Annotated in this window: 187 protein-coding genes and 18 pseudogenes (2 of these 205 cut by a window edge); 76 read left to right on the forward strand and 129 right to left on the reverse strand. The window is 61.3% G+C overall.

Annotated features, from left to right (window positions below; genetic code table 11):
* Nucleotides 1–739: the 3' portion of an IS4 family transposase gene (locus K307_RS05285; protein ID WP_042876780.1), read on the forward strand. Its footprint begins 590 nt before the window's first position; only the last 739 of its 1,329 coding nucleotides appear in the window; the start codon falls outside the window, past its left edge; its stop codon occupies nucleotides 737–739.
* Between the two features lie 80 nt (nucleotides 740–819).
* Here K307_RS05285 and K307_RS05290 read toward each other — a convergent pair whose 3' ends face one another.
* Together K307_RS05290 and K307_RS05295 are read right to left on the reverse strand one after the other, a co-directional pair.
* Nucleotides 820–1,590, reverse strand: a complete 771-nt coding sequence (locus K307_RS05290; RefSeq protein ID WP_230625503.1) for an ISL3 family transposase — start codon at nucleotides 1,588–1,590, stop codon at nucleotides 820–822.
* Between the two features lie 484 nt (nucleotides 1,591–2,074).
* Nucleotides 2,075–3,040, reverse strand: coding sequence for a LysR family transcriptional regulator (locus K307_RS05295; protein ID WP_042876782.1), 966 nt, complete (start codon nucleotides 3,038–3,040; stop codon nucleotides 2,075–2,077).
* Nucleotides 3,041–3,064: 24 nt separating this feature from the next.
* Here K307_RS05295 and K307_RS05300 point away from each other — a divergent pair, with 24 nt between their 5' ends.
* The 5 genes from K307_RS05300 (at nucleotide 3,065) to K307_RS05320 (ending at nucleotide 7,644) form a co-directional block, all read left to right on the forward strand.
* Nucleotides 3,065–4,198 carry an amidohydrolase family protein gene (locus K307_RS05300; RefSeq protein ID WP_196251525.1) on the forward strand — a complete coding sequence of 378 codons (1,134 nt, stop codon included), beginning with the start codon at nucleotides 3,065–3,067 and terminating at the stop codon, nucleotides 4,196–4,198.
* A gap of 19 nt (nucleotides 4,199–4,217) precedes the next feature.
* Nucleotides 4,218–4,442: a hypothetical protein gene (locus tag K307_RS05305; protein WP_042876785.1), complete on the forward strand. Its 225-nt coding sequence runs from the start codon at nucleotides 4,218–4,220 to the stop codon at nucleotides 4,440–4,442.
* On the forward strand, nucleotides 4,442–5,431 hold the full coding sequence (locus K307_RS05310) for an NADPH:quinone oxidoreductase family protein (protein WP_042876787.1): 990 nt from the start codon (nucleotides 4,442–4,444) through the stop codon (nucleotides 5,429–5,431). Before K307_RS05305 ends, K307_RS05310 begins: the two co-directional genes overlap by 1 nt.
* 23 nt (nucleotides 5,432–5,454) lie before the next feature.
* Complete coding sequence (locus tag K307_RS05315; protein ID WP_063771662.1) at nucleotides 5,455–7,104, forward strand: AMP-binding protein; 1,650 nt, start codon at nucleotides 5,455–5,457, stop codon at nucleotides 7,102–7,104.
* Between the two features lie 114 nt (nucleotides 7,105–7,218).
* Nucleotides 7,219–7,644 carry a nuclear transport factor 2 family protein gene (locus tag K307_RS05320; protein ID WP_268989181.1) on the forward strand — a complete coding sequence of 142 codons (426 nt, stop codon included), beginning with the start codon at nucleotides 7,219–7,221 and terminating at the stop codon, nucleotides 7,642–7,644.
* A gap of 442 nt (nucleotides 7,645–8,086) precedes the next feature.
* Here the strand turns inward: K307_RS05320 and K307_RS05325 are convergent, their stop codons facing one another.
* Nucleotides 8,087–8,521 (reverse strand): Zn-ribbon domain-containing OB-fold protein, encoded by a 435-nt coding sequence (locus K307_RS05325; protein ID WP_051974675.1) that lies wholly within the window; start codon nucleotides 8,519–8,521, stop codon nucleotides 8,087–8,089.
* Entirely contained in the window at nucleotides 8,521–9,693 is a 1,173-nt protein-coding gene (locus K307_RS05330; RefSeq protein WP_042876789.1) for a thiolase C-terminal domain-containing protein, read from the reverse strand. The genes K307_RS05325 and K307_RS05330 overlap by 1 nt, the downstream gene beginning before the upstream one ends.
* 93 nt (nucleotides 9,694–9,786) lie before the next feature.
* On the opposite strand from K307_RS05330, the gene K307_RS05335 reads away from it, so the two are divergent.
* Both K307_RS05335 and K307_RS49185 read left to right on the forward strand, forming a co-directional pair.
* Complete coding sequence (locus K307_RS05335) at nucleotides 9,787–10,761, forward strand: Bug family tripartite tricarboxylate transporter substrate binding protein (protein ID WP_063771663.1); 975 nt, start codon at nucleotides 9,787–9,789, stop codon at nucleotides 10,759–10,761.
* A gap of 1 nt (nucleotide 10,762) precedes the next feature.
* Complete coding sequence (locus tag K307_RS49185; protein WP_042876792.1) at nucleotides 10,763–11,134, forward strand: FAD-binding protein; 372 nt, start codon at nucleotides 10,763–10,765, stop codon at nucleotides 11,132–11,134.
* 392 nt (nucleotides 11,135–11,526) lie between these two features.
* Here K307_RS49185 and K307_RS05345 read toward each other — a convergent pair whose 3' ends face one another.
* Both K307_RS05345 and K307_RS47565 read right to left on the reverse strand, forming a co-directional pair.
* Nucleotides 11,527–12,495 (reverse strand): Bug family tripartite tricarboxylate transporter substrate binding protein, encoded by a 969-nt coding sequence (locus K307_RS05345; protein ID WP_230625507.1) that lies wholly within the window; start codon nucleotides 12,493–12,495, stop codon nucleotides 11,527–11,529.
* 97 nt (nucleotides 12,496–12,592) lie between these two features.
* Entirely contained in the window at nucleotides 12,593–13,558 is a 966-nt protein-coding gene (locus K307_RS47565) for a LysR family transcriptional regulator (protein WP_042876795.1), read from the reverse strand.
* Nucleotides 13,559–13,679: 121 nt separating this feature from the next.
* Here K307_RS47565 and K307_RS05355 point away from each other — a divergent pair, with 121 nt between their 5' ends.
* From K307_RS05355 to K307_RS44235, 3 genes are all read left to right on the forward strand, one after another.
* Entirely contained in the window at nucleotides 13,680–14,873 is a 1,194-nt protein-coding gene (locus tag K307_RS05355; RefSeq protein WP_051974676.1) for an amidohydrolase family protein, read from the forward strand.
* Nucleotides 14,874–14,890: 17 nt separating this feature from the next.
* Nucleotides 14,891–15,946 (forward strand): flavin reductase, encoded by a 1,056-nt coding sequence (locus K307_RS47570; protein ID WP_042876798.1) that lies wholly within the window; start codon nucleotides 14,891–14,893, stop codon nucleotides 15,944–15,946.
* Between the two features lie 326 nt (nucleotides 15,947–16,272).
* On the forward strand, nucleotides 16,273–16,785 hold the full coding sequence (locus K307_RS44235; RefSeq protein ID WP_051974677.1) for a cupin domain-containing protein: 513 nt from the start codon (nucleotides 16,273–16,275) through the stop codon (nucleotides 16,783–16,785).
* Between the two features lie 682 nt (nucleotides 16,786–17,467).
* Here the strand turns inward: K307_RS44235 and K307_RS05370 are convergent.
* The 7 genes from K307_RS05370 to K307_RS05400 all read right to left on the reverse strand — a co-directional run bounded on the left by K307_RS05370 (nucleotide 17,468) and on the right by K307_RS05400 (nucleotide 26,397).
* Nucleotides 17,468–18,427 (reverse strand): porin, encoded by a 960-nt coding sequence (locus tag K307_RS05370; protein ID WP_419187107.1) that lies wholly within the window; start codon nucleotides 18,425–18,427, stop codon nucleotides 17,468–17,470.
* A 166-nt stretch (nucleotides 18,428–18,593) separates the two neighbouring features.
* Nucleotides 18,594–18,788, reverse strand: coding sequence for a hypothetical protein (locus K307_RS47575; protein WP_155301091.1), 195 nt, complete (start codon nucleotides 18,786–18,788; stop codon nucleotides 18,594–18,596).
* A gap of 164 nt (nucleotides 18,789–18,952) precedes the next feature.
* On the reverse strand, nucleotides 18,953–20,260 hold the full coding sequence (locus K307_RS05380; protein WP_042876802.1) for an MFS transporter: 1,308 nt from the start codon (nucleotides 20,258–20,260) through the stop codon (nucleotides 18,953–18,955).
* A gap of 171 nt (nucleotides 20,261–20,431) precedes the next feature.
* Nucleotides 20,432–21,604, reverse strand: a complete 1,173-nt coding sequence (locus K307_RS05385; protein ID WP_042881407.1) for a porin — start codon at nucleotides 21,602–21,604, stop codon at nucleotides 20,432–20,434.
* A 447-nt stretch (nucleotides 21,605–22,051) separates the two neighbouring features.
* The gene (locus K307_RS05390; RefSeq protein WP_042876803.1) at nucleotides 22,052–23,452 is read right to left on the reverse strand and encodes an acyl-CoA reductase; all 1,401 of its coding nucleotides are present in this window, start codon (nucleotides 23,450–23,452) and stop codon (nucleotides 22,052–22,054) included.
* Nucleotides 23,449–24,861, reverse strand: a complete 1,413-nt coding sequence (locus K307_RS05395; RefSeq protein WP_230625509.1) for a hypothetical protein — start codon at nucleotides 24,859–24,861, stop codon at nucleotides 23,449–23,451. Before K307_RS05395 ends, K307_RS05390 begins: the two co-directional genes overlap by 4 nt.
* 330 nt (nucleotides 24,862–25,191) lie before the next feature.
* Nucleotides 25,192–26,397 (reverse strand): CaiB/BaiF CoA transferase family protein, encoded by a 1,206-nt coding sequence (locus tag K307_RS05400; protein ID WP_042876806.1) that lies wholly within the window; start codon nucleotides 26,395–26,397, stop codon nucleotides 25,192–25,194.
* A gap of 369 nt (nucleotides 26,398–26,766) precedes the next feature.
* On the opposite strand from K307_RS05400, the gene K307_RS05405 reads away from it, so the two are divergent.
* The 12 genes from K307_RS05405 (at nucleotide 26,767) to K307_RS05460 (ending at nucleotide 39,254) form a co-directional block, all read left to right on the forward strand.
* Entirely contained in the window at nucleotides 26,767–27,354 is a 588-nt protein-coding gene (locus tag K307_RS05405) for a DUF2889 domain-containing protein (RefSeq protein ID WP_051974678.1), read from the forward strand.
* A gap of 130 nt (nucleotides 27,355–27,484) precedes the next feature.
* On the forward strand, nucleotides 27,485–28,714 hold the full coding sequence (locus tag K307_RS05410) for a CaiB/BaiF CoA transferase family protein (RefSeq protein WP_042876808.1): 1,230 nt from the start codon (nucleotides 27,485–27,487) through the stop codon (nucleotides 28,712–28,714).
* 14 nt (nucleotides 28,715–28,728) lie between these two features.
* On the forward strand, nucleotides 28,729–29,508 hold the full coding sequence (locus K307_RS05415) for an enoyl-CoA hydratase-related protein (RefSeq protein ID WP_042876810.1): 780 nt from the start codon (nucleotides 28,729–28,731) through the stop codon (nucleotides 29,506–29,508).
* Between the two features lie 16 nt (nucleotides 29,509–29,524).
* On the forward strand, nucleotides 29,525–31,207 hold the full coding sequence (locus K307_RS05420; RefSeq protein WP_042881414.1) for a class I adenylate-forming enzyme family protein: 1,683 nt from the start codon (nucleotides 29,525–29,527) through the stop codon (nucleotides 31,205–31,207).
* Between the two features lie 2 nt (nucleotides 31,208–31,209).
* A complete protein-coding gene (locus K307_RS05425) occupies nucleotides 31,210–31,980 on the forward strand; it encodes an enoyl-CoA hydratase/isomerase family protein (protein WP_042876812.1) in 771 nt (256 codons plus the stop codon).
* On the forward strand, nucleotides 31,973–32,728 hold the full coding sequence (locus K307_RS05430; RefSeq protein WP_042876814.1) for an SDR family NAD(P)-dependent oxidoreductase: 756 nt from the start codon (nucleotides 31,973–31,975) through the stop codon (nucleotides 32,726–32,728). The genes K307_RS05425 and K307_RS05430 overlap by 8 nt, the downstream gene beginning before the upstream one ends.
* Nucleotides 32,729–32,770: 42 nt before the next feature.
* On the forward strand, nucleotides 32,771–33,937 hold the full coding sequence (locus tag K307_RS05435) for an acyl-CoA dehydrogenase family protein (protein ID WP_042876816.1): 1,167 nt from the start codon (nucleotides 32,771–32,773) through the stop codon (nucleotides 33,935–33,937).
* Nucleotides 33,938–33,946: 9 nt separating this feature from the next.
* Nucleotides 33,947–34,822: a 3-hydroxyacyl-CoA dehydrogenase family protein gene (locus K307_RS05440; RefSeq protein WP_042876818.1), complete on the forward strand. Its 876-nt coding sequence runs from the start codon at nucleotides 33,947–33,949 to the stop codon at nucleotides 34,820–34,822.
* A gap of 1 nt (nucleotide 34,823) precedes the next feature.
* Nucleotides 34,824–35,501 (forward strand): 3-hydroxyacyl-CoA dehydrogenase family protein, encoded by a 678-nt coding sequence (locus tag K307_RS05445; protein ID WP_042876820.1) that lies wholly within the window; start codon nucleotides 34,824–34,826, stop codon nucleotides 35,499–35,501.
* A complete protein-coding gene (locus K307_RS05450; RefSeq protein WP_042876822.1) occupies nucleotides 35,486–36,598 on the forward strand; it encodes a CaiB/BaiF CoA transferase family protein in 1,113 nt (370 codons plus the stop codon). Before K307_RS05445 ends, K307_RS05450 begins: the two co-directional genes overlap by 16 nt.
* Nucleotides 36,599–36,610: 12 nt before the next feature.
* The gene (locus K307_RS05455) at nucleotides 36,611–37,600 is read left to right on the forward strand and encodes an NADPH:quinone oxidoreductase family protein (RefSeq protein WP_042876824.1); all 990 of its coding nucleotides are present in this window, start codon (nucleotides 36,611–36,613) and stop codon (nucleotides 37,598–37,600) included.
* A gap of 112 nt (nucleotides 37,601–37,712) precedes the next feature.
* On the forward strand, nucleotides 37,713–39,254 hold the full coding sequence (locus K307_RS05460; RefSeq protein ID WP_042876826.1) for a 3-hydroxyacyl-CoA dehydrogenase: 1,542 nt from the start codon (nucleotides 37,713–37,715) through the stop codon (nucleotides 39,252–39,254).
* Nucleotides 39,255–39,725: 471 nt separating this feature from the next.
* Here the strand turns inward: K307_RS05460 and K307_RS05465 are convergent, their stop codons facing one another.
* Both K307_RS05465 and K307_RS05470 read right to left on the reverse strand, forming a co-directional pair.
* Entirely contained in the window at nucleotides 39,726–41,369 is a 1,644-nt protein-coding gene (locus K307_RS05465; RefSeq protein ID WP_080744900.1) for an ISL3 family transposase, read from the reverse strand.
* Nucleotides 41,370–41,648: 279 nt separating this feature from the next.
* On the reverse strand, nucleotides 41,649–42,182 hold the full coding sequence (locus K307_RS05470; RefSeq protein WP_419187143.1) for a LysR substrate-binding domain-containing protein: 534 nt from the start codon (nucleotides 42,180–42,182) through the stop codon (nucleotides 41,649–41,651).
* 315 nt (nucleotides 42,183–42,497) lie between these two features.
* Between K307_RS05470 and K307_RS05475 the strand changes: the two genes are divergently transcribed.
* Nucleotides 42,498–43,457, forward strand: coding sequence for an MBL fold metallo-hydrolase (locus K307_RS05475; RefSeq protein ID WP_042876830.1), 960 nt, complete (start codon nucleotides 42,498–42,500; stop codon nucleotides 43,455–43,457).
* Nucleotides 43,458–43,573: 116 nt separating this feature from the next.
* Here K307_RS05475 and K307_RS05480 read toward each other — a convergent pair whose 3' ends face one another.
* From K307_RS05480 to K307_RS05520, 9 genes and pseudogenes are all read right to left on the reverse strand, one after another.
* A complete protein-coding gene (locus K307_RS05480; RefSeq protein ID WP_042876832.1) occupies nucleotides 43,574–44,272 on the reverse strand; it encodes an EthD family reductase in 699 nt (232 codons plus the stop codon).
* 161 nt (nucleotides 44,273–44,433) lie between these two features.
* Entirely contained in the window at nucleotides 44,434–45,492 is a 1,059-nt protein-coding gene (locus K307_RS05485; RefSeq protein ID WP_042876834.1) for a porin, read from the reverse strand.
* A 171-nt stretch (nucleotides 45,493–45,663) separates the two neighbouring features.
* The gene (locus tag K307_RS05490) at nucleotides 45,664–46,845 is read right to left on the reverse strand and encodes an MFS transporter (protein ID WP_230625511.1); all 1,182 of its coding nucleotides are present in this window, start codon (nucleotides 46,843–46,845) and stop codon (nucleotides 45,664–45,666) included.
* A gap of 16 nt (nucleotides 46,846–46,861) precedes the next feature.
* The gene (locus tag K307_RS05495; protein ID WP_042876836.1) at nucleotides 46,862–47,584 is read right to left on the reverse strand and encodes an ABC transporter ATP-binding protein; all 723 of its coding nucleotides are present in this window, start codon (nucleotides 47,582–47,584) and stop codon (nucleotides 46,862–46,864) included.
* Entirely contained in the window at nucleotides 47,577–49,355 is a 1,779-nt protein-coding gene (locus K307_RS05500; protein WP_042876838.1) for an ABC transporter permease subunit, read from the reverse strand. Before K307_RS05500 ends, K307_RS05495 begins: the two co-directional genes overlap by 8 nt.
* Nucleotides 49,352–50,206, reverse strand: a complete 855-nt coding sequence (locus K307_RS50935) for a branched-chain amino acid ABC transporter permease (protein WP_230625844.1) — start codon at nucleotides 50,204–50,206, stop codon at nucleotides 49,352–49,354. The genes K307_RS05500 and K307_RS50935 overlap by 4 nt, the downstream gene beginning before the upstream one ends.
* Before the next feature lie 276 nt (nucleotides 50,207–50,482).
* Nucleotides 50,483–51,523, reverse strand: a pseudogene (locus K307_RS50940) (ABC transporter substrate-binding protein); the annotation flags it as partial.
* A gap of 94 nt (nucleotides 51,524–51,617) precedes the next feature.
* Entirely contained in the window at nucleotides 51,618–52,397 is a 780-nt protein-coding gene (locus tag K307_RS05515; RefSeq protein ID WP_042876840.1) for an SDR family NAD(P)-dependent oxidoreductase, read from the reverse strand.
* A gap of 17 nt (nucleotides 52,398–52,414) precedes the next feature.
* On the reverse strand, nucleotides 52,415–54,184 hold the full coding sequence (locus K307_RS05520; RefSeq protein ID WP_042876841.1) for an FAD-dependent oxidoreductase: 1,770 nt from the start codon (nucleotides 54,182–54,184) through the stop codon (nucleotides 52,415–52,417).
* A 239-nt stretch (nucleotides 54,185–54,423) separates the two neighbouring features.
* On the opposite strand from K307_RS05520, the gene K307_RS05525 reads away from it, so the two are divergent.
* Entirely contained in the window at nucleotides 54,424–55,161 is a 738-nt protein-coding gene (locus K307_RS05525) for an IclR family transcriptional regulator (protein ID WP_051974681.1), read from the forward strand.
* A 266-nt stretch (nucleotides 55,162–55,427) separates the two neighbouring features.
* Nucleotides 55,428–55,727, forward strand: coding sequence for a DUF4148 domain-containing protein (locus tag K307_RS45670; protein ID WP_080744902.1), 300 nt, complete (start codon nucleotides 55,428–55,430; stop codon nucleotides 55,725–55,727).
* Between the two features lie 70 nt (nucleotides 55,728–55,797).
* Here K307_RS45670 and K307_RS05530 read toward each other — a convergent pair whose 3' ends face one another.
* The gene (locus tag K307_RS05530) at nucleotides 55,798–56,727 is read right to left on the reverse strand and encodes a LysR family transcriptional regulator (protein WP_230625513.1); all 930 of its coding nucleotides are present in this window, start codon (nucleotides 56,725–56,727) and stop codon (nucleotides 55,798–55,800) included.
* Between the two features lie 90 nt (nucleotides 56,728–56,817).
* Here K307_RS05530 and K307_RS05535 point away from each other — a divergent pair, with 90 nt between their 5' ends.
* Nucleotides 56,818–57,816, forward strand: coding sequence for an LLM class flavin-dependent oxidoreductase (locus K307_RS05535; protein WP_042876846.1), 999 nt, complete (start codon nucleotides 56,818–56,820; stop codon nucleotides 57,814–57,816).
* 117 nt (nucleotides 57,817–57,933) lie between these two features.
* On the opposite strand, the gene K307_RS05540 is transcribed toward K307_RS05535, so the two are convergent.
* From K307_RS05540 to K307_RS05560, 5 genes are all read right to left on the reverse strand, one after another.
* Complete coding sequence (locus K307_RS05540) at nucleotides 57,934–59,013, reverse strand: porin (RefSeq protein WP_051975019.1); 1,080 nt, start codon at nucleotides 59,011–59,013, stop codon at nucleotides 57,934–57,936.
* Nucleotides 59,014–59,253: 240 nt separating this feature from the next.
* The gene (locus K307_RS05545) at nucleotides 59,254–60,255 is read right to left on the reverse strand and encodes an ABC transporter permease (protein ID WP_230625515.1); all 1,002 of its coding nucleotides are present in this window, start codon (nucleotides 60,253–60,255) and stop codon (nucleotides 59,254–59,256) included.
* A 14-nt stretch (nucleotides 60,256–60,269) separates the two neighbouring features.
* Nucleotides 60,270–62,753 carry an ATP-binding cassette domain-containing protein gene (locus K307_RS05550; protein WP_042876850.1) on the reverse strand — a complete coding sequence of 828 codons (2,484 nt, stop codon included), beginning with the start codon at nucleotides 62,751–62,753 and terminating at the stop codon, nucleotides 60,270–60,272.
* Between the two features lie 158 nt (nucleotides 62,754–62,911).
* On the reverse strand, nucleotides 62,912–64,036 hold the full coding sequence (locus K307_RS05555) for an alkene reductase (protein ID WP_042876852.1): 1,125 nt from the start codon (nucleotides 64,034–64,036) through the stop codon (nucleotides 62,912–62,914).
* 123 nt (nucleotides 64,037–64,159) lie between these two features.
* A complete protein-coding gene (locus tag K307_RS05560) occupies nucleotides 64,160–64,666 on the reverse strand; it encodes a nuclear transport factor 2 family protein (protein WP_051974682.1) in 507 nt (168 codons plus the stop codon).
* Nucleotides 64,667–65,227: 561 nt separating this feature from the next.
* On the opposite strand from K307_RS05560, the gene K307_RS05565 reads away from it, so the two are divergent.
* Both K307_RS05565 and K307_RS05570 read left to right on the forward strand, forming a co-directional pair.
* A complete protein-coding gene (locus K307_RS05565) occupies nucleotides 65,228–66,220 on the forward strand; it encodes a helix-turn-helix domain-containing protein (protein WP_080744904.1) in 993 nt (330 codons plus the stop codon).
* A 127-nt stretch (nucleotides 66,221–66,347) separates the two neighbouring features.
* Complete coding sequence (locus tag K307_RS05570) at nucleotides 66,348–67,382, forward strand: IS630 family transposase (RefSeq protein WP_042876855.1); 1,035 nt, start codon at nucleotides 66,348–66,350, stop codon at nucleotides 67,380–67,382.
* Nucleotides 67,383–67,455: 73 nt separating this feature from the next.
* Here the strand turns inward: K307_RS05570 and K307_RS05575 are convergent, their stop codons facing one another.
* The 3 genes from K307_RS05575 to K307_RS05585 form a co-directional block, all read right to left on the reverse strand.
* Entirely contained in the window at nucleotides 67,456–68,967 is a 1,512-nt protein-coding gene (locus K307_RS05575; RefSeq protein ID WP_042881432.1) for an aldehyde dehydrogenase family protein, read from the reverse strand.
* Between the two features lie 106 nt (nucleotides 68,968–69,073).
* Nucleotides 69,074–70,714 carry a GMC family oxidoreductase gene (locus K307_RS05580; protein WP_051975021.1) on the reverse strand — a complete coding sequence of 547 codons (1,641 nt, stop codon included), beginning with the start codon at nucleotides 70,712–70,714 and terminating at the stop codon, nucleotides 69,074–69,076.
* A 205-nt stretch (nucleotides 70,715–70,919) separates the two neighbouring features.
* Nucleotides 70,920–72,005 (reverse strand): substrate-binding domain-containing protein, encoded by a 1,086-nt coding sequence (locus tag K307_RS05585; RefSeq protein ID WP_042876857.1) that lies wholly within the window; start codon nucleotides 72,003–72,005, stop codon nucleotides 70,920–70,922.
* Nucleotides 72,006–72,512: 507 nt separating this feature from the next.
* Between K307_RS05585 and K307_RS50580 the strand changes: the two are divergent.
* Together K307_RS50580 and K307_RS50945 are read left to right on the forward strand one after the other, a co-directional pair.
* A pseudogene (locus tag K307_RS50580) lies at nucleotides 72,513–72,818 on the forward strand (homogentisate 1,2-dioxygenase); the annotation flags it as partial.
* Complete coding sequence (locus tag K307_RS50945) at nucleotides 72,812–72,916, forward strand: hypothetical protein (RefSeq protein WP_419187144.1); 105 nt, start codon at nucleotides 72,812–72,814, stop codon at nucleotides 72,914–72,916. The pseudogene K307_RS50580 and the gene K307_RS50945, both read left to right, overlap by 7 nt.
* A gap of 77 nt (nucleotides 72,917–72,993) precedes the next feature.
* On the opposite strand, the gene K307_RS05590 is transcribed toward K307_RS50945, so the two are convergent.
* A complete protein-coding gene (locus K307_RS05590; RefSeq protein WP_042876859.1) occupies nucleotides 72,994–73,920 on the reverse strand; it encodes a LysR family transcriptional regulator in 927 nt (308 codons plus the stop codon).
* A 123-nt stretch (nucleotides 73,921–74,043) separates the two neighbouring features.
* Between K307_RS05590 and K307_RS05595 the strand changes: the two genes are divergently transcribed.
* Together K307_RS05595 and K307_RS05600 are read left to right on the forward strand one after the other, a co-directional pair.
* Nucleotides 74,044–74,526, forward strand: a complete 483-nt coding sequence (locus K307_RS05595; RefSeq protein WP_042876861.1) for a nuclear transport factor 2 family protein — start codon at nucleotides 74,044–74,046, stop codon at nucleotides 74,524–74,526.
* Between the two features lie 42 nt (nucleotides 74,527–74,568).
* Nucleotides 74,569–75,684, forward strand: a complete 1,116-nt coding sequence (locus tag K307_RS05600; RefSeq protein ID WP_042876863.1) for an alkene reductase — start codon at nucleotides 74,569–74,571, stop codon at nucleotides 75,682–75,684.
* 114 nt (nucleotides 75,685–75,798) lie between these two features.
* Here K307_RS05600 and K307_RS48475 read toward each other — a convergent pair whose 3' ends face one another.
* From K307_RS48475 to K307_RS05645, 9 genes are all read right to left on the reverse strand, one after another.
* Nucleotides 75,799–76,044 carry an SDR family NAD(P)-dependent oxidoreductase gene (locus K307_RS48475; RefSeq protein WP_268989182.1) on the reverse strand — a complete coding sequence of 82 codons (246 nt, stop codon included), beginning with the start codon at nucleotides 76,042–76,044 and terminating at the stop codon, nucleotides 75,799–75,801.
* 17 nt (nucleotides 76,045–76,061) lie between these two features.
* Nucleotides 76,062–77,399, reverse strand: a complete 1,338-nt coding sequence (locus K307_RS05610) for an IS110 family transposase (protein ID WP_042876326.1) — start codon at nucleotides 77,397–77,399, stop codon at nucleotides 76,062–76,064.
* 212 nt (nucleotides 77,400–77,611) lie between these two features.
* Nucleotides 77,612–78,181, reverse strand: a complete 570-nt coding sequence (locus K307_RS05615; protein ID WP_051974684.1) for an SDR family NAD(P)-dependent oxidoreductase — start codon at nucleotides 78,179–78,181, stop codon at nucleotides 77,612–77,614.
* Nucleotides 78,182–78,253: 72 nt separating this feature from the next.
* Nucleotides 78,254–79,582: an MFS transporter gene (locus tag K307_RS05620; RefSeq protein ID WP_042876865.1), complete on the reverse strand. Its 1,329-nt coding sequence runs from the start codon at nucleotides 79,580–79,582 to the stop codon at nucleotides 78,254–78,256.
* 97 nt (nucleotides 79,583–79,679) lie between these two features.
* Complete coding sequence (locus K307_RS05625) at nucleotides 79,680–79,895, reverse strand: DUF2783 domain-containing protein (protein ID WP_042876867.1); 216 nt, start codon at nucleotides 79,893–79,895, stop codon at nucleotides 79,680–79,682.
* Nucleotides 79,896–79,928: 33 nt separating this feature from the next.
* A complete protein-coding gene (locus K307_RS05630; RefSeq protein WP_042876869.1) occupies nucleotides 79,929–81,677 on the reverse strand; it encodes an FAD-dependent oxidoreductase in 1,749 nt (582 codons plus the stop codon).
* Nucleotides 81,678–81,750: 73 nt separating this feature from the next.
* Nucleotides 81,751–82,710: an MBL fold metallo-hydrolase gene (locus K307_RS05635; protein ID WP_042876871.1), complete on the reverse strand. Its 960-nt coding sequence runs from the start codon at nucleotides 82,708–82,710 to the stop codon at nucleotides 81,751–81,753.
* A 132-nt stretch (nucleotides 82,711–82,842) separates the two neighbouring features.
* Nucleotides 82,843–83,604 (reverse strand): SDR family NAD(P)-dependent oxidoreductase, encoded by a 762-nt coding sequence (locus tag K307_RS05640; protein ID WP_042876873.1) that lies wholly within the window; start codon nucleotides 83,602–83,604, stop codon nucleotides 82,843–82,845.
* An 84-nt stretch (nucleotides 83,605–83,688) separates the two neighbouring features.
* Nucleotides 83,689–85,461, reverse strand: a complete 1,773-nt coding sequence (locus K307_RS05645) for an FAD-dependent oxidoreductase (protein ID WP_419187108.1) — start codon at nucleotides 85,459–85,461, stop codon at nucleotides 83,689–83,691.
* Between the two features lie 160 nt (nucleotides 85,462–85,621).
* On the opposite strand from K307_RS05645, the gene K307_RS05650 reads away from it, so the two are divergent.
* Entirely contained in the window at nucleotides 85,622–86,422 is an 801-nt protein-coding gene (locus K307_RS05650; protein ID WP_042876875.1) for an IclR family transcriptional regulator, read from the forward strand.
* A 709-nt stretch (nucleotides 86,423–87,131) separates the two neighbouring features.
* Here the strand turns inward: K307_RS05650 and K307_RS05660 are convergent.
* The 8 genes and pseudogenes from K307_RS05660 to K307_RS05700 all read right to left on the reverse strand — a co-directional run.
* Nucleotides 87,132–87,518 (reverse strand): annotated as a pseudogene (locus K307_RS05660) (IS4 family transposase); the annotation flags it as partial.
* 148 nt (nucleotides 87,519–87,666) lie between these two features.
* Nucleotides 87,667–88,974 (reverse strand): group II intron reverse transcriptase/maturase, encoded by a 1,308-nt coding sequence (ltrA, locus tag K307_RS05665; RefSeq protein WP_042876603.1) that lies wholly within the window; start codon nucleotides 88,972–88,974, stop codon nucleotides 87,667–87,669.
* A gap of 519 nt (nucleotides 88,975–89,493) precedes the next feature.
* Nucleotides 89,494–90,435 (reverse strand): annotated as a pseudogene (locus K307_RS05670) (IS4 family transposase); the annotation flags it as partial.
* Nucleotides 90,436–90,564: 129 nt separating this feature from the next.
* A pseudogene (locus K307_RS05675) lies at nucleotides 90,565–92,520 on the reverse strand (helix-turn-helix domain-containing protein).
* A complete protein-coding gene (locus K307_RS05680) occupies nucleotides 92,477–92,935 on the reverse strand; it encodes a hypothetical protein (protein WP_051974685.1) in 459 nt (152 codons plus the stop codon). Before K307_RS05680 ends, K307_RS05675 begins: the two are co-directional and overlap by 44 nt.
* An 89-nt stretch (nucleotides 92,936–93,024) precedes the next feature.
* Nucleotides 93,025–94,577, reverse strand: a protein-coding gene (locus tag K307_RS05685) for an IS3 family transposase (RefSeq protein ID WP_230625430.1) whose coding sequence is annotated in 2 segments (ribosomal slippage) — nucleotides 93,025–94,115 and nucleotides 94,115–94,577 — 1,554 coding nt in all. Because the reading frame shifts where the segments join, the coding sequence is not laid out codon by codon here.
* A 1,359-nt stretch (nucleotides 94,578–95,936) separates the two neighbouring features.
* On the reverse strand, nucleotides 95,937–96,380 hold the full coding sequence (locus tag K307_RS05695; RefSeq protein ID WP_042876880.1) for a GNAT family N-acetyltransferase: 444 nt from the start codon (nucleotides 96,378–96,380) through the stop codon (nucleotides 95,937–95,939).
* Nucleotides 96,381–96,907: 527 nt separating this feature from the next.
* On the reverse strand, nucleotides 96,908–97,231 hold the full coding sequence (locus tag K307_RS05700) for a hypothetical protein (protein ID WP_042876882.1): 324 nt from the start codon (nucleotides 97,229–97,231) through the stop codon (nucleotides 96,908–96,910).
* A 1,362-nt stretch (nucleotides 97,232–98,593) separates the two neighbouring features.
* Between K307_RS05700 and K307_RS44240 the strand changes: the two genes are divergently transcribed.
* Nucleotides 98,594–100,489, forward strand: a complete 1,896-nt coding sequence (locus K307_RS44240; RefSeq protein ID WP_051974686.1) for a putative bifunctional diguanylate cyclase/phosphodiesterase — start codon at nucleotides 98,594–98,596, stop codon at nucleotides 100,487–100,489.
* A 668-nt stretch (nucleotides 100,490–101,157) separates the two neighbouring features.
* Here K307_RS44240 and K307_RS05715 read toward each other — a convergent pair.
* Nucleotides 101,158–101,617: pseudogene (locus K307_RS05715) on the reverse strand (SDR family oxidoreductase); the annotation flags it as partial.
* Between K307_RS05715 and K307_RS05720 the strand changes: the two are divergent.
* Nucleotides 101,618–101,953: pseudogene (locus K307_RS05720) on the forward strand (transposase); the annotation flags it as partial.
* 5 nt (nucleotides 101,954–101,958) lie between these two features.
* Here the strand turns inward: K307_RS05720 and K307_RS05725 are convergent.
* A protein-coding gene (locus K307_RS05725) for an IS3 family transposase (protein WP_230625517.1) occupies nucleotides 101,959–103,133 on the reverse strand; the annotation gives its coding sequence in 2 pieces (ribosomal slippage) (nucleotides 101,959–102,866 and nucleotides 102,866–103,133; 1,176 coding nt in all).
* Between the two features lie 69 nt (nucleotides 103,134–103,202).
* On the opposite strand from K307_RS05725, the pseudogene K307_RS45690 reads away from it, so the two are divergent.
* Nucleotides 103,203–103,460, forward strand: a pseudogene (locus K307_RS45690) (IS4 family transposase); the annotation flags it as partial.
* Here K307_RS45690 and K307_RS05735 read toward each other — a convergent pair.
* The 4 genes from K307_RS05735 to K307_RS05750 all read right to left on the reverse strand — a co-directional run bounded on the left by K307_RS05735 (nucleotide 103,443) and on the right by K307_RS05750 (nucleotide 108,819).
* A protein-coding gene (locus K307_RS05735; protein ID WP_230625430.1) for an IS3 family transposase occupies nucleotides 103,443–104,995 on the reverse strand; the annotation gives its coding sequence in 2 pieces (ribosomal slippage) (nucleotides 103,443–104,533 and nucleotides 104,533–104,995; 1,554 coding nt in all). The pseudogene K307_RS45690 and the gene K307_RS05735 overlap by 18 nt on opposite strands.
* Before the next feature lie 513 nt (nucleotides 104,996–105,508).
* Complete coding sequence (locus K307_RS45695; protein WP_080744908.1) at nucleotides 105,509–106,003, reverse strand: SgcJ/EcaC family oxidoreductase; 495 nt, start codon at nucleotides 106,001–106,003, stop codon at nucleotides 105,509–105,511.
* Nucleotides 106,004–106,323: 320 nt separating this feature from the next.
* Entirely contained in the window at nucleotides 106,324–106,710 is a 387-nt protein-coding gene (locus tag K307_RS05745) for a hypothetical protein (RefSeq protein WP_042876891.1), read from the reverse strand.
* A 465-nt stretch (nucleotides 106,711–107,175) separates the two neighbouring features.
* Complete coding sequence (locus K307_RS05750; protein WP_080744909.1) at nucleotides 107,176–108,819, reverse strand: ISL3 family transposase; 1,644 nt, start codon at nucleotides 108,817–108,819, stop codon at nucleotides 107,176–107,178.
* 78 nt (nucleotides 108,820–108,897) lie between these two features.
* Here K307_RS05750 and K307_RS50950 point away from each other — a divergent pair.
* Nucleotides 108,898–108,999, forward strand: a pseudogene (locus tag K307_RS50950) (recombinase XerD); the annotation flags it as partial.
* A gap of 362 nt (nucleotides 109,000–109,361) precedes the next feature.
* On the opposite strand, the gene K307_RS05760 reads toward K307_RS50950, so the two are convergent.
* From K307_RS05760 to K307_RS05785, 6 genes and pseudogenes are all read right to left on the reverse strand, one after another.
* Nucleotides 109,362–110,354 (reverse strand): Bug family tripartite tricarboxylate transporter substrate binding protein, encoded by a 993-nt coding sequence (locus tag K307_RS05760; protein WP_042876896.1) that lies wholly within the window; start codon nucleotides 110,352–110,354, stop codon nucleotides 109,362–109,364.
* 110 nt (nucleotides 110,355–110,464) lie between these two features.
* Nucleotides 110,465–111,709 (reverse strand): Gfo/Idh/MocA family protein, encoded by a 1,245-nt coding sequence (locus K307_RS05765; RefSeq protein ID WP_042876898.1) that lies wholly within the window; start codon nucleotides 111,707–111,709, stop codon nucleotides 110,465–110,467.
* A complete protein-coding gene (locus tag K307_RS05770) occupies nucleotides 111,706–112,677 on the reverse strand; it encodes a PDR/VanB family oxidoreductase (RefSeq protein WP_042876900.1) in 972 nt (323 codons plus the stop codon). The genes K307_RS05765 and K307_RS05770 overlap by 4 nt, the downstream gene beginning before the upstream one ends.
* Nucleotides 112,678–112,692: 15 nt before the next feature.
* A pseudogene (nadC, locus tag K307_RS05775) lies at nucleotides 112,693–113,555 on the reverse strand (carboxylating nicotinate-nucleotide diphosphorylase).
* Nucleotides 113,556–113,606: 51 nt separating this feature from the next.
* Nucleotides 113,607–114,596 carry a 4,5-dihydroxyphthalate decarboxylase gene (locus tag K307_RS05780; RefSeq protein WP_042876902.1) on the reverse strand — a complete coding sequence of 330 codons (990 nt, stop codon included), beginning with the start codon at nucleotides 114,594–114,596 and terminating at the stop codon, nucleotides 113,607–113,609.
* A gap of 54 nt (nucleotides 114,597–114,650) precedes the next feature.
* On the reverse strand, nucleotides 114,651–115,970 hold the full coding sequence (locus K307_RS05785; protein ID WP_042876904.1) for a Rieske 2Fe-2S domain-containing protein: 1,320 nt from the start codon (nucleotides 115,968–115,970) through the stop codon (nucleotides 114,651–114,653).
* Between the two features lie 313 nt (nucleotides 115,971–116,283).
* Here K307_RS05785 and K307_RS05790 point away from each other — a divergent pair, with 313 nt between their 5' ends.
* A complete protein-coding gene (locus K307_RS05790; RefSeq protein WP_042876906.1) occupies nucleotides 116,284–116,742 on the forward strand; it encodes a bacteriohemerythrin in 459 nt (152 codons plus the stop codon).
* Nucleotides 116,743–116,784: 42 nt separating this feature from the next.
* Nucleotides 116,785–117,297, forward strand: a complete 513-nt coding sequence (locus K307_RS05795) for a MarR family winged helix-turn-helix transcriptional regulator (RefSeq protein WP_042876909.1) — start codon at nucleotides 116,785–116,787, stop codon at nucleotides 117,295–117,297.
* Nucleotides 117,298–117,372: 75 nt separating this feature from the next.
* Here the strand turns inward: K307_RS05795 and K307_RS47585 are convergent, their stop codons facing one another.
* Nucleotides 117,373–117,600 (reverse strand): hypothetical protein, encoded by a 228-nt coding sequence (locus K307_RS47585; RefSeq protein WP_155301092.1) that lies wholly within the window; start codon nucleotides 117,598–117,600, stop codon nucleotides 117,373–117,375.
* Here K307_RS47585 and K307_RS05800 point away from each other — a divergent pair.
* A pseudogene (locus K307_RS05800) lies at nucleotides 117,560–118,029 on the forward strand (tyrosine-type recombinase/integrase); the annotation flags it as partial. The gene K307_RS47585 and the pseudogene K307_RS05800 overlap by 41 nt on opposite strands.
* A 285-nt stretch (nucleotides 118,030–118,314) precedes the next feature.
* Nucleotides 118,315–118,575 carry a ProQ/FinO family protein gene (locus K307_RS50585; RefSeq protein ID WP_329955796.1) on the forward strand — a complete coding sequence of 87 codons (261 nt, stop codon included), beginning with the start codon at nucleotides 118,315–118,317 and terminating at the stop codon, nucleotides 118,573–118,575.
* Between the two features lie 453 nt (nucleotides 118,576–119,028).
* Here K307_RS50585 and K307_RS47590 read toward each other — a convergent pair whose 3' ends face one another.
* Nucleotides 119,029–119,235: a hypothetical protein gene (locus K307_RS47590; protein ID WP_042876913.1), complete on the reverse strand. Its 207-nt coding sequence runs from the start codon at nucleotides 119,233–119,235 to the stop codon at nucleotides 119,029–119,031.
* A gap of 117 nt (nucleotides 119,236–119,352) precedes the next feature.
* On the opposite strand from K307_RS47590, the gene K307_RS05820 reads away from it, so the two are divergent.
* On the forward strand, nucleotides 119,353–119,676 hold the full coding sequence (locus K307_RS05820; RefSeq protein ID WP_329955797.1) for a calcium-binding protein: 324 nt from the start codon (nucleotides 119,353–119,355) through the stop codon (nucleotides 119,674–119,676).
* Between the two features lie 373 nt (nucleotides 119,677–120,049).
* Here the strand turns inward: K307_RS05820 and K307_RS05825 are convergent, their stop codons facing one another.
* Nucleotides 120,050–120,982: a LysR family transcriptional regulator gene (locus K307_RS05825; RefSeq protein ID WP_042876917.1), complete on the reverse strand. Its 933-nt coding sequence runs from the start codon at nucleotides 120,980–120,982 to the stop codon at nucleotides 120,050–120,052.
* A 128-nt stretch (nucleotides 120,983–121,110) separates the two neighbouring features.
* On the opposite strand from K307_RS05825, the gene K307_RS05830 reads away from it, so the two are divergent.
* Together K307_RS05830 and K307_RS05835 are read left to right on the forward strand one after the other, a co-directional pair.
* On the forward strand, nucleotides 121,111–121,860 hold the full coding sequence (locus tag K307_RS05830; protein WP_042876918.1) for an SDR family NAD(P)-dependent oxidoreductase: 750 nt from the start codon (nucleotides 121,111–121,113) through the stop codon (nucleotides 121,858–121,860).
* A 37-nt stretch (nucleotides 121,861–121,897) separates the two neighbouring features.
* Entirely contained in the window at nucleotides 121,898–122,437 is a 540-nt protein-coding gene (locus K307_RS05835) for a carboxymuconolactone decarboxylase family protein (protein WP_042876920.1), read from the forward strand.
* A gap of 657 nt (nucleotides 122,438–123,094) precedes the next feature.
* Here the strand turns inward: K307_RS05835 and K307_RS05840 are convergent.
* Together K307_RS05840 and K307_RS05845 are read right to left on the reverse strand one after the other, a co-directional pair.
* Nucleotides 123,095–124,777: an FAD-dependent oxidoreductase gene (locus K307_RS05840; RefSeq protein ID WP_051974687.1), complete on the reverse strand. Its 1,683-nt coding sequence runs from the start codon at nucleotides 124,775–124,777 to the stop codon at nucleotides 123,095–123,097.
* Nucleotides 124,778–124,956: 179 nt separating this feature from the next.
* Nucleotides 124,957–125,838: a LysR family transcriptional regulator gene (locus tag K307_RS05845; protein WP_042881444.1), complete on the reverse strand. Its 882-nt coding sequence runs from the start codon at nucleotides 125,836–125,838 to the stop codon at nucleotides 124,957–124,959.
* Nucleotides 125,839–125,947: 109 nt separating this feature from the next.
* On the opposite strand from K307_RS05845, the gene K307_RS05850 reads away from it, so the two are divergent.
* From K307_RS05850 to K307_RS49195, 4 genes are all read left to right on the forward strand, one after another.
* The gene (locus K307_RS05850) at nucleotides 125,948–127,072 is read left to right on the forward strand and encodes a mandelate racemase/muconate lactonizing enzyme family protein (RefSeq protein ID WP_042876921.1); all 1,125 of its coding nucleotides are present in this window, start codon (nucleotides 125,948–125,950) and stop codon (nucleotides 127,070–127,072) included.
* Nucleotides 127,073–127,172: 100 nt separating this feature from the next.
* Complete coding sequence (locus tag K307_RS05855; RefSeq protein ID WP_042876923.1) at nucleotides 127,173–127,811, forward strand: glutathione S-transferase family protein; 639 nt, start codon at nucleotides 127,173–127,175, stop codon at nucleotides 127,809–127,811.
* Between the two features lie 529 nt (nucleotides 127,812–128,340).
* Nucleotides 128,341–128,574 carry a tripartite tricarboxylate transporter substrate-binding protein gene (locus K307_RS49190; protein ID WP_051974688.1) on the forward strand — a complete coding sequence of 78 codons (234 nt, stop codon included), beginning with the start codon at nucleotides 128,341–128,343 and terminating at the stop codon, nucleotides 128,572–128,574.
* Between the two features lie 89 nt (nucleotides 128,575–128,663).
* Nucleotides 128,664–129,242 carry a tripartite tricarboxylate transporter substrate-binding protein gene (locus K307_RS49195; RefSeq protein WP_419187145.1) on the forward strand — a complete coding sequence of 193 codons (579 nt, stop codon included), beginning with the start codon at nucleotides 128,664–128,666 and terminating at the stop codon, nucleotides 129,240–129,242.
* 31 nt (nucleotides 129,243–129,273) lie between these two features.
* On the opposite strand, the gene K307_RS05865 is transcribed toward K307_RS49195, so the two are convergent.
* The gene (locus K307_RS05865) at nucleotides 129,274–129,927 is read right to left on the reverse strand and encodes an oxygen-insensitive NAD(P)H-dependent nitroreductase NfsB (protein ID WP_042876926.1); all 654 of its coding nucleotides are present in this window, start codon (nucleotides 129,925–129,927) and stop codon (nucleotides 129,274–129,276) included.
* A gap of 95 nt (nucleotides 129,928–130,022) precedes the next feature.
* Here K307_RS05865 and K307_RS05870 point away from each other — a divergent pair, with 95 nt between their 5' ends.
* Nucleotides 130,023–130,988, forward strand: coding sequence for a LysR family transcriptional regulator (locus K307_RS05870; RefSeq protein ID WP_051975023.1), 966 nt, complete (start codon nucleotides 130,023–130,025; stop codon nucleotides 130,986–130,988).
* A gap of 8 nt (nucleotides 130,989–130,996) precedes the next feature.
* Here the strand turns inward: K307_RS05870 and K307_RS05875 are convergent.
* Both K307_RS05875 and K307_RS05880 read right to left on the reverse strand, forming a co-directional pair.
* A pseudogene (locus tag K307_RS05875) lies at nucleotides 130,997–131,260 on the reverse strand (DsbA family protein); the annotation flags it as partial.
* Nucleotides 131,261–131,484: 224 nt separating this feature from the next.
* Nucleotides 131,485–132,471 (reverse strand): Gfo/Idh/MocA family protein, encoded by a 987-nt coding sequence (locus tag K307_RS05880; protein ID WP_042876927.1) that lies wholly within the window; start codon nucleotides 132,469–132,471, stop codon nucleotides 131,485–131,487.
* A gap of 529 nt (nucleotides 132,472–133,000) precedes the next feature.
* On the opposite strand from K307_RS05880, the gene K307_RS05885 reads away from it, so the two are divergent.
* On the forward strand, nucleotides 133,001–133,906 hold the full coding sequence (locus K307_RS05885; RefSeq protein ID WP_329955798.1) for a LysR substrate-binding domain-containing protein: 906 nt from the start codon (nucleotides 133,001–133,003) through the stop codon (nucleotides 133,904–133,906).
* An 85-nt stretch (nucleotides 133,907–133,991) separates the two neighbouring features.
* Here K307_RS05885 and K307_RS05890 read toward each other — a convergent pair whose 3' ends face one another.
* The 11 genes from K307_RS05890 to K307_RS05940 all read right to left on the reverse strand — a co-directional run bounded on the left by K307_RS05890 (nucleotide 133,992) and on the right by K307_RS05940 (nucleotide 148,984).
* Complete coding sequence (locus K307_RS05890) at nucleotides 133,992–134,318, reverse strand: hypothetical protein (protein WP_042876929.1); 327 nt, start codon at nucleotides 134,316–134,318, stop codon at nucleotides 133,992–133,994.
* A 1,013-nt stretch (nucleotides 134,319–135,331) separates the two neighbouring features.
* Entirely contained in the window at nucleotides 135,332–136,642 is a 1,311-nt protein-coding gene (locus K307_RS05895) for a chloride channel protein (protein ID WP_051974690.1), read from the reverse strand.
* A gap of 2 nt (nucleotides 136,643–136,644) precedes the next feature.
* Nucleotides 136,645–137,721, reverse strand: a complete 1,077-nt coding sequence (locus K307_RS05900) for a porin (protein WP_051974691.1) — start codon at nucleotides 137,719–137,721, stop codon at nucleotides 136,645–136,647.
* A gap of 196 nt (nucleotides 137,722–137,917) precedes the next feature.
* Nucleotides 137,918–139,177, reverse strand: a complete 1,260-nt coding sequence (locus K307_RS05905; RefSeq protein ID WP_042876931.1) for an LVIVD repeat-containing protein — start codon at nucleotides 139,175–139,177, stop codon at nucleotides 137,918–137,920.
* Entirely contained in the window at nucleotides 139,174–140,436 is a 1,263-nt protein-coding gene (locus K307_RS05910) for an FAD binding domain-containing protein (protein WP_051974692.1), read from the reverse strand. Before K307_RS05910 ends, K307_RS05905 begins: the two co-directional genes overlap by 4 nt.
* Nucleotides 140,437–140,449: 13 nt before the next feature.
* Nucleotides 140,450–141,691: an MFS transporter gene (locus K307_RS05915; protein WP_042876933.1), complete on the reverse strand. Its 1,242-nt coding sequence runs from the start codon at nucleotides 141,689–141,691 to the stop codon at nucleotides 140,450–140,452.
* A 68-nt stretch (nucleotides 141,692–141,759) separates the two neighbouring features.
* Complete coding sequence (locus tag K307_RS05920) at nucleotides 141,760–142,707, reverse strand: dihydrodipicolinate synthase family protein (protein WP_230625523.1); 948 nt, start codon at nucleotides 142,705–142,707, stop codon at nucleotides 141,760–141,762.
* 35 nt (nucleotides 142,708–142,742) lie between these two features.
* The gene (locus K307_RS05925; RefSeq protein WP_051974693.1) at nucleotides 142,743–145,709 is read right to left on the reverse strand and encodes an FAD-binding and (Fe-S)-binding domain-containing protein; all 2,967 of its coding nucleotides are present in this window, start codon (nucleotides 145,707–145,709) and stop codon (nucleotides 142,743–142,745) included.
* Complete coding sequence (locus tag K307_RS05930) at nucleotides 145,706–146,626, reverse strand: haloalkane dehalogenase (protein ID WP_080744913.1); 921 nt, start codon at nucleotides 146,624–146,626, stop codon at nucleotides 145,706–145,708. Before K307_RS05930 ends, K307_RS05925 begins: the two co-directional genes overlap by 4 nt.
* Before the next feature lie 283 nt (nucleotides 146,627–146,909).
* A complete protein-coding gene (locus K307_RS05935; protein ID WP_230625525.1) occupies nucleotides 146,910–148,025 on the reverse strand; it encodes an SDR family oxidoreductase in 1,116 nt (371 codons plus the stop codon).
* Between the two features lie 284 nt (nucleotides 148,026–148,309).
* Nucleotides 148,310–148,984 carry a peroxiredoxin-like family protein gene (locus tag K307_RS05940; RefSeq protein WP_051974694.1) on the reverse strand — a complete coding sequence of 225 codons (675 nt, stop codon included), beginning with the start codon at nucleotides 148,982–148,984 and terminating at the stop codon, nucleotides 148,310–148,312.
* Nucleotides 148,985–149,082: 98 nt separating this feature from the next.
* On the opposite strand from K307_RS05940, the gene K307_RS05945 reads away from it, so the two are divergent.
* The 3 genes from K307_RS05945 to K307_RS05955 all read left to right on the forward strand — a co-directional run bounded on the left by K307_RS05945 (nucleotide 149,083) and on the right by K307_RS05955 (nucleotide 151,906).
* A complete protein-coding gene (locus tag K307_RS05945; RefSeq protein WP_042876935.1) occupies nucleotides 149,083–150,000 on the forward strand; it encodes a LysR family transcriptional regulator in 918 nt (305 codons plus the stop codon).
* Nucleotides 150,001–150,312: 312 nt separating this feature from the next.
* Entirely contained in the window at nucleotides 150,313–151,062 is a 750-nt protein-coding gene (locus K307_RS05950; protein ID WP_042876937.1) for an SDR family NAD(P)-dependent oxidoreductase, read from the forward strand.
* A gap of 94 nt (nucleotides 151,063–151,156) precedes the next feature.
* A complete protein-coding gene (locus tag K307_RS05955; RefSeq protein WP_042876939.1) occupies nucleotides 151,157–151,906 on the forward strand; it encodes an SDR family NAD(P)-dependent oxidoreductase in 750 nt (249 codons plus the stop codon).
* A gap of 900 nt (nucleotides 151,907–152,806) precedes the next feature.
* On the opposite strand, the gene K307_RS05960 is transcribed toward K307_RS05955, so the two are convergent.
* The gene (locus tag K307_RS05960) at nucleotides 152,807–153,556 is read right to left on the reverse strand and encodes an SDR family NAD(P)-dependent oxidoreductase (protein WP_042876941.1); all 750 of its coding nucleotides are present in this window, start codon (nucleotides 153,554–153,556) and stop codon (nucleotides 152,807–152,809) included.
* 1,038 nt (nucleotides 153,557–154,594) lie between these two features.
* On the opposite strand from K307_RS05960, the gene K307_RS05965 reads away from it, so the two are divergent.
* A complete protein-coding gene (locus K307_RS05965; protein WP_042876943.1) occupies nucleotides 154,595–155,710 on the forward strand; it encodes an alkene reductase in 1,116 nt (371 codons plus the stop codon).
* A 234-nt stretch (nucleotides 155,711–155,944) separates the two neighbouring features.
* Nucleotides 155,945–156,655, forward strand: coding sequence for a hypothetical protein (locus K307_RS05970; protein ID WP_042876945.1), 711 nt, complete (start codon nucleotides 155,945–155,947; stop codon nucleotides 156,653–156,655).
* A gap of 1,176 nt (nucleotides 156,656–157,831) precedes the next feature.
* Here K307_RS05970 and K307_RS05975 read toward each other — a convergent pair.
* The gene (locus K307_RS05975; RefSeq protein ID WP_042876947.1) at nucleotides 157,832–158,551 is read right to left on the reverse strand and encodes an SDR family oxidoreductase; all 720 of its coding nucleotides are present in this window, start codon (nucleotides 158,549–158,551) and stop codon (nucleotides 157,832–157,834) included.
* 772 nt (nucleotides 158,552–159,323) lie between these two features.
* On the opposite strand from K307_RS05975, the gene K307_RS50955 reads away from it, so the two are divergent.
* Complete coding sequence (locus K307_RS50955) at nucleotides 159,324–159,707, forward strand: DUF3331 domain-containing protein (protein WP_419187146.1); 384 nt, start codon at nucleotides 159,324–159,326, stop codon at nucleotides 159,705–159,707.
* A gap of 118 nt (nucleotides 159,708–159,825) precedes the next feature.
* Here the strand turns inward: K307_RS50955 and K307_RS05980 are convergent, their stop codons facing one another.
* Complete coding sequence (locus K307_RS05980; RefSeq protein ID WP_051974695.1) at nucleotides 159,826–160,461, reverse strand: LuxR C-terminal-related transcriptional regulator; 636 nt, start codon at nucleotides 160,459–160,461, stop codon at nucleotides 159,826–159,828.
* An 881-nt stretch (nucleotides 160,462–161,342) separates the two neighbouring features.
* Between K307_RS05980 and K307_RS05985 the strand changes: the two genes are divergently transcribed.
* On the forward strand, nucleotides 161,343–162,266 hold the full coding sequence (locus K307_RS05985) for a LysR family transcriptional regulator (RefSeq protein WP_051974696.1): 924 nt from the start codon (nucleotides 161,343–161,345) through the stop codon (nucleotides 162,264–162,266).
* Nucleotides 162,267–162,383: 117 nt separating this feature from the next.
* Here the strand turns inward: K307_RS05985 and K307_RS05990 are convergent, their stop codons facing one another.
* From K307_RS05990 to K307_RS06000, 3 genes are all read right to left on the reverse strand, one after another.
* Nucleotides 162,384–163,013, reverse strand: coding sequence for a glutathione S-transferase family protein (locus tag K307_RS05990; protein ID WP_042876951.1), 630 nt, complete (start codon nucleotides 163,011–163,013; stop codon nucleotides 162,384–162,386).
* Between the two features lie 401 nt (nucleotides 163,014–163,414).
* Nucleotides 163,415–164,623: an MFS transporter gene (locus tag K307_RS05995; RefSeq protein ID WP_051974697.1), complete on the reverse strand. Its 1,209-nt coding sequence runs from the start codon at nucleotides 164,621–164,623 to the stop codon at nucleotides 163,415–163,417.
* 276 nt (nucleotides 164,624–164,899) lie between these two features.
* Nucleotides 164,900–165,841 (reverse strand): LysR family transcriptional regulator, encoded by a 942-nt coding sequence (locus K307_RS06000; RefSeq protein ID WP_042876955.1) that lies wholly within the window; start codon nucleotides 165,839–165,841, stop codon nucleotides 164,900–164,902.
* 295 nt (nucleotides 165,842–166,136) lie between these two features.
* Here K307_RS06000 and K307_RS06005 point away from each other — a divergent pair, with 295 nt between their 5' ends.
* The gene (locus K307_RS06005; RefSeq protein ID WP_042876956.1) at nucleotides 166,137–166,808 is read left to right on the forward strand and encodes a peroxiredoxin-like family protein; all 672 of its coding nucleotides are present in this window, start codon (nucleotides 166,137–166,139) and stop codon (nucleotides 166,806–166,808) included.
* Between the two features lie 71 nt (nucleotides 166,809–166,879).
* On the opposite strand, the gene K307_RS06010 is transcribed toward K307_RS06005, so the two are convergent.
* The 16 genes and pseudogenes from K307_RS06010 to K307_RS06090 all read right to left on the reverse strand — a co-directional run bounded on the left by K307_RS06010 (nucleotide 166,880) and on the right by K307_RS06090 (nucleotide 185,655).
* The gene (locus tag K307_RS06010) at nucleotides 166,880–167,758 is read right to left on the reverse strand and encodes a LysR family transcriptional regulator (RefSeq protein ID WP_042881468.1); all 879 of its coding nucleotides are present in this window, start codon (nucleotides 167,756–167,758) and stop codon (nucleotides 166,880–166,882) included.
* A gap of 53 nt (nucleotides 167,759–167,811) precedes the next feature.
* Complete coding sequence (locus tag K307_RS44250; RefSeq protein WP_051974698.1) at nucleotides 167,812–168,216, reverse strand: PaaI family thioesterase; 405 nt, start codon at nucleotides 168,214–168,216, stop codon at nucleotides 167,812–167,814.
* Between the two features lie 456 nt (nucleotides 168,217–168,672).
* Nucleotides 168,673–169,965 (reverse strand): annotated as a pseudogene (locus tag K307_RS06020) (ISL3 family transposase); the annotation flags it as partial.
* A 344-nt stretch (nucleotides 169,966–170,309) separates the two neighbouring features.
* Nucleotides 170,310–170,858 carry a phosphotransferase family protein gene (locus K307_RS45725; RefSeq protein WP_230625529.1) on the reverse strand — a complete coding sequence of 183 codons (549 nt, stop codon included), beginning with the start codon at nucleotides 170,856–170,858 and terminating at the stop codon, nucleotides 170,310–170,312.
* Nucleotides 170,859–171,034: 176 nt separating this feature from the next.
* Entirely contained in the window at nucleotides 171,035–172,144 is a 1,110-nt protein-coding gene (locus tag K307_RS06035) for an IS5 family transposase (protein WP_042876962.1), read from the reverse strand.
* Between the two features lie 426 nt (nucleotides 172,145–172,570).
* Nucleotides 172,571–173,767, reverse strand: coding sequence for an IS110 family transposase (locus K307_RS06040; protein WP_051974576.1), 1,197 nt, complete (start codon nucleotides 173,765–173,767; stop codon nucleotides 172,571–172,573).
* 35 nt (nucleotides 173,768–173,802) lie between these two features.
* The gene (locus tag K307_RS06045) at nucleotides 173,803–174,333 is read right to left on the reverse strand and encodes a phosphotransferase family protein (protein ID WP_230625531.1); all 531 of its coding nucleotides are present in this window, start codon (nucleotides 174,331–174,333) and stop codon (nucleotides 173,803–173,805) included.
* Between the two features lie 163 nt (nucleotides 174,334–174,496).
* Nucleotides 174,497–175,570, reverse strand: a complete 1,074-nt coding sequence (locus K307_RS06050; protein ID WP_051974700.1) for a porin — start codon at nucleotides 175,568–175,570, stop codon at nucleotides 174,497–174,499.
* Between the two features lie 118 nt (nucleotides 175,571–175,688).
* On the reverse strand, nucleotides 175,689–176,666 hold the full coding sequence (locus K307_RS06055) for a Bug family tripartite tricarboxylate transporter substrate binding protein (RefSeq protein ID WP_042876966.1): 978 nt from the start codon (nucleotides 176,664–176,666) through the stop codon (nucleotides 175,689–175,691).
* Nucleotides 176,667–176,778: 112 nt separating this feature from the next.
* Nucleotides 176,779–177,813 carry a Bug family tripartite tricarboxylate transporter substrate binding protein gene (locus K307_RS06060; protein WP_230625532.1) on the reverse strand — a complete coding sequence of 345 codons (1,035 nt, stop codon included), beginning with the start codon at nucleotides 177,811–177,813 and terminating at the stop codon, nucleotides 176,779–176,781.
* 203 nt (nucleotides 177,814–178,016) lie between these two features.
* A complete protein-coding gene (locus K307_RS06065; protein ID WP_051974702.1) occupies nucleotides 178,017–178,820 on the reverse strand; it encodes an SDR family NAD(P)-dependent oxidoreductase in 804 nt (267 codons plus the stop codon).
* A 56-nt stretch (nucleotides 178,821–178,876) separates the two neighbouring features.
* Entirely contained in the window at nucleotides 178,877–179,638 is a 762-nt protein-coding gene (locus tag K307_RS06070) for an enoyl-CoA hydratase/isomerase family protein (protein WP_042881477.1), read from the reverse strand.
* Between the two features lie 38 nt (nucleotides 179,639–179,676).
* Nucleotides 179,677–180,918, reverse strand: a complete 1,242-nt coding sequence (locus K307_RS06075; RefSeq protein WP_042876970.1) for an acetyl-CoA acetyltransferase — start codon at nucleotides 180,916–180,918, stop codon at nucleotides 179,677–179,679.
* Nucleotides 180,919–180,939: 21 nt separating this feature from the next.
* Nucleotides 180,940–182,415, reverse strand: coding sequence for a carotenoid oxygenase family protein (locus K307_RS06080; protein ID WP_042876971.1), 1,476 nt, complete (start codon nucleotides 182,413–182,415; stop codon nucleotides 180,940–180,942).
* A 45-nt stretch (nucleotides 182,416–182,460) separates the two neighbouring features.
* On the reverse strand, nucleotides 182,461–184,209 hold the full coding sequence (locus tag K307_RS06085) for a class I adenylate-forming enzyme family protein (RefSeq protein WP_042876973.1): 1,749 nt from the start codon (nucleotides 184,207–184,209) through the stop codon (nucleotides 182,461–182,463).
* A gap of 3 nt (nucleotides 184,210–184,212) precedes the next feature.
* The gene (locus K307_RS06090) at nucleotides 184,213–185,655 is read right to left on the reverse strand and encodes a carotenoid oxygenase family protein (protein ID WP_042876976.1); all 1,443 of its coding nucleotides are present in this window, start codon (nucleotides 185,653–185,655) and stop codon (nucleotides 184,213–184,215) included.
* A 116-nt stretch (nucleotides 185,656–185,771) separates the two neighbouring features.
* On the opposite strand from K307_RS06090, the gene K307_RS06095 reads away from it, so the two are divergent.
* The gene (locus K307_RS06095; RefSeq protein ID WP_148271739.1) at nucleotides 185,772–186,560 is read left to right on the forward strand and encodes an IclR family transcriptional regulator; all 789 of its coding nucleotides are present in this window, start codon (nucleotides 185,772–185,774) and stop codon (nucleotides 186,558–186,560) included.
* A gap of 37 nt (nucleotides 186,561–186,597) precedes the next feature.
* On the opposite strand, the gene K307_RS06100 is transcribed toward K307_RS06095, so the two are convergent.
* Nucleotides 186,598–187,377 carry an IclR family transcriptional regulator gene (locus K307_RS06100; RefSeq protein ID WP_041229001.1) on the reverse strand — a complete coding sequence of 260 codons (780 nt, stop codon included), beginning with the start codon at nucleotides 187,375–187,377 and terminating at the stop codon, nucleotides 186,598–186,600.
* Between the two features lie 176 nt (nucleotides 187,378–187,553).
* Between K307_RS06100 and K307_RS06105 the strand changes: the two genes are divergently transcribed.
* From K307_RS06105 to K307_RS06115, 3 genes are all read left to right on the forward strand, one after another.
* On the forward strand, nucleotides 187,554–188,261 hold the full coding sequence (locus tag K307_RS06105) for an alpha/beta fold hydrolase (RefSeq protein WP_051974703.1): 708 nt from the start codon (nucleotides 187,554–187,556) through the stop codon (nucleotides 188,259–188,261).
* Between the two features lie 210 nt (nucleotides 188,262–188,471).
* A complete protein-coding gene (locus tag K307_RS06110; RefSeq protein ID WP_042876979.1) occupies nucleotides 188,472–188,882 on the forward strand; it encodes an SgcJ/EcaC family oxidoreductase in 411 nt (136 codons plus the stop codon).
* Nucleotides 188,883–188,937: 55 nt separating this feature from the next.
* Entirely contained in the window at nucleotides 188,938–189,933 is a 996-nt protein-coding gene (locus K307_RS06115) for an SDR family NAD(P)-dependent oxidoreductase (protein ID WP_051974704.1), read from the forward strand.
* Between the two features lie 502 nt (nucleotides 189,934–190,435).
* Here K307_RS06115 and K307_RS47595 read toward each other — a convergent pair.
* Nucleotides 190,436–190,558: pseudogene (locus K307_RS47595) on the reverse strand (potassium transporter Trk); the annotation flags it as partial.
* A gap of 847 nt (nucleotides 190,559–191,405) precedes the next feature.
* Here K307_RS47595 and K307_RS06125 point away from each other — a divergent pair.
* The gene (locus tag K307_RS06125; protein ID WP_042881482.1) at nucleotides 191,406–192,269 is read left to right on the forward strand and encodes a hypothetical protein; all 864 of its coding nucleotides are present in this window, start codon (nucleotides 191,406–191,408) and stop codon (nucleotides 192,267–192,269) included.
* Nucleotides 192,270–192,735: 466 nt separating this feature from the next.
* On the opposite strand, the gene K307_RS06130 is transcribed toward K307_RS06125, so the two are convergent.
* On the reverse strand, nucleotides 192,736–193,128 hold the full coding sequence (locus tag K307_RS06130) for a GreA/GreB family elongation factor (protein WP_042876983.1): 393 nt from the start codon (nucleotides 193,126–193,128) through the stop codon (nucleotides 192,736–192,738).
* A gap of 856 nt (nucleotides 193,129–193,984) precedes the next feature.
* On the opposite strand from K307_RS06130, the gene K307_RS06135 reads away from it, so the two are divergent.
* A complete protein-coding gene (locus K307_RS06135; RefSeq protein WP_230625534.1) occupies nucleotides 193,985–194,278 on the forward strand; it encodes a phasin family protein in 294 nt (97 codons plus the stop codon).
* 4 nt (nucleotides 194,279–194,282) lie between these two features.
* Here the strand turns inward: K307_RS06135 and K307_RS06140 are convergent, their stop codons facing one another.
* From K307_RS06140 to K307_RS06150, 3 genes are read right to left on the reverse strand one after another with little or no spacing between them, the layout of a single operon-like run.
* A complete protein-coding gene (locus tag K307_RS06140; RefSeq protein WP_042881483.1) occupies nucleotides 194,283–195,008 on the reverse strand; it encodes a ferredoxin--NADP reductase in 726 nt (241 codons plus the stop codon).
* A 49-nt stretch (nucleotides 195,009–195,057) separates the two neighbouring features.
* Nucleotides 195,058–195,876 carry a GTP cyclohydrolase FolE2 gene (gene folE2 / locus K307_RS06145; protein WP_013958839.1) on the reverse strand — a complete coding sequence of 273 codons (819 nt, stop codon included), beginning with the start codon at nucleotides 195,874–195,876 and terminating at the stop codon, nucleotides 195,058–195,060.
* A 54-nt stretch (nucleotides 195,877–195,930) separates the two neighbouring features.
* Nucleotides 195,931–196,653, reverse strand: coding sequence for an RNA polymerase sigma factor (locus K307_RS06150; RefSeq protein WP_042876988.1), 723 nt, complete (start codon nucleotides 196,651–196,653; stop codon nucleotides 195,931–195,933).
* 564 nt (nucleotides 196,654–197,217) lie between these two features.
* Here K307_RS06150 and K307_RS06155 point away from each other — a divergent pair.
* A complete protein-coding gene (locus K307_RS06155) occupies nucleotides 197,218–198,531 on the forward strand; it encodes a c-type cytochrome (protein ID WP_042876991.1) in 1,314 nt (437 codons plus the stop codon).
* A 699-nt stretch (nucleotides 198,532–199,230) separates the two neighbouring features.
* Here K307_RS06155 and K307_RS06160 read toward each other — a convergent pair.
* The 9 genes from K307_RS06160 to K307_RS06200 all read right to left on the reverse strand — a co-directional run bounded on the left by K307_RS06160 (nucleotide 199,231) and on the right by K307_RS06200 (nucleotide 209,593).
* On the reverse strand, nucleotides 199,231–199,893 hold the full coding sequence (locus tag K307_RS06160) for a reverse transcriptase domain-containing protein (RefSeq protein WP_230625536.1): 663 nt from the start codon (nucleotides 199,891–199,893) through the stop codon (nucleotides 199,231–199,233).
* A gap of 407 nt (nucleotides 199,894–200,300) precedes the next feature.
* Nucleotides 200,301–201,770: an ISKra4 family transposase gene (locus K307_RS47600; RefSeq protein WP_155301093.1), complete on the reverse strand. Its 1,470-nt coding sequence runs from the start codon at nucleotides 201,768–201,770 to the stop codon at nucleotides 200,301–200,303.
* A 188-nt stretch (nucleotides 201,771–201,958) separates the two neighbouring features.
* Nucleotides 201,959–202,330, reverse strand: coding sequence for a hypothetical protein (locus tag K307_RS06170; RefSeq protein ID WP_155301094.1), 372 nt, complete (start codon nucleotides 202,328–202,330; stop codon nucleotides 201,959–201,961).
* A 74-nt stretch (nucleotides 202,331–202,404) separates the two neighbouring features.
* Nucleotides 202,405–204,060: an acyl-CoA synthetase gene (locus tag K307_RS06175; RefSeq protein ID WP_042876996.1), complete on the reverse strand. Its 1,656-nt coding sequence runs from the start codon at nucleotides 204,058–204,060 to the stop codon at nucleotides 202,405–202,407.
* Between the two features lie 28 nt (nucleotides 204,061–204,088).
* On the reverse strand, nucleotides 204,089–205,231 hold the full coding sequence (locus K307_RS06180; RefSeq protein ID WP_042876997.1) for an acyl-CoA dehydrogenase family protein: 1,143 nt from the start codon (nucleotides 205,229–205,231) through the stop codon (nucleotides 204,089–204,091).
* An 11-nt stretch (nucleotides 205,232–205,242) separates the two neighbouring features.
* Nucleotides 205,243–206,373, reverse strand: a complete 1,131-nt coding sequence (locus tag K307_RS06185) for an iron-containing alcohol dehydrogenase (RefSeq protein ID WP_042876999.1) — start codon at nucleotides 206,371–206,373, stop codon at nucleotides 205,243–205,245.
* 26 nt (nucleotides 206,374–206,399) lie between these two features.
* A complete protein-coding gene (locus K307_RS06190; protein WP_042877001.1) occupies nucleotides 206,400–207,968 on the reverse strand; it encodes an acyl CoA:acetate/3-ketoacid CoA transferase in 1,569 nt (522 codons plus the stop codon).
* Nucleotides 207,969–208,005: 37 nt separating this feature from the next.
* Entirely contained in the window at nucleotides 208,006–208,446 is a 441-nt protein-coding gene (locus K307_RS06195; protein ID WP_022538176.1) for a MaoC family dehydratase, read from the reverse strand.
* A 25-nt stretch (nucleotides 208,447–208,471) separates the two neighbouring features.
* On the reverse strand, nucleotides 208,472–209,593 hold the full coding sequence (locus tag K307_RS06200; protein WP_042877003.1) for a glycoside hydrolase family 88 protein: 1,122 nt from the start codon (nucleotides 209,591–209,593) through the stop codon (nucleotides 208,472–208,474).
* A gap of 161 nt (nucleotides 209,594–209,754) precedes the next feature.
* On the opposite strand from K307_RS06200, the gene K307_RS06205 reads away from it, so the two are divergent.
* The gene (locus K307_RS06205; protein ID WP_042877005.1) at nucleotides 209,755–210,633 is read left to right on the forward strand and encodes a LysR substrate-binding domain-containing protein; all 879 of its coding nucleotides are present in this window, start codon (nucleotides 209,755–209,757) and stop codon (nucleotides 210,631–210,633) included.
* Between the two features lie 327 nt (nucleotides 210,634–210,960).
* The gene (locus tag K307_RS06210) at nucleotides 210,961–212,703 is read left to right on the forward strand and encodes an IS1634 family transposase (RefSeq protein ID WP_042877007.1); all 1,743 of its coding nucleotides are present in this window, start codon (nucleotides 210,961–210,963) and stop codon (nucleotides 212,701–212,703) included.
* Nucleotides 212,704–212,902: 199 nt separating this feature from the next.
* Here K307_RS06210 and K307_RS06215 read toward each other — a convergent pair whose 3' ends face one another.
* From K307_RS06215 to K307_RS06235, 5 genes are all read right to left on the reverse strand, one after another.
* Entirely contained in the window at nucleotides 212,903–214,123 is a 1,221-nt protein-coding gene (locus K307_RS06215) for an ABC transporter substrate-binding protein (RefSeq protein WP_042877010.1), read from the reverse strand.
* Between the two features lie 62 nt (nucleotides 214,124–214,185).
* Nucleotides 214,186–215,214 carry a branched-chain amino acid ABC transporter permease gene (locus K307_RS06220; protein WP_230625540.1) on the reverse strand — a complete coding sequence of 343 codons (1,029 nt, stop codon included), beginning with the start codon at nucleotides 215,212–215,214 and terminating at the stop codon, nucleotides 214,186–214,188.
* A gap of 7 nt (nucleotides 215,215–215,221) precedes the next feature.
* Complete coding sequence (locus K307_RS06225; RefSeq protein ID WP_042877013.1) at nucleotides 215,222–216,109, reverse strand: branched-chain amino acid ABC transporter permease; 888 nt, start codon at nucleotides 216,107–216,109, stop codon at nucleotides 215,222–215,224.
* A gap of 21 nt (nucleotides 216,110–216,130) precedes the next feature.
* Entirely contained in the window at nucleotides 216,131–216,835 is a 705-nt protein-coding gene (locus K307_RS06230; RefSeq protein WP_042877015.1) for an ABC transporter ATP-binding protein, read from the reverse strand.
* Between the two features lie 2 nt (nucleotides 216,836–216,837).
* Nucleotides 216,838–217,617, reverse strand: coding sequence for an ABC transporter ATP-binding protein (locus K307_RS06235; RefSeq protein ID WP_042881489.1), 780 nt, complete (start codon nucleotides 217,615–217,617; stop codon nucleotides 216,838–216,840).
* Nucleotides 217,618–218,423: 806 nt separating this feature from the next.
* Between K307_RS06235 and K307_RS06240 the strand changes: the two genes are divergently transcribed.
* Together K307_RS06240 and K307_RS06245 are read left to right on the forward strand one after the other, a co-directional pair.
* Nucleotides 218,424–219,224, forward strand: coding sequence for an SDR family oxidoreductase (locus K307_RS06240; protein ID WP_042877017.1), 801 nt, complete (start codon nucleotides 218,424–218,426; stop codon nucleotides 219,222–219,224).
* 52 nt (nucleotides 219,225–219,276) lie between these two features.
* Nucleotides 219,277–219,510 (forward strand): annotated as a pseudogene (locus K307_RS06245) (tyrosine-type recombinase/integrase); the annotation flags it as partial.
* Here the strand turns inward: K307_RS06245 and K307_RS06250 are convergent.
* Complete coding sequence (locus tag K307_RS06250; protein WP_042877021.1) at nucleotides 219,507–220,439, reverse strand: LysR family transcriptional regulator; 933 nt, start codon at nucleotides 220,437–220,439, stop codon at nucleotides 219,507–219,509. The pseudogene K307_RS06245 and the gene K307_RS06250 sit on opposite strands and share 4 nt — an antisense overlap.
* Before the next feature lie 267 nt (nucleotides 220,440–220,706).
* Here K307_RS06250 and K307_RS06255 point away from each other — a divergent pair, with 267 nt between their 5' ends.
* The 6 genes from K307_RS06255 to K307_RS06280 all read left to right on the forward strand — a co-directional run bounded on the left by K307_RS06255 (nucleotide 220,707) and on the right by K307_RS06280 (nucleotide 228,965).
* Nucleotides 220,707–223,742, forward strand: a complete 3,036-nt coding sequence (locus tag K307_RS06255) for a xanthine dehydrogenase family protein molybdopterin-binding subunit (protein ID WP_042877023.1) — start codon at nucleotides 220,707–220,709, stop codon at nucleotides 223,740–223,742.
* On the forward strand, nucleotides 223,739–224,554 hold the full coding sequence (locus K307_RS06260) for an FAD binding domain-containing protein (protein ID WP_042877025.1): 816 nt from the start codon (nucleotides 223,739–223,741) through the stop codon (nucleotides 224,552–224,554). The genes K307_RS06255 and K307_RS06260 overlap by 4 nt, the downstream gene beginning before the upstream one ends.
* The gene (locus K307_RS06265; RefSeq protein ID WP_042877028.1) at nucleotides 224,551–225,123 is read left to right on the forward strand and encodes a (2Fe-2S)-binding protein; all 573 of its coding nucleotides are present in this window, start codon (nucleotides 224,551–224,553) and stop codon (nucleotides 225,121–225,123) included. Before K307_RS06260 ends, K307_RS06265 begins: the two co-directional genes overlap by 4 nt.
* The gene (locus K307_RS06270; RefSeq protein ID WP_042877030.1) at nucleotides 225,116–226,669 is read left to right on the forward strand and encodes an AMP-binding protein; all 1,554 of its coding nucleotides are present in this window, start codon (nucleotides 225,116–225,118) and stop codon (nucleotides 226,667–226,669) included. The genes K307_RS06265 and K307_RS06270 overlap by 8 nt, the downstream gene beginning before the upstream one ends.
* A 4-nt stretch (nucleotides 226,670–226,673) precedes the next feature.
* Nucleotides 226,674–227,489 carry an enoyl-CoA hydratase/isomerase family protein gene (locus tag K307_RS06275; RefSeq protein WP_042877033.1) on the forward strand — a complete coding sequence of 272 codons (816 nt, stop codon included), beginning with the start codon at nucleotides 226,674–226,676 and terminating at the stop codon, nucleotides 227,487–227,489.
* 114 nt (nucleotides 227,490–227,603) lie between these two features.
* Nucleotides 227,604–228,965, forward strand: coding sequence for an MFS transporter (locus K307_RS06280; RefSeq protein WP_042877035.1), 1,362 nt, complete (start codon nucleotides 227,604–227,606; stop codon nucleotides 228,963–228,965).
* Between the two features lie 361 nt (nucleotides 228,966–229,326).
* Here K307_RS06280 and K307_RS49200 read toward each other — a convergent pair.
* The 4 genes and pseudogenes from K307_RS49200 to K307_RS06300 form a co-directional block, all read right to left on the reverse strand.
* Nucleotides 229,327–229,500, reverse strand: a pseudogene (locus tag K307_RS49200) (ISKra4 family transposase); the annotation flags it as partial.
* Nucleotides 229,501–229,641: 141 nt separating this feature from the next.
* Nucleotides 229,642–229,848: a hypothetical protein gene (locus K307_RS47605; RefSeq protein ID WP_155301095.1), complete on the reverse strand. Its 207-nt coding sequence runs from the start codon at nucleotides 229,846–229,848 to the stop codon at nucleotides 229,642–229,644.
* A 155-nt stretch (nucleotides 229,849–230,003) separates the two neighbouring features.
* A pseudogene (locus K307_RS06295) lies at nucleotides 230,004–230,456 on the reverse strand (cupin domain-containing protein); the annotation flags it as partial.
* Nucleotides 230,453–230,686, reverse strand: a pseudogene (locus tag K307_RS06300) (transposase); its annotated part runs 69 nt beyond the window's last position; the annotation flags it as partial. The pseudogenes K307_RS06300 and K307_RS06295, both read right to left, overlap by 4 nt.

Below are 230,686 nucleotides of genomic sequence, written 5' to 3' on the forward strand. Positions count from 1 at the left end.
GGAACTGGGCCAACCGGCCGACTGGTTGATCCGCAGCCAACACAACCGCAACCTTGCTGAGGGCGGCAAGTTGTGGGATAGCGTCGACGCCAGCCCGGTACTCGGGGAAATCACGTTTATCTTGCCAGGGCGTGCAGGCCAGAAGGCGCGCGAGGTTCAACAGGAGCTACGCGCACAACGTGTGAAGCTACCCGGCCTGGATGGCCCGACTCTCACCTGTGTAGAGGCCAGGGAGATCGGAGCGCCCGCAGGCGTCAAGCCAGTGGTGTGGCGGCTGTTGACGAACCGAGAAGCACAGGATGCCGATGCGGTCATCGAGCTGGTTGAATGGTATCGGGCCAGGTGGGAGATCGAGATGTACTTCCATGTCCTGAAGACCGGCTGCAAAGTCGAAGCGCTACAGCTATCGCACATGGATCGTGTGGAGCGGGCCTTGGCGTTGTATATGGTGGTGGCGTGGCGCATTGCCCGCCTGATGCGGTTGGGCAGAACTTGCCCGGATCTGGATGCATCCCTGTTCTTCGATACCGACGAGATTCGGGGGGCATACGTGCTCGCCAAGAAAGCTCGCCCGAAGACACCGATCACACTCAATCAGATGATTCGGTTGGTTGCTTCCCTGGGTGGGTTCCTTGGGCGCAAGAGCGATGGCGAGCCTGGCGCCAAGACGATCTGGATCGGCATGCAGCGAACCATGGACGCCGCGCTCACCATTCAGGCACTGCGGGAAGAGTCATGACTTCTGTATAAGGAAATGCCTCAACGCTTCGCCGCATGCCTCACGACATACTGCGCATGACTCGGGGACAACGTGATTTGCTAGACCTTCGTTGTTGGAGACTTCCACTCCTTACTCCTTGCCGGTCTCCCGGCGCACTGACAGAATTGCTTTGTTCTACGCGTCGCTGCCGGCAGCGCGATGTCGACCGCCTCGGAGTAGGCCCCGGCCCGGTCCCTGGCGACGATCTCGATCGAGGGGTGCGCACGCATCCACGCGGCCACCGCAGTTCCTTCCCTGCCGGCGAACACTTCGATCGGCTCACGTCGCTCCAGGTCGACGATGATCGTTCCGTACTGGTGACCGCGCGCGATCGCCCAGTCATCGATGCCGACGACTCGCGGTCGTGGTGTGCGCTTGCGCTCAGGAGCTCTGCGCAACTCCCGCAGCACGGTGTCGGCACTGGTGCGCAAGCCCAGGACGTTAGCAAGCCTGGCTGCCGCCTCACCACCGAGGGCATGGCCCAGCGCGTGCAACGCCCGAGCCTGCGATTGCGTACGACGTTGATGCCGACCGGCCAGGGCGTGGATGCTCTCGGCAAACGTATGACGCGGGCAGCCGGCGTTTGCACACTTGAAGCGACGCACCTCAACGGCGAGAACGACCCGCTGGTCGAGCATCGGACGTTCTTCCAGCCTGCGCACATAGCTGCCGTGGCGTCGGTTACTCCAACGATGGCAGGCAGGACAAGGTGCCGCGCGAACCGTACTGCAGGCTTCGAGAGTGATGGTCTCCCCTCGCGCGTCGCTGGAGACGAAGCTCTTACCCACACGGGCGAAAATACGATCGATCCCACCGAGAACTTGGCTCATGGTAACGATCAACGTAAAGCCAGATCGGCCCGAAATCAAGCCCTCGCCACGGCCGTCACACAAAGTGCGGGAGACCCAGAATTGCTTTGTTCTACCCTTGCAGATCGTCAGCAGAATTGACGAACCTGAGGATCTGATAGATGCCGCCATGGACCTGGCGGGGCGAATTGCGCTGAATGCCCCGGTGCCGATCCGGCTAGCCAAGCGCGCCGTTCAGCAGTATCACCCAGGGCGGAATCCGGGAGGCACTGGCCCGCGAAACGGCGGCACAGAACGTCTGCTACGACACCGACGATGGCCAGGAAGGTCTGCGCGCGTTTCTGGAGAAGCGCGAGCCCAATTTCATCGGGCGCTAGTCTCTCCTCCTTCAGATGTCGGTAAGAGAGGCCCAGGGCCGGCAGACAAGCAGCGTCATCGAAGACATCGAGCGCGCGCAGATACCTGAAATGCACGCATGACACGTGCTGCCCGATCTTTACGCGATTCAGGCCACTTGTCTCCCGTACTGCTGGAAAGCTGCCTGCACTTCCTTGATCAGGGAAGCCACGAGCGGCATCTCGGCCCGTTCCGCGAGCGCCGCCACCACGAGCGTGCGGGTGAACTTCGGCTTGAGCGGGATCAGCGAGAAGTCGTCCGGCTGCGGTTCCTCGGCGGGCGCGAACGACAGTTGCGGCAGTAGCGTGGCATAGCGCCCGGTGCGCACCAGGGCCTTCATCAGCGAGGTGCTGTCGGCGCGGATGGGCGCAACCAGCTCTGCGCCAGGGCCGACATACTGTTCGATCAGCTGGCGCAGGCCCCGCTGCGATGCCGGTAACACGAACTCCAGGGACGCCAGGTCCTCGCGTTCCAGGTGGGGCTTGCCCGCCATCGGGTGGCTCTTCGCCACCACCACCGACAACGGTTCGACCAGCAGCTTGTGCTGCACCACGCGCTTGTTGGCCATGGGCTGCGACAGAATGGCGACATCGACCTCGCCCCGCGCGAGCTGGTCGTACACCTCGCCGGTGGCACCCTGCCGGGCGGTGATCTCCACGTCGGGATAGCTGCGCTGGAATCGGCGGATCACCTCCGGCATGACCACCGACATCACGCTGGCGAACGAAGCGATGCTCACCTGTCCGCCAGGACTGCGGCGCGACACGCGCAGGCGATCCATCGTTTCGGACATCTCATCGAGGATCGCCTTGGCCTGCCCGAACAGGATTTCCCCGGCAGGGGTCAGCGACACCCCTCGTCCGTTACGAGACAGCAGTTGGACGTCCAGCTCGCTTTCCAGCAGCTGGATCTGCCGGCTGATGGCGGACTGGGCCACGTTCAGGATCGTCTCCGCGACCGTGAAGCTGCCGGTGCGCGCGACGTGAAAGAAGTAGAGAAGCCGGCGGGAGTCGAGGACGCCCTGGTTGGCCAGGCTCGCTCCCTCCGCTTTTGCCGCTGCTGGGGGTCTTCCCATGATCGTTATCCCTCGTTGATGCCTATGAATGGTACACCAGCCAACGAGCCGCATGACCTGTGGAGCACCCGTGTGCCCGACGCCTTCAAGGCGCGCATGCCCCGCATCGAGGTGGACGCCCAGGGGCAGAAATGGTTCGTGATGGAGGGCCGGCGCCCCTCGAAGATCCGCGAGGCGCCGCGCGACGCGGGCGTGGACGTGGAAGCGTTCAAGGAACAGGACACCGACGAGCGTCCGCGCCTGGACCGCACCGCCGGCGCCATGTTCCAGAAGGTCGGCAATATCGACGAGCGCCGTTACCGTGACATGGACTACGACGGCATCGACGTCGAAATCGTGTTTCCGAACAAAGGCCTGGCCAACTGGTCCTCGCCCGACCCCGAGCACAACAAGGTGATGTGCCGCGTCTATAACGACTGGGTGAGCGAGGCCTTCAAGGGGCGCAACCGCAGTTTGCCCGTCGCGTGCATCGCGCCGGCCGACATCGAGGCGGCCGTGCTGGAGATCCAGCGCGTCGCCAGGCTCGGCTTTCACTCGGTGATGATGCCACCACTGGTGGGCAAGCGCGGCTACAACTCGCCGGACTTCGACCCGGTCTGGGCGGCTCTCAGCGACGCCAACCTGCCGGTGCTCTTCCACGCAGGCACCGGCAAGGACCCGCGCACCGCGGGCGGCAACGGCGGCGCCGTGATCAACTACGTCGTCCATGCGATGAACACCGTGCTGGAGCCGGTGGTGCAGATCTGCAGCAGCGGCGTGTTCGACCGCTTCCCCAGGCTCAAGTTCGCCACCATCGAAGCCGGCGCGGGCTGGGTCCCGTATGCGCTCTGGGCCATGGACCATGGCTATGAAAAGCATGCGTTCTGGGTCACCCCCAAGCTCAAGTACAAGCCCAGCGAATACTTCCGCATGCACGGCCACGCCAGCTTCCAGGACGACCCCATCGGCATCGAGACCCGCCACTGGATGGGCGTCGACGCCGTGATGTGGGGCAACGACTATCCGCACCTCGAAGGCACCTGGCCGCATTCGAAGGAAGTCATCGACGCGTTCGGCGACATCACGCGCGAGGAGAAGGCCAAGATCATCGGCCTGAACGCCGCCCGCCTGTTCCACATCGACGTGCCCGAAGCCTTGCGCGTGCCGGCTGCGGCCTGAGTACAGCGCGGACCTGCGGATGATCGCTGCCCTCACGCTCGCGGACCGCGCCGATGTGCTGCGCGGCGAAGACGACTGCCCGCGCACACTGGCGCTGCGCGAGGAAGCCGCCGCGCTCCCCCGCCCGCAGGCTCACCGCTCCAGCGGCATGACGACGCTTCAGGCGCTGCCGGTGCCGATCGCCACCTGCTGCCGAGACGTCGGGAGCGACGACGAGGCACCGGCGCTCAGGGAGGCCCACTGATGCGCGCCGTCTGGATCCGTGAACCTGGTCCTGCGGACCGCCACGCCGTCGAAGAGGTGCCAGGCCCTGTGGCAGGCCCTGGCGAAGTGGTCGTCGACATCAAGGCCGCCGCCGTCAACTACCCCGACCTGCTGGTCATCACCGGGCGTTACCAGGTTGTTCCGCCGATGCCGTTCGCGCCTAACAAGGATGCCGCCGGCATTGTCCACAGCGTGGGCACCGACGTGACCCGCGTGAAGCCCGGCGATCGCGTGCTGCTGCAGCTCGAATACGGCGCCTATGCTACGCAAGCGCTAGCGCGGGAAGCCCAGTGCCTGCCCGTGCCGCCGGAGATGGGATACGCCGATGCCGTGTCGCTCGGCCTGGCGGCGCAGACCGCATGGTTCGCATTGATGGAGCGCGGGCGCTTCGAGGCCGGCGAATCGGTCCTGGTGAACGGCGCGACCGGTGCCGTGGGACTGGCCGCGGTCCAGATCGCACGCGCGCTCGGTGCGACCGTGCTGGCCGGCATCAGTTCCCCCGCCCGCACCGACGACATGCTGAAGGCGGGCGCCCACCATGCAATCGACTTCTCGGCGCCGGATCTTCGCAACAGCTTGCGCGACCAGGTGCTGAAGGCGACCGGCGGCAAGGGTGCCGACGTCGTCATCGACGCGCTGGGCGGCGACATCTTCGATGCGTCCCTGCGGGCCTTGGCCTGGTGCGGCCGGATCGTGGTCGTCGGCTTTGCGGCCGGGCGCATTCCAGAGATCAAGGCCAACTACCTCCTGGTCAAGAACATCGCCGCCAGCGGCCTGCAGTGGAGCGACTACCGGGACCGTGAACCCTGGAAGATCGCGCACGCGCATGAGGCACTGATGGGACTGTGGCAGCGAGGGGAATTGCGCCCGAGCATCATGCGCAGCGTTCCGCTAGACGATTTCGCCCAGGCCCTTCGCCTCATTGAAGCCCGCAGCGCCACGGGCCGCCTCGTGCTGGCGATGGACTGAAGGCCGGAGCGCTCCCCACCCTGATGAATTGCCAATCCAAGAAATTCCATCCTGAGACCAGTATCGATCCGAGGACCCTGACCTTTGGCAAGGTTCTGGCGGACAAACGCGTGCGTATCGCCGACAAGCTCTTCCTGCACAGCCTGCCGGATGGGCGCAAATGGACCTACGGCGAGTTCGACCATGACTCGAGCCGGATGGCCTCCGGCTTCGACCGCGCGGGCGTGGCGCCGCGCGAGCACGTCGCCGTGATGATGGAAAACTGTCCCGAGCAGCTGCTGTCCTACTTCGCGCTCGGCAAGCTCGGCGCCTGCACCGTGCCGGTGAATACGGCGGCGCGCGGTGACCTGCTGGTGTACTTCCTCACGCACGCAGATTGCAGCACCATTGTGGTCGGACAAGACCTGCTGCCCCGCGTGCTCGAGGTGACGGGTTCACTGCCGCTGTTGAAGCGGATCTTCGTACTGGCGGACGACAGTGCGCCGTCAAGGCAGCCCCATTGCGCCGACGTCCCGGTGCTGCAGCTTGCATCGCTGCTGTCCTGCGAGGCAGCGCCACTGCCCTATGAGCCGGTCTTCTCCGACCTGGCGTTCCTGATGTTCACCTCCGGCACCACCGGCCCGTCCAAGGCGATCATGTACACGCAGGCCCACACGCTGTACTGGGGCTGGGACTACGCGCAGCATCATCACTACACAGTGGACGACACGCTGTATGTGTACCTGCCCCTGTTCCACGGCAACGGGTGGTTGTGCAGCACGCTCGGCGCCCTGATGGCGGACGCATCGGTGGCGCTGGCCAAGCGCTTCTCCGCGAGCAGGTTCTGGCACGATGTCGCCGTGTCGGAAGCGACGGTGACGAATTGCCTGGGGGCAGTCGCGACCTTTCTTTGGGCGCAGCCCCCACGGCCGCAGGACCTGGACCATCGCACGCGTCGCATGGGCGTGTCGCCAGTGCCTGCCTTCGGCGTCGAATTCCAGGAGCGCTTCGGCGTCACGATCATGAGTTCATATGGGCTGACCGACTACTGCATGGCCACGGCCCACAGTGCGCTCCATCCTCGGGAGAAACTGGGCAGCTACGGAACCGCGCGCAAAGGCGTCCAGGTGCGCATTGCGGACGAGAACGACATGCCGCTGCCCCCGGGCGTGCCCGGCGAGATCCTGATCCGCAGCGACAATCCCTGGGGCGCCGCGCTGGGCTACTACAAGATGCCCGACGCTTCGCTGGCGGCGCGCAGCAACATGTGGTTCCACACCGGAGACCGTGGGCACCTCGACGCCGACGGATACCTGTATTTCAAGGATCGGATCAAGGACGCGATTCGTCGGCGCGGCGAGAACATCTCGGCCTTCGAGGTGGAGAGCGTGGTCCATTCGCATCCAGCGGTGGAGACGGCGGCGGTCTATGCCGTGAAGGCGGAATCGACAGAAGATGAAGTTGCGGTTTCCGTTATCCTGCGGCCCGGCGCGACGCTCACCGAAGCCGACCTCGTCGACCACTGCAGGAAGAACCTCGCGTACTTCATGGTGCCGCGTTATGTCGAGTTCGTGGATTCGCTGCCCATGACGCTCAGTCAGAAGGTGGAGAAATACCAGCTGAGGACGCGCGCGCAGGCTCGGCTCGGGGAAATGTGGGACCGGGTCGCCGCGGGAATCGTGGTGGAGCGCTAAGCGGCCCGATACGGCGGAGATGTTCATGTCCATCGAATCCACAGCCAGCCTCGCGACCCAGAACGAGATCCACCGGCTGAAAGCGCGCTACTGCCGCTACATCGACACCACGCAGTGGCAGGCCCTATCCACCTGTTCACGCCAGACTGTCGCTTCGATGGCCTTGGTTCGGCGCCCAGCGGGGCAAACGTGGACATGTTCATCACCGGCATTTCGACCCGCTTCGCGGCCGTCATCTCCGTGCATCACTGCCACATGCCTGAGATCGAGTTGCTGGATGACACGCGGGCGCGCGGCATCTGGGCGATGGAGGATTATGTGGAATGGACCGACGGCGCAGCGCCGGCGGAGGCGCCGGGCAGCAAGGGCTTTCGCGGCTATGGCCACTATGAGGAGGAGTACCGCGTCGAGGCCGGCGTCTGGAAGATCTGCTTCCTGCGCCTCACGCGCTTGCGCATCGACGAAGTGCCGGTCGCCCAGCCTGCGGCACGCATGGGGCGATGCAGCGCGTCACTGGTTTGGTTGCCGCCGGTCCCCTGAGCGCTCTCTTTTCCCCGTTCACGCGGAGCAGCCGCACGGCTGCGAACGGCATCGTCGTTTCCCAGAATGTTTCGGCGGGCGCTGACAGCCAGCCTGCCGGATCGCATTGACGCTCGCCGTCAACGGTCGCCAACACTGGACAACGTGAGACTCAGAACAGTTGCTCCAGCTTCTGCAGGCTGGCGAAGTCCACGGTGCCCGTGCCGACAATGTCGTGACCTACACCCGGATGGTTGATGGCGAAGCGTCGTGCCTTCGCCGGCCATCCAGTCGCGCAGATGCGCCCGCTCGGGCTTTGACAGCTCGCCCGGCCAGAAGTGGCCGGGCATGGCCATCATCTCGAATCGTCGAAGCCCAGCGCGAGCAGCTTGCTCATACATTGCCGCGCGGGCAACGACCACCTCCATGAATAGCTGTTCGCGCCGATGCCGTGCGCCATGGTTCAGGCCGTCGCTTGCGCTAGCGGGCGGAATCGGGGCACGAACATCCCGTCACCGATGGCGTCCCACCACAGCGAGCACCGCATCCCGATCTTCACTTCCCCGGGCTCGATATCGGTGAGATTGGTAATGAGGCGCACGCCCGGCAATTTCGGAAACTCGACGATCGCGACCACGTAGGGCAGCTTCGTGGCGACCGCCGGATGGCTCTCGTGGCGCACGACGGTATAGCTGTACACCTCGGCCTCCATCGGCGCTTCAACATAGTTGGTCTCGCAGGAATGGCAGCGGTAGCACATCGGGATCGGCGGGTGCCGCATCGTTCCGCATTGCGCGCAGGACTGAAAGCGCAGCGACCGCTTGCTGCAATAGTCCCAGAATGCGGCCTCGTCTATGGTGGGTTCGGGCCGCGGCATGTCGGCAGGAAAATAACTCATCATACTCTCCCAATGATCGTGCTGCTGGTGGGCGACACGCCCAGGCCGCCGGTGACCAGGCACAGGCGCGCATCAGGCACCTGCGAGGTCGATTCGCCGCGCAACTGGCGGATCCCTTCGGCCAGAAGGTTCATGCCGTGCACGTAGGCCTCGGACAGCTGCCCGCCCGAGGTGTTGAGCGGTAACTTTCCGCTGTCCCAGCGGAGCGCGCCGCTTTCCACGAAAGCGCCGCTCTCGCCGCGGCCGCAAAAGCCATACTCCTCCAGCGCCATCAGCACCAGGCCGGAGAAGTGGTCGTAGATCTGCGCGGTATCGATGTCCGAGGGGCCGACCCCCGCCTTGGCGTACAGGCTCTTCGCCAGTTCGCGGTTGTTGCTCGACGCGTAGTCGGCGTCGGGCATGTTGTGGCTGCCGAGCGGCCCGTGGCCCCATTGCGGGCCGCTGCCGTGGACGGCGGCCAGCACCTCGATCATCGGCTGCTTCAGGTCGCGGGCGCGTTCCCGGGTAGTCACCACTACCGCGCAGGCGCCGTCGGTTTCCAGGCAGCAGTCATAAAGGCGCAGCGGTTCGGAAATCCAGCGGCCGTTCAGGTACTCGTCCAGGGTCAGCGTCTTGTCGTGCATCACCGCTTTCGGGTTGCGGTTGGCATTGGCACGACCGTTGAGCGCGATTTCCGCCAGGTGCATCTCCGTGATCGGGTACAGGTGCATGAACCGCTGCACCAGCAGCGCCAGCATGTACGGAGGCGCGAACAGTCCGAAGGGATTGACGAAACTGGCCGCTGGCCGTGCCGCGTAGGCCTTGCCGAAGCGGCGGCTCTGCCCCTGACAGAGGCCGCGGTAAACCACCACGGTATCGGCCTGGCCCGACTCCACGGCGGCCGTTGCCTGCGAAAGCGCGGCAATCGACCCGCCGCCGCCCCCGCCCCAGACCATCGAGGACCAGCGCATCTTCGGCACACCCAGCGCGACAGCCATCTGCGGGGCAGCGTTGGCATCGTCCGAGAATGAGGCAAAGCCGTCGATGTCGGCCGCTGTCAGCCCGGCGTCCTTGATTGCCGCCGCGACGGCCTGGGCAGTCACCTGGAACTGGCTCCGGTCCTTGATGCCGCCCCAGCGTGTATATTCGCTCTGGCCTATGCCGACGAGGCAGGCCTTCCGTTCGCTCCGCATATTGGGAAATCTCCTTGGCTATCCGTGTTAAATCTTATTTTAACATAGCAGTTATCTAATATAAGATCTAGTTGTTCATAGAGGAGAACTGTGATGGCACGTAAAAGTCTTTTGTTTGGGACCGGGCTGGCCCTGGGCCTGGTTCTGGCCACCGGCTCTGCGTTCGCGCAGGCCTGGCCGTCCGCTCGGCCGATCAAGTGGATCGTGCCGTTCCCGGCGGGCGGCGCAACCGACGTCATCTCGCGCGTCGCTGCCCATCAGTTGAGCCAGGCGCTCGGCCAGGCGATCGCCGTCGAAAACGTGACTGGCGCGGCGGGCGCCGTCGGCATGGACCGTATCGCCAAGAGTGCACCCGATGGCTACACGCTCGGGACCAGCGCCAACAGTGTGATGACCGTCATGCCGCACCAGTCGGAAGCGGCACTGCCTTTCGACACGATGAGCAGCTTCACCCCGATCGCCGGGATCGCCAGTTTCCAGTACGTGTTGGATGTCTCGCCTGCGTCGGGCATCAAGACGGTGAAAGATCTGCTCGCCAAGGCGCAGACCGGCACGGGCAAGGTGACCTTCGGGTCCTCGGGCCTCGGCACGGGCAGCCACCTGGCCGGCATCCTGCTAGCGGAGAAGACCGGCACCGCGTTCACTGATGTTCCTTACAAGGGCGGGGCTCCGGCACTGAACGACCTGATGGGCGGCCAGATCGACTTCGTCGCCGATCCGGTGGGCGGCTCGATCGCGCTGATCCGGGGAGGCAAGCTCGTGCCCATCGCCGTGACGGGCTCCAGGCGCCACCCCGCGCTGCCGAACGTGCCCCTGGTTAGCGAGACCGTCCCCGGCTACGACCATGTCGGCTGGTTTGCGCTGTATGGCCCTGCCCGGCTGTCGCCGGCCATCGTCCGACGCATCAGCACCGAGATGGCGAAGATCCAGAAATCGCCACAGTACCTTGCTGCGCTGGAGAAGCTGGGCTACGAGGCCTGGTCGATCGACGCGGCCGAGCTAGCCCAGCGCCAGCAGCGGGAACTTGTGCAGTGGGGCGAGCTGCTGAAGAAGCGGCCCAGGAAATAGGATGGCCGCCCACCTTCAGACGACGCCTGCCGCGCGCGGCGTTTTCCTGCAGCTCGGCGTGGATCCGCGCACCGGTCACAGCGTCGAAAAGCTGCTGGGCGGCAAAGGCCGCGTGTGCGGCGTGCAGGTCGCAGCCGACGGTGGCAGGCCGATCCAGTTTCATGCTCGGCGCGGCGTCATCCTGGCTACCGGCGGATTGTCGCACGGCGGCGCACGGCGCAGCCGTGGATCCCGGCCGCGCACTCGCGGCACGCAACTGGCCATGGAAGCGGGCGCGCGGCTCTCGCCTCCCTTGCAACAGGGGCGTTCTGGGTGCCCCTATCAAAGTTCACCCGCGTCGACGGCAGCAAGGCAGTCTTTCCGCGCACGGTGATTGACCGCGGCAAGCCGGTCTTGATCGCAGTGGACCGTGATGGAAAGCGCTTCGTTAACGACGCGCTTTCATACCGCGAGTTCGTCAAGGCACAACTGGCCGCCGGCGAACGGGCCATGCCCGCCTACCTGATCTGCGATTGCCACTTCCTGTGGAAGTACGACCTTGGCCGGTCAGCATATCCGCCGGCATCCAGATGCCACCGGCCATGTCCTGCGCGAGGACGAGACGGTCATCGACGGGCTCTACGAGTGTGGCAACGACATGGCTTCGGTCATGGGGGATCCTACCCGGGCCCGGGCATCACCCTCGGGCCTGCGCTCACCGACGGCGCAGCGCGGAGCGCAGCAAGCGCTGCGCTCCGACCACCCTCTGCGCTCAATCCTGCCGCGTCATTTGCCAATGGCTGCAGCCGGGAGCTTCTTGACGACCTCGCCCCACTTCACGAACTCCGCCTGCTGCCGGGCGGCCAGATCCGCAGCGCTGCCCGGCAGGGTCTGGTAACCACGCGTTTCGAGGTACTGCCTGAACTCGGCAGAGTCATGGATCTTGTTCAGTTCAGTGTTGAGTCTGCGCGTGATCTCTGGCGCCAGGCCGGGGGGGCCATACAGCGCGAACCAGCCGACGAAATCAAAGCCAGGGATGGTTTCGGCAACGGTCGGGACATTGGGCAGCAAGGGATGGCGTTTCGTGCCGGTCGTACCGATGGTCTTGGCCTTGCCAGAGGAGATGAGGGGCATCGCCGAGCCGATGACTTCGAACGTGAAGTCCACGTGTCCGCCCAGGATGTCGTTGATGATTGGCGCAGCGCCCTTGTATTGGACGGTGTTGAACTGAACATCGGAACGCTGTGCCAGGAGCACTGCTGCGAGGTGCGTCCCGGTGCCGGCGCCGGGTGTTGCTGCGGACACTTCGCCCGGTTTCGCCTTGGCCCGGGCGACAAGGTCTGCAACGGATTTGAGCGGGGAGTTCGCGTTCACCATCACTGCATAGGGAAACGCCGCGAGAGCCCCGATCGGCGTGAAGCTCTTCACCGTGTCGTACGGTATCAGACCGAGGTGCGTTGCGATCGCCTGCAACGTGCTTGCGCTGGTGGCGAGCGTGTAACCGTCCGGGGTGGATTTAGCCATCCGCTCCAGACCGATGACTCCGCCGGCCCCCACGACATTCTCCACCACCACAGGCTGCCCCATTGCAACGGAGAGCTTTTGCCCGACATAGCGCGACAGCTGATCCGTTGGGCCCCCTGCGGAGAACGGGACGATGAGCTTGATGGGCTTGCTGGGCCAGCCCTGGGCCAATGCACCAGGCGCCACAACCAAAGCCGCGACGACGAGCGGGAGAAGCAGTCTGTTGCGCACGTCATGTCTCCTGGAAGATATCTTAATTAGCATTTTAGATATCTTATATTTGAAATCCATGACGTGCATTACTGTTTTACATACCCTGCCTCTGCCCTCAGGGAGCCTGTCTCCCGTACTGCTGGAAAGCTGCCTGCACTTCCTTGATCAGGGAAGCCACGAGCGGCATCTCGGCCCGTTCCGCGAGCGCCGCCACCACGAGCGTGCGGGTGAACTTCGGCTTGAGCGGGATCAGCGAGAAGTCGTCCGGCTGCGGTTCCTCGGCGGGCGCGAACGACAGTTGCGGCAGTAGCGTGGCATAGCGCCCGGTGCGCACCAGGGCCTTCATCAGCGAGGTGCTGTCGGCGCGGATGGGCGCAACCAGCTCTGCGCCAGGCCCGACATACTGTTCGATCAGCTGGCGCAGGCCCCGCTGCGATGCCGGTAACACGAACTCCAGGGACGCCAGGTCCTCGCGTTCCAGGTGGGGCTTGCCCGCCATCGGGTGGCTCTTCGCCACCACCACCGACAACGGTTCGACCAGCAGCTTGTGCTGCACCACGCGCTTGTTGGCCATGGGCTGCGACAGAATGGCGACATCGACCTCGCCCCGCGCGAGCTGGTCGTACACCTCGCCGGTGGCACCCTGCCGGGCGGTGATCTCCACGTCGGGATAGCTGCGCTGGAATCGGCGGATCACCTCCGGCATGACCACCGACATCACGCTGGCGAACGAAGCGATGCTCACTTGTCCGCCAGGACTGCGGCGCGACACGCGCAGGCGATCCATCGTTTCGGACATCTCATCGAGGATCGCCTTGGCCTGCCCGAACAGGATTTCCCCGGCAGGGGTCGGCGACACCCCTCGTCCGTTACGAGACAGCAGTTGGACGTCCAGCTCGCTTTCCAGCAGCTGGATCTGCCGGCTGATGGCGGACTGGGCCACGTTCAGGATCGTCTCCGCGACCGTGAAGCTGCCGGTGCGCGCGACGTGAAAGAAGTAGAGAAGCCGGCGGGAGTCGAGGACGCCCTGGTTGGCCAGGCTCGCTCCCTCCGCTTTTGCCGCTGCTGGGGGTCTTCCCATGATCGTTATCCCTCGTTGATGCCTATGAATGGTACACCAGCCACGGTAGGGGCTTGCATTCTTCGTATGCTCGTTTAATATAGCTGATATCTCATATTTAAACAGAAACCCTGGAGACCCCATGAAGCCCAACAAGGAAGTGCTGAAGGATTTCTTTGTCGTATCCGCCGACAGCCATGTCAACGAGCCGCATGACCTGTGGAGCACCCGTGTGCCCGACGCCTTCAAGGCGCGCATGCCCCGCATCGAGGTGGACGCCCAGGGGCAGAAATGGTTCGTGATGGAGGGCCGGCGCCCCTCGAAGATCCGCGAGGCGCCGCGCGACGCGGGCGTGGACGTGGAAGCGTTCAAGGAACAGGACACCGACGAGCGTCCGCGCCTGGACCGCACCGCCGGCGCCATGTTCCAGAAGGTCGGCAATATCGACGAGCGCCGTTACCGTGACATGGACTACGACGGCATCGACGTCGAAATCGTGTTTCCGAACAAAGGCCTGGCCAACTGGTCCTCGCCCGACCCCGAGCACAACAAGGTGATGTGCCGCGTCTATAACGACTGGGTGAGCGAGGCCTTCAAGGGGCGCAACCGCAGTTTGCCCGTCGCGTGCATCGCGCCGGCCGACATCGAGGCGGCCGTGCTGGAGATCCAGCGCGTCGCCAGGCTCGGCTTTCACTCGGTGATGATGCCACCACTGGTGGGCAAGCGCGGCTACAACTCGCCGGACTTCGACCCGGTCTGGGCGGCTCTCAGCGACGCCAACCTGCCGGTGCTCTTCCACGCAGGCACCGGCAAGGACCCGCGCACCGCGGGCGGCAACGGCGGCGCCGTGATCAACTACGTCGTCCATGCGATGAACACCGTGCTGGAGCCGGTGGTGCAGATCTGCAGCAGCGGCGTGTTCGACCGCTTCCCCAGGCTCAAGTTCGCCACCATCGAAGCCGGCGCGGGCTGGGTCCCGTATGCGCTCTGGGCCATGGACCATGGCTATGAAAAGCATGCGTTCTGGGTCACCCCCAAGCTCAAGTACAAGCCCAGCGAATACTTCCGCATGCACGGCCACGCCAGCTTCCAGGACGACCCCATCGGCATCGAGACCCGCCACTGGATGGGCGTCGACGCCGTGATGTGGGGCAACGACTATCCGCACCTCGAAGGCACCTGGCCGCATTCGAAGGAAGTCATCGACGCGTTCGGCGACATCACGCGCGAGGAGAAGGCCAAGATCATCGGCCTGAACGCCGCCCGCCTGTTCCACATCGACGTGCCCGAAGCCTTGCGCGTGCCGGCGCCCAAGCGCGAGCCGGCTTCGGCCTGACCTACAGAGGACCTGCCATGGACGCCAGCATGCAACGAGAACTGCGCGATGTCTTCGGTACCTTCGTTACCGGGGTGACGGTGGTCACCACGCGCGATGCGCAAGGCACGCCGCACGGCGTGACCGCGAACTCCTTCAGCTCGGTCTCGCTCGACCCGCCGCTGGTGCTGTGGAGCCAGTCGCTGAAGGCGAACAGCTTCCCCGCATTCCGGGACAGCGAGCACTTCGTCGTGAACATCCTGGCCGAACAGCAGGTCGACGTCTCGCAGCGCTTCGCGCGCGCCGGCACCGACAAGTTCGACGGCGTCGCCGTGTCCAGCAACGAACATGGCATGCCCCGGATCGAAGGCAGCACGGCGTTCATCGAATGCCGCAAGGTGGCGACCTATCCCGGGGGCGACCACGCGGTGTTCCTGGGCCAGGTGGAGCGCTTTCACCGCACGCACAGCCGCCCGCTGGCGTTCGGAAACGGGAAGTACATGGTGACGCATGTGCACGACCTGGGGCCCGTGTCAGACGATCCCGCGGCGGCGACGCTCGAGCAGCTGGGCGCCTTGCGCCTGATCCATCATGCCCTGCCCGACATCGCCGCCCGCCTGCAAGGCATCGTCGGCCTTGGCGTCTGGGCCAATGCAGGGCCGACCGTGGTGCGCTGGGAGCCGGGGCCGGACCCGCTGACGAAGGAGCTCGTGAGCGGCGTGGTCGTCTCGCCGATCGAGTCGGCCACCGGCCTCGCGTTCTGCGCGCACCTGCCGCAGCGCAAGTACGGCCGCATCGTCGAAGCCGCCATCGGGAAACTCCCGCCGCGCGAGTTGACGCTGGCAGCATTCGAGGCGCGCCTGGCCGTCATCCGCCAGCAAGGCGTGGCACGTTCGGTCACGCAAGCGGCCGTGGACATCGCGGGGCTGAGCGCGCCGATCTTCAACCGCGAGGGGCGCATGATCGCCGCCCTCACGCTCGCGGACCGGGCCGAGGCGCTGCGCGGCGAAGACGACTGCCCGCGCACAAGGGCGCTACGCGAGGAAGCCGCGGCGCTGTCCCGCCGCATCGGCGCGCCGGCTCCAGCGGCATGACGCGCCGTGCCGGATTGGCCTCCCCGAAGCGGGGGCTCTGGCCCCTGCACAGACTGCGGTATACAACGAAGGTATCGGCCTGGTCCGACGCCATGGCAACTGTCGCCTGCGAAAGCGCGGCGCTTGTGCTGCCGCCTCCTCGCTCCAAGCGATCGGGGCCGGCATATCTTCGGCACGCCGAGCGCATAGCCATTGGAAGGAAAACTATGCTTGACTCACTATATATATATAATTAGCATATCTAATATGCCTATTTAATATTGACTAAGGCTTTCAATATCTAACCACTTAATTCAAAGCAGTGCCAACCAGAGGAAGGAGACATTATGAACGCATCCACTGATACCCGTAACTTCAACATTGCAGACAGAAACGAGTCGAAGCGTTTCCCGGACGGTTCACTTTTAGTTCGTGCCGGCACCCTGCCATGGACCCCCTGGGCCATGGACGGCACATACTTCAAGCTGCTCTCAATCGACCGGGCGATTGGGATGTTTACGGCTTTGCTCAAAATCGATCCCAATACCCAAACTCCGGACCACCATCATTTCGGCAATGCGCACGCCTATGTACTCGAAGGCGATTTCTCCTACGAATATGGGACGATCTACAAAGGTGATTACATCGTTGAGGCCGGCGGCATCAACCATGAGCCGACGATTGGAGCGGAAGGCTGTCTCCTGTTCGTAGTATTCTTCGCGGGAATCAGCGGTGTTGGAGAAGGAGGCATGCCGGCAGGTGAGTTCGTTGATTGCGAATGGATGTATCGTGCCGCTGCCGCAAACGGCGCTGCTGCCCACCTGCTACCGCCGCCAGTGCAGGAACGTAAGGCGCAATAAGGGGTCTTCACGAATTTCCCGAGCCAGGGGCCGAACTTTCGGCCATTCCTGAACGACCTTTTCATCGGGGACGGTGACGGCCAGCATGCTGGCTGTCACCGGACCGATGCCCGGCAGTTCTGCGGCGCGCCTTGCGACTGGTCTATTGTCGGCTTGAGAAGCGATTTGACCATCGAACTGGCTCAGCCGAGTCTTCAGCGCAGTGAGCTGCTCCTGGGCCTGCTGCAAACGGGGCGTGCACTGGATCGCCAAGCCTTGGCCAGACGACTTCCACGTTGGATCCAGTTCCCGACCACTCAACTTCCTCCAAGAACTGCACGTCGATTCCGCCAGAGCGGCGGATAGGGTCAGGCGGTGTTGAATCAGTCTTGCGCCGCTACATGGTCGAAGCGTCGGCCGCGTGATCCTGAGCTCAACTGGTGGTACTCGTACTTTCCATGCAACATCTGGCCGTAGCCGAGTGCAGAGCGCATTGATTGAAGGCGCGACTGGGCAGCAACCGCTGAGCTACCGTAAAATCGAGCATCAATCTCTCCCTCGCGTGCCAGCGTGACAATCCTGCAAGCGGGCTTGTAGCCACAGGAGCGCCCGCCTGGCACACCAAGGAAGGAAACTTTTGCGAATATCACCGTAGTATGCAATTCTGGATGACCATGGCCATCCAGAACGAAGTTGGCCGTGATTAGAATGTGTGGCGAATGCCAGCAGCCGCGCCAAACTGGTTGCTGCTGCCCTGCGAGAGGAAATAACCGTTGGCAAAGCCAATAGCCGACGTGTCGAAATTCAGCCCGGAATTCTTTGCGTAAGCCAGCGCCAGATAAATATCGGTGCGCTTGGACAACCTGTAGTCCGCCAGAAAGCTGACTTGCCATGGATTGGCCGGGTTGGCTGCCGGTGCCATGGAGCTCAGGCGCAATGACTTCAGATTGTCGTAGTAGTACCCCAGATGCAAGGCCATCGCAGTGGTGGCCTGGTAGTTCGCGCCAATCCAGTAGTAGTCGTCGCGTAGCAGGCCATTGCCAGCGGCGTCCTTGTCATCGCCCCAACGATAGCCGGCCATGAACTTGGCTGGCCCCACGGTATAACTGGCGGCCACACTCGCTTTCTTGACCGTCCCTGGGTTGCCCGTTGCAACCGCTGGGTTCCACTGATCGTACCCAACAGCCATGCCAAATGGACCGCCGCCATACGTCAGGGAAGCCCCATAAGCGGTGTTGTCGCGGAAATGCCCCGCCGTTTCGCCCACACCGCCAGCCAGCGACTGCACCCCCAGAGCGCCGACACCGGCGCCAAAGCTCCAGTGCGCCGCGACCGTGAGACCGCCGAACGCCCCCGCGTACTTGATCATATTGTCTTCCCGGAAGTTTGCACCCACCTGGGCCATCAAGGGTTCAAACGTCGCGGCAAAGTACAGCGGCACGAAGTTCGCGGAGGCATCGAACAGGGATGTGTACTGGCGGCCGAACGTCAGCGTGCCGTACTGCCCGCTCTTCAGACCGATAAACCCCTGACGACCGAACAGGCGGCCACTCGGCTGTGACCTGCCGTCGTCGACGCCGAAGCCACTTTCGAGCACGAAGAGTGCCTGCAGACCACCACCAAGGTCCTCCTCCCCGCGCAGCCCCCAGCGAGGGCCGGCCAATCCGCCAGTGGTCTGAAGTGAGAGCCGGTTGCCACCGCGCTATTGGGTAATGGCACCCGTCGCGGCGTTAACCGTCGGGGCGCTGCTGGCCATGTGATTGACGAATTCGATCGGCAGATCGAGCACGCCATACAGCGTGACGCCAGACTGGGCCCGCGTGGTACCGCTAAACGCGCCTAACAATGCCAGCGCAATAACCGTCCTCTTCATCTTCCTTTGTCTCCTCATTAAGAATCGATTGCCAGTACAGCGGAACGGACGAAAAAATGCCCGCCGTCGTGATGGACAGCAGCGTGAACGAAAGCAGGATCGAACTCGATGCGAACGGCAGCAGGCACAGGGCAGCGGCGGCAAGCGCCATGGCGATCGCATTCTGGCACCAGCGGCGTTCCTGGTCCGTGCTCGCGCCGAGATATGAGATAGATCATGGAGCCCATCGCGACGGCATTGGAAATCGCGGCATAGAGGCCGAGTCGACCTCTCCGCGGTAAGCCAACCTTACGCCATTCTGTCCAATTGTTACGCCTATTTATTCGCCACGTCTTTTGGGAAGGCCAGAATCAGCAACCCGCCAAGGAAAAGAAAAGCCGAAAGCGAATACATAATCAGGTTCGTGTTTTGCGTAACATCCTTAATCCATCCCACGAAAAACGTTCCGACAAAGCCAGACAGATTCCCGACGGAATTGATCATTGCGATACCCGCGGCTGCCGCGGTTCCACCCAAAAATGTGCTGGGCAGCGTCCAAAAAACCGGGATAACGGAGAGCACCCCCGCAGTAGCAATCGTCATGGCCATCACCGAAAGCCAGGTATTGTCGAAAAACAGTGCACTTAGAATAATACCGACTCCCCCAACGATTGCCGGGAGCGTCACATGCCATCTGCGCTCGCGAGTCCTGTCCGAATGCGCGCCCACGCATATCATCGCAATCAGCCCTGCCACATAGGGAATCGCGGCGAGAAAACCTATCGCCAACGGATCCCTGACCCCGCTTTGCGCAATTACTGTGGGAAGCCAAAACGACACGACATAGACGCCCATGACCACGCAAAAATACACCAGGCTTAGCAACCACATTTTCCCGCTGCATAGCGCATCACGAAAGGAATGACCATGCTTTGAACTGGCTTCAGCCGCCAAAGCCCGCTCCAGCTCAATCTTCTCGGAGCTGGTTAACCACTTAGCCTCCGAAATTCGATCGTCCAACATCATCAAAATCAAGACCCCGATCAGAACAGAGGGTATTGCCTCAAGCAAAAACAGCCACTGCCATGCATGAAATCCCAATACTCCGTTAAAACTCTGCATAATCCATCCAGACGTCGGAAATCCAATAATATTGCAAATCGGCAGCGACGCCAGAAAAATGGCCATCACTTTGCCGCGACGCTCCGTCGGGAACCAATAGGTAAGATACAGCACCACGCCCGGGAGGAATCCAGCCTCCGCGACTCCGAGGAGAAAACGAAGTACGTAGAAGGAAATCGGTGTCGTCACGAACATTGTGCAAGCCGAAAGAATTCCCCAAGTCAGCATAATCCTGGCAATCCATCGCCGAGCCCCTATCCGATGAAGAATGATATTACTTGGAACTTCAAAAAGAAAATATCCAATGAAAAATATTCCAGCACCAAAGCCATATACTTTTTCACTAAACCCCAGGGTATCTAGCATCTGCAGTTTGGCAAAGCCGACATTAACCCGATCCAAATAAGCAGCAATAAGCCCAATAAAGAGTAACGGTATTATTCTCCAGGTCACTTTTTTGTAGACTGAATAACTATCTTCCTCGCTGACTGTCAGCGCTTCGCGAACAACACCATCACTCATTTTCTGTCTCCGGAAAATTTAAATGCAGATTATTCTGTGCACGCCCTTACATATAAAACTGTAAAAATTTCCATGGCGGCGGTCGACCGCCGTCGCCGTTGTTGCTACGAAACGGCTATCACAAGGCTTGGCAACTAAAACCCCAACTACGCTGGAGATAGCTTTCAGCGATCAGAACCTGTGGCGAATGCCGACAGCCGCGCCGTACTGACTGATGCTGCCCTGAGCCAGGAAGTAGCCGTTCGCGAAGCCGTTGGCGCTGGTGTCGAAATTCAGGCCGGCGTTCCTTGAGTAGGCCGTGGTGAAATAGACGTCGGTGCGCTTGGACAAGTTGTAATCTGTGGTAAAGCTGATTTGCCACGGGTTAGCCGGGTTGACGGCTGGTGCCGCGGAGCCTAAACGCACTGTCTTCAGGTCGTCGTAGTAGTACCCCAGACTCAGGCTGAGCGCACTAGTGGCATCGTATTTCGCGCCAACCCAGTAGTAGTCGTCACGTACCAACGTATTGCCAGGCGCATCCTTGTTCTGCCCCCAGCGGTAGCCCGCGAAGAGCTTGACCGGACCAACGACATAGCTCGCGGCGGCGATCGCCTTCCTGGCGCTCCCGGAGTTGCCTGCTGTAAATGCAGGGTTCCACTGGTCGTACCCGATGGCCACGCCGAATGGGCCGGAGGCATACATCAAACTTGCACCATAGGCGGAGTTGTCGCGGATATGGCCAGCGCTTTCACCCGCGCCGCCACTAGCCAGGGGCGCCGTAGCGAGCGCCCCGACCCCGGCGCCGAAGCTCCAGTGAGCGACGACAGTGAGACCGCCGAAGACGCCGGTGTACTTCGCGGTATTGTCCTCGCGGAAGTTGGAGCCTAACTGGGTCACCAAGGGTTCATACAATGGTGCGAGAGTGAGCGGGCCGAAGTTCGAAAACGCGTCGAAGATGGATGTGTATTGGCGGCCGAAAGTCAGTGCACCGAATTGTGCGCTCCGCAGGCCGACATACGCCTGACGACCGAACAGGCGCGCACCCTGCTGCGATTTTCCGTCGTCGGCGCCGAAACCGCTCTCCAGCACAAACAGAGCTTGCACGCCACCGCCCAGGTCTTCGGCACCGCGGAGCCCCCAACGCGAACCAACCATGCCGCCGGTGGTTTGAAGTGAGAAGCGCTTGCCACCAGGCTGCTGCGTGATGGTCCCGGTGACGGGATTAACAGTCGGCGGGCCGCTGGCGATGTTATTGACGTACTCGATCGGCGTGTCAAGCACGCCGTACAGAGTGACGCTCGACTGCGCCTGCGCTGTACCAGCCGATGCGCTCAGCCCTGCCAGCAGAATCAGTGATTTCCTCATGCCCATCTGTCTCCCCTCTAGAATCGTTGTCGGCACGCAGGAACCGTCAATAGCCTCCATTCCATGTCGGCCGATCTTTTTAAATAATTCAATGAATTCGTTTACGCAGTCATTTCATTGGAAAAATAAGTTACGTAATTCGACGATGGAATAGGATCTTCTTACAGCTGAAACTGGACAGAAGGTCCGAACCCTCTGCTCGCGACAAGATCCAGGACAATTACCGATTCCACTGCCGAAATCAATAGCGTGCGCTTGCCACGGTATCTTGAATGACCTTGACTTTCAGCAGAACTATCCTTGATGCGTATTCGAATCAAGGAAGCGTCGGCGATACGCACCAACCCGCCGTCGAATCGGAAATTGAAAACCGGGACGCATTTCCTGGCGCCCGCCGGGCCGCCAGGAAAATCACTTACGCACAGAGTTATGGCTGACCAAGTGCTTTTACAATCCGCCCTCGTCGTTTACCCACCGCACAAAACGCTGAAGCGGATAAAAGCCGTCATGGGGCAGCCCGCGTTCGACACCACCAGCGTTGCCGATATCAACTACACGCTGCACTCCGGCACACGCAAGGGCATTGCGCAATTCGGCCTTACGCCCTGGCGGGTAGATACCGACTGTCTGCGTGGCCAGGGTTACGTATTGAAGAGCATCTGCCAGGCTAGGGACCGCAACCACATTCACCACGCGGCCATCAGGATGGAACCCAACCGGATCCTCCGAGCGGATCACGACCCCGGAACCGTTGTAGTCACCCCATACGCGGTAGAAGTCATCCATACCGCGCAATCCTTCGACCTCCTCGCGCATGCTGCTCGGCAAAGGGCGCCCTTCCGGCGTGCAGAACGGCCGTTCGACACCCATCCTCTCGATTAGCTTGGCGCAGTAGCGGTCGACCTGCTCGACAGTGCCCTCAACGAACTGGTATCTGCTCGACGCACACGCTTGCTGCTCGATCAGTGTCGCGTCGGTTGCAGCCAGGTCGGCAACGGATGTCAGCACCGCATCGGATTCAAAAGCTTCCTTGCCGATCATCGAGATCGATGTCTTGGGATCGAAGGCAACGAGTTCAAAGCCTGGCCCAATATAGTTCTTTGCGCTTCTAAGGGTCTGGTCACCGCCCCAGGCCGCCAGCTTGTCGAAATACTGCGGGCGAAACAACGCCCCCTCGACGCGTTCGTCGCCGCCGCGCCAGTAAGCGGCAGAAAACGAACGTGCTACGGGATGTCCGGGTGCCACCGACGAGATTGCGCGGATCAACATGGTAGCGGTGAACAGATCGTTTGACGGCAGCTTCAGCAAATGCACACCCTTGGTGAGCGCGGCCCATGCGACCGTCAGTGCCGCAGCCAACGGCGCGTTGCCGGCGATGATATGCACGATTCTTGGCGGATAGGCCCGGACCCGGTGGCTCCTGCCCGATGGTGGGTTCGGCATCTGCCGCCACCCGTCAAGGATGTCAGCACCGCCAAACTCCCTCTCCACCTGATATTCCAACTGTGCCCGATCAAACTGCGTCGGCAGCAACGCAAAGGAGCGCTTGAGCACCGGATACGGTAACGGGCTGGTTTTTGCGGCTTGCTCAAGCGCTTCTGCGACCAGTCCGTCCGGATCAGAGGCCAGGAACTTGCCGGTCTCGGCCAGCACGTCAATGATTTCAGAGAGCGGGGTTTCGAATGCCGGTCCAGGTTCTGATCGCTTCCACACAAGATCATTCAGTACCAGTTCCGGCGTCGCGAAGCGCGCGTGGGGCGGTCCATAGACCTGGCTACCCCCTTCGATAAACGCTCCCTTGATGATATGCCCTACTGATACAGGCAGGCTTGCAGATTCGATATTCATGCCGGGAGCCCTCCGCGAACATAGGCGTCGATCGTGCCGGCGCAGCCGATATGGTCTTCTTCCCCAACCGGGGCGTAGCGCGATACGGTGTCCAGCAGCGTCGGACCTGGCCGTCCGCATGGACACGTATGGCCCAGATCCATCGTGGCTTTATCGCCCGTGATCAATCCACCCCAGCGCCCTTCGTAAAGCAGGTCGAGGAAGCCTACCCTGCCAGTGATCTTGCCATCGACAGCATCCTTCTCGGTGAGCAGGCGCTGACCGGTACCGTCAAGCATCAGCAAAATCAATCCGGGCGGGACATGGTAGTGCTTCGCCTCACAGCGCGGCATCAATTGCGCCATCTCGGTCATGCCGTAAACGCCAACTTGTATCACTGGCCCGTAGAACGCACTAACCTGCTCACGATAATCGGCTGGAATGTTCAGGCCCTTGATCCCTCCACCCGGAAACAGCACGGTGTCTGGGTGAAAATCCCCATCGGGAATACCACGTTCACGTGCACGGTCTCGGATCATCAAATGCTGGGCCCATAGACCAAAGATGAACATCGGCTGATGGCGCATATCAAGTATCTTGTCGGCGAGTCGAAGCAACTCGTCCGCCGCCGCATCGGCCTTATCTTTCTGCTTGCGCTCAAACGCTTCAATTTCGTCCGGTAATGCGGTGCCATCCGCCAGCTTCCTGCGCATTGCGGCAGTTGCGCTGACTTCGGAGATGAGCAAAGGCTGTTCGTCAAGAGCATAGGTGCCACCCGGGCTGCCCCAGTTCTCTTCATTGGTAATACCCATTTCCACGGCACTGTTACGCCCCTTCATCGGACCCAACCAGAACACCGCGCGACCCGGGTTGGCCTTGGTGAATGGCCAACCCAGCGTGTACTTCATATGGCGCGTCTTGCGTGCACGATCCTTCATTGTGTGGTTGAGGAACGATACCTTTCCGCTGCTGCCGCTAGTGCACAATACTGCGTGGCCGGCAGCCCAGAGACGTTCGATCCAGTCATCCACATCTCGCACATCTTTGAGATCGACGTTCGATACATCAGTCGCGGAGAGTGTCTGGAGCCACTTCAGCAATGGCCCCCAGCGCCCTTTTTCAATCAGCTCCTGTGGATAGGATTTGTAGATGGTGTGCGCGAACAGAAGCGGCACTAGATCATCAAATGACTCGATACGCTGGATGCCAGCCTCATCCGCACGCTTGCGAAGCGCCGCAATTTGTTCCCGACGGACTGCAAATAGTTCCTGTGCGGCAGCAAGGCGCATGGATTGCAGCTCGGGAGCGGGCAAGTTGAATGCGTAATCAGGATCATGACTCATGTCGACGAGCCGATTGCACAAGGGTGTCAGCCCGGAAGTATCGACCGATGAGTTCTCCTTCTCATGCTTATCTACCTGAATTTCCATTCGTGTCTCCTCACGACTCGCTGGTCGCATTGTGTTAAATCTTGCTTGAGCTATGTATCGCCTTCAGTGCCGCGATGACTTGGGTGGTCACCCCGGATGGCCCCAGCTTGCGTATTCGCTCTGGCCAATGCCGACGAGGCACCCTTCGTTCGTTACGCAATATCCGGGTTCGCAACCCCTGCCGATCTGTTCCAAGCATAGCAGTTATCCAATATAAGTCGAGCCGTGCGATACTGCGTAGAAACCCTTGCTACCGGCACTGCGTCCGCGCAGGCCTGACCGTGGCTCGGTCGATAAAGGGGATCGCCGCCGGAAACAGGCCAGCGACCCTCAGACCACGCCTGCCGCACGCAGGCGTTCTACTTCTGCGATGGTCTTTCCGAGCAGGTTCAGCAGCACGTCCTCGGTGGCCTCGCCGAGTTCCGGCGCCGGCCGGATCGCGGGCGCAGGCGTGCCGAGCAGCCGTGGTGCAACGCCTTGCATCTTGAGCGGCCCAAGCCGTGGGTGGTCCAATGTGGCGATCGAGCCGCGCGCTTCGTAGTGCGGGTCCTTGGCGATCTCCTCGATGTTGTAGATCAGCGAATACGGCTGCTGACCGGCATCGAGCCTCGCGCAGGCTTCCTGCGCGGTCAGTGCGCGCACCCAGTCGCCCACGATGCCGTTGATCTCGGGCAGCCGCTCCGCACGCGCATCGTGCGTGCAAAAGCGGGGATCGGTGACCAGTTCTGGCTGGCCCATGCAGCCGCACAGCCGGGCGAAAAGCGCATCGCTGGACACCGTGATAACCAGGTAGCGGTTGTCGGCAGTCAGGAAGTGATCGCCGGGCGCCGCGTTGCGATTAAAGTTGCCTGAGCGCGAACGCGTGGTGCCCAGGCGATCGTAGCAAGTCAGCATGTTATCGGTGAGGCGGAACATCGCCTCGTACATCGCCGTGTCGATGTGCTGGCCCTTGCCGCCGCGTGCATCGCGGTGGTAGATCGCCATCATGATTGCGAAAGCGGCGAATACCGCGGTGCCGTAATCGGCGATAGCCACTCCCGGCCGCACGGGCGGCCGGTCGGGGAAGCCGGTGACGTTGAGGATGCCGGCGAACGCCTGTGCCATCCTGTCGTACGCCGGCCGCTGCGAATACGGCCCGGTCTGGCCGTAGCCGGAGATGCTGCACATCACCAGCCTGGGATTGATTTCCGACAGCGTCTCCCAACCCAGGCCCCAGCGCTCCATGGTGCCGGGGCGGAAGTTCTCAATCAGCACGTCGGCCTTGCTGGCGAGTCCGCGCAGGATCTCGCGGCCGTCTTCCGTGTGCAGGTCCAGCGTCATGGACCGCTTGCTGCGCGCTTCGACGTTCCACCAAAGGCTTTCGCCGTGCGAGAAGGGGCCGATCTGCCGCATCGGATCGCCGGCACCGGGCTGCTCGATCTTGATCACCTCTGCGCCGAAGTCGGCCAGCAGCGTTGCTGAAAATGGACCCGCGATCATGGTGCCGAGTTCGATGACACGCACACCAGCGAGAGGACCTCCGTGGGACTTGTTCATTGCTCGCTCCTTTCGTGATTGACATAGCTGTTATATCTTATTACGATAGATCGAAAGTTACCAAGGCCTAAAGCGAGAATCGATGTTCATCTATGACTGCTGTGACGTGATCGCCTTCGACGCCGAACGGCCTGGCCCGGTGTTCAGTTGAGCCTCATGCGAAACGAATACAGGCTGCTTCGACGCAAGCTGTGCAATGAGGCAGAGCTTCACTTCCTTCACCCCGCCCGACCGTCTAGGCGAATCGCGGACTGCGTGCCGGGTTAGAGCTTTCTCGCCTTCAAGAAGCCAAGCTGGATTAGGTGACGAGGGGTTGCAGCAGAACGGACGTATGGTCTAAGCAGACCACCCGGAACATTGGAGACACTCATGCCCATTCCTGAACCCAAGCCGCGCTCCGCGGCTCACACGCGGCGGATCACGTATCGCGGATGGCGCCGTGACGACGGTCTCTGGGATATCGAAGGGGAATTACTGGACATCAAGGAAACCGAGTGGGTCTCACGCGACAAGGGTCTACAGCCCCCAGGGGCCGCCGTACACCAAATGAAAGTGCGCATCTCCGTCGACCAGACGTTGACCGTCGTCGAGGCCCATGCCGAGATGCCCGAGACACCATTTGCCGAATGTCTCCCCGCTGCCTCACCTGTGCAGGGGTTGGTGGGCCAGAAGCTGGCACGAGGCTGGCGCAAGGCCATCGATCAAGCGATGGGTGGCACCCTCGGCTGCACGCACCTTCGCGAACTGCTGCAAGGTATTGGCACCGCGGCCTACCAGACCGTTGCATCCGCTCGCAACATCGGAGCCGACCCGACCCAGCCGCCCAGGCACCTTGGCCAGTGCATTTCGTGGGATTTCAGCGGACCGGTGATGAAGCGGCATCAGCCGGAATTTTACCGGGTGGCGCAAACAGACGGCTTCCGGCAACCTCAGGGAGAGGGATGCCAGGGCGGCTGAAAGCTCGTTTCCGCAATGTAGAGACTCGATGCTCGAGAAACCGGATATTCATCCATTTAACAACCGCTCCCACATCAACATCGCTGCAAATACGTAAAGCCCAGGACCAACACTGACACACCCTCAATCAATGAATGTCCTAAATACACTCCCATTTCAGCCACTGTCCGCCGGCCTTTCCCTCCTGCAAGGAGTCAGCGTACTCGATCTGACCACCTCGGTTGCCGGCCCTTACTGTACGCAGCTTCTGGCCGACTTGGGAGCCGAGGTAACAAAAGTCGAAAAACGCATCACAGGAGACGACACGCGCGCATGGGGACCTCCCTTCTTGGATGGCGAGTCCCTGTGGTTCCTAAGCGTAAATCGCAACAAGACCAGTATCACCATCGACCTGTTGCGCCCTGAGGGGCGAAAGGTGCTTCAAGAGCTTGTCAAGGCCAGTGACGTGGTGGTGCTGAACACCAGTGCTGTAGTGCAAAAGAAGCTGGGCGTCGACTACGAGACGCTCAGCGCACTGAACCGGTCGATCATTCACGTCTCCATTACCGGATTCGGGCTGCAAGGACCACGCGCCGAGTTGCCCTGCTACGACCTCATCGCGGAGGGCTATGCCGGGATCATGGACCTTACCGGCGAGGCGTCAGGGCCACCACAAAAGGTTGGCACGCCTGCGTCAGACCTTCTCGCAGGTCAGGACGCGGCAATGGCCACGCTAGCGGCCCTTTATGAAAGGCAGCGCACCGGTACAGGCAAGCAGATTGACGTTTCGATGGTAGCAAGCTCAGTACGCTTCATGGCTCCAAAGATGGTGCCATACCTTGGTTCTGGGGACTTGCAGCGGCGTTCTGCCGGGCGCGACTCGGTGATTGCAATCTATCAGGTCTTCGACACAGCCGACGAGCCGATTACGCTGGGCCTGGGTAACGATGCCATCTGGAGACGTTTTTGGGCTGCCGTTGGACGACCCGAATATGGCGAACAATCCGGCCTGGAATCAAATGCCAAGCGACGCAATGCGAGGGAGCGCATTGTAGCGACCATCGCAGACATCCTCGCTGGACGCACGCGCGCAGACTGGCTCTCGCTATTTGAGCAACACCGCATTCCAGCAGGGCCGATAAACACCATCGAGCAGTTGGCAGCCGATCCGATCTTTCAGGAAGAGGGGCTGTTCTTCGCAATACAGGGTCCGGAAGGGCTGATTCCGCAGGTCGGCTTGGGCATTCGTTTCGACGGCCAAAGTCATGCCGTTCGCAACCCACCGCCGGCATTGGGGCAGGATTCTGAGCGAATTCTCAGTGAACGCCTATCGATGTCATCTTCGTGCATCGCCGGGCTAGTTGATTCCGAAATCATCTAACAGGGAGACAAAACGTGACCTACGACGAAATTCTTTATGAAGAAGATGGCCCGATCGGCACCATTACGCTGAATCGTCCTGACGACGGCAACATGTTCACGGAAAGAATGTGCCACGAGATTCGTGACTGCATCAATTCCATCCGGCGCGAAACGCGCACGCGCGTCATTGTCATCACCGGTGCAGGCGACAAGTTCTTCTGTACCGGTGGCCGCAAGGATGGCATGCAGGACACGACGCTCTATGCCGGCGTGCTGCCCACCCTCGAGATGTATGAAAGCATCGACCGCCTTCAGAAGCCCGTGATCGCTTCCGTGAACGGCTTCGCCGTGGGTGGGGGCAACGTGCTCCAGGTGGTGTGCGACTTGACCATCGCAAAAGAGTCCGCCATCTTTCGTCAGGTCGGCCCCATGGTGGGGAGCTTCGACGCAGGCTACGGTACCTGGTACCTGGAAGACCTGGTCGGGAAGAAGCGCGCCAAGGACATCTGGTACCGCAATCCCAAGATCACAGCTCGCGAGGCGCTCGAGATCGGGCTGATCAATCGCGTGGTGCCCGACGACCAGTTGGCTGCCGCGACCCGCGAATATGCCCTCGAAGTCGCCGAACGCGGCGCCTTCGCACTGGCCTCGCTGAAGAGCGCCTTCAACGCGCGCCACGGCGGCGTGAGCGGCCTGTCCCGTATGGCTCACGACCTGCTGCTGCGCGGCTACCTGGATTCGGCCGAGCACGACGAACTCGCTGTCGCCTTCGCGGAACGCCGCAAGCCGGACACTACCAAGTTTGGCCATTGATGCGCGGGTGATCACCATGCAAAACATTCTGACGCTCCACAATCCCCAGAATGCGCGAGACTACTACCTGTCCGGGATCTGGCAGCACGAGACGCTGTACACTCTGGCCCGCCGTCATGCCCGGGAACGGCCAACGTCCTGCGCGCTGCGCGACGCCGATGTTCGCCTGACTTGGCGGGAAGTTCTCGAGTGGGTCGACAGCGTTGCCGAGGCACTGCACCAGCAAGGGCTGAAGCCCGGCGACCGCGTCGGCGTCTGGCTGCCCAACGTCGTGCAGGCCACCATCGTATTCCTGGCCTGCTCGCGCAATGGCTACGTCTGCTGCCCTTCGCTGCACCAGAACTACACGGTCGACGAGATCTGCACGCTGCTGAACCGCATCCAATGCCGCGCCCTGTTCGCGATGCCCGGCTATGGCGCCGATTCGGACCGCAACTCGATCTTCGGCCGTGCAGCCGATATTCCGACGCTCGCCGCCATGTTTGCCATGCCCGGCCAGGCCAATGGCGACCTCACCCTGCCCGCCGACACGCATCCGTACCCGGATCGCCTGCCCCCTTCCGCGTTGTCGACGCCGGACCTGAACCCGGACAAGATTGTGTACCTGGCCTTTACGTCCGGCACCACCGGCCTGCCCAAGGGCGTGATGCACAGCGACAACACGCTGCTGGCCAACGGCCGCGCCCTGGTCGAGGACTGGGGTCATACCGCGGACACCACCGTGCTGACGCTCAGCCCGATGAGCCATCACATCGCCACCGTGGCACTGGAACAGGTGCTCGTCTGTGGCGCGGAGCTCGTCGTGACCAACCTGCGCGCAGGCGAGCATGCGCTGGACTGGATCCTTGAGACCGGCGCGACCTACGTCATGGGTGTTCCCACCCATGCCATGGACATCCTGCAGGCCGTGCGCGACCGGAACATGGCATCGCTCGGCGACGTCCGTACCTTCTACATGGCGGGCGCAGCCATCCCGCGGGACGTCGCACAGAAATTCGTGAGCCTTGGCGTCACGCCCCAGAACGTCTATGGCATGACCGAAAACGGCTCCCACAACTATACGGTGCCGACCGACTCGACCGACACCATCGTATCGACCTGCGGGTGGGCATGCCGGGGCTATGAGGTCCGCCTGTGGAAGCAGGACAACCCCGACGTCGAGGCAGAAGTCGGAGAAATCGGCGAGATTGGCAGCCGCGGCGGTTTGCTGATGCTTGGCTACTTCAGCAATCAGGTTGCGACGGAAACGTCATTCAACATCCATGCCTGGTTCATGAGCGGGGACCTGGGCATCCTTGACGAGAATGGCTGCATCGCGATCGTTGGACGCAAAAAAGATCTGATTATTCGCGGCGGGCACAACATCCATCCCGCGCGCATCGAAGAGCTCGCCATGCGACATCCGATGGTTGAGCGTGCCGCCGCATACCCCATTCAGGATGAACGCCTTGGCGAAAAAGTGTGCCTGTCGGTAATCATTCGCACCGGAGGGGCCCTGGATCCCGACGACGTACTGGCACATTTGGCCAGCTGCGGCCTGTCCAAATATGACATGCCGGAGTACTTCCTTGGTTTGGACCAGTTCCCGCTGACGCCAAGCGGCAAGATCCTGAAGCGCGACCTGGTCGAGATGACCATGCGCGGCGAACTGAAGCCGGTGCCGGTCCGCTACAAGACCCGCGCCACGGCAGGAGCATGACCATGTCGATCGACATCAAGTTTGACGGCGCGTACGCGATCCTCACGCTCAACCGGCCCGAAGCACGCAACGCGCTGCAGTTCACCATGATCGAAGCGTTGTCCTACACGCTCGATCAGGTCGCGGCCTCCAACGCCCGGGCGCTGATCGTGACCGGGGCAGGCCAGAAGGCGTTCTGCGCCGGTGCCGACATCAAGGAGCTGATGGACCGCAGCCTGATGCAGCAACGCCAGGGCGCCCAGCTCGGTCAACGCACCTTCGACAAGCTGGCCAGGCTGCCGATTCCGTCGGTCGCTGTATTGCACGGGTATGCCTTTGGCGGGGGGCTGGAGCTTGCCATGGCCTGCACGTTCCGGATCGCGACGGTTCAGGCCCGCATGGGCCTGCCGGAGATCAAGCTGGGCCTGATCCCGGGCTACGGTGGCACGCAGCGCTTGCCCCGCCTGGTTGGCGAAGGCCGGGCACTGGAGATGGTGATGTCCGGACGCACGGTCGATGCGATTGAGTCCGAGCGCGTCGGGCTGGTGAACCGAGTGGTGGCCGACGGAGATCCCGTGGAGCTGGGCAAGGCTTTCATGTCCGAGTTCATCGGCTATAGCCGTTGTGCTTCGCTGTTCGCGCGCGAAGCAGTGGTCCGCGGCATGGCGACCACGCTCGAGGCCGGGCTCGAGATCGAAGCGGATCTGTCCACGCTGGCCTATCAGACCGATGACGCCGTCGAGGGCATGCGCGCCTTTACCGAGAAACGTACACCGGAGTTCAAGGATGCCTGATCTCACACAGGGCGCCGTCATCGTGACCGGCGGCAGCCGGGGCATCGGTGCCTCCATTTCCGTGGAACTGGCGCGCATCGGCCTGCACGTGGCCTGCCTGTCGCGTTCGGGGGAACTGCCTGACGCCGGCTCGCTCGATGCCGATGCACAGAAGCGGTTGGTGGCACTGCGCTGCGATATCACCGATGCCGCTTCCGTCGCTGCGGCATTCGCCGAGGTGCCTGCATTATTCGGCAAGCCGATCGTCGGCCTGGTCAACAACGCGGGCATCCACCTGCAGGGCCCGTCCGCGTCGTTCCCGATCGCAGACTTCGAGCGCGTGATGCAGACCAACGCCTCCTCTGTCCTGCTTGCCAGCCAGGTAGCCTACCCCTACCTGCGCGAGGCTGGCTCGTCGCTGATCGTCAACATCGGCTCGTTCTACGACAAGCTCGGCGTGCGGAGCAATGCCGCCTATTGCGCGTCCAAGGCTGCCGTGGGCGCGATCTCGCGCTGCCTGGCTGTCGAATGGGCGCGCGACGGCATCCAGGTCGTCAATATCGCGCCCGGCTATATCGAGACCGACCTGAACCGTGGCGAACTGAACGAGGGCGCGCTCCAGGCATTTCTCAAGAAGCGCATCCCCGTCGGAGGCCCCGGCCAGTCTGACGATATCGGACACCTTGCCGCCATGCTGTTCCGGCTGCCCGGGCGCTTCCTGACGGGCGAAACGCTCTATGTCGATGGCGGCCAGGGCATGGCGCTGTAGCCACCGCCCGGTCGCTACACAGCCCCACTAACGGAGGAAGACATGAACATGCTGGACCGGATGGACGCGCGGCTGTCGCTGTCGTCCGAGGAACGCATGCTCCTGGACAGCGTCAAGGAGCTTTGCAACACCCAGATCGCGCCACGCGCGGCCGAGTATGACCGCACGGGTGCGTTTCCCTGGGAGAACGTGAAAGCCATCAACGAGCTGGGCCTGAACGCCATGTTCATTCCCGACCTGTATGGCGGGGCGCAGCTGTCCTTTCTCAGCTACCTGGCTTGCGTGCGGGAAATTTCCAAGGCTTGCGCCTCTACCGGCATCGTCTGGGCGACGAATTTCCACGCCATCAAGCCGCTGATCGAGTACGGCAGCGAAGAACAGAAGAGCCGGCTGTTGCCGCGCATCGCCGACGGCGGGCTGGCGTCGCTGGCCATCACCGAGCCCTCGGCGGGATCGGATGCCACCGGCATGCGCACGAATTTTACCCCGGACGGCGACGACATCGTCATCAACGGCGGCAAGACCTTTATCACCAACGGCGATGTGGCCGACCTGTATTTGGTGTTCGGCAAATGGTCAGAGATCAGCGATCCCAAGGCAGCCATCTCCGTGCTGATTCTGGAAACGGGCACCGAGGGCCTGCGCGTGCTCGGCACCGAGCACAAGATGGGCACGCGCGCGTCCAGCACCGCCAGCCTGGCCTTCGACGGCTGCCGCGTGCCGCGCGCCAACCTGATCGGCGCACCCGGCGAGGGCCTGCAGATCCTGTTCGGCTCGCTGAACCGCTCGCGCCCCAGCGTTGCGGCGCACGCGCTGGGCATTGCGCGCGCGGCGTTCGAGGATGCAGTCGACTACATCAATGAGCGGCGCCAGTCCGGCAAGCGGATCCTCGAGTTCCAGGGTATCCAGTTCATGCTGGCAGACCTGGCCACGGAGCTGGCGTTGTGCGAATCGTGGCTCTGGCGCGTGGGCGAGATGGTGGATGCCGGCGACCGAGATTTCGGCATTGAAGCCTCGATGCTCAAGCAACGCGCCACCGATGCGGCCATGCGCATCACCACCGATGCCGTGCAACTGTTCGGCGGCTATGGCTACTGCAACGACTACCGCGTCGAACGGCTGATGCGCGATGCCAAGATTACCCAGATCTGGGAAGGAACCAACCAGGTACACCGCCAGCTGATCGGGCGCAGCTTCCTGAAGAAATAGGAGACGGATGTGACAACCATCAAAACCGTCGGCGTCGCGGGCGCCGGCACCATGGGCGCGGGCATTGCCATCGTTGCCGCCCGCGCGGGCTTCAAGACCATCGTGTTCGATGCCCGGCAGGAGGCGCTGGACCGCACCCGCGGCCAGACCGAAGCGTTCCTGAAGAAGTCTGAGGAGCGCGGCAAACTGCCGGCCGGCGCCGCCGTCGCGGCACTGTCTCGTTGGGAGGGCACCACCGAACTGAGTGGGCTGGCCAGTTGCGACATCATCATCGAAGCCATCTTCGAGGATCTGGCGGTCAAGCATCAGCTGTTCGGCCAGCTCAATGAGGTCTGCCCGCCGGCCACGATCTTTGCGTCGAATACGTCCACGATCTCGATCACCGAGATTGCTGGCGGTTCCGGCCGGCCGGACCGCTTCGTTGGCATGCATTTCTGCCTGCCTGCGCAGCTGATGAAGCTGATCGAGATGTCGCCTGGCCTGGCCACCTCGGATGAGACCTTCAAGACAGCGTGGGCCTTTGCCGAGGCAATGGGACAAAAGCCGGTGGCCACGCAGGATACGCCGGGATTCATCCTCAACTACTTCCTGATCCCGTTCAACAACGATGCGATCCGGCTGGTGGAACAAGGCGTCGCCGAGCCGGCCGGCATCGACACCGCCATCAAGACTGCGCTGGGCTATCCGATGGGACCGCTCGAGTTGCTGGACCTGGTTGGCATGGACACCCAGAAACTGCTGTGCGAAGCCATGCATGGCCTGACCCACGAGCCACGCGCCGCCTGCCCGCCGCTGGTGCGCCGCATGATCGCCGCCAAGCGCCTGGGCAAGAAGACCGGCCAGGGCTTCCACGCCTACGGCGACACCAAGATGTTTGGAGCCTGATATGCGCTACGAAATCGTAAAAGCTGGCGAGAGCCGTTCCTTTCCCACTTCCCACCCGTTCCTCGATCAAGCCGCACCGCATGGCGAAGGGCTGTTCTACCTGGGCATGGACGCCGGACGCGCAATCGACAAGGGCGAAGGACACGAATCGCGCACGTTCGTCGCCATTGAACTGGGAACCGAATGCCTGGGTTCCCATACGGGCGAGCACCGTGGGGAAGAAGGCTCCAATGTGGTTGGATTCGCCCGCTTCCGGCTGGGCGACGCCGATCCGAGCCCGCTGGTCGAGCTCGTCAGGCAACCGGGCACGCACCCTGCGGCGATCGAAGCCGCCAAGGCGGTGTTCCAGGCGGCAGGCCTGGTTGTCGCGGTCTGCAATGACTTTCCCGGCCGCATTGTCGACAGGCTGATCCGCCCGTACTTCAACGCGGCGTTGCGCCGCCTGGACGAGAAGCTGGCCAGCGCCGATGACCTGGACAAGACCTTGTGCCTGGGCCTCGGCTACCCGGAGGGCCCGATCTCGCTGCTGGAACGCACTGGCCTGGCGCACCATTTCCGCGTCACCCAGGCGCTGCACGAAGCCCTCGGCCAGGAGCCTTACGCGCCGGCACGGCGCGCGCGCGTCGCCGCGGATCGCGAAGAACGGGTAGAGCGAGGATTGCCATGCGCCAACCGCTGACCGGTGTGAAGGTGCTGGACTTCAGCACCCTGCTGCCCGGACCGCTGTGCTCGCTGCTGCTGGCGGAGGCGGGCGCCGAAGTCATCAAGTTCGAACGCCCCGGCCGGGGCGACGAAATGCGCTCGTACGAGCCGAAGGTCGATGACGACAGCGCGAATTTCGTGCTGCTCAACCGCGGCAAGCTGTCTGTCGCCATCGACCTGAAGTCGCCGGAGGCGCTGATCCAGCTGCTGCCGCTGATCCGCGAGGCCGATGTCCTGATCGAGCAGTTCCGTCCCGGCGTCATGGATCGCCTGGGCTTGGGCTACGCCGCGTTGGCTGAAGTCAACCCGCGCCTGGTCTACTGCTCGATCACTGGCTTCGGCCAGCACGGCCCGCGCGCGTCGGAAGCCGCGCATGACCTGAATTACGTGGCGGCATCCGGCACGCTTTCGCTGACCGCGGGCAACGATGGTGCGCCGGTCCTGCCGCCTGCCCTCATCGCTGACATCGCCGGCGGCACCTATCCGGCGATGATCAATATCCTGCTCGCATTGCGTCAGCGCGACCAGACCGGCAAGGGCGTTCACCTGGATGTGGCCATGGCCGACAACCTCTTTACGTTCCAGTACTGGGGGCTTGGCAATGGTGCGCTGGGAAACTGGCCGGCACCGGCGTCCGAGCTGGTCACAGGCGGCACGCCGCGCTACCAGGTCTACCGAACCGCGGATGGGGCCTTCCTGGCCGCCGCGCCGCTGGAAGACAAGTTCTGGGACAACTTCGTCGCGCTGGTCGGGCTGGATGCCACCGCGCTGGCGCGGATGTCACCACACCAGGCCATCGAGGCGGTGGCGGCGGCCATTGCCCGGCATCCGGCTGCCTATTGGGAAGACCGCTTCACCGGACAGGATGTCTGCACAAGCCGTGTCGTCAGCCTGGAAGAAGCCCGGCACGACCCGCATTTCCAGGCACGCGGCCTGTTCGCCCGCTCCGTCACCACCGCGGCGGGCGGGACCCTGCCGGCCTTGCCGGTGCCCGTCGATGCCGCATTTCGCAGCCCGGATCGCACGGCCGCCTCGCCGGCCCTGGGCGCGCACAACCAACTTCTGTATCGTTGAGGTCCAGCCGACATGAAAGCCATCGTTATTCAGGAATTCAATGCACCAGATGCCGTCACCGTCGGCGACCTTCCCGACCCGCAGGTTGGTGACGGCGACGTGCTCGTCGAAGTGCGCGCCGCCGCGGTCAACTATCCCGACGTGTTGGTGGTGCAGGGCAAGTATCAGATCCTGCCGCAATGCCCGTTCGCACCGGGCAAGGATGCCGCCGGCGTGGTACGGGCCGTCGGTGCCAACGTGACCCATGTCCAGCCTGGCGACCGCGTGGTCGCGCAACTGGAATACGGCGCGTTCGCCGAATTCGTCAGCGTGCCTGCCGATTCGTGCTTCCGTATCCCGGATGTCATGCCGTTCGAAGACGCGGCCGCCATGGGCCTGGTCTATCAGACCGCCTACTTTGCCCTGGTGGAGCGTGGTGGATTCCGTGCCGGCGAAACCGTGCTTGTCACTGGCGCTGCCGGCGGCGTCGGCTCGGCGGCCATCCAGATCGTCAAGGGCCTCGGTGGCATCGCGCTGGCCGGCGTCAGCGGCACCGAACACGCGCAGGCGGCACGGCAACTAGGCGCCGACGCGGTGATCGATCTGTCCACCCCCGACCTGCGCGAATCGCTGCGCGAGCAGGTGCGCAATGCCACCTCGGGCCACGGCGCCGATGTGGTACTCGACACCCTGGGCGGCGATGTCTTCGATGCCGCACTGCGTGCGATGGCGTGGTGCGGGCGCGCCGTGGTCATCGGCTTCGCGGCAGGCCGCATTCCCGAGATCAAGGCGAACTATCTGCTGGTCAAGAACATCGCCGTCAGCGGCCTGCAATGGAGCGACTATCGCGATCGCCAGCCGGAGAAGGTGCTGGCCGTTCAGCAGGAAATCTTCCGGCTGTATCAGCAAGGTGCGCTCAAGCCGAAGATCGCCAGCGCCCTGCCCCTCGCGCGCGCCGGTGAAGCGCTGGCGCGGCTAGCCTCGGGACAGGTGTCCGGCAAGTACGTGCTGACACTGCACTGAGACCTGCCAACCGATCCCGGGCGCATGCCATGCCCGTCTGCAGCCGTGGGATGTCCCACGGCTGTCGCTGTTTTTGCGGCATCCCCCACCCTTCCCCGCTCTCCGGAACATCATGAACACAACTTCTTACTCAATCATCACCATTAACACGCTGGGTGTCGTCGGCACCGGCGCCATGGGCCGCGGCATCGCGCAGATCGCCGCCCAGGCTGGCCTGACCGTCAACCTGTACGACGCCAACCCGCAAGCGGTGGCGGCCGCCCGCCAGTACCTGCAGGACACGCTGGCCAAGCTCGCCGACAAGGGCAAGATCAGCGCCGCCGACGCCGAAGGCACGCTGGCCCGCGTCAAGCCGTGCGCTGCGCTGGAGGACCTGGCCAACAGCGACATGGTGGTTGAAGCCATCGTCGAGAAGCTGGAAGTCAAGCGCGACCTGGTCGCCAGGCTGGAAGCGATCCTGCGCGAGGACGCCATCATCGCCTCGAATACCTCCTCGCTGTCGATCACCGCGATCGCCGTGGGCGCAAAGCACCCGGGCCGCGTCGCCGGCTACCACTTCTTCAACCCCGTGCCGCTGATGAAGGTGGTCGAGGTCATCGACGGCCTGTCGGGCGACACCGCCGTGGGCGACGCGCTGATGGCGCTGTCGCGCCGCATGGGCCATACGCCGGTGCGCTGCAAGGACATGCCGGGCTTTATCGTCAACCATGCCGGCCGCGGCATGAATATCGAAGGCCTGAAGGTCGCGCAGGAAGGCGTGGCCGGGTTCGCCGACATCGACAACATCATGCGCGAGCAGGCCGGCTTCCGCATGGGCCCGTTCGAGCTGATGGACCTGACCGGGCTGGACGTGTCGCACCCGGTGATGGAATCGATCTACAATCAGTTCTACCAGGAACCGCGCTACCGCCCCTCGCCGATCACCGCGATCCGCGCGGTCGGCGGGCTGATCGGCCGCAAGGCCGGCGCCGGCTTCTACCGCTACGCCGATGGCCAGAAGCAGGTGCCGGCGGCCGCCGCCGTGGTGCCGTCCGCGCGCCCGTCGAGCGTGTGGGTGAGCCACGCCAGCGAGCGCGGCCATGCCATGGTGACCAAGCTGCTGGGTGCGCTGGGCGTGACCCCGGAAGGCGGCAACAAGCCCTCGGCCGACGCACTGATCATCGTGACGCCGCTGGGCCTGGACGCCACCACCAGCGCGCTGCAACAGGGCCTGGACCCGGCCCGTACCGTCGCCATCGACACGCTGCTGCCGTTCGAGGCCACCAAGCGCCGCACGCTGATGACCACGCCGGCCACCAGCGCCGCCGCCCGTGACGCCGCGCACGGCCTGTTCGCCAGCGACGGCGTGCCGGTCACGGTGATCCGCGATTCGGCCGGCTTTGTCGCGCAGCGCATCCTCTGCTGCATCATCAATATCGCCAGCGATATCGCGCAGCAGCGCATCGCCACGCCGGCCGACATCGACCTGGCCGTCAACCTGGGCCTGGGCTATCCCAAGGGCCCGCTGGCACTGGGCGACGCGGTCGGCTCGCAACTGGTGCTGGAGACGCTGCGCAACATGGAAGCGCTCACCGGCGACATGCGCTACCGCCCGAGCCCGTGGCTGTGGCGCCGTGCTGGTCTCGGCATGTCGTTGCTTTCGACCCAAGCATGACTATGGACGAGGCTCCCGTCTTTCACCCATTGCCAGGGCCAACCCACCCGCGGCTGGATCTTCCGCCCCTGTGCGGCCGACTCGCGCGGGAGTTGAAGCGTAGACCAAATCGCGGTAGGAATACCAGTTGCCCAGTACCCCCCGCACAGATCCCGGCGTGCCCCATTCGGGCACCGGGCTCCTACCTTGGGTGCTTGACGGCAAAGCGCTGTTCGGGCCATGGATGAAGGATTCGAGGTTTCGGAAGCCAGGCGTAGACCAAACTAAAAGTGGGTCTTCCGCAATTTGTGTGACGACGACGACCTTGCGTTGGAGGATGTTTTAGCGTGGAACGGGGTCGTCTCCGGCGCCCACCACCATTTTTGATGACCATGTGGGCGAGTCTGGTAGCCTTGTGCCGGCCGCACGGTTTCAGCCGCCTGCGATGGCGATCGGACCAGCGTCTCCAGCAGGACAAGGGAGGCCGCTCTTTCAGTTTGGCGTCATTACCCGCAACCGCAGAAGCTCGATGCTCGCGCGGCCATACATCTGACGCTTGAGGAACTTGAGCCGGTTGACGTGACCCTCGGTCTGGCCATTGCTCCATGGCAGCTTGAAGGCCGCCCGCACAGCCGGTAAGTCGGCGCGCAGGCTTTGCGCGAATCTGCGCATTTCCACAGCGTCGCAGCGTGACAGACGCTTTAGCCATCGATCGAACTGCCGCGGACTTCGCCGGTGCATGAGCCCGAGAAACTCCCGCGCGAGGCTGCGGACCTCGCCCACCACGGGTTCGATCTTGCACAGCGCCTGCACGAAGCGCTCGTGGTCCGCGCTCCTGGGCTCCTCGACGGCGAGCTTCCTCCAACCGACAAGCCATCCGAACACGCGCCGGGCCGACGGGCACGGCATCGTCCGCACGGGTGCCTGAAGAAGCGGTACCTTGCCCTGCGGAAAGAGGAGTCGGACCACGCAATTCCGCACGGCGGCGCGACTGCCCGTATAGCCTCGCTGCTTGAGTTCTTGCCAGATCAGTTCAGGAAAGCGACAGCCTTGGGCGATTCGTTCCTCGATATAGGTGCGATAGGGATCCAAAGGCGTCGGGCCCCGCGCCCTGGGTGCGCGCTCCGGGAAGGCCCCCGCGATGACGAAGTTGCGCACGGTTCGTTGGTCAATTGAGAGCTCGCGCGCGATTCCTTTCATCGTGCCGCCCTGGGCATGTAGCGCCATCACCCGCTCGTACAGCGCCAGCCGCGTGGCGCGTCGCTGATCGCTCAGGCGCTGCCATGACCACAGTGAGTTGCGGCTCAGCACCCGCTGCCGGCCCAGGGTCACGCCACCGACCTCGACTTGCTGCGCGGCTTGGCGCAGTTGCGGCCCGAGTCGGTACAGCAGCCTCTCGACGTTGTCGCGCAGGTTGCACAGCAGATGCCAGCGATCGGAGACTTGCCTGGCTGCGGGCAGCGCAATGTCGACCGCCTCGGAGTAGGCCCCGGCCCGATCCCTGGCGACGATCTCGATCGATGGGTGCGCACGCATCCACGCGGTCACCGCAGTTGCTTCTCTGCCGGCAAACACTGCGATCGGCTCACGTCGCTCCAGGTCGACGATGATCGTTCCGTACTGGTGACCGCGCGCGATCGCCCAGTCGTCGATGCCGACGACCCGCGGTCGTGGTTTGCGCTTGCGCCCAGGAGCTCTTCGCAACTCCCGCAGCACGGTGTCGGCACTGGTGTGCAAGCCCAAGACGTTAGCAAGCCGGGCCGCCGCCTCACCACCGAGGGCGTGGCCCAGCGCGTGCAACGCCCGAGCCTGCGATTGCGTACGACGTTGGTGCCGACCGGCCAAGGCGTGGATGTTCACGGCAAACGTACGACGGCGGCAGCCGGCGTTCGCACACTTGAAGCGACGCACCTCAACGGCGAGAACAACCCGCTGCTCGAGCATCGGACGTTCTTCCAGCCTGCGCACATAGCTGCCGTGGCGTCGGTTACTCCAACAACGGCAAGCAGGACAAGTTGCCGCACGAACCGTACTGCAGGCTGCGACAGTGATGGTTTCCCCTCGCGCGTCGCTGGAGACGACGCGCTTACCCACACGGGCGAGAATACGATCGATCCCACCGAGAACTTGGCTCATGGTAATGATTAACGTAGGGCCAGATCGGCCCGGAATCAAGCCCTCGACGCGGCCGTCACACAAAGTGCGGGAGACCCAGAATTGCTTCGTTCTACGACAGTACGCCGGACACACATGTGTGAACCGACCCGAGCTTGAGCACCCACCGGCTGCTTCGCGCTTCAGCGCCGCGCTCATGCTCGTCCAGTGCGTCAACAGGTCGCGTGCCCGGCGATCTGCAACAGCGGGAAACCTTCCTTGGCGCAACGGCCCTCCGGCCTGCCGCCGAAGGTGCCACCCCTACCCGCCCGTTGCCAGCTTCTTCCCATGCGCCGCAATCTCTCTACGGAAGAGTTCCGCCATGGTCTCCGCCGCCAGCGACAGCGGCGTATCACGCAGGCTCAGTATGCCTAGCGTGATCGACGGCAGGGGCATGCGCAGCGGCACGCGGGTGACCTGCTGGGCGTAGGGTTGCACGCTGAGCCAGGCGGCGGGGCAGGAGAGCAGCGCATCGCTGCGCGTCATCAGGTTCCAGGTCACGCCGAAGCTGTTTGTCGTAATGATGCGCTGGGGCACGGGAATTCCGGCGCGCTGCAACTGGCCGACCATATCGGTGTGGTGGCTGCCGGGCGCTAGGTGCATCAGCCATTCGCAGTCGAGAAGCTGCTCCCATTCTGTGGCTTTCGCCAGCGGATGGCCGGGGCGGCAGCCGACAATCATTTCCAGCGTCTGCAGCGGCTCAAAGCTGAACTCAGGGGCGAGGGCTTGGTGCACCGGGGCGGCAACGGCAAAGTCAATGGAACCGTCGCGCAGCGCATGGTCTTCGTGGGCGATCGGCGCGCCGAAAAGGGCCAGGATGCCATCGCCGAGGGCTTTGGCCACATACCCCTCATAGTGATGCACAGCTTCCATCATCAGCGCCACAACCGGGTCGCAGCTGACGGCTGACCACCGCGACGCTTACGCCACTTAACCCCGGCCTTATCCGATTTTATTGAACCAATTCACATCCATCATTTCATCTGACTAACACAGATGGCTTCGATATTGACAGATCTGCGGTAGGTGTCTACGATGGCTAGCAGTCATCGGGGTCCGCCAATGAACTGAATTGACCCACTTCTATAGCCCTGCAGGAGACGTAACGCCATGGCAAAAGCCTTTGCATCACAAGCCGACCTTGAAGTGAAGAAGGTCACCTTTACCCAGCTGTCGGAGAACGCTTACGCGTACACGGCGGAAGGCGACCCCAATTCCGGCGTCATCATTGGCGACGACAGCGTTCTGATTGTCGATACCACCGCCACCCCTGCCATGGCGCAGGACCTCATTGCGAGGATTCGCAGCATCACGGACAAGCCGATTAAGCACGTTGTGCTTTCGCATTACCATGCTGTGCGGGTACTGGGCGCTTCCGCGTACTTCGAGGAGGGGGCACAGCACGTCATCGCCAGCCGCGGCACTTACGAGCTGATTCAAGAGCGGGGTGAGGCCGATATGAAGTCGGAGATTGAGCGCTTCCCCCGCTTGTTCGCCGGTCTCGAAACCGTGCCGGGACTGACCTGGCCGACCTTGGTCTTTGAGCGTGAACTCACGCTGTTCCTTGGCAAGCTCGAAGTGAAAATTCTGCACCTGGGTCAGGGGCATACCAAAGGCGACACTGTCGTCTGGATTCCCTCGCAGAAGGTGCTGTTCTCCGGTGACCTGGTTGAATTCGACGCCGCTTGCTACTGCGGTGACGCGCAACTGGAAGAGTGGCCCACCACCTTGGAAGCGCTGCGCGGGCTGGGGGCCGAAAAGCTGGTGCCTGGCCGCGGACCTGCGTTGACGACGCCGGAAGCAGTGCAGCAGGGGCTCAACTATACGAAAGACTTCGTTACCACGCTCTTGGAAAGCGGCAAAGCTGCGGTCGCGAAAAAGCTTGACCTGAAAGGCGCTATGGCTCTGACGCGTGAGGCAATGGACCCGAAGTTTGGTCAGGTTTTCATCTACGAGCATTGCCTGCCGTTCGACGTTACGCGAGCTTACGACGAGGCGAGCGGCATCAAACACCCTCGAATCTGGACCGCGCAGCGTGACAAGGAAATGTGGGACGCACTGCAAGATTAAGGGCCCTCGCCTTCCGTTGCGCTGGAAGGTGAATTGCAACCCGGTTCGCCCCGCGACCGGGTTTTTTTTATTGTGTGCGAATACGTCCCGACCGAGCCGTATCCGCACCGGTCACGTTAGGCTTGCGATGGGACGATGACTCGGGGCTCGACCAGGAACGTCGTAATTTCGTCGATGAACGTCTGAGCGTGTGCCATGGTGCGTACGCCTTCAGGCGAAGCGAACGCAGCGTTGAGCGATTCTGGGTCGGTGAACCAGAGTTCAACAACGCCATCGATAGGCAGTTCGCCATAGCCACAGGGCGTGCCCTTGGTTGCTTCACGTTCCACGACGAGGTTCTGACGGTAGCCTGCCACACCAGGCATAAGCTTCACGAGGCGCGCGTGTTCGACTCGCCATTCGCGTTCAAAAGTTGCTTCATCGACGTCGGAGCGTCGACGCAGGAATGACATGCGTTTGAGGAGCTTGCGGCTCGGATCAGGTGCATTCACCTCTCGCCGGTCGAGGGTAAGGATGCGAAGCCGGCCAATGAAGCGTGCTTCGTCTTCGGCAAGCGCCGGGGCCACTTCTGATGCGAAAGCTTCACGCATCGCGTCGACATTCTCGAAAGTCAGGTCGGAAAAGCCGTCGACATGCTCGGGACCTCGCTTGTAAGTGATACCCCGCTGCGCAGTATCTATAACATGGTTTTGAATGTAGCTGCGAAGCCCCGGAAGGCGTGCTGCGAGTGGGCCGTGGACTTCAGTCCAGTAGCGACGGAAGTCCTCTTGCGACCAGTCGGTCTTTTTGTTCAACAGTCCCATACGAACAGTCATGACGATGCCTCCATTTGGCTGGTGGTGGGTGGTACAAGTATCGTGTTGGCGGATGGCGTCGAGCCATCCGCCTTCAAGCGGCGCAACTTCGCTTTGTCCAGTGTCACGCCCGGCAACTATGGGTTGCCTTGGCATACTTAGAGCCAGCTCTGCTTCACCGCTTAAAAGGAATGACGCACTCCGATAACGGCCCCTGCTTGGTTCTGTCCTGGATTTGCGTTGCCGAACGACTTCCCTGAGTCGAAAAAGCCAAGGTTGGCCGAGCCCTTGTTCTTCGTGTATCCCAGCGACGCGTATAGGTGAGTACGTTTGGAGAATGCATAGTCAGCATTCAGCGCGAACAACCAAGGGTCGCTACCCGTGTTCCTGAAGTCCTGGAAATAGGCAGCGCCAGCCAACGTGACGGCCGGCGTGACCTGCAAGTTGACGCCGGCCCAGTAGAGATTGGAGGCCTGGTTGCCGATACCCGGCGCCGCACCGGGCACGATGCCCCCGTCATACCCTCTCGCCCACCGATAGCCCGCGAAGAACTTGCCTGCGCCTACGGAATATGTCGCAGCCGTGGAGGCGCGTCTGACCTTCGCGTCCGGCGATTGAGTCAACGTTCCAGTGTTGATTTCGTCGTAGGCCGCGGCAACGCCGAATCGGCCGATGTCGTACGTGAGGTAGCCACCGTACTCGCGACCAAGCTTGGGATTGCCAGGTACCTCGCTCCCGTTGACGACGCTACTATCTGCACCGAAACTATAGAAAGCCGAGGCTTTCAAGCCGCCAAATACCCCAACATACTTCACAGTGTTGTCGGCGCGTCCGACGAAAAAGGGGTCTTGGGTAAATACGGAGTACTTTGTGGCTAGCGTCATCGGGTCGTAGTTGCCCACGAAGTCGAAGAATGCGTTCTGTTGGCGGCCCAAGAGAATGTTTCCCCAAGGCGCTTGCAGACCTACATATGCCATCCGCCCAAAGAGCCGACCACCCTGACCAGATTTCCCGGTATCAGCGTCGAAGCCACTCTCCAAAACGAACACGCCTCGAAGGCCGCTTCCGAGGTCCTCCACACCGCGAAGGCCCCAGCGCGAACCGGCAATATTTCCTGACGTCAACCGATAGACGTTGTCGCCGTTCCCGGGCTGGTGATTGGCATACTCGATGCCGGCATCCACCACGCCATAAAGAGTCACCGACGACTGGCCGAAGGCTGAGGCCGCCGTCAGGGACATTACTGCACCGAACAATGCTTGTTGTTGAAAGCCAATCCGTCTCACAAGTTTCTCCTCCACTGCTCTCTTGGTAGTTACTACGATTAATCTTTGGACGAGTGATGCCCTGCAGACGACCTAGTCGTCCGCATACCAAAGCCTTGTCCTGTCTAAGAAAGGTGGTCCCTCTTGCTAGTGACCTTTGAGATGTGCGAGCCTGCCGTAAGCCATTGCTAGCACCGGTAGTGCGATGGCTGCCAGCTCGAACAGCGGCGCCTCGCCAAAGGAATCGACTACAACTGCGGCGATTGCCATTCCGATTGCCTGCCCGAAGAACAGACTCGCCGAAAACAGGCCCACGGCGGTTCCTCTCGCCTGTGGGACCATTTGCGTGGCTTGAGTCTGCAGCGTGTTATGAAGCATGTAGAAGCCCAGCCCCCCGAGGAAGCACCCGAGGAGGCTCCACTCCCAGCGCGAGCCGGTCGCAACGGTGGCAAAGCCCAACCCGAGAAAGACACCGCCCCAACTGGCCAAAGCGCGAATCGTGAGCCGCCGTATCAACACCCTGGAGACAAAGACGTAAGCGAGCCCTCCAGCTCCGTACATCGCCATCACGCCACCCGCCGCGCCCAAGCCAAGACCGAACTGCCTGTGCAGGTAAGCGGGTACGAACGCGAATCCCGCAAGCGTGAAAAGCCCTTCAATCGCCGTGATAAGCAGAATGATGCGCGCCCACGGCTCGCCGAGCACGGTTTGGATTTGTTTGGCGAAGCTAGCGTTGGCGGCCATATCCCGCGCCGCACGGGATGCCTGTCTATGCACCAGAAGGGCCGCCACGGCGAAGCCCGTGGCCAACACCCAGAAGACGGCGCGCCAGTCGATGGCTTCCGCAATAAGCCCTGACAACCACTGGCCTGCAATCAGCCCCCCGACTGTCGCGAACAGGTATCGAGCCAGAACCTGCTGGCGGCCCTCAAACGGAACCGTGTCGCCAATCCTGGCCATGCTCATCGGGATAATCCCGGCAGCGGCGGCCCCAGACAGCCCCCGCGCCGCTGCCAGAGAAGTCATGGTAGGCGCAAGCGCCGCGAGGACATTCGCTATCGAACAAGCCGTCAACGCCACTGCAATGACACGCAGCTTTCCAAAGCGGTCGCCGAGCGGCCCATAGACCAGTTGAAGCAAACCATAGGCCAGCACAAACGCCGATATGGACTGCGCCGCGGCACCGACAGGCACCGAGAAGTCCGCCGCCAACGCAGGAAGCAGCGCGTCGCATGCTCGCATTGACGCCATACTCAATGCAGCAGCCACGCCCAGCGCCCCAAGTGCCACGGCATTCCCTGAAACAGCGGCTCCGGAAGAGATCATCATTGCTCCGCCTTCCAGGTCAGCCGCCCAGGTAAGCCGCACGCACCTTCGGGTCATTGAGGAGCTGCTTTCCGGTGCCGGTCAGGATGACTTTTCCCGTCTCCAGTACATAGGCACTGTCTGCTGCCGACAGCGCGTTGCAGGCCATCTGCTCGACCAGAATGATAGAAAGCCCGGTGTCACGCAGCTTCAAAATCGTTTCGAAAATCTCCTCGATGATGAGCGGTGCGAGACCCAGTGAAGGCTCGTCCAACAACAGCAAACTGGGGTCACTCATCAGGGCCCGGGAGATCGCCAGCATTTGCTGTTCACCGCCTGACATCGTTCCCGCATGCTGGTGCTGTCGCTCCTTCAAGCGCGGAAAGCGTTGGAACTCCCGCTCCAACCTCGCCGACAGGTCGCCTGGCGACAGGCTTCTGCAAAGCGCGCCGAGCAACAGATTGTCCCTGACAGACTGGTCAGGAAAGACACCACGCCCCTCAGGAGACAGAGCAATACCGAGCTTCACGCGTTCATGCGCAGGAGCATTTTCGATGCGCTGACCGTTGAATTCGATGCTTCCGGAGCGCACCCGCTCCACGCCCGCGATGCTCTTCAACACGGTGCTCTTGCCCGCGCCGTTTGCTCCGATAATGCTGACGACCTCGCCGCGACGGACTTCCAGGCTGACGCCCTTGACCGCCTCAATGGCACCGTAGGAGACTCGCACGCTGTCGAGTTTCAGGATGGAATCGTTACGCATGGGCGACAGCTCCTGTTCCAAGGTAGGCTTCAACCACCGCTTTGTTCGATTGAACTTCCGCGGGGGTTCCTTCAGCAATCTTGACGCCGTAATCGAGGACCACAATGTGGTGCGACACGCGCATCACCATGTCCATGTGATGCTCGACCATAAGCATGGTGATGCCCTGGTTCTTAATCTTCACCAGGTAGTCACACAGTTCCGCCGTTTCCTGAGGGTTCAACCCTGCCGCAGGTTCATCGAGCAAGAGAAGCTGAGGCTCCGTTGCCAGTGCGCGTGCCAGTTCCACGCGACGCTGGAGTCCATAGGGAAGGCTTCCTGCGGGCGTGTCGCTTAGCTGGTCCAAATCGAGGAATTCCAGAATCGCTGTAGCGCGCTGCGCTGCGTCCGCTTCTTCGCGCCTGGCGTTCGGAAGTCCGAGCAGGGACGACCAGAAACCATTGGCCATGCGGCTGTGCCGGCCCACCAGCACGTTGTCAAGAACAGACAGCTCACCGAAGAGGCGCAGGTTCTGAAAGGTCCGACCCACGCCCATGGTGCAGATGTCGTGGGGGCGACGACCAACGATGTCAGTGCCGTTCAGCTGGATGCTGCCCTCATCGGGACAGATAAGTCCGCTTAGCATATTAATCATGGTGCTCTTGCCCGCACCGTTCGGACCGATAAGCGCGTTGATTTCGCCGCTACACAGGCTGAACGACACGTCCTTGGCCGGCTTCACACCGCCAAATGCCTTACTAACACCACGCACAGCAAGCATCGACCCGTCTGCCTGCGCCCCACGTCGGCCTGCCGAAAAGATTGGCGTGACGCTGTGGCGGGCGGCCCCTTTGACAGCCTTCGAGCTTCCCCGGCGAGACTGGAATAACCCCATCACACCGTTCGGCATCACGTAGAGGGCAAAGAGCAACAGCAGGCCATAAATCAAATGCTGAACGAAGGGCCAGCGACTCAGGAGCGCATCGACAAGCGTCAGCACAATCGCACCCACCAGCGGGCCCATCGACGAACCTGCCCCGCCGAACAGCACCAGGAGCAAGATGAAGATGGAAAGATGGAAGCTGATGAAGTCTGAATTGATGTACTGGTTCTGCTGAGCAACCAGTGCTCCCGCTATGCCGCAGCACACCGCAGCGATGACGAAGGCCAGGACCTTGGCTCGGTACACACGCACGCCCACAGACGATGACGCAATTTCATCAGCCTGGAGGGAAAGGAACGCGCGACCGAATCGGCTCGCCAGCAACGAGCGAAGCAGAAGATGTATCGCTACAGCGAGGGCAACGCCGAAGATGACCCACTGAATGCTGCTGAACGCGGTGCCTTGCCAGGTCAGGGCGCCAATTCCGTAGATACCCTGCGCGCCACCGAATACTTCGGTCCATTCGGTAACCAGCTTCTCGACAACGATGCCAAACGCGAGCGTGACCATGGCCAGGTACGGCCCCTTCACGCGAAGAGACGGCAAGGCAATCAGGACGCCAAAAGCGCCGGAGATGACCGCTGCCAGCGCAAATGCCAGCCAAGGATTCACGCCATACTTCGACGTCAGTAGCGCCGCTGAGTAAGCGCCGGCGGCGAACAGACCCGCTTGCCCCAGCGATTTCAGGCCGGCAAAGCCCACCAGCACGTTCATGCCGGCCGCACAGATGTAGTAGACGCACATCATGAACATGATGCGCAGATAGTAGTCATTGCCTAGGGCCACCGCGGTTCCGATGAAAGCCGCGGCCACAACGCCGACAAGAGCGAAATGAGCAGGTGCTTTCATACCTTCTCCACAGTGCGGAAGCCAAAGAGACCGTTCGGTCGGAATGCGAGAACAAGAATCACGAGAGCAAAGACTGCCACCTCCCGCCACTGCGCCTGCCAGAGGTTGATAAGCTGTTCAAGAACGCCGAGCACGAAACCGCCGATAACGCAGCCACGCGGATTGTTCAGCCCGCCCACCATCGCAGCGGAGAAGCCCTTCAGGCCGACCGCGATACCCATAAAGAGCGAGGCTTGGGCAATGGGCGCCAAAAGAAACCCGGAGAGTCCGGCGAGAGCCGAACTCACCAGGAAAGCACCAATCATTACCGCGTTGACGTTGATACCCATCAAAGATGCCACCGTCGGGCTGTGAGCCACGGCGCGCATCTTCTTGCCGAGCATGGTCTTGCGCATGCTCCAATCCAGCGCGTACATCACGAGCACAGACACCACCAAGATGAGAATTTCTTGGGGACGAATGCCGACCCCAAAGACCCGAATGACCTCGTCACCAAGCGGGCTCGGCACCACGATGGGCTTCGGGCCCCAGATAGCAAGGCCTATGCTCTGCAATACGATGCCGAAGCCGAGTGTGCTCATTACCCAGTTCATACCCGGCTTACCCGAGAACGGCTTGATTCCAAGCAGGTACATGAGATACCCGAGCAGTGCGGCAACGACGAGGACCACCAAGAGGGCAATCAGCTGCATTCCTGCATTTGGCATCAAGGTCTGGAAGGAACTCGATGTCATGGGTAGTCCTACCAGCAGAAGCAGTACGCTGACGCCCGCAAAGGAACCCGCGGAGACAAAGTCACCATGCGAGAAATTGAGTGTCTTTGTGGTGGTGAAGGTGACGCTGAATCCCATAGCTACCAGGCCATAAGCGGCTCCGACAGCCAGGCCGGCGAAGAGCGCCTGCAACAGGCTAGTCAATGCCGTGCCGCCTCCGATGGCTGCTACGGGAGACAGTGTCGCCGTGCCTTTCGCGACTTGACCTTCATAATCAGCCTTCGTGAGGCTGGCGATGACAGCGTCGGAGTAAGGGAGCAGCTTGCCGCCCTTCCACTTGGTCCACACCAGGTCGTCGGCCACGATTGCCTCGTGCTTGGCCGCTGTGAAGGGATGCACATACGACTTCATGACGCCTTGAACCGGCTTGCGCAGGTTTTCGAGCGCGTCTTTCACCTTAGCGCCGTCCGTCGAGCCGGCCTGTTCAATGGCAGCGGCAAGCAGCAGGACCGCGTCGTAGCCATGTGCCGCAAAGGGAAAAGCGCTCGGCGCCTTCATGTCCGCGGCGATCCTGTCAAAGAGAGATTGTTGCCTGGGATTGCGATTGTCAGTAAGGGTCCGCATGAATATCGGCTTTTCTGCATGGACCGGACCGGCGGCATCAAGGAAGGATTGATTGTCTGCAGCCCACGAAGACAGCAAGAGCGGGTAATACCCGATCTTCTCCATGCTGCGGACGAGCTGGGCGATTGGCGTCGATTGGGCCCACACCACGATGGTGTCGACATTGGCCGCCCTGAGTTTGTTCAGCTGCGAGGTCATGTCGGTGTCGCTGACACCGAAACGCTCGACGGCAACCGGCTGCACACCTTGGGCAGCTCCCAGCTCCTGAAGGTCCTTGAGTCCCCCTTGGCCATACCCGGTGGTCTCAGCCATAAACCCTACACGCTTCGAAGTGGGATTCTTCCGCAGATAGGCCAGCAGGCCCTTGATTTGCTCTTTGTCCACCATGGAGACACGGAACATATAGTTCTCGGCCCCGGAAGGACTTGTGATGGTGGTACCCGACGCAATCGTGGTAACAACCGGAATCTTCCGTTGATTAGGAATGTGTTTCCACGCAAGCGCGTTGCCCGAGTTCGTCGGCCCAAGAATGGCGACAACGCGCTCGCTGTCGATAAGTTCGCTCATGTTCTGGATAGAGCGCGGCGGTTGCGACGTGTCATCGCGCACAACGAGCTCCAGGGGACGTCCCAGAACGCCTCCGGCTGCGTTGATATCCTTGATCGCAGCGCGCATTCCCAGCACGCTTGCCTGCCCGCTTTGCGCGGAAGGGGAAGCCGATAGGTCCCCATTGAAGCCCAGTCGGATATTCTGCGCATTTGCGGGGGCATAGGTCGTGCAAAGGACGGCCGCAAGTGCAAACGCGCAGCTTATGAGGCGACGGATAGACATATTGTCTCCATTGATGTGAGTGAGGCGGCGGCATTAATCCCGGCCGCCTCGTTGGCGCTCTCAGGCGCCTCGTCAACTTTTCACACTGACAGAACTAGATGGCGAGGAAGCCTCCATCGACCGGAAGCGTTACGCCGGTGACATAGGACGACATCGCAGACGCTAGGAAAACCACCGGGCCTACGAGCTCTTGCGGCTGTCCGACACGCCCCATGGGGATACGTGCCATGAAGCGCTGCAGTCGTTCAGGCTCTCTCCGGGTGAACTCACTCATCGCTGTTTCGATAACACCCGGCGCGATGGCATTCACGCGCACGCCGTCAAGTGCCAGCTCCGCGGCAAGCGATTGCGTGAAGAGCTTGATGGCACCTTTGGTTGGCGCATAGGCCAAAGGCCCGGCCTGGCCAGCGAAGGACGCAATGGACGCAACATTGATGATGCTGCCGCGCGTTTCCCGAATGGACGGCAGGAACGCGTAGGAAACATTGAACGTACCCTGCACGTTCACATCGAAGGTCTTCTTCCAGTTCGCTTCCGCTCGCTCGCTATCGATTCCTTCGCGAATCAGTATCCCGGCGTTGTTCACCAGAATGTCGACTCCGCCGACCTCCTGAGAAACTGCCAGCGCTACGGCCTTGCATGCTTGTGCGTCGGTCACGTCCAATGCATATGCCCATACTTCAGCGCCTTCCGCTGCGACCAGCCCCACAGTCTCGGAGAGCGTTTGAGGATTCATGTCCGTCGCGACGATTCGCGCACCGCAGCTCGCGAGGCCGGTGGCCAGTGCACGCCCGTTGCCCTGGCCCGCGCCAGTGATTACCGCGGTCTTTCCATGGAGCGATACCTGGGCGGCAACCGAGTTGAACTTTGTCATCAAGGTCTCCTTCGTTCTTATGCAGCCCGTGGCTGTGCCAAGGTGCTCTTGTTGGCGTTCGAGCGTTCGCCGTTACGGGCTGCCGCAAGATGCTGACCTGCGACGTAGCCGAAAGTAAGGGCCGGCCCGAGAGTGATACCGGCACCCGGATAGTTACCGCCCATGATGCTGGAGATGTCGTTGCCCACTGCATATAGACCAGGGATGGTCTTGCGGTCACGGGTTAGAACCTGCGAATTCTCGTTCGTCACCAATCCTGCGAACGTACCGATGTCGCCGACAACCAGCTTGATGGCATAGTAGGGCCCGCTCTCGATGGGGGCTACGCAAGGATTGGGCCTATGCAGAGCATCGCCCTGATACCGGTTGTACGCCTTGCTTCCCTTGCCGAATTCAGGGTCTTCGCCACGGACAGCATGGACATTGAACTTCGACACCGTCTCTTGCAGTGCTTGGGCGGCCACGCCAATAGCAGAGGCCAGTTCAGCAAGCGTCTTGCCACGCTTGAGATAGCCATTGCGGATGTATTTTCCGATGGGCATCGGCGACGGTGGCACGCAGCCCAGTCCATAGGTGCGCAACGTCTGGTGGTTACAAATCAGCCAGGAGGACACTTCCTTTTCGCCCTTCGAGGCCTTCACCATGTCCTGGATGAAGTCGTGGTACGAATTGCCCTCGTTAGTGAAGCGCCGCCCTCGTTGACTCACAGCAATCACACCAGGCTTCGCACGGTCGATGAAGTGCGGCATGACGCCCTTGGAACCGTCTGAACGCGTGGTAACGGACGCGGGCACCCATGCAGCAGCATGGGGGATGGAGCCATCCACCCAACCGCCAGCGGATTCGCCGAGCCGCAGTCCGTCGCCGGTGTTGGCTTGCGGCGACGGGCTGAAGTGCTCCCGCCCTGTCGGCGCATGCGGAAACAGCGCTTTGCGGCGTTCGATGTCATGCGGGAAGCCACCGCAAGCGAGGACGACGCCTTGACGGGCAACGATTTCGACCCGCTGACCCTCACGTTCCACAACCGCTCCAGTGATGCGGTCTCCCGTGGCGACCAGCTTACGAGCCGTCGTCGAAAGCCAAACTGGAATGCCGAGGTCTGCCGCAGCCTTGTGCAGCCGGCCAGCCAGCGCATTCCCGTTGGTCAGCGTCATGCCGCGACCGTACCGGGCTACGTCGAGAAAGTGACGGGACAAACGTTTCGTAACGTAGACAAAGGACTCCAGCGAACGGAACACGCGCATGAAGTGCCAAATCTCCTTGCCCGAGCCAAGCATCATTCCGAACACGGTGAGTTCGGGGAGCGGAGGCGCAAGGTTCTTGATGAGCGGGCCGAGCTCCCGTCCATCAAATGGGCGCGCCACCATCGAACGCCCTCCTTGTACGCCTCCGCGTGCTTCTGCATGGTAGTCCGGGAAAACCGGCGGCATGTCGAACTTGACCGCGGTCTTTGACGTAAAGAAGTCAACCGCTTTGGGACCGTTCTCAACGAAAGCGCTGACGCGCGCCTCGTCATAGTGCGTCGTCGCTTCGTGCTTCAAATAGGTCTTCGCCGCATCGGGGGCCTCATGGATGCCCTGCTGTTTCGCCAGCGACGTACCAGGAATCCACAGCCAACCGCCTGACCGTGCGGTCGTGCCCCCGAATTTGGGCTCCTTTTCGATTACCAGAACCTTCAAGCCCTCATACGCGGCAGTGACGGCCGAGGCCATTCCCGAAGCGCCTGAGCCGATGACCAATACGTCACATTCGAAAATCTCTTTGTCCACCTGTTGCTCCTCATTCATGTCGGCTGACCGCGTAAGGACGGGCTGGCCGGGACCGTGAGCACAGTCTAGGCAGACTTTCGATATTCGTCAATGCGTCTGCTATTATCAGATGACACGATGTAATCAGATATGCTCGATATAGGAGAAAACCCCTAGTGCTACAATCGCCGCCACAACCCACTCTGAAACTTGCGCCAACCGTGGAAGCGAAGACCCGTCGAGGCATCCAGTCGATTGAAATCGGAAGCAAGCTCCTTATGGCCCTCGCTGCACACGGGAAGCCCATGGCTCTCGGGGAGCTTGCGAAGGCCGGGGGGATTACTGCCGGAAAGGCGCACCCCTATCTGGTGAGCTTCCTGAACGTTGGCTTCGTGACGCAGGAAGCCGCCTCCGGCCGCTATGAACTGGGGCCCCTTGCCTTGCAGGTGGGACTGGCGAAGCTGCAACAGCTCGACCCGGTCAAAGAAGCGGCTCCACACGTGTCCGACCTGGCCATCCAGACGGAGCAGAGCGTTGCCGTAGTGGTATGGGGAAATGCAGGCCCGGTCGTGGTGCGCCTGGTCGAACCCACGCACCCGATGCACGTCAACCTCCGAACCGGTACGGTGATGTCGCTCTCGAACACAGCCACCGGGCGACTTTTCGCGGCCTTCCTCCCGCCCAAAGTGGTCGAGAATTTCCTTGCCACCGACATGTCGCGGCTTGGACTCCATGCTGACCCCAAGCAACACGACCACAAAAAGCTGGAGGCGGAACTCGCTGAGATTCGGCGCCGCGGCATGGCCCGTACATTGGGCGAGCCAATTCCCGGTATCAATGCATTCAGCGCGCCGGTGTTCGACTTTGAAGGCAACATCGTCCTTGCTATCACCGTCATGGGGCCACTCGGTACATTCGAAGACGCGTGGGACGGCAAGATTGCGCAAGCCTTGCGCAAGTGCTGCGAAGAAATTTCGACACAGCTGGGCTACGGAAAGCAGCGAATCGCTGTTTAAGAATCTCCGAAACTGAGGATTTCCCCTCCTCTCGCCAATTCCCTCTTTGGCGAGCTCGGCATGCGCTATAACGATTAAAGCTGGACCGGGTTATCCCGCGCGTGCCGCACACACCGCCATTGGCCGCGCCACTCGCTCAGCGTAGAGGACACACTGGGGTAGAATTTCCTTCCACACAATTGGTCCGGCGGCCTACTTTAATAGCCATTGTTTCTCCTCTACAGTCGCTCACGCTAGAGCACCGTGTTACCCATGGAGAAAAAACAATGAAGCCATCAAAATTGGTATTTGGCATCGCCGCCTTTGCTGCCATCGTTGCCACGGCACCCACCATTGCAGCGGACGCGTCGCAATCGTCGGCCGAAGCCAAGGGCTCAATTGCCGCCCCACCCCTTAAGTATCTGTACACGTCCGTGTCCGACGTCTCGCAAGCGCGCGCGGACGCGTCCGCTACAGTAACCCGAGCACAAGTAAAAGCTGAACTTGCGAACGCCTGGAAAGAAGGAGCGCTTCCGTGGAAACCATTCGATTATCCACATAAGCCCGCTTCGTCCTACCAACGATAGGGTGTCCAGAACTCAGTGCGTGGCTGCCGTGCATCTGCGATGCAGCCACGCGGCCAAGCAATTCGAACCTCTAGTCGAGACTTCCTTGCTCAGCCTGTTGGACAAGCTCATCAACGACAGCTCTAACCTTGGGCAACAGATGTCGATTTCTCGGCCAAATGGCGTGAATCGGCATTTCCCCTCCCGAATGCCCGGCTAATACCTCGACCAATTCACCCCGTTTCAGGTGACCTCTCACCAGCCACATTGGCAGTTGTGACAATCCGCAACCGGCCAGCGTTGCTGCGAGCATGGCGTCCCCGTCACCGAACTCATGCGTGGCCGGTGGCGCATACCGATGCGCGATGCCATCTTGCAAAAGAATCCACGTCTTTACCTGGTCGCGGCGGAACCCAACAATGCAGTGATGGTTTGCAAGGTCATTGATGGTCGCAGGGGTTCCGCGCTGCGCAAGGTATTCTGGTGCCGCACAAACAGTCAGCCGTTGGGTGGTTAAGGGTCTCGCGACGAGCCCACTGCTGTCGGCAAGTTCCCCGATTCTGACAAGCAAGTCGATACCTTCTTCGACGGCATCAACGAATCGGTCATTGAATGTCAGAGTCAACTCCAGGCCAGCGTATCGCTTGGCCATGTTCAAAAAAATGGGGAGCAGTATCCGGCGGCCATACGCGGCCGGCATGTCAACCCGAATGCGACCTTTGGGAGACGTCTGCTGGGACTTAAGCGCCGCCTCGGCCTCGCCGATTTCGTTCATCGCCCGTTCGCAGCGAGCAAAGTAAGCCTCGCCGTCAATCGTCAGACTCAATCGCCTCGTCGTCCGGTGAAAGAGTTTGACGCCGAGACGCTCCTCAAGGCGCAAGACACTTTTTCCGACAGCCGATTTCGTGATGCCGAGCCGCTCCGCGGCCGCCGTAAAAGTCCCGGCGCGGGCTACTTCCACGAAAGTCATGATGCCGTTCAACTGGTCTAAGTGAGGCACGAAAGTATCCTTTTTGTCCACAAAGAAGCGAATCCAGACTGGTTCATTGCGTCGTAAGTCCGCTCTATAGTGCCGGAAGTCGCCACGACATTGCACCAATTGACGCTACCCATGAATTCACTCGCGAAGCTTCATCTCTCCGCGCTCGACTTGGCTCCCATCACGGAGGGCGGGTCAATCGCGCAAACGCTGAGCCATTCCGTTGAGCTGGCCCAACACGTTGAAGCCCTCGGCTTTAAGCGCTACTGGGTAGCGGAGCATCACAACATCCTTGACATCGCTAGCGCTGCCACCGCGGTCATCATTGGCCATATCGCAGCGCACACTAAGTCGATTCGCGTTGGCTCAGGCGGCATCATGCTTCCGAATCACCCGCCACTAGTCGTGGCTGAGCAATTCGGTACGCTCGAGACGCTCTATCCTGGCCGCATTGACTTGGGATTGGGTCGTGCTCCTGGAACCGACCCTGAGACCATGCGTGCATTGCGCCGTAGCGCTGTCTCCGAGGAGAGCGAGTTTCCTGTGCAAGTGGCAGAACTGCAATCATTGTTCCTTCCAGCCAGCCAGCAGCAGTCGGTCCGTGCCATACCTGGGGCCGGTATCAATGTTCCTCTCTGGCTACTGGGCTCCGGCACGTTCACCGCACAGCTCGCCGGTTACATGGGCCTGCCCTTTGTCTACGCCGCTCACTTCTCCCCGCGTGCCCTCGACCAAGCGCTGTCTTTGTATCGTTCAATCTTCCGGCCATCGCCACAACTGAAAGAGCCATATGTGGCCGTCTGCGTCAACATCGTGGCTGCGGACACAAACGCCGAAGCTGCATTCCTGGCAACCACGGAACAACAGAAATTCCTTGGCCTTGTGCGAGGAACTCGCTTCCTTCTTCCGCCTCCCGTCGTCACTATGGACGATATGTGGAGCACCTTCGAGCGCGCGCAAGTGATGAGCATGCTCAGCGCGTCCATTGCTGGAGACGTCGATGAAGTCCGCACACGCCTTGCATCCGTGGTCGAGAGAACAGGCGCCGACGAAATTATGGTCAACTCCTGGATACACGACCATGCCGCTCGGCTTCGGTCCTACGAGCTCATTGCACAGGCAAAAGGTTGATAAATCGCTCTCGCAGATACGTTGGTTCTACCCGGCAAAAATAGGTCGAAGCTATCCGAATGGATACCTTCGACCACGAAGGGGCACGACGCCTCTAACGCGCACCCATGGAGCCTTTTAGAACCAGTGCATTACGCCGGTATAGATGCCTTGCTGGCTCGAGCCAGCCAAGGGCTTGGTATTGGCGGATGATTCCACGGAGAATGCTGCGTTGCCCCCGTTAATGACGGTGCCGACAGTGCCGTAAAGCATGGTTCTCTTCGACAGGTAGTAGTTCGCACCAAGCGCCAGCAAAGTGCCGTTGCCTCCCGATTTGTTGACGTTGGCTCTGTACGCGCCGGCCAGAACAGTCAGGGCGGGCGAAGCCTGGTAGTTTGCGCCGAGCCAGAACATTTGATGCTTGTCCGCTCCGGTGGGATTGTTGACGTCGGCGACGGTCGCTCCTCCGGAGCGAATGAGGCTATATCCGCCGAATAGCTTCAGGTCTCGAATCTGATAGACGGCGCCGGCTGCATACTCGCGGGATGCCATATAGAGATTGGTGAACTCTCCATGCTCGTCCCGGATTTCTTCGTAGACACCCTTGAATAGAAATGGCCCATTTGCGTAGCTCACACTCGCGCTAAGCTGCCTGCCAGCGTTGAAGTTTCCGGCGCTTCCGTTCAGGCCGGCTTGCGCCCGGAATGAAAAGCCTCCCCAGATAGGTGAGTTATACGTGATAGCATTTGTACGCGGCCCCCAGTTCCGGCCATATGCGAGCGTTCCCACACTTGTGGTCTGCATTCCCATGGGGTCCACGGCCCACAGTTCTCCGTCCGTGAGGGCCATTGCGCGACCAAGCCATAGCGTGCCGTAGGTATTGTCGGAGAGGCCGACAACGGCGTAGCGGTTGAAAAGGCTGTCACCGAGCACCTGACCGTTTCCGGTCGTGAACATGCTCTCCAGGTTCATCACGGCTTTCAGACCGCCACCCAGGTCCTCCGTCGCCTTGAGACCCCACCAACTCACCCCCCACTGGTTGCCGAAGCGAAACACGTCTCCGGTCTGGCCATTTCCAATGGCCACCTTGTTCACATAGTCCACCCCACCGGACACGCGGCCGTACAACGTGACACTACTTTGGCCAAAGGCGGCGCCCGCGCTACCAACAAACAAGAGAGCAGCAATGACACCTTTGCTGCTGACAACGTGCTTCATCAACTTCATCCTCTCCTCCGACGTTATATTTGTGACCTTGATAGACCTTCAACTGCTGATGATTCTTCCGACAGCTTCCGCGCGTCCCTGGCGCGCGCCATTTCGTCAGGCAAAGCGCTGCCATACCGGGCCGATTGTCTCGGCCGGGTGGGGCAATTTCTCTAGTTGGCTATTGGTGCGGTTGCGTTCGCAAAGCTGCTAGCGGGCGAGAGCCACCGTAGCTCCCGCCATCTCCGGCCCTTAGGCGCGCTTCCTAAGCCCCGCAAGAATGGCGGGGAGATTTCGAATCGCTGTGGCAAGCAGAATTGCTGCCGCCTGGACCAGCAGCTGGATGGCTGCACTTGCGCCTAGCGCCAGCACTAGTTGGCCGAGTTGAGCCATAAACAGCGCTGCAACAGCACTGGCAATGACGCTCCCACGCCCACCGGTAAATGGCGTGCCGCCGACGACTACGGCAGCAATGGCGGGCATGAGATAGTCGTGTCCGCCATTCTGAGACGCGCTACCGATAAATCCCGCCAGCAGAAGGCCGGCAACTGCAAAGCACACGGCAGAGACCACATACGCGCCAACCTGGTAGAAGGTCACGGGGACGCCGGCAGCGGCAGCAGCCCTCGGACTGATACCAACCGCCACAAACTTCCTGCCCACAATGGTCTTTCGCGTAACGACCCACACCGCTACAACAAACAGAACGGCAAGAACGATGCTGTACGGCAAGCCAAGGAACTGCGAGTGTGAGAACGCTTGCAACGGCTCTGGCACCGAAATAGGTGAGTTTCCGGTGATGGAGCGTACCCCTCCGATGAGCAAGGCGTTAGTCGCCAGCGTTGCCACTAGCGGAGTAATAGACAAGCGCGATGTCAGGAAGCCGTTGAGAATGCCGCCAATCACCGCGACAGCCAAGGTCCCGAACACTGCTAGCAGCATGGAGCCGGTGCCAAAGCCCAAGGTCGCCACCAGCGCTCCGGAGAGCGTTACCATTCCTGCGGCTGACATGTCGAGCCCGCGCTGTTGAATGACTATGGTTTGACCAGTGGCAACGATAGCCAGAATCCCTGCGAAAGGCAGCATGGCGAGGAGCGAACTCTTTGTGACCGTCCCTGGCGCCAAGACTGCACTCACGGCAAACAAGACTGCTGTGCCAAACCAAATCCACGAGAATTCATCGAGTAAAAACCGTGGCTTAGCCAGTGGAACCGTGTGTTGGTCAACGCGGGTGGTGTTCAGTGTGTAGTCCATGATCATTCTCTTTTTCAGGCTGCCACCACCATTTGGCGGCTCTTCGAGTAGATGGCCACTGCCACCAGAATCATCGCGCCGAGGAGGTACGACTGCCACGCATCGCTCAGATTCAGGAAGGTAGTCACCACGTTCACCTGAGTAATCAGCATCGCGCCGAGCAAGGCGCCGAGGAAGGAACCTCGCCCGCCAAACAAACTAGCTCCGCCAATGACCGCGGCAGCAATGCTAGTTAGCGTGTAGTCGGCACCGGCAGCTGGGTCGCCTGATCCCACTTGCGCCATCATCGGAATTGCAGCGATGGTGGCAAGGGCGGAGCATCCGACATAGGCGGCCAACAACGTTAGACGCGGCCGAACCCCTGCGACCCTGGCCGCCTCAGGACGCGACCCGAAGCCACGGAATACGATTCCCCACCTGCACTTGAAAAGACCATACTCCAGCGCGACACCAAAGACCGTAGCGACAATCATGGCGAGCGGGAGGAAGCCGAGCGTTGCCGAGATTCGATCCATGACTCCCTCAGCGATAAGTCCACCTGGAACCGGACGAAGGATGAGGGAAACTGCTTGCAGCATCATGAAAGTAGCGAGCGTCGCCACCATCGGATGAAGTCGCAAGGGGTCGACAAGGAACCAGTTGAATGCTCCCACGGCAATCGCCACAGCTAGCACGACGGCCCAACCCACCGCATATTGTTCTGGCGTCGCGCCGTCGACCAGATAGAAGGACTGGATGACAACAACGAGCCCCATCAGCGGGCCCACCGACAGGTCAATGCCGCCGACAAGCATTAGCATCTGCTGGCCGAAGGCGACCAAAGCGAGTGTCGCCACAAGACCAAGAAGCCCCGTTATATTACGTTCTGACAAATAGAACTCGTTTGCACTCGCGGCATACGCGCCAAGCAGACCAATCGCAAGACAAAGCATGACGATAGGTGCCCAGTCTCCCGCTGCCCACTTCCAGAACGGCGAGGTCTTCCCGTCGGCGCGACTGCGCACGGACGTGGATGTCAGCACCGCACTAGTGATGTTGTGCTCAGTGACCTCGTCTCCGCGCAGCTCTTTGACAACTTGTCCACGGGAGAAAATGAGCACGCGGTCACAGAGTCCCGCAACCTCTGTTGCATCCGAGGAAACGATAACCATGCCCGTGCCGCTGGCCGCCGTCGCCCTCAAGGTCTTGTAGATTTCCATCCGCGCGCCGATGTCAACGCCTTGAGTCGGCTCATCGACCAGCATGACAGCTGGCCGACTGGCGAGCACACTCGAGAGTACGAGTTTCTGTTGGTTGCCACCTGACAGAAGCCGAATCGGCGTTTCAAGCGAAGCCGTCTTCACAGCGAATTCTTGAACCGCCTCCGCAGCACGGGCCGTATCCCTGCGGCCTGACAGAAAGCCAGCTACGCTGCTGCGAGCCAGGCTGCGCAGGGAGAAGTTCTCCCGGACGCTGAGTTCGCCGAAGATGCCCTCCCGATGACGGTCGCCGGGCACGTATCGAATCCCACCTTGGCTCGCCCCTTTTGCGCTTTGCACGCGCACTGCCTTGCCGTTGACGGTTACGGTACCACGTGACTTCGACAGTCCTGCCAGCGCGCGCATGAATTCGCGTTGACCGTTTCCATCAATGCCCGCAAGCCCAACAATCTCACCGCTTCTCAGCGCCATTGACACTTTCGCGAACCCTTTGCCTTCGAGCTGCGCGACTTCCAATACGGTCGAGCGGCTCGCATTTTCCGAGGCTTTCGGCGGAAATTCTCGGTCCAGGGTCCCACCGACGATTAGCTCCACAATGTCTTGCTCAGTGAGCTTGCTGGCGTCATAGGTTCCTTGACCCTGCCCATCTCGCAGCACGGTCAGGCGCTCAGCAATAAACTGAACCTCACGGATTCGATGCGAGATGTAGATGACCGCACACTGGCGCGCTACCAGGGTCCGGATTTTCGCGAAGAGTCTCTCGACATCTTCGGCACCGAGGTGCTCAGTAGGTTCGTCCAGGACGAGCACCTTGGGTTGTGCAGCCAGCGCCTTGACAATCTCCACGATGAACCGCTGCTCCGGATTCAGGCTTGCCACACGGTCGGCCCCAGAAATCTTGATGTCCCGGTGCCATGTCCTCATCAGGTCTCTCGCCCAATCGTTGAGCGATGCCTTTTTGGGGCGCAGCTTTTCCGGAACACCGAGATACAGATTCTCCGCCACGGTCAGGTCAGGCATGAGCGCCGGTTCCTGCCGGACAATGGCCAGCCCGAGCTCGCGTGCCAGCTCAGGGTTGCCACGCATTTCTTTACCATCAATGCGCACGCGGCCTTCTTCCGGCACAAGCGCGCCGGAGGCCACGGCCATCAATGTCGACTTGCCCGCGCCATTCTCGCCTACCAGGCCGTGCACTTCGCCTGCATTGACCGAGAAAGTAACGTTGTCGAGGGCCTTCACACCAGGAAAAACCTTCGTGATTCCCTGGACCTCAAGGAGCAGCTTCGTTTCGCGCTTCATCTTGCAACCTGCCGGTGTAGTTTGAGTTTCGCCAAAGGCGTCATGGTTGGAGACACGGACCCATTCCGCCTCGGCGAAGCAGACAGGCACCGATGTTCGGGTTGCGTCCCTGAGCCATGCACCGATGGCGTAGACAGCGAATGCCCTTGGAGTGGGCTTTAAAGTGCGCCCTCGACGGACAACTCGCGCTGCTCTTGATAGGTAGGATAGTCGGCATAGCCCTGCTCACCACCCGTGTAGAGCGTCGGCAGGTCTACCGAGTTCAGTGGCCACCGGTTGCGGAAGCGCGCAACCAGGTCAGGATTGGCGACAAATGGTCGGCCGTAGCCCGCGAGGTCACATAGACCTTGCTCAATGAGCGCTTCTCCCGATTCCTGGGTCAAGCAACCGGTAAGAATCAGCGTGCCTGTGTATGCATCGCGGAACTTCCAGAGGAAGTCCTCACCGATGCCCTCGTTGATGAACGCCTTCTGGTCACTGAGATGGACATACGCAAGGCCTCGTTTGCTGAGCTCTTTGCCCAGCGTCAGCCAGGTGTTCTCCTCGTCATCGAAGGCAGGCATGTCGTATAGACGCCCGAAAGGTGAGAGCCGGATGCCTACTCGGGTACTGCCCAGTTCGTCTACCAACGCATCAACGGTTTCGAGCGTTAGCCGTAGCCGGTTCATGGTGCTGCCGCCGTACTGGTCAGTCCGTGTATTCAGCACTCCATTTGCAAACTGCTCAAACAGATAGCCGTTCGCACCGTGAACCTCGACGCCGTCGAAGCCCGCCTCGAGAGCCCTGATACCGGCGCTAACGAAGTCGGCCGTTATCCTCGGAATTTCGCTGGTATCGAGAGCACGCGGTTGACTTGCCTGGACCGGGCCGGGCTCGCCGTTTTCGCCATACGCATAGCAATTGCTGTTACGAGCAGCGACGTCGACGGACGAAACCGGTAGCGCACCGTTCATCTGCAAACTGACATGCGACATGCGGCCGACATGCCAAAGCTGAATGAATATCTTCCCATCTTCCTCATGGACAGCGTCCGTGACCTTCTTCCAGCCAGCGACCTGCTCACTGGTGTAGATGCCGGGAGTATAGAGATAGCCAGTACCTTCAGCCGAGACCTGTGAACCTTCGCTGATAATCAGGCCGGCGCCAGCGCGCTGGCGATAGTACAGAGCGGTTTGCTCATCGGGCACCGTGGTCCTCGCGCGGCATCTCGTCATCGGCGCCATGACGACACGGCTCGCCAAGCGGATCCCATTCATATCGTATTTTTCCAGCAGCTGACTCATAACGTCTCCCTCCCTACCTTAGATTGATGGCCGTCATATTCGCGGCTCAACACCTGCGACTTCCCTTTGCGGTACTCAGCGGCGCTTCTGGCGTGGTTGTCGGTGAATGCCCGTAGGGCCTGCTCACCAGCTTTCCTTGACGAAGGGGCTACGGACCCATCCTTCAGTCCAGGGCGATGCCTGCTGAACGACGCCGGTGATTTCCTCGAAGAGCCACTTTCCGTTGACCTTCACTAGCGTGTCCTTGTACTTGCCGGCGATAAACACTGCTTCGCCCTGCGGAGATTGCTCCGACGGTGCCATCGACACGAAGCAGACCAGATAGAACGTCGCAGTGGCACGCTGCCCGTCAGCGTCTACTTCGACTGCGGGCGAGACAATGTTGTGCAATGCCCAGGTGATGCCTGACGAGAGGTTGCGGCAGTGCTGCTTGATTTCCCCGCGCCCCTTTGCTTTGCCGCCAACGCCTTTGATTTCCCACAGACCGTTCTCGATGAAGAGGGAGGCGACACCCTCGGGGTCGTACCCGTTGTCCAGATACTCGGCGTACTTGGCCTTCATATACTTGATGGCTTCAATGTCTTCCAGACGAGACACGCGCTGTTCCAGGCTGAGATTCGCGATTTCCATAGTGCAACTCCAGGCTAATAAGGTTCTCTAGGACACTGACGAACGGAGCTACGAACTCGATTCGCCTCGATTCAGAGCCGCAATTCGACGCCTTGATTTTTTGCGCATGAGCTGTTGGGGTAAGCACGCGAAACCAAGCGGACCACAGGTAGACGACCTGGGTTTTGAGCATTGAATGGCGTCGGGAAAACGGAGCCCAGAATAGGCGCGACAACGGTGGGCACAGAGCTCATATGGCCCTGTGACCAGCGTCAAAGTTGTCTCCTTTCTATGTGGGCCCGAATTCTTGGGCTCTTTGCCACGAATATATGAAAGGAGGCGCCGACCTTCGCGACTGGATACGCCAGATTCACTGGACTGGATGCGCCATGCACCTACGCGCGCTCGTCACGCAGTACCGCTTGGCGACACATTGGCGGCACGGCAAGGCGCGGGGCACCGGTCGCGAGCTGCAAGCGCCACCGCGAAGATGGGCGCACGCATGTAAGCAGCTGCTTACATTTCACGACTTCTACGGGTTAGCTCGCATTCACGGTTCGATATTTTCGAACTAATTTGTTGATGTCTAAGCTGCCGATGAGCGACAGCCCTCAAGTAGGTCAAGCTATGGTTGAACAGTTCGACACCTCTGCAGTAGTCCCCCGTGATCGCCTGAATCACTACCACGACGTAATCTGCCGTCTTTACTGCCATGTGGACTTGCCGGCATACGCAGACCAGGCGGACAGATTTCGGGCTCACGTCCTACAGAAGCCGATTGGCTTCATTGGAATCGGCGACATCGCTGCGCCGGGACTGCGGTATGTCCGGACGAATGATGACCTTCGCCAGACGCCTTCAGAGGACTTCCTTGCAAGCCTGCTCGTCGAAGGAAGCGCGACGCTTGAGCAAAGCGGCCGAAGCGCTGCGCAGAAGGTTGGCGACATCGTCCTGTACGACACGGCACGTGCCTTCAAGTACAGCTTCTCGTCCGACTATCGAATCGTTCTGCTCAAGATTCCGCGCAAGCAAATGCTTTGCCGCCTTCCTGATGCAGAGCGGCTGACTGCAATTACCTTGGATGGCCAGTCGGCCACGGGAGCATTGGCCGGTTCTGTCATTCGAGGAACTTCACGCATATCCTCCGACTTGGAGCCCTGCGCGTCGTCTAAACTCGCGGCGTCGGTCGTCGACATATTCGCGGCTTCCGCCGAGACCGAATTCCACGACCTCAAGGGCATGTTGGAACGCCATGGAAGCATTTTGCACCGCGCCAAGGACTACATTGAGGCGAACCTGGGCGACTCGGAGCTTGATGTCGACGCCATCTGCAATGCTATAGGGGTATCGCGCCGAACTTTGAATCGAATCTTTGCCTCTGACGGCACGACGGCGATTCGATGGCTTTGGCAAAAGCGTCTTGAGGCAAGTCACATTGCGCTTACAGAGGGCCGCTCGCAACATATCGCTGATGTGGCAATCGCTTGTGGTTTCAGCGACTTCTCACACTTCAGCCGCGCCTTCAAGAAGGCATATGGGGTCGCTCCTAATACCCTGATAAGGCGTCTAAGTTAGAGCGGTTCTGATAGCGAGATGTAAGACAAACGCCATGTGCTGTCGCACATGGCGTTTGTTACTCACCAGTCCGTAAATAAAGCGACAAAAATTGGAACCTCGTGACGACCGTTTAGTCTCATTCAACATGAAACGAGATGGCCGTACACTGGATCGCGCGACGCAAGAGGAATTCCGCCGACTTGCCTTGCGCCGGGTTCGCGAAGGCGAGAAACCATCGGTGGTGGTGAAGTCGCTGGGCATGAACCGAACGTCAATCTACCGTTGGCTCAAGGCGGCCTCGGGCCCGGGCAAAGGCGCGCGGGCGCTGGCATCGCGTCCAGCGACAGGCCGGCCACGCAAGCTCACGCGAGCGCAACAGGCGCAGGTCTTTCGGTGGATCAACGGGCGGGATCCTCGGCAGTACGGTCTGGACTTCGGGCTGTGGACACGACAGATTGTGGCCACGCTCATCGATGAGAAATTTGATGTGAAGATGGGTGTCACAGCGGTGGGCAGGCTGCTGGCGGGACTGGGCTTGAGCCCGCAAAAGCCATTGCAGCGGACGTACCAACGAGATCCGCAGGCCGTCGAGCGCTGGCAGCGTGAATCATTTCCGGGCATTGCGGCTGCGGCCAAGCAAAGCGGTGCGGACATCTACTTCTGGGACGAATCAGGATTTCGAGCCGACGCGGTGCATGGCAAGACCTGGGCGGTCAAAGGCGAGACACCGGTGATTGAGCGCCCCGGGCAGCGCCAATCGATTTCCGCCGCGTCCGCGGTGAACGCCAAAGGTGCCTTCTGGTTTGCGACCTACAAAGGGGCCTTGACCGCGGAGCTATTCATCGAATTGCTCAAGAAGATGATGAAGGGCCGCAACCGCCCAGTGCATCTGATCGTTGATGGACTGCCAGCACACAAGAAGGCCAATGTGCGCGAGTACATCGAATCGACCAAGGGAAAGCTCACGATGCATGTGCTGCCGGGATACGCGCCCGACCTGAATCCCGACGAGTTCGTGTGGAGTCATCTCAAGCGAACTGGTGTGGCGCGCAATCCGTTGCGAGCGGGCGAGAAACTGGAAATCCGCGTTGAGCAGCACCTGCACGAGGTGAAGAAGAACCGCCGGCTTGTGCGCTCATTCTTCGACGCCCCATCTGTCGCCTATATTTCGGACTGCTGAGTAATTGCGGCTTTCTAAGGTCGGGCCGTCAGCCTAAGCGAACACTTCCGCTGTCAGTGGCGCCGGAGTCCAACTAGCCGAGGTAGACGCCCACGGACTTGAGCTCTGTGTAGGCTTCGATGCCCGAGAATCCCATCTCACGTCCCCAACCGGATTGCTTGTAACCACCAAATGGGAGGGCAGCGTCAGTCTGATTGTGATTGTTCACCCAGACTACGCCAGCACGAATGCGTGCGGCAAGCTTGTGAGCCAGGCTGAGGTCTTTGGTCCAAACGCTTGCCGCTAGGCCGTACACGGTGTTGTTCGCCTCGCGGACCAGGGCGTCAAGATTGTCCGAGCTCATCTTCATGGCCGAGATGACAGGACCAAAAATCTCTTCCCGATACACCGTCATGCCGGGTTCGACGTTGGTCAGGACGGTCGGGCGTAGGAAGTAACCTGGACCCGACGGCTGCCCACCACCCGAATAGACCTTGGCGCCCTCGTCGATGCCTGCCTGCAGAATTCCTTTCACGCGCGACAGTTGGCGCTCCGAAATCAGCGGTCCCAAGTGGGTAGCGGGGTCAAGCCCATGCCCCAGCTTCAGCGACTCGGCATACTCCGCCACGCCAGCAACGACGCGGTCGTACACATCTTCGTGAATGTACAGTCGCGAACCCGCGGTACACGCTTGGCCGCTATTGAGAAGAACTGCCTCCGCGACACCAGGGATGGTTCGCTCGAGGTCTGCGTCAGGAAAGACGAATACAGGGCTCTTGCCACCCAGTTCAAGCGTCACACGCTTGAGGTTGTCTGCAGCCGCTCGCACGATTGCCTTGCCAGTAGCCGTGCTACCGGTAAAGGCAACTTTATCCACATCAGGGTGCTCGACCAGTGCAGCGCCGGCCTTGCCGTCGCCCGTCACCACGTTCAAAACACCCGGCGGCAGGCCGGCTTCACGGCAGATTTCCGCGAGGCGCAGGGCCGTGAGCGGCGTGTCTTCAGCCGGCTTGAGAACGACCGTGCAGCCAGCGGCTAAGGCTGGTGCAAGCTTCCATGCGGCCATCAGCAGCGGTACATTCCACGGAATAATTTGGCCAACAACGCCGATGGGTTCGCGGACGGTATAAGCATGCCATTCACCTGGCATGTTGACCGGAACAGTACTGCCACCAATCTTGGTAGCCCAACCCGAGTAGTAGCGGAAATGGTCGGCCGAGAGGCGAACATAGAAGTTCTTGGCGACATTGTAGGCGGAGCCTTCGTCAAGCACCTCGAGCTGAGCCAGCTCTTCGGCATTCTCGTCGATAAGGTTGCCGATTTTCCACAGAATCTTGGCGCGCTCGTTGGTAGACATGCGACGCCATTCGCCATGCTCGAAAGCTTCGCGCGCGGCTTTGACCGCAGCGTCGATGTCAACAGCGCCACCATCCGCCATCGTCGAAATCTTGGCGCCGGTAGCCGGGTCAATGACGTCCCGGGTGGCGCCAGACGCGGGTTGGACCCATTCACCGCCAATAAACAGGCGATGTTGCCTCGACAGGAATCGTTTCGTGGCTTCGGAGAGGCGTTCTTTGAAATCAATGAGTTCAACTGAGGATGTCATTCGGTCACCTTTAACAACGAGGTCTGGGGGCTGCTGGGCCAAACGTCTTGCCACGCCAAGCGCCCCCGTGGTTAGGCGGCCGAAGAAAGCGCCGCCACATCGGGCCTTAGCCGGCGTACTCGACCTGACGGTCGTACGTGGAACCGGCTGCGGCGTGACTGGAGCTTGCATCGGCCAGAATCATGTCAGCGGCCTTTTCAGCAATCATGATGGTCGGCGCGTTTGTGTTACCGCTCGTCAGGGTCGGCATAATCGAAGCGTCAACGACGCGGAGGCCGCGGAGACCGTGCACACGCAGGCGTGCGTCGACGACCGCCTCTGCATCAGAGCCCATCTTGCAGGTGCCGACCGGGTGATAGACGCTTTCGCTTTTGTTGCGCAGATATTCGTCGATGTCGGCATCCGACTGCACCTCGCGCCCAGGGCCAAACTCCTCGCCACGATAGGGGTCGAACGCCTTCTGCCGAATGATGTCCCGCGCGATTCGCAGGCCGTCGCGCATAACGCGAACATCGTCGGCAACCGCAAAGAAGTTCGGGTCAATGGCGGGAAGCGCGAGCGGGTCTGCGGTGCGAGCCATCACCGTACCTCGGCTTTGAGGGCGAGAGAGATTGAAGTACGGCATCACGCCCTCTTCAAAGAAGATCTTCCGACCGTGGTCCTCGTACATGACCATGTTTAGGTGGAACTGAATGTCGGGTGCGACAACACTCGGGTCAGTCTTGACGAACGCCAGAGCTTCGACGCCATGGTATGCAGCGGGTCCCGACTTCGTCGCCGCGTACTTCGCGAGCGCACCCGCCGAGTTGAGGATGTTCAGGTGCTTCAGCAGCGACAAGGGCTGGGTGATTCGCTGCTTGAGGCCGCAGCCGAGATGGTCCTGGAGGTTTCGCCCGACGCCCGGCAGCTTGTGGGTCACCGATACGCCAATGGATTGCAGATGCTCGGGGTCGCCGACGCCGGAAATCTGCAGCAGGTGCGGTGAGTTGAACGCTCCACCCGACAAAATGACTTCCTTCGATGCATAGACTTTCTTCGTGTTCCGGCCAGAGACATACTCGACGCCCACGGCCCTGTCCCCATCGAACAGGATACGGGTCGCCACAGCATCAGTAATGACGTGCAGATTGTCGCGGCTGCGGATAGGCGTGATAAAGCAACGGGACACGCTAGAGCGGACACCGTCCGCAAGCGTGCTGTCACAAGGACCGAAGCCTTCCTGGTCGCCACCGTTCAAGTCATCGTTGTACTTGTAGCCCGCCTGGATACCAGCTTCGATGAAGGCAGTTGCAATCGGGTTCTTAATGCCGAAGCGGCTAGTTTTCAGCGGGCCGCTGCCACCGTGGACGGCGTTTTCCCCGTCCGCCCAGCTTTCAGACTTCTTGAAGTACGGCAGACAGTCTTCATACGCCCAGCCTTCGTTGCCAAGTTCGCGCCAGTGGTCGTAGTCAGTGCGGTCACCACGCGTGTAAATCATCCCGTTCACCGTCGTGCAGCCGCCAATGCTCCGTGCCCGGGGAATGAACATCTCACGATTGTTCATATACCGCTGAGCGACGGTGTGGTAGCCCCAATCGAGCTGCCCGGTCTGCATCAAGCGAAAGTAGCCTGCAGGCATATGAATGAACGGGCTCTTGTCCCAACCGCCTGCCTCAAGCAACGTCACGTGAACGCTGGGGTCGGCGCTCAGACGATTGGCCAAAACACAACCTGCCGAGCCGGCACCGATGATGATGTAGTCAGTCATTTCTATCTCCGTTTCTTTCATCTCGCCACCTTGCGGGTGGACGATTCTTTTGCTCGAATCTTTTCTGCCCTGTCGTCCTTAGGCCGGTGAGCGACCTGAGTGGGCAAGCCAGTCAACCTTTGGAAGGATGTCGCGCGCGCTGTCGCCGTGGAAGGAATTGCCCCCGGAGCGACCGGGGGCCAACTCTTCTGCTCACGAATTGGTGCTATTGCTGAAAGACAGCTTTGAGCTTTTCTGCGGACAAGGCCGAGGAAAAGTCGGCGTCCGGCGGCGCGCTGGGGTCACACTTTGGCTCAACACCAGCCGAGCTGTCAGCGTAGGGATAGGGGAAGACCGTCGTCGACTCACTGTTCGATGTTCCCTGGTAGTGAGCGACAGCACGGCGGCCAGCGAAGCGTATGACGGACGTAGTACCGTCAAGCGAGAAGTAAGGGAATGCTTTGCCCGACTTCTTCATGGCCAAGTACTTGCAACTAAGCTCGTTAATGCTTGCATTCGTCGCGATGGCGGGAACCGGAAGCCGAGCCTGTTCGAATGCCTTGACGGCAGCCAGCGCAGTGACCCCGTAGTCCGTCGCCACACCGTCGATTTTCGGGTACTTAGCGATAAGGCCGGCCACAGCCTTCTGGGCTCCGACGGGGCTCCAGTGCGTCACGACAAAGTTGTTCTCGAGTAGCTTCAGGTCCGGATACTTCGCGAGCCCGGACTTGAAGCCGTCAAAGAAGAGCTGCGACGACATTGCACCTGGCGCGCCACCGAGGAAGACAACGTTACCCTTCTTGATGTTTTTGCCGTACCAGTCGGCCCACACGGTTCCCATCCGGAACACGTCTTCCGTAACGTTGACGGTGTAGTCTTTGCCTGGATTTCCCGGAATCTTAGCGAGATAGGGAACGACCGTTACACCTGCCTTCGTTGCAGCGCGCATCGCTGGAATCTGGGCGGCACCGAAGTCTGGGAAGACAATAAGCACGTTGACGCCTTGCGCAACCATGCTATTGATGTCCGAGTTCGCCTTCTGTTGGTCGCCGTTGGCGTTCGTGTAAATGAATCGTTTGAGGTTACTGCAACGGCCGACCTCGTCTTTGAGTTCGGCAAGTGCCGTCTTGCGCCATGTCTCACCACCGTAGCCATCAGACAAGCCGACAATCATCGGCTTGGAACCGCACATCGGAGAGATGTCTCCTTGTTGGGTTACCAGTTGGGATTCGGCGGCCGCAGCACCAAGCGGGGTCACGCTAATCATTGCACCGGTAGCCACTACGCGCATGGCATTGAATAGTACTTTCATCGTCTCCTCGTCTATTTAGCGCCAGCAAGCTGACTTATGTAGCCGTACTCGACAGCCTGATGGCGAATATAGGAGAGCGAGTCGGATGCTTCGTGCCTCAACGCGCCATATTTGATAGCCTGTGTGCGCCACGGTCGAACTGGACGGCGACAGGAACCAAGCCCACGGCGCGGCGCGACAGCGCAATACAGAAAATTTGCTTGCCTAGTCGCGCGGGGAAGTCAACGTGAAGCGACTTGTGAAGCCTTGCTGCCGACTGGCGACTTAATATCCAGGCAGTGAAGGGAGCCCATGACTTGCCGCTGTTAGCGAAGCAACCGTACCGACCGCGCATCCGCTCGATGCGCAATACGTGCTCGACGGTCTCAGCTTGCAGATACCAGCGCGCCCTCCAAGCCTCCTTCACGTTTGTCTTGCTCTGTACCTAATGTGATGTCATCGACACACAACGATGCGCCGCTTCAACGCCCCCCGTCGTCGTCGTCGGGTCCTAGATGGGAGGAACAGATGACCCAAGCCAAGCTTGACGTGCCCAAAGCGGGTGCCGCGACGTCATACATGTCTGGATTTGCCAACGAATTTGCCACCGAGGCTTTACCCGGGGCGCTGCCGGTTGGCCGCAATTCGCCCCAACGTGTGGCGTATGGCCTGTACGCCGAGCAAATTTCGGGCTCTGCCTTCACAGCACCGCGCGCCCACAATCGTCGTTCCTGGCTCTACCGGATTCGTCCGGCGGCCATGCATAAGCCGTTTGTCCGCATCGAGCAAACAACACGGTGGGTAAGCCTCACCATGTCGCAGACACAATGGCGTTCATTTTCGAAACACCTGGTGTCATTCGTCCAACCCGCTATGCCGCCGAGTCGGCGCTTCTTCAAAGCAGTTCAACCCGAACGTGCGCTAAAGTATGAAGGGAGGTGCCAATTCAATCCCTAAGACGATGCGGCACCGCCCCTCAAGTGCGGCCTTGCGGTGGTTCAAGCGCTCGTCAAACTTTGCCGCACATGAAGATGGCGGGGTGTTTTTCAGCAAGGGAGAGCAGCGCGTCTATGACGACTCGCACTTTCGGCTGGATGTATCGTGTGCGCGGCCATATCACGTGAATCGGCATTGTCACGCCGGCATAGTCATCCAGCACAGTAACCAGCGCACCGCTGCGCAAGTGGTCGTGCACGAGCCATGTCGGTAGTTGCGAGATTCCGCATCCATCAAGGACTCCTTGCACCATCATTTCGCCATCGCCGAGTTCGTGCCGTACGCGAACATCCTGGTGCTCAACTTGGCCTTGTGCGTCCTTGAGCAGCCAGGCAGCGCGCAGCCCCTTACGCCAGCCGATAATGCAGTCGTGTTCGAGCAGACTTTCTTTGCCGTTCACTGAGCCGCGTCGCTCCAGGTACTTGGGGGAGGCACAGATGACGAGGTACTGCTCACCAAGCCGACGCGCTACGAGTTCAGGGTCGTCCCTAAGGTGCCCGATGCGCACAGCGAGATCAACGCCTTCGCTGACCATGTCGACTGTGCGGTCGCCAAAAGTCATCGCCAGGTCCAGTTGCGAGTACTGTGTGGCCAAGGAGTTGAGTGCTGGCGCAATGTGCCGACGACCAAACGCACCGGGCAGGTCGATGCGTACCTGACCGCGTGGCTCCGCATGTCCCGTCGAGAGGAAATTCTCGGTGTTGCCCAGGTCTTCCATCGCGCGCAAACAACTCGCGAGATAGGCTTCGCCCTCATTTGTCAAACTGAGCTTGCGCGTCGTGCGATGCAAGAGCTTGACGCCAACTCGACGCTCGAGCCGAGTAACGGCCTTCCCCACCGCTGAGCTGGTAATCCCGAGCTGCAGGCCGGCAGCCGTAAAACTCTGCAGCTGCGCTGCAAGGACGAACTCCTGGATGCCATCGAAGCGCGAGTCGCTCATGTGTGCCTCCAAGATTACGTACCCGATTATATCCTCCGAGGATGAGGTGGATGGAATCTCGTGGCATTAATCGATTCCGGAACATGAATTAAGCTGTGCATCCCTTCAGAAGTGAGGTGCCCTGTGCAAACCGACGTTACCCGCTTACTCGCCATCGAGGCCATCAAGAACCTCCGCCAGCGCTATTGCCACTACCTGGACGCCAACCAAATGGACGCGCTCGCAGCGTTGTTCACGAACGATGCAATTTGCCAGGTGGACCGCGGAACCTGGCGTGGACGCGACGCCATTCGGCAAGGACTTACCGACGCATTCACGGCATTCGACACCGACAAGCGTGGTCGCTACCCGTTCATGCATGCAATAACGAATCAATGGGTCGAACTACTGGACGAAGACCGCGCCGAAGGGCGTTGCTACCTAATCGACCTCGCGACCGAAGGTCCGAAGACCGCGAATCCGCTCTTCCTCCTGGGTCTCTACGCAGATGAATACCGCCGTGTCGACGGTCGATGGTTGATTAGCCGTACGCGCCTCGACGTTGTATGGCCTGAGCCGAACGTAGGCGGCGGCTATCCCGGCAATGGCCTGGTGCTGCCGACCTGAGCCAAGACATCTTCACACCCACTGACTTCCCAAACGTCCGGAATGAGCAAACTCTTCGAACCCTATGACATGAACGGCACGGTGCTGGCCAATCGCATCGTGATGGCGCCCATGACGCGCTCCAGAGCAGTGACCGGTATTCCCGATGAGCACACGGCCCTCTACTACGAACAACGTGCCACTGCTGGCCTCATCATCTCGGAAGGGGTCCCGGTTTCCGAGGAGGGACGCGGGTATTTATTCACCCCGGGGATATACACAGATGAGCAAGCCGAAGGATGGAAGCGAGTAACTGACGCCGTTCATGTCCAAGGCGGCAAGATTTTTGCGCAGCTTTGGCACGTGGGCCGCTTGTCCCACGTGTCCATTCAGCCGGATGAAGCTGCACCGGTGTCCTCCGTAGCCCAGATCGCAGAGAAGTCGATGGTTTACGCCTGGGTCGAACCAGGAACGGCGGGCCCCATCCAGGCGAGCCGTCCGCGCGCATTGCGCGTGGAGGAAATTCACCGCATCACTGCAGACTTTGTCCGAGCTGCCCGCCGCGCAATGGAGGCCGGCTTCGATGGTGTCGAGCTGCATGGCGCAAATGGCTATCTTTTCGAGCAGTTCCTCAACGGAGCACTGAACTCTCGTGATGATGAGTATGGCGGGTCCATCGCGAATCGCCGACGCTTCCTAATGGATACCCTTGATGCTGTTGCTCATGAAATCGGCAGCTCTCGCGTAGCGGTCCGCCTCTCGCCGTTCGGCCGCCTCTACGACATGAAGCCCTTCGCGGATGAGGCTGAGACCTGGCTGAGCCTCGCCGAAGCATTGAATTCCAAGGACCTGGCCTACGTTCACCTGAGTGACCAACTGACTATCGGCGCCGAATCGATTCCTGACGGCTTCGCTGCGAGGTTTCGTCAAGCGTACCAGGGCACTTTGATTGCTGCCGGAGGCTTTGACAGCGTCACAGCGGAAGCAGCGTTGGACAATGGGGACCTTGACCTAACCGCGTTCGGCCGTCCGTTCATCTCCAACCCTGATTTGGTGGAACGGATGCGGCAAAACTGGCCCATTGTTGAGCCCCACCGCGAGTCCTTCTATGGTGCAAACAAGAGCCTTGCAAAGGGCTACACGGATTACCCGTTTTACCAGGAGGCTCAGCCGAGCTAATCAATACCTTCGCCGGCATCGATTTCCAAAGCCCTCTGGAGTTTCCATGGATTGGCAGCGACATGTGTCTCGGCCCTGGCAACGCGCATCCCAGGCTTCTTAACGGCTTCACTGCTACCTGGCGGTGTACCCGCCATCGGCATAGTAGGTTTGCCCGGTAACAAAGCTCGCGTTCGGTGAAAGCAAGAACAGGATGACCTGGGCGATTTCATCGGCTGCAGCCAACCGCTTCATCGGGTGCAAGCCTGCCAGTGACGCCTTGGTTTCCTCATCGCGGTCCGCCAGCAGCGGCGTTGCGACGTAGCCGGGCGCCACGGCATTGACGCGAATACCCCGCTCGGCACACTCCTGAGAAACCAAACTGAGGGCGGCTGGGGTCAGGGCGCCACCGCCACGGGATAGATCTGATAGCCGAGTGCAGCGGCGCGGCGTTTGAGCGCGGCGATGCTGCGCTCGCGCTGTTGTTCTTCGTAGCGCTGCTGGCCCTGGTCGACGAAGGTCTCGCCGCGCGTGAGCATGAAGTACACCATGCGCGCCAGCTTGTGGGCGACGGCGGTATTCGCGCGCGGCTTGTCCATGCGGGCACACAGCCGTCGGTAGAACGCGCCGAGCGCGGAGTCGTTATGCGACAGGCTCATGGCCGCGAGCTTGAGCGCCTGGCGCACCCGGTTGGTGGAGCGCCGGGTGCGCGCCGACAGGACCTTGCCGCCGCTGACCTTGGTGCCGGGACACAGCCCGAGCCACGAGCAGAAGTGCTTGACGCTGCCAAAGCGGCGCAGGTCCGGGCCGATCTCCGAGAGGATCGTCAGCACCGAGGTAACGGCCAGGCCATTGATGCGCGTCAGGTCCACGCCAGACCAGCGCGCCAACGCGGTGCGCGCATCAAACTCCGGAGTATTCTTGCCACGCCGCTTGCCCGGCCCGCCGAGTTCGACCTCATGACGGCCCAGCGGCGCAAGCAACGCCTCGATCTTGGCGTCGCACTCGAGGATGCGCTGGGCCAGGCTGTCGAACATCGCCAGGGCCTGCCCGAGCACGAAGAGGTGCTCCTCACGCCAGTTACCCGTCAGCGCCCGCGCGATGTCGCGCTCGCTGGCCTTGACGCGTGCATGGCGATGGCGCGCCAGCACGTTGGGGTCACGCTCGCCCGCCACAATGGCCCGCACGATGGCCTGTCCGGTCATGCCCATCACGTCGCTGAGCACTTCGCCGAGCTGAAGGTTCATCTGCACCAGCGCCTTCTGCATACGCTGCACCCATTCGGCCTGCGCGGCCAGTAGCACCTCGCGCTGACGCACCACCGCGCGCACCACACAGACTTCATCGCCGGGGCGCCAGGCCGCGCGCAGCAGCCCCAGGCTCATCAGCTTCTGCAGCCACTGGCAGTCGAGCACGTCGCTCTTGCGCCCGGGCACGTATTTCATCTGCCGCGCATCGACCAGCCAGACCGTCAAGCCGCGTTGCTCCAGCACTTCATAGACGGGGATCCAGTAGACCCCGGTGGATTCCAGCGCCACCGTGTCCACGCCGCACGTCAGTAGCCAGTCGGCCAGCGCATGCAGGTCGTCGGTCATCGCGCCGACTTCGCGCACCGGCTCGCAGCCGGCTTGCTCGGCCAGATCCCGCGGCACCGCCACCCAGTGGCTCGACGCGCCCACGTCGATCCCCGCCGCGTTGGGGAATACCACGTCTTCTTCTTGCTTGCGCATAGCCATGGCTTGCTCCACCATCGTTGATGAACGGCAGCGCCATGGGATGCGTCGAATTCGACTCGATCTCCTGAACGGGATGCGGCTCGCGCCGCTCACCACTGTCGCCGACGAATCCCGGACCATGCTCCAAAGCGGGCTCACTCCACGGCGTGCATGCCGCGAGCGCGCACCATTGGCCTGTCGGTCATCGCGGCGCTGCCGTTCACCGGTATAGCTCATCTCGGTTTCTCCGCCCACGCCGGGGCCGGAAGGGCCTTGAAATGCTCCAAAGCAACTGACTTGGTGAGACCGACCACGGCATGCTTGGCGGCGGCGTAGGGGCTACGCCCGACCATGCCGACGCCACCGAGAATGGACGACACGTTGACGATGGCTCCGCCTCCGCTGGAGAGAATCGCCGGGACCTCATATTTGAGCCCGAGGAATACGCCCGTGACGTTGACGCCAAGGTTTCGCTGCCAGTCCTCCCAGGACACGTCCTCGACCATTGCGTAGCTTGCCGCGACACCCGCGTTATTCACGGCAAGATGAAGGCCTCCGAACATCTCGCAAGTCAGCCTTACGACAGCCTGCATGTCTTCTGCTTGCGAGACATCTGCCTTGACGGCATGCGCTCGCCCCTCGATGGCAGCAATGCGTTCGGCTACGGCACAAGCGGCCTCAAGGTTGTAATCGGCCACAACTACACTGGCACCGCAGCGTGCGAGGGCCTCGCATGTCGCCGCGCCAATTCCGGATCCGCCGCCCGTGACGAGCGCGCATTTCCCTGTCAGGTCTATATTCATAACTCTTCGCCGTATAGATAGTCTCGCGCGTTACTCTGGCGTGGGGCACCGCCGCGCCGCCGGAAGCTTGGGTCAATGCTGTTGAACGTCAGCTTTGCGAGGCACCCCGAACCACATTGCCAATCCACTTGCCATGACCATTGCGGCCACCAGGTACAGCGCGTTGTCCATGCTTCCCGTTTGGACCTTGATCTGGCCGATTGCCCACGGGCTCACAATCCCGCTGGTAATGCCGACGCTGCTGATGAAAGCGATGCCTGCGGCTGCGCTGCTCTTTGGCAGATGACTTGCAGGGAGCGCCCAGAATAGCGGCAAGGCCGCATAGATCAGCACGCATCCAACCGAGAGCATGGCCAGCATTCCGGCAAGGCTCGGCAGGTGCAGAGTCAGGCCGATCAAGGAAAGCGCGCCGCCGGCAGTGCAGTACAGGTAGTGACGATGGCGCTCGGCCTTTCGGTCGGAATGTCTGGCGATGAAAATCAATCCGATGGCGCCAATCGCATTGGGTACGACGGAATACAGGCTGACCGATACAACATCCGTGATGCCAAAGTCGCGAATCATCAGCGGCATCCAGGTACTGAGCGCCAGCGAACCCCACGTCAGCGAGAAGTAGATGAAGGCAAACAGGTACACGCGCGGATTACTCAGGACGCGCGTCAGTGCGCGCAGCGAGTGAGCTTTGACGCCATGGTCTTCGTGGATGTTGCGGGAAAGGAATGCCTTTTCGTGCTCGCTGAGCCAGCGCGCCTGCCGCGGTTCGTCGTCCAGAAAGAAGGCGGCGAGTATTCCGAAGACGATTGCCGGAGCACCTTCGATGGCGAGCATCCATTTCCACCCTGCCAGCCCCATCACGCCAGACATGTCGCGCATGATCCAGCCAGATACCAAACCACCCATGACGCCCGCAACTGCCACGCCTGCGAAGAAGATCGCCAGCACGGAGGCGCGGCGCGAGGCGGGAAACCAATAGGTCAGGTACAGCACGATGCCCGGAAAGAAGCCCGCTTCAAACACGCCCAGCAGAAAGCGCATCGTGTAGAACTGCGCGGGCGTGGAGACCGTCACCATCCCCACCGAGGCGAGGCCCCAGAGGACCATGACCCGCGTGAAGGTGCGGCGCGCACCGAAGCGTGCCAGCAGCATGTTGCTCGGCACCTCACAGAGCACGTAGCCTATGTAGAACACTGCCGCCCCCAGACCGTACATGGCATCACTGAAGCCCAGATCCTGCTTCATCTGCAAATGGGCGAAGCCGATGTTGATGCGATCGAGGTACGCGATGACGTAACAAAGGAACAAGAAGGGAATAATGCGCAGCCAGATTTTGCGATAAAGCGCATCCTCTTCGTTCAAAGTGTAAATGGGGGCTACCATAGCCCCTGGGGCGAGATTGCTCATTGGTCTGTCTCCGGTCGGTGTCCGCGCTGCCGGCGTCTTAGTGCGCCTTGGCTATGGTCAGGCGGGTGAGGCACGCGGAACGGCGTGCCCGGCAAAATCAGGCGGTCGCCGCCTGTTGGGGCGCGACGCCCTGACGCGCTGCGAGCATTGCGGCCCTCAGGACTTCGGCGTCGCCAATATGGTTGGCAAGCAGCAGGATGAGTTGCGCATTGGCAGCCTGGCTCTGGTTGTCGCTCAGATCACGGTGCATGTCGATCAAAGCTTCGTAGAAGTCATCGGGGTGGATCAGATTGGGTTCGGTGATGAGTGGCATTTCTCTGACTCGTCGTAAATATCGCTCTGCCCCTCATGCGAGGGCGGCTGCCGTCAGCCCTGCGTCTTGAGGTACCTCGCATGATGGAGACTGTCCGGTTGCCCGGCACGCACGTTGCAATGCCTGCTCGACGGCCGGCAGGTTGACACTGCGCCAGCGTGCGCAGACATGCTGGTCCGGGCGAATCAGGTATAGCGTGCCGGGGCGCGCGTCATACCGCTGCGCGGCCAATCCATTGGTGTCATGAAGCACGATCGTTCCCGCAGGCGCGTCCGGCATGCTGTCGGGTGCGTCGGGGGCGCTGACAAGGACGATTCGCAGTGGGACTGGCCCATGCACGGCTTGCAAGACGCTCACGGCATCCGCATCGAGCGCTCCGAATGCCAGCGCGGTAAATTGTCCGCCGAGATGCGACAAGAGCCAATCCGATCCCTGGGCGCTGACGACTGGCGCATCCAGGCAAGCCGCACCGGGCACCATTGCGCCGCTGAACGTCTCAACGTCGGATGTGTTCAACGGTGACCCGGCAAGTGCCGCTGGCACCGAAAGGCGGCCGCTGTTCACCAGTCCGCGCGCAAACGGGTGTTGCTTCGACAGGCTCAGCACAGCATCGCGAAATACCCGGCTTACAGGACTCTTGGGCGTGATGAAGTCTGTAGCGCGGGTGGAGTTCCGGATGTTTTCGTCAGCCGCGTACTCACGTTCGCTGGCGTAAGTGTCGAGCAGGCTGTCAGGCGCGTGGCTACGCAGCACGAAGGCCAGCTTCCACGCCAGGTTCTCCGCGTCCTGCACGCCGCTGTTCGCACCTCGGGCACCGAACGGCGACACACCGTGGGCCGAATCGCCGGCAAACAGCACGTTGCCATGGCGGAAGCTGTCCATGCGCAGACAGGAGAACGTATAGACGCTGACCCATTCCAGCGTGAACTTCGCATCCTGGCCGAGCAGGGCACGCACACGCGGGATGACGCGCTCGGGCGTCTTCTCCAGTTCCGGGTCGGCATCCCAACCGAGCTGGAAATCGATACGCCAGACGTCGTCGGGCTGCCGGTGCAGCAACACCGACTGGTTGGGGTGGAACGGCGGATCGAACCAGAACCAGCGCTCAGCAGGGAAGCCGGCTTCCATCTTGACGTCGGCAATCAGGAAGCGGTCCTTGAATGTGCGCCCCTTGCTTTCGAGACCAAGGAGCCGGCGCAACTGGCTACGCGCACCGTCGGCGGCTACAACATAGCGGGCCTGAAGTGTATAGGGCCCGTCAGGTGTATCGACCGTCAGGACGACACCGGCACCTTCCGCGCCCTGCTCCGATTGACTGATGCCTGTGACGCGGTTCTTCCAGCGAATCTCGAGATTCGGCAACTCACGCGCACGCTCGAGCAGGTAGCCCTCGACGTAATACTGCTGGAGGTTGATGAAGGCGGGCCGGCGATGTCCGGCGTCAGGCAGCAAATCGAATGAATAGACCTGCTCGTCGCGCACGAACACCTTGCCGACGTTCCAGCGCACGCCTTTGTCAACCATCCGCTCTCCGCAACCGAGACGGTCGAAGATATCGAGGGTCCGCTTGGCGAAGCAAATTGCACGTGAGCCGTTAGAAAGGGTGCAGTCGTCGTCAAGGAGCACGACCGGTACCCCGTACTGCGCGACGTCAATCGCGGTAGCCAGCCCGACCGGCCCGGCGCCCACCACTACCACCGGGTGAAGGCGGGGAGCGTGCTCCGGTTTCTGCTCCACACACACCTGGTAGTCAAACATCAGGCTCTGGTAATCGATACTCATCTTCTTTCTCCATCGCGCGGCCGACGGGAATCCTCGACCTGCATGCCGCTGATCCCTGTACCACACTTCATATTCAGTCCTGCAGCGCCGCCCACATTTCCTTGTCGCGCTGCGCCGTCCAGATACGCGGATGCGTGATGCCCGCGGCTTCGTCAAACGCGCGCGACACGTCGAACGGCAGGCAGTGCTCGTAGATGAAGACCTGCGCAAACTTCGGATCCATGGTGCGGCGCGTGTGCGCCATGGCAGCCTTCAGGTCGAGCTTGTCGGCCACTGCTTCCTTGCCGGCCTGGAACAGCGTGGTGACGAAATCCTTTGTGTAGGCGAGGCCCTTGGCCACTTCCTCGGGCGAGGTCAGCGCGGGGCCGCGGCCGGGGACGAGCTTCTGGGGCTTGAGGGCGGCCAGCGCGTCGAGCGTGGCGGGCCATTCGGCGAGCTGTGCGTCGCCGCAGTAGCAGGCCGCGTCGTACTCCACCAGGTCGCCGGAGAAGAGCACCTTCTCGGAGGGCAGCCAGACCACCGTGTCGCCCTTGGTGTGGCCCGAGCCGAGGTGGGCGATGCGCACTTCCAGCTTGCCGAGGAAGAGCGTGATTTCCTTCTCGAACACCAGCTTCGGCCAGGTCAGGCCGGGCACGGTCTCCACGCCAGCGAACAGGCGCGGGAAGCGTTCGATTTCCGACTTCATGTCGGCCTCGCCGCGCTCCACGATCATCTCGTAGGTGCCGCGGCTGGCAATAACCTGCTGCGCGCCTTCGTTGAAGTAGGCCGACGCGCCCAACACGCGCACCGCGTGGTAGTGCGACAGCACCACATACTTGATCGGCTTGTCGGTGATCTCGCGGATGCGCGCGATCAGGTCCTGCGCCATGGCCGGCGTGGCGGTGGTGTCGACGATCATCACGGCGTCGTCGCCGATGATCACGCCCGAGTTCGGGTCGCCTTCGGCGGTGTACGCCCAGGCGCTTTCCGAGAGTTGGGTGAAGGTGATCTGCTTGGCTTCCAGGTCAGCCTGGGATGCGAATGCCTTAGTCATGCTGTCGGTCTCTTGTGGCTGTGAAGCGAGGCAGAGCTTCCGGGCGCGCGGCGCTGCACCATCGCTTCGATATGTGTTCTCAAGTGGCCCTGCTTCGAGCCTTGTGGATACGTTTCAGGGTCGAATAACGATTCACGCAGCCAGATAGCCGCCATCGACGGGCAAGGTCACCCCCGTGACATAAGTCGACATGGATGACGCCAGAAACAGCACCGCGCCTACCAGCTCTTCCGGCCTGCCAACCCGGTTCATCGGAATCCGCGCCATGAAGCGCTCCAACTTCGCCGGATCGGACCTTGTTGATACCGTCATCGGCGTTTCGATGACGCCAGGCGCGACGGCGTTGACGCGAATGCCGTCCTTGGCCAGGTCCACGGCGAGGGACTGGGTCAGCATCTTCACGGCACCTTTGGATGCGGAGTAGCCGAGCGTATTGGGCTGACCCGAGAAGGACGCGATCGACGCAACGTTGACGATGGCGCCCTTGCTCCTGCGCAGGGCGGGCAGCCAGGCATGCGTGACATGAAAGGTTCCGTCATGGTTGACTTTCATCACCTGCTGCAGGTTGCGCGCCGCATTCGGGCTGTCAATGCCCTCACGGATGATGATGCCTGCGTTGTTTACCAGCACGTCGATGGGGCCGACGCTGGCCGTGACCGCTTCGGCTACGGCGTAGCATTGCCGGGGGTCGGTCACATCGAGCCCATAGTGTCTTGCCAGATGGCCGTTGGCGGTGATCATGTCGGCCGTCTGCCGTGCGTTCGATTCGTTCATGTCAGTGACGACAACAAGCGCACCGGCTTCGGCCAGACCGCAGGCAATGGCACGGCCATTGCCTTGGCCTGCACCGGTGATGAATGCGACCTTCCCGGTCAACAGGTTGGAGAACGTCATGGTTTGTGCATCAGGAGAGGAGTGGGCTGTCGCGGCGACCACGGTTCGGCGCGGCCGCGTAAGCGGCAGAGGAAGTGAAGACTGTCAGTACGTCGCTGCGAGCGCTTGCCGTACAGGCGTCGCAGTACGTCCCGGATGCGAAACCGTTGCGTGGTCCGCGATGTGGTTGCCAGCCACGTAGCCGAACGTCAAGCCCGGACCGAGCGTAATGCCCGCTCCGCTGTACTCGCCGCCCATGATGCTGGCAGCGTCATTGCCGGCGGCATACAGACCGGGGACCGGCACGCCATCAGCAGTGATCACCTGAGCGTGCTCATTCGTCCTGATCCCCATGAAGGAGCCCAGGTCACCCGGCACAAGCTTGATTGCGTAGAACGGCCCGGTGCGCAGCGGAGCGACACACGGGTTCGGGGTGTGCAGCGCATCGCCCTGATAACGGTTGTAGGCCTTGCTGCCGCGACCGAACTCGGGATCGCGCCCGTACTGTGCGCTCTCGTTGTACTGGCGAATGGTGGTCTCAAGCGTCTGCGCATTGACGCCAAGCTGCTTTGCCAGATCGGCAATCGTCCTGCCCCGCTTGAGATAGCCGTTGCGCAGCTGGCTGCCCAGCGGCATCGGGAAGGGCTTGACGAAGCCGAGGCCATAGCGCCGGAGCGCGGCATGGTCGGCAATCAGCCAGCAAGCGGTTTCGGACTTCCCTTTCGATGCGGCGATCATCGCCTGCACGAGGTCGTGGTACGAGTTGGCCTCGTTGGCAAACCGCCGGCCATCCAAATTGACGGCAATCACGCCCGGTTTGGCCCGGTCAATGAAGTGAGGCATGATGCCGGTGGTGCCATCCTTGCGCGGTACCAGCGACATTGGCGTCCAAGCAGCGGCATTCGACAGCGTCTTGTCAAAGATCCCACCAACCGCCTCTGCCATGCGCGCGCCATCGCCCACGTTGGTTTGCGGTGTGGGCGAATAGTGGCCGTGACCGGATTTGACGTGCGGGTAGGTTTCCTTGCGACGCTGGAAGTCATGCGGAAATCCCCCGCTGGCCAGCACCACCCCGTGACGTGCCTTCACGCTGACCTTCTTCCCGTCACGCTCCACCACGGCCCCGGTGACCCGGTCGCCATCGTGCAGTAGCTGTAACGCCGGCGAGGACAGCCAGACCGGAACCGATAGGTCGGCCGCGGATTTCGCCAGCCGCGCAGCCAGTGCGTTGCCGTTGGTCAACGTCATCCCCCGTCCATACTTCATCACCTCAAGGAAATGCTTCGCGAGGCGTTTGGTGACATACCAGGCGGATTCCAGCGACCGGGTGACCCGCATGAAGTGGACGATCTCCTTGCCCGAGCCGATCGTGACGCCAAAAACGGTCAGTTCCGGCAGCACTGGTCCCAGCGTCTTGAGCAGTGGCCCCAACTCGCGTGCGTCGTAGGGTCGCGTCACCATCGACCGTCCGCCTTGTGCGGCGCCAGGGGCCTCAGCGTGGTAGTCCGGAAACGTCAGGGGCATGTCGAACTGGACGGCGGTCTTCGACATGAAGAACTCGATGGCCTTCGGTCCGTTGGTCAGAAAGGCGCGCACGCGCCGTTCATCGAACCCTGCGCCGGCCTGGTTCTGGATATAGGTGAATGCCTGGTCTGGCAGTTCATGGTGCCCATAGGCCTTGGCCAAGTTGGTGTTGGGAATCCACAGCCATCCACCCGAGCGCGCGGTCGTGCCGCCAAAGTAGCTGGCCTTCTCGACCACGATCACTTTCATGCCGCTGCTGGCAGCGGCAATGGCCGCGGACATGCCAGCGACGCCCGACCCAATGATCAGGACGTCACATTTTTCCTCATGCGGTGTAGACATCAACTTCTCCATTCAAGACTGCGGGGCTGGACGGGGTCTTCAACCCTTCCCCGATGCGCGCTAGATTAGCACTAGCACGATTGAACATATCTACACGTTAACCCTATGCATGCGAATTAGATAATATCTAGTGCTATACTGAGCGCATCATCATCTCTTAGCAGGAACGCACGTGGACAACACTGAGCCGGCGCCCGAGCGCGAGCGCCGTGGCATACAGTCGATTGAGGTTGGGGGGGAAATCCTCAAGGTGCTGGCGTCTGAGGCCAGACCGATGGCGTTACGCGACCTGGTGAGGGCCGCCAACATGCCGTCCGGAAAAATTCACCCTTACCTGGTCAGCTTTGGAAAGATTGGCCTGGTCGCCCAGGACCCAGTCACGGGCCACTACCTGCTCGGGCCCATGGCTATCCAATTGGGGTTGACCAGTCTCCAGACGCTGAACCCGATTCGGGAGGCCACGCCGTTTGCGGATTCGCTGTCGGAAGAGACCTCGCATGCGGTCGCGCTTGCGGTATGGGGAAATATGGGCCCGGTGATCGTACGCCTGATCGATGCAACATATCCCATTCATACGAACATCCGCACCGGGACAGTCATGTCGCTCGCCAATACGGCGACGGGACGGGTGTTTTCGGCGTTTCTTCCGCGCCAACTCACTGAAAAGTTGCTGCTGGACGATCGCATACGCCTTGGCCCCGATATCGCACATCCGCTCGATGCCAAACTGGTCGAGGGCATGATCGAGGATGCCCGGACGCGCAAGATTTCACGAGGCGTCAACCATCCCACGCCGGGGATCGTCTCATTTTCGGCGCCCGTATTCGATTACTCGGACAACATCGCCCTCGCAATCACGATCATGGGGCCCACTGGAACCGTCGACACGGATTTGGACGGGCCCGTTGCGAGAGCCATTAGGGCATGTGCAGAAGCTGTTTCGAGACGTTTGGGTTATCGTGGCACTTACTAGTTGTCCATCGGGCGCGCCTGACCCCGTGAAGAGAAGTAATCGTGTTCCGCTTATGAAGTAATACAGTTCCGTTTCAAGAATGTGGTGACTGGGCCGCTGGAAAGGCCTTCACTGCAGCAGTTCAGGCAGCAACGCGACAACTTGCCTTTCGGCCCTCATCGCAACAACGAGTTGGCGGCTATGTCGTTCGACCCGCCCTACCCTTTCCGCCAGCTTCGTGAGGATCTCTCGCGAATGCTCATGCTGTTCGACAACGTCAAAGCCGCTGAGCCAACGCACCACTCCGGTAAGCGGATGCAGAGGCTTGCACCACAGAGCGCTGGGATGCCGTGAAGTGTAGTAATCGCGCTCCCTTTGTGAAGTAACGTTGATTCGCGTCCGTGATTACGCTCATAGCATCATCATTACTTCCGCAGTTCGGTGAATGCGTGTCCACTGCGCGCCTACTCTCACACTGCGGCAAGCCCACCTTGCATTTGGTTCTCGGCTGAGATTGCAGCCTATTTTAGGCATGATTCGCGAGAACGCTCTTTTTACTCAACGAGAGCGAAGCCGCGTAGTCAGAGCGAAAGAAAGTAAAGATGCTACTAAGTGACGGACCAGCGATCGTTCCAGAATTACTTCGCGCCGCCGGAGAGTACCAAGATTACTACTCGAAAAATGGAAGTAATCTTGGTACGGAGGCTAACAGCATTTCCTTATACAGAAGTCATGACTCTTCCCGCAGTGCCTGAATGGTGAGCGCGGCGTCCATGGTTCGCTGCATGCCGATCCAGATCGTCTTGGCGCCAGGCTCGCCATCGCTCTTGCGCCCAAGGAACCCACCCAGGGAAGCAACCAACCGAATCATCTGATTGAGTGTGATCGGTGTCTTCGGGCGAGCTTTCTTGGCGAGCACGTATGCCCCCCGAATCTCGTCGGTATCGAAGAACAGGGATGCATCCAGATCCGGGCAAGTTCTGCCCAACCGCATCAGGCGGGCAATGCGCCACGCCACCACCATATACAACGCCAAGGCCCGCTCCACACGATCCATGTGCGATAGCTGTAGCGCTTCGACTTTGCAGCCGGTCTTCAGGACATGGAAGTACATCTGTCGGGTAAAGGACTGGCGCGGTGCTCGGCTTGTCCGGCCCGTTTCCAGCCCCTCCCCATAAGAACTGCTCGTGAGGTTTTCCCTCAAGCAGCTCACCCAGTGAGATTCATCGCAAGGGTTATGAGTCCTATCGGTGTGGCGACCACTTTCACGCGAACCCCTCCGCGCCCGACAGCGGGCGCGTCTTCCAGTCCCAGAACAGTCCCAGGACTCCGTAGAGGTACTCGTTACTCCATCGTCGCCACCCGATGCTCGTCTTCTGGCGTCGCTTGCGCCGCGTTAGCAGGGTTCGAACCTTCATTTCCAGATAGTCGCGCACCTCGCTGAAGGCGCGACTGGCGTTGCCGACCCGGAAGTAGTTGACCCATCCCGCCACCGCAGCGTTGAGTTTCGCGACCAGCTTCACGGCCGGGGTCGAGCCTCCATGCCGGATGATGTCGCGGATCCTCGCCTTGATGGCTTGGCGAGCCTTCTTCTTGGGGGTCATCAGGACGAAGTACCCGTTCCCCGCTCGTTTGCGCACGCGACGCAGGTCGAATCCCAGAAACCCAAAGGCGTCCTCCTTCAATGTATCCACCACAATGGTTTTCTCCGTGTTCAACTCGACGCCTAGCGGCACGAGTTGTTCCCGCAAACGCTGCAGGGCACGTTCAGCCCAGCCGCGTTTGGTGTGGTGGCCACTGACGGTGATGACAATGTCGTCAGCAAACCGGTGATAGTTCACTGCCTCGTAAGGGCCCTGTGCCGTCTTGCGTCGAATCTCATCGAACATCCAGTCAATCTCATTCAAGTAGATGTTCGCAGCGAGTGGGCTAAATGGGCCACCTTGCGGTACCCCAACTTTGCCCGCTGCTTTGATAACCTGCTTGACCAAGTGCATGACCTGAGGATCCTGAATGCGCTTCGCGATCTTGCCCAACAGGGTTGAATGTTGAATTGTGTCAAAGTAGCGCGACAAATCCACATCAACCACCGTCGACATGCGCCGCAGCACACTGCGTCTGACTTCCGCCAGCGCGCGGTGTGGGGACCGCTTCGGTCGGAACCCGTAGGAGTTCGGGCAGAAGTCCGCCTCGAATACCGCTTCGAGGATCAGTTTCAGCGCCCCCTGCACCACGCGGTCGCGGATGCAAGGAACCTGGAGAACGCGGACCTTGCCATTGCTCTTCGGGATCTCTACCCTGCGGTTCGGCTTGGGTTCATACCTGCCTGTTTTGAGGTCTGCCTGAATCTCCGCAAGGAATACAGTACGTCCCGATGCCTCGATGTCTTCAAAACTCAGATCATCGATTCCCGGCGCACCGCCGTTCCTCTTGGCGATACGGTAGGCCTCGTCGAGGGTTTCACTCTTCGCAATATGTACGAAGAGCCCCCAGAAGCGATGAGTCTTGTCAGACTTCGCCTTGCGATATATCCGCCTTCTCAGTTCCTGCAGACTGCCGGATGCCTTTGTCATTTCATCCCTGCCTCACCTTGTTGGGCGGAGTACTCACCGGTCCGGGCCCTTCCCTCCGGGCGCGTTTTGCTGCACGCCCATCGACAGTACTACGACCCGATCCGTCACCCTGGCACCTATGCCCGCATTTCCCACTCGCGGTTATAGCGGACATCTCCTCGACGGGATTTCTCCGCCGGGTGCCGAGGGCTTCTCCAGTTTCCACGTTATCCTTCACACCATGTCGCCGCTGATACCCCGCCGGTGAGAGTTGCCGCATCGGACTCGTTTCGGACAACTCTTGCTGCTTTCGCGCGTTATCGACCGTCTCAGCCACCGGGTTTTCGTGTGACGAGGCTACATCTGCGTTCACTGCACGTTGCAACCTGGTGCGTTGCATACACTCCTTTCTGAGCATACTGTCGGAGGGCTCCGTCATCTTGCTTTCGCGCCATGACGCCTCCCAAGCTACGAGGCTTGAGTCTTTTGCCTCGGTCGGACTTACACCGACTGGATAACGTGTCCTTATCTGGACACACCGATCTCCCACCTGGCCCGATACCATTCAACCAGCTCGATGACCGCATCGGCATCCTGTGCTTCTCGGTTCGTCAACAGCCGCCACACCACTGGCTTGACGCCTGCGGGCGCTCCGATCTCCCTGGCCTCTACACAGGTGAGAGTCGGGCCATCCAGGCCGGGTAGCTTCACACGTTGTGCGCGTAGCTCCTGTTGAACCTCGCGCGCCTTCTGGCCTGCACGCCCTGGCAAGATAAACGTGATTTCCCCGAGTACCGGGCTGGCGTCGACGCTATCCCACAACTTGCCGCCCTCAGCAAGGTTGCGGTTGTGTTGGCTGCGGATCAACCAGTCGGCCGGTTGGCCCAGTTCCTGGGCGCGCGCCATCAACTCGGCAATATCACCCTCGCGGTCCGTCACATACACCAACCGTGTCCGGGGCAACAGCGCGGCTTGCTCCGCAACGCGTTCATACCCTTCAGTCCAGCGTACGCTTTCCTTGATCCCGCCGCGGTTGCCGTCGGCGTCCTTTGATTCCCGAGCCCACATCCAGGCATCGATCACCCCCAGCGGTTCACGGTCAGGCGTCACCGCGTAGGTCGGATGCAAGAACATGCCTCGCTGGGCTTCGTAGCTCAGCGGCCCCAGCCCCTCTATTTCCTGACCATTGAAGTTCAGCTCGGTCGTATCAGCGATACACAGCACCACCGGAAACTGCGCGACTCTGTCCGCCGTGCGTTCCCAATGCGGCCGCATCACGTCCCGCCAATCGATCTGCTCATTGCCGAGAAACCGATACGCCGCAATGGTTTGCGACCAGTCATCGCATGCGCCGGGAATGCTGGCCGTAGGCAGGGCCGCAAACCGTTTGAGCAATTCCTTGGCGCGCCGATCCCGCCCCGGATCACCAAGATCCAGACTCTCAAATTCCTCGTCCACCCATGCCCCCGATTCGTTGCCCATTGCTGCCCGAAAATCCGAGAGTAAACGCGAGTCTGGCGAAGTTAACAACCCCTTACCTCGAAATTTCCGCGGCCGCATGCTCCATGCCGCCGCTGCGGACACGGTACTACTTCTGTATAAGGAGATGGGTTAAAAGACCTGGCCAGTACCGATATTCAGTTTCTTCGGACGTGTTGGTGTTTGCGGCTCGGAGGCCTTGTCTACGGTCGGCGCTGCAGCTGCGTTCGCTGTTGGCTGCGCAGCAGGTGCGCCCCGCCCCACCGCAGTTCTCACCGTGGGGGCAGATGACAGAATTCGCTTTGCCTCCGCCAGTTCGGACGCAGCCTTCCGTGTCTTTTTTGCCTGAGCCAGCTTTCCGTGGACGTATTCCTCGATGGGATTCGCCTCGACTGGCACACGTGACCGCTTCTTGTCTTTCCTCTCCTTATCGATTTGCTGGCGTAGTTTCAGGTTGTGCCGCATCACGCCCCAGCCCCCTTGCGCCTCCAAGAGCCCCAACTCAACGCCGTCAGGTTGGAACGCACGGACACAGCGAAGATCATCGGCATTCATATAGATAAGCAGGCTCTTGCCGATCAGATCCGTGCTGCAGGCAAGGATGTTGCTGGTATAGCGCACGCCATACAAGTTGATGTGCGGTCGAACGCCCCGGTCGAGGTATGCGCGCACTGTGCAACGCCTGGCCGATTGCATCAGGCACAGCGTGCGGCGCCGTTGTTCGGGCAGCCATGTCACCAACTGTTCCTTGCCCCGAATGAAATACTCCATCGCCTCAAGTGGCGTGACATTGTTCAGGCTGGCATGCGGCGTACCGTTGTAGCTCGCGATCGCATATTCGACCAACTCCTCCAACTCGTCAAACGACACAAACAAGCGTAGCTTTCCCTTCGGATCGGCCAGCGCGCGCCGCAAATCACGGGGATGCGAACCCGTATAGCCCGGCAATCTGGAAGAGAGTCTGCTCGCAATGGTCCCGAAGAAGCGTTCGATGTAGGGTCGATCATCGGGGCTGTACTTCGGCCCTGCGTCTGCACATCAGCCAACGAATTCGCACAAGGCATCCAGTGTCTCCTTGGCGAGGTTCGCCTTCGCATTGTCAAGCTTCATCCACTCCCAGGTGGAGTACGCGAGCTCCGGCAGGCGCTGCGAGGGAAAGCCGTCGTGCGAACCGTAGTCCAAACCAGGAATCGTGAAGTCGCGTGGTCGATGCGGTTCCAGGGCCGACTCGATAGTCTTGATGACGTCGTAGCGGCTATACTCGCGACCCAGCGCAAGGTGATAACCCAGCACCGCACGCGTGCAGACGTCGATGATGGCGAGCAACCAAACGCGTTCGATTTCGAACTCATGCTCAAAGTCCAATGCATCGCGTACTACTACCTTCAACCGGATATCGAGTCGGTGGCCGTCGAACTCCACGACCTGGTAGGGGCGCGTGGCCGGCCGACTGTCTGACTTATCGTAGTGCGGCAGCCCCTTCAGATGCGTGGCGCCTGCCGCCCGTGCCGCTGTGCGGAAGCTCCGCAGCAACTCGACTTTGAGGCGCGCGGATAGCGACCGAATGGCATGGCCATCCGTATTGAAGGGATAATCGACCGCCGTCAGACCGAGGGACCGGCATTGCCACAGAAATTCCGCGTGCAGTGCATGCAGACCAACCAAGCGTGTCTGCAGTCTTCCATTGGTATGAACCTGTTCGAGCGACACACGGCGCTGTTTTACTTTTAGGAGCAGCCATCCCGCGAGCGTCGGAAAGCGCTCTAAGAAAAGCGCGAACGCGCCCGCTTTACCACTTCCGTCTTCGCTGGGTCGGCCATTGACCGGACTTACGCGGACGTACTCATTGACGCGCACGTGCGCCAACAAGGCCCGGAATCCAAAGATGCGTCCGTCAGGATGCGGAGCCAAGCCTCGCTCGAGCCACCGATAGATCTGTCGACGGTTGACGCCGGTTACCTTCTCAATGTCCTTGACACGTTCGCCGCGCGCGTAGCGCTCGACGGCGTCTATTCTTAGCTTCATGACCTCGCGCGTTTCGGCGTCAAGCTCGGTCCACGCGATGCAGCAGTCGCGGAGGCCGCTCATGATTCGTCGCAAGCCTGAGTTTCAATCCATCGACTTGATCGCGTGGCCAAGCGCAAACTTTGTCATCCACGACAATGGTTCGGTCCGCAATTCCTCTGCATCCCACGCGACCGGTTTGCAGTAGACTGAAGACGGCGGCGCGCACTAGCACCGGGTCACCTTTCGAGAACTCGCGCTCGATGGCGAGAAGCGGCTTTGGACTGGCGACAAAGCGCTCGACCGCGTCGAGCAGTGACACTAGCACGAGACCTCGCGAGGCTACGATGCTTGGCAGCATGCGGTGCCAGTTGTCAATCCAGATGCGTGACGCTGCCTGTTCGGCCGCGTCGACCAACCGGACATCGAGCACTTCAGCACTGAACTCGAGCCCCTCCTTCGCCTCTTCATCGATAACTGGATTCGGCAGCAGTACCAACTCCTGACGGTCGCAGTACGAGACCAGGAAGTCTGCAAGGTATCGCTGTCCGCGAAACCGGCGTTTGTCAACGTACTTGTCGCGTCACCTCACGCAACCTGCTTTAGTTCTGCTGGCTCAATCCGTTCCGGATTGAGCCAGACTTTGTCGGCCAAGCTCCAGTTCCGTGTCGACCCTGACCAACGCTCTGGCGTTCTGGCCTTCGCCTCTGCATAGACCGCTTCTCGTTGAGCCAGCACCGCTGCGGATATACCGCTATGGCGCTGCGCCGGTGTCACGAATTTCAGCCCACTATGCTTGTGCTCGTGGTTGTACCAACGCACGAATCGCTGCGTCCATGCGCGTGCCTCGTCCACGCTGCCGAATGCCTGGCGCGGGTAGTCCGGCCGATATTTGCAGGTCCGGAACAGCGACTCGGCGTAGGGGTTGTCATTGCTCACGCGCGGCCGGCTGAACGAAGCGACCACCCCCAGGTTTTCCAGGGTGGCCAGCATCGTCGCGCCCTTCATTGGACCGCCGTTATCCGAGTGCAGAACCAGAGGACGTCCAGCCAGACCTTCGGCCAAACTGGATCGCCGCATGAGCAACGCCGCCAACTCCGCCGATTCCGCCCGATGCACTTCGTGACCGACGATCTTGCGGCTGAACACGTCCAGCATCATGTACCAGTAGTAATACTGTCCCTTGATTTCCGCTGGCATCCAGGTGATGTCCCAGCTCCACACCTGATTGGGTCCGGTGGCGCAATGGCTGGTCACCACCCGGGCCGAGGGCTTGCGCGCACGACCACGGTGATGCTGCTGCGACGCACTACGCAAGACACGATAAAAACTCGACTCCGAGGCCACGTACTGGCCGCGGTCCGCCAGCGTCGGGACGATTTGGCTGGGCGGCAAACTGGCAAACTCCACGCTGTTGGCTACCTCAAGAATTAGCTGGCGTTCCGGCTCGCTGAGCTTGTTGGCTGGCGCTGGCCGCTCAGTGGTGGTGCGAGCATCTGCGACCACCTCATCGCCCTCCTGAACCCAGCGCTGGAAGGTGCGCAAGCTCAGACCCAACTCGTCGCAAGCGTGGGCCAGTCGGCAGCCTGAGCGTTCTGCCTCTCGAATCAACGATATACACAACCGGCGATCTGGGACGCTGATCAGTCGTCCTCTTTTTCTCCCCAAATCGCCTGGGCTTTTTTTCTCAGGATGAGCAACGCGGCCGCTTCCGCCAGCGCCTTCTCCTTTCGCTGTAATTCCTTCTCAAGCTGCTGGATGCGCTTCTTGTCACCTTTCGACTGAAGCCGTTGCTCTCGCGCCTGCTCACCTGCGTTGGCATTGGCCGATCGACAGGCCTCTCGCCAGGCAGCGATCTGCTCGGCGTAAAGACCCTTGCGGCGGCAATACTCGGCCAATTCCGCTTCATTGAGCGGCGCGGTTTCCAGCACCACCGCAAACTTGTCTGCCGAGGACCAGGCCTCGGGGTTCTTTCCATCTCCCGGCACCGGGACTCCTTGCGCTTTCATCTGTCGACGCCAAGCATACAGCGTTTGCTCAGTGATCCCCGTCTCCCTTGCCAGCGCCGACACCAACGCGTTCTCAGGAGGCATCATGCGGCGCAACAGCGCTTCCTTTCTCTCTGCTGAATAGGCTCTCATTCACTCTGACTCTACCGCCCCCAGACTGGGTCAATCGAAATCAGTAACACGACAACTATGCTGACACCGGGGGAAACTGAATGAACCCGGGACGCTCACAAAAGTGGGCGATCGCCGGATCGGATTCAATCAGGAGCCATTGGTCGAACGCACAGCGTCGGTAGAACGTTGGAGCCGGTTGCGCTCGTCCGCCCGCGCGGTGCGCACCGCTTCGAAGCCTTCAGTCCGAAGCTGAAGCGGCGGCTGACGAGTCTGTGCGAAACGTAGTAAAGATGCGCCCAAGCGGCGGACCTGCGATCGTTTCAACATTACTTCGCGCTGTCAGATGGTATCAACATTACTACTTGAAAAATCGTAGTAATGTTAGTACGCGAAATCGCTAACTTATTGATTTTACTAGCTTTGTGCTCGGACTTTGCGGAGCATCCTTACTACACTTCATGAGATGAAAGTCATTATTCGTGTGCAGACCATCCCCAATTGGGGCGAATGCAACACCCAGGAGAGGAAATGCCCGTTGAAGTGGCCGAGTTCCTCGACCGGTTAGGGCGAATTGCTGAAGCCGAACCCCAAGGTTTTTAACACTCCCGTCTGCCTGTGACAACCCAACCGCCTCCGGTTTGAGTTCGCCGCTTGGCCGCTCGAACTGACAGAGCTCATAGGTGTCGGATTCGCCCCAATCGGTAATGGTCTCCACGCGAATGACGACTCTCATCTCGCACCTCGGCCGGCGGTTCAATGGCTCTATGCTAGGTACTTTCCCCACCCCAGCGAGGCCTTCCGGGATGTTGAGCAGCTATGTTCACCCCTCCCTCGGTTTTTCGGCGACTCATGATTGGGCCTCAAGCGCACCAAAGCGCGTCGATAGGGTAAGCATCTCAGTCCGCAACTCGGGGCACTGACGCGTCCCTCGTGCAGCAGCTTAAAAGCGGCGGCGCGCACGAGGATGGGATCACCTTTTGATAGTTCGCGCTCGATGGCGAACAGGGGCTGCGGAACGGCGACGAAGTCCTCAACGAAGTGACGCCGGCAGAAGGCCACGCGTGGCAACGATGCAAGGCAAACATGCGCTGCCAGTTGGCGACCCAGAACGCGAGGCTGCCAGTTCCGCAGCCTGGACCAACCAGGTCCCTGTCGCCGGCGTCAAGATTCGCGATTGGTTTCGCATCGCTTCCGACTATCGGATCGGGGAGGATAACGAGTTCTCTGCCGCCCCTCGTAGCTAAGCGGACCCTTCGTGTCACGGCGAATCAACTCTGCGTGCGCCACCTGCAGATGCAGGTACAGCACACGAAGGACCAAGGCAAAAAGCAGTGCTGCTGCTATCAGCATTACGATGCTCGTTAGTCGCTATGGACATCAGTCGAGACGACGGCACATGTAATACGTCCTTGCACCAAAGCGCCGAAGGAATTCCTTCGATAGCTGCATCTCCTCCGGCATGTCGTCCAACGCGGTGAGCGTGAACCCGAAGCGGGCAAAGAACGCGGGATGCTCGGACGTGAGCACTGCAGCCCTGGTGCAGCCGCTGGCGCGGGCGCGCATCAGGATGGCCCTCACAAGATGCGTGGCGACCTGGCGGCCCCGGTACTCGTCGAGAACCGCAGCGGCATGGACGATGACCGTCTCGCCATGCATTTCGCCGCTGGCGCAGCCGATTACCTTTTCACCTAGGACGGCCAGGCTGTAGAGGCGGGCCGAGGGGTCTATATTGCCGCCGGGCAAACCGCAGGAACGGAGCACCTGCGAGATTGCCTCCACGTCTGCCGACCCGGCCGCGCGAATTCGCACATCTTTTATCATTCTTTTTTATCCTGCACATGCAACACTTTGAGGCAGTATGTCGCAAGAGTACGAGGCATGCCATCGGCTAACTGAATGAGTGGCATCACTTCAAACGTAATCTCCGCCTGCGCTACGCTTCGCCTCGTGCCCAACGCCAGCCAATCCACTTAATTCTGATATAAGCGATTTTTAATTCATCCATGCAAAGTCCTGGGTCCATCACAAGCAAGGCGAGCATCCATTCAAACAGCGGTTGTGGCTGCATTAGACCCGAGCCTCCCATGCTCCATCGCCTGCGTCATGTCCAGCATGAGGGCCGGTTATGACACATACTCGTTTGGGCGGCCGTGCCCTTGCTCGTTTCCTTGGACGGACGCATCGCCGCCGACGGCGGAACATCGCGTCCACTGGCAAGCTCAGCACACACATTAGATAAGCCCCGCACGCAGTAGCTCAAAGACCGCCTTTGCGCCGAAAACTCGTCCCCGCTGGTCCGCGTCGACAGGATGGGGAACGCGAGCCGCCCGGCGTCGAAAAGAAGCCGCTCACAGCTTGCGTGGCGCCATGAATTCCATGCTGACATCCTTGGTGTCGCCGATGCCATTCTTGTCAGCCCACTCTTCCCAAATACGCCTAGCCTCACCATCGAAGCATGGCGAGCCTGACAGCAAATACCGCCGCCCGCTTGAGGTTACGCCGACACCTGTGCCGCTGTCGAAGGATTGGATTGCGCTACTCACGCGGTTCTCCTTGTTCTCGACGCAGTACCCCACAAAATGTCGTTGACCCGACCTTGTTTCGCGGACCCGCCAGCGCTCAAGCGTGACGAGCGGTTGTACATCGACAGGTGCAATGGTGCTCACAGGCATGATGTGTTCAACTATTGAAATCGCAAACGCCCGCAGCTTAAGTCAGCCGACTCTCTTTGGCAAAAAGCGCATGCGGGTGTTCCAGAGCGGACCACGCCGGACTACGGCCCGATGCTTCATAGCCCAGTGTCAGCGGAGCAGGAGAGACCTAATGAACTGGAAACCGTACCGCTACCCATTCAGGTGTTCGTCGGCTCAAGCCTTCCACAACGAACTCAGTGACCCTCCGACGCCCCCGAATTCTCGTTGCTAAGGGGGAGAAGGTAGCAGAAGTGCCGGCCGACAGCGCCTCAGCACGCCCGGCGGCTTCGGCATCAAGTCTGATGCAGCCAAAGATACCGCTCCGGCAACGCTCGATGGTGGTGACCAGGGTGAACGGAGGTCGCGAGCCGGGTTGGCTCTGGATAGGGCCGAAAAGTGGCGCGGTGATTGCAAAAAGCCCTCAGCGAGGGAACCATCAAATGCTGCCTGCCCCCGTCTTCGGTATGGCTTTTGAACGAGTGGGTCCGCAAAGCCGACGTAGCTAAGGCACGATACGTTGTAGAGCGACTGACTACCCCACATCGATGGCATGACATGCTTCCAGCGGGCTCCCGATAGACACCGAGTAGCACTGAGGGTTCGATAACTAAATCGGGTGATCCCGGAGCAGCCCTTGGACACAGTCCCCACTTGCAATGGCAGACCCCCAACAAAACTGGCCAGCAGTCTACCCCTCCGACATACGGCGGCAAAACTTATGCACCCCTCTTTGGTAGGGTCTCTAGTCTGGAGCACTTTGTTGCAGCGCAATGTATCACACATTATGATGCTTTCTAAAGCTGGTTCACTGCCATCGCGACTTCAAGTGCGACGTGACAATTGGCGCCGGCAGCACCGGAGAGCAATTGGTGGATGAGAACTACAAGCTGTGGAGGCAGCGCTGGCTACGATGGCACGCCCGGTCCCTGCTGGCTAGCATGGTTGCGCTAGCCGAGGCCGAACGGGAATCCTTCTTGGACAGAATGCGAGCGGCATACCGCGACCTTGGCGACTTTCCCGAGAGCGAGATTGATTTCATATTTCGGCGCGCAACACGGGGCCTAAGAAAGCTAGGCTCATGTCCTTGTGTTTTCGAAGTTTCGCCGCTCACTCAGCTGCGCATCCGGGCACAAGGGTTGCGGTTGATGGCAGACGCGCCGAGGGACATTCCCGAGGACCTGTAGTGTCGGCTAACATGCGCGTCACCGTTTCATAATAAGTAGCATCGCCTGGCGAGCTGCTAGAACAATACGTCTGCAGCAGGAACTGGCTGCCTCCCCCGCACATGAATGCGGCTTTCGTGAGTGCACCAGGACTGCTTAAAACTTCCTTCGAGTCCGGATGGAAAACCTGTCGACGGCAATTCTTTCGGCCCTGACCCCGATAGCGCTTAGCGCAGCCTATTTGGCCATACGCACCTGGCTACCCAATCAGCGAGGTGTGCAAGTCCACTTAGCTATTCTGTTCGGGCTCGCCATGTGGGTCACGCTTGTTACCGCTGCCATGCAAGCCCCAGGGGTAATTGTGGATATGCGCGGAACCTTGCTGACGCTGGCGGTCCTTTTTGGTGGCACCGTTCCCGCATTGCTTGTGGCAGCGGTGGGCGTCATGACGCGATTTTGGATTGGCGGCGTCGGCACGGGGATAGGTATCGCGGCACTGGTCGTGACGTACATCGGTCTTGTCTCCTTACCTCGCATTCTGCCAGCGCGTTTCCGAAACGGAGATACGGTGTCCGGGTTCCACTTGATTGCAGGCGGATTGTGGGCAAGTTTAATCCAATGGAGTGCCATTCAACTTGCTGAAGTGAGAAGTGGTAAGGATTTAAATGACGTCCTCATGCCTGTGGCGCAGTTCTTGGTGACCACCGTCTCCGGTAGCCTATTCATCATGGCCCAACAGCGACGGAATCTGCGTCAGGTGCTGGAATCCCAGCACGAGTTGGCAAAGGAAATGATGACTCACGACACAGCGACGGGCTTGCTGAATCGGGCTGGCTTCACGATTGCCTTACAAGAGACATTGAATCGCCACCAAACTTCATCCGACGCCAGATTGGCGGTTATAACCATCGGCCTTCATCGATTTCGCGAAATTAGCGATGCCATCGGTTCACAAGCGGTAGACATCCTCCTCGCCACGGTAGGTAGCCGGTTGCGCGGCCTCGCAACACAGACGCCGTTAGGAAGACTTGATAGCGATACGTTCGGTCTTTACCTAGAGAATATTGGGGAGCGCACTACCTCGGCCTTAGCCGATGAACTTCATGCCACCTTCCGTCGACCCATTTCGCTCGGTGCACAGGCCGTCTATCTTCCGCTGAACATCGGGGTGAGCATTTTCCCGTCAGATGGCACATCTTCCTCGACACTCATATCCCAGAGCGACCAAGCTCTTCGAGTAGCAACTCAACGAGGAGACGGTCACCTTCAATATTTCAGCAGCGAGCTGGAAGCTTCTGCCGTAAGACAACTGCAACTTGAGTCGGCATTACAGCATGCGCTGAGGCGGACAGATGAGATTCGCGTCGTGTATCAACCGAAGGCGCACCTTGCCACGGGAAAGCTTGCCGGCGTCGAAGCGCTGTGCAGATGGGATTCCCGAGAGCTTGGAAAGATTAGTCCGTCGGAGTTCATTCCTGTTGCGGAGAGCAGCAATCTTATTAATGAATTTGGTGCATGGATGCTTGAGCAAGTTTGCGCCCAAATTAACGTCTGGAGACGACAAGGGTTATCAGCGCCAGTCGTTGCAGTAAACCTGTCAGCCAAGCAGTTACTGGATAGTCAGTTCCCTGAACTGGCATTGCAATGTGTCCGGCGACACGAAATTTCCACTTCCGCAATCGAATTTGAACTCACTGAATCCGCTGTAATGATGGACCCTCTCCTGGCAAGGAAGCTACTTGAACGCCTTCGAGGATTCGGATTCAGGCTAGCACTTGACGATTTTGGGACTGGCTATTCAAATTTAGCCTATCTAAAAGGATTACCTTTTTATTGCTTAAAAATCGATAAAAGCTTCGTCAAAGACATCGAACATAACAGAGATAGTCGTTCGCTTTGCGGTGGCATCTTCGCTTTGGGGAGTAGTTTAGGACTGACGATTCTTGCTGAAGGCATAGAGACCGCGGGGCAGCTTGAAATTCTAAGGAATTTTGGCTACCAGCTTGGTCAAGGATTTTATTTCGCCCATCCACTATCGCCGGATGACTTGGCTTCTCGCTGGCTGGCCGACTGAGCAGCCCCTCTCCATCATTTCAGGGTGGGAGCCGCCCTGGTGAGCGTGACCGACCCTCCCTGGAAGATGTACGGAACCCCATACCGGACAAGATTGACCTGGCCATCAGCTTCGCCCGCGATGCTAGGTGCAGAAGGAAGCGCATTGCAGTGCAGCGGTGCCTCCAAGGGGATTCTGACAGTCATCGGACCAGCAGAGCCTGATTCAACCGGCTGCCAGCAGAATCGGCTTGTTCGCAGCCTGGCCGGAAACCAGTCCGAAGCAAGCCTACGCCCACATTCGAACCAGCGCGGTGTTCCCTGCGCCATTCAAGCGAGGCAGAACCCAGCGCCTCCCGCCTGCTAGAGCAATGAGTACACTGAGCGAAGACGCCGGCGCGCGAGGGCTGAACAGGGGCCGACCGCCTACAAAAAAAGAACCCGCGTTGCCGAGGGTGGCAGCGCGGGTGGTAGTGGGCCTACAGCGCTCAATTTAAAGGCGAATTAGATAACCCTAATATCAGGGTTAACTATTGTGTTGCTCAGACGCCTCTGTCATTGGCTCGACACAGGACAGAGATACCCACCACGCCTAGCTGCCCGCAGGAAGGCCGCACTGGTTCCTTCCGGTCAAAGCAGACTATGTCCAGCGCTCCGGCCTGTGTGGAGCGCTGGACGGCCCATCAGGCCTCACTGCATGTGCTGCCCGCCGTTGATGGCGATGTTCGCGCCGGTCACGAACGCCGCCTCATCCGAGCATAGATACGCAATCAATGCCCCCCCCTTCTTCCGGCTTCCCAAGACGGCCGACAGGAATTTGCGGGATGATTTTGGTATCGAGAATCTCCTGTGGCACGGCGGTTACCATCTTGGTGCCAATGAAGCCAGGCGAAACGGTGTTGACCGTCACACCACTCTTCGCAACTTCGAGTGCCAATGACTTCGTAAAGCCATGCATTCCGGCTTTGGCTGCAGCGTAGTTGGTTTGGCCGAAGCCGCCTTTGGAGCCGATGATTGAGGATATGCTGATGATGCGGCCCCAGCCTCGCCTCACCATCTCCTCGCACACCGGCTTCGTCATATTGAACACCGAGTCGAGATTGGTTCGCATGACCGCATCCCAATTGACTTTGTCCAACTTCTTGAAGCTGAGGAGCTACGCGCAAAGCGTATGAGGCTGCCCGGTCTGGATGCCCCTGCGCTCACCTGTGTAGAGGCCAGGGAGATCGGAACCCCTGCAGGCGTCAAGCCAGTGGTTTGGCGGTTGTTGACGAACCGAAAAGCGCAGGACGCCGATGCTGTCATCGAACTCGTCGACTGGTACGGAGCCCGATGGGAAGTGGAGATGTTTTTCCATGTCCTGAAGACCGGCTGCAAGGTCGAAGCGCTACAGCTCTCGCACATGGATCGTGTGGAGCGGGCCTTGGCGCTGTACATGGTGGTGGCGTGGCGCATTGCCCGCTTGATGCGGTTGGGCAGAACCTGTAGTGGTCAAGTTATTTCGGACAGGCAGATAGGTTGTTTCACTGTCGATTTCGCCTCGTAGGCAGCGGGCGACAGATACCCCAGGGTTGAGTGCAAACGCACCGGGTTATAAAAGCCAACGATGTAATGGGTAATGTCGCGCCGGGCCTCGTCGTGGTTGGCGTATTGACGCTGCCACACGCGCTCCATCTTCAGGTTCAGGAAGAACCGCTCCATCACCGCGTTATCCCAGCAATTGCCTTTTCGACTCATGCTGCAAATCTGATGGCGTGCCAGCAAAGCCTGATACTCTGCGCTCGCGTACTGACTGCCTCTGTCCGAGTGCAGCACCAGTCCCGGCGCTGGCCGACGCTGCTGCAGCGCCATGATCAGTGCCGACATGACCAGATCGGCCGGCATGGTCGGCGCCATCGACCAGCCCACGACCTTGCGCGAGTACAAGTCCAGCACGACAGCCAGATACAGCCAGCCCTGGGCCGTGCGGACATAGGTGATATCCGAAACCCAGGCCCGATTCGGTTCGGCCACGTTAAATTGCCGATTCAGCACGTTCTCTGCCACTGGCAGAGCGTGCTTGCTGTCGGTCGTCGACACGAACTTACGCTTCCAGCTCGCACGCAAGCCCGCTTCGCGCATCAGCGTACGAATCCGGTAGCGGCCAAGGCGCAGCCCTTGTGCCCGCACCGCATGCATGACACGCCGGCTGCCGTAGCTCGCGCCGCTGGCGGTGAACGCCGCTTTGACGTGGGTCTGTTCCTGCAGACCCTTCGTGCTCGGCTTCGCGCGGCGGTGCGCATAGTAGCCGGAGCGGCTCACCTGTAATACCCGGCAGGCGTCACTGACCGATACGGCCTCCCGTTGCAAGTGGGCTACCACGCGGTAGCTCACTTCAGTTCCCGTGCAAAGAAGGCCGACGCTTTTTTTAGCAAGGCATTGTCCTCGCGCAGTTGCCGATTCTCCGCCTCCAATTGCCGGATGCGCTGCTGTTCCGCCGTCAGCGGCTTGCCCACGCCAGGTCCGCCGGCGCACTCCGCGTCGTACTGCGCCATCCAGCGCCGAACGGCCGACTCACCAAGCTCCATCGACCGACAAACCTCGCCGACCGATAATCCTTGGTCTCGTACCATCCGTACCACTTCCAGCTTGAAGCTGGCGTCAAATTGTCGGCGCCTTCTTGTCATCTATCTCTTTTCCTCGTCGATTCAGGATTGTCCTCCTATCGACCTGTCCGAGGAAATTAGACCATCACAACCTGCCCGGATCTGAATGCGTCCCTATTCTTCGACGCCGACGAGATTCGGGGGGCATACGTGCTCGCCAAGAAGGCCCGCCCGAAGACAGCAGTCACACTCAATCAGATGATTCGGTTGGTTGCTTCCCTGGGTGGGTTCCTCGGGCGCAAGAGCGATGGCGAGCCCGGCGCTAAGACGATCTGGATCGGCACGCAGCGAACCATGGACGGCGTTTGTCAACGTACTTGTCGCGTCACCTCACGCAACCTGCTTTAGTTCTGCTGGCTCAATCCGTTCCGGATTGAGCCAGACTTTGTCGGCCAAGCTCCAGTTCCGTGTCGACCCTGACCAACGCTCTGGCGTTCTGGCCTTCGCCTCTGCATAGACCGCTTCTCGTTGAGCCAGCACCGCTGCGGATATACCGCTATGGCGCTGCGCCGGTGTCACGAATTTCAGCCCACTATGCTTGTGCTCGTGGTTGTACCAACGCACGAATCGCTGCGTCCATGCGCGTGCCTCGTCCACGCTGCCGAATGCCTGGCGCGGGTAGTCCGGCCGATATTTGCAGGTCCGGAACAGCGACTCGGCGTAGGGGTTGTCATTGCTCACGCGCGGCCGGCTGAACGAAGCGACCACCCCCAGGTTTTCCAGGGTGGCCAGCATCGTCGCGCCCTTCATTGGACCGCCGTTATCCGAGTGCAGAACCAGAGGACGTCCAGCCAGACCTTCGGCCAAACTGGATCGCCGCATGAGCAACGCCGCCAACTCCGCCGATTCCGCCCGATGCACTTCGTGACCGACGATCTTGCGGCTGAACACGTCCAGCATCATGTACCAGTAGTAATACTGTCCCTTGATTTCCGCTGGCATCCAGGTGATGTCCCAGCTCCACACCTGATTGGGTCCGGTGGCGCAATGGCTGGTCACCACCCGGGCCGAGGGCTTGCGCGCACGACCACGGTGATGCTGCTGCGACGCACTACGCAAGACACGATAAAAACTCGACTCCGAGGCCACGTACTGGCCGCGGTCCGCCAGCGTCGGGACGATTTGGCTGGGCGGCAAACTGGCAAACTCCACGCTGTTGGCTACCTCAAGAATTAGCTGGCGTTCCGGCTCGCTGAGCTTGTTGGCTGGCGCTGGCCGCTCAGTGGTGGTGCGAGCATCTGCGACCACCTCATCGCCCTCCTGAACCCAGCGCTGGAAGGTGCGCAAGCTCAGACCCAACTCGTCGCAAGCGTGGGCCAGTCGGCAGCCTGAGCGTTCTGCCTCTCGAATCAACGATATACACAACCGGCGATCTGGGACGCTGATCAGTCGTCCTCTTTTTCTCCCCAAATCGCCTGGGCTTTTTTTCTCAGGATGAGCAACGCGGCCGCTTCCGCCAGCGCCTTCTCCTTTCGCTGTAATTCCTTCTCAAGCTGCTGGATGCGCTTCTTGTCACCTTTCGACTGAAGCCGTTGCTCTCGCGCCTGCTCACCTGCGTTGGCATTGGCCGATCGACAGGCCTCTCGCCAGGCAGCGATCTGCTCGGCGTAAAGACCCTTGCGGCGGCAATACTCGGCCAATTCCGCTTCATTGAGCGGCGCGGTTTCCAGCACCACCGCAAACTTGTCTGCCGAGGACCAGGCCTCGGGGTTCTTTCCATCTCCCGGCACCGGGACTCCTTGCGCTTTCATCTGTCGACGCCAAGCATACAGCGTTTGCTCAGTGATCCCCGTCTCCCTTGCCAGCGCCGACACCAACGCGTTCTCAGGAGGCATCATGCGGCGCAACAGCGCTTCCTTTCTCTCTGCTGAATAGGCTCTCATTCACTCTGACTCTACCGCCCCCAGACTGGGTCAATCGAAATCAGTAACACGACAACTATGCTGACACCGGGGGTGGACGCCGCGCTCACCATTCAAGCACTGCGGGAAGAGTCATGACTTCTGTATAAGGAAATGGGTTCGTGGACCCATTACTATCAGAAGTTTGGGATGGAAGTGTCTGATTGCGAACCAGGGTTCCAATCCCGGCGACATCAGTAAAGATCCTCGCCTGGAGGTTGTTCACATAGAGGGGGAAAACTTACTGGCTACCATGCGTCATAGTTGGCCCGCGATATTATGCATGCGACGCGGAAGGCCGAAGCTAATGGTACGCATTACCGATGGACGCGAGGGTCCGCGATAAGGCCCCGTTATCGTGACTTATTGACCCAGAGATAGCGAAACGGCAACGGCAGTAGCCGGCCAGTTGCTGCCGGTGATGTTTGCGCTGCCAGCGGCAGCAATACACGGGAAGGAGCCGGTCGCCGCCATTTGTCAAAGTGGCTAGGCGGTTTACTTTGTTGGCGCAGCAGGTGCTGGTACCGCGGACGAGTGATGATCCACAATCAGCCATCGTCCGTTGCGATAGCGATAGACAAAACTGAATCGCGCAGGGCGACTCACCGGCTTACCAGCCGCGTCAACGGCCGGTCCAACGAAGGTATATGTGCCGGTGTTGATGGCCATGTCATCATGCACACGGATACGTTGCTCACCAAGGACTCCCTTGTAATAGGGAGGCGCCGTACGCAGGAAATTGAAATACTCGCGAACGCTCTCAGGATTGTCACGAATCGTGGCAGACGTGGTGCCCCACAGCACGGCCTCGGGGTCGTACAGTGCGAGAACTTGTTCCTGATTGTGGCTGCTCATTGCGTCGATCCAGGCGCGCGTCGCCGCGGCAACCTGCTCTTTTGCGACATTGTCATCAGTTGTGGTCGTTGCACAAGCCGACAGTACTGTGCTGAGGACAAAAACAATGCTTAACGATGCTGAGCGAGCGGACATGCTGGGTCCTTTTTTTTACGTTACCAATCGATCCGTATCGTGCCGTAAGCTCGCACTACCAGCTTCGGTTTGCACGGAACGCATTGCGTACGGGTGTACACGTCGAAGTTACCCGCCCTTTTGCAACGCGTCAATTAAACCAAGCAGACGAAATAACGCTATCGCGCGAGGGACTTCCTCGTTTTAACGTCCGCCGGGTGGTAGGGCACGATAACGAGTTCGCACTTGGAAAGCGAAGCATTTTGGCAACGTTCACATATGCGGACAGGAATCCCGCGCATGGTGGCCCGGTCCCTGCAGGTCGAGGGACACCCCCGCCCTCAGCGCGCCGTGCCCGGCTTGCAATCCTCCACCATGCCCGCTACGCGACCCGGGCTCATCAGCGGATGCCACTCCCCGGAACTGCGGATCTCGACGTCCGTGCCCTGCTGGGCCTGGCGCAGGCTGATCAGGTAGAAATGGCGAACCTCGACGCTTTCGGCGCGGCCGACACGCACGTCCACCTTGCCTGGTTCGGGATAGGCGACGATGCTGGCATCTTCCTTTAGTCTCCCCTTCAGGCAGAGCACCAGGTCGCTGACGCTGGCGTCCGAACGGATGTGCTTTGGCTCCTGTGCCTGGATGTAGTCCGCGCTGGCGCCGCCGGCGCAGGCCGCGAGCAATAGCGCCGCAATGAGGGCGATCAGCAATACGCCTGTTCTGTCCATGCTTTCTCCTGTTGTGGATGCGTCTAAGCTTGCTATAAACGAACGCGTTATGACTCCCCGTACCTCACGCGATACCCACGGAAGCCGTCCGTCACGACCCGTAGCTGTGCGCCCCAGCCGTGGCGGCGCGGGCAGCAGCACGGCTGCCGTCGGCTGTGACATCGCATCAATCGAGGTCTCATCAGGGCGACATTGTGATTTGCAGGATCAAGGCTCATCACCCGGGCATTCAGATACCAGCCCAATATGCGTGAACTGTAGTAATCGCTGGTCTTCCGCAATTTGTGTGACGACGGCGAACTCGCGTGGAGGACCTTGTCGTCGTCTCCCCCGCCCCACTACCACCATTCTTCTGCTTGTTGACAAACCTGGGCGAGCCCACCAGCCTCGTCCTGGCCGTACGCGCTCACCCGCCTGCGATGGCAACCGGACTCGCTTGTCCAGCGAGACAAGGCAGGCCGGTGTTCAGTTTGGCTTCAATACCCGCATCCGCAGGAGTTCGATGGTCGCCCGGCCATACATCTGCCGCTTGAGGAACTTGAGCCGGTTGACGTGACCCTCGGTTTGGCCATTGCTCCATGGCAGCTTGAAGGCCGCCCGCACAGCCGGTAAGTCGGCGCGCAGGCTTTGCGCGAACCTACGCATTTCCACAGCGTCGCAGCGCGACAGACGCTTCAACCATCGATCGAACTGCCGCAGACTTCGCCGGTGCATGAGCCCGAGAAACTCCCGCGCAAGGCTGCGGACCTCGTCCACCACGGGTTCGATCTTGCACAGCGCCTGCACGAAGCGCTCGTGGTCCGCGCTCCCGGGCTCCTCGACGGCAAGCTTCCTCCATCCGACCAGCCATCCGAACACGCGCCGGGCCGACGGGCACGGCATCGTGCGCACGGGTACCTCGACAAGCGGTGCCTTGCCCTGTGGAAAGAGAAGTCGGACCACGCAACTCTGCACGGAGGCGCGACTCCCCGTATAGCCCCGCTGCTTGAGTTCCTGCCAGATCAGTTCAGGAAAGCGACAGCCCTGGGCGATTCGTTCCTCGATAAAGCTGCGATGGGGATCCAAAGGCGTCGGACCCCGCGCCTTGGGTGCACGCTCGGGGAAAGCCCCTGCGGTGACGAACTTGTGCACGGTTCGATTGTTGATTGAGAGCTCGCGCGCGATTCCTTTCATCTTGCCGCCCTGGGCGCGTAGCGCCATCACCCGCTCGTACAGCGCCAGCCGCGTGGCGCGTCGCTGATCGCTCAGACGCTGCCATGACCGGCGTGAGTTGCGGCTCAGCACCCCCTGCCGGCCCAGGGTCACGCCACCGACCTCGACTTGCTGCGCGGCTTGGCGCAGTTGCGGCCCGAGTCGGTACAGCAGCCTCTCGACGTTGTCGCGCAGGTTGCACAGCAGATGCCAGCGATCGGAGACTTGCTTGGCTGCCGGCAGCGCGATGTCGACCGCCTCGGAGTAGGCCCCGGCCCGATCCCTGGCGACGATCTCGATCGATGGGTGCGCACGCATCCACGCGGTCACCGCAGTTGCTTCCCTGCCGGCGAACACTTCGATCGGCTCACGTCGCTCCAGGTCGACGATGATCGTTCCGTACTGGTGACCGCGCGCAATCGCCCAGTCATCGATGCCGACGACCCGCGGTCGTGGTTTGCGCTTGCGCCCAGGAGCTCTTCGCAACTCCCGCAGCACGGTGTCGGCACTGGTGCGCAAGCCCAAGACGTTAGCAAGCCGGGCCGCCGCCTCACCACCGAGGGCGTGGCCCAGCGCGTGCAACGCCCGAGCCTGCGATTGCGTACGACGTTGGTGCCGACCGGCCAAGGCGTGGATGTTCTCGGCAAACGTACGACGGGGACAGCCGGCGTTCGCACACTTGAAGCGACGCACTTCAACGGCGAGAACGACCGGCTGCTCGAGCATCGGACGTTCTTCCAGCCTGCGCACATAGCGGCCGTGGAGTCGATTACTCCAACGATGGCAGGCAGGACAAGGTGCCGCGCGAAGCGTACTGCAGGCTTCGACAGTGATGGTCTCCCCTCGCGCGTCGCTGGAGACGACGCGCTTACCCACACGAGCGAGAATACGATCGATCCCACCGAGAACTTGGCTCATGGTAACGATCAACGTAGGGCCAAATCTGCCCGAAATCAAGTCCCCAACGCGGCCGTCACACAAAGTGCAGGAGACCCCAATTTTGGCCATGCCTCGATCGCGACCACCAGCGGCTACCTGCACAGCGAAGAGGATGCACGGCACGAGGCCACGCAGGAGCGCCACCGCATTGGGTGGACCATCCAAGGCGTAAAGCGCGTCAGCACACTAGGCGAAGGGCATTTCCGCACCGATCGGGGACCGCATCCGAGAATGATGCCCATCCTGATCGCGGCCCTGCTCTTCCAGCCAGGCATGCTGTTCCCTGGCCGCATCCTCACCGATTCTGGCCGCATGGGCCCCAGCAACGTAATAGCCTCGCCGGCAGCCAGTTGCAACGAAATCTCGAACAGGACTTGTGAGCGGCCATAGCCGGCCTGCGATTGCTCTGCCATGACAACTACGCTACGGCAAGCCGACCATTCCAGCCCCTCCGGGGGGAAGGGCACGGCCTGACGCAGTGCTGTGCAGCCGGACCGCCGCGAGCACCCGGCGGCATTGACCTACTCAGCCGTGACATTGGCCACCTTGAGCGCCTCAGCGTAGCGCGCCGCCTCGTTGCTGATTGCCTTTGCGTACTCGCCGCTCGATCCCCCTACCGGCTCGATGCCCGCAACGTGGAATTGCGATATCACCTCCGGCATCTTGACCGCCTCGGCGACGGCGTCGGCCATCTTCTTCACCACGGCGTCGGGCGTTCCGGTCGCAGCCAGCACGCCCACTGTCACCGCATAGTCGTATCCGGGCACGACCTCAGAGATTGCCGGAATCTGCGGCGCAAGACTCGATCGGTGCAGCGAATTCGTACCGAGGATTTTGACCTGCCCCGATTTGACGAATCCCGAAAGTGAAGGCAGAGCGGCAAATACGACCTGCACCTGATCTCCGATCAAGGCGGGAACGGATTGGCCGGAGCCTCGGAATGGGATGTGTTTTATATCCAGTTTGAGCGCCGCTTTCAGCGCCTCCATCGAGAGCTGGTGGCTGCTGCCGATGCCGGAGGAACCGTAGTTCAGCATGCCCGGCTTGGATTTCGCCAGGGCAAGGAAGGAAGCGAGCGAGTCGGCTGGGACACGTGCGTTGACGGCCAGAAATAGCGGAGACCGTGCGGCGAGCGATACGGGAACGAAATCGCGCTTGGGTTCATACGCCAGGTTCTTGTAGATCGCCGGGTTGATGGACATCATTGACCCATCGGTCACCAGGAATGTGTAGCCGTCGGCAGGACTGGACTTCAGCGCCTGCGCGGCCACTACGCCATTGGCGCCGGGACGATTATCCACGACCACTGGCTTGCCCAGGCGCTGCGTCAGTTGCTGCGACAGGACGCGCGCCACGGTGTCTGGCAACCCACCCGGCGCATAGGGAACGATAAACCGGATCGGCTTGGCGGGCCACGGTTCCGTACTGGCCGAGGAAACAGCGGGAACAAGTGCCGCGGCCATGAGGCCTAGGCAGAGCTTGCGTCGTGCAAGACAGGTGTGGGGGCGATTCATGTTTTGTCTCCTGATTAAGGCCGATGGTCAGGTGGCGACGCTTGCCGATGCCGTTCTGACGACGACATTAGCGGCTGGGCGATGCGGTGCCTTCGATGGGGGACCTTGTGTTACTGGCAAAGCGTTTGATCAACTGGGGTAGCGCCGATCGGGCCAGAAGCGGCAACGTTCTGGTTGATAAGCACGACGTCGCTTTCGTCTCGCGCCGAAGTCAGCATGGCCAGGCAAACTTCAAGCGTGGACCTCGCCCAAGGACCGTCATGGAGGGGCCTGCGCCCATGAACAACGACATCGACCAGCTCGTCGATCACTTCGAACCGAGGCACCGCAGGCACCCGCAGCGGTATATGTTCGCGCTGCGTATTGCCATAGATCCAGACTCCGTCTGGCATGGGCCGGATATCCGCGTGCTCGCAACTGACGATGACCGGCCCGAAGTGTTGGTTCGCGACTGGGCGTTCATTGCCGACGGGCGACTGCCACGACGATCCGCCGTACGTGCCAGCCGCCTTCAACCGCGCTTCCTCTTCAGCCGAGCCCATCGCCGCGAGCCTGCGCCGCGCTTTTCCATAGTCCGCGTCGCGCGCAGGGAACCCCATTTCCGTGAAGCCGCCGTTCCAGTCGTCCGAGTCGAATCGCCCATAGCCACTATAAGAGAGTGATGCATAAGCACCCCCCTCGAACCAAAGCATGGCGCAATAGGCACCTTCGGTTGGCCTGGCCAGATCCCATCTCCCTAACGTTGCCCTCACGCGTGTTGCTGGCGAACCCGCCAACAAGCGGACGATATCGATCTGGTGCGCCGCCTGGCTGAACACGGCGCCGCCGCCGGCTTCAGTCTGGAGTTCTTCGGGGCGCCGAGGACGATAAAGAAAGTCTGTGTAGTTCAGCGCGTGAATCATGCGTACCGCGCCAAAACGGCCAGACTGGATGAGTTGTCGTGCCTGCAAGTAAGGCGAGTCGAAGCTGTGGCAATGACCCACAATCATCTGGACGCCGCCGCGCACGCAGGCCTCGATCATCTGGTCGCACTCTGCCATGGAGAGTGCCATCGGCTTCTCCACAAGCAGGTGTTTGCCGTTCTCCGCGGCCAGGGACGCATGAGCCGCATGGAACTGATGCGGGCTGGCGATGTAGATCGCGTCAATGTCGGGGGACGACGCCATGGCCGCCAAGTCGTCGTAGACGGGTGCGTTGAAATCCCGCGCAAACTGCTGGCGCGCCACCTCACGCGGATCGCAAGCGGCGGCAATGCGCACCCGATCATCGGCGAGGAATGTCGGTAGCATCAGTGAGAACGCGCGGCCGAGTCCCACGACGCCCAGGCGTACCTTTCTGTTGGGAATTGTCCTCATAGGTCGATCACCAGTTCCGTGCTCTTTGCCCGCGAGACACAGATCATTACCTGGTGCGCCAAGTCTTCCGGCAGGAGAACCATGTCGCGGTGGTCTGCCTCGCCCGATACCAGCGTGGTGCGACACGTTCCGCAAGTGCCGCTCTCGCAGGACGAGGGCACATTGCAGCCATGCTGGCGAAGCACGTTCAGGATGCTCACGCCGACCGGTACCTGGAAGCGCTTTCCGGTGCCCTTGAGCACCACGTCGAAGGGCTTGTCGTCGGCGCGCACCTCGCCGCCTTCGTTGAAGCTTTCAAAGTGCATCTTGGTGGCGGGCCAGTGACCCGACATGTCTCGCACCGCCTCCATCAAGCCACGCGGACCGCAGCAGTAGACGTGGGTGTCGCCCGGCCGTTCCAGCACGGGCCACAGGTCAAAGGCCTTGGCGGGGTCGCCGAAGTCGTGGTGGATCTTGACCTTGCCCTTGAATTCCGGCGCCTGGAGTTCCTTCAGGAAGGCGGTAGTCTCTGGCGAACGCGTAAAGTAGTAGAGCTTCCACTTCGCGTTCGACAACTCGCCGAAGCTGCGGATCATCGAGAGAATCGGGGTGATGCCGATTCCGCCGGCGATGAAGACGTAGGCCTTGGCATTGTCCACAAGTGCAAATGCGTTGTCGGGCACACCCACCGGAATCAGATCGCCTTCCTTGGCGTCGTCGCACAGGCTCATCGATCCGCCCTGCCCTTGGGCGTCGCGCTTCACGGCAATCACGTATCGATGCCGCTCGGAGGCATCGTTGCACAGGGAATACTTGCGCAGCAGGCCGTTTGGCACCTGCACCTTGATGTGCGAACCGGGCGTGAAGGGCGGCAATTCCGACCCGTCTGGCTGCTCGAATTCGAGACTGCGGATGCCCTGCGCGGCATCATGGATGCGCGCGATGCGAAGCAGCATCGGCGTATCGGCGTGGGGCTGTAGATTGGCCATGATTCTCATCCAGTTTCAGACATCGATGCGCATCGAGAGGTCGATGGCGCGCACGTCCTTGGTCAGCTTGCCGCTGGAGATCCGGTCCACGCCGGTCGCGGCGATTGCGCGCAGCGAATCCAGGTCGACCCCGCCCGACACCTCCAGTAACGCGCGCGCCCTGCATTCAGGGTGAAAGCGCGCTTCATGTCGTCAAGGCTGAAGTCGTCCAGCAGGATATTGGTGGCGCCGGCGGCCAGGGCCTCGTCCAGTTCGCTCAGGTCTTCCACTTCGATCTGGACCGGCACGTCAGCGTCAAGGCGCTGCGCACGCTCAAGCGCCTGACACACCCCGCCCGCCGCGGCGATATGGTTTTCCTTGATCAGGATGCCGTCCCACAGCGCCATGCGGTGGTTGGTGGCGCCGCCAATGCGAACGGCGTACTTCTGCGCCTGGCGCAGGCCGGGCAGGGTCTTGCGGGTATCGCGCATCGCGCAGCCTTTGGGGTTCGGCGACACATCGGCGATCTGCTCGACGTAGCTGCGGGTGACGGTGGCCACGCCGGAGAGCATCTGAAGGAAATTGAGTGCCGAGCGCTCGGCGGACAGCAGGGCTCGCGCGTCGCCGGTGATGCGGCAGACCTCGGTGCCAGCCGTCACGTCGGCGCCCTCGGCGGCGAGCCAATTGACCGATGCGTTCGGGTCGAGCCTGACCACACAGGACTCGAACCAGGGCTGGCCCGCGATCACCGCATCTTCCTTGGCGATGACACGCGCCTGCACGCGCTTGCCGGCTGGCACGAGCTGGGCGGTCCAGGCGACGCGGCCGATATCCTCGCGCAGTGCGTCATCGACATTGCGGCGCAGCGCCTGCTCCAGGGTTTCGTTGTACTCGAACATCTTGACTCCAGGGAGCCGCGCGGCACGGGTGTCCCGGCGCGCGCGGTGTTCTCAAATGCTGTAGGACTCGTAGGTGGACGGATGGAAGATCTCTTCCACCGCCACCAGCCGCTCGGACAGGCCCTGACCGTGGTGATGGCGCGCGAATGTTTCCAGCGTGCGCCGGTTGGGCTGGACGCCATACGACCAATAGTCCTCGCCCAGCGTTTCGCGGGCGGCCTTGAGCATTTCCTCGACGAACGGCATGGTCACCTTGGTCGCCGACGTATCGGAAAGCTGCTCCAGGGCGTACGCCTTCGACTGGTTGAAGGCCTTGTACACGGCACCCGGCAGCCAAGGATGGGTCTCGGCAAGGGTCTTACGGATCCCGACCACATGCATGATCGGGAAAACCCCGGTGCGACGGAAGTAATCCTTCGCCATGGTGGTGGGATCCTCGAAGAGCCACGCCACTTTCTCGTTGCGCAGGGCAGCGGCGCTCGGCGGCCGTGGCGCAATGAACCCGTCGATCTCGCCGCGGTCGAGTAGGTCGGAGATCGTGCGCCCCTCGGGGGCCGATTCCACGCGGACATCGGACGGCAACTGCAGCTTCACCTTCTCGGGGCGCCCTGGCGTATCGATGCCACCCCGCACCCACGTGACATCGGACGGTTGGATGCCAAAGTCATCCTGCAGGACCGCCCGCGCCCACACGATTGCAGTGAGCTGGTATTCAGGGATGCCGATGCGGCAGCCCTTCAGGTCTTCGGGGCGCCTGATACGGTCCTTGCGCACATAGATCGAGGTGTGACGGAAGGCTCGCGAAAGAAACACCGGAACGGCAATGTAGGGGCAGTCCCCGCGCGAGTGCTTGATCAGGTAGCTCGAGAATGATAGCTCGGTGATGTCGAAATCCTGGCTGCGCATGGCGCGGAAGAACATCTCTTCCGGGTTCAGCGTCATGTAGACAGGGGCGACGCCATCGATCTGGATGCGGCCGTCGAGCAGCGCACGGGTACGGTCATAGTCGCCCATGGCGACGGAGAGCTGGAGTTTTGTCATGGATGGGGGCTTTTGTCTCGGTTGTGCATTGGCGGCCAGCGTGGCGAACGCGATCTACGCCGTGACCGAATAGGACGGTTCGAACTCGAGCCGGTCTTGTCCATCCGGCCATACATAGGTCACGTCAAAAGTCCTCCAATCCTCCGTCTTTGGCACGACGGCCTGGAATGAGCAGATGTGGGCGGGAATTGCATGGCTGCCCGTGCCGATCGCTTCGCCGCCTTGCTGGAAGGCCCGGACGGCTTCCAGCATTTGCTTGCGGAATTCGACAATGGCCAGGTCGCTCGCGCCGAGACGGTCATGGCTGCGGTCCGCAATCGGGCCCATCGTCAGCCACATGGCCACATCCTGGTTGGGGAAGCCGGAAATCCCGGTGAAGTTGCCAGCCTTCATCGCTTGCCGATCCTGCCAGAAGCGGTTTTCGATGTTCCGCAGAGGCCGGTAGTACTCGTCAAGGTCCACCCCCACGGTCTGGCGCAGGAACTTGCGCCAGGTTTCGGTTTCCGGTGTCTGCGCCGGATGACCCCACGCAATGAAGTAGAACGCCGTATTGGTGTCATCCATCGGCACGTTGATATTGGCGACGTTGTAGAGGTTGTTCGGCGGGATCAGCGCGGTCGCGGGGGCCACGAAGACCGTGGAGCGAACGTAGTCGTGAGATTGCGCCTGATGGATCGGCCGGCGGATCGCCGCATAGCGGAAGCCATAGCCGCCGCGCTGCACCTGGAGGCGCGGCGCCTTGTCGGTGGAGGGGCGCAGCCAAAGGCTGCTGGTCGCCTTGGCGCCGTCGACGCGGGCCGGGACCATGTCCGAGCTATGCAGGCTGGAGCTGTGGGCCGAGTCGATCGCACCCTCGAGGACCTGTGCCCAGTTGCAGGGCAGCAGCACCTTGGCGATGCTCACGCGGACATCAGCAGACGGCGCCCAGCGCGGCGGGACGAATTCCGGTACGGCGTCGGAAGGACCCATGTATGCCCACACCATGCCGCCCCACTCGTTGGTCGGGTAGGCCTTGTGCTTGACTTTCTCGGCCATACCGCTCGAAGTGGGTTCCGACACCATTTCCAGCACATTGCCCTCGACGTCCATCTTCCAGCCGTGATACAGGCAACGCAGGCCGCCTTCCTCGTTGCGGCCGTACACCAGTGAGGCCCGGCGGTGAGGACAGTACTCATCCATGACCCCGACGCGGTCGTCGCTGTCGCGGAACACGACCAGGTCCTCGCCGAACACGCGCGCCTTTACTGGCGCGCCGTCGGGTTCCGGTACCTCTTCGATCAGGCAAACCGGGGTCCAATGCCTGCGCATTAGCCGTCCCATCGGCGCATCGCCTTCGATACGGCACAACAGATCGTTCTCTTCCTTCGTCAACATCGCTTGGCTCCTGGAGGACGCGTCACCGGTGTAGGCCGGTACTCGCCATGACTTATACTTAGGTGACTAAGCATAATGAGGGAAAGCGACGATGACAAGGGAGCCACCGTGCAACCGAGGGAAAATACTTAGCCGGCTAATATTGCTCGCGTATGGCCGTGCCTGATCAGAATGGGGACCGCCAGGATGAAGTCGCCGGACTGCCAGCGCCGTGCCGAGGAAAAAGCTATGGCCGGCCCCAAGTCAAGCAGTTGCCCCTCCCCCTCGGAACGTCTAATATATTCTTAGGAATATAACAATGTAGGTAGAGCATATGGCGGCGGACCACTCTTTTATCTGGCATGACGGGCTGTTGGTCGGGCATCCCGACATCGACGACGAACACCGGCAGGTCGTGGTTCTCATACGCGCGTTGCGGGAGACGCCTGCCGGGGGTCTGGCAGAAGTTATGGAAGCGCTACTGCGACTGGCCCAAGCGCATTTCGGCCACGAAGACCGCCTGATGGAGGAAAGAGATTTTCCACCCCGCAAATGCCATATTGGCGAGCATGCGGCTGTGCTGGCTTCGATGTCCGCCGTGAAGGCCAGGCTGGAACGCGGCGACATCGCAGTCGTCCGACGGCTTGCGGACGAACTCGAGCGCTGGTTTCCCGCCCATGTTCAGCATCTGGATTCGGCCCTGGCGCACTGGATCTGGAAGCAGGCTGCCGGTGCCAAGCCTCTTGTCTTCCGCAGGGGTGCTGTGACGGCCTCAGCTGTAGTGCCCGCCTAACACTCATGGCAGAATACATCTTTGGCTTTGCTGTCCGCCCTTATGTCGAAAACGTCCGAACTCAGAGAACAGGAGGTCGCGCAGCGCATCCTTCGCCGATGGCATGACGATGTACCCAACGATCGCATGGCGCATCTTGTCAAGGATGCAACCCGGGCCTTCCTGCGCGCCCTTCAGCACCGGCTTGCAAAGCATGACGTACAGCTTGGCCACTGGACGTTCCTGCGGATTCTCTGGGAGCGCGATGGAATTACCAAGCGCGAACTTAGCATCGAAGCCGGCGTGATGGAGCCGACCACGTTTACGGCTTTACAGACCATGGAGGCGCTCGGCTACGTGACACTGGAGCGCCGACCGACCAACCGCAAGAACATCTATGTGTTCCTGACACCATTGGGCAAGCGCTTGCGCAAGACGCTCGTCCCGCTGGCCGAGGAGGTAAATGCGGTCGCCGTGCAGCGACTGGCAGCCGAGGATGTCGCTACCACACGCACGGCGCTGCTGGTGATGATAGACAACCTGACCCGAGATCAGGAAGGCATCGAAGAGTCATAAGGAAGCCTGCGGCCCTCGTGTGTCCGAGGGGTCGGAACCGGCCGGCTGACGGGCCCGTATTACGCGAGGCGTGCATCAAGTCTTCTCACGCCTTCTGAGATTTCTCAAAATTGATGAAAAGTTATGATGAAAACCTGCCGCAGGCAGCGAGAGAAGACTGCCGGCAGTAACCGCTGCAACGCTGATTTCGAATAGCAGCACCGAGGCGCGCAGCGTCACCAGCACCCCTGCTGCGGCTTCTCTATCTGGGCGGGCTGCGGGCGTCGGCGGCAAGGGCAGCAAGATCCGGTTGGTGCCGGCCACCGACGAGCTGATCGCCGAACTGGCGCGCTACCGCCGCGCCCACGGGCTGGCGCCTACCCCGCAGCCTGGGGAAACGCCCCACTGGTGCTGCCGGTGATCGGCCGTGAGACGGGTCGGGATAAGGTCCTGTCACGCGGTGCGCTGCACCTGATCCTCAAGGAAGCGTTCGGCATGGCGGCCAGGCGCCTGCGGGCGCGCGGGCCCGAGTGGGAGGCGCAGGCTGCAGTGCTGGCCAGCGCCTCGGCGCACTGGCTGCGCCACACCGCCTGCTCGCACATGACCGACCAGCAGGTCGACCTGCGTTTTGTGCGCGACAACTTTGGCCATGCCTCGATTGCTACCACCAGCGCTTACCTGCACAGCGAAGAGGATGCGCGGCACGAGGCCACCCAGGAGCGACATCGTATGGGGTGGACCGGGAAGACGTAAGGCGCACCCGCGTGGCAAGCCCCGAAGGGGACGCGACTGCTAAAATCGCTCCACGCGATAAACCACTAGATACAATGGGCTTCGAACAACTGGCGGCACTCAAAGCACAACTGGCAGACCAGGCAAAGGCCGAAAAGGTTGCCAAGGCTCCGAAGCGGGCCAAGCCGCCTCGCGCCCGGGAAGCCACGCCGGCCGATCCGGCAAAGCCGGTCGATCCGGTGGCCCACGCGATCGCCAGGCTGCAACGGCGTCCCGCTAGCCTTTCCGAAGAACCCGGCACCCAAGGTGCCGCTCAAGATCGGCCTCTTCGAGGATCTCGTCCCATGCACGCAGGATCTCTCCCTGAGCGAGGCCGAATTGCGCGAGGCGATCCAGACCTGGTGCCGCGGCACCCGCTACTGGGCTTGCCTCATCAAAGGCGCATCGCGGGTGGATCTGGCCGGCCAGGAGGCCGGGCACGTCCGACCGAAGGATGCAAAACGTGCGCAGCAACTGCAAGCAAGGCGTGCGCCACAGGCGAGATCCAAACCGTCGAAGGAGTCGTAACCAAGCTGAATCGGGACAAGAGCTCTCAGCAAGGCGGAAAGCGCGTCAGTACGCCAAGCGAATGGCATTTCCGCACCGATCGAGGACCGCATCCGAGAATGACGCCCATCCTGATCGGCGTCTCTACCCTTCCATGCCGAGGGGAACCGATCAGTCAGGTCCACGAACTGCTGCCGTTGGCGCGCTAACCGGTAAACTGCGCATCATGGACGTCCTTGACGCCCTGCGCCTAGCCCCGAGTGCCGACCTGTACCGCCTGTATCTGACTATCGGGCGGATGATCAACGATCCCAAGCGTATCCTCGAGGTCCGCAGGCACCTGCATATTGGCATGACTGTCGGCTACGTCGCCGACGACCTCACTCAGCCGCTGCGCCGAGGGCGCATCCTCGAGTTGCGTCAGACGCAGGCTGTGGTCCAGGACATCGCCAGTGGCCGACACTGGAGCTTGCCCTACGCCACCGTGCTCGCCGAGCCCACTACCGCCGCGCAGCAACGGCCGCACGCTTCACCGCCACCGTCACCGCCGCGCAGCGTGCGGACTTCCTCGTCGGCGATACTGTCAGCTTCACCGACCAGCACTTGCGCGAACGCATCGGCACCATCGTGCGCCTCAACCAGAAGACCGCCTCCATTCAGTGCGACCCGAACGAAGGTCACTGGCGTGTCTCCTTCGCGCTACTGCGCAAGGTCGTCGATCTCTGAGTATGCTTCGCCCTTCGCACAATAAGAATGCCTAGACCCAAGTCCGATCCAGATCGTGAACGCCGAATCACGATGGAGATAGTCGTCGACGCTTACAGTTCAGAGGAGCGGTCGATGGCATGGTATTACTACCTCGAGGAGCAACTCACCGTCCCGTTTGAAGCTGAGGTTCGCAAGCGATCGCCAACCTCGCCGCTCACCCCCGGCGACCGGGTTCAGGTGATCGCAATGGCGCCGGAGGACGTCTGCGAGTCTGAAGCCTTCGTGTGGATACGATGGAACAAGCGCAAGCTTGCTGTGCCACTAGCGCAACTCGTGCCACTGGCGAGCGACGAGATGACGCAGCAGGCAATTGCTGATTGGCAGTACTGGCGGGACCGTGGCTATCAGTTCTGACATCAGAGCGTCAGCCGTGATGCCATAGCCTCCGACGCCCCCACAACGCCAATAACCTGCCGGAGCAGCATTCCGAGGTCAACATGGGTTCTGCTGACGGATACGTTATTCCCTGTGATCGACAAATGCACGGTCGCTTGGTACTGCAGGCCAAGCCAGTACAAATTGGTGCGAAGCTCTCATCGTCGATGATGTACTGACCACAGGTTCACACTACAAAGCGATGCAAACGGTTCTGCGGCAAGAATTCCCCCCGGCAAACATCCAAGGCCTCGTTGTCGCCCGCAGGATTTTTCCCCCGGGCGCACTGGATTTTGTCGACCTGGATGCTTTGTAGGGCGATGCTGTGGAGTAACGCATCAAGTCACAAGATTCAAGTAGATGACTCGGGTGTCCCCAACTGTCTGCTCACAAAGTCCGCGAACGTCTTTACTTTCGCTGAATGGCGGCGTTGCTGTGGGCTAACGAGATGAATTGGCATGGGCACCGCCTCCCAGTCAGGCAACAGACGCTGCAATTCTCCACTTGCGAGTTCCTCGTCGAACAGCCAGGTTGGTGAATAACCGATACCCATCCCCGCCAGCAAAGATGCTCGCATGACCTCGCTGCTGTTGGTCTGCAGATTGCCCTGAACACGCACCACGCGCCTGGTGCCGACTGGTTCCTCCGAACCCGGGCCGGCGGTAAAGCTCCATTCGTTGCGAGACACGGTTTCCGTATAAACGATGCAATTATGAGCCGAGAGATCCTCCGGCGCATGCGGCGGCTTGAGCCCCGCCGGCAACCTGCGCAGGTACTTGCGATGCGCTACAAGCATCCGATGGGTAGTCCCGACACGCCTCGCGACCAGACTGCTGTCAGATAGCTCTCCAATGCGCACGGCTACGTCGATGCCAAGTTCGACAAGGTCGATGAAACCGTCGTGCAGCCGAAGGTCGATTTTTACGTTGCGGTGTTCGGCCAAGAATGCCTGCACGATGGGCATAAGCTTGCGCCGACCAAAGCCCACCGACGCGGCCACTCGCAGCCATCCGGTCAGTTGCTGCTCCCCAGTGCGCAACGCGGCTTCCGCCTCTGCAATTTCCTCCACTAGCCGGCGTACATGCTCGAAGTAGCGCTCACCTTCATCGGTGAGTGCGAGCGATCGCGTCGTCCGCGTAAGCAACTTAGCGCCAAGGTCGGCCTCGAGTGCCGCCACCTGCTTGCTGATGGCACCTTGCGTAACGTCGGCCTCGTGGGCGACCGCCGAAAAGCTTCCCGCCTCCACTACGCGGACGAACGTACGCATCGCCTGGAGTTTGTCCATATTTATTCCCACTAGGAATTAGTTATATGAGCATACACCACCTAAATCTTCGACCGGGAATCAACCATAGTTGTCTCACGCAAACGCTGCAGCACGCAAACGGCGGCGCAAATTGAATGGAGACTCACATGAACAAGCCGGTAATCCTGATCACTGGTGCATTGACCGGCATCGGCCGTGCGACAGCGCTGGCGTTTGCTTGCGATGGCGGTCGCCTCGTTGTGAGTGGTCGCCGCGAGGAGGCAGGCCAAGAACTGGCGGCTGAGTTGCGCGCGCTCGGCGCCGAGGCTGAGTTCGTCCGTGCTGACGTGCGCTTTGAAGCCGAGGTTCGCAATCTCATAGAACGCACCGTCGAACGCTTCGGCCGCATCGACGTCGCTGTGAACAATGCAGGCACCGAAGGTGAAAGCTTGCCCCTGACAGACCAATCGGCCCTCAACTATGAGGAGACCTTCACCACCAATGTGCTCGGCACACTACTTTCCATCAAGCATGAAATGCGCGTGATGCTGGCTCTAGGTGGCGGCTCGATTATCAACCTGTCATCCGTTGCCGGCCAGGCTGGCATTGCAGGAGCGTCGGTCTACGTCGCCAGCAAGCACGCCGTGGAAGGCCTTACGAAGAGCGCTGCGCTCGAAGGTGCAAGCGCCGGCGTGCGCGTGAATGCAGTGGCCCCGGGGCCCGTCGCAACGGACATGCTGGATCGCTTTACCGGCAACAACGAAGGTGCCAAGTCCGGCTATTTGGACACCATCCCAGCGCGCCGGGCAGCCCAGCCCGACGAAATCGCTCAAACCATCGTTTTCCTGGGTAGTGACAAGGCGCGCTACCTCACCGGCCAATCGATCGCCGTCGATGGCGGCTATCTCGCCCAATAAACCAGTTTCCCCAACCCACTCTGAAAAGAGCTCAATCATGACCGCAATCAACGTACCGACCCGCGAAGAAGTCTCCCCGGCCAACCAAGCAATCTTCGACAAACTCAAGAGCACGCTCGGTATGGTGCCCAACCTGTATGCGACGCTTGCCCACTCAGAGTACGCACTTGGCAACTACCTGGCGTTCCAAAATGGCAGCAGCAGCGTTACGGGCAAGGCTCGCGAAGTCGTGAACCTGGTCGTCAGTCAGGTCAACGAATGCGAATACTGCCTTGCGGCACATACCGCCATCGGCAAAATGCATGGCTTCACGGACGAGCAAATCCTGGAGATTCGGGCCGGCGCAGCGACCTTTGATGCAAAGCTGGACGCGCTGGCGCGCCTGACGCGCAATATCGCTCAGAATCGTGGCCACGCCGACCAGGCGCTCGTCGACGCGTTCTTCGCAGCCGGCTGGAACAAGGCAAACCTTGTCGATGCGATTGTCATCATCGGCGACAAGACTGTGACCAACTATCTGCACGCGACCACGCAAGTGCCGGTGGATTTCCCCGCCGCTCCGAAGCTGCACGCCTGAGCTACGCCTAGCAACGAGGCACCACAAAGCATCAAGAGCGCCTGGCCTCTCCCTAAGGGGAGGGGCCAGCGTTGCCTCACACGCCAGGCAAGCCTCTGCATAAATGCAGCAAGTTGTTCTTATTGGAACGAGAGCGGCAACACTTTTCCACCCGTAACAATTTGCGATGCCTCCTGCGCAGGCGGCTGCTACCCGAGGAGCGCGAACAGCAGATCGTCGAAAAAGACACCGAGCACTTTACGCGCAACGGTTTCTGCGCGCGCCGATCTTCTATAGCGGCGTGCGCAAATGAGTCCGCGTGCTCAAGGTGCCGACCAACAGGGATGCCATGATTCGCCAGAAAGTCGACATGTTCCTGCAGAGCGCGCCGGCAGCTATATGGGCGTTGCGTGGGGGTTCTTGACGGACCGCGGACTCGCTGGCTTGCCGCCCCAATCGGCCAAGCAGGAACCCATTGCGTTCAGTAGCCGTGCCAGATACGTAAATGAGCGCCCACGGCTTCGGATGGAAGAAACTCCTGCTCCAGCCGACCCCGCTCCCGCTTCCGTAGATACTGATAAAACGCGCTCTCCGCGGACGTTGCTACGCCAGCCAGCGCAGGACCGCTACCTATACAAAGGTATCGCTCACGCACGACACTAGCGTCCCAGCTCGATCCTACGCAAAGTACTGGTGAAGCGCTTGCACTGCGGCGGCGCCCTCGCCAACTGCGGCGGCGCCCTCGCCAACTGCGGCGGCAACCCGCTTGACCGAGCCACTTCGTACATCGCCAACCGCAAACACACCGGGCAGGCTGGCCTCCATCGGAAAAACGGACCGCTCAAGCTTCCAGCGTTCCTGTGGCACTTGCGACCCGGTAAGGACAAACGCCTTTTCGTCTAGAGCAACACTGTTTTCCAGCCAACCTGTGCAAGGATCTGCCCCCAGGAACAGGAAGACGTGGGCTATATCGAAGCTGCGAAGAACCCCATGGGCACCGCTACACTGCACTGCCTCCAAACGCCCTTGACCTAGGAGAGCGCTGATCTCCGTTTCGACATGGAGCGTAATGTTCGGGGAGGCAATGATACGCTGAATTAGATAGTGCGACATGCTCGCCGCCAGCCCTCGCGACCGAACAAGCATATGCACATGCCGAGCGTGCTCGGACAGGAACACTGCCGCTTGTCCAGCAGAGTTCCCGCCTCCGACGACGATGACTTCCTCGCCTCCGCAGTAGGTCGCCTCTGTGAACGATGCGTTGTAGTAGACGCCTCTTCCCTCGTAGTCTGCGAGGTTAGCCAGGTCTGGCTTCCTGTATCGTGCGCCGGTAGCAATAATCACGGCGCGCGCCTGGACGCACTCTCCGTTGTCCATCTCCAGGACAAACTCCCTGCCCTCCGTCCGCAGCGCAGCAACCGACACGGGCACCGCCACCTCCACCCCGAATTTTCTCGACTGCGCCAGTCCCCTTCCTGCGAGCGCCCTACCCGATATCCCCGTCGGGAACCCAAAATAATTCTCGATCTTCGAACTTGTTCCAGCTTGCCCTCCAGGAGCGGTTGCATCGAAGACAACCGAACGAAGACCTTCGGACGCTCCATAGACCGCGGCCGCCAGGCCAGCGGGCCCTGCGCCGACGACAGCCAGGTCGAAGCGCCGGCCTTGCAATGGTTCTGGACTTAACCCGACGGCGTCCGCAAGCGCCCGGATTGTAGGTCGGCGCAGTACTTCGGACTTAGGCGTAATGACGGCCGGCAAATCATCCGGGACGATTCGGAATCGCTCCATGAGTGCCCGGGCTTCGGCTTGCTGGTCCAGATCCAGATACAGCGCCGGATAGCTGTTCCGGGACAGGAATTCCCTGAGCCGTAGCGCTCCTGCGGTCTGCTTCGACGCGATGACGACAACGCCGCCCGACGCCTCGTCCTCGATGAAAGATACGCGGCGAAGAATGAAGGCCCGCATGATGACTTCACTTAGATCCGCCTCCGAGATCACCAGCGTGCGCATCCCCTCCGGATCGATGACGAGCAACTCCGCTTCGGTTTCCACGCGAACAGTCGCAACAGCGGCACGCCCCACAAGCGAGCCGATGTCTCCCGTGAACATTCCTGGGCCGCGTCTTCCTAGGCTATGGGAATCTATGGCGTTGCCGCGCTCGACTTCTAGCGAGCCGTTCAGCACGACATATGTGGGTATGTTCCTGTCCCCTTGACGGAAAAGGACATGTCCCCCGGCAAACCTCTGCACGATCCCGTAACGGAGAATTCGACTGATCTGCCCTCCCGTGAGAACCGGGAATCTCTGGGCCCACCTATCATCCTCGGTTGGCCGGTCCACCTTGCCTGATGCATCCATGACATCACTCCGTGCCGAAAGCCCATCCGGACCGAAGCTCATAGAGGCTCTGCCGAATGGGCAAATCAGAATCCACTGTAGCAACGCCAGGATGGCTCAGCATAGTGAGCACAGCGCATTTTTGTATCCTCAGCTGTGCGCAGTGGCGGCTGCCGGTGACGACCGGTTGACGGCACAACCTACGCCAGCTGCGATCCCCCAAGATTACTAATCTGAACAAACGCCTCGGCCAGTTGCGACCGGACCGAGCTACGCAGCCACACCATCCCGACGCCTCGGGATGGACAAGGTTCGGGAAGACGCCATCGGCGCAGTCGAGGATCTTGCTGGCCAATGAACGGCCAGTCTGGAAGCACAGATACGCCGAAGCCCTCGGCAACAAGGCTAGCAATGTGTTCGATGCCGTCCAGTTCGAAATGTACCTTGGTGCGTACCCCATGCGCGCGGAGGTAGTCGTCGGCCATCCTACCCGCCACTACGTTTCGGTCATAGCGTATGAAAGGCTCACGTCCGGCCGTCGCCGGCACATCTTCGACGTGCATTCCGCTTTGGGTCAGGAGTATCAGCGGTTCCTCGCGAAGCAAGCGCCAGGCACACGTCTTGGGAAGTTCAAAAGCCGGATGCACAAGAATCGCCGCATCAAGTTCCCCGGACATGACTCGGCCCAGGAGAACGGAAGACGTACCGGGTTCGATAAAGATCGAGATGCTGGGATGTTCTTCCATCCAATGCCGCAGCAAAGGCGGTAGCAGCCCCATCAATGCCGTGGGTGTCGCCCCCAGGCGTAGTGGTCCAGCCGGAAGTCCTGTATCGGACGCGGCCGAGCGCAAATCCCTAACGTCGCGCAGAAGGTCTCGCGCTCGATCCACGATTCGGGTACCTGCTACCGTCGGCTTCACCATACGGCCCGACCTCACGAGCAACTGTGAACCAAGATCGCTTTCCAACGCGCGAATCTGCTGAGCCACCGTGGTCTGTGCGAGATCGAGCTGCCGCGCCGCTTCGGCAATCGAACCTAGCTCCACCACTGCAAGGAAACTCTGTATGAATCGGATATCCATAACCCGCATTTTACGTGGTCTGAAGAAACAGGTGCCCGCTACTTTCGAGGGTCTGATGGGTGCACAGTCTTACCTCCCGCATCCCATTGCCCATCAAACTGGAGCCAACATGCCCACCATTCAATCCATCGAAGTCTGCGCAGCCCGCGTAAAGCTGGAGACGGTCACCTCCTTCTCAAACCGCACCGTGACTGACCGGCACTATGGCCTCGTCAACATCCGTAGCACCGATGGCGTCAAAGGCATTGGTTTTTGCTACGTCGGTAGCGCGGCAGGAGAACTCTTCCGTGTCGCCGTCGAGCAGTTGCTCGCACCGGTGCTCCTGGGACGGGACTCGCTGGCCGTCGAGGGGCTATGGAAAGACATGTACCAGGAAGCACTCCTTCAGGGTCGCATGGGGACGGTGATGCGCGCTCTTAGTGCCTTGGACATTGCACTGTGGGATTTGAATGCCAAAACTGCCAAACTGCCCCTGCACAAATACCTTGGCGCTGTCGAAACAGATTCGGTCGCGGCATACGCTAGCGGCGGCTACTACATCGAAGGGAAAACCCCGGAAATTCTAGGTGAGGAAATGGCCAGCTACGTCGCGCAAGGGTTCAAGGCCGTCAAGATGAAAACCGGCCGCTGGTCCCCGCAAGGCGAAGAATCACGAGTGAAGGCAGCACGAGAGGCCATCGGCCCAGAGGTCGAACTGATGCTCGACTGCAACAACGGCTGGGTCGACACGGTCCAGGCCATGCAGTACCTGAGTCGAATTGAACAGTACGAGCCCTACTTCATCGAGGAGCCGTTCGGCCCTGACGACATTGAGAACCATGCCCGCTTGGCCAGGCTAACGAGAATCCCCGTGGCCACCGCGGAGATCGGTTATGGCCGTTGGTACCATAAGCAACTGCTGGACATGGGCGGTGCAGCTATCCTGCAGACGGACGCTGCTGTCTGCGGCGGCATCACAGAATGGAAGCGCATCGCGGCGATGGCTGCCGGCTACGGCATCCAGATGTGCCCGCATTGGTTCCACGACGTACATGCCCCGCTGGCGGCAGCCACTCCCAATGCTCGCTACGTCGAGTTCTTCTGGGACGACAAGGTGCTCAATTTCCGCCGACTTCTCGATCGTCAGCTGGAGCAGAAGGACGGCCGGATACAGCTGCACCAGACCGCGGGCCTTGGTTTCGGCTTTGATGACAACGAGGTCGCAAAGTACGGCAAGTGGACCAGGGTGTCCTAAGCATGGCCCCGCTAGAATATCGGGAACAGCAGACGGCCGGCCGGGCCGCCTGCGCCGCTCCCCGAGGGCTTTCGGCTTTGGCCACACTCCACGAATCCTCATGACCATCACCCTGCATACCTGGAACACGCCGAACGGACGGAAAATCAGCGTCGCGCTCGAAGAGATGGAACTGCCCTACACCGTCAAGACGGTGAACATCGGTAAGGGCGAACAGTTCGAACCCGACTTCCTGCGCATCAGTCCGAACAACAAGATTCCGGCGATAGTCGATCCCGACGGCCCCGGCGGACAGCCAGTCAGCATCTTCGAATCCGGCGCGATCTTGCTCTATCTGGGTGAGAAGACTGGCAAGTTCCTCCCACCCAGCTTGCGTGATCGCATTCCTGTACTGGAATGGCTGATGTGGCAGATGGGTGGGTTCGGCCCGATGCCGGGCCAAGTCCATCATTTCCGCGCGATCGAGTCGGAGGTAGACCGGCGCTACGGCCTCAAACGTTACTCGGACGAGACGCATCGCCTGTACGGGGTACTGGACCGCCGGCTAGCGGAAGTGGAGTTCGTCGCCGGGGAGCTGTCGATAGCAGATTTCGCGATTCTCGGCTGGGCATGGCGCCATGAGCGCCACCAGGTCGAGCTTGATCGGTACCCAAACGTCAAGCGGTGGTACAACGTATTGTCGGCTCGTCCTGGCGTGAAACGCGGCTTTGCAGCGAGGCTTGACGAAACAGTCGCGTAAAGGTTGCCGCTCCAAGACATCTTCTTCCGGTATTGCCTGATCAAAAGACCGGGCAAACTATTGGCTTTGCGGTTGGGTGTGTGCCAATGGTTTGCCGAGCGCTCTACTGAGGCGACAGCAGCCCATGTGCCACGGCGCCCGTACAGGGATCCACCGCCTTCCTTGTTCCGCTTTGCCTGCTGGTCTTGCCGGGAAAAGCATCTACCTCGGGTCATCCACTGCCGACTGCCCTCCTGCACGCCACCGCTGCCGCCAACCGGGACCTCGCCGCCCCGAAGAGGATTGGTCCGAAGGAGTCCCATGTTCTTGTCGACGCAATTTACGCGTTCTGATGACGCGTGAAACCACTTCCTCTGGCGATAGCCCACGTGCAGAGTCCAATTGCGAATCAGTCTAACCATAGAGCTATCAAGAACAAGAGGAGACGCGACCATGGAACGCCGACGCTTCCTTTCGGTCCTTACCGCATCGTCAGCTGGCGTACGCCTTACCCGCAATTGGATCCGAAGCCAATCTGCCTACTGGACCGGTGCGCATTGTCGCCGGCTTCCCTCCGGGCGGCGGTCCGGATGTACTGGCCCGTATTGTCGCCAACAAGCTGAGCGGGCTATGGGGCGTGCCGGTGCTCGTGAACAACAAAGTGGGGGCTGCGGGACGTATCGCGGCCAGCGATGTTGCCAAGGCTGCGCCCGATGGCAATACCCTGCTAATGGGTCATATCAACGCACTGGGAATCGCACCAGGGTTGCATCCGAAACTGTAGTATGTCGCGGAGAACGACCTCACAGCCATCGCGCTGGTTGGTCAGACTCCCCAAGCGCTTGTCTCCAGCGTCGCACAAACTTCGAAGACATTGGCGGCGATTGTCGCAAGAAGGCCGCAGAAGTCTCGGCATTGCATGTGCCATACAGAGGCTCCGCACCGGTAATGAACGATCTGATCGGCGGACAGGTAGAGTTCGCTTTCGACGGTATGACAACCACCTCGCCCTTCGTCAAGAGCGGAAAGCTGCGCGCCATTGCGCAGACCGGATCGAAGCGGCCGAAAGCGTTCTCCGACGTGCCAACCGTCGCGGAGTCCGGTTATCCCGGCTTCAACGCTAGCATCTGGTTCGGGTTGGTCGGTCCAGCACGAACGCCAGCAGCAATGGTGGGACGTATCAATAGCGACGTCAACAAGGTGCTCTCTATGCCTGACGTGATAGCGCGGCTTGAGGAATTCGGTGCCGAGGATGCCCTCCTGGCATTTACACAGGCCGCTTCAGATTCTGCGGCCACCGCCCGAGGCTCCACAAAGGAGACTTTTCGTTGTTATGCAGGAGAAAGTGGAATGGATGCGCGACCCGCGCGCTCAAGACTGTCTGCATCAGCCCCCCCCTCCCGCAGCGCACATCTACGCTTGGCGAGTGCTGGTCGGACTCCCCGGCGCTGAGCGCGGGGGAGCAGCTGGACACTTTTGGGAATTAGATGAAGGTAAACAACTCGTCCTGCGGCAGACGCGACTTTGGAAGATCGGCGTTGAAGTCGGCTTCGCTTCGGTATCCTAGGGACACGAGCACGACACTCGTCAAACCACGGTCACGAAGCATCAACTCCCGGTCGAGGGCCGCGGCGTCGAAGCCCTCCATCGGCGTCGCATCAATTCCCTGGATCGCTGCACCCAGCAACAAACCACCAAGTGCAAGATAGACCTGCTTCTCCATCCATTGAGGAACGTCGCGACGCTCATAGCGATGCATGTTGATATATGCTCGGCGCCCCCTGTCCTGGGTCTCCTTGGAGCCAGGCACCTTGAACCGGCCGTCGATGCTCTCTTGCTCCAGGAGCGCGTCCAGGTGAGCATCGTCCATATCAACGCGCATGCACAACGCGATAACGTGCGACGCATTTCTCACCTTAGGATTGTTGTACTCGTACGCACCCGTGGTCGCCTTTGCTATCCGCTCCCGTCCGGCGGAGGTCGATGCCATCACAAAATGCCATGGCTGCGAGTTGACTGAGGATGGGCTGTTGTGCAGCAGCGTGAGTAGCGCGTCGACCTCCTGTTTGGGCAAAGCTCGCCCGCCTTCATAGGCTTTGACAGCGTGACGTGAATGGACTGCATCGATAAGATTCATGGCGGACTCCCGCGTGAAAGATATGGAAGCTTCAGTGCAAAGGAGCTTTCAAAAAAGCAGGAAACTGAGATAAGACTTTTACTGCTGGAATGAAAATGATCAGGCTTGACGATCTACAGCTTTTCGTACGCACGGCTGCTCTTGGGAGCTTTTCGAATGCGGCCAGGGAGGCCGACTTGCTTCCCGGACAAGTCAGCGCAGCCATCCGACGTCTAGAGCGCGAGCTCGAATTCAGACTCTTTGCCAGATCGACTCGCAGCCTGAGATTGACTGCGGAGGGCGAACAATACCTGCCATACGCGGACGACGTGCTCGCAATGCTAAGGCAAGGGCGGGACCGGCTGCGCGGAGAGCACCAGCTCCTGCAAGGAACCTTGAAGATCGCAGCGCCCTCGGACTTGGGGCGAAACATCCTGCTTCCGTTGCTCACCGAATTTCGGCAGTCGCACCCTAAACTCGTGCTCAGGCTATCCCTGTCCGATCAGCTAGCAGACGTATTCCGCGATCCCATAGACATCGCGATTCGCTACGGCATGAACGAGAACGCCACGTATGTGGCCCTACCGCTCGCTGAAAATAACAGACGTGTTCTCGTTGCCTCGCCAGAGTACCTCCAGCACCATGGACGGCCAACGGCGCTCGAGGATCTTTCCGCTCATCAGTGCTTGCCCTTTGCACGCGGGGGCCGGATCTACGACCGATGGATATTCCCCGCTGCGGGTGCCCGCAGGCAAATCACGGTCAAAGGCACATTGATTTGCGACGATGCGGATATCGCGAGGAAATGGGCAATCGATGGCAGGGGTATTGCGTACAAGTCATGGATCGACGTCTGCCACGATGTCGAACACGGCCGGCTCGAGCTGCTGCTGCCTGAGCAGCCCGGCGAACTGGCGCCTCTCAACCTGGTGTGCCCTCACCGTCAGCAGTTCTCGCCGGCGGTGAGATACTTGCATGCCGCACTGCGCGATTACTTGTCCGCCCTGAGCGCGAGGATGCCAGCCAAGGCAGACCTTCAAAGGGGACTGACCGCAGACAGCGAGAAGGATATCGCAGTCTAGGACTAGAACTAGCCTGCAGCAAGCGATCGATCGAGGAAATCGAGCCTGTCCTGCCCCCAGTACGGTTGCCCGTCGTAGACATACCAGGGAGCACCAAAGGCATTGGCAGAGATTGCCTCCTGCGTGTTTCGACTGTAGATTGTCTCCACAGCCTCCGCTTCGCTGGCCTCGACTAACGCTGCGCCATCGAGATCGTTCGCGATAGCAACCTGCACAAGGGTGTCCACGTCTGCAATGTTGCGCTCCTCGACCCATAGGGCCCGCGTAATGGCCTCTCGCGACTACGTGCAGCATGAAGTGGAACGCGTGGAGGCTCGCGATGCAATTTCCACTTGCCAACGGTGGGAACAAGAACTGAGCCAGAGCAACTGCTCCACGCACGTTCAATCCAAGTTCAATAGCCTGCACCAAGAGCAAAAGGGGAAGGGAACTATCCCTTCCCTCTCTGAACATTCCGATCTTGTCAGGGTCGTCGACGATCGACGATACAGCAAACCTACACGCTCACCGGCCGCCCAGACTCCAGCGACTCCGCGGTTGCAGATAAGACCGCAACGTTCTCTACCATCTGTTCCATCCTAATCGGATAGGGCGCCCCCGCGGTAAGGGATCTGGAGAATGCCTCCAGATTGTCTCGCACCGAGTCATTCCAATCGAATGTGATCAAGCGTTGTTCGCCGTTGGCCATCTTAACCTCCAACGTGCTTGTGCCCCGTGCATCCGGGTGAGCCAAGTTTCGCACCTCCGCCCACCCAGCAGATCCAAACACGGCAAAGCGCATGTACAGGGGAGTCTCCAGGACCGAGTTCATGTACGCTGTCGCCCCCGATGCGAACCGCAGCTGGAGTGAGATCGTATTGCTATCAGCGCCATCAACCCGGGGCGACGTCGCATAAGCTTCAGAAGCTTCGCCAAACAGACCCAGAAACAGATCGGTCAGATGGACACCCGTGCCGGTCATTGCTACAGGCGAAATTTGTTTGTCCGCGAAACGCCAGCTGTCAGTGCTCACTCCAACCAGCTTGTCGTGGCTAAAGTTTCCCTCGGCGTGGACGACTTTGCCCAATTCGCCAGACTTCGCGAGTGCCATGAGCTTCGCAATGGCGTGTTCGAAGCGACGTTCATGGCCGATTCCCAGCCCGACACCAGCCCGCCTGCAAGCTACGACGCAACGTGTCGCATCAGCCACGGTCAGAGCCAAGGGCTTTTCACAGAAGACATGTTTGCCGTGAGCCGCCGCTTGCAGTACCTGCTCGGCGTGCAGGTTATGAGGCGTTGTCAGGACGACAACTTGAATTTCCTCATCCCTTAGCGCAGCCTCGTAGTTAGTCGTAAAGGCAACACCATGCTCGTCAGCCACGGCTCGGTGTGCCTCCCGGCTGCCTACCGCGACCGCAAACCTCAGGTCTTTCGACTCGGCCATCTGCTTCAGTATGTGTTTTCCCCACCAGCCAAGCCCCACAATTGCTGCGTTCAACGTCATGATCAAACTCCAATAAAGTGCGCGCCGGCAACCCATGCCAGCCGGGATAGTTACGGGGGATGAGCGAGGTTCGCACAGACCCTCAGGTCGGCTAGATGGGCACTGCCAATGCGGTCATGCAGAGGCGGTGCGATGACTCAGTGCCACGCAACCCGCCGCTTTGCCGATTTCAGAAAGACGAGCCTCCGCCACTGCTTTGCGTGGCACTCCGTCTCCGGTAGCGGCAGGTACCAATCAACGGCGGAGTTCCAAAGCCTTCTTACTCACTCGAGGTCGAGAAGCGCCGCGCTTGAGATCGATTTCCTATGAGAGGGAATGCGCCTCGCATTGCGCTGGATTGTTGCAGTGCAGTGTCTCCATCTTTCATGTACTTATCGCCTCTTGTTGGTGGACGGCGCGGATCATTCACGCACCGAATTCCCTACCACGCTTGCATCAAGTTTCGTCTTGAACTACTGTTACCGCAAACGTAAATATCTCCGCTCTTGCATGAATTCCGCGAATGAACCCCCGCCGACTGACTCCCTCCATGTCATTACTGGTGGCATTTGAAGCCACGGCTCGCCACTTGAGCTTTACTCGTGCCGGTGAAGAACTCTCCCTTACGCAAAGTGCTGTCAGCCGCCAAGTCAGGGCGCTGGAAGAGCTTCTTGAGGTCACTCTCTTTCGTCGGGATCAGAGGCAGATCGAGCTGACGGAAGCTGGTGCGTTGTACGCCAGGGAAGTGAACGGCGCGCTTCAGCGCGTCCGAAATGCGTCGCTGCAGGTCATGGCATGCCGCTCAGGTGGTGGCATTCTCCATTTGGCCGCCCTTCCAACGTTCGCCAGCAAATGGCTGCTGCCGCGGCTTAAGGACTTTTACCAGAAGCACCCCGATATCTTCATTCACATGCATGCTCGCATCGGACAGTTCGACCTGGAGCGCGCAGGCATAGACGTGGCCATAGGAGTCGGGGACGGCCATTGGCCTGGACTTCAGTCCTATCCGTTGATTGAGGAATGGCTCCTCCCCGTAATTAGCCCTGCACTTGCGGCGAGTCAGCCAATTAGCGCGCCTATCGATCTCTCACGCCATTTGCTACTGCAAGTCACCGCGCGGCCGTTCGTTTGGCGACAATGGTTCCAAGCCCACGGTCTACCCGACGCGGTCATGCGGCTTGGGCCGCAGTTCGAACTGACCTCTCATCTGATTCAAGCCGTGGTTGCCGGCATGGGAGTTGGATTGGTACCGAGCTTCCTGGTCGAGGACGAGTTACGCGAAGGATCCCTGCAACTTGCGCTTGACAGCCCGCTGCGTTCAGGACTGTTCTACCACCTTTTTGTACCGCCACATCTGGCAAATCTTCCCCACATCCTTGCTTTCCGTAATTGGTTGATGACTGCGCGCGAACCGCACGTACATGCCACGGAAGCCGAACGAAGCTTGGACCCCTAAACCGTGCTATTTCCGGAGCCCGCTCGGGAACGAAGCCGCTCCGGACGCCCAATCGCTGCGAAACGACCGGAGCGGCTCGACTTTGCTAACACCAGACGGTCAATCGTGACAGATGCGAGACGAAAAGGTCGAGCCGATCCAAAAAATGTCCAAGATATGCCAGATCGATTGGCTGGTTCTCTGGCACCGCAATGAAGGCCTCTGCCCGTTGTTTTAGCCCGTTGACAAACTCAGTGTCATTGGCGTGCATACCCACGAGTTCGAGGACCAGAAATTCAAGAGCGCTCAGTCGGGCCTGGAGTTGTTGATTATCCATGTTGTTACCCAGCAAAGCGCTGGACGATAAGGGGGTCTCCGGACGCTCGTAGTACGCAACGCCCACGCCGGGCAAAGACCCCAGATCTGACTTCATTCCCCGGTGACGACCGGGGCGGCTTGGCGCGGACAGCACTCAATGGAGCAGTCCGTCAATCTCGTCATGAACACCATGGTGCTGGCCTCTCACATTTTCCACGATGTTCGCAAGCTGATTGATCACCATCGCAACAGTCAGGCGCTGGCGCAGGTCGTGTAGGCCTGAAACAGGGTTAGCAACCACCCGCAGATGGTCGACCATTTCCTGGCATTTAATCGGGTCCTCACCGCTTAACTTGTCGATCACCGCAGCAAGGGCATATTCCCAAGCCAGTGAGCATGGCCGCTACAGCTTCTTCGAATTGCTGTTGATTCATGCATACCCTTTCACGGATGGTTGAGGGAATGCCACCAATTGTTCCACGGCTATGGGCGCGCTCCCGTAGTACATCCGGGGGGATCGCTATAGCAATTCCCGGGCGATTGTTCCGCGCGGAAAACTGTGTTCCACACGATTCCAGCCTCAGAAAGTCAGTGCTTGACACGCTGCACCTACGCGATCAGGTGCGACGGCATCGACGTAGGACAAACCAGGCTCGACAGCACTTCGGCGAGTCTCTCAGTTGATCTCTGCCGTTAGGTCGCCGGCCACCCGTCAAATTGCGGCTCCAATGCGAAAATGTTCAACCGTCTGGCCTGCATTCACCGCGCGTTGCAGCCATGCAGGCACCTCGCCTTCACCGTCCCAAGTATGACCAAGGGCATCTCCGAATCGCGCCGTGTTTCGCGCCACAGCCAACGGTTCCCGCGATTCCCGAAAGCAGCCTGCGGCCTGGAGGTCCTCCACACGAATTCCAAAGCGGGCCATTTGCGTTCAAACAAACAAGATCGCCTCGGCGCGTTCGCGCAACGCCTGAACATTGGGATTCAGACACAAATCATTACTTGTCATGGAGAGCAACGGAAAACCAGACAAAGCCAGGGGCACGGGGCAGCCTTCCAGTGGAGGTTGCAGACGTCTTTCCTGCAGCATACACCACATGACGCTAGAGAATCGCCCAGGGCCACTGGCTAAGCGTGGCCGCCCCTCTTTGGCGGACTCTCACCCTTGTAGGAAATCGAAAGCGCACGGTACAGCGGCGGGGTAAAGCTCGCGGATATCCAGGCGGCGAGGAGACAAGTAGCAAGTATGGGGAACAAAGCCCGCAGTGAGCCAGACAGCTCTATTGCAACTACGCACGCCGTGAACGGGCCCCGCGTCAAGGCTGCAAGGTAGCCCGCCATGGACAAGGTCACAAAAAACTGGACGTCGACAGAGTTCATGATCTGATGCAGTACTTCTCCTATACCTGCCCCAATCGAAACGGATGGTACGAAGACACCACCGGGGATGCCCGCAATAGCCGTAGCGAGAAGGGCGAGCCATCTTGCGCATACCTCGACCGGGAAGAATTCTCCACCTTCCAAGATCCTGTGCACAACCTGCTCAGCACTCTCCAGAATCCTGACCCGCGAGCTCATCGCAAGCAGGGCAACAAACAGCCCACACGCAGCACCAAAGATCACAGGGCGTCCAGTTCGAAGGGCCACCAGCCAAACCGGCAGCCAACGCGTGCTATGCACTAGCATCCATGCGAAGCCGGCTCCGGCCAGCCCAGTAGCCGCACCAGTCAACAGAACAGCCATGACCAGCTGCCCGTCTCGGATGCCAGGCGGGATCTGTGGGGCCACAATTCCGGAGGCGGCAAGAAGAGGGACAGCAACGGCCGCAAACGTTGCCATCAGGAGTAGCGCAACAGTACGGCCGCGGATTTCCTCACCGACCAGCAGTTGCTCCAACGCGAACGTGACCCCAGCCAGAGGCGTATGGAACGCGGCCGCGAGTCCAGCCGCTCCTCCCAAGGCGATCCATTGCCGGTCCGAAACCTCCGAGGCCGACCACCTTTGCAGCAGGGGAACGCGTGCACGGATCTCATGCATGATCACAGCGCCCAAGTAGATCGTGGGCCCTTGCCGGCCAATCGGAAACCCGGCGGCAGTTGCCAAGACCGAGAGTCCAACTTTTCCCAGCAGCAAGCGCCAGCTGAGTAGCCAGCGCTGCGTCGCCAAGTCACCGTCAAGCGCAGCGATCGTCTGAGGCAAACCGCTACCTTCTGCGCCGACAAACCATCGTCTCGTGATCCAGACGCACGCAGCACCTGCTGCCGGCATGATGACCAGTAATGCCGAAGGGAAGGCGCCAACCAATGTCATCATTGCCGCATGCGCGGACACCATCGCCCACGCATACAGCACGGCCACCGCCCCCACCAGCACGACCCCAGGCCACAAGAACCAGCAGGCACGCGCAGTGCCTGCCAAGCTATGCATCGACAAAGCCATGCCTAGAACTTATGACGGATGCCGGCTGCGAACGTGGTTCCGCTCCCAGTGCCAGTGATTTTGTCGAACATGACTGCGCCGTAGACGTCGGTGCGCTTGGAGAACGCGTAGTCGTAACCGCCCGACACTGCATGGCGCCGGTAATCCTTCATGACGTCGCTTCGCACGCGTGAACTCGCCAGCGACAACAGAAACTTTCCGTTGCCAACGGGAACCGTCGCGCCGATCTGAGCCGTGTCGGTCAGGGTGGAGGCGCCACTCGTGCTCGTATGGGCATACGTCGCCATCAACTTGACGACCGAGAAGTCATAGGACACGCCACCAAGCATCGCCGTCTGAGCCCAGCTGCCAGTGGGTAGACCCGGGCCCACCCGTGTGCGCTGGATCCCGAACGCGGCAGAGAACGGTCCGCGGTCATAGAGCAACATACCACCCGCATTGTTCGAGGCGTTGGTTCCCGATTGCTCGCCAAGACTATAGAGACCGCGGAAGCTGAAACCTCCGAAGTCTGGAGAGTAGTAGCCGACTGCGTTGCTCCAGACAGTATCGCCAGCCACGTACCGTCCCTCGGCCGGCGTCCACAGCATGTTGTTGAAGGGCGAAAGTTTGGTGGAGAACGCAAACGCATCATACAAGCCGCTTGCAAGGAACAACGGATTTCCCAGCCGTCCGAGGCGCACCTCACCAAATCGCTGGTGCTCGAGGCCCACATAGGCGTTACGCGCGAACAGGCCGTCGGTCGGATTTCGGCCGCCAATACCTGTATCAGGCTGCAGGTAGCCTTCAAGGCGGAAGTTCGCTCTCAGACCCGCCCCGAGGTCTTCCGTACCGGCCAGTCCCCAGAATGAAGTCTGCATACCACCGCCCTCCACGCCAACAGTGGAGTGGCTCGCGCCACTTAGCTTGGTGCTCCCCAAGTACGAGTCGACCAGGCCGTAGATCTGCACGCCCTGCGCCTGCGCCTGGCATACCGACGGAACCACCAATACAGCTGCCACCGGCCAAGCTCTGCGCGAAAATACCCCGCAGACCTGGCGGACCCGATTGCTGAAAGCAAGCTTATGTTGTCGAATTTTCATATGTCTCCTCCTTACTGCTCGGGTCGAAAGTGCCTTGGTTATCGGCTATAGATTTCGCGCGAACGAACGCTCCCCCGCCGCTTGCGTGGATCGCAAAGCAGCGCATTCGGTAGTGCGCGAAACGAACCGTCAGGCCAGGGCTGTTGAAACGGCTAGCACGGTGCGGTCCGGGCCAATGGCCGGACCGCACATATCGTTAGCCGAGGAACTCCATGACGTAGAGACCGCCGTTGTAGTCCGTGCTGTAGATCATTCCATTGCTGTCCACAAAAACATCCGCGGACTGAATGACCTGCGGCCTATTCGGACGCGAGTCGACCAGCGTCGCCGGCGCCGGGGGCACCAGCGCGCCTACTTCACGCGGCGCATACTTGTCACGGATATCAAACACGCGAACACCTGCGTTCTGATATGTGGTGAAGATCAACTCGGAGCTAACGAAGCTGCCTGGACGGTTCTCATGCAGGTTGTGCGGGCCAAAATGTCCTGGCTTGGCCTTGTAGGCGACGTCGGTCGGCGACTTAAATGCCGAGATGCTCACCGGGTTCGCGGGTTCACGGATATCGAACATCCAGACCAGCTTTTCACCATCTTCCTGATGATCAAGCACAGCCTCGTCCAGTACGACAAGCAGGTCGCGGTCAGGAAGCGGCAGACAGTTGTGAGTGCCTCCACCAAACGGGGGCGACCAGTTCCTGTGCGAGATCAGTTGCGGCTTGGTCCGATCCTTGACGTCCAGAATCACCATCCCCGCATCGCGCCACGCCAAGTAGGCAGTATCACCATGGACAATGGGATGATGCAGTCCGTGCCTGCGCGCCGGGTCCCAGTCAGGCGACTCCCCGGCTGCCAGGTTCATCCCAGGAAGCCAGAAACGTCCGGCCTCGCGCGGGCGGGTCGGATCCGACATGTCGATGGTGATGAAGATGTAATCGGTGAAGCCATCGATCAGCGCGGACGCGTAAGCCCAGCGGCCGCCGGTGTACCAGACACGGTGAATGCCACCTCCATCCACCGGCATGAACCCGATTTCGCGAGGCTCGCCACCACGCGAAATGTCGTAGACAGCCAAACCGGCCCGCCAATCGCGCTCTGCACGTTTGCCGTCAGCCGTCCCAACCTTTTGGCCGAGCGCGCCGCTGTAGTAGGCCTTTTCATCCTGGAACTCCTGCGCGGCGAACATGTTCTTGGCGTTGATGACAAGTAACAGGTCGTCATGCGTCTGAAGGTGGATGTTCCAAGTACTCGGTGGCGCAGCAACATAATTCACAGCGCGCGGCTGACTCGGGTCGCGCACATCGATCACGCTAAAGCCATTGGAGAACATATGCCCCACATAGGCATAGCCACGGTGGACCATGATCTGCACTGCGTCCGGCCGACCGCCCTGGTCTGAATGGCCGATCAGCTGCATGTTCCGCGCCAAATCCGGCACGAGCAAATCGGAACGTTTCACTTTTCATCTCCATGCGATTCGGGCCGGCGAAGGAACTCCGACGATGCCGTGTGCTTCAGAATTCCAGACACGCTGTGGAACTCGCGCCAATGCGGATCGCTTTGCCCTTCCGACGGGTCGACATGCTTGAGCATGTATTCGCCCAGATCCCGGCCTCGTTGCACCGAGCGCGAAGCGATTGGCTGCCGTAACTGATCAAATCGCGCGAGGCCCTCGTCAATATCAACCACACCAGCGAGCTCCTGCGCGAGCACCTCGGCGTCGGAGCCGGCCTTGGCGATGCCCATGCCGATGTGCGGCCGACATACTGCGGCGGCATCGCCAATGAGCGCGACACGCCCGTACACGAGACTCGGCGACAGGTGATCGTAGATGGGCGTGAAGAACGGCTTCTCCACGCACATCAGGATGTCGCGCATCGCAGGCGGCAGCATGCGCCGTGCATCTTCCTTCAGGGCCTCAATAACGTCCGCACGCACCTTCGGCGGCGGGATCGACAGGTCGTAACGGTGACCGTCACTATCCGTCAGCATGTCATCGAGCTGAGACGCATCAACTGGTCGGTACCACACCCAGTTGAATCGCCGATGGCCGGGGCGAAGGTCGTTGTTCGGACCCGCGATCGGATATCCGATGTTCTTGTTGTTCGGAGGCAGGAAAAACGCGAACTTGTCGAACACTGCCGCGTGGGCCTCGGGTGGAATATCGGCTTCTTCGGCCAGCCCACGCCAAACGACATAGCCAGCGTAGATCGGCTGAATTTCGGGGGCGACGATCCCGCGCACGGTTGAACGGAAGCCATCGGCGCCCACCAACAGGTCGGCGGTTTCGCGGACACCGCTCTCAAACACTGCGGTAACCGAATCCGGGGTCTGCTCAATTGCCTTGAGGTTGTAGCCCAGATGGTGCGAATCCGCCGGGATCGTGGAACGCATGATCTGATGCAGTCGATCCCACGACGTCACAATCTGGTCGTAGTGAAGACGCTCGACTACGTTTCCTTCCTGGTCGATCGCGATGCGCTCGCTGATGTGCACACCCAAGTCGTTCAGGTCTGCGCCACTGTTTTCCAGTGTCTGAATCAGATCATCATGCGTGACGATACCTGCGCCGCGGCCAAACAGCTCCACCTCAGTGCGCTCATATATGTCGGTACGCCAGCCTGCCTTGCGCAGCAACGTGGCCGCAAACAGGCCTGCCATCGAGCCACCGATAATGATGGCTCGGCGCTGGCGCCCAGAATTGTTTGCGTATTGCATAACATGTCTCCTCTTAGTGTTGACGAACCTTGGAATAATTGACGAAGCTCATCAGCAGGGCGCCCACAATCGGCGGCACCACAACCATGAACAAGGACGCGGACGACCAGCCCACTTTCCCTACGAGCTCCCCAAACAGATATCCGGCAAACGGTCCAGGCAGGTAGAACGCGGCCAGAGCCACTGCTCCACATTGACCAATCTTGCTCGGTGCACAGCTACGCTGCACCACCGACATGAACCGTGCAAACAGGAAGCCGCTGACCATCAGGCCGAATACGAACGACATCGCCAGGTGCAGCCAGAATGACGTGAACCCGTGGAACAGCAGATACCCGGCCGAACCTAGAATCAGCAGAGCCACGACAATGCTGCGATGGCCCGTTCGGTCTCCGATCCAGCCGCCGATAACACCGCACATCGCCCCAATCCCATACATGCCGAGAGCAGATCCGGCGTCCACCGACGAGAACTTGAGGGCGCCGTGCAGATAGCTCGCGTAGAGCGCGGTGTAGGAGAAGAATGTCAGGCCAACCAGGCCGAACGAGATCGAGCCAAGTACGACATTTCGGCACCAAATGGACGGCTCATCAGCGCTTGCAGTGCGCGCGACCCGGACTACCTCACCGGCCTCCGTGAAATCACGCGGCAGCGTCGCGGCGGCAATGAGCGCCATGACAATACCTGCCGCGCCGTAGACGTAGAACGAGATTTCCCACCCATTTGCCCAGGCCTCTAGCCGAGTTCCGAGTACCGGCCCCAAAAACGCACCAAGCCCAAAGAAGGTCTGCATTGCCCCCATGGCAGCGCCGCGGTTCGCACCGAAGTACCCGCCAATGCATGCGAAGACAGCGCCGACTTGGAGAGCCTCCCCAAATCCCGTCAAAGCGCGCAGCACTGTCAGACTCACGAAGCCGCTGGCAAAGGGTGTGGCCAGCGTAAAGAACGAATATGCGATCAGCCCTCCCAAGAGCACGTGACGCCGTCCGAATTTGGCCATGAACCAGCCACTCAGCGCTGCGAAAATCGCTACGTTGATGGTGAAGATCGTACTGACCAGCCCCCCTTGCGGTAAGGTCAGTCCATACGCCGAACGGATGCTACCGAGCAATGCAGGGAATACTTGACGATCCATTGCATTGAACATATACGACGTGCCCAGCAAGAGCAGGAACATCAAGACGCGCCACTTGCTGTAGCGAGTCTTCGGCTCGACGTCGGTAGCGCCGTACGGAATCGTTTCGATTGCGGCCATCTTTTGTCTCCTTGAATATTGTGTTCATCTACGTGTCCTGGCAGCGCGGCTCTGCGGCCGCGTCCCGCCTACTGCATGCGGTTCAGGGAAAAACTAGCCAAGTCCAAGCGAGCAAGCAGCGCTGCCCCATCCTTCCTGGCCATGGGTACTAATGGCGGTCGCACGGTGGCCCACGACGAATGGCCAAGCGCTGCGGCAAGTGTGTACTTCATCGCCGAAATCATCGCCGTCGACTGGTAGATCTGGCGGACCTTGTCTACCTCGCCCTGCAGTGCGGACGCGTCCTGCTCGTTGCCCGACGTCAGTGCTTCGTACAGCGCCTGAATTCCATGAGGGTTGATGTTGACGGTCGCGCTAATGCAACCCGCCCCGCCAATTGGCAATGCCCTTGAAAGCAGCGACTCACTTGCCGGGAACACGTCGAAGCCCTCGCCCGAGAACTGTTCGATCATTGCCCGCGAGTTCTCCCAGTCACCCGAGGAGTCTTTTGCGCCGGCGATCGCCTGTGGGTACTTCTTGAGCAACCGCTCAATGAGCGACAGTGAGATCGGGACCTGTGTCAATTGCGGAATGTGATACAGGTACATGGCGAGACGAGCATCGCCGACGCGCTCGATCAATTCCGCGTAGTACGCATACAGACCGTCGTCCGATACGCCTTTGAAATAGAACGGCGGCAGCACAAGCACACCGCCAGCACCATTTTCTACCGCGTGGCGCGTAAGACGAACCGTGTCGGAAAGCGCACAGCTACCCGTACCGGGCATCAGGCGTGGCCCCGGAATGCCTGCCTCAAGCAGGCGATCCGTCATCGCAATGCGCTCGTCGACGGACAACGAAGCCGCCTCGGAGTTAGTGCCGAAGATCGCGAGGCTAGCGCCGTTCTCCAGCAGCCACTGGCAATGGTTGAAGAAAGCCGGCCAGTCCGGATCGAGGTTCGCCGTGAACGGCGTCAGCACCGGGGCGAGCACGCCACGCAACCGGTCCTGCCGCGGCTGGAATGCAACAGATGTCACAGATGTCTCCTTACTGATATAACGAACAATGGCACTCAGCCAATGTCCTGCGCTGCAATTGGCGCCAGCACGTCGCTGGCGTGTTCGTTGCCTGCCGAAGCCGCACCTACATGGCGGCCATGTTTAAGCGCCCGATGAAGTAGCTCGGCCAGGTGCAAGACTTCCCGGCCAGTCTCCTGGCGGATCTGCTCCCGGCAGCTGAAGCCGTTCGTGAGAATCACCGTGTCCGCTGGCTGTTTGCGTACCTCCGGCAGTAGGACTTGCTCTCCCACGCCGCGCGACAGCTCGATGTGATCGGGATGAAAGCCAAAAGAGCCGGCCATGCCGCAGCAACCGCTATCGAGCAAAGTCGCCCGCGCCCCGCTCCGCTCGAGCATTTCCATATCGCCCTGGGTTCCGAAGAGCGATTTTTGGTGGCAGTGCGCATGCACCAGCACGTCAGCTTCTAGACGTGGAGGGACGTAGTCCCGCTCAAGAAGGAAGTCGCCCAGCAGGATTACTCGATCCGCAAGCCGTCGCGCTCGGGGATCATCTGGGAACAGCTTCGGTAGTTCGTCTTTGAAAACTGATAGACAACCCGGCTCAAGTCCGACCAGACGTACCGGCTCCTCGTCCCCACCATCGTCGAGAAGTGGATCCAACGCGTCCAGGATCTGCGCCAGCTTGTCGCGAGCAAGGTCGAGGTAGCCAAAGTCGTAAAGCGGGCGCCCACAGCAGAGCGGCTCTTCCGGGACATCCACCGCGAAGCCAGCGTGGCGCAGAACGGCGACCGCGGCCTCAGCCACTTCCGGATGAAAGTGATTGCAAAACGTGTCGACCCAAAGCACGACCCTGGGTTGCGTGATCCCTCGATGCTGCCGCTTGTGCCCCGCACGGAATGAGCGCGGAGCAAAGCGCGGGAGATCCCGGTCCTGCGAAACCCCTGCCACCCACTTCGCAATCACCGAAACACCTGGCGTTTGCGTCAAAAAGTTCGCTAGCGCCGGAGCCTTCGATGCCAGAGGGGCCCAGTCGCCGATTCTGCCCATCGACAGCGCCTGACGCGGACGGTTGTGGTCCTCGTAGAAGTGGGACAGGAATTCAGCCTTGTAAGAAGCCATGTCCGTATGCGTTGGACAGTCGCTGCGACAGCCTTTGCAGGCTAGGCAGCTGTCCAGCGCTTCCTTTACGACCTCGCTCTTCCAACCATCGCGGACCACATCCCCTTGGAGCATTTCCCACAACAACCGCGCCCTGCCCCGTGTTGAGTAGCGCTCCTCCCGTGTCGCGCGATAGCTTGGACACATCGTCCCGCCCTTAGCGGAACGGCACCGCCCCATTCCAACGCACCGCTCTACAGCACGCTGGAATCCGTTGCCTTCCTGACTGCGAAACTGCAACGTCGTCGCAATGGGAATGACTTTGTAGTTTGGACCGGCTCTCAGATTTTCGTCGACGCGATACGCATCGACGACCTTGCCGGGATTGAGCTTGCCAAGCGGATCCCAGATGCGTTTGAACTCACGCATGGCACCCACCAACTCCTCCCCGAACATAATGGGAAGGAACTCAGCCTTCGCTTGGCCGTCGCCGTGTTCGCCGGACAGCGACCCGCCATAGGCAACGACAAGCTCCGAGGCCTCGCGCGTGAACTCGCGGAAGTGGGCTACGCCGGCCTTCGTGCGCAGATCGAAAGTTACGCGAGCATGTACACATCCGTCGCCGAAATGGCCAAACAGCGACGTCCTATAGCCATAGCGGTCGACCAACGCCTGGAACGCGCGCAGATAATCGCCAAGTCGGTGCGGGTCGACGGCAGCATCCTCCCAGCCCACTTGCGGATCCGGGACGTTGGGATCAATCGACAGTTGGGTAGCGGACGCCCCGTTCTCCCGGATGGACCAGATTCGCTGCTGCACGCCTTTCTCCGGCACCACCCGCGTGCTGGGACGTGGCCCTTGGGGGCGATTGCGGAAATACTCTGCAGCACGTTCGGCTTGTTCCACTGCAGCGTCCAACGTGTTCGCGCCAAACTCCATCACGACCCATGCGTCCCCGGGCGGCAGCAACTGGATTTCTGCTTGGGCAAGATTCCGGGCCTCGAGACCCCGGATAATGGCGCGGTCTAATCCTTCGATCGCGATTGGCCCGAACTTCTCATACTCGGGAACTGCATCGGCAGCGACGTAGATGTCATCGAATCCGAGTACCAGCACTACACGCACGGACGGACTCGTCACGAGACGCAGACGCGCGTGCAGTGTCATTGCGCACGTTCCCTCAGTTCCAACCAGCGCTCGCGCCACGTTAAAACCGTTCTCCGGCAGCAACTGGTCCAGATTGAAGCCGGATACACGTCGTTTGATGGCTGGGAATCGGGCACGGATGAGGTCCGCGTACCGGTCTCGCAAGTCCTTCAAATCTGCATAGATCTGTCCCTTTCGGCCGCCAGCGCGAATGATCTCTTCGAGCTCAGTCTCGCTTGTTGGGCCGACCCAGAAGCGCTCTCCGTCATAGGTCAGAATCTCGAGCTCTTCCACGTTCTCAAGCGTCTTCCCGGCCATGACGGAATGCGGCCCACAGGAGTTGTTCCCGACCATGCCGCCAATCGTGCAACGACTATGCGTTGACGGATCCGGGGCGAACGTCAGACCGTACTGTTCTGCCGCATTCCGCAACGCATCGCACACCACCCCTGGCTCGACAACCGCGAACCGAGCTTCGGCGTCGAGCGCCATGATGTGATTGCACCTCGACGACATGTCGAAGACGACCGCCTCGTTGACCGCCTGCCCATTCATTGAGGTTCCGCCGCCGCGCGTCAGTATCGGTGCACCATGGGCGCTGCAGATCTTGACGCCCTCGATGAAGTCATCGAGCGAATCCGGTACGACAACGCCGATGGGCACCTGGCGGTAGTTCGAGGCGTCGGATGCGTACACCGCGCGATGCGCCGTATCGAACCGCACCGCGGCGCCTAATCCTTCTCGTAACGCGGCGTGCAGTGGCGTTTCCGACATCATGCACGTCCCCGCACACGTTCGAGGAACGTGGTCAACGCTGCGCCGATTTCGTGCGGGCAATCCTCCGGCACGTAGTGCCGGGCCTCTACCGTAACCTCGGTCTGGTTCGGCCACTGCCGGCAGTGTTCCCGCGCCGCGCCAGCAGTTCCATGGCCCTCGGTTGCGTTGATAAACAGCTTGGGCAGATGATGGCTTGCGCCCATCCAATCGCTGTAGCGCTTAACTCGCGCGTGCACGTCGGGCGGATCGCCATCAAACGGAATGTCCCGCGGAAACAATAGTGTGGGCTTACGCGACTCTGGCGTCTGGAACGGCGCCGCATAGACCGCCTTCTCTTCATCGGTCAGCTTGCGCAGCACGCCGTACTCAAACAGCATCTTCTCGACGAAGAAGTTGTCACGCAGAACCATCTCTTCGCCCTCTGGGCCACGTAGGCGCTTGAAGAAAGCTTGACGTTCCGGCGGCATGTCAGACCACAGACGAGGGCGCACCATGGCTTCCATATAGACGATGCCCGACACACTCTCCGGGAAACGGCTTGTTCGGTCGAAGCCCAAGGCGGCGCCCCAGTCCTGGATGACCAGGATGATGTTCCGGTTCAAGCCGAGCTTGGCAAACCATTCATCCAGGTACTCGGCGTGATCGAAGAACCGATACGAGCCGCTCGGAGACTTGCTCGACTGACCCATGCCGATCAAGTCCGGAGCGAGTACGCGTCCGAAAGGCAGCGCGTACGGAATGACGTTACGCCATGTGTAGGACGACGTGGGGTTACCGTGCAGAAAGATGATCGGATCGCCCTCGCCCTCATCGACGTAGGCCATCTCGGCGTCGAGCACCGGGATGCGCTTCATCTGAAACGGAAAATCTGCGCTGATAGTTTTGTCGTGCTGCTGCGCAGCGTTGGCCGATGTCATGTTGTCTCCGGTTCTGATTCACGGTTGGTGAAGACGCATTCACGCTATGAATGGCTTGCAAGCGCGGTGTCTACGCTTTGATGCAGTTTGGTCTCGGCCGGGAGCCGTCGCAAGCGTAAAGAATTCGGCTCTTGCATGAGTTTTGTGAATACCCATCGCCGCGTGATGCTCGAGCCGACGCATCCCCCGCACAACACCCCTTGTAATTGCAAAGGGGTGGCCAATCACTCAGCCACCCCTTTTTTTCTGCACGCTTGCCTAGTACCAGCAGCAGGCCGGTACGTTACACCGCAGGCGGCAGAAGCTTGCGATCGATGAACGACTGGAGCGCATCGCAGAACGCATCACGAGTATCGACCACAGCGCCAAACCCTGCCTTACGAAGCTTGATAGTGCTGACGAAGGCGACCGGACCTGCGGGCGCACCGGATGCGAACGCAAAGTCGACGTGTTGGTCGCCCTGACCGACAAACGACACCAAGTCTCCGCTGGCAAGGCCGTACTTAGCAACGATCTTCGCCCACACGTCGGTGTTCTCGCGGATGTATTTAGCCACGCTCATCGGCTCGTCTGCGCCGACCGTGACACCGAGCGTCGTCGCAAACGCCGGCCATACGCTTCGCCATTCGAAAACATCGCCATTGGTGATATTGAAGATCTCGTTTGCGGCATTGGGAGACTGGGCGGCCCACGACATTACCTGACCGACAAGGTCAGCGTCGGCCATTTCCCAAACAAACGAGGGGCCACCGGGGAAGCTGAAGGGCTCCCCTTTCTCGCGCCGGATCGCCGCATACACGCCAATAGCCGGGAGAACGTTGAGAGCGCCAGGCGTCTTACCCGTGACGAGCTGAGGGCGCAGAACAGTGTATGTGAACCCATGCTCAGCACCGAGGTCGCGGATATAGTCCTGCTGATCGAAAAAGAAATTCGCGTGATCGTCGCGGGGATCGCTTTCGCGCGCCGGGATTGCGATCGGGTGAAGGTGAACACCGTATGCCTTCGTCCCCTGCAGAATGGACACGTGCTTCAGCGTACCCTTACGCTGAAGGAGGGGCTCGACTACATTGCGAAGCATCGCATTGTTGACTTCGATCTGCTCTTCGTTCGACCAGCCGCCCACCAAATCGTGCGCGTTCTCGTAAATAGCAGCGTATGCGACGTGCGTTACGTCGGGGAGCGCACCCAGCGCCTCGCGGGACGCCTCCTCGTTGCGCAAGTCAACCGAGATAAATTCGAAATCACGACCACTCGGCAGTTCCGGCCTACGGCGGGAAACGCCGACGACATCCCAGCCTGCAGAGAGGAAGGATTCAATAGCGGCCACGCCAATGAGTCCGCTTGCTCCCGCCACCAAAACCTTGCTTCTCACGCCCATTTTTAAGCTCCATTTCATCATTACTGTCCACGCTCAGACTCGTATCCGATTCTCATAAGATCGCGATCTGTCCGAGCACGCTTACCGACAGGCTGTCGATAGTTGCAAATCTAAGGGTGCGGACATTCATGTGGTAGTAGCGACCCCGGAATAATAGTTATTCCACAGAACAGAGAGCCGGGCGACGAAAGCAACTAATCGTATTCCCAGCGAGACATCCCGGTCCGCAAGGGCCTTCGACCCTACACAAAAAAAGGCGATGCGCCAAGCTGCATCGCCACAAGGGAGGGGATCTCGTCATCCCCTTACTGCGGACCAGACAGTTCGCGCTTAGACTGTTGATGAAGATGTGAAAGCATTGTCACAACGTCACGCGGCTCAACACGGCAGGTGTAGTTCGTGTTCAACCACGACAGCACAATGATCCCGGTGCGGTCTAGGATATAGGTCGCCGGGATCGGTAAGCTCCATCCAGCTTCGCCAAGCCCATAAGGTTGAAACCCTCCACTTGCGTAAATCGGGCGCATGGCGACAGGAATCGAATAGGTAATACCGCAGCGACGAGCCAACTTCGCCTTGTCATCCCACAGCATCGGAAATGGAAGCTCCCCAAATTCCGGCCGCACCCTCTCCTGCGGTGGTTGCGGCGAAATGGCTACGAGCGAAGCCCCCAGCTCAAGGATCTCGTGGTATATCTCGGCTAGCGCTATCAACTCCAACGCACAGAAGTCGCACCAATCGCCGCGGTAAAAACTGATCGCAACCGGTCCTCGAGACAGCAGCCGGGGGAGACTGACAAGATCCCCATTTGCGTCAGAAAGCGAGAAATCGGGCATCGGGTCGCCCGCCTTGATGCAGCCGTCCAGGACGCTCGACGTCCGCAGCTCTGCGTCGGCGCTGCTGAACGCGTCCACGATCCTGGAGTCAGCGTTCTCCGCGAACTCCCTCCGGAGCGTCTTCAACTGCGCGTTCAGGTCCATGGCGGTCTCGATACGATTGTTAACCCTACTTTGCCGTACCCATGCCGATTGTGGTAGATATGGCGCAGTCATAACGATCATTCCAAGAGGGAATAACGATGAACCGCCTATCGGCCATGGAGGCCTACGTTCTCGTCGTCGATTCGGGATCGTTTTCTGCGGCCGCCCGACAGTTACGAATTGGCCAGCCAGCCGTGTCAAAAGCAATCGCGCAACTGGAGGAATACCTGGGCTTGCGCTTGCTAATGCGCACCACGCACGGGCTTGCGCCAACCGAGTCTGGCCTGGTCTTCTACGAGCACGCAAAGCGAGCCGTCGACTCCGCGGAGGAGGCGGTACTGGCGGCTCGGGGGGCCGGTGCCGGGCTATCTGGCCGTCTTCGCGTGAGCGCAGCGGTGACCTTTGCGCGACTGCACGTAATGCCCCATCTGCCTGCATTTCTCGAAGCACACCCATCGCTCGACATCGATCTCTTTCTTGATGACAGAAACATCGACCTAATTGAGGCAGGTATTGACCTGGCCCTGCGCATGGGGCCACTGGCGGACTCGTCCTCCCTTACCGCGAGGCGTATCGGCCAGGGGCGTCGCCTTGTAATGGGAACCCCAAGTTATTTCGAGAAGGCCGGCGTACCATCGTCACCGATGGACCTCATCGGTCACCAGGCTGTGGTCTATGACCAACGCGGAGGAGGTGACACCTGGGTTTTCCGGCAAGGTTCGGCTGAGACATCGGTAGTCATCCGCGGCAGGGTCAGATCAACGGCCGCAGAAGGCGTCCGAGAAGCGGTGTTGTCCGACCTTGGCTTTACCATTTCCTCCGAATGGATGTTCTCGCCCGAACTGAAATCCGGACATGTGCATGCCGTGCTCACTGACTGGGAACTCCCGCCGATTGACCTGTGGGCCGTCTCCCCTACTGGGCGGCGATCGAGCGCGAAGGCCAAGGCTTTCATCTCATTCATGGAGGAACGGATGCTTGGCAACGACGCCATCCCGAACGTCATCCAGAAGTAACACCCCGAGCACACTGCAACGGCGCCTAGATATACGGCAACGGCCAGCTGATCGATCCTACCCTCAACGGAAAGGCGGATCCCGTCTTTCCAGTACCCCTCTGTGCCTGTTTCATTTTCCTAATGGGGCACGGGCCCGGAGGAAACAGGCACCCTTCCCCCGCGTCCACTTGAGACGCGCCAATGCATCTTCGTTCATTCCGAAATGGAATAACGACTATTCTGCCCCGGTCCTATCTGGACTCAACCACCCGTTGTTTAATCCCTCCAACGGGGCGCTCCGCTCCGGCATGCTTTCAATGAGGAGCAGGAATTGTCGAGATTGAAAAACAAAGTGGCAGTCGTTACCGGCGGGACGAGCGGGATTGGCCTCGCAACGGTACAGCGCTTCGTAGCCGAGGGCGCGTTCGTCTACATCTTTGCTCGTCGCCAAGAAGAACTTGATAAGACCGCCGCGTCGCTTGGTGCGAATGTCTCATCCGTGAGCGGCGATGTACGCAACCTCGAAGACCTGGACAGGCTGTACGAGAAGGTGGCCGCCGACGGTAGGAAGCTGGACATCGTTGTCGCAAACGTCGGCGCGGTGAACAGCGTAAAGCTTGGCGACGTCACGATTGACAGCTTTAACCACAACTTCGAGGTTAACGCACGCGGTGTGCTTTTCACGGTGCAAAAGGCCCTTCCGCTGCTGAACAACGGCGCGTCGATAATCCTAACGAGCACGATCGCCTCGCTTCGAGGCTTTCCCGGTCGGTCGGCATACGCGGCGTCGAAGACCGCAATGCGCTCATACGCGCGCACTTGGACGATGGAGCTTAAAGACCGCGGTATCCGCGTCAACACCATCACCCCAGGACCGTGCGATACGCCGCTGATCGACGCCGAAGCAGGCTCGCCAGAACAGGCGGCAGCTGTACGAGCAAAGCACGCCGGCAACATTCCGCTGGGTCGCATGGCACGTCCAGAAGAGATCGCGGCCGCCATGCTCTTCCTCGCGTCGGACGACAGCAGCTTCGTCGCCGGCAGCGAACTGCTGGTTGATGGCGGCATGTGCTCCGTCTGAATCCCGGCTGAACAAATCGTTATACACAGCCGCTCCGGCGTGGGTCTGACCACAGTCAGCCCGTGCCGGACCTAACTACTACTAAGTGCAAGTAATGCAGAAGCTTCAAGGAAAGATCGCCGTCATCACGGGCGGCAGCAGCGGTATCGGCCTTGCCACCGCGAAGCGCTTTGTCGACGAAGGTGCATTCGTTTTCATCTTTGGCCGCCGCCAGGATGAGTTGGATCGGGCCGTATCGCAGATCGGCAAGAACGTCGCGGCAGTCCAAGGCGATGTATCCAACCTCGCCGATCTCGATCGCCTCTACGAAACCGTTTCCGCAGCTAAGGGCAAGTTCGACATCTTGTTTGCCGGCGCAGGCATTGTTGATCCGCAGCCGCTCGGCGAGGCCACGGAGGATAGTTTTGACGAGACCTTCGCCATCAATACACGCGGCGTTGCGTTCACGGTAAAGAAGGCGCTGCCACTTCTGCACGACGGTGGTGCGGTCATCGTGATCACCTCGATCGCCGAGAACAAGGGCATCCCCGGATTCACCGCTTACAGTGCGACAAAGGCAGCCGTGCGCTCGTTCGTACGAACCTGGACCGCCGAATTGAAAGATCGTCAGATTCGGGTCAACGCGATCTGTCCCGGCCCGATCGACACGCCGATCTTCGACCAACAAGCGCCGACTAAGGAAGGGGCTGACCAGGCGCGTGCGCAGTTCGCTGCTGCCGTGCCTTTTGGCCGGCTGGGCCGCCCGGAGGAAATCGCCGCAGCCGCCCTATTCCTCGCATCCGACGAGGCCAGCTTCATCGCTGGCGTTGATCTCCCGGTCGATGGCGGCATGAGCGCACTCTGACGCGATGTCTATGGCAGCTACGTAGTTGGCGCAGCGTCGCGCCGGCGACGTAGCTGCCGTCTGCGCCCCCGAGTCGGCGGCGTGCCGCAGGGCGCATGCCCTACCGCCCTGGACATATCTCCGGATCCGTTCAGGCGACGGCCGAGGTCCAGAATCAGTCCGACTTCAGCCGCCCGCCACATCGACTCGCGTGAGAGCAGAACCTTTCCCGATGAGATTACGCGATACATATCGGAGCTCCCGCCGAAGGGATGGACGAGGTTCTGGGCACAGTCAAGCATGTGAGCGACTTCAAGCATGCTTCCTCAGCTATCCGAGGTGCCGGTGGCCAACCTAGGGTCCAAAACCAACACACGCTGTCTATTCCGGTGACGGTTCAATGCGGCCTTCGAGCCGGCCGGTAGACTCCTCTCTATCGACAGCTCAGCGGACATCCCTGGCGGACGATGGAAGCCAGGCGCTCCATATCCGTCTGTGCCCTCCGCAGAGCGTGCGCACTTCTTCCATGCGGCCGCCCAGCGCGGAACACTGCTTGTACGACACCAGTTGGCGTGTTTCCGCGCACTTGCACGAAACCTTGGCTGAGACCTTCCACAGTGAGCTAGGTGTAAGCAAGAAATTCGTATCGACCTTCTGTCCTGTAGCGAATGCGACTGGGTTTCGTCATAGGCCCTCACCAACGGCGGTGGCGAGACGACCTTGCGATGTGGAGCGTGGAAACTCCTGCACGGACGGCCCTGGGAAGGACACGGAAGCGGAAGGGTCTAGAGGTCGGAACAAGGCTAAGGAAGAAAGAAATGCGACGTACCCAATGGGATATGAGTTGGATACGCCGCTGCCGAGACGCATTCGGCCAAAGGCTACGCTACAGCCACAAGACACCTGTACACAAAGAGCAGTTCACAGGGCGGACATGCCGCCGTCGACCGGCAGGTCAACGCCGGCGACGAAACTACTTTCGTCTGATGAGAGGAACAGTACTGCCGACGCGATTTCGCCAGGTGATCCCAAACGATTCAAGGGAATTGCAGCGGCGAATCGCTCACGCAGCTCGTTTGCCTGATCTTTCGTTTTGGCTTGTGAGTCCAGAATCGGAGTGTCAATCGGCCCCGGGCTGACCGCATTTACGCGGATGCGTCGATCCTTGAGTTCCGCGGTCCAGGTCCGGACAAACGAACGCACAGCGGCCTTCGTCGCACTATAGGCGCTGTACGCCGGAAATCCTTTGCAGTTCGCAATCGACGAAGTGACCACGATTGATCCGCCGTCTTTCAGCAGCGGAAGGGCCTTCTTCACCGTGAAGGCGAGGCCCTTCACGTTAATGTCAAATACCCTATCGAAGCTCTCCTCGGTGATCTCATCGATGCGTTGCGGCTCGATGACACCGGAGTTCGCGACGAGGATGTCGAGACGCCCCTTCTCGGCGCCAATCTGCGCATAGAGACGGTCAAGATCCTCGAGGCGCTGGACATCGCCCTGCACGCCCGCAACGCGGCCACCGATCATAGCGACCGCCTTGTCGAGTTCAGCTTCCCGCCGCCCAGTAATGTAGACAAAGGCACCCTCTTCCACAAAACGTTTCGCGATCGCGAGGCCAATACCACTGTTTCCACCAGTGACCAGTGCCACCTTTCCGTGAAGTTTTGCCATTTTAAATCTCGGTTGTGCTTCCAATTCCGATAGAGCGCGTATGACGGGACCGAAATGTCATGCCAGTACGCTCCACTCTGCGGTAGGTCCGTTGCAGACCCCGATGGCAACAGGGCGACGAGGTTGTTTGACTTTTGCGGTGTTTCACCGCACCATCCCCTTCAGTAGCTCCTGCAAATTGGGTCCCGCCTTTCAGCATTACACAACCGAGGATGGCCTTCGAGCTAGTAGTCCGGAGGGAATAGCTGTTATTCCCTCGGGGAATCAGAATCGATGCGCAGCGTCGGCTGGGTCTGCGCTAACCTAGACCCATAACCGGCGATCGCAAATGCTGCGGTTCTTGACTGGTGACTTCTGGCGGCTGAACCTAATTACCTGGCGGAGAGCCACCGCCTTCGCCTGTACCGAAGCTAAGACGGCATGCCGACTGCGTGTCCCAGCTGTCTGGAGGCATGGATAGCCTAGTCGGAGCCAATGACCTTACCACCCACGGTCGCCATCCGCTCTTCGTGTCGCCGGTTGCTCGGGGGCGGGTATCGTTCGCTCACTTGACACAGTCCCGCTAATGAGTGCTACCGGAGAGACCGACGGTGCCTTTGCAACGGTCAACAGGAACGTGTTCATGCCGTGGCAAGCCACAGACATCATCGATAAGCTGGTGGACCTCTGGGGCGAACCCGAAAGCCGCATCCAGGCCCGACTTTCGTCGAATCTTGATCAGTTGCTGAAGTGAAGGCCACACTAGCCCACAGAGGGGCTTGGAACCATTGAAACGTTCGCCACCCGCCCAATCGCCACTCTAGAGATGCGGCCGAGCATCTGGCCACCGCAAGAGCGCTGCGGTCGGCCCCTCACCTGAAATTCCCTCTCCGCGGCGTGACGACCGCCAGCCAGCTGGCGGCGCGCCGGCGCTAGTGGCTTCGCCACCGATGTCTTATTCCCTCCTGGAATGACTGTTATTGCCGAATGCCCTCTACTGCTTCACCGGATTTGCAACCAACATTCAGGCACCGTCACCCAAATCCAGGAGCACAGGCAATGGAAAACCTATTCAGCAGCACGTCCGTCGGGTCCTACAACCTCGAGCATCGCGTGGTACTTGCCCCCCTCACCCGTATGCGCACGGAGCCGGGCAATGTTCCAGGCGACCTCATGGTCGAGTACTACACGCAAAGAGCCACAAAAGGCGGCCTGCTGATCACGGACGCAACGGCAGTGTCGCCCTTGGCCATTGCCTACGTCGATGCCCCGGGCATCTATACGGACGAGCACCTCCAAGGTTGGAAGCGAGTCGTCGATGCCGTCCATGCAAAGGGAGCGCGCATCTTCCTCCAAATCTGGCACGCCGGTCGCCAGGCGCACCCTGCCAACACCGGCGGCGTTACGCCGATCGCTCCGTCGGCCCTGCTCTCTCTCGAGCATGCCGCCATTCGGAATGAAGATGGCAGCATTGCCGAAGCCGAACTCATCCTCCCTCGCGAGCTCGAAATCAAAGAGATTCCTCTCATCGTCGACCAATTCCGTCGGAGCGCAGTTCTGGCGAAGGAAGCCGGTTTTGATGGCGTCGAGCTTCACGCTGCAAACGGCTATCTTTTCGAGCAGTTCCTCCTTGATGGGACGAATCATCGTACCGACGCCTACGGAGGCCCCGTCGAGAACCGCGCTCGCTTCCTCTTCGAATCGCTCGACGCGGTTGTGTCCGTGTGGGGAGCCGGCAAGGTTGCCGTCCGCCTGTCTCCGAGCGGCACGTATGGAACGATGTCGGACAGCAACCCGCATGGCACCTTCCAATACGTTTCGGAAAAGCTGAACGACTACGACCTAGCGTATGTCCACGTCATCGAACCCCGCGTGAGGGGCATCATTGACATCGATGCCGAAGATGCGCACGTCTGGTCAAAGGACATCCGTCGGTGGTTCAAAGGCCCCCTCATCGCTGCGGGCGGCTTCACCGGCGCAAAGGCCGAACAGATTATCGCGGAGGGCGGCGCCGATCTCGTTGCGTTCGGTCGGTTGTTTGTATCGAACCCCGACTTGCCGTCCCGGTTCCGTCATGACCTCCCGCTCTCACCGTACGACCGGTCGACGTTCTACGGCGGTGACGCTGGAGGGTACACAGACTATCCGACATACGACGCTGTAGTCCTGGCATAGTCTGCCGGTCCCCTTTTGCTGACAATCCCGCAAAAGGGGCGCCCACCACGCCCCCAAGCGTCGACGCGTTCGCGCCAGCGTCTGGGCAAGCCAAGGAGTGCCTTCCTGACAATACTGGTAACTAGCGCCTCAGGGGCAAATGGCGATGGCTTCGGCGCGCTGCTGTCCTTCTCACACGACAGACAGGCTCAGGGCCAGTTCTCCAGCGACACGCGAATCGTCGACCCGAGAGGGATGAGCGCAAGCCCCGATGGCGCCCGCCTATACCTGAATAGCGGCAATGACCGCATTCTCGCCCTCAATCTCGAAGGTCAAGTCCGTCTTGATAGTGGCGAGATCTCGGGACTCAACCCGGGAGGCGGCGTCTTTGGACCGGACGGACGCTACTACGTTGGCCTGCGCACTCGCAAGACAATCGCCGCATTTGATCCCGACCTGGTTGGCACTCCGGTCATCATTGTTCCGGAAAGCGTCGTGCCATTCCCGCGGGGCTTCGGCTTTGCGGCAGACGGTCGCCTCTTCCTCTCCTCAGGCGTCGGCCCAGACGGAGTGGGTCAGAACACGGTTCTGGTATTTGACCTGCCACGCTCTCAGGTAGCGCGTCAGTTCATCGCCGACGACGAGGTTAGCCCTCTGGACTTGGCCGTGAGCCCTGACGGAAATGTACTGATTTCCAGCGAATTTCCGTTCGGTTCACCAAACGCCGTCACATCAGTGAGGGAATACGACGGGAACAGTGGCAAGCTCGTTCGCGTGTTCGCGCCGCCAGGCGATGTACCCTTCCAACGCCCCCGCGGGCTGCGGTTCGGCCCGAATGGCGAACTCTATTGCACGGCGCGAGATACCGTCTTGACCTTCGACTATGCGTCGGGCCAATTTACGGGTGTCGCGGTAGTCCATCCCCGCTTGAACGGCCAAGCCGTCACCCTCTTCCCGCGCCCCTGAGGCTGCTCTCACGCAAACCACGGCTCCCTCCGCGGAGCACGTCCCAATTCAAGGGACCTGCCGCCAGCGCCTCACCGAATCCCAAGAAGGCACGATCACCTTCGAAGCTTAGCCTAACGCCAAGTGGCACCAAAAAGCGATTCGCGATTGACCAAGCCTCTCCGGCGGATCCGGCGGGCTTATACGGACGGCCGTAGGCCCATGGGGAAGCAAAAATCCATACCAAGGTGTGTGCCCAATCTGCGCTGCAGCACCCTATGATGACCTAGGCAGCAACTGCATGCGCCGATAAGCCGCCGAACGCTTCTACACCCATGGGGTAAAGGCGAACATATTCAGAACGGAGGACTCCTGTCATGAAGAGAGCGCCCATTAATACCTATTCCTCCGACCTGCCCTCCCCGATCATGCCGTCGACATGGGCCTCTGGACGGCGGCCGACGCGTCTAGTCCGGAGATTTCGGTGTATCCGAGCAAGGTCAGGCTTTCGGAAGAGCCTGGCTCGCCAGTATCCGGGACGACTACGGCACCATCGGATCCACGGTGGGAAACGACTGTTGCACACGCACCTTGCCTCCTGCGCAGCGAGTCAATTCCGGAGTTGGATAGGCAGCCGCACGGGATAGCAAGTTCTGCCCCGTCTGGAACCTCGATCGACAGAGGATTCGCCGATCGGTTCCCCTGCTTCCATTGTCCCGGCGCTACCGCCCTAGTCGTGCGCAGACCATGATCGAACTCGTCGTCACGCGTCGCTCCAATGACAGCGCAGAGTCGAAAATCACATGCGATAACGGTGTCTACGATGAACAATTGATGCGTTTCATCCTGCTAAGGTCAGTCTTGAATATCTGCTGCCGGCGCGAGCGGTAGTTAGCAGTCTCCACCACCTCGACACCGGTATCGCCCATTTAGCCTGGCGAGTCCACTGGCAAGACCTTCCCGATCACATTGCGCTGATCCGCGCCACCTTTGCTGTGATCGAGCTCAGCTATGTTCGGAGCATGCATCGCACCACGGGCGAATCCCTACCTGCAGGAAGGGCATCCCAGTAGGGTCATGCGTCTAACGATCTCTGTGGGAACTGCGCACATGGTGTGCGCAGTTCCCTGATGGCCCTTAACGCAGGGCCGCGCGGCGGCGCGCGCCCAGTCAGAGCCAGGGCGCCTCCCACCAGGATTAGACTAGCGTCCTACCGACTGACGCGCCCCCATCGACATAGAGAGTCTGGCCTGTCATGAACCCTGCATCCTCCGAGAGCAGAAACTCAATTGCTGCCGCGATCTCGTCGGGCTTACCAAAGCGATTCATCGGCACGAACGAAAGAAACTTCTTCTCGCTCAAACTTCCCGGCGGGCTGTTCTTGCGGAACAATTCCGTCTCTGTCGGCCCCGGAGCAACCGTGTTGACCGTAATCCCGGTTGTTGCCAGCTCCAGCGCCCAAGACCGTGAGAAGCTGATCAGCGCTGACTTTGCCGCCGCGTAGGCTGTGCGATCAAAGGCACCCAGCACCGTAAGACTCGAGATATTGACAACTCGCCCCCAGCCCGCCTCCCGCATGCCTGGCAACAGAGCCTGCATTGCCTGGACAGCTGGATGGAGATTGACTGCCATGACAGCATCGAAGTCCTCCATTCGGACCTCGCCGATACGCTGCGGCCTCACAAGACCCACGTTGTTCACAAGTCCGTCGAAGCGCCTGGAGCTCGTCAGGTCGCGCAGAACGCCTTCGGTCTCTCGCAGATCAGCCAGGTCAACCGACACAAGCTCACCAGGAAAGGAGGAATCAGTGCCCCTGGCGAGTCCCACTACCTGGTGTCCAGCACCGACCAGCCGTTCAGCTAGCGCACGACCGATGCCCTTACTCGCTCCCGTGATCAGGAAAGTGCGTGTCTTCATCTATTCCACCTCGAAGTTGGATCCGAGCTTTGCATGCTCCGCCGATTTCATACGGTCCACAAGGCGGCTAAATTGAATAACAGCAATTCCGCGCAGGAATAAAGGCCTGTCACTGACTACAGGTCTCTCGGATCGATTGAGACGTCTCTCATAACGCCGGAAGTCTCCGAATACGAGAGCGCTCCCTGCTTGGGTGTACGCACGATTTCGTGCCACGCCAGCCTGCACCGCATCCAAACCTTGCGATCTCCCTAGCTGCGCTGCACAGGGGCAGGCGGGAAAATCAGCTCGTGGGCAGCGGTCAAATACCGGCGCATAAACGATACCTTCGTATGGTTGCCTATCTGGCTCCCTATGCATAGCATATCAACTGTCCCATCCCCCGGGACATGGTGCCTCCCCGTTGAGCCCAGCATGCGAGCTGGGTTCTTTTTTATTCGCTGACAGAGAAAGTCCTGTGGCTGCCGCACTGCAGTCTTAAAGGTCGTCTACCTGACCACCCGGCGGGCACGCAGGATGAAGGAGGTCGTCCCCATTTCGCCAAAACTGGCTTGGACGCCGACCTAGAGACGCCTATGAGCAGGTCCTTATCGGGACACCGAACGAGCGGGCACCAATTGCAATCAAGAATCAGCTATCCACACAAATGACCGACTCCGATCACACCTCACTTGCATACGACAACGAGACAAACCTCAATGAAGGACAGACGGGTCGTGAGAGGAATCACTCTGACCATGCGTATGAATCGACCCGCTGGGGACAGATGACCATGTACTTCGCTGGACAGAACCAGACGGCGAGACGACTCTCCAACTTCTCCTGGGCCAGTCCTCCCAGGCTAGGTGTCACCACATCCCTCGATCGCCAGAGAACGCACGCACAGATATCGCTAATCGAGAACGAATCTCCAGGCACGGTAGTTCTATCCTGGCATGATGCAACCGGGGGTTCGTATGGGAACCAGACATGGCACCGACAGCGCGCCATACGCGGTGGGGCATGCGCCCTAACCGGAAAGACCATACGCCCTGGAGACTCGGTGTTCCGCCCGGACGCCCGCAACGCTGCAAACGCAATGGCAATGATCTTGGACGCTTCTCTGAAGGCCTTACGGATGGGCATGGACTACGAAGATGAGACCCCCGACGACTAGACAGACATCCGGATGCTATCGGTTCCCCAGAGGCTGTGTCCACGCACAGCCAGATCTGCCAAAGTCAGGGTCGCACGACACCGTCGCAACCCGTCGCGTCATGGCCTTGCCCTAGACCTCATGGCACTTTTCTGTCGCCTCGCCCGATCCCCAGCGCATCGGCCTTCCGCACCAGATCGGCCACCGACTTTGCCATCATCTTCTTCATGATCATGCCACGGTGGCCCTTGACTGTAGTCTCGCTCAGATACATCGCCGAGGCGATGTGCTTGTTCAACATTCCCGAGACCACCAGCGCCATCACCTCCCGCTCGCGTTTCGAGAGACACCCGTAGGCCGCGCGCAGTGCCGACATCGATTCTTCGTCGCCCAGACGTCTTCGATCCAGCTCAAGCGCTTGGCTCACAGAGCTTAGGAGCTCTTCCTCACAGAAAGGTTTGAGGAAGAAATCAAATGCACCAGCCTTCATCGCCTTCGCACATGCATCTGTATTTTCCCTGCACGATACGAAGACGACTGGCATCCTCAGCCCGAGCACCGGCATTTCTTTCTGGAACTCCAAGCCATTTCCATTGACATTAATATCAAGCACAAGGCAACTTGGCAAAGTTGAAGCGCCAAAATTGACAAATTCCTCCGTACATTTGAAACTTTCGGCACGCATGCCAGATGCCTGAAGTAGGTTATACGTAGATAGGCGCGCCATCTCGTCGCTGTCGACGACGTAGATAACTGAAGAGTCGCTCACGTCCATAGTGGTTATATTTGAGGCTCAAGATCGGCATGCGGCGAGCACCGACGCACATTCACGCCGCTGCCCATCCTCCACGAAAGGGGCTCCCTTCACCCCACCGCACGCCGTCCCGCAGTTGGTCCAATGAACTGTTGAATCGGTACCTCTTCGTACAGATGATGATGTCCTCCGAAGAATGCCCCGGCCGCGACTTCTCGGGGCGCTGTTATTCTCGATGCGAGCTCAAAACGCGTTACAGCCGGCGTTAGGCACCTGGCACTTCCTGTCGCGTCTTGGCTATCGCGCCGAAAGGCCGCTGTCTGCCCACATCGAATAGTTTTAAATTCATAATGAAGCATACCAAGTCTGATAGACATGGGCTTTTTAAGATGGATGCTCCCTTGCTGGCTGTTGGATGTACACAAAAACAACCGTTAAAATTACCCAAGATCGCCCGTTTTATCGATATCTTCACGGTCTGTGTGGCGCATTCGTTCCAGCGGACTCGCAGAACGGCCAGACTCATTCGCTAGCCATAAAGCAACGACATTTGCTCGGCGAGCAAAACAGAATTGAGTAGAGTCTGACATTGTTAGCCGTTTCCCTTGTGCCTAGAATAGGTTCACTCCGACGAGACCTCAAACGACCCGTTTTGGCGTTTGGAGACGGAGCTAATAAGGCCCGTTAGATGGAAGCGGCCGTCGACAGCGTGTTCGGATTACCAGCGCTTTCCTGGTAGCTTCAATTTGCAGCTCCTGCGCTGTAGCAGAGCGCTGCGTCGACCATGCCACGGCAGCTGACGTGGTGAATTGATGGATCAATGATGCACTTGCCTATGCCCGAAGCAGCCAATGATTGGCCCGTCGTGATCCACCCTAACGCGCTGGGCAAAGGATAGGCTAATGGATCTATCGTCGGTTGAGGCGTTTGTTCGGGTCGCAGAGGCGAAGAGCATTACTGAGGCAGCCCGGATGATGGGCCTATCAAACTCCGGAGTGAGTCGGGCCGTCAGCCGCCTCGAGGCCCAGACTGGCGTGGTGTTGCTGAATCGCACAACGAGAAAAGTCGGCATCACGGCGGAGGGCGAGGCTTTCTTTGAACGTTGTAGGAGAATCCTCGCAGACCTAAAAGACGCAAAGACCGAGCTGATAGAGTCGGCCAGCGGCCCTACTGGGAGACTGAGGATCACGGCACCTATTGGCTATGGCAGATCGGTGCTGATTCCGATGCTGACTCCGTTCAGGCGGCGCTATCCCAAGCTAGTTGTTGAAACAAACCTGTCAGACGCCGCGGTCGATGTCTTGGATGAAGGCTTCGATCTGGCGATCAGAGTTGGGGAGCTGATTCCTTCGAAGCTTGCGTCGTGCAGCCTCGGTGCCACACAATGGATTGCCTGCGCCAGCCCCGATTATCTTAGCGAACGTGGATTCCCCGAGGTTCCTGACGATCTACATGCCCACGACTGCGTCGCGTATTTTTCACCAAGCACCAGGCGCTTTCACGACTGGCACTTCTCGCTTGGCGACACGCCACGTGTTGTGAAGATCGGCGACATCGCGCGGAACGTTGTCGACCATTGCGATGCGCTCGTTGATGCAGCCCTGTCCGGCGCGGGCATCGTCTACCTACACGACTACGCTGTTCAGCGTCACATCGACAATGGCTCGCTTCTCCGGGTGCTCTCAGACTTCAAGACGCCACGACGGTCCATCCAGGCTCTCTATCCCATTGCCCGCGCTGTCACGCCCAAGATTCGAGCATTCATCGCACACGCTGTCGACAACCTGAGACCTTCGCCTTCGGCCCACCACGTCTCCGCGGCCTAGATCACCGGCCGCCCATCTGGTAGGCGGCTCCGTATTGGATCGATATCAGCCCGCCCCCGCCCGGTCCACTGCTAGCGGCAGACCCGCTATGCGGAATCGGCCGCCCAGATTTGACACTTACGCGGTAACTGGAACCAGCCCCTCGACCTTCTTTATCGCTCGCCCAACGGCCGGACGGCTTTGCACTGCATCGTACCAACGCCGAACGTTGTCGAAGTCATCCAGCGTCAGATCGGGAAACCCACGACGCCAGATCCAACCGAAATGAGCAATGTCGGCAATGGAAAACTCGTTTCCCGCCGCGTATTCGCGCTCTTCTAAAACCCCATCGAGCAGCCCCAGTTGCCGCTTCGCTTCTGTGACAAACCGGTCCACCGCATGAGGAATTTGCTCAGGCGCAAACTTCTGGAAGTAGCCGGCTTGTCCGAAGGACGGACTGAGACCCGACGCGTGCACAAACAACTGCTCAAACGTCCTAGCTCTGGCAGCCGGGTCACGAGAAAGGAGTTCCCCGTGCTTTTCCGCAAGGTAGACCAGAATGGCCGCCGATTCGCTCAAGACAAAGGCACGCTCCAGGTCCGCGATTACCGGCACTTTCCCATTGGGGTTGAGCGCGAGAAAGCTATCACGCTTCTGCTCACCTTGGCGTACGTTGACGGCGTGAAGTTCGTACGGCACCCCGAGCTCCTCCAAAGCGATAGGGACCTTGACGCTGTTAGGCGTAGAGAAAGCGTAGACCTCATACATGAGATGTTCCTCAGTTCATGTGCCGCATCCAACGGCGGCTGTGTTGGATTACAAGAATCAGAAAGTTGCGTGACTCGGCTGAAGAACGTGGTGCCGAGCCGCGTAGCGACGGTACGCCACGCGGCGGTCAATCAACCTCACCAGTGACCGCTAACCCGAGGGCCGGCTTAGCGAGGCATTCGTCGAGAACGCGCTTGTGCCAGTCGACCAGCGCCCGAAGCCGATCTTCGCGCAACCAGGCCGCTATGCTGGAACAAGATCCTCAGGCGCGGTAGACACCAGACACGAATAACAGCCATTCCCACGCGGAATATGTGTCACCCGAACCTTTTGGTGCCGAACGTCCCCACACCGTCCGGCCCGCTGCAAATCTGCCGGCCGTAGCCGCAACGCCCTCGCGATCAGCGACGGGAGCGCGGCCACAGGCGTACGACGAGCGCGGCCAATGCGCTACCGAGCGCCAGGGCCGACACGCCAACCCAGCCCGAACGGGCCAACAGCACGCTTCCCAAAGCGGCCCCCGACGACATGCCGGTGAACATTCCTACAAAAAGCACTGCATTGAGTCGGCTGCGCGCACCCGGGTCGATGCCGTAGATGATCGTCTGATGTGCAACGAGGGAAATCTGCGCACCGAGGTCGAATACGATCGCACAGATAGCTATTAATGCGAGCTGCGCAAATGGGGCCAGCAGGGGAGAAAAAAGCATCGCCCCGAATGCCGCCGCCGTCAATGTAGCCCCGAGCCGCGTGACAAGCTCGGGACCGCGCTTGTCCGAAAGGCGGCCAGCTAATGGCGCGGCGAGCGCCCCGGCGGCGCCAGCCAGTCCGTACGCGCCGGCACTAGTGCTGCTCAAATGAAACGGCGCAGCGTGGAGCATGACCGACAGCGTCGACCAGAATGCGCTAAACCCAAGCGACAGAAAGCCCTGTGCCAGCGTCGCGCGGCGCAAGTCGCCATACTGTCTCCACAGCTTGAACAGTGAGGCAAGCAGCGAGAGGTAAGACATCCGCGCGGTTGGGAGAAAGCGCGGCAACTTTCGCCAGCACGCTACTCCGATCAATGCAATGCTCGCCGCCGCCATGAAGAACATCGTACGCCAGCCGTGGTGCTCCGCCACGAAGCCACCAACCGCTCTTGACAGCAACATTCCTATCAGCAAACCTGTCATCACCGTACCCACCACTTTTCCACGATGCCTGTCGGGCGCAAGTGTCGCCGCGGCCGGCACCACGTCCTGTGCCATCGTCGCCGTGAAGCCAATGCAGGCGCTGGCAACGAGCAGCATGCCAATTCCCGGGGAGAGAGCTCCAAGCAGGAGTGCCACCGTCAGAGCCGTCGCCTTGAGAACGATGACGCGACGGCGATCAAATCGGTCTCCCAGCGGCGCAAGCAGCAAGATCCCCGCCGCATAGCCAAGTTGCAACAGCGTTGGCACGAGGCCGATCGTGCTGCCGGATGCCCCGATATCGTCGGCAAGCACACCAAGCAACCCCTGGCTGAAGTACAGCGACGCGACAGGCAATCCCGCCGCTGCCGCCAGCAGCATGACCGTCTTATTGGGTAGCGTCGTGTGGGGAGCTGGGGACTGGCTGTCCGTCGGACTCATGGTTCGCGTGGAAGGAGGCTTGGTGGTCGACATATTGATTGATGGTCAACTAAGGGAGTAGAACTAGGCGTCCCACTGCGCTTGCCGCAGTTGAGCCGGGCGTTGGCGCCAACCGCTTAGGAATCAATAAGGGGACTGCGCGAAAGCCCGTCTCGTTCGCCAAAGTGGTAGCTTGGAAAGTCTGATGACAGATCCGGTCGCCGCCAGCGCACGATTCACGAGCGCCCGAGAAGAGTCCTAGCACGCTGGCGGATCGACTCCCTTCGGGGAACGCCTCTATGCAGCAGCAAGCAGGTTGTCGGTGTGACGGCGGAGCGCTAGTGTCCTGTGCTCCGCCAGAACCTCCGAACACCAGTCAACAAACACGCGCGCTTTCGGGGGGATGTGCCCCTGCGGCAGGTACATGGCGGTCAGAGGTAGCGCCTCTTCATCCCAGCCCTGAAGTATCCTTCTGAGCTTATTTTCCTCCACTAGCGGCTCTACAAGCGCCAGGGGCAGACGTGCAATACCGTAACCCTCCAGGGCAAACGCTACCTGGACATCCAGGCTGTCGGTCGCCACCGCCGAGCCCTGGAACTGGTCGGCTTCCTGCCCCTCACTTGCAGCTCGCCTTTTACTCATGAAATCCGAGCGGTGTGCGATGTAGTTGATCGTGAGGTGATAAGACAGCTCATGCGGAGCGCAAGGCTCCCCGAAACGATCCAAATAATCGGGAGACGCGAAGTAGCCGGTCTCAAGTCGCCCAACGGGCTTCGCGACCAACGTGTCATCATGAGGTTCACCGACGCGCAGCATTACATCGACACCTTCCCGGCGAAGGTCGACATGACGTTCGCTTACAGAAAGCTCCACCTTCAGGTCAGGGTATTTCTGGAAGAACTCGCGTAACCTCTTTACCAGCAACGTCTTTGCAATCGCCGCCGTTGCGACTACCCGAAGGGTTCCGCTCGGCGCCAAGCCCTCCCGCGCAACAGAGCGCTCCGCGTCCTCCACATCCGCAAGAATCTTGGCGCAACGTGTGTAGTAACTCGCGCCTGCAGACGTAACATCGATACGCCGAGTCGAGCGATGCAAGAGCTTTGTGCCTAGCTCACCTTCCAAATGCTGGATCATCCTGGTCAAAGTGGCCTTGGGTATGTCGAGCGTTCCCGCAGCCACGGAAAAACTCCCGTGATCCACAATCCTCGTAAACGCTCTCATCGAAAGAAATTTGTCCATGGCGACCGGGACATGCTCAGGAGTCCTATCCGGAGTTCATCCTAGTGGCCGCCAGCTTCGCCTGGTAGTACCCGAATCAACATATGAGTTATTCCAACCGGGAATGATCACGGCGCGCGAAGAACCACAGCTGCTCGCGGGCATATCACGGGCCTCTTTGCCGATCAACACCTGAGGGGCTATTCCTCCAGCGCATGACAGTTATCACCGCGCCGGGTCTATCCATCGCGCATCAATTCTGGGACGATTCCTCGTAAAGGGCGCGACTCAGCGATAGACCCGATAGGAGAGCAATATGACATTGCAAGATAAGCTCGACGCTTTCAAAGCGGATTTTCGCGCTGGCAAAGCACCGTACTTCGCCCCTCCGGAGGTTCACGCGGTCATGGTTAAGGCGACAAATGAACTGATTGCTTCAGGGCTTGCGGAACGCGCTTTGAAAGCCGGAGATGTTGCGCCCGCGTTCGAACTGGAGGATGGGAATGGACAGATGGTGTCGTCCTCCAAGCTCCTCAAGGAAGGCCCCTTGGTAGTCTGCTTTTATCGCGGTGTGTGGTGCCCTTGCTGCAACATCGAGCTGCCCGCACTCGAAGAGGCGTTCCCCTCGTTCAAGGCCGAGGGAGCTAGTCTTGTTGCCATCTCTCCTCAGACACCAGCCAACAGCCGCAAATCTGCTCGGGACTGGAATATAAGCTTTCCGATACTATCCGACGCCCAAGGCAGGATCGCCGCGGCCTTCGGAGTCCGCCACGACTTGCCCTCTGAGTTGATCGAACTGTATTCGAGGCTCGCAATCAATCTACCGGCACTTAACAACGACTCGCGCTGGACCCTCCCGATGCCGGCGCGATACGTTATAAATCGAGATGGCAGGATTCTCTACTCGGAGATCAACCCGGACTACACGGTTCGCCCAGAACCCACAGACGTTTTGCCGGTCCTGCGGAGATCCCGCGCGAGCCCATAACGTGGGCACGGCGGCAAACTAGTCTCTCGCAGGCACTTGGCACCAATGGCTAAACTCCCGCATTGGGTCGCTCACGCGCCGTGACACTCGATTGACACGAACTCCTTTGCCTTTGCGCTCGGCATTCTTCCGGTGGGAAACAGGGCCCAAAGGTCCATGGGGGGTAGCTCCCAATCGTCGAGCACGCGTAACACCTCGCCACGCTCGATCTCCTCCGCGAACATCCACCTGGAGGCGACCGCTACGCCTAGGTCAGCGAGAACTGCAGCGCGTACCCCTTCTGCGGCAGTGACGCGGATGAGTCCCGAGACTTCGACAGAGGCCTCCGTGCTGCCGCGGCGGAATGTCCATGCTGCCCCGCCACCCTGCCTGTCATAGACTATCGCCTGATGGCCTGCTAGATCAGCAGGCTGCGCAGGAACGCCGGCGGTCTGAAAATAGCGCGGACTGCCAACTACGACTCGGTCGCTGCGCGCGATGCGCCGGGCGGTCATCGTTGAGTCGCCTAGGGCGCCCATTCTCAAGGCAACATCGATGCCGTTTGAGGTCAGGTCTAGATTGCCATCGTCAAGAAGAACGTCGATGGCGAGCTGCGGATGCCCAGACAGAAACTTCTTTAGATGTGGGATCACATGCATGCGCGCGAAAGTAACCGCAGCGCTCACGCGAATGCGCCCCGAGAGAGTTCCCCCCGATCCTTGAGCGGCTTGCTCTGCCTCAGCCGCAGCCTCTATCGATCGCTTGGCGTGCTCGTAGTAGCTCACCCCCGCCTCTGTCGGCGACAGCCCTCTAGTGGACCTCAGCAGCAGGCGTACACCCAGACGCTTTTCTAGCTGCGCCACGGCTTTCGAAATCGCCGGCTGCTTAATTTTAAGAACGCGCGCTGCGCCAGAGAACGACCCGGCTTCGATGACAGCGACCAGCGTTTCCATTGCGGTCATTTTGTCCATCATGCTTCCCAATGCCCTGTTGGTGGGACAGGCACAGAGCCCGGACCATCGCCTCAGACTATCGACTTTGTCACCCTGGCCGTCGCCACCAAGTTTCCTGCAGCTGTAGCGCCTGCATCGACAAATGCCAACGACCTTCCGTGCTTGACCACTCTGGCCTCAATTTCACATGTTTCGCCAAGGCCGATTGCGCGCATGACGGACGCGTGAAAGTCGTGCGTGACCGCGTGGTCCTCTTTGCCCATTGCCGGCAACAGTGCAAAAAGACATGTTGCCTCCATAGCGGCGTACAGCATGGCCGCATGTAGACTGCCCAACGCTAGGTGCTCTTGCTTCACGACGAAGCCCGTACGTGCCACCCCGCCCTTGCTGCCCTCCCACGCAAGCCCGATATAGACGTTCAATGGCAATGCCAAAACGATCGATATCCGTTGCTGCCAATCTGCGCTCTCGCTCATCACACTCACCCCTGCATGGCACATCTACTGGATCCGGTGAGGGAGGCTAAACCGCTGGCCGGTCGCCTTGGAAGTACGCATCTTGGACTAATTGTTATGCCCGAGCGGAATAACAGCTATGGCCCGCGTTCTGGGATTATGTTGGCCGCCTCAAACCGAGCATGAGTGTCGTTTACGCCACATTCATCGCAACGATCTGACGAAGATTCTCGCCTTCACCCGTCGCCCGCCCGGGCGGCGGTCGTAGAACAAAGGAAAGTTGGGTCTTCCGCAATTTGTGTGACGACGGCGAACTCGCCTGGAGGACCTTGCCGTCGTCTCCCCCGCCCCACTACCACCATTCTTCTGCTTGTTGACAAACGTGGGCGAGCCCGCCAGTCTCGTCCTGGCCGTACGAGCTCACCCGCCTGCGATGGCGACCGGACTAGCGGGTCGAGCAGGACAAGGCAGGCCGGGTTAGCTTGGCTTCAATACCTGCAGCCGCAGAAGCTCGATGTTCGCGCGGCCATACATCTGGCGCTTGAGGAACTTGAGCCGGTTGACGTGACCCTCGGTCTGGCCCTTGCTCCATGGCAGCCTGAAGGCCGCCCGCACAGCCGGTAAGTCGGCGCGCAGGCTTCGCGCGAACCTACGCATTTCCGCAGCGTCGCAGCGCGACAAACGCTTCAACCATCGATCGAACTGCCGCGGACTTCGCCGGTGCATGAGCCCGAGAAACTCCCGGGCGAGGCTGCGGACCTCGCCCACCACGGGTTCGATCTTGCACAGCGCCTGTACGAAGCGCTCATGGTCCGCGCTCCTGGGCTCCTCGACGGCGAGCTTCCTCCATCCGACGAGCCATCCGAACACGCGCCGGGCCGACGGGCACGGCATCGTGCGCACGGGTGCCTGGACAAGCGGTACCTTGCCCTGCGGAAAGAGGAGGCGGACCACGCAATTCTGCACGGCGGCGCGACTGCCCGTATAGCCTCGCTGCTTGAGTTCTTGCCAGATCAGTCTCGGACAGCGACAGCCCTGGGCGATTCGTTCCTCGATATAGCTGCGATAGGGATCCAAAGGCGTCGGACCCCGCGCCTTGGGTGCGCGCTCGGGGAAGGCCCCCGCGGTGATGAACTTGCGCACGGTTCGATGGTCGCTTGAGAGCTCGCGCCCGATTCCTTTCATCGTGCCGCCCTGGGCGCGTAGCGCCATCACCCGCTCGTACAGCGCCAGCCGCGTGGCGCGTCGCTGATCGCTCAGGCGCTGCCATGACCGCAGTGAGTTGCCGCTCAGCAACCCCTGCCGGCCCAGGGTCACGCCACCGACCTCGCCTTGCTGCGCGGCTTGGCGCAGTTGCGGCCCGAGTCGGTACAGCAACCTCTCGACGTTGTCGCGCAGGTTGCACAGCAGATGCCATCGATCGGAGACTTGCTTGGCTGCCGGCAGCGCGATGTCGACCGCCTCGGAGTAAGCCCCGGCCCAGTCCCTGGCGACGATCTCGATCGATGGGTGCGCCCGCATCCATGCGGCCACCGCAGTTGTTTCCCTGCCGGCGAACACTTCGATCGGCTCACGTCGCTCCAGGTCGACGATGATCGTGCCGTACTGGTGACCGCGCGCGATCGCCCAGTCATCGATGCCGACGACCCGCGGTTGTGGTTTGCGCTTGCGCCCTGGAGCTTTGCGCAACTCCCGCAGCACGGTGTCGGCACTGGTGCGCAAGCCCAAGGCGTTAGCGAGCCGGGCTGCCGCCTCACCACTTGGCTCATGGTAACGATCACCGTGGGGCCAGATCGGCCCGAAATCAAGCCCGCGACGCGGCCGTCACATAAATTGCGGGAGACCCAGAATTACTTCGTTCTACGACCGCCCTGGTACATAAATTTCCCAATTCCTGCGCTGACATCCGGCCATCCCTCAATAATTTGTCAGCAATCGGACGGGTCCTAGCGCGGCGGTCTTCATTCCATTCGCACGAAAAAAGAACGGCCGCCTCTGGGAAAACTCGGGCGGCCGCAAAACGAGCGTGAGCTCGGTGCCGATCCCATAAACTCGATAATCGCGACCAACAAATCGCGGCACAAAAGAGCTGACGCGAAATCCCGGTCCAGCCCTCAACCCACCGCTGCGCCTGCGCCCAAGCCAGCTCGGCCACGCGCGCAAAGCGTTCGCCCATGGCATGCGCGTCGGCATTGGAGGCCGTGCCGCGCGCAACTCTTCCCTTGATGCCATGCAGGATCGCGGCGAAGCGGAACATGTTGAAGGATGTAGAAATCGAGGTTCGGGATACCATCGCGGCCTGTACGCCTGCAATAGGCGTCGACATACGCAGCCTCATCCGGCAATCCCAAGGCTGCCAAGTCCCGCCCCGCGATGCCACCCAGGATGTCAGACGGCATGCGGAACATCATTAAATGATAGGCGAAGTCGGCAAGTGGATCACCGAGGGTAGACAGCTCCCAATCCAGCACCGCCAGCACCCGGGACTCGGAAGGATGAAAAATCATGTTGTCGGCCCGGAAGTCGCCATGGGCAATGGCAACCTCATCGGCGGCTGGCAGATGCCGAGGCAACCAGTTGGCGAGCAGATCCATCGAGGGATGCCGACCGGCCACTCCGTCGCTCAGGTACTGGGCCGACCAGCTTGCGACCTGGCGAGCCACGTAACCGCCAGGCTTGCCGTAATCGCTTAGCAGGCCGCTGAAGTACTCGCTGCAGACAGGGCAAAGCTTCCCCCTGCGCGACGCACATGCCTCGTATTTTTCATAATCCGGAAGCCGGGCGTCATTTCATCGATTTTCACGCGGTTTGATGCCCATTTTTGGCTTCCTTGCTCCCATTACAGGCCCTGCGGACGGACTTGTCCTAGCGATCGCATCCGCACGAGGTTGTAAGCGGCCATGCTAAGTACAAACATCTGGTCGACCTTCTTCAAGCCGCGCACCATCACCTGACGCATGCGCCCGACCGTCTTGACCCAGCCGAAGCCCTGTTCGATCAGCTTGCGCTTCTGCTGCGAGATGGCATAGCCGACGCTGCGGGCAATCTCATCGGGCACCGCCGAGCGTCGCCCTGAAGTGTTTTGCGCCACGTGCGGAGTCACCTTCATATCAAGGCAGGCTTGAACGAACTCCTCTGCGTCGTAGCCCTTGTCCGCGCCCACGGTAACTTCGACGCCCGGCTCGTTAGCGACCTGCCGGGCGTCGTTGAGCATGGCCTTCGCGGCCTCGCGCTCAGCATATCCGTCGGCTTGGGTCACCACCGCGCTTACCACCAGGCCGTGGCGGTTGTCGCTCAAGGTGTGACCCATATAGCGCAGCTCACTGGCGGTCTTGCCCTTGCGATAGAGCTTGGCGTCCGGATCAGTCTTGGACTGATGCGTCTCGTTGCTGCGCTTCTCTCCTTGGAAGCCGCCGGTGCCACCGCTGTCGCTGTCAGCGCCATCGCCGCCGTCCTTGCGTACGAAGCTCTTGTGGCCGGCCCAGGCCTTAATCATCGTGCCATCCACGCTGAAGTGCTCGCCCGACAGCAAGTTGCGCTTGTGCGCGATGGCCAGCACCTCGTTGAAGAACGTGATCACTGCATCGTGCTGGATCAGCCGTGCACGGTTCTTGGTGAACACCGTTGGCACCCAGACTGCGTCGTCCATCGACAGGCCGATGAACCATCGGAACAGCAAGTTGTACTGCGTTTGCTCCATCAGTTGGCGTTCAGACCGGATGCTATACAGAACCTGCAGCAGCATCGCGCGCAGCAGCTTCTCCGGCGCAATGCTCGGGCGTCCGCCCTTGATATCGGCTTCATACATGCTTGCGAACAGCCGATTCATCTTCGCCAAGGCCTGGTTGACCATGGTGCGGATCGGGCGCAACGGATGCGATTGCGGCACGAAATCTTCGAGTCGCCGCATGGTGAACAGGCTTTCGGTGAAGGTGTCGGCGCCGCGCATGAATCTCGGATGGAGTGGTGTCCGGTAATCAACGCTTTGGCACGCTACCGCGCTGACTTCGGGCTAGGTATTTCAGCAGCCTGCTTCTATGATGAGTCGGAAGGCAAGAATTTTTACGCAAATTGATCCAACTTCTTCCTTAATCTAGCTCGCGCTTACCACAGGCGTCTGTCGCTGTTGTTCACCAGTTTCAAAGTTCCCGGTCATCTTTACGTGAGACTTCGACGTCCCACCAACTTCTATCCGCTGGTATTTGCCCAGCCCAATCCTGCATGCGCGTTGCGCTAAGGCGACCTTGATGCGAGAAGCCCCATCTAGTAGTGTCGGTTGCGTTTGCAACCAGCAGGCTGCACGGGCTTGTCTACTTCGAACTGACTTGCGATATGACGGACAGGAGCAGCTAATGCGAGCGTTGCCGCCATGCCTTCAAACTGCTGCCACCTCGCCGGCTGAACGTTTTAATCCTGTGGTCTTGCTGTTTTTCAGAAGCGCTCCCTCGGGTAGGATTCCATGCGTCAGATAGCGCCACAGAGCGATGACCAGCCGTCGCGCCACCGCGACTATAGCGATGCGCTTGCCCCGCTTGTTCTGGCTATTGCCTTGGGTGCGCTGCACGTACCACTGCGCCATCGCACTGCCGGGCTGATAGCGTAACCAGAGCCACGCCATTTCAATAAGCAGAGAACGCACGCGCCGGTTGCCCTGCTTACTGATCCCCTGGTCGACCCGGCTCTGGCCGCTGTCGTACGGCTGCGGCGCCAAGCCGACACAGGCGCCCACCTGCCGGCGGTTGTCAAAGCTGCGCCAGAACAGCTCGAGCACCAGTCGTGTCGCGCCGACCGGGCCAACCGCCTTGAGCCGTTGCAGGTCGGCAATACGCTTTTGTGCGGGTTCCGGCAATTGCCTGACCAGGTCTTTTTCCAGTGCAGCGAGTTGCTGCTGGGCTAAGGCCAAGCGCTGACACTCCCGGGTCAGCCGCGCATGCAACTGCGCAGGGATTGCCGCGCCGTCGTAGCAGGAGATTTCTCCCTTTGCTAGCCGCTTTGCGATATCGCCTTCGACGTCTTGCCAGCAACCCACTGTTCGCAGCAGCTTGCGTATCCGGTCGCGGTGCTGTAGCGTTTCTTTTTGAAGTTCACCCCGGTCGCGCACCAGGTGCCGCTGGGCTTCGGTTTCAACGGCCGGTACGCGAATCACGTGCATGCGGTCATGTTCGCCGCGCAGCCAGGCGCGCAGGCACAACACCAGCTTGATCGCATCGAGTCGGTCGGTCTTGGCCCGCCGCGCGTGCCGCTCCACCGGGATGCTGGCGGGGTCGCAGATCACTACTTCGTATCCGAGCTTCGATAGCGCCCGCTCGATCCAGAAGCCGTCCTGACCAGCCTCGTACAACACGACGGTGCGCACGCCAGGGCCAATTCCCCATTTCGTCTTGATCTTCTCGATCGCTTGCATCGCTTCGTCCAGGCGGCATGCCGGAACTTTTGCAGCTACAGTCTGGATCGCAGGCTTCTCCCGTTTGCCGTCGTGCAGGGCGATTTTCCAGGTGTTGTTGGACAGCTCCAGGGCCACTGCCAATACATCTTCTGCGGGTATAGAATGATTGATACGGGTCGGTTGCATGACGTGCTCCAAGGTGAATGGGTCGCACCTTTACTTTAGGATCGCTTTGCGTGCGTTACCGACCCGTCTTCATTCATAGGATCTAGACCGATCGAAGCGGGATCAATCTTATGCAACCGGGCCAGCGTCGCGCTCATCGCGTCCATGTACGCCGCACGGTCATGCCGTGAAATATCGGAAAAGCTGGCATCCCAGAAGATCCGGCCTTCGATCATATCCATGACAAAGAACCAGCTGCCAATCACCGAATCGTCGGTGCAAAGCCCGTGAATATACGGCACCGGAAAATCCGCTTGACCGAGCGCCGCCATCACGCACGCTTCCCGCTCCACCGCATGGGCGCCCTTCAGCAAGGCGCCGCGCGGTTTGCGCCGCAGCACATAGCTGCGGCCAGGCGTGGTCAGGCGGTATGTGGGGTTAGACTGCCCGCCCTTGAACTGGTCGATCGTGAGCGGCCCCGCGTAGCCCGCCACATTCAGTTCCATCCAGCGCTCCAGGGCCGTCTGGTCGAACAGATGCTGCTCGCGCACCGGTACCGTGCCGGCGAAATCACGCCTGTTAGTCATGTTTGTCCTCGGCGTCGAAAGCGTTACGCTTCATCATCTTCGCTAGCGTCCATTTGTTAACTGCGATCGAGCCGTGATAGATTCGAAGGCATACGGCCGTTCCCGGCCATATGCCTGCACTCAGGATCTACACATCTTGCGTGCCGAGACCAGCGCCCTTATCTCAGAACTTGTGCCGAATCCCCAGCGCAACCCCGGTTTGGTTGGTTTTCCCCGGTGCGAGCGTCTGCAGCGAAGCGAAGTTGAGCGCAGAGTTTTTTGCGTAAGCGGCTACGCCATAGACGTCGGTGCGCTTGGATAACGAGTAGATTCCCTGCAACACGTACTGTTGCGGATTGGCCGGGTTGGCGACGCCTGCCTTCGACTTGATGTCGTCGTAGTAGTAGGCGAGCGTCAGCTGGAATGGCGTGGCGATCTGATAGCCGATGCCGGCCCAATACATATTGTCGCGCGACGAGGTAATACCGTTTGCGGCGACGTCCTTGCCCCAGCGGTAGCCGGCCGAGAGCCGGATCGGTCCCTGCGTGTAGGTGCCGGCCACTGCTGCCTTGCGCGACTTGGCGATGCCGGCGGCGGTATCGGGGCCATTGCCCTGGTCATAGATCGCCGAGACCGCAAACGGCCCCGACCCGTAGCTGACGCCGCCGCCCCAGGATGCGCTGGCCTGAATCGAGCCAGGCTGTTCGCCGAAAGCGTAGTGAGCCTGCGCCGTCAGCGCGCCGAGGGCGATGCGGTACTTGACCGAATTATCGACGCGCAAGGGCCCGAGCAGCACCGAGAACGGTTCGTAGGTCCCCGAGTAGTAGAGCGGCGTAAAGTTGGCCAGAATGTCAAAAAACGTCGTGTATTGCCTGCCAAACGTTAGGCGTCCATAGAGCGATTCCATGCCGACAAAGGATTGTCGGTTAAACAAGCGCGAGGTGTCGGCCATCGTACCGGTGTCGATATTGAAGCCGCTCTCCAGCACGAACAGGGCCTTCATGCCGCCACCCAGATCTTCCACGCCGCGCAAGCCCCAACGCGGGCCGGACAAGCCGGCAGAGGTGAGCTTGACCGCCGACTTGGCGCTGTTATCTCCCGCAATTGCAGAACGATTGTTGCTGCTGTACTCCAGATAGGTATCGGCCACGCCGTAAATCGTAACACTGGATTGCGCGAATACGACCTGCGCCGACATACCCGTTGCACCCATCGCCATAACCGATGCCAGAAACCGAACCCGTCCAATCTTGTTCAAAACACTCCTCCTTATCGATGTGATGCAGACCCTGCGGGAATTCCCCATTTCCCGGCGGCAACTTATTCTTCCTGCTGCCGGCTCATCAGGCAACAAATGGGCCGCCCTTTTCGAAGGCTCAGTCCAGCCGAATGTCGGCCGCCTTGATCAAGGCGGACCAGCGTGCCTGATCGGCGCGGACATCGGCGGCGAATTCCGGCTGCGGCTTGCCCCCGGGCTCGTAGCCCAGGTCGGCAAATTTCTTGACGACGTCCGGATTGCGCGTCACCGCCGAAATCTCGGTCTGCAAGCGCTTGACGACCTCCGGGGGCGTTCCCGCGGGTGCGAAGAAGGCGCCCCAGCCGAGCGCTTCGAAACCCGGCAAGCGAAGTTCCGACAGCGTGGGGACATCGGGCGTCAGGCGGCTTCGCTTGGTGCCAGAGGAGGCGATGATGCGCACCTTCCCGGATGCGACATAGGGACGCACAGACGGATAATCGGTCCACATCGCGGCGACCTCCCCGTTCGCCAGCGCTTGCACCGCGGCACTCCCACCTTTGTAGGGAACGTGGAGCATGCCGGCACTTAGCGCCTGGTTCAATGCGTGGCCGTACAAGTGCGACGACGAGGCGTTGCCGAACGAGGAGTATTCCCACTTTTTGGTGGTGGCTTTCGCCTCGCTGGTGAATGCTGCGAAATCGGTGGCCTTTACGCGGCTGGTGCTGACTGCCAGCCACAGCGGCGCGCTAACCAGGGTGGTCACGGGAACGAAATCGCGCAGCGGGTCATACGGGATCTTCGGCATCGCGCTGGCAGTCTGCAGCAGGATCGGAATCGTGAACAGTAACGTATAGCCGTCAGGCTGGGCCTTGGCGACATAGTCGCTGCCGATCACGCCGCTTGCGCCGGGCCGGTTGTCGACCACAATGGCCTGCTTCATATTGACCTGCAGCGCCGAACCGGCGATGCGCGCGACCACATCGGTACCGCCACCGGCGGGGAACGGCACCACGACCCGCACGGGCTTGTCGGGGTACGACTGGGCCGCAACCGGGCCACACAGCAGAACCAGCATCGCCATCAGGGCGCGCCGGCGGGGGAATGAAATCCACGTCATTGGATCACCTCGACAAATTCGGAAGTAAAAAGGGGGCTCTGCGCGTACGCGCAGTGGCAAATGTCACAGCATTGTTGCAACTGAACGGCCCTATCGGGCCGGCTGCGGCAGATCAGTCCGGTTGAATCCCGGCCTTTCCAATCAGCTCGGCCCAGCGCACTTTTTCGGCGCCGACTCCCCTGGCGAACGATTCCTGGGACTGGCCGCCGGGCATGTAGCCGAGGCCGCCGAGGCGTGATACGACATCGGGCTGATGGAGAACCTTCACTGTCGCCGCGTGCAGCTTGCGGACGATCTCGGGCGAGGTCTTGCTGGGGACGAACAGTCCGGCCCACGTCGGCAGATCGAAGCCCGGATAGCCTTGCTCAGCCAGCGTCGGCACCTCGGGCGTCAACGGCGACCGCTTGCCGCCAGTGACCGCCAGAAGGCGGATCTTGGCCGATGCCAGTTGCGGCTTCAGCGTGACGATATCCAGGATCGTGAGTGACACCTCGCCCGCGACCAGCGCCACGCTCGCCGGGGCAGAGCCCTTGTAGGGCACGTGGATCATGTCTAGCCCGGCCACTGCGTTGAACTGCGAGCCGAGCACATGTGCCGAGGAGCCGTTGCCGAGGGAGGCGAAGCTATGCTTGGCCGGATGCGCCTTGACGTCCGCCACGAACTCCTTGACGGTGCGCGCCGAGGTCCTCGAGGTACTGACCGCCACCCATAGCGGCGACGTGACCACGTCAACGACCGGCGTCAGGTCGGCGATCGGGTCGAATGGCAGCTTCTTGAACAGCGATGGCGTCTGCACCAGCAGCGGCACCGTCAGCAGGATCGTATTGCCATCCGGCGCCGACTTGGCCACCACGTCAGTGGCAATCGTGGCGCTGCCCCCCGGCCGGTTTTCGACGATGACGGTCTGGCCCAGCTCGATGGAGAGCTTCTCCGCCAGCAGGCGCCCCAGCACATCGCCTCCTCCGCCGGGCGCGAAGGGGACGACGATCCGCGCCACCGGCTTCGACTGGGCCCACACGGGATTGCCGAGCCAAGCGAGGCACGCGGCCTGAGCAGCGAACGCGAGGAACGATCGGCGGGTTTTTGTGGACATACGCTTTGTCTCCTGTAGACGGCTGTCATGGCCGCCTTTCTTATGGTCCGGCATGGTGGGACCTGCAGCGCCAGCTTTCCTTCATAGCCGAATTAGAGCGCACAACGCAGGCAGCAAAAAACAGAATCGAAAGAACGGCTCACACTGTGGGATTTCCCTGGTCGGCGCGGAAAGCATCGGACTTCAAGGGCATTCCGCGCCACCCTGCTCCGCTCGCCCTCAAAATCATGGCGTCGGCGCGGGGCCAGGCGTGGCGTTCACAGCGGACTCACCAGATGTCCGCCATCCACTGCCAGCGTCGTCCCGGTCATTGCTGCGCCAGCATCCGATGCCAGCAGCAGAAGCGGCCCGTCCAGGTCAGTCAGCTGACAGAAACGCCGGCTTGGAATGCGCATGCGCAGCTTCTCTCCGGCGTCGCTGCGCAGGAAATCTTCATTCATCTCGGTCATCACGTACCCCGGCAATAGCGCATTGACCCGGGTCCGGTGCCGCGCCAGTTCGAGCGCCAGTGCCTTGGTCGCCTGGATCACGCCAGCCTTTGAGATGGCATATGGTGCAACGCCGGCCGTCACCCTGGCGCCAAGAATCGAGGCGATATTAACAATGCTGCCGCCGCCGGCATTCGTCATGCGCCGCCCGGCTTCGCAGGCGACCAGCCAGCACCCTTTCAAATTAGTGTCGACCACCGCATCGAAATCCGCCTCGGTCTGCTCTAGCGCCGGCCCGGTCAGCGCGACCCCGGCATTGTTGACGACCACCTGCGGAGTACCCCACGGTATCGCGTCGAAGCAGGCCTGGATGCTTTTCTCGTCGGTCACATCGAGCGCCAATGCGCACGCCGTTCCGCCCGCCTGCGAGATCACTTCGACGATCGGTTGCAGCTTGTCCACGCGACGCGCGGCGAGCGCGACACGCGCGCCGGCCTCCGCCAGCACAGATGCAAAGTGCTTGCCGAGTCCGCTCGATGCGCCGGTGACCAGCACCACGCGCCCATCCAGCCGGAAGCGCTGCGATGGCGCCACGGCTGCAGCGCTGTGTGTGTCCTGCAATTCACTGTTCATGTTGTCGCCCGACTCTTTTGCCGAGCGGAACAGCAGTCCGCTCGATCCGATTGATGTCAGCCAAAGTTAGCCTGCCTCTTCTGTAGCATCGCCGTCACGCCTTCGGCGAAGTCCGCGCTCGCGGCACATAGCGCGAAGCTTTCGGCCTCGGCGCGTAGCTGGGCCGTCAGATCGCGCTGGCTGGCATCGAGCAGCAAGCGCCGCGTCAGCGCCAGGGCGAGCGGCGGGCCGGCCGCCAAGCGACGCGCGATCGCCTCGGCCTCAGCCATCAGCTCCGCCGGTGCCACCACGCGGTTGACGAGGCCGGCAGCGCATGCGTCTGGCGCGGAAAGAGGCTCGCACAACAGCGCAAGTTCCAGCGCTCGGCGCAGCCCCACGGCGCGCGGCAGGCGCCAGGTCGTGCCGCACTCGGGACTCGCCCCGACCAGCGCGGCGGCCACATTGAAACGCGTATCGTCCGCGGCGACGATCAGATCCGCGGCCAGCATCACGCCAATGGCACCGCCCGCTATCGCGCCGTGCACGGCGGCCACCTTCGGGAATTCGAGGCGCTCCAGCACGGCAAGCGCGCCGTGCATTTCGTCGACGATCTCGGCGGCGCTGTCAATCGCCGAGGTCATCGCCTGCAGATCGCCGCCGGACAGGAAGGCCCGCCCTTCGCCGCTCAGAATCAGTGCGCGCACATCGGTGGCGGCGGCGAATTCTTCGCAGGCAAGGCGGAAGGCCCGTGCCAGTGCAAGGTCGACGGCGTTGCGTGCCGCCGGCCGGTTGAAGCGAATATGCGCAAGGCTTCCGTCCCGCCATGCCAGCACCGGCATCGCGGCGTTCGTATCGGCACGCAGATCAGCAAGCGGCTTCACGCTTGCCCCTCCCTCTCGACCACAAAGCTGGCCACGGTGGCACACGACCCGCCGATATTCAGTGTCTGAAGCCGTCTTGCGCCTTCGATTTGCGCCTCCCCTGCCCTGCCGGTCACCTGGCGCGCGGCATCCAACAACATGCGTGCGCCGGTGGCGCCCACCGGGTGCCCACATCCGATCAGGCCGCCGCTCATATTGACCGGGCACCGACCGCCCGGTTCGATGCTGCCGTCTTCCACGGCTTGCCAGCTTTGCCCCGGCGGCGTCAGGCCGAGGTGATCCAGCGCCACGTACTCGGTAGTGGTGAAGCAATCATGGGTCTCGACCCCGTCGATCGCCTCAATACCCGTCACATTGGCCCGTCGCCAGGCGTCCTCGATGGCGTGGCGCAGGTGCGGGAATACATAGGCCTGATCACGGCTGCGCTCCAACTTGTCCCGCAAGCGCAGGCCGGCGGTGCGGTGTCCCCAGCCTGCGATACGCGGCAGCTGGTCGACCGATGTGCCGCGCCGGCGCGCATACTCCTGCGCGAAACGCGGCGAGGCCAGTACAATGCCGCAGCCGCCGTCGGTCACCTGGCCGCAGTCCTGGCGGCGCGTGCCCGGCTCGATCAGCGGGTTGGCTTCGTCGTTGTCGGTGAAGCTGTCCGCATTGAACTGCCAGTTGCGGGTCTGCGCCAACGGATTGCGGCGGGCATTGCCGTAGTTGATCTCGGCGATCCGGTTCAGGTATTTACGGTCCAGGCCGAAGCGGCGCTCATATTCCTGCGCGATGCGCCCGAAAGCCGCAGGCCACATGAAGGTGCAATCGATATCTTCGCGGCCTTGCCACGCGGCGGAATTCTGATTCTTCGAGGCCTCGTGGCCCGAGATGTTCTTGAACTCCTCGGCGCCCAGCACCAGCACGCAGTCGTAGCGTCCGGCTTCGAGCTCCGCCATCGCCGTCAGCACTGCCAGCGACGACGACGCGCAGGCGCCCTCATGGCGCATGGCAGGTATGCCCCACAGTTCAGGCACCACCTGCGCCACCATCGCGCCGAGGTGCGCCTGCTGGCGTTGCAGCTCACCGAACGCATTGCCGACGTGGATGCTCTCGATCTGCGCTGCATCGAGCGCGCAGGCGTCGAGGGTGCCGAGCGTGGTGTCGCGGATGATGTCGGAGATGTCCTGTCCGTGGCGGGACCAGACCTTGGCGAAGTCGGTCTGGTAGCCGCCGAGGATATATGCGGATTGGCTCATGTCAATGGCTCGGTTGGGGGTTCACAGCAAGCCAGCCCAATCGGACTGGATGTCCCTTGCGTCGGCCCAGCACGCATGCGTGCCGCTGCTGATGCGATGGGGTAGGAAAATGCGCGCGACCGGCCCTGCGGCGAGTTCGCGGGCGTCCAGCACTAGGCATTCGGAACGGTCGGTGTTCATGTCGGTGACGAAGCTGACCACATAGCCATCGTCCTCGCCCTGCGCGTCGTGGCACGGCGCCATCGGCGATTCGCTGCCGAAACGGCCCTCGCCGAACAGGTACTGTTGCGACTCGCCCGTGGTATGGTCATAGCGTAGGATGCCGTCGAACAGGAACGCTCCGGGGTGCGCAAGCATGTTGTACGAGTAGCGGTACGGCTTGCCCCAGTACTCCATGTTGACCATGCCGAATTCGAGATAGCGCTCGTCCAGGCGGCGTTCGCGCGTAGCGCCGGTGCGCAGGTTGAAGCGCCATTCGTAGAGCGTGGGGCCATACCGGTCCGGCCCCATGGTGTTGCCGGTGTTGTCGTAGCCGGCCTTCGGCATGGGCGTCTTCTGGTGATAGCCGTGCAGCACCACCTCGTCGCCGTCTTCCCACGCATTGAGCCAATGCAGCACGTAGGTCGGACTTGCCTCGAACCAGCGGATCTGCGCCAATGCGGCCCTGCGGCGCGGCACGATGGCGAAGCGCGACGGTTTGTCGGGGTAGTAGCTGAGCTTGTGCTTTCCTTGCAGCAGGAGGTTTTCGTCCCAATGCAGCGGAAAGTCGTTCAGGATGGCGAAATGTTCGGTGAACGCCATGTCGTGCGGAAGCCGTGGGCCCGGCAGCGGCACCGGCACGTAGTGCACCAGCCGGTTTTGCCGGTCGACCTCGCCGTAATGCATGTACGGAGCGTCCTTGCTGTAGTTGAAGAAGAGCAGATCGCCGGTGCAAGGATCGACCTTGGCATGGGCGGAGAGGCCGCAGTCCCGCAACACGTCGGCGCCCCAGGCATCGACCCCCTCCAATTCCAGGGTACGTGCATCCAACCGGTATGGTTCGCCGCATTGATAGAACATCGCGAGGGCTTTTCCGGCATGGACGATGACGTCGGTCGCGGCGCTGTCGCGCAGCCCGCCGCGCGCGCCCCAGCCCGGCAGCTCCGACAAGCTCGGCTTGTCGATCAGGCCGGCATACAGCGCCCGCCCGGCTTGTTGCTCCTGCTGGAACGCCTTGGTGCGGATGAAGCGGTTGCGGTACTCGCAGCGACCGTTTTGAAAGCTCATCAGGTGCAACATCGCGTCGCCATCGAACGGATGGAACTTGCCGAGCGGCTGGTGCACGGGGTTCTGCGTGTTGCGCAGATAGACGCCATTGAGGCGTGCCGGGATCGTCCCTTCGACCTCCAGGTCAACGGCATTGACTTCGCGATAGTTTGGGGTGAACGGCCCCGCAGTGTAGGGATGCCCTTCGAGCGCCAGCGTAGGGTGGATTTCTCCGACGACTTCGACATGCATGGTTGACTCGCTATATGAAATTTGATCGATGCGGGCGATTCAGTGCTACCCCTGCACCGCCGTACTCGTGTTCTGACTTACGCTCGCCAGCAACTGGCGCAACTCCCGCTTGAGCACCTTGCCGACCGGGTTGCGGGGGAGCTCGGCCATGATCAGCAGTTGCTCCGGCAGCTTGAAGGCTGCGACACCTTCCGCGCGCAAATGCGCCACCAGCGCAGGCAACGTGACGGTGGCGTCTGGTTGCGGCACTACTACCGCGCAGACCCGCTCGCCCAGTGTCAGATCGGGGCTGCCGATTACCGCCACCTCCCGGACATCGGGGTGGCCGAGCAGCAGGTTCTCGACTTCCTCCGACGAAATATTCATGCCACCGCGGATCACGATGTCCTTGTGGCGCCCTGCGAAGCGATAGAACTGATGACGATTCCCAGCGATTTCGAACAGGTCTCCGGTGCGGTAGTAGCCTTGCTCGTCGAACGCGCACGCCGACAGCTCCGGGGCGTTAAAATAGCCGCTGAAGATCGCTGGTCCCTGAAAGCGGAGTTCGCCGACGTGGCCCGGCCCATCGATCTCCGCGCCGGTATCGGGATCGACGAGGCGGGTGCGGATACGCTTTGCATTGGAGTGCGACCAGGTGTAACCGGGTACTCCCATGCGCGGAAAGTACAGCGCGCGCTGGCTGCGGTCGGGGATGTCCTCCGGCGTCGACGACAGTGCCGCGCCTTCATTCGAGCCGAAGTAATTGACGATTTCGACGTTGAAGCGCTGCGCGAACTGCGCCACCAGCCAGTCCGCCAGCGGGCCGCCGCCCGAACCGATGCGCTTCAGGCGCTGCAGGTCGACTTCGCTGAGACGTTCCGGCTCCTTGAGCAGCCGGCTCAGCACAGCCGGGGCCGCCACCGTATAGTCGATCAGGCTGGTTCGCAACTGCGTAAGGAATACCTCGATGTCGAACGGGTGGTGATGATGCAAGCCGCCGCCGATCAGCAGCCACGCCACGAGGCTGGTCGAGACTCCCGCCATGTTGACGAAGGGGAAAGGAATCAGGAGCTGGTTGCCGGGCTGCAGGCGGCCGGCCTCCACTACCGACTGACCGACCACCAGCCACTCATTGTGGTTGCGCGGCACCCCCTTGGAGCGGGCTTCGGTGCCGGAAGTCCAGCAGATGGTGAAGACGTCATGCGCCGTCAGGCCAATCGCCTCCATGTGCGCGCATAGCGCCGCCGCGTTCCACCCAGTGGTGGCCGCTAGCGCGGCGTCAAGGTCGCCGATAGCAGGTGGCAAGGCTTCGCCCGAATCGTCCCGATAGGACCAGACTTGCTCCAGCGCGACGCATTGCGTCATGTAGGCGGACCACTGCTCGGCCGCTTGAAAGGAACCGACGCGCTGCGTCGTGATGGCGAACCTGGCGCTGGTGGTGCTCAGCACATGGGACAGCTCATGCCCGCGGTACTGCATCGGCACAGGCGACACGATGACGCCGGAGATGGCACAAGCAATGTATAGCGCGTGCAGCTCAACGCAATTCGGCAGCTGCAGCACAATGATGTCGTCCTTGCGCAAACCTTGCCGGTGCAGCCAGGCGGTGTAGCGGCCGACTTGCTCGAGCAGTTCGCCCCACGTCCACTGTTGCGCCGCCTTGCCCCACAGCTCAGACCGGTTAGGTGGGTCGGCGACTGCGAAGGCGGTGGGCTGCCGCACCGCGGTCTCGACGAACATTGCGCCAAGAGTCCGCTCGCCCCACCATCCGCGCGCGACATAGTCTTCGATTTTGTCCCTGGATACCAAGATCATGATTTACTTCCAACGATTGAGCGTCGCTTGACTGACAAAGGTGGCGTGAAAACCGTTGGGGACGCGGCGTGGCAAGAGCACGCGCGCAACCGGTCCTTGGGCGAGGTTCGCGCCCCTGCAATCAAACACCTGAATTTCCGAGCGGGCGTCAACGGGGTTCCAGACAAAGCAGACCAAGTAGCCGTCGTCTTCGGCCATGCTGTTGTCGCGCGGCGCGAAGCCGGGCTCGTTGTAGAAATGGCGCGGGCCGGCGCTGTATGCGACATAGCCGCCGGTATCGAGGTCATACTTGACCAGCCCCGGGAAGCGGGGCTTTTCGTGGCCGCCATGCGGAAACACTACGTTGTACGACCAGCGATTCCTGCGCCCCTGGTACATGCTGTTGATGACGGGGAATTCCGTGTTGAGCACGTCGTCGATCGGGTTTTCGCGCGTCTCGCCTGTCTTTAGATTGAAGCGCCACTGGTAGAGCAGGAAGTCGCGCTGTCGCAAATGGATGGTCCGCTCCAGCCTGCGCGCGTCCGGCTGACCGTCGGGGCCTGCGTGGATCCGGTACGGCGTGCCGATCATCACGATCTCGTCGCCTTCTTCCCATGCATTGACAACGTGCAACATGTACGTTGGCTTGGAGTTGAACCAGCGAATCTCATCTGCGTGGCCATGGCGCGGAATCACTGCAAAGCGCGACGGCTGGCTGACATCGAAGCGCAGCTTGTAGCGGCCCGCGAGCAACGCCTCGGCATCCGGCCGCAACGGGAAGTCGTGCAAAATGCTGTAGTGCTCGGTGATGGCCATGTCGTGCGGAAGACTTGGCGCGTCGAGCGGGATTTCGGTGCGATGCACGACCTTTCGATCCGGTCCGATCACGCCGTATTCCATAAACGGCCGCGTCAAGCCATAGTCGAAGAACATCAGCTCGCCGGTGTGCTCGTCCGGTTTGGAATGCGCCGAGATCCGTGTAACGGCCCCGCTGAAATCAGCGGGACCAAAGGTCTGCAGACTGTCGGGATCGACCGCGTACGGCATACCAGAGCGATACCACATGGTAATCAGCCGGCCCGCGTGGTACTTCACATCGGTGTTGGAGGTGTTCTTGAGCGGCTCGTCGGGTCGGTTCGCGCGCAGCGGTTCCTTGAGTCCCTTCCACAGCGCGCGCCCCGCTGCCTTCTCTTCCTGCAGCGCGCTGGTGGCGATCCATCGGTTGCGGTAGCTCACCTTGCCGTTGCGGAAGCGCACCGCATGCAGCATGCCGTCGCCGTCATAGGCGTGGTAGCGCCAGTCAGGTGGAAAGTAGTTGTTCGGTCCGTTGCGCACATACAGGCCATTCAGATCCGCCGGCACGCAGCCGATCACGGGCAACTCGTCAAAGGAGTCTTCCCGCTGAATGCCTGCGTTGTTGCCGCTCAGGGCGGGATTGTCGAGGATGGGCAGGTCGTCGACTTGCATATGAGTGCCTCCGTTGCGCGGTGAAGATCAATGGCGCCAGTCTAGGGAGGGACCTCAAGGAACGCCCAAGTATTTTTGATATACTGATCGTTGTTTCGATATGTCATAAACAACTCATGTCCGTCCCGCGCCGCGTACCGCTCGACCTCCTCGAATACGAGGGCGACCGCCAGTTCGCCACGACGTTGGCGCGCGGGATCGCTCTTTTGCGCTGCTTTACGCCGGAGGAGCCGGTTTTGGGTAACAAGGAACTCTCGCGCCGATTGGAGTTGCCGGTGGCGACCATTTCGCGCTTGACCTATACGCTGGTGGCGATGGGCTATCTGGCACAGGACGAGCCCCACGGCAAATACCGGCTCGGAAGTGCGGTGCTCTCGCTGAGCTACCCGCTGCTGGAATTGTTCACGATCCGCCGGCGCGCACGACCCTACCTGCTCGAACTTGCCGAAAGCACGGGGGGCTCGGTGTCGATCGGTATCCGAGACCGCCTCAGCGTCGTCTATATCGAGGCAATCCGCTCGCACCACCACAAGGTCTATCCGCTGGATGTGGGGACGCGGCAGTCTCTCGCCGGGACCGCGATCGGGCGAGCCTACCTGATGTCATGCGCGCCATCAGAGCGCGAGGCCTTGATGAACCAGTTGCGGGTCCGCGCGCCGGAGGAGTGGCAGCGGCACCAGGCGGAGTTACGCCGCAACATGGCCGAGTATTCGCGCTGGGGGGCCTGCGTGTCGGTTGGCGAAATCTTTCCCGATGTGCAGGCGGTGGCCGTGCCACTCGGCCGGATTGATCGCGGAGAGCCTGCGGCGCTTAACTGCGCGTTCCAGGGACGTCCACTGAACCGATCCTGGCTGCTGGAAGAGATCGGGCCAAAATTGCAAGCCTTGGCCCGACAGCTGATGTGATACCAGGCGGGGCCAACCGCGCCTTGCCGCGCAAAGTCTATTGTTCCTCGCCGTGCCACCCGAACGGGCTGACTTCTCGTATCAGCAACTCGCCCAGTTCCGCGCGACGCTTCGCCGGCATCCTCGAGTTGATCGCCGCGATACTAATCCCTGCATAGCTGTTGCGGGTGAGCGCGAACGCGCATCCTACACCACTCATTTCGACATGTGGATCCGCCGACTCCGAGTAACCGAGCTTTCGTGCGCGTGCGATCAGCTGGCGCAGCTGGCTTGCGCTGATACCGAGCCGGCTGTACTCCTTGCCATTTCTTGCGAGCATTTGTGCAATCTCTTCATCGGGCAGCATCGCCATGATTGATGCACCCACTGCGCTGGTGGCGAGCAGTCGCCGAACGCCGACCTGCACGATGAAGGCCTTGACCGGATAATCGCCTTCCTCTCGGCACAGGCACACGGCGAAATCGCCGCTGCGCACGAGCAGGAATACCGTGTCACCGGTCTGGCGAGCCAGCCGCTGCATCACCGGGCGAAAACGATCGCTTACGCTAGACAGCCCAGCGGACGAGAACCCCCATTGCAGAGCTTCGATCCCGAGCCGGTAGAGCTTAGTGGTGCCGATGCGCTCGACGAAGCCCTCTTCGATCAGACACGTCAGCAGACGATGGGTGGTCGAGCGATCAAGCCCTGACACCGCGATCAGATCGCGGAGCCGGATGCCGGAGCCATGGTTGGCGCCGACATGCCGCAGCAGCGACAGGGCTCTGGCGGCACTTTGCGTGCCGGCCACGGGGGCCAAAGCAGTCTTTTTCTCATCCATTGAGCAAATATAGCAAATTCCACTTGTATGCCGAAAGTCCGTCCCTTGTAATCGCGACAAACGGGGCCGTCGGTCGCTGGCACTAACCATCGGGATGATGGTGATTCGGTGAACGCGCTGTCATGACAAGCAGGGAACAACGCGCGACGCCCCACTCTAGTCGAACGGAGGCTGCATTGAATCGCATCAGACTATGGCTGCTGCCGGGCATGATGAACACCGCCAGCGTGTGGGACCCGGTCGCCGCCGAACTCAGCGATGTGGCGGACATCAGCGTTGCGGATCTGAGCTGGCAGACCAGCATTGCCGAGATGGCGCAGAGCGTGCTGGCGCAGCAGCAAGGGCGCTTCGCGCTGGCCGGCTTTTCGATGGGAGGCTACGTCGCGCAGGAAATCGTGGCGCAGGCGCCATCGCGCGTGTCCCACCTCGCGCTGCTCGGTACGTCCATGCGGGCCGAGAGTCCAGAACAGACGGCCGGCCGCAAGACGCTGCTCGACGCAGTCCAGACGGATTTCTCAGCGCTGACACACAAATTGCTGGCGCTTAATCTCCATCCCACGCATGCCGGGGACAGCGTCCCGGCCCAAGCGCTGCGCACGATGTTCGAAACGCTTGGTCCCGACGTCTTCGCTCGCCAGATCCGCGCCATCATGTCCCGGCACGATACGCGTGCTGCGTTGCTTGCGGCGCAGATGCCAGTCGCCGCCATCTGCGGACGCGAAGATCGCGTTGTACCGCCTGCATTGTCTGCGGAAATCGCCGCGCAGGTACCGGGCGCCAGCCTGACCTGGATCGAACAGGCGGGACATATGGCGCCGCTCGAACGACCCTCAGCAGTTGCCAGTGCTTTACGGGAGTTGCTGCGGGAGCGAGGCGCCGCGTAGTGCCGCCGTTTTCTCGACATACGAGATATTTTTCAGATTGATCTGGATAAACAGCACAGCAATCGCTGTAATTCAACTGCAAAGACCCTCGCCCGCGGGGCTAGCAGCATTCGATAGCAGCAGAATTCGCGGGCGCGAGACCACGCAGGACCAGCGGCCAGTCAGGGACGACAGCCGGCAATTCAACCGATAACGAAAAGAGGAATCCAGATGGTCGCATCCACACTTTCCGCCGAACAGAAGAAAGATGTCTTTAGGGAAATGACACAAGCCTGGGAAGCAAAGGATTGGCAAAAGTGCGCCAGCCTGTTCGCCCCGGACGGCGTGCTGCATTCGGTGATGCTGGACCCTTGCGTGGGGCGGCAAGCATTCCTGGAGCGCATCGAGAAAGCGGCGAAACCTAACAAGCATGTCAAGCTGCATATCCAGCGCATGGGTACTGCCGACGAGGCGCTCATCGTGGAGCGGATCGACGAAATCATCATTGACGGCGTTAGTCGTTCGGTTCCGACGGTCGGCATCCTCGAGTTCGACGGCGCGCTGATCTCGCTGTGGCGGGAGTACTACGACCGTCCTACGCTGCTGAAGGCCCTCGGCCTGAGCGCCGATCCTCACGCGTAAGGCTGATCCGCGGCACCGCACAACGCATTCCAGCTCAACTATCAGTTCCAGTATCATGGCCAAGACCCCACTCAAGAAGATCATCGCGTTCTATTGCCGCTTCACGCCGAGCTACAGTGCGATCGGCTATCACGCGCGCCGCTTGTTCTGGCGCCGGATCAACCCGGATTTCCGCGGGCAAACCTGGCTGGTCACTGGTGGCTCGGAAGGGATCGGCGCCTCCGCTGCCCGGCAAGCCGTGGCGGCCGGCGCTACCGTCATCTGCGTGGCGCGAGACACCGCCAAGCTGAAGGCGTTCGCCGCCTCGGTGACGCGACCGGAAGCGTTACAGATCGAGACAGCGGACTTCTCACTGCAGGCTGACGTCTGGGCGCTGGTTGACCGCCTGGAGCAGCGCGGGGTGCGCATCGATGTGGCGGTCAACAATGTGGGCATCCAGAAGCGGGACCAGATCATCACCCGAGAGGGGCTCGAGACCTCGTTTGCCACAAACATTCTCGGCCACTATCTGCTGTTGCGCGAATTGCTGGGACGCAAGATGCTGCGCGAACATGCCACCGTGATCGAGGTGGCGTCGGGCGGCATGTACAACCACGCGATGGTGGTCGACGATCTCAATATCACCGGCCCCGGCTATCTCGGCGTGCGCGCCTACGGCCTTGCTAAGCGCGCGCAGATGATGCTCATGACGCATTGGCGTGCGGCCTTCGCCGACACCGGGAGGTGCTTCTATGCGATGCACCCCGGGTGGGTCAATACGGCCAGCGTCAACCGCTCGATGCCGCGCTTCGTGGCCATCCTCAAATCCGTTCTGCGTGACCATCAGAAGGGCGCCGACACCATCGTCTGGTTGGCCAGCCGCCGGCCGGAGCAGGTACGCCCCGAGGCGATCTGGTTCGATCGCAAGGAGCGGCGCCCGCATATCTACGCACATACACCTAAGTCCACTGCGACACCGTCCGATGTAGTGGCCAAGCTCGAATCGCTGGTGCTTGCGCGCGGCGATTCTGAAATTGTGAACTTGGCGTCAGTGAATTCGGTAGAAATCTAAGCCGTCGTAGGGAAGGTCCAGTTCCTGAAGAGACAGTGGAGACACCGGCAGATGTGGACATTTTTCACGCCGATTGCTCCGCTATGCCGGCCAAACGTCTTTGAATTCAGTGACAAGTCAAGTTCGAATGAGCTGTTGCTGGGCTTGCGCGACGGGCGTTTCAGCCGGTCGATTAGTAGCGACGAACGCCGACCGTAGCGCCGGTCTGGTTCTCTATTGGCCGTGCTAGTTCTGTGCTGTCAGTTCCGGCATCCGTATAGAGAGCCGCTCCAGTCAGGGTGAAGGCAGGGATGAGCTTGTACAGCGCTCCGAGTCAGTAGGGATTGTCGTGGCAGGCCGTACGTCGCGCATCCAGTGGTTGCCGGCGAACGCCTTGGCCGCGCTAATGGCATACGAGACGCCAATCGGGGCGCTTGGCGGCCATGCCCTCAGAACCAGTGTGCTGCCCTCGAACCGGGAGGAAGCCGTTAATAACCCGGGATGCATTCGCTGGAGTTATAGAAGCCGCAATGGACTTACCGACAATAATGATGGCCAGCACGCCCAGCACATGTACCGGCAATTTCACCAGGATGGACGGCTCGAACATCCCCACCGATACGAAAAAGAGCACAGAGAAAGCATTAGCAACGAATCGTCTCATACGTCACGACTACACCGCGCAACTGATGCAGCGGCGGGAAAACGATGACCAACCGTGATAGAGCGATCTTGCCTTCCTCATCGCCCCATTTGGCGCAACGGGGCCAGCAACCTGACGCCGATCCGGCCGGCAAGGTGGGCAAACCCCACAGCATATGGTATAAGTGAAGTCAGTCTCCGCATCCGGGCCGGGCAAGCAGCCCTGCAAGTCGAGCGGCGAAACCGAATATAGGGGGGCACTTAGCCCCACCGGAAGCCGGCCAACAGTGGCTCGGCGCACAACAACCGTCCTCCAGCAAACGTAGCGACCGAATGCACTCTGTACAGATCCGCACCGCCAACCGCCAGCATGCCAAGCATGTTGCGGCTGCGCGTGCCTGTGCACAGCAACGCGGCCTCGCCGCCCTGCAAGTCAGGGTCGCCCAACAGTTCCATCTTCCCGCCGTGCTTCTCTTAGCCGTGCGGGGAATCAGGGACTAGCCCACAGTCCGGATCTGATCTCCCTGCACGGCACATTGCCCGGGGGCCGCAAGCATCGATGGCGGCCCACTGTTCAACGTGCAAATGGGAGAGAGCATGCCGACGATCAGCCGCAAGACCTTAGTCATCTATCGTAGGACACTCTGCGCAATGGGGGCGATGGCCGTCCTCTACATTGCCCTCAATCTCGATTGATCAGACGCCGATACCGCTCGGATTAAATTCTGATCCAATGCGCGCCGGCCGGTCGTCCGGCGCGCAGACTCCTTCGCACCAAATCCTTTGGCCGGCGCCGGACTTGTCCGTCGCACAACGGCCCTAGCCAGCTTACGAGCTACACCTTCATGGCCATGGAGCTCTCTCAGAATTTTGTCAAAGCCAAACGCCCCTGCGCGGATGGATACAAATGGTTCCTGCGCAACCGCCACGGTGGAAGCGACTACCAGCGCCTGCTCGATGCGCTGGTCCAGGCTGACCGCGTCGGCGATGCGTGCTGGCTGCTCGACCAGTTCGGCCCGACAGACACCATCCTCACGCTGGATGCGCTCGATGCCAAGGCGCTGGTTTTCGCCGGCACCGTAATCGTGCGCGGCGTCATCGATGTCGAGTCAGTGATCAGGGCCGGGTGCAGCATCCGCGTCGGTGCGGGCATCCGGGCCGGCATTTCCATCGTCGCCGGCGAGAACATCGACAGCGCGGGCAATCTCTACAGCGGCGGCACCATCGAAGCCGGCGGCGACGTCAAGGCCAACTGGGGCATCGAAGCCGAGACAGAAATCGACTGCAAGGGCAATGTCCGCGCTGGCTGGGATGTCACCGCCGGCGAGCGCATATCGGTGAGCGGCAACCTGCGAGCCGGGGAGAACATCGTGGCGCAAGGCGCTATCCGCTGCGGTCAGGGCATCAAGGCGGGTGGGAATATCGAAGGCCAGCACGACATCGTCGCCGGTTGCGGCATCGAGGCTGGCGGCGCAATCCGTGCCGGCCAGCACCTGGTGGCGGGCTGGGGCATCAAGGCCAGGGAGACCATCGCCGCCGAAGGCGCCATCAAGGCCGGCGAAGGCGTGCAGACCGAGGAAGACATCCTGACCGGGCCGGGCTACGGCATCTACGCCGGCCTGAACGTGCGCGTCGACGCCTGGGAAGATAGCGCTCGTATTGTCGCCAAGCAGAAGCCTTCCACACTGGTGTGCGGAAGCTGGCAGCCGCGCTGAGGCACGGCCGCTGTGGATCGCATGACTCACTTAACTCTGAAGAGTCACAGGAGCAAGTAGTCGTTATGGTAGGTATAGGGTGTGTATTGGCCGCAATGGGCCTCGCTGCACTCGTCGCGGCGATACAGGCAAGGCGAGCGGGCGAGTCGTTCCGGGATGTGCGATTGCTGACTGGCGTGTCGGCGGCCTGTGCTTTGGCAGGCCTGATGCTCGCGATGGACCTGATGGGATGGAACGGGTAGCTGGCGTGCAGTCTGCGGCAAGGATCTCCCTGCCTTCAAAGATTGTGTGCAGCGATCTGTTCTGGCCCATCCCGGCCGCGGTGGCCCCGAGGGCATCACGGACAGCAACGCCCTCTTTCGTCTTCACGCCCGCACTTGTGCCAACTGCGATCTCCGCCAAGGTCAAGTCCCCGCCTGTGGTGGGGGCTTAACCAAAGCGGCGCCACCCTGATCTTTGTAAAGCATCAATGGATGCGTTCGGGCTCCATGACTTCCTCGACCGTGATTTCAAGAACGTTCAGGCTCTCAGGTACGGCGACACGGACATGCTGGCCCTCGTGCAAACCAAACAGTGCCATACCCGCCGGCGACAGGATCGACAGCTTGCCCTGGCGATAGTCGGCGTCCTCAGGGTACACAATGCGCCAGAGAAGATGCTCACGATGCTGCGCTTCGATGCATAAAAAGGGGGTATGCAGCGTGATGGCCTTGGCCGGCAGGCTGGTGTGCGTGCAGACGATTGCTTGATCAATTATTTCACGCAGGGACTGCCGCTTGTGCGTTGGCAACGCCTGATCCACCACAAGAGAATTGAGCCGCTCGACGTGGGCCCTTGTAAGGAAAATTGTCTTTCGCATCGCAAACTCCGCGCATCACTGTGAATCCACTCGCCAAGGAACTGTCCCTGGCTCCAGGGGAATGAGTTTCGGCCCGGAGCTCTGCAGACAGTACCAAACGGTGTCAGGCAGAGTGCCGGGCGGCACGGAGCATTGCGGCAGTCGCCGCGCGAAGGAGCAGGAATGTGCGTTTCACGGAAATACGGGCGCGAAAGTGAAAATCCTCACAGCCATCATTTAAACAGGGTTCGCATCTCAAGGGAAGCCATGAGGGCCGGGCGGCTCACAGCGCCAAGACAAGGATACCGGCAGCCGGTTTGCCCTTTTTCCAGGAAATGGATAAGATGACCGAATAGTCAACGGCTCGTTTTTGGTCTTCTGCTGAGGAACCAGGCAATGGATACGGTGGTGCAGTATTTCTGCCAATTCGGGTTATCAGGCATGAAGCGACAGCCGGTATCGCAGATAGTAGCCTTGCCGTTACAAATTGGCGCTGCAATGAAGGTCTCGCGCTCCTACAGCACGAGGCAGTCGCGGTATGGAGCGACTCTCGCCTGCCTCTAATTGTTCCGGAGCTTGCTGGGCACGCGATTAAAGCGCCCAACAAGCTCCGGAATCCCCCACCTTGCATTTCTTTTTCCGTATTGGTCATCCAATCAATGGGGTCGCCCTGTTGAATTTCGATTGACCATTGGCTTGCGGTCAAAGATGACTGTTGCTTCCATGCAGCGGGCACATGTGCGAGGAGCATTCATGCATTTTCCTTGACCATCGGGCAGCAAGCCGGCTGAATCCGCTTTCCCGTGGCGGGATCGCACGCCGGCCCCATCCCCATCAGCACGCAGAAAAAATGGCGTGTGCTTACAGGAGTGTGATCGTGAATTCACTAGCCATACACCATATTTCCATAACGCAGCGGACGAACCTTGAAGTCTTGCGAGGCATGGCGGACATGGTAGGTCTCATGGACCAAGCTTTTGCTCACTTTGAGAAGCTGCTCGAATGGAATCTTCAGCTGGTCCCCTTCTCGCTGCAAGGATCCAGTGAGTGCACGAAGCGGATGTTTGCAATGGGCAGGCCGCAGGATCTCCTGGCAATGCAGATCGCTCTGATGCAGTTCGCAAGCGGGCAAGCCTTCACATGCCAGCCCGCTTTGTCGATTCGATCGTGATTCGCTAGTAGCCAAAAAATTCTTCACTGCGAATCGCATCGTCATTGACGCCAAGATCACTCAGGACATTGCGCATCGATTCCACCATGCCCGGTGGCCCGGCCACATAGTAGACCGGCGCGGCATATTCGCTGCAGGCCCTTCTGACCATGTCTTCGTCAATCTGGCCAGTGCTGCCGTCCCACGGCGACGCGGATTTCACTACCTGCGTCATTGTCGCAATTAAGTGGAAATACTTGTATCTCTGTTCAAGCTGCGTGAGCTCGGCGAGAAATGCGGCATCTTCAGGTCGGCGATTGGCGTAAAGCAGCACAATGCGTTGCGGCAACTGCTCGCGCGCCGCCTGCCGCAGCATACTGACAAAGGGCGTGACACCAATGCCACCCGCAATGAGGACCGCAGGCCGTGCGCGATCGCCATGCAGGGTCAGGGACCCGAACGGCCCTTCCAGCCTGACGATGGCGCCCACTGACAAGGATTTGAGCACCCGTTTGAACGGACTGTCGCGCATTCGCGTCGCAATGACCAGTTCGTCCTGAAACGGTGCACTGACAAGGGAGAACGTGTGCCGCGCAGCGTAATGCGCCGAGGCCGGCGCAGGATCGGGAAGGACGAGGTCGACGGCCTGGCCGGGCTTGAAATGGAAACCGGCTGGCTTTTCAAAATGGAATGCGAAGGTGCCGTCCGCGACTTGTTCGCATCCTTTCAGCCTTGATTCGTAGGTGCTCATCATATGCTCCCGAGAATGGATTGCCTGGTCCGGCTGCTTGCGCCTTCCCCTACCGCCTGCCCGGCAAGACCTGATCTGGTTGCGCGATGCGTGCGAAGGCCGAGTGATTGTGAATCGATTCAAAGTTCTCCGCCTCGACCTGGAATGCCGTCACGCGCGGATCGTCACCCAGGGCAAGCGCGATATCGCGCACCAGGTCTTCGACAAACTTCGGGTTGTCATATGCCCGCTCAGTGACATATTTCTCGTCAGCACGCTTGAGCAGGCCATACACTTCGCAGGAGGCGTTGCGTTCGGCGATGGCAATCAGTTCTTCAACGGCCATCTCCGCCACGAGCCTGACCCCGATGCAGATATGCGAGCGCTGGTTATGCGCGCCGTATGCGGAGATTTCCTTCGAGCATGGACACAGGCTGGTAGCCGGGACCGTAACGTACATCCAGAATCCATACTGCCCGTCTTCCGCCACGGTACCTTGCCAGCGGACTTCATAGTCGAGCAGGCTCTGCGCGCCCGAGACCGGAGCGGATTTCCTGACGAAGTACGGGAACCGCATCTCAAGTTCCCCGCTATGTGCGTGCAATCGCTGCATCATGGCGAACAGGAATGCCTTGAACCCTGCCTGATCGAGCGCTGCCGTCTGCGCCTCCAGCACCTCGATGAACCGGGACATATGCGTGCCCCTCATGGTGGCCGGCAGCCCTACGGTCATCGACAACGTTGCGATTGCCGGCACGACTCCCTTGCCAGTATGCAAGGTAACCGGGTAACGCACCCCCTTGACGCCGACGGCGTTGATGGCCAGTTTGCGCTGGTCCTCGGTCGCTTGCACGTCCGGAAGGAACGCGGTTCTCTCTGGGGCGTTCATATTCGTCCTTTTCTTGCGCACGGCAGATCCCGTGGCTTGCCGGCGGTATTGGCATCAGTGCGGCCTGATCAGGCCGCGCAGGTTGAGTTCGGTCAGCACATGATTGACCACAGCGTCACAACGTGGTCCGGCAAACGCGAAGGTGGCATGCAAGTATGGCGTTGCCTGCACAGCCAGGTTGGCGCGCAGCATTGTGCGCGCCCGCAGGAAACGCGTCTTGACGACATCATTGCTGACGTCGAGGCAGAATGCAGTTTCCTCGACGCTCATGTCTTCGATCGCGCGCAGAATGAACACGCTGCGGTAGATGGCCGGCAAACGCTCAATCGCGGCTTGCAGGATCTCGCGCATCTGGCCCCGTTCCGCCATGGCATCTGGCGATTCGCTGTCCGCGGTGCGCAATGACATCAAATTCTCCCGCGAAGGTTCGGCCGCCGGTTCTTCACTGTCTTCCATCTGGACGAGCCGCCCTCTCTTGCGTTGCGCGCTCACCGCTATATTGATTGCGATGCGCACCAGCCAGGTACTCAGGGCAGCGTCACCACGAAACGAATCGAGGCTGGTAAAGGCACGCAGATAGGTCTCCTGTACCACGTCCTGAGCCTCGGCATCGTCAGGCACCACACCGCGCGCCGCGCGGAACAACAGACGGTTGTTGCGCCGCATGATGATCTCGAATGCGCTTGCATCTCCTGCTCTGGCGCTCGCGACGAGATCGGCATCCGGGCGTCCGTCGACGGTCGGTGGCGGATGCTGCGCAATCACGTTATTTGGCATTCTGGATACCACTCCTTTTTTTTAGCTTCTGGCAATTAGACGCGCTTCGCCCCGCAAAGGTGACAGACAAGTCGGCCATGACGCCTTGAATCGTGCGCGAGCTGATCCGCCTGGCTTCCGGCCACAGCCTTCGCGCCGGTGGCCGCACCCGGATCGTCTTGCAGGTCCCCTCAATGTTCCTCCTGCCCTGCCAGCGGGCGACAGATCCACCATCACTGCGCAGCCGGCCCGAGCGTGCTCCCGGCGCAGAGCCACGCCATTTCCATGGCAGGTTTCATCATAGGCAATGTGTCCCGCGAGTTTGCAGGCAATGAATGCCCGGCGGCCTGTCACCGTTCGGCGGGTTGGTGCGTCTAATGGGCAGAAGCAGCAGAACGGATGGATCCCCATGTCAGAACGCCTCCCGAAGCGCAAGGCCCCCGGGCCGATCGACCCACCGCCGGAACGGGCGCCGATTGTGCTCACGCGCCGCCCCACGTCATGTTGCCAGCATCGGCTCTCACCCGGCGCTGTCGCACCGCGGCTCAATCGCAGCGGATTTCTTCACAAGAAGGGAGACTGATCATGAAGCAGGTTCCGCACGTACATCCACCCGCGACCCGGGCACTCGGCAGCCAGCAGCCAGCAGCCAGCAGCCAGCAGCCACGTTCAATGATTGCATGTCGGCGTTTGCTGACCACAATGGCGACAGGCGCCGCCGTGGCGGCTGCCGCGGCTTGCGGCGGCTCCTCGGGCGAGACTGCGGCGGTCAGCGAGGATGCCACGGCTAAGCAGGCAGCGCTGGTCGAGCAGGGAAAGCAGATTTTCCGGTTCGAGACATTTGGCGATGAAGCGCATTGGACCGATACCCTGAAGATGCACGAGGTCATCGCCACGGCGGTCGACCCCGTGACCGCCCTGTCGGTCGGCCTGAAAGTGGATGCCGAAGCCTTGCCCGCGGCGGTCGTGGAAGGCATCCGGAATGGCACTGTCGACCTGAAGAGCCCGGCCACCACCGTGGCTCTGCTGAGACTGAACGCGGTCGTCGGGGTCAGGGGCACCGTCGAAACCATAAACGGGGTAGACAAGCTGGTCCGGGTCGGGATCACCTGCGCGCTATGCCATTCCACGGTCGACAACTCGTTCGCACCCGGCATTGGCAAGCGCCTGGATGGATGGTCCAATCGCGATCTCAACCCGGGCGCCATCATTGCGTTGTCGCCGGCGGTGGACGTCGCCATGAAGAAGGTCCTCAATGCGTGGGGCGCCGGCAAGTTTGATCCCCGGCACAATATCGACGGGCTTAGCAAGCCGGTTGTGATCCCGCCCGCCTACGGTCTGGCCGGTATTCATCGCATCACCGTGACCGGCGATGGCGACGACATCGCCTACTGGAACCGGTATGTCGCCGTGGCAGAAATGGGCGGTCTTGGCACCGTTACCGAACCACGGCTGAACCTGTCCATCACGCATGGCACCGAGGACCTTGTCACCAGCAAGCTCCCTGCCCTGCAGGCCTACCAGCTATCCCTGAAGGCCCCGGCGGCACCGGCCGGCAGTTTCGACGAGTTGGCGGCGCAGCGGGGAAAGCTTGTCTTCGAAGGCGCAGGGAGATGTGCCACTTGTCATAGCGGCGCGACCTTCACGGACGCCAATTCGCGCCTGCATCCGCCTGCCGAATCGATGGCCGAACCCGAATCGCCAAGCTATGCATCCCGCTCCGCGACCAAGCAGTATCGGACCTCGCCCCTGAGCGGAGTGTGGCAACACGCGCCCTACTTCCACGACGGGTCGGCTGCGACGCTGGCGGATGTGGCACAGACCTACAACACGAAGCAGGCGCTCGGCCTGACCAGCCAGGAGATCGCCGATCTGGCCGAGTACCTGAAATCCTTGTAGCGTCGCTTGAGCCATGGTCGTACAAATCGCGGTTGCGCTGAGTGAATGCTTTCCCTGCAAAGACTCAACGCAACAGTCGATCCCTTTGCGGCCTGGCCCTGTGCGCGTGGCATGACCTCAGATTGGACCGAGAATCGGCTGGCACCCGAAAACTGCTGAATTGGCTGCCAGCCGGTGCCGAGGGGCTGCAATCGCGTGCCAGGATTCCGCTAGTGAGCCAGTTCCGACCGGATCATCGACAGGTCAAAGACACTATCAGTGGATGCACGCCTCTCCGCTGACCGGCCTGCTGGACGCCGTTATCGAATGGGAAATCGAGTCGGCCGTGAGCGCGTTGACGACCTGGCTCGATGCCATCGATCGGGGTGCCCTCCCCTCCGCGCGTGGCCATCCCCAGCACAGCATTTGTCTGTGCGAAACCGAGGACGGGCTGTCGCTGGTTCGATGGCTGCCATTGAGCCCAGCGAATGGCGGGCGGTCGGTACCGTGACACCGTGCGCTTGGCCCACCTCCATGGCGCCCGTCAGCCGGGGCCCATGGGGGCCAGGAACAAATCTATGCAAACCAACGCGTAAAGAGTACATGATGGCCCATTACTTTTCTTACCTGATAAGCGACATTGAATAGGGGTAGGAAACGGCTTTCGCCGTCCCCTCCCTCCGAACCCGGTGTGCGGTTTTCCCGCGACGGGCTCTCCAGTCAGTTGTTTCCACATCGGGATTGGCGCGCCAATTGATGAGCCTCGTACATCGTGAACAGCCCAAGATTGGCGAAGAAGGCATTTGGCCATCGACTGTGATCGCGAAAGCATCGGCCCTGACCTGGACGATGTAGCTGTCGGCGCAGGACCGCTCGCAGTCGACGACGAACAAAGCCGTCGACGGACGAGAAGGTGTATCGGTGGGCATGCCGGAAGTATCCGAACCAGCCCCGCAGGATCGGATTGATCGACGCGATGATGCTCTCGATCGAATCGCCCCGGTGGCGCTTGGTCAGGGCACGGATTCGATCCCGCAGCCCCATCAGACTCTTCTTGCGCACCCAGCGTTGGCCCGCCTCGAACCGGTAACCCAGAAACTCGAAGCCATGACCCTGCAACCGGCAGTCCCCAATGTGGGTCTTATCGGGATGCAGTTTCAAGCCGTTAGCGTCCACCCAAGCCCGCAGGCGAGTGAAAGCAGCTTCTGCTTCCTCACGCGTACGGCATAACACCACGGCGTCATCCGCGTAGCGCACCATGACCAGCCCTGCCTGGCGCATTTCTACGTCAAGTTCGTGCAGGTACAGATTTGCCAACAGGGGGCTGACAACCGCCCCTTGCGGACTGCCAGAAGTCGGCGTCCAACGCGTCATGTCTTCCATGACGTCTTGCTTGAGAAACGTGAAGTGTAGTAACGATGTAACGATGGTCCGTTTAAGTAGTAAAGTTGTTCCGCGACCTGATTAAGCTCATTTCACCGTCTCACGGCTCTCCTTTACTGCTGCGGTTTGGAAAGCGCGTGTCCCCTGCGCTCCTACTCTCACGCCGCGAAAGGGCTGCCTGGCTTTTTGTTCAGCGGCTTAGATTGCAGCCTATTTGGGCCATGACGCGCGAGAACGCTCCTTTTACTCAACGAGATCGAAGCCCGCGTAGTCTGTGCGAAACGTAGTAAAGATGCGCCCAAGCGGCGGACCTGCGATCGTTTCAACATTACTTCGCGCTGTCAGATGGTATCAACATTACTACTTGAAAAATGAGCGCGTGCAAAAAATTGGGGAGGCCGATTTCGTTAGGCGCCCTGGCTTGCGGCGAGGATGTCACGGTAAATTCTGTTCGTTTGCCGATGCCGGTCTGGCGATGCATGTCCGACGCATTGGCTGTGACGGGAGGCGGCGATCTCGAGTGCGGAGATGCGGTCGGGTGAGAGTTCCCCGTTCAAAACCGCGACCCTGACCTGCACCATGCAGTGCGCCCCTTCGTCCGTCCAGCGCATCTGTCGCTTCTTGGCCATCCGATGGCTGACGACCTGGTTCACCGCGGACTCCGCGATGCTACTGCTGATCGGCAAGCCCTTTCGATGCCGGGCGCCGTAGTTGACCAACGTAGGCGCGTTGCTCCTGAGGTACCCGCAGACTTTATCCAGGTTCCACCACAGCGTGCTGAATTCATACCCCGTCCTCGTCAGTAGTTGCGCGTCCAATGCCTTGATGCGCTCCAACGCTTTGCGACCCTTGCCATGCCAGACTAGCCACTTGGCGTGAGTGATTTCGGTCTCTATCGACTCTCGTTCCATTGAATCGATTATCTTGCTGCCGAACACGGAACGCTGCGCCGTGTTGAACTTCATGGCGATGTGAAACCAATCGAGAATCCTGCCGCGAGCGAGCTGACTGCCCTGGACGGTCTTCTCAAATTCACCGGCGTCGTCGCTGATCACGGTAACGCGTTCGTCGGTCGCCACACCGTTTCGAGTGAGAAACTGATCGAGCCGCGCTGCAGCCGAGGTAACTTCCCGGTGCACATAGGCATAGAACTTTGGCGGCCTGTCGGTGAACGTCGCTCGTCCGGCGATGAGGTTGACGTGGCGGCCAAGGCCCCTCACGGAGTCGCAATGCCGCAGCCACGCCGAGTCGACGCTCACGGTTGCGACATGGCTGGATTCGCGAATCTGGACGTCGGCTACGGACTGGGGCAGCTTCGCGATATCACGCTCGATGTCAGCGTCGAGTTGCTTTCCGATAGTGCGAATCCGATTCCGGGTGCCGCTGAACGAAATGCCCTTGTCCAGCGGCAGTACTTCCTTCAGCATAGCCGTGGCCTGCCGGTACGGCAGATGGCTTGCCCACTTTGCCTGGAGGTATTCCAACTCCGGCGTGGCGCGATTAGTCAGAGCTTTAGACAAGGGATGGATCACGGATCGCGGCGCCCGCACAGTCCGTTGGCAAGCACACGACCACAGCCGCGGACTGTTCACCGTCACCTTGCCGTACACCGTGCGCACCACCATCGAGCGACGGTCCTTGTGGCTCAAGGCCGCCCCGCAACACCGACAATGAGTCTGGCCAGAGAGCCATCCCGCGACTTGTTTCGAAACCAGCTCGGTCTGAACCTTGGCCAACAGCGACCGGCCCTCCGCGAGGGTCAGGCCTATGTCGGCAAGGCTATAGTCAGGGCGCTCAATCACGGCCACGACTCCGTCAACGTCTTGGCCGGTGTCGCTGCCCTCGTCGGCCAACCTGGCTTCGATGATTAAGCGCATGGTCTGCTCCCACCCTTGCGATACCAATCAGCGTAGTCCACAGGCATCCCGAGCAGCCCTCGCTTGGGGGCCTCCCCAACATTTGCACGCTCTCTTTCGAGTGTAAATAAAAGTGTCAACTCGTCGCCGGCACTTCTATATACGGCGCGGGTTCCAGGCAGATTCCGAAGTGACAGATTTGCTTCGTTCTACGACCATTGGCTCCATCTCCGCCCTGCGCCTCTCCGTAAGGCCGCCCAATACATGACCCGAAGTTCCGACGACAACTCTGCCTCCTCGATCCTGCATCCAGCCGGGAAGCCGCTCAAGTCAATGCCAAGTTCCACCGCCGCAGCAAGACAGATCACCATGCGCCTCGGGCACGCTGAACGCATCTCCTCGCGATAGAGGAAGAGCAGCGCGGCCTGGTAGCCGATACCGTGACGCCTGGACAGATGCCGTGCCTGCCGTGCGGTGGCACCGCGCCAGTCACGCATCTCGCGCAGGATGTCGCCAAGGCGGTCGATCAACCGGTCTTCGCTGCCAATGCGATGCCGGACACGAGTCTTCTGATCCGCCACGGCCCGGCGCTCACCGATACCCCGAATGTGGAGAGCAGGGTCGGCGGGCCACCGAAACACATTCACGGGCGAACTCACGCCGGTACGTGGCCGGGCCAGAAAGCGTCGGAGCTTGCTCGTTGCCTGAGGAGGAACTTCTGGATCTTGCCGGTCGACGTCCTGGGAAGGTGGCCGATGACCACCTTCTTCGGCGCCTTGAAGTGCGCCAAGTTGGCGCGACAATGCTCGATCAGTTCGCGCTCGCCGACCCTCGCGCCCTCGACGACTTCGACAAAGGCGCATGGCGTCTCCCCCCAACGCTCGTCCGGCTGGGCGACGACGGCTGCCACGCGCACCGCAGGGTGCCGGTAGAGCACCTCCTCCACCTCCAGGGAGTTGATATTCTCTCCGCCCGAAATGATGACGTCCTTGGAACGGTCCCGGATCTGTACATAGCCATCCGGGCAGACGACTGCGAGGTCACCCGAGTGGAACCAGCCGCCGGCAAAAGCTTCCGCCGTGGCCTCGGGGTTCTTCAGGTAGCCCTTCATCGTCATGTTGCCGCGGAACATGACTTCACCGATGGTCTTCCCGTCCCACGGCACCGGCACAAGGGTTTCGGGATGCAGCACCGCCATGCCTTCCTGCGCGGTGTAGCGGACGCCCTGCCGTCCTTTCCGTTCCACCAGCGCAGCGATGCCGAGGTCGTCCCATTCGGGCTGCTCCACGCAAACCGCCGCGGGGCCGTAGACCTCGGTCAGCCCGTAGATCTGGGTGATCCGGATCCCCATGCGCAGCAGGCCCTCGATCACCGGCATCGGCGGCGGCGCGCCGCCGATGAGTCCGTGGACCGGATGGTCGATGCCCGCCTTCCACGCTTCGGGTGCCTGGGCAAGCATCGCATGCACGATCGGCGCCCCGCAGTAGTGCGTGACCTGGTGCTCGCGAATCGCATCGAGCACGGCGGCAGCATTCACCCCCCGCAGGCAGACGCTGGTACCGGCGTTGGCCGCCAGCGTCCAGGCGAAGCACCAGCCATTGCAGTGGAACAGCGGCAGCGTCCACAGGAAGACGGCGTGCCGGGGCATGCCCCAGTCGAGCATGTTCGAGAGCGCAGCCAGATAGGCGCCGCGATGGTGGTAGACCACGCCCTTTGGGTTGCCCGTGGTGCCAGAGGTGTAGTTGAGGGCGATGGCCTGCCATTCGTTGGCGGGCTCGCCGCCCTCCCAGTGCGGATCGCCCCCGGCCAGGAAGCCCTCGTATTCGATCTCCGCCAGCCTGCGGCCCCCTTCCACGGCGGGATCGACGATGTCGATCACCAGCGGCTTGTCGTCGAGCAGCGCCAGTGCGGCTTCAACTACGTCCGCGTACTCCGTGTCGGTGACCAGCACCTTCGCATCCGCGTGCCTGAGCATGAAGGCGATGGCGGCCGCGTCCAGGCGCACGTTCAGCGTGTTCAGCATGGCGCCGCTCATGGGCACGCCGAAATGCATCTCCAGCATCTCCGGCGTGTTGGCGGCCATCACGGCAACCGTATCGCCAGTCCTGACGCCGGCGGCCACCAGCGCCGACGCGAGGCCGCGGCTGCGGTCCAGCATTGCCCGCCAACTCGTGCGGCGCTCGCCGTAGACGATGGCTGTACGCTCAGGGTAGACCTCGGCCGTCCTGCGCAGGAAGGAGATCGGCGTCAGGGGCACGAAGTTGACCGGGCTGCGCTCCAGCCCATCCGCGTTGTGTTCGACCTGTTCCATGGATTGCCTCACTGGCTGCAGCCGTGCGTCAGCGCATTACGTCGCGGGAGATGATCATCCGCTGGATCTCGGAGGTCCCCTCAACGATCTCGAGCACCTTGGCATCCCCGAACGCGCGCGATACCGCGTACTCCGTCATGATCCCGTTGCCGCCGTGGATCTGCACGGCCTGGTGAGCCGCCTCCATGGCCTTCTCGGTTGCGAAGAGCTTTGCCATCGAGGCCTGCCGATCGTAGGGCCGGCCCTCGTCCTTGGCCACCGCGGCGTCGTACAGCATCAGGCGGGCAGCGTGCGCGTGGGTCGCCATGTCGGCCAGCTTGAACTGCAGCGACTGGAACTGGTTGAGCGTCTTGCCGAACGCTGTGCGCTCGCTCATGTAGCGGACGGAGCGTTCCAGCGAGCCCTGCAGGATGCCCAGGCCCAGCGTTCCGATCAGGATGCGGCCGGTGCTCACCTGTGACAGGGTCTGCCTGAGGCCGGCCCCGACCTCGCCGAGCAGGTGGTCGGCAGGAATGGCGCAGTCCTCGAAGAACAGCTCGAATGTGGTCGAACCGCGCCAGCCGATCTTGTGCAGCTTCTTGCCATGGCTAAAGCCGGGCGTGCCGTTCGGCACGATGAAGTTCGAGATCTCCTTGCGGCCGTCGGGCCGGGTTCCCGTCACCGCCGCAATGACGATCGGGCCGGTGATCTCGGAACCCGAGTTGCTGATGAAGGTCTTGGCGCCATTGATGACCCAGCAGCCATCCCTCAGCACGGCGCGGGTCTGGATATTGGCGGCGTCGGAGCCGGCGTTCGGCTCTGTCAGGCCGATGCAGCCGACCTGCGTGCCCGTCAGGATCGGCCGCAGGAAGCGCGCCTTCTGGCCGTCGGTGCCGTAGTTGTTGAGCAGGCTGGCCGCCGTCGAGTTGGCCATGATGGCCACCGCCACGGCGCAATCGACGCGGGCGATCTCTTCCAGCGCAATGGCGAAGCCAAGCCAGTCGCCGCCGCTGCCTCCCCAGGCTTCGGGGTACGGCAGCCCGATATAGCCCAGTTCGCCGGCCCGGCGCCAGATCTCGTAGGGAAAACTCTCCTCTTCCCACAACCGGTGGGCGACCGGTGCGATCTCTTCCTCGGCGAAGCGGCGCACCGCCTCGCGGATCATCTCGTGGTGTTCTGCGATGTATGACATCGTCTTCCTCCTCAATACGATTCCTGCAGCATCGCCAAGTAGTCGTCGACCGTGGCAGTGCGGGGATTGGTGGCGTGGCAGTGGTCCTTCGTGGCGGCGACCGCGATGTCCTCCAACACGTCACGCGGCACGCCCATGGCGCCGAGACCGGCCGGCAAGCCGAGACGGGCGTTGAGTTCGCTGATGGCCTGAGCCGGGTCCCCGCCGGCGGGCAGGCCCATGGCCTGCACCAGTGCGGCCTGCTTGGCTTCGGTCGCCGGCTTGTTGAAGCGCAGCACGACCGGCAGCAGCACGGCGTTAAGCGTGCCGTGGTGCAACGAGACGCCGGGCACCGCGCCCAGCGGGTGCGACAGGGCATGCACCGCGCCCAGCCCCTTCTGGAAGGCCAGCGCGCCTTCCATGGCGGCCATCATCATGTTCCAGCGCGCGTCGCGGTCGCGGCCGTTGGCGGTGGCCTTGCCGATATTGGCCATGCCGCGGCGCAGGCCGTCCAGGGCGATCGCCTCGGCGGGCGGGTTGATGGCCGGCGCCAGGAAGGTCTCGATGCAGTGGGCGATGGCGTCCATGCCGGTCGCGGCGGTCAGGGCCGGAGGCAGGCCCAGCGTCAGCTCGGGGTCGCAGATGGCGAGCTTCGGCAGCAGGAACGGACTCAGCAGGCCGAGCTTGCGGCCGGACTCCATGACGATGACCGCGCCCCGGCCCACTTCGCTGCCGGTACCCGCAGTCGTCGGGATGGCCACCAGCGGGGCGACCCGGCTGGTGATTAGGCTCGCGCCGCCCTCCACCGCCGCGTAGGTCTGCAGCGGTGCCGGGTGGGTCGCCAGCAGCGCGGTGGCCTTGCCCAGGTCGATGGGCGACCCGCCGCCCACGGCCACGATGCCATCGCAGCCATTGCCGAGGTAAAGGTCGGTCGCGGCGGACACCGCGGCTTCCGTCGGGTTGGGTGGGGTGTCCTCGAAGACGGTGGGCGTGCAATCCGGGCCTAGGGCGTCGAGCACCTTGTCGGCGATACCGGCGGCGCGGATGCCGCGGTCGGTGACGATCAGCGGTCGCTGGATGCCCAGGCGCTGCAGCTCGACCCCCAGCATCCGGATGGCGCCGAAGTCGATGTGAACGGTAGTCAGGTAGTTGATGACAGCCATGTTTTCCTCGTAGATATGTCGATGCGTCAGGCGCGGAACAGCGTCGGGTCCATGCACGGAAGCGGCTCCGCCACGCGCACCGGCGGGAAGGCCATCAGGTCCAGCACCTGCGACCTGACGTCGATGCCGGGCGCAACCTCCTCCAGCACCAGTCCGTCTGGCGCCACCGAGAAGACTGCGCGCTCGGTGATGACCTTGGCCTCCTGACCGCGCTCGGCCACGTTGCGCCCGAGTGGATAGGTGATCTCGTCCACGCGCTCGACGAACTTGCGCACGCTCCCCTCACGCCCGACCGACAGGAAGCCGTCGGTGGCGTCGGCGGCGAGGCCGCCGGTGGTGAAGGTGCCGGTGAACAGCAGCTTGCGCGCGTTGTAGGCGATGTCGATGAAGCCGCCCGGCCCCGGATTGGCCGCGCCGAAGCGGCTGACGTTGATGTTCCCGGCCCGGTCGAACTGGGCAAAGGCCAGCGCCGCCATCGGGCAGTTGCCGCCGTCGATGAAGTCGAACTGCGAGGGGCCGTCGATCAAGGCCTCCGGATACTTGTTGGCGGAGAATTGCCAGCCGCTCATCACGACGCCGCCGAAGGGGCCGTGCTCGGTGGTAAAGCTGTAGCGATGCAGGCCGCCGTCGGCGAACAGGCCGTCTTCCATCATCACCGTGGGCACGTCGGACGAAGCGCCGAAGCCGAAGATGCTGACCTCGCCGGGCCTGACCTCCCGGGCCGCCCGCCGGGCGATCACCTTGTCGGCGCCGGGCGGCAGGCGGTCCGAGGCGCGGCCGTCGAAAAGCTGGCCGCCGAGATAGGCATCGTCGTACCGGACGTCGGTGGTCATCATGGCGTCGGGCTCCACGACGACGCGATCCACCAGCACGCCGGGAATCCGCACCGCGTGCGCCGGCCGGGCGTGGCGCGGCACCAGCTTGCGCACCTGTGCGATCACGGTGCCGCCTGACGCCTTCACCGCCAGCGCCATGGCCAGCGCGCACGACGTGATCGGCTCCTCCTCGAAGCTCAGGTTGCCGTGCTCGTCGGCGCTGGTGGCGCGCAGGAACGCCACGTCGAGCGGCCAGCTCGGATAGAACAGGTATTCCTTGCCGTCCAGCTCCTGCATCCGCACCAGGTCGTCGGTGGCGCGCGCCGTGTACTTGCCGCCCTGCTGGCGCGGGTCGATGTAGGAGCCGAGGCCGATGCGGGTCAGGTAGCCTGGGCTGCGCCGGGCGACTTCGCGCAGCCAGTGCATGGTGGCGCCGATCGGCCAGCAGTAGGCTTCCACCCGGTTCTCGCGGATCAGGCGCATGAACTCCGGGCGCTTGCCGGTGGCCGGATTCACCGCATTGGTAAAGTTGCCCGACACGATCCGCTTCATCAGCCCTTCGACGGCCACGTGATCCATGCCGCGGATGCCCATGCCGTCGCCGACACTGACCGGGAAGAAGAACGTCAGGTCACGGGGCGATCCTGTCTCGTGGAACCGTTGCGCCAGCGCCTGGAACAACGCGTCCGGCGTCAACCAGCCGATCACGCCGACGCTGCCCACGCTCTGGCCGGGCCGGATGTCCAAAACGGCCTGCGCCGCAGTGCAGATCTTGCTCATGCGATCTCTCACCTTTCTCGCCGCTCGCAGCCCGGGCTCAGGCCTGGAAATGGATGATGTGGGTGCCGACGCAGACCGTCTCGCCCCGCTGGTTGAGTAGCGTCGCCTCGGCCCACAGGCGCTTCTTCTCGTCGTCGGCGCGGGCGATGCGGTAGTTCACGGTGAGGGTGTCGCCGATGCGCACGGGCTTGGTGAAGCGCACGTTGTCGTAGCCGTAGGAGACCGCCGGGCGCTGGATCATGTCGAGATACTTGGTCACGGCGCCGGCGATGAAACCGACCATCATGGCGCCCTGCGCGATGCGGCCGCCGAAGCCCATGCGCTTGCAGTACTCGTCGTCCATGTGGTTGGGGTGGTTGTCACCGCTGATGCCGGCGAAGGCATAGATGTCGTACTCGCCGAGAGTGCGGGTGTAGCTGGTGTGCGTGCCAATAAGGGTGGATACGTTGCCTTCGTGCGGGATCTTGATGTCGGACATGGGGTTCTCCGGAAGTGGGTTGGGTTCAGACCTGGGTGGCATCGATCCTGGTCTCGAGGATGAGCAGGGATTCGAGGAGAAAGTAGTCGCCCCAGACCAGTTCGTTATCCATGGCGACGCCATTGCGCTTGTTAAAGCAGCCGCCGGTGAGGATGCCAGGCTGCCGTACATCGCCTGGGCCGACCGGGGTCAGGAAGCGGGTCACGAGTTGCTCGATGCTGTCGACGGCGGCCTGGCGGTAGACCGCCGCGCGCTCCGGGATAAGCGCGGCCAGTTTGAGCAGGCTGGCGGCGACGATGGCGGTGGCCGAGGTGTCGCGGTTAGTGTGCGGGATGGCGGGATCGTCGAAATCCCAGAAGGCCACGCGGTCGGCCGGCAGGTGCGCGACCCACCAATCGGCCACGCGGATCGCGTCGGACGTGAACGCCTGCTCGCCGCACGACAGCGCCTGCGCGAGGCCGAGCATGCCCCACGCCTGGGCGCGGGCCCAGGTGCTGCTGTCATGGATGCCCTTGTGCGTGTAGCGCTTCACGAGCGAGCCGTCGGTGGCGTTGAATGTGGCGGACTGGCAGACCGAGCCATCCTCCCGCACGCACAGGGCGATGTGCTGGCGCAGGTGCTGGCGGCCGATCTCGCCCGTGCCGAGGGCGGCGTCGTGCCGCAACAGCAGCGCCACGGTGCCCGGAATCGCATCGATGTTGGCCTCGCTCGTCCCCACGCTGGAGGCCTCCTCGGCCTCGGTGCCGAGCGGGATCAGGCGGGCCGCTTCGCTGTACATCTCCGCCAGGCCACGCGTGCCGTCGAGGGCGAGCCCCGCGGCCTGCGGATCGGCCAGCAGCGAGCCGCCGAGTTGCGCGCCGTACCAGAAGAGGAATCCTTTGAACACCGACTTCGACGCCACCCGCGGCGCCAGCCGTGCGGACCACATGCGGGCGCTGTCGCGGTACTTCTGCTCGCCGGTGCGCAGGGCAGCCAGCCACAGCATCCCGACCCAGAAGCCCCCGGTCCAGTCGCCGGCCGGGGAGCGTGTCCAGGTGCCGTCGGCCGGATTGCCATAGTGCGGAAAGCCCGCCTCGTCCTGCGCGATCGTCGCATCGATGCGCTGCAGGATGCGGCCGAGCGCGTCATCTACCAGTCTGGAATCCATACGGTTTATCTCCATGCATACATTGGCTTGTCCGGTCTCCGGTGCCAGCCTTGCGGAGCGGCAGGCTGGCGCGCGCAGCGGGATGCATGGAATCGTAGGGATTGCGCAAATCGGTGTCCAATATATAATTAATCGCTCTTTTATACCTACAGGATATAACGATGGACCTTCGCCATCTCCGGTACTTCATCGCCGTGGCCGAGGAACTCAACTTCACGCGGGCGGCCGAGCGCCTGCACATCGCCCAGCCGCCGTTGAGCCTGCAGATTCGCCAGCTCGAGGAGGAGATGGATGTGACGCTGCTAAACCGGTCGCGCCGGCACGTGGAGCTGACCGAGGCGGGTCGCATTTTCCTGGAGCAGGCGCGGCAGATCCTGCGCGCTACCGAGAGTGCGGTCGTCCAGGCGCAGCGCGCGCATCGCGGCGAGACTGGCCGGCTGACGGTCGGCTTCTTCGAGCACATGTCCTATACGCTGCTGCCGCCCATCCTGCGCGCCTACCGGGAGCGTTTTCCCTCCGTGGAAATCCTGCTGCGCTGGTTTCCAGTCGTCGAACAGGCGGAAGCGCTGCGGCGGGGTGACGCGGATATCTCCTTCATGCGGCCGGTGCCCGACTTGGAGGACGTAACGTGGGAAACCATTCTCGAAGAGCCGTTCGTGCTGGCCGTGCCGGCAAGGCACCCGTTTGCGAATGCCGAGTCAATCTCGCTGAAGGATTGCGCGCAGGAGCCCTTCATCATGTACATGCCAGAGATGGCGCCGGACTTCCACGCCATGAACATGCGCATGTGCGCGTCGGCGGGTTTCGTGCCGAAGGTCGTGTCTGAGGTGGGGCAGGTCTACACGCTGCTCGGCTTGGTCAGCTCCGGTGCGGGCATCGGCTTCGTGCCGGCATCGGTCCGGCAGATGAAGTTCGACCACGTAGTCTACAAACCGATCAAAGGCCGCCAACCAACAATCGAGATCATGCTCGGCTATAGCCAGCGCAGTCCAACGCCGCTGATGACGGCGTTTATCGAGACGGCGAAAAGCATGCTGTGAAGGTTCTCCGGCCTCGCCGGCTGTAACGTGGGCGAGGCGCAGAAAGGCACGGACGTTCAGTCGCGCTGCCGGCGATAGGCAGCCGGCGACGTAGCGGTCGACCGCCAGCGAGTTGACGTCGGCCGGGGCGGCCAGGAGCAGACGTGATGAGAAGTTCTGATAACAAACCGGGCGCAGGAACCGCTCGCTAGCCCGAACTTTGACTTCTCGAATAGCCGGAACCCGCATCAGCAGTGGGTTCCGGCTATTTTTTGAGGCTATTATGTAGCCATGTAAATTAGTATTTATCTATTGTGTTTCGGTAGGTTTGCGCTTGAATACGTGTTCATGTATATCGAACACGTCCCGAACCGCAACTCGCCCCCCGCGATCCTGCTGCGCGAGTCCTATCGCGACGGCAACACGGTCAAAAAACGCACCCTCGCCAACCTCTCGTCGCTGTCCGCCGAGGTCATCGAAGGCTTGAAGGTGCTGCTACGCGGTGGCGTCGCGGTGTCGTCCGCCGATGAGGCCTTCGTGATCGAGCGCAGCCTGCCACACGGACACGTGGCCGCCGTGCTTGGCGCGGCGCGCGCCTGCGGCGCCGAGCAGTGGTTTGCATCGGCACCGGCCGCGCTGCGCTCGGTGGTGATAGCACTGCTGGTGACGCGGGTGGTGTCACCCGCTTCCAAGCTCGCCACGCATCGCATGTTGCGCGACGAGACCGCGACCCACTCGGTGTCGCGGCTGCTGAAGTTGGGCGACGTCGAACTCGAGCAGGTCTATGCCGCGCTCGACTGGCTAGGAGAAGCTCAGGAAGGCATCGAGAAGCGCCTTGCCAGGCAGCATCTGAGCGGCAGTACGCTGGTGCTCTATGACCTCACTTCCACGTGGGTGACGGGACGCTGCTGCGAGCTTGCCGCCCACGGCTACAGTCGCGATGGCAAGCGCGACGATCCCCAGATCGTGTTCGGTCTGGTTTGCACTCGTGAGGGCTGTCCGGTGGCGGTCGAAGTCTTCGCCGGCAACACCGCCGATCCGGCAACCGTGGCCTCGCAGGTGGACAAGCTCAAGAATCGCTATGGCATCGAGAAGCTCGCGTGGGTGGGCGACCGGGGCATGCTCACGCAGGCGCGCATCGACTCGGTCTTGCGCCCGGCTGGCCTGGACTGGGTGAGCAGCCTGCGCGCGCCGCAGATGGCCGCGCTTGCTCACGAGAAGGGTCCCTTCCAGCCCTCGCTATTCGATGAGCGCAACCTGCTGGAGGTGACCAGCGAGGCGTTCCCCGGCGAGCGGCTCATCGTGTGTCGCAATCCGCTACTGGCCGAGGAGCGCAGCCGCAAACGCGAGGCGCTGCTGCAGGCCACCGAAGCCGAGTTGATGAAGATCACCGACGCGACCACGCGTGCCCGCAATCGCCTCAAGGGCACCGAGGAGATTGCCCTGCGCGTAGGCCGCGTCATCGATCACTTCAGGATGGGCAAGCACTTCGAGTTGAACATCACCGACTCGAGCTTCACGTGGGGGCGCAAGGCCGAACAGATTCAGCAGGAGGCCGCACTCGATGGCCTTTACGTGGTGCGTACGAGCCTGCCGGCAACGGAATTGCCGGCTGAGGCGGCCGTGACGGCCTACAAGGGTCTGGCGGTGGTGGAGCGGGCCTTCCGTTCGCTCAAGACGGTCGATCTGCAGGTGCGTCCCGTATTCCATTGGAACGCAGCGCGCGTGCGCGCTCACGTCTTTCTGTGCATGCTTGCCTACTACATCGAGTGGCACATGCGCGAGAAGTTAAAGCCGATGCTGTTTGACGATGAATACGTCGAGCTCGCGCGTGCGGCCCGGCCTTCGCCAGTGGCCAAGGCACGACGCTCGGACCAGGCGAAAGCCAAGGACGCCACCAGGCTTGGCGAGGACGGCTTGCCTGTGCACAGCTTCCGCACGTTGCTCGATGATCTGGCCACGCTCGCGTACAACGTCTGTCACACCCCCCTGAACCCGCAGGCAAAGATCGTCATGATCACGCGGCCGACCCCAGTTCAAGAAAAGGCCTTCCGCCTGCTCAACGTCAGCCCCGTCGCCTGTACCCAGTAATCGACTCGCTCGCGCGCATATAACCGTGAGAAATCAAAGCATTAGCGCGCCGCGAGCTCAAAGTTCGGGCTAGCGGCGCTGCCGACCGACGTGCTGCGCGCATCGGACAAAGGGGCGTATCGAACGGGGCCCAGTCGCAGTGCCTGGCCCGAACAACCCCGCGAACAGCCGCTACTGGCTCAGCAGTGTCCGGTGATCTTCATGACGTCTTCTTCCTAACGAGCGGGCAGCCACCTTCTTCCATCGGCCGGAACGCCTCGTTAGCGGGAATGGAGGCGATGAGCTTGTAGAAGTCGCCCGCATACTTTGATTCCGACGGCTTCTTCACCTCGAACAGATAGAGCGGATGGATCTTCCGGCCGTCTTCGCGAATGCTGCCCTTGCCGAACAGCTTGTCGTCGGTGGGCATCGCCTTCATCTTCGCTACCACGGCGGCGCCGTCGCCATCCGCCTTCATCGCCGCTACTGCCTTCAGGTAGTGGATCACCGCCGAGTACGTGCCCGCCTGCGCCATGGTCGGGAACTTGCCTTTGTTGGAGGCGGCGAATTCCTTGCCGAACTTGCGGTTCTCGTCGGTCATATCCCAGTACCAGGTCTCGCTCAGCAACAGGCCTTGGGCGGCCTTGAGGCCGAGCGCCTGGACGTCGCTGCTAAAGACGAGCAGGCCCGCCAGCTTCTGGCCGCCGGCGGTCACGCCGAACTCGGCGGCCTGCTTGACCGCGCCGATGGTGTCGCCCCCGGCGTTGGCCAGGCCAACTACCTGCGCCTTCGACGCCTGGGCCTGCAGCAGGTAGGAGGAGAAATCGTTGCCCGGGAACGGATGCCGGACCTTGCCGAGGACCTTGCCACCGTTCTTGACGACAACGGCCTCGGTGTCGCGTTCGAGCGAGTGACCGAAGGCGTAGTCAGCAGTCACGAAGAACCAACTCTTGCCCCCCGACTTGACTACCGCCTTGCCGGTCCCATTCGCCAGTGCCCACGTGTCGTAGGCCCAGTGGATCGCATTGGGCGTGCAGGCCTTGCCGGTGAGGTCGGATGTGCCACCGCCGGTGACGATCATCGCCTTGTTCTTCTCCTTGACCACCTGGTTGACTGCCAGGATAACCGACGAGGTTGGCACGTCGACGATGGCGTCCACCTTGTCCACGTCGAACCAGCGGCGGGCGATGCTCGCCCCAACGTCCGGCTTGTTCTGGTGGTCGGCGGCCACGATTTCCACCTTCAGGCCATGCTTCTCGGGCGAGAAGTCCTGGACCGCCTTCTTCGCGGCCCAGACCGAACCGGGACCAGCGAGCCCGGCATAAACGCCGGTCTGATCGTTAAGCACGCCGATCCGAACCACGCCGTCCGTGATCTCGGCCTGCGCCGTGGAGGCCGCCAGAAGCGCGGCGAGCGAAAGCAGCTTGATGCGATTGTTCATCCTGTGTCTCCTCTACTGTGGGGATATATGTGGGGTGTTCCGTTCAGCGCTCGATTTCATGCCTATCCTTCCACGCGCTGGCCATGCACGACCTGCTCCGGCGGGCGTTTCGTCATGACTTGGTGCCGCACGGCAGCGTGGCACGGGGCGGGCCGTGCGCGGCGGTTGCCTACGATGTTCTGGCACAACGCGTTCAACTCGCCGACGATGCCGCGGCGGAACGCCAGCACGCACACGACGAAGATGCTGCCCAGGATCACAGTGATCATGGAACCCACCTTGTCGGCCAAGGCGTTCTGGATAGCGACCACGATGCCCGCGCCCACCACTGGGCCGAAGGCAGTGCCAAGGCCGCCCAACAGAGTCATCAGCACGACTTCGCCGGAGGTGTGCCAGTGCGCGTCGGTCAGCGTGGCAAACTGGAAGACCAGGGTCTTGGTGGCCCCGGCAAGGCCGGCGAGGCCCGCCGAGAGGACGAAGGCCAGCAGCTTGTAGCGCGCGACGTCGTAGCCCAGCGAGGTGGCGCGCGCCTCGTTCTCGCGGATCGCCTTCAGGATCTGGCCGAAAGGCGAATGGATGATGCGGTGGATCAGCCAGAAAGTGAACAGGAAGATCGTCAGCACGAAGTAGTACATGCGCAGGTCCGACGCCAGGTCGATCAAGCCGAACAGCCTGCCTCGCGGAATGTCCTGCATGCCGTCCTCGCCGCCGGTGAACGGCGCCTGCAGGAACAGGAAGTAGAACATCTGTGCCAAGGCAAGCGTGATCATCGCGAAGTAGATGCCCTGCCGGCGAATTGCGAGCGCCCCTACGACAAAGCCCGCGGCAGCCGAGACGGCCGCGCCGAGCAGCAGGCCGAGTTCGGGGGTCAACCCCCAGGTCTTCATGCCGTAGCCCGATATATAGGCCGCCGTGCCGAGGAACGCCGCATGGCCGAACGACAGCAGGCCGGTATAGCCGAGCAGCAGGTTAAAGGCGCAGGCGAACAGGGCGAAGCACAGCACCTTCATCAGCATCACCGGATAGAGCACCGCCGGGGCCCCCAGCGCGCCCAGCAGCAGGACACCGTAGCCAAGATTTCTCATTTTCATATTCGCCTCACTTTTCCTTGCCAAACAGGCCTGCCGGCCGAACTATCAGCACGATGACCATGATCACGAAGACCACCGTGGCCGACGCCTCCGGATAAAACACCTTGGTCAGTCCTTCGACCACGCCCAGCCCCAGCCCGGCGACGATCGCGCCAAGGATGGAACCCATGCCGCCGATCACCACTACCGCGAACACGACGATGATCAGGTTCGACCCCATCAGCGGACTTAGTTGCCCCGTCGGCGCTGCCAGCACGCCGGCCAGCCCGGCCAGGCCCACGCCGAAGGCATAGGTCAGCATCACCATCACCGGCACGTTGATGCCGAAGGCCTGGGTAATGCTTGGGTTCTCGGTGGCGGCGCGCAGGTAGGCGCCGAGGCGGGTCTTCTCGATCGTGAACCAAGTCAGCAGGCACACTGTGAGCGAGGCGCCGATGACCCACGCGCGGTATTTCGGCAGGAACATGAAGCCGAGGTTGAAGGCGCCGGCCACCTCGTCGGGAATCGAATAGGGCTGCCCCGAGACGCCGAATTGGAAGCGGAACAGGCCTTCGATAATGAGCGCCAGCCCGAAGGTGAGCAGCAGCCCGTACAGGTGGTCGAGCTTGTACAGCCACCGCAGCAGGCCGCGCTCGATGGCGATACCCGCCAGCCCGACCAGCGCCGGCGCCGCCAGCAGCGACCACCAGTAGCTGATGCCGAGATACTCCAGGCCCGCCCAGGCGACGAATGCGCCCACCATGAACAGCGCGCCGTGGGCAAAGTTGATGATGTTGAGCATGCCGAAGATCACGGCAAGCCCGAGGCTGAGAATCGCGTAGAACGAGCCGTTCACCAGCCCGAGCACGAGTTGCCCCAACAGCCCCTGTAGCGGGGCTCCCAGAATCGTTGTCATGTTGTCTCCTCCGCAGCGGTCTCAGACACCCAGGAGTTCCTGGAGCAGGTGCTGCTTCTCGTGAATCTCGTGCTGGTGGATCTCCGCGCCGATTTGGCCGTGCTCCACCACGTACATGCGGTCAGCCAGCGGCGCGGCGAACCGGAAGTTCTGCTCCACCAGCACGATCGTGTAGCCCTTCGCCTTGAGGTCGCGGATGACCTGGGCGAGCTTCTGCACGATCACCGGCGCCAGTCCCTCGGAGATTTCGTCCAGCAGCAGCAATCGCGCCCCGGTGCGCAGGATGCGCGCCATCGCCAGCATCTGTTGCTCGCCGCCCGAGAGCCGCGTGCCCTGGCTATGCCGCCGTTCGTAGAGGTTGGGGAACATCGCGTAGATCTCGTCGAGGCTCATCCCGCCGCCACCCACCTGCGGCGGCAGCAGGAGGTTCTCCTCGCACGAGAGGCTGGAATAAATCGCCCGCTCTTCCGGGCAAAAGCCGACGCCGAGACGCGCGATGCGATGGGCCGGCATGCCGATTGCCTCGCGGCCGTCGATCATGACCGAGCCGGCGCGCCGCCCCGTCAGGCCCATGATGGCGCGCAGGGTGGTGGTACGGCCTGCCCCGTTGCGGCCGAGCAGCGTCACGCACTCACCCTCGTTCACCAGCAAGTCGATGCCGTGCAGGATGTGCGATTCGCCGTAGAAGGCATGGAGGTCGGTGACCCGCAGGTATTCCGTCGCCATGATCAGTGCCCTCCCGGCGCAGCGAGCGCGGCATCAGCGCTGCCCATATAGGCCGTGATGACCTGCGGGTTGGCGGAGACTTCCGCGTATGCGCCCTCGGCCAGCACGCTGCCGCGCGCCAGCACCGTGATGGCGTCGCAGATGCCGGACACCACTTTCATGTTGTGCTCCACCATCAGGATGCTGCGATTGGCTGAGACCTTCTTGATGAGCTGCATGACGCGGTCAACGTCTTCGTGGCCCATGCCCTGCGTGGGCTCGTCGAGCAGCATCAGCTCGGGGTCGAGGGCCAGCGTGGTGGCGATTTCCAGCGCGCGCTTGCGGCCGTAGGGCATCTCGGCGGTCGTCATGTCGGCGAAGTCCTCCAGTCCGACGTCGGTGAGCAATGCCATGGCCCTGTCATCGAGCGATGCGAGGACTTTCGCCGAGCGCCAGAACTGGAAGGAAATCCCGAGCCTGCGCTGCAGCGGGATACGCACGTTCTCGAGCACGGTCAGGTGCGGAAACACCGCCGAGATCTGGAAGGAGCGCACCACGCCCCGGCGTGCGACCTGCGCCGGCTTCTCGCCGGTGATCTCGGCACCGTTGAACCGGATAGTGCCGCGCGTGGGATCCAGGAACTTGGTAAGGAGGTTGAAGCAGGTGGTCTTGCCCGCGCCGTTCGGACCAATCAGCGCGTGGATGTGCCCACGCCTGACCTTGAGACTGACGTCGTTTACGGCGACAAATCCCTTGAACTCCTTACTCAGTCCGACGGTTTCAAGAATGAGATCGTTTGCCATGGTCATTTCCGCGCCCGTTGTTTGGGTCTGCTGGAGAATATGGTCGCAGCTAGATCACGTCCAATATATTATTTATTAGTGGTTGAGACTTTTTAGGTATATATGTCGGAGGTGCGCAACCAGTCGCGCGCCTCGCGGATTGTCGCGGACGTCTTCGCACGACGGAACGCTCTAGCCTAGGCTGGCGCGTGGCGCCGGACCGAGCGCAAGCTGGAAGAGCGGGCCAACGTCTATAGATGGCAATTGCGACAGTTGCAGCCGACCGTCTCACAAAGTCGTTACTCGAATCCTCGCTATTTCGTACCAACCCGCAGCGGATCCTCGTGGATGGATGTCAAGTGAACCAAGAGCCGCTTTCAGCGGCAGTCCAACGAATTCGCGCTTCGCGTCAGGGCAGTCTCGCTAATTCCGGTTCCTCACAAGTGTTAAGCACCTTGGAAATCGGGAACGGGCGTTAAGCTTCAGCGACTTGGCGTCTGCCGAGGTTTGAGATGAAAGTCATCATTCGCGAGGAGACCATCACCGGCGAATGCAACACCCGGAGCGGAGATGCCCGCCGACTTGGCCGAGTTCTTCGACCAATTAAGACGGATTACTGAAGCCGAATCCCCAAGGTTCTTAACGCTCCCAGCAGAGGTAGCAGCCCGTGTAAGTTATTTCACTATCATGAAACTATGGTGGGCGCCCACAAGCGCGCTATGTTGACCCCCTGTCGTCTCACCGGCGTTGCAACCGGTCCGCCACACAAGGGGAATTGCCATTCGTCGAACGACGCTCGCGCTCCCCACCAGCCAAGGCACACCATCATGGATCTCGAACTCCGCAATCAACGAGTGCTCATCACCGGCGGCAGCCGCGGCATCGGCCTCTCTTGCGCGGCCGGCTTTCTGCGTGAGGGCGCGCGCGTGGCCATCGTTTCGCGCAGCGCCGAAAACTTGGCGAAGGCTTGCGCCAAGCTGGCCGAAGGCCAGGGTGAATTTGCCAAGGACGTGGTCGCGGTATCCGCCGATCTGACCAATATCGCCGAGGCCGCTCGCGCGGTGGAAGAAGCGGAGGCAGGACTTGGCGGCATCGACATTTTGGTGACCTCCGCCGGCGCGGCCAAGCGCCGGCCGCCGGACGAGCTGACCCCACAGCTGTGGCAGGAAGCAATGACCGCCAAGTATTTCAGCTACATCAATGTGATTGACCCGGTGGTCAAGCGCATGGCGCAGCAAGGGCGCGGCGCCATCGTCAACATCGTGGGCATGGGTGGCAAGATGGCCAACCCCGCCCACCTCGCGGGTGGCGCAGCTAACGCTGCACTGATGCTGGCCAGCGCCGGACTGGCCAATGCCTACGGCAAGCTGGGTGTGCGCGTGAACGCTGTCAATCCGTCGGCTACGCATACCGAGCGCCTGCAGCAGGGCATGGAAGTGGATGCGCGTATCGGCGGCATGACAGTGGAGCAGGCGCTGGCGCGCGCCAACGCGCGCACCGGCCTGGGCCGCCTGGCCACGCCGGAAGAGGTGGCGGACGCCGTGCTGTTCCTCGCCTCGCCACGCGCCAGCTATATTTCGGGCTCCATCCTGTCGATCGATGGCGCTACCACTCCGATGGTAGTCTGAGGCTGCCAGCCTATTGCGTAGGGGTGCATGGCCACGCAGCGCGTGCGGGGGGCGCGTGCCGGAATGGGAACCGCAAGCCGCGGTGCTGGCCAGCGCCTCGGCGCACTGGCTGCGCCACACCGCCGGCTCGCACATGACCGACAAGCAGGTCGACCTGCGTTTTGTGCGCGACAACTTCGGGCACAGCTCGCTGTCGACCACGAGCGGCTACCTGGACAGCGAAGAGGATGCACGGCATGCGGCCACGCAGGAGCGGCACCGGATCGGCTTGGGAACGGAGCGCTAGGTCAGGCTACCGCCTTCGATCGGAGCCTGCTCCATCCCAGAAACCCGCCTGATTTCCTCGGTCACGATGGCGATCAACGCCTCAGTTGCTGTGCTTAACGGCCGTTGCGGATGGCTCACGCAGACCAGATGCCGAACGATACGCGGCGCGACGATGGTATGCATGCGCAGCCTGCCATCTTCCACTGCGCGCTGCACCACGATGCGCGGCAGCACCGTGACAAAGCGCGTGGCTTGCACGAACCGCACGATGGTGCCGAGGATGTCGATCTCGAACTTCGGCGCAAGCGTGACGTCCTGCGCCTGCGTGGCCGTGTCCAGCACGACGCGCAGGCCATGGCGCTTGGTCGGCAGCACCAACTCCAGTGCCGGTAGCTTTGCCATCTCCACGGATTCCGGCAGGTCCGGGCCGTGCTCTGCGCTGGTCACCAGCACCATTTCCTCGTCGTGCATCGGCTGCACCTGCAGCGCCAGCCGGCCACGCTGGCGATGGACCACCGCCGCGTCAAGCTGGCCGGCGGAAACCAGATCGATCAGAGCGGTACTGAAGCCGTCCGCGACCGATACCTCTACGTTCGGATAGCGCGCGTTGAAACGCGCCAGCGAATCCACCAGCACGCTCTCCGTCTCGGACGCCACCATGCCAAGCGTGATGCGGCCGGCCATCTGCTCTTCTCGCTGCATCATCTGCTGCCGAGCGCCGGCGATGTCACGCACGATGGGAAGGAACAGACGGTACATCATGCGACCTGCAGCAGTCGGCACCATGCCGTGCGGGATGCGCTCGAACAGCTTCTGACCGAATTCCTCTTCCAGCCGTGCGATCTGCATGCTGAGCGCCGGCTGCACGATGTTCAGCCGCTTGGCCGCGCGCGTGACGGAGCCGTCCTCGAACAGCGCGATGAAGTATTGGATTTGCTTGAGGTCCATGTGCAGGCAGATATCAATAGAAGTATGGCAACCACATCAATTTTCATGATGGCAGACGCAACCGTGGCGCTGCGCGAAATCAGTTCATTCTCTCGCTATCCGGGGGTCATCAAGTGAAAGTCTATTTATCTATACATCATAATATTTGATTGCGTGGATCAAAAAACAATATTAGTCGTTATATCGAAATCTCCCTAATCTCCGTTTGACGTTGAACGGTTCCGCTGGCCTCCCGGCCCGAAACCGTCTCGCAACACGGAGTCGCAAATGAAGAGATTCGATGCTGGCGAAACGACCGGCACGGTTCAGGAGACACAGGAGATCCGGCGTGCGCCCCACGTTGGCCGCCCGATGCAGCGCGTCGAGGACGCCGCCATCCTGACCGGTCGTGGACGCTATGCCGACGACCTGGGCGTGAGGCCCGGCACCCTGCACGCCGCCATCCTGCGCTCGCCGCACGCGCACGCTGAACTTGGCGCCATCGACTGCGCCGCCGCGTTGAAGGCGCCGGGCGTGCACGCCGTGCTGACCGGGGCCGATCTCCGCGGCTGGTCGAGGCCCTTCGTGGTGGGCGTGAAGGCGCCGATGGAGCAGTGGGCACTCGCCATGGAGCGCGTGCGCTATGTGGGCGAGCCGGTAGCCGTGCTGGTGGCCGAGAGCCGCGCGCTGGCGGAGGATGCGCTCGACCTCGTGCGGGTGGAGTACCGCGTGTTGCCGCCGGTGGTGTCGATCGAGGCCGCCGTCGCCGACGACGCGAGCGTGCTGCATCCCGGCCTCGGCAGCAACGTGGCCAGCGACCGCCATTTCCGCTATGGCGACCCCGAGGCCGCCTTTGCCGCCGCGCCGCACCGCGTGGCGCTGACCGCCCATTACCCGCGCAACACCTGCACGCCGATCGAGTGCGGCGTGGTGATTGCCGAACACTTGCCGGCCAACGAGGGCTACCAGGTCACTTCCAACTTCATGGGGCCGTTCTCGCTGCACGCCGTCATGGCAATGGCGCTGCAGGTCCCGGCCAACCGCCTGCGCCATGTCGCGCCGCGCGACTCGGGCGGCAGCTTCGGCGTCAAGCAGGCGGTGTTCCCCTACGTGGTGCTGATGTGCCTCGCCTCGCGCAAGGCGGGCGCGCCGGTGAAGTGGGTGGAAGACCGGCTCGAGCACCTGAGCGCCGCCACTTCTGCTACCGCGCGGCTTTCCACCTTGGAAGCCGCGGTCGAGGCGGACGGTCGGATCGTCGCGCTCTCGTACGACCAGCTTGAGGACTGCGGCGGCTACCTTCGTGCCCCGGAGCCCGCCACCTTCTACCGCATGCATGGCCTTCTGACCGGTGCCTACGCGATTCCGAACCTGCTGGTGCGCAACCGCGTGGTGCTGACCAACAAGACGCCTACCGGACTCGTGCGCGGTTTCGGCGGGCCGCAGGTGTACTTTGCGCTGGAGCGGCTGGTGCAACGGATCGCGGTGGAGCTGGGCCTGGATCCGCTCGACGTCTACCGGCGCAACTTCGTGCCCGCCGATGCCTTTCCTTATCGCGCCGCGGCGGGCGCACTGCTCGACTCCGGCAACTACCAGCTGGCGATGTCGCGTGCGCTGGACGCGGGTGGCTACGGCGAGCTGAAGCGCCGTCGCGACGCCGCGCGTGCCGAGGGAAGGCTGTACGGCATCGGCTTTGCGGCCATCGTCGAGCCCTCGGTGTCAAACATGGGCTATATCACCACCGCCACGCCGGCCGAGGCGCGCCGCAGGGCGGGCCCGAAGAACGGCGCCATCGCCAGCGCCACGGTCAGCGTGGACCTGCTCGGCGGCGTGGTGGTGACCATCGCTTCCACACCGGCGGGACAGGGCCACATGACCGTGTCGGCGCAGGTCGTAGCCGACGTGCTCGGCATCGATCCGGGCGACGTCGTGGTCAACGTCGAATTCGACACGCACAAGGATGCCTGGTCCGTGGCCGCCGGCAACTATTCCAGCCGCTTCGCCGGTGCCGTGGCCGGCACCGTGCACCTGGCGGCCACGCGCGTACGCGACAAGCTGGCGCGCATCGTGGCCTCGCACCTGGGCTGCGACCCCGCCGAACTGGCCTTCGCGGATGGCCGCATCCAGCGCCGGGGCGCGCCCGATACCGCCCTGCCCTTTGCACGCGCGGCCAGCAATGCGCCGCACTGGTCGCCGCAGCTGCTGCCGGCCGGCGAGGAGCCCGGCCTGCGCGAAACCGTGTTCTGGTCGCCCCCCAACCTCGACGCCCCGGACGAACAGGACCGCGTCAACACCTCCGCCTGCTACGGCTTTGCCTTCGACCTGTGCGGCGTGGAGATCGACCGCGCTACCGGCCGCGTGCGCATCGACCGCTACGTGACGGCGCACGACGCCGGCAAGCTGCTCAACCCGGCGCTTGCCGACGGCCAGATCCGCGGCGCCTTCGCGCAGGGACTGGGCGCGGCGCTGATGGAGGAATTCCGCTACGGCCCGGACGGCAGCTTCCAGTCCGGCACGCTGGCGGACTACCTGATGCCGACTACGTGCGAGGTGCCCGACCCGCTCATCGTCCATCTGGAGACGCCGAGCCCGTTCACGCCGCTCGGCGCCAAGGGGCTGGGCGAGGGCAACAACATGAGCACGCCGCCATGCGTCGCCAACGCGGTGGCCGATGCGCTCCGCGTACGCGACATCCGCCTGCCGCTCACGCCCGCCAGGGTGATGGCGATGATCGGCTTCGACGACCCGCCGCCGTCGCGTCCTGAACTGGCCGAGGCAGCAAGTGCAGCCTCGGCGAGCGGCAAGGGTGGGGGCAAGAGCGGCAAGGCCCTGAGCGCGCGTGGCACGGTCGACCTGGACGCCACACCCGACGCCGTCTTTGCCGTCCTGCTCGACCCGCAGGCGCTGGCCAATGTCGTGCCGGGCTGCCACGCGCTCGTGCCCATCGGCGACAACCGCTACCGCGCCGACGTGACCGTGGGCGTGGGCATGATCAAGGCCCGCTACGAAGCCGAGATCGCGCTGTCCGACCTGGAGCCGCCGCACCGCCTGCGGCTGGCGGGCGCCGGCCTGTCGTCGCTCGGCAGCGCGCGCGGCGCGGGCCTGGTCGAGCTGGCCCCGCACGGCGCCGGCACCCGTCTCACATACGACTACGAGGCCGAGGTGTCCGGCAAGGTCGCCGCCGTCGGCGGCCGCATGCTCGAAGGCGCGGCCAAGGTGGTGTTGCGCCAGTTGTTCGAATCGCTCGGCCGGCAGGCCGGGGGCAAGCCCGCGCGTAAGCCGGGGTGGATCGCGCGCCTGCTGGCGCTCCTGGGAGTCCGTCGATGAAACCCGCCGCCTTTGACTACCTGCGCGCCGAATCCGCGCAGCATGCGCTGGAAGCGCTGGCCCGTGCCGGCGAGAGTGCCCGCGTGCTGGCCGGCGGCCAGTCGCTGATGGCCGTGCTGAACATGCGCCTCGCGCAGCCGCAACTGCTGGTCGACATCTCGCGCACCTGTGACCTGGATACCGTGCGCGTCGAAGACGGCCACCTGGTGGCGGGCGCCGCCGCCACGCAGGGCAGTGTGGAATGGCGCCCGTCATTGGCCGACGAGGTACCGCTGCTCGCGCTCGCCTTCCCGCACATCTCGCATTTCCAGATCCGCAACCGCGGCACCGTGTGCGGCTCCATCGCCCACGCCGACCCAAGCGCCGAGCTGCCGCTGGTGCTGACCGCGCTCAGCGGCGAGGTGGTGCTGCGCTCGCTGCGCCGCCGCCGCGTGCTGCCGGCCGCCGAATTCTTCCGCGGCATGCTGATGACAGCGCGCGAGCCCGACGAACTGGTGGAAGCGGTGCGCTTTCCCCTGAGGCGGCCCGGCGCGCGCTACGGCTTTGCGGAGTTCTCCGCCCGCCATGGCGACTTCGCGCTGGTGGCCTGCGCCGCCATCGTCACGGGCGACGCCATTGCGCTGGCCGTGGGCGGCGTGTCCGACCGGCCGGTGCTGGAGACTTGGCCACACCTCCAAGGCAAGGCGCTGGCCGAGGCAATTAACGATTTCAGCTGGAAGCTGGGCGCCCAGGACGACGCCCATGTCAGCGCGCAGTACCGCCGCCATCTGGTGCGGCAACTGGGCATGCGCGCAATCGAGGAGGCAAGATGAGCAACACCCCCAATGGCGCACCTCAGGGTGCGCCCCCCGTGATGCGGCGCGACGAGCGCCACCGCGTCACCCTGACCCTGAACGGCACCGAACGCAGCGGCCTGTGCGCGCCACGCGAGCTGCTGTCCGACTTCCTGCGCCATGAACTCGGCGCCACCGGCACCCACGTCGGCTGTGAGCACGGCGTCTGCGGCGCGTGTACGGTACGTGTGGACGGCGTGGCTGCGCGTTCCTGCCTGATGCTAGCAGTGCAGGCCGATGGCCTCGCCATCAATACCGTCGAAGGCCTGGCCCCACGCGAAGGCCTGGGCGACCTGCAGGAAGCCTTCCGCCGCCACCATGCGCTGCAGTGCGGCTTCTGCACGGCTGGCATCCTGATGTCGTGCGCGGACTACCTGGAGCGGCTGCCCGAGCCGACAGAGGCGCAGGTGCGCGACATGCTGTCTGGCCACCTGTGCCGCTGCACGGGCTACACGCCGATCGTCGCTGCCGTGCTCGACGTGGCTGCCAGCCGCGCGCGGACGCGCCGGCTCGCCGCCCCGGTTGCCGAGGAGCGCTGCGATGCTTGATCTCGGCCGAACCTTCCTGCAGAGCGTGGAACGCAGCCCCCACGCCCCCGCCATCGTCGACGGTGACTTGCTGCTGACCTACGAGCAATGGCTCGCGCGCATCCGCAGCGTGGCCGCCGGTTTGCTCGACCTGGGCCTGCGGCCGGGCGACCGCGTGCTGGCCATCCTGCGGAACCGCTGGGAGATGGCGACACTCCACTGGGCCTGCCAGTTCGCCGGCGTGGTCATCGTCCCGCTGAACTGGCGCGCCAAGCCGGACGAACTGGACTACTGCGTGCGCGACGGTGGCGTGAAAGTGCTGGTGTTCGAGCCCGTCAGCGCCGACGCCGTGCTGGACAGCCCCGCCGCGCAGGACATCCCCTGCATCGCACTGGACGGCGCGCCGGGCGGCTCGCTCTCGTTCGACGCCCTGCTCCACGCCACGCCCCGCCGGGACAGCACGCAGGCCGAAGCCGGCGACATCTCGCTCATGCTGTACACCTCCGGCACCACCGGCAGGCCGAAAGGTGTGCCACGCCGCCACCGGCAAGAACGCGCGGCCGTGCTGGCGCATGTCGCGCAGAACCTGTACCGGCGCGGCGAGCGGACGCTGGGGGTGATGCCGCTGTACCACACCATGGGCGTGCGGTCCCTGCTGGCCATGGCCCTGGTGGATGGCCTGTTCGTCTGCGTGCGGCGCTGGAGCGCGTCGCAGGCGCTGCAGGCCATCGCCAGCCATCGCGTGAGCTGCCTCTATCTCGTGCCCACGCTCTACCATGACCTGCTGGCCGAGCCGGGTTTCGACAGCATGCACGTGCGCACCGTCACCAAGCTCGGCTTTGCCGGGGCCGCCATGAACGACGGACTGCTCACCCGGCTCGAGGAGGCGTTCCGCCCGGAGCTGTTCGTCAACCACTACGGCTCGTCCGAGGTGTACACCTTCAGCGTCGACCAGCACGCGGCGCGCAAACCCGGCAGTGCGGGCCGCGCCGGCCTCAACACGCGGCTGCGCGTGGCGCGGCTTGACGCGGCCTCACCCGACGAGCTGGCCGCGCCCGGCGAGGAAGGCCAGATCATCGCCGACCTGCGCGGCGACGAGGCCTTCGAGGGCTACTGGAACCGCGACGACGCCAATGCCAGGTCTTTGCGCGACGGCTGGTACTTCACCGGCGACATCGGCTACCTCGACGCCGACGGCGACCTGTTCGTCACCGGGCGGGTCGACGACATGATCATCAGCGGCGGCGAAAACATCTCGCCCGCCGATATCGAATCGGTGCTGTCGCTGCACCCCGCCGTGGACGAGGTGGCCGTGGCCGGCGTGCCCGACGCCCGCTGGGGCCAGAAGGTGGTGGCCTTCGTCAAGCCGCGCGGCTGCGTCGACGCCGAGGCATTGGACGATTACTGCCGCGGCTCCGACCTCGTCAACTTCAAACGCCCGCGCGACTACGTGTTCGTCGCCGACATCCCGAAATCGCCGGTCGGCAAGATCCTGCGCCGCAAGCTGTCGGCGGGCGAATACAACGTGATTTCCTCTCTTCCCCAAAGCGACCCCATCAAGGAGTAACGACATGACCCAGCCCTTCGCATTGACCCATCCCGACCAGCAGCGCCTGCAGGATCTCGACGGCTTTTCCGTGGAGATTGATCCGGCCCGCGAGCGCGCGGACATCATCCTGCATCGTCCGCCCTACAACGTGATCTCGATGGCGGCCCGCGACCAGTTGCGCGCCGTGTTCGAGGCACTGGACGCCGATGACCGCGTGCGTGTCATCGTGCTGCGCGCGCAGGGCAAGCATTTCTCCAGCGGCGGCGACATCCGCGGCTTCCTGGAGGCGTCGCCGGAGCATGTGTCGAACCTGGCGTGGAACGTGGCAGCGCCGGCGCGCTGCAGCAAGCCGGTGATCGCGGCCAACCGGGGCTACTGCTTCGGCGTGGGCTTCGAACTGTCGCTGGCGTGCGACTTCCGCATCGCCACCGCCTCCACGGAATACGCGCTGCCCGAGCAGAAGCTTGGCCAGATTCCCGGGTCCGGCGGCTCAGCGCGGCTGCAGAAGATGGTTGGCGTGGGCCGCACCAAGGACATCGTCATGCGCTCGCGCCGCATTCCCGGGCGCCAGGCGCACGAGTGGGGCATCGCCGTGGACTGCGTGGCTGACGCCGAGCTGGAGGCAGCCACCGACGCGCTGGCCGATGAGCTGCGCGCCTTTTCCCCGCTGGCCCAACGCACCGCCAAGAAGCTGCTCAACGACACCGAGGACGCACCGCTGTCGATCGCCATCGAACTCGAGGGGCACTGCTACAGCCGCCTGCGCAGCTCAGATGACTTCCGCGAGGGCGTGGAAGCGTTCCACGCGAAGCGTAATCCCGAATTCCGCGGCAGCTGACCGCGGGCGCGGGCGGGGCTGACCCGCCTGCCGGGCCCGAGAGACGGACGCATCGACGATGCCCCCGGCGGGCATCGCGGGGAGCCGTTCATTCAAAAAGACAAGGAGACAACGATGAAAGTGCTGGCAAATGACAAGGTGCCGACCAGCGGCACGCAGGGCGCGGCGCCCGTGGCCACGAACAACCGGCAGGTGCTGGGCGCGGTGACCGCTTCGTGCATGGGATGGGCGCTCGACCTGTTCGACCTGTTTATCCTGCTGTTCGTGGCGCCGGTGATCGGCAAGCTGTTCTTTCCGTCCGAGCATGCGATGCTGTCGCTGGCGGCGGTGTACGCGTCGTTCGCGGTGACGCTGCTGATGCGGCCGCTCGGCTCGGCGATCTTCGGTGCCTACGCGGACCGGCACGGGCGCAAGGGTGCAATGGTGGTGGCCGTCACCGGCGTCGGCCTGTCGACGGCGGCGTTCGGGCTGCTGCCAACGGTCACCCAGATCGGCCTCTTCGCGCCGGCGCTGTTCATCCTGCTGCGGCTGGTGCAGGGCGTGTTCGTCGGCGGCGTGGTCGCGTCGACGCATACCATCGGCACGGAATCGGTGCCGCCGTCGTGGCGCGGCGCGGTGTCCGGCCTGGTGGGCGGCGGCGGCGCGGGCATCGGCGCGCTGCTGGCGTCGATCACGTACATGGCGATGACGGCGCTGTTCCCCGGCGACGCCTTCGAGGTCTGGGGATGGCGCTGCATGTTCTTCGCCGGCATTGTCAGCTCGGTGCTGGGGCTGGTTATCTTCAACTCGCTGGAAGAATCGCCGCTGTGGAAGCAGTTGCAGGCGGCAAAGGCCGCCAGCGGCCACGCCAAGCCGCAAGCGCATCCGCTGCGCACGCTGTTCTCGCGCGAGTATCGTGGCATCCTGCTGGTCAACATCCTGCTGACCGTGGGCGCAGGCAGCGCCTACTACCTGACTTCCGGCTACCTTCCCACCTTCCTTAAGGTCGTGGTCAAGGCGTCCCCCGGCGAGTCCTCGGCCATCCTGATGCTGAGCAGCCTCGGTGTGATCGTCGCGTCGGTGGCAGCGGGGCATTTCAGCACGCTGGTCGGCCGCAAGCGCGCCTTCCTGCTGGTCGGCGCGGTCAGCCTGGTGCTGATGCCGTTGCTCTACCAATGGATGCCCGCCGCGCCAACCGCCACCCTGCGCGGCGTCTACGCGGTGGCGCTCAGCATGCTCGGGTGCGCCGGCTTCGCGCCGATCCTCATCTTCCTGAACGAGCGGTTCCCCACCAGCATCCGCGCCTCCGGCACGGGCTTGTCGTGGAACATCGGCTTCGCCATCGGCGGAATGATGCCGACGCTCGCCTCGCTCGCCGCAGGCACGCCCGCCGACCTGCCGGTGATCCTTGGTGTTTTCCTTGCAGTCGTCACGCTGGTCTATCTGGCAGGCGCCGTAATCGTGCCGGAGACACTGGGTCGTCTCGGCGAAAAGTAGACATGCCGCGCTTGAGCGGGAATCTATGACGGCGGTGCTGGTCGTCCAGGCAACGCTCGACCGAAACCCGTTGGGGCGCTCGCGGGCGGTCGATCAAGGGATTTGCCGCGGAGTCGACTATCAACGTCAACTCCGCCACGTTGGGATCAGCGAACTGCCGAACGGTGCCGTAGAAGGAAAGTTGTCACCGACTCGAGAGCGTGCCAATGATGGGGAGGCGAATTTCGTCAGGCACCCTGACTTGCGGTGAGGGTGTCACGGTTAATTCTATTCAGGGGCGATGCCAGTTCGGCGATGCTGGCCCGGTGGATTGGCTGTGACGTGAGATAGCGAGCTCGAGCGCCGAGATGCGGTTGGGTGAGAGTTCCCCGTTCAAAACCGCGACCCTGACCTGCACCATGCAGTGCGCTCCTTGGTCCGTCCAGCGCATCTGTCGCTTCTTAGCCATGCGATGGCTCACGACTTGGTTCACCGCGGACTCCGCGATGCTACTGCTGATTGGCAGGCCCTTTCGATGCCGAGCGCCGTAGTTGACCAACGTAGGTGAGTTGTTCCTCAGGTAGTAGGAGATTTTATCTAGGTGCTCCCACAGCGTGCTGTACTCATACCCTGTCCGCGTCAGCAGCTGAGCGTCCAGTGCCTTGAGGCGCTCCAAGGCTTTGCGGCCCTTGCCATGCTAGACTAGAAACTTGGCGTGAGTTATTTCAGTCTCTATCGATTCTCGTTCCTCTCGTTCCAGTGCGTCCATCATCTTGCTGCCGAAGACGGAACGCTGCGCTGCGTTGAACTGCATGGCGATGTGGAACCAATCGAGAATCCTGCCGCGAGCGAGTCGACTACCCTGTACGGTCTTTTCAAATTCACCGGCGTTGTCGCTGATCACGGTCACGCGCTCATCGGCCGCCACACCGTTTCGACTGAGGAAATGGTCGAGTCGCGCTGCAGCCGAGGTGACTTCCCGATGCACATAGGCATAGAACTTTGGCGGACTGTCAGTGAACGTCGCTCGCCCGGCGATGAGGTTGACATGGCGGCCAAGACCACCGGCTCGCCGCCGCCCTCGACGGCAGGGTTGCCATGGTCATGCCAGGTCCACGACGGCGTGATGATGAAGTCGCCGGGATGCATGGTGGTGCGCTCGCCATTGACGGCGGTCCAGGCGCCCTTGCCCTCGACGATAAAGCGCAGTGCCGACTGGGTATGGCGGTGGCTCGGCGCAATCTCGCCCGGCAGGATCAGTTGCAGGCCGGCGTACAGCGTCGAGGTAATGCTGGAATTGCCCGGGATGCCGGGGTTCTCCAGCACCAGCACGCGGCGCACCGCTTCCTCGGCACTGATGACGCCGCCGGCCTGCATCACCAGCGGGCGGACCTGCGCGTACTTCCAGATGGCGGGGACGACCTGCGGCCGCGGCTGTGGCGGCACCAGCGCGTGCAGCGATTCCCACAGCGAGGTCATGTGGCTGCGGCCTATTTCTTCGTAGTAGGCCACGCGGGCCGGGGCGGGGTTGTGCTCGGACCCGTCGCCGCTTTTTTTGCGATTTCAAGTTCCATCTGCAGGCGCTTGTTCTCAGCTCTGAGGCGCGACAGCTCCATCTGTTCCGGCGTCACCACCTTCGCCCCGGCACCGCCCCAGTTGCCGGCCTCTGCAGCCTTGATCCAGTTGCGCAGCGTCTGCTCCGACACGCCCAATTCGCGGGCCACGGCGCTCACCCCGTGTCC

The sequence above is a fragment of the Cupriavidus necator A5-1 genome (assembly GCF_000744095.1).
Lineage (GTDB): Bacteria > Pseudomonadota > Gammaproteobacteria > Burkholderiales > Burkholderiaceae > Cupriavidus > Cupriavidus necator_A.

Excerpts from the sequence above, each read along its gene's own strand:
- K307_RS06090 (WP_042876976.1), bottom strand. The coding sequence starts at position 185,655 with ATGCAAGTCGACGACCTGCCCATCCTCGACAATCCCGCCCTGAGCGGC.
- K307_RS44235 (WP_051974677.1), top strand. The coding sequence starts at position 16,273 with ATGAACGCATCCACTGATACCCGTAACTTCAACATTGCAGACAGAAAC.
- K307_RS05455 (WP_042876824.1), top strand. The coding sequence starts at position 36,611 with ATGAAAGCCATCGTTATTCAGGAATTCAATGCACCAGATGCCGTCACC.
- K307_RS05990 (WP_042876951.1), bottom strand. The coding sequence starts at position 163,013 with ATGTATGAGGTCTACGCTTTCTCTACGCCTAACAGCGTCAAGGTCCCT.
- K307_RS05760 (WP_042876896.1), bottom strand. The coding sequence starts at position 110,354 with ATGAATCGCCCCCACACCTGTCTTGCACGACGCAAGCTCTGCCTAGGC.
- K307_RS05500 (WP_042876838.1), bottom strand. The coding sequence starts at position 49,355 with ATGAAAGCACCTGCTCATTTCGCTCTTGTCGGCGTTGTGGCCGCGGCT.
- K307_RS05995 (WP_051974697.1), bottom strand. The coding sequence starts at position 164,623 with ATGAGTCCGACGGACAGCCAGTCCCCAGCTCCCCACACGACGCTACCC.
- K307_RS05385 (WP_042881407.1), bottom strand. The coding sequence starts at position 21,604 with ATGAGGAAATCACTGATTCTGCTGGCAGGGCTGAGCGCATCGGCTGGT.
- K307_RS06215 (WP_042877010.1), bottom strand. The coding sequence starts at position 214,123 with ATGAACAATCGCATCAAGCTGCTTTCGCTCGCCGCGCTTCTGGCGGCC.
- K307_RS06185 (WP_042876999.1), bottom strand. The coding sequence starts at position 206,373 with ATGGCTGTCATCAACTACCTGACTACCGTTCACATCGACTTCGGCGCC.
- K307_RS05300 (WP_196251525.1), top strand. The coding sequence starts at position 3,065 with ATGAATGGTACACCAGCCAACGAGCCGCATGACCTGTGGAGCACCCGT.
- K307_RS06210 (WP_042877007.1), top strand. The coding sequence starts at position 210,961 with ATGTATATCGAACACGTCCCGAACCGCAACTCGCCCCCCGCGATCCTG.
- K307_RS06195 (WP_022538176.1), bottom strand. The coding sequence starts at position 208,446 with ATGTCCGACATCAAGATCCCGCACGAAGGCAACGTATCCACCCTTATT.
- K307_RS06085 (WP_042876973.1), bottom strand. The coding sequence starts at position 184,209 with ATGATCTTGGTATCCAGGGACAAAATCGAAGACTATGTCGCGCGCGGA.
- K307_RS50955 (WP_419187146.1), top strand. The coding sequence starts at position 159,324 with ATGTACTTCGCTGGACAGAACCAGACGGCGAGACGACTCTCCAACTTC.
- K307_RS05615 (WP_051974684.1), bottom strand. The coding sequence starts at position 78,181 with ATGAATATAGACCTGACAGGGAAATGCGCGCTCGTCACGGGCGGCGGA.
- K307_RS06235 (WP_042881489.1), bottom strand. The coding sequence starts at position 217,617 with ATGGCAAACGATCTCATTCTTGAAACCGTCGGACTGAGTAAGGAGTTC.
- K307_RS06255 (WP_042877023.1), top strand. The coding sequence starts at position 220,707 with ATGAAGAGATTCGATGCTGGCGAAACGACCGGCACGGTTCAGGAGACA.
- K307_RS05930 (WP_080744913.1), bottom strand. The coding sequence starts at position 146,626 with ATGACATCGGCCAACGCTGCGCAGCAGCACGACAAAACTATCAGCGCA.
- K307_RS06155 (WP_042876991.1), top strand. The coding sequence starts at position 197,218 with ATGAAGCAGGTTCCGCACGTACATCCACCCGCGACCCGGGCACTCGGC.
- K307_RS06240 (WP_042877017.1), top strand. The coding sequence starts at position 218,424 with ATGGATCTCGAACTCCGCAATCAACGAGTGCTCATCACCGGCGGCAGC.
- K307_RS50945 (WP_419187144.1), top strand. The coding sequence starts at position 72,812 with ATGGCGTTCATTTTCGAAACACCTGGTGTCATTCGTCCAACCCGCTAT.
- K307_RS05580 (WP_051975021.1), bottom strand. The coding sequence starts at position 70,714 with ATGACTGACTACATCATCATCGGTGCCGGCTCGGCAGGTTGTGTTTTG.
- K307_RS47565 (WP_042876795.1), bottom strand. The coding sequence starts at position 13,558 with ATGGGAAGACCCCCAGCAGCGGCAAAAGCGGAGGGAGCGAGCCTGGCC.
- K307_RS05560 (WP_051974682.1), bottom strand. The coding sequence starts at position 64,666 with ATGGAAATCGCGAATCTCAGCCTGGAACAGCGCGTGTCTCGTCTGGAA.
- K307_RS47600 (WP_155301093.1), bottom strand. The coding sequence starts at position 201,770 with ATGCGCTTAATCATCGAAGCCAGGTTGGCCGACGAGGGCAGCGACACC.
- K307_RS06060 (WP_230625532.1), bottom strand. The coding sequence starts at position 177,813 with ATGCCGGACCATAAGAAAGGCGGCCATGACAGCCGTCTACAGGAGACA.
- K307_RS05380 (WP_042876802.1), bottom strand. The coding sequence starts at position 20,260 with ATGAGTGATGGTGTTGTTCGCGAAGCGCTGACAGTCAGCGAGGAAGAT.
- K307_RS05745 (WP_042876891.1), bottom strand. The coding sequence starts at position 106,710 with ATGGACAGAACAGGCGTATTGCTGATCGCCCTCATTGCGGCGCTATTG.
- K307_RS05325 (WP_051974675.1), bottom strand. The coding sequence starts at position 8,521 with ATGAGTTATTTTCCTGCCGACATGCCGCGGCCCGAACCCACCATAGAC.
- K307_RS06275 (WP_042877033.1), top strand. The coding sequence starts at position 226,674 with ATGACCCAGCCCTTCGCATTGACCCATCCCGACCAGCAGCGCCTGCAG.
- K307_RS06005 (WP_042876956.1), top strand. The coding sequence starts at position 166,137 with ATGACATTGCAAGATAAGCTCGACGCTTTCAAAGCGGATTTTCGCGCT.
- K307_RS05430 (WP_042876814.1), top strand. The coding sequence starts at position 31,973 with ATGCCTGATCTCACACAGGGCGCCGTCATCGTGACCGGCGGCAGCCGG.
- K307_RS06230 (WP_042877015.1), bottom strand. The coding sequence starts at position 216,835 with ATGGCGACGGAATACCTGCGGGTCACCGACCTCCATGCCTTCTACGGC.
- K307_RS05900 (WP_051974691.1), bottom strand. The coding sequence starts at position 137,721 with ATGAAAATTCGACAACATAAGCTTGCTTTCAGCAATCGGGTCCGCCAG.
- K307_RS05635 (WP_042876871.1), bottom strand. The coding sequence starts at position 82,710 with ATGACTAAGGCATTCGCATCCCAGGCTGACCTGGAAGCCAAGCAGATC.
- K307_RS05400 (WP_042876806.1), bottom strand. The coding sequence starts at position 26,397 with ATGAACAAGTCCCACGGAGGTCCTCTCGCTGGTGTGCGTGTCATCGAA.
- K307_RS05830 (WP_042876918.1), top strand. The coding sequence starts at position 121,111 with ATGAACAAGCCGGTAATCCTGATCACTGGTGCATTGACCGGCATCGGC.
- K307_RS05890 (WP_042876929.1), bottom strand. The coding sequence starts at position 134,318 with ATGAAGTCAGATCTGGGGTCTTTGCCCGGCGTGGGCGTTGCGTACTAC.
- K307_RS06175 (WP_042876996.1), bottom strand. The coding sequence starts at position 204,060 with ATGGAACAGGTCGAACACAACGCGGATGGGCTGGAGCGCAGCCCGGTC.
- K307_RS05885 (WP_329955798.1), top strand. The coding sequence starts at position 133,001 with ATGTCATTACTGGTGGCATTTGAAGCCACGGCTCGCCACTTGAGCTTT.
- K307_RS05355 (WP_051974676.1), top strand. The coding sequence starts at position 13,680 with ATGAAGCCCAACAAGGAAGTGCTGAAGGATTTCTTTGTCGTATCCGCC.
- K307_RS05610 (WP_042876326.1), bottom strand. The coding sequence starts at position 77,399 with ATGGCTATGCGCAAGCAAGAAGAAGACGTGGTATTCCCCAACGCGGCG.
- K307_RS05935 (WP_230625525.1), bottom strand. The coding sequence starts at position 148,025 with ATGATGAAATGGAGCTTAAAAATGGGCGTGAGAAGCAAGGTTTTGGTG.
- K307_RS05795 (WP_042876909.1), top strand. The coding sequence starts at position 116,785 with ATGTCGAAAACGTCCGAACTCAGAGAACAGGAGGTCGCGCAGCGCATC.
- K307_RS05980 (WP_051974695.1), bottom strand. The coding sequence starts at position 160,461 with ATGGACGTGAGCGACTCTTCAGTTATCTACGTCGTCGACAGCGACGAG.
- K307_RS05515 (WP_042876840.1), bottom strand. The coding sequence starts at position 52,397 with ATGACAAAGTTCAACTCGGTTGCCGCCCAGGTATCGCTCCATGGAAAG.
- K307_RS05475 (WP_042876830.1), top strand. The coding sequence starts at position 42,498 with ATGGCAAAAGCCTTTGCATCACAAGCCGACCTTGAAGTGAAGAAGGTC.
- K307_RS05460 (WP_042876826.1), top strand. The coding sequence starts at position 37,713 with ATGAACACAACTTCTTACTCAATCATCACCATTAACACGCTGGGTGTC.
- K307_RS05820 (WP_329955797.1), top strand. The coding sequence starts at position 119,353 with ATGGAGATAGTCGTCGACGCTTACAGTTCAGAGGAGCGGTCGATGGCA.
- K307_RS06140 (WP_042881483.1), bottom strand. The coding sequence starts at position 195,008 with ATGAGCACCTACGAATCAAGGCTGAAAGGATGCGAACAAGTCGCGGAC.
- K307_RS06055 (WP_042876966.1), bottom strand. The coding sequence starts at position 176,666 with ATGACGTGGATTTCATTCCCCCGCCGGCGCGCCCTGATGGCGATGCTG.
- K307_RS05575 (WP_042881432.1), bottom strand. The coding sequence starts at position 68,967 with ATGACATCCTCAGTTGAACTCATTGATTTCAAAGAACGCCTCTCCGAA.
- K307_RS06080 (WP_042876971.1), bottom strand. The coding sequence starts at position 182,415 with ATGCATGTCGAAGTCGTCGGAGAAATCCACCCTACGCTGGCGCTCGAA.
- K307_RS05445 (WP_042876820.1), top strand. The coding sequence starts at position 34,824 with ATGCGCTACGAAATCGTAAAAGCTGGCGAGAGCCGTTCCTTTCCCACT.
- K307_RS06110 (WP_042876979.1), top strand. The coding sequence starts at position 188,472 with ATGGTCGCATCCACACTTTCCGCCGAACAGAAGAAAGATGTCTTTAGG.
- K307_RS06225 (WP_042877013.1), bottom strand. The coding sequence starts at position 216,109 with ATGACAACGATTCTGGGAGCCCCGCTACAGGGGCTGTTGGGGCAACTC.
- K307_RS05915 (WP_042876933.1), bottom strand. The coding sequence starts at position 141,691 with ATGGCCGCAATCGAAACGATTCCGTACGGCGCTACCGACGTCGAGCCG.
- K307_RS06130 (WP_042876983.1), bottom strand. The coding sequence starts at position 193,128 with ATGCGAAAGACAATTTTCCTTACAAGGGCCCACGTCGAGCGGCTCAAT.
- K307_RS05750 (WP_080744909.1), bottom strand. The coding sequence starts at position 108,819 with ATGAGCCAAGTTCTCGGTGGGATCGATCGTATTCTCGCTCGTGTGGGT.
- K307_RS05865 (WP_042876926.1), bottom strand. The coding sequence starts at position 129,927 with ATGAATCTTATCGATGCAGTCCATTCACGTCACGCTGTCAAAGCCTAT.
- K307_RS05770 (WP_042876900.1), bottom strand. The coding sequence starts at position 112,677 with ATGGCCAATCTACAGCCCCACGCCGATACGCCGATGCTGCTTCGCATC.
- K307_RS06160 (WP_230625536.1), bottom strand. The coding sequence starts at position 199,893 with ATGGAAGACATGACGCGTTGGACGCCGACTTCTGGCAGTCCGCAAGGG.
- K307_RS06280 (WP_042877035.1), top strand. The coding sequence starts at position 227,604 with ATGAAAGTGCTGGCAAATGACAAGGTGCCGACCAGCGGCACGCAGGGC.
- K307_RS45695 (WP_080744908.1), bottom strand. The coding sequence starts at position 106,003 with ATGTCCGCTCGCTCAGCATCGTTAAGCATTGTTTTTGTCCTCAGCACA.
- K307_RS06125 (WP_042881482.1), top strand. The coding sequence starts at position 191,406 with ATGGAGCTCTCTCAGAATTTTGTCAAAGCCAAACGCCCCTGCGCGGAT.
- K307_RS05535 (WP_042876846.1), top strand. The coding sequence starts at position 56,818 with ATGAATTCACTCGCGAAGCTTCATCTCTCCGCGCTCGACTTGGCTCCC.
- K307_RS44250 (WP_051974698.1), bottom strand. The coding sequence starts at position 168,216 with ATGAGCGAGAGCGCAGATTGGCAGCAACGGATATCGATCGTTTTGGCA.
- K307_RS05945 (WP_042876935.1), top strand. The coding sequence starts at position 149,083 with ATGAACCGCCTATCGGCCATGGAGGCCTACGTTCTCGTCGTCGATTCG.
- K307_RS06200 (WP_042877003.1), bottom strand. The coding sequence starts at position 209,593 with ATGGATTCCAGACTGGTAGATGACGCGCTCGGCCGCATCCTGCAGCGC.
- K307_RS05845 (WP_042881444.1), bottom strand. The coding sequence starts at position 125,838 with ATGGATATCCGATTCATACAGAGTTTCCTTGCAGTGGTGGAGCTAGGT.
- K307_RS05305 (WP_042876785.1), top strand. The coding sequence starts at position 4,218 with ATGATCGCTGCCCTCACGCTCGCGGACCGCGCCGATGTGCTGCGCGGC.
- K307_RS06000 (WP_042876955.1), bottom strand. The coding sequence starts at position 165,841 with ATGGACAAATTTCTTTCGATGAGAGCGTTTACGAGGATTGTGGATCAC.
- K307_RS06270 (WP_042877030.1), top strand. The coding sequence starts at position 225,116 with ATGCTTGATCTCGGCCGAACCTTCCTGCAGAGCGTGGAACGCAGCCCC.
- K307_RS05585 (WP_042876857.1), bottom strand. The coding sequence starts at position 72,005 with ATGAAAGTACTATTCAATGCCATGCGCGTAGTGGCTACCGGTGCAATG.
- K307_RS05550 (WP_042876850.1), bottom strand. The coding sequence starts at position 62,753 with ATGAAGCGCGAAACGAAGCTGCTCCTTGAGGTCCAGGGAATCACGAAG.
- K307_RS05310 (WP_042876787.1), top strand. The coding sequence starts at position 4,442 with ATGCGCGCCGTCTGGATCCGTGAACCTGGTCCTGCGGACCGCCACGCC.
- K307_RS06100 (WP_041229001.1), bottom strand. The coding sequence starts at position 187,377 with ATGGATGAGAAAAAGACTGCTTTGGCCCCCGTGGCCGGCACGCAAAGT.
- K307_RS06095 (WP_148271739.1), top strand. The coding sequence starts at position 185,772 with ATGTCCGTCCCGCGCCGCGTACCGCTCGACCTCCTCGAATACGAGGGC.
- ltrA (WP_042876603.1), bottom strand. The coding sequence starts at position 88,974 with ATGACAAAGGCATCCGGCAGTCTGCAGGAACTGAGAAGGCGGATATAT.
- K307_RS06065 (WP_051974702.1), bottom strand. The coding sequence starts at position 178,820 with ATGAACAGTGAATTGCAGGACACACACAGCGCTGCAGCCGTGGCGCCA.
- folE2 (WP_013958839.1), bottom strand. The coding sequence starts at position 195,876 with ATGAACGCCCCAGAGAGAACCGCGTTCCTTCCGGACGTGCAAGCGACC.
- K307_RS06070 (WP_042881477.1), bottom strand. The coding sequence starts at position 179,638 with ATGCCGGTGCTGGCATGGCGGGACGGAAGCCTTGCGCATATTCGCTTC.
- K307_RS06260 (WP_042877025.1), top strand. The coding sequence starts at position 223,739 with ATGAAACCCGCCGCCTTTGACTACCTGCGCGCCGAATCCGCGCAGCAT.
- K307_RS05490 (WP_230625511.1), bottom strand. The coding sequence starts at position 46,845 with ATGATGATCTCTTCCGGAGCCGCTGTTTCAGGGAATGCCGTGGCACTT.
- K307_RS05390 (WP_042876803.1), bottom strand. The coding sequence starts at position 23,452 with ATGAATATCGAATCTGCAAGCCTGCCTGTATCAGTAGGGCATATCATC.
- K307_RS05955 (WP_042876939.1), top strand. The coding sequence starts at position 151,157 with ATGCAGAAGCTTCAAGGAAAGATCGCCGTCATCACGGGCGGCAGCAGC.
- K307_RS06250 (WP_042877021.1), bottom strand. The coding sequence starts at position 220,439 with ATGGACCTCAAGCAAATCCAATACTTCATCGCGCTGTTCGAGGACGGC.
- K307_RS05335 (WP_063771663.1), top strand. The coding sequence starts at position 9,787 with ATGGCACGTAAAAGTCTTTTGTTTGGGACCGGGCTGGCCCTGGGCCTG.
- K307_RS05290 (WP_230625503.1), bottom strand. The coding sequence starts at position 1,590 with ATGAGCCAAGTTCTCGGTGGGATCGATCGTATTTTCGCCCGTGTGGGT.
- K307_RS05640 (WP_042876873.1), bottom strand. The coding sequence starts at position 83,604 with ATGACGTTCTCCAACCTGTTGACCGGGAAGGTCGCATTCATCACCGGT.
- K307_RS05425 (WP_042876812.1), top strand. The coding sequence starts at position 31,210 with ATGTCGATCGACATCAAGTTTGACGGCGCGTACGCGATCCTCACGCTC.
- K307_RS05895 (WP_051974690.1), bottom strand. The coding sequence starts at position 136,642 with ATGGCTTTGTCGATGCATAGCTTGGCAGGCACTGCGCGTGCCTGCTGG.
- K307_RS05420 (WP_042881414.1), top strand. The coding sequence starts at position 29,525 with ATGCAAAACATTCTGACGCTCCACAATCCCCAGAATGCGCGAGACTAC.
- K307_RS06115 (WP_051974704.1), top strand. The coding sequence starts at position 188,938 with ATGGCCAAGACCCCACTCAAGAAGATCATCGCGTTCTATTGCCGCTTC.
- K307_RS05295 (WP_042876782.1), bottom strand. The coding sequence starts at position 3,040 with ATGGGAAGACCCCCAGCAGCGGCAAAAGCGGAGGGAGCGAGCCTGGCC.
- K307_RS05840 (WP_051974687.1), bottom strand. The coding sequence starts at position 124,777 with ATGGATGCATCAGGCAAGGTGGACCGGCCAACCGAGGATGATAGGTGG.
- K307_RS05765 (WP_042876898.1), bottom strand. The coding sequence starts at position 111,709 with ATGAGGACAATTCCCAACAGAAAGGTACGCCTGGGCGTCGTGGGACTC.
- K307_RS05850 (WP_042876921.1), top strand. The coding sequence starts at position 125,948 with ATGCCCACCATTCAATCCATCGAAGTCTGCGCAGCCCGCGTAAAGCTG.
- K307_RS05485 (WP_042876834.1), bottom strand. The coding sequence starts at position 45,492 with ATGTCCCTGACGGCGGCCTCAGCCTTCGGCCAGTCGTCGGTGACTCTT.
- K307_RS49185 (WP_042876792.1), top strand. The coding sequence starts at position 10,763 with ATGGCCGCCCACCTTCAGACGACGCCTGCCGCGCGCGGCGTTTTCCTG.
- K307_RS05520 (WP_042876841.1), bottom strand. The coding sequence starts at position 54,184 with ATGAATGAGGAGCAACAGGTGGACAAAGAGATTTTCGAATGTGACGTA.
- K307_RS05975 (WP_042876947.1), bottom strand. The coding sequence starts at position 158,551 with ATGAAGACACGCACTTTCCTGATCACGGGAGCGAGTAAGGGCATCGGT.
- K307_RS05825 (WP_042876917.1), bottom strand. The coding sequence starts at position 120,982 with ATGGACAAACTCCAGGCGATGCGTACGTTCGTCCGCGTAGTGGAGGCG.
- K307_RS05540 (WP_051975019.1), bottom strand. The coding sequence starts at position 59,013 with ATGAAGCACGTTGTCAGCAGCAAAGGTGTCATTGCTGCTCTCTTGTTT.
- K307_RS05480 (WP_042876832.1), bottom strand. The coding sequence starts at position 44,272 with ATGACTGTTCGTATGGGACTGTTGAACAAAAAGACCGACTGGTCGCAA.
- K307_RS05940 (WP_051974694.1), bottom strand. The coding sequence starts at position 148,984 with ATGGACCTGAACGCGCAGTTGAAGACGCTCCGGAGGGAGTTCGCGGAG.
- K307_RS05790 (WP_042876906.1), top strand. The coding sequence starts at position 116,284 with ATGGCGGCGGACCACTCTTTTATCTGGCATGACGGGCTGTTGGTCGGG.
- K307_RS06010 (WP_042881468.1), bottom strand. The coding sequence starts at position 167,758 with ATGGACAAAATGACCGCAATGGAAACGCTGGTCGCTGTCATCGAAGCC.
- K307_RS05645 (WP_419187108.1), bottom strand. The coding sequence starts at position 85,461 with ATGGAGAAGTTGATGTCTACACCGCATGAGGAAAAATGTGACGTCCTG.
- K307_RS06205 (WP_042877005.1), top strand. The coding sequence starts at position 209,755 with ATGGACCTTCGCCATCTCCGGTACTTCATCGCCGTGGCCGAGGAACTC.
- K307_RS05960 (WP_042876941.1), bottom strand. The coding sequence starts at position 153,556 with ATGGCAAAACTTCACGGAAAGGTGGCACTGGTCACTGGTGGAAACAGT.
- K307_RS05525 (WP_051974681.1), top strand. The coding sequence starts at position 54,424 with ATGGCCCTCGCTGCACACGGGAAGCCCATGGCTCTCGGGGAGCTTGCG.
- K307_RS06180 (WP_042876997.1), bottom strand. The coding sequence starts at position 205,231 with ATGTCATACATCGCAGAACACCACGAGATGATCCGCGAGGCGGTGCGC.
- K307_RS05330 (WP_042876789.1), bottom strand. The coding sequence starts at position 9,693 with ATGCGGAGCGAACGGAAGGCCTGCCTCGTCGGCATAGGCCAGAGCGAA.
- K307_RS05780 (WP_042876902.1), bottom strand. The coding sequence starts at position 114,596 with ATGACAAAACTCCAGCTCTCCGTCGCCATGGGCGACTATGACCGTACC.
- K307_RS06150 (WP_042876988.1), bottom strand. The coding sequence starts at position 196,653 with ATGCCAAATAACGTGATTGCGCAGCATCCGCCACCGACCGTCGACGGA.
- K307_RS44240 (WP_051974686.1), top strand. The coding sequence starts at position 98,594 with ATGGAAAACCTGTCGACGGCAATTCTTTCGGCCCTGACCCCGATAGCG.
- K307_RS05555 (WP_042876852.1), bottom strand. The coding sequence starts at position 64,036 with ATGAGTCAGCTGCTGGAAAAATACGATATGAATGGGATCCGCTTGGCG.
- K307_RS05985 (WP_051974696.1), top strand. The coding sequence starts at position 161,343 with ATGGATCTATCGTCGGTTGAGGCGTTTGTTCGGGTCGCAGAGGCGAAG.
- K307_RS05465 (WP_080744900.1), bottom strand. The coding sequence starts at position 41,369 with ATGAGCCAAGTTCTCGGTGGGATCGATCGTATTCTCGCCCGTGTGGGT.
- K307_RS47575 (WP_155301091.1), bottom strand. The coding sequence starts at position 18,788 with ATGGCGCTTGCCGCCGCTGCCCTGTGCCTGCTGCCGTTCGCATCGAGT.
- K307_RS50935 (WP_230625844.1), bottom strand. The coding sequence starts at position 50,206 with ATGGGATTCAGCGTCACCTTCACCACCACAAAGACACTCAATTTCTCG.
- K307_RS05435 (WP_042876816.1), top strand. The coding sequence starts at position 32,771 with ATGAACATGCTGGACCGGATGGACGCGCGGCTGTCGCTGTCGTCCGAG.
- K307_RS06265 (WP_042877028.1), top strand. The coding sequence starts at position 224,551 with ATGAGCAACACCCCCAATGGCGCACCTCAGGGTGCGCCCCCCGTGATG.
- K307_RS05545 (WP_230625515.1), bottom strand. The coding sequence starts at position 60,255 with ATGGACTACACACTGAACACCACCCGCGTTGACCAACACACGGTTCCA.
- K307_RS05450 (WP_042876822.1), top strand. The coding sequence starts at position 35,486 with ATGCGCCAACCGCTGACCGGTGTGAAGGTGCTGGACTTCAGCACCCTG.
- K307_RS06035 (WP_042876962.1), bottom strand. The coding sequence starts at position 172,144 with ATGCGCGGCGCCGACACCTTCACCGAAAGCCTGTTCACCATGCGGCGA.
- K307_RS05970 (WP_042876945.1), top strand. The coding sequence starts at position 155,945 with ATGAGCGCAAGCCCCGATGGCGCCCGCCTATACCTGAATAGCGGCAAT.
- K307_RS05785 (WP_042876904.1), bottom strand. The coding sequence starts at position 115,970 with ATGTTGACGAAGGAAGAGAACGATCTGTTGTGCCGTATCGAAGGCGAT.
- K307_RS05590 (WP_042876859.1), bottom strand. The coding sequence starts at position 73,920 with ATGAGCGACTCGCGCTTCGATGGCATCCAGGAGTTCGTCCTTGCAGCG.
- K307_RS05620 (WP_042876865.1), bottom strand. The coding sequence starts at position 79,582 with ATGAGCAATCTCGCCCCAGGGGCTATGGTAGCCCCCATTTACACTTTG.
- K307_RS06075 (WP_042876970.1), bottom strand. The coding sequence starts at position 180,918 with ATGAGCCAATCCGCATATATCCTCGGCGGCTACCAGACCGACTTCGCC.
- K307_RS05925 (WP_051974693.1), bottom strand. The coding sequence starts at position 145,709 with ATGATGTCGGAAACGCCACTGCACGCCGCGTTACGAGAAGGATTAGGC.
- K307_RS05630 (WP_042876869.1), bottom strand. The coding sequence starts at position 81,677 with ATGAGTATCGATTACCAGAGCCTGATGTTTGACTACCAGGTGTGTGTG.
- K307_RS05395 (WP_230625509.1), bottom strand. The coding sequence starts at position 24,861 with ATGGAAATTCAGGTAGATAAGCATGAGAAGGAGAACTCATCGGTCGAT.
- K307_RS05700 (WP_042876882.1), bottom strand. The coding sequence starts at position 97,231 with ATGCCTGTGAGCACCATTGCACCTGTCGATGTACAACCGCTCGTCACG.
- K307_RS05695 (WP_042876880.1), bottom strand. The coding sequence starts at position 96,380 with ATGATAAAAGATGTGCGAATTCGCGCGGCCGGGTCGGCAGACGTGGAG.
- K307_RS05965 (WP_042876943.1), top strand. The coding sequence starts at position 154,595 with ATGGAAAACCTATTCAGCAGCACGTCCGTCGGGTCCTACAACCTCGAG.
- K307_RS05570 (WP_042876855.1), top strand. The coding sequence starts at position 66,348 with ATGAAACGAGATGGCCGTACACTGGATCGCGCGACGCAAGAGGAATTC.
- K307_RS06220 (WP_230625540.1), bottom strand. The coding sequence starts at position 215,214 with ATGAAAATGAGAAATCTTGGCTACGGTGTCCTGCTGCTGGGCGCGCTG.
- K307_RS05835 (WP_042876920.1), top strand. The coding sequence starts at position 121,898 with ATGACCGCAATCAACGTACCGACCCGCGAAGAAGTCTCCCCGGCCAAC.
- K307_RS05405 (WP_051974678.1), top strand. The coding sequence starts at position 26,767 with ATGCCCATTCCTGAACCCAAGCCGCGCTCCGCGGCTCACACGCGGCGG.
- K307_RS06190 (WP_042877001.1), bottom strand. The coding sequence starts at position 207,968 with ATGAGCAAGATCTGCACTGCGGCGCAGGCCGTTTTGGACATCCGGCCC.
- K307_RS05880 (WP_042876927.1), bottom strand. The coding sequence starts at position 132,471 with ATGACGTTGAACGCAGCAATTGTGGGGCTTGGCTGGTGGGGAAAACAC.
- K307_RS06045 (WP_230625531.1), bottom strand. The coding sequence starts at position 174,333 with ATGACTAACAGGCGTGATTTCGCCGGCACGGTACCGGTGCGCGAGCAG.
- K307_RS05495 (WP_042876836.1), bottom strand. The coding sequence starts at position 47,584 with ATGCGTAACGATTCCATCCTGAAACTCGACAGCGTGCGAGTCTCCTAC.
- K307_RS45670 (WP_080744902.1), top strand. The coding sequence starts at position 55,428 with ATGAAGCCATCAAAATTGGTATTTGGCATCGCCGCCTTTGCTGCCATC.
- K307_RS06040 (WP_051974576.1), bottom strand. The coding sequence starts at position 173,767 with ATGCAACCGACCCGTATCAATCATTCTATACCCGCAGAAGATGTATTG.
- K307_RS05625 (WP_042876867.1), bottom strand. The coding sequence starts at position 79,895 with ATGCCACTCATCACCGAACCCAATCTGATCCACCCCGATGACTTCTAC.
- K307_RS05855 (WP_042876923.1), top strand. The coding sequence starts at position 127,173 with ATGACCATCACCCTGCATACCTGGAACACGCCGAACGGACGGAAAATC.
- K307_RS05410 (WP_042876808.1), top strand. The coding sequence starts at position 27,485 with ATGAATGTCCTAAATACACTCCCATTTCAGCCACTGTCCGCCGGCCTT.
- K307_RS05870 (WP_051975023.1), top strand. The coding sequence starts at position 130,023 with ATGATCAGGCTTGACGATCTACAGCTTTTCGTACGCACGGCTGCTCTT.
- K307_RS05565 (WP_080744904.1), top strand. The coding sequence starts at position 65,228 with ATGTCTAAGCTGCCGATGAGCGACAGCCCTCAAGTAGGTCAAGCTATG.
- K307_RS05910 (WP_051974692.1), bottom strand. The coding sequence starts at position 140,436 with ATGCAATACGCAAACAATTCTGGGCGCCAGCGCCGAGCCATCATTATC.
- K307_RS47570 (WP_042876798.1), top strand. The coding sequence starts at position 14,891 with ATGGACGCCAGCATGCAACGAGAACTGCGCGATGTCTTCGGTACCTTC.
- K307_RS05315 (WP_063771662.1), top strand. The coding sequence starts at position 5,455 with ATGAATTGCCAATCCAAGAAATTCCATCCTGAGACCAGTATCGATCCG.
- K307_RS05600 (WP_042876863.1), top strand. The coding sequence starts at position 74,569 with ATGAGCAAACTCTTCGAACCCTATGACATGAACGGCACGGTGCTGGCC.